Origin of the sequence: Chloracidobacterium sp., from assembly GCA_016720705.1 — a bacterium.
Lineage (GTDB): Bacteria > Acidobacteriota > Blastocatellia > Pyrinomonadales > Pyrinomonadaceae > OLB17.
In genome coordinates, this window is the sequence record JADKKB010000007.1 from 749,227 (window position 1) to 979,912 (window position 230,686).

Consider the following 230,686-nt stretch of genomic DNA (forward strand, 5'->3'; position numbering starts at 1 on the left):
AATCGGTACTGGTACTCCACCACGCGGCCCGAACGCTTGGCCCGGAGTTCGCGATCGTCGAGTGTCTTGAGGCTTGCACCGAACGACACTCCGACAAGCTGATGAGCACCGCATATGGCCAGAACCGGGATCTTGGTGTGGAGTATGAAGTCCGCAAATTCCTTTAAGTGCTTCGGGTTGTAATAGTCAAAATCTGAATACGTGCCGCTCATTACGATCGCATCGGGCCTAAACTGCTTTGCGGCGGCCGCGACCTCGGAAAGGTGCACTGTCATCGTCTTTGGACTTTGGACGAGTCGCAGCAGATTTTTGGCAATATTGTTACACGCCATTCCGGCGACTTTTCGTTCAAATTCGAGTTTATTCTTTGCAGTGCCGCTCCACTCGCGCAGGGCGAGATCCGACATATCCGATTCGTATCTGAGCAGATTGTTGACGATCAAAACCTTGGCGTGCGGTATGCGCTTTTCGATCGGCTCATAACGGCAGAACGCGTTTTGTTTATACGGGAAAGGCAATGATTCGATTTCGGGTGCTTTGGCGACAGCGTCAAACATATAGACAATTGCGGCAGAGACATCTCCGCCCTTGTTAGGTAATTATATCATCAATCAATGCGCCGTAAAGACCGACGAAGGCTGCGCACTTAAAATGCGGCTCGTTTCGCTGGCCCAGGCGGTTCAGATCACAATAGATCTCTTCGTCCGGATCATCAAATTTCTCACAGATTCGGCACATCTCCGGTGTCGGGATCGACGTTGCATCAAGTTCGTTTCCGTCATCGTCATAGTACGGCATCTTTTACACCTTTCACGACCGCTGGCGTGTCTGACGATTGAACTCCGGCATTAGCGCTCCGGCGCCGATATCGGCGATTCCCTTTCGGACGAGCCCGAGAATTGTTCTTCTCAAACGCTTTCGGGCCACCTCGGAGCGATCATCGGACTCAGCATCGACAAGCAAAAGCATCTTCTGCCACGACGTCTCCAATTCGTCGGCGGCGGCCGAGATCTTAGTGATGTCATAGGGCACGGCAAAGGACGTGCAACCGAGCCGTGCGAAAACGCGCAAGTATCTGGCCATCGCGAGATCCGGACACGAAAAGCGTCGCTTTCCCACCTTTAATTCGATCCCTAGCAGTGTGTATTGGATCTCGGCAATATTTTCGCGTTCGGAAACCTCGAGCGAATACGAGCGGGTCCGTTGCGAGCGGATCTTTTCCTCGTAGATCGTCGGGATCCATTCGGCCCCGAGGGCTCCGAGGATGGTGTTACTTCTGTCCATTGGCCAAGGGTACGGTCGTTTACTTCTCGGCTGTGATGACCGCCGCGGCCGGCAAGTGCGAAAACTTATCGATCACCGACTCGCTGAAAATGCCGAAATAGAAAACACCAAGCACCATTATGACCAAGGCCACCGCGAAGCCTATCGGCATCTTTGGTTCGACCCATTCGGTCGTTCGTTCGCGGAAAAACATCACGACGATCAGCCGTAGGTAATAGTAAGCCGAGATCGCCGTATTCACGACCGCTACGACGACCATTATCGTAAGCAGAGTGCTGCCGGCCTCAAGTGCCGGCCTAAAGACGAGGATCTTGCCCATAAAGCCCGCGGTCAGCGGCAACCCGAGCAGGCTGAGCATAAATAGCGAAAGCGAAAATGCGAGAACGGGCGACTTAAACCCGATTCCGTTGTAGTCTTCGAACTCGGCTCGCCGATCATTCTTTTGTGCTACGAGGGCGACGATGGCAAAAGCACCAAGATTGGTCACCGCGTAGGTCAACATATAAAAAGCAACTGCCGCTATCGCCTCTTCGCGTGCCGCCGGGGTTTTAGCCGCACCCGCACCGATAAAGCCGACGAGGGCATAGCCCGCGTGAGCGATCGACGAATACGCAAGCATTCGTTTGACGTTGGTCTGCATCACCGCCGCCACGTTACCGATGATCATCGTCAGCATCGCCAGCACGGCAAGAGCGGTTATCCACGTTTGATGCAGCAATCCCGAGGCCTGCACACCGGCGATCAGCGGAAAACCAAGTACGAAGATACGCATAAACGACGCAAAGGCCGCCGCTTTCGGGCCCGCCGCCATAAATCCTGTGACCGGCGTCGGAGCACCTTCGTAAACGTCCGGCGTCCAAACGTGGAACGGAGCCATACCGATCTTAAAACCAAATCCGACCAGCATCATCGCTGCTCCGACCAGCAAGAGAGCCGGGAAATTCGGGTTAGCGATCTTGGCGGCGATCTGCGTCAGATCGGTGCTGCCGGTCGCGCCATAGACAAGCGCCATACCGTATAGCAGAAATGCTGAGGCAATTGAACCGAGAATGAAGTATTTCATCGACGATTCATTAGAACGCAGATCGCCTCGTCTGAGGCCCGCCATTACGTATGTCGCGATCGACAGTGTCTCAAGCCCAAGGAAAATGACCACGAGGTTATTGCCGGCCGACATCATCATCATTCCGAAGGTGGCAAACATCAGAAGCGCGTGATATTCGCCCGCCGGAACGTCTTCGCGTTCGACCCAGACAGTCGAAACAAGGATCGTCATCGCCGACACAAAGAGAAAGACGAACCCGAAACTGAGCCTTAGATTGTCGTGGGCGATCATTCCGCCCCAGGCATTACCCTGTGGGTAACTGCCCCACATCGTCGCCAACAAAATGCCCGATGCGGCCAATCCGATCAATGAGATCGCACCCGAGACCATTCGCTGTTTCGGAAAAAAGCTATCGTATAGCATTACGATAATGCCGGCCACAGCCACGATGAGTTCGGGCATTATAACCGTCACGTTCACGCTCGGTGCTAATAGATCTGTTAGGAAAAACGTGTTCATTTTACTTTATTCGCCCTCGAGTCAATGCGGCCCCTTGTAACCGGTGTACTCGTATCTTTTCTCACCCGCCGTCACACTCACGTTCAGCGAATTCTCCTTTGGAGGGATCGGACAATTGTATTTATCACTGCCATATGCACAATTCGGATTGTACGCAAGATTAAAGTCCAATTTTACCGAGCCTTTCCCAGGCTTCTTAATATCAATATAACGGCCTCCGCCGTATGTCTCCGTCCGGTTCGTCAAGTCCTTGAACGGAACGAACAGCAGGTCGGCGTATTCCGGAAACTTCTCTAATACCGCAGGATCCATCTGATACACGCTCAGTGTTTGCGGTTCTCCGGCCAACTCGAATGTCAATAGTCCGTACTTTACGAACTTTTTAGTGATACCCGACGATGTCGGCATCTGAAAATACTTTTCGCTCGGAGTTCGCGTAAATTTGGCATTTACTCTGAACGCCGTATCATTGTCAAAATAATTTAAGCCCTTAAAGCTCGCAAGATCTTCGTCCTTCAACGGCGATTCCGCCTTGTTCCTAAATTCAGCGTCACGGCCGTCCCTAAATACCTTGGCGTCGGTCGTGCCGTAATACGCTTGGCTGCTGACTGACAGGGCAGCACTGAGCAGCAATATCAAAGTTACGGTTAACCGCATAAAGCTACTTTTCAGCCTTCGGAACTACCAGCGTCGTCGGTGGCGCTCCTGCGTGATCGATCACACCGCCCGCCTGGCCCATAACCCTTTCCTGTAGAGCCCTGATCGCCATTTCCGAACGCTTCAGAAACGGCTTGGGAAACACGCCCATATAGACCATCAGTGCCAACAGCGGGATCATCAGCCCGATCTCTCGCCAATTCAGGTCAGCGAGGCTGCGATTTTTTTCGTGCGTGATCTTGCCGAAAAATATCCGCTGAACCATCCACAAAAGGTATACAGCCGCAAAGATCACGCCCGTTCCCGCAAACATCGTCGCGACATAATTCCAATTAACGCTCGCCGTGACGCTCAGAGCGTGTGAGCCGAACATTCCGATCATTATCAGAAACTCGCCGACAAATCCGTTGAGGAACGGCAGTCCGATCGATGCCATCGTCGTAATGACAAACAGCGTCGCATAGGTCGGCATTGGGTTTGCCAGGCCGCCAAATTCGCTGATCGCTCGCGTGTGACGGCGTTCGTATATAAATCCAACGAGGATGAACAGTGCTCCGGTCGTCACACCGTGGCTCAGCATAGTAAACAGTGCTCCCTGCATTCCCGATTCCGTAAACGAGAACATACCGAGCACCACAAATCCCATATGGGCAACCGATGAATACGCGACAAGGCGCTTCATATCGGGTTGGACCATTGCGACCAGGGCTCCGTAAATGATGCCGATGATCGCGAGGATTATAAATAGCCAGGCCCATTCACGGCTTTGATCCGGAAAGAGTGCAAAGTTGAAACGCATCAACCCGTACGTTCCCATTTTCAGAAGTATTGCTGCCAGAATGACCGAACCGGCGGTCGGTGCCTCGGTATGAGCGTCGGGCAACCAAGTGTGAAACGGAAACAGCGGCACTTTGATCGCAAAGGCGAGGGCAAACGCCATAAAGAGCAGCGTGCCTGCATTTGCCAATGGTCCGCTAAAGCTCAGTTGCCCAAGCTTCATCGTATTCATCAACGTGACGAAATCAAAGGTCCCGACGCCGGTCGCATCTGCGTGTATGTAATACAGTGCGATAATCGCCACCAGCATCAGCAAACTTCCCAATGCGGTAAAAATAAAGAACTTGACTGCAGCGTAGATGCGGTTGTCGCCGCCCCAGATACCGATCAGGAAAAACATCGGTACAAGTGATGCTTCGAAAAATAGGTAAAATACCAATAGATCGAGCGACACAAATACGCCGATCATCGCACTCTCGAGCAGTAGCAAAAAGATATAAAACGCCGTCGCACGCTTGGCCACAGCATTCCAGGACGAGATGACCGCGATCGGCATTATAAACGTCGTCAGGATCACGAGCCAGAAACTCAGTCCGTCAACACCGACGTGATAATTCGTATTTATAGCCTTGATCCAAGGTACGTTCTGCTCAAAGAAAAAACCGCTAGCTCCGGCAACCGCCGACTTTGAAAAAAGTGCGAGCGACAGCAGAAAATTAAGCACGGTAAATCCAAGCGTGACCCACTTGAGCTGACTTTCCTGCTTCCAAAACGTCTGGTGAGCAAGCGTCAGCACTGCGCCGATGACCGGCAACAGGATCAATATCGTCAAGAGATTTTGATTAATGAGATCCATTTAATTTGTTAGCCGTTGGTCGTCCGTTATTCGTTAAAAGGGCCCGGAGGGCCGCAACGAACGATGATCAACGAACCACTAACTCACAAGTTTCAAACCGTAATAAATAAAATAACCGAGCACGACCATCGCTCCGAGCAAGATGATCGCGGCATAGCTTCGGATAAATCCGACCTGCAGTTGCCTGACCACGCCGCCAAACTCCATCACGAAGTGGCCGATGCCGTTAACGATACCGTCGATAAATCCGACATCAAAGCCTTTCCAGAGCCCGTTTCGCGAAAAATTGGTCAACGGATCGACGATGTAACCGTTATAAAGCTCGTCCAGACGCCACTTTTGCTCAAGGATCTTGGGCATAGCGCGAAGCGGATTGCTCTTAAATAGTGCAAAGCCAATGCCGATACCGACAAATGCCAGTACCGTGGACAGCAGTGCCAACCACCGTTCCTTTGCGACCACCTCGGGCGAGTGGGTTTCGTGATCCGCTGCCGCCGTTTCTGTTTTCGCTGACTCCGTATTCTCGTGTTCTACGGGCGGCGTTGTCGCCGACGCCGGCAGTGCGTGAACCTCGTGTCCACCCTTTGCCGCCTTAGCGATAACGGGATCGAGCACGTGCTCAAACGCATTGATGTCGCCCGCCCCAAATAGCGAACTCATCGCGTACGGAATACCGACCAGGCCGCCGACCGTTGAAAGTATCGCCAGAGCGATCAGCGGCACGGTCATCGACCAAGGCGATTCGTGCGCCTTAAAGTCCGCCGGCAGAGCGTGATGCTCGTCGTCGTCGTCCGCCCCGTTGTCCGCAACACTCAAGTCTGTCGAACTGTGATCGTCGTGACTGTGGGCGTGCTCTTCGCCGGGCAATGCGTCGTGAAAGCGCTCCTTGCCCCAGAATGTCATAACCATCATTCGGGTCATGTAGACAGCCGTCAAAACAGCCGTCAGAGTCGCCACCACCCACAAGAATTCATTGCCTGGAAATGCACCGCCGGGAAAGTAGTTGTCGGCGGCAAAGGTCTTGTAGAGAATTTCGTCTTTTGAAAAGAATCCTGCCCAGATCGGGATGCCGCAGATCGCCAGCCAACCCGCCGCCATCGTTATAAACGTGATGGGCATATGTTTTTTAAGATTGCCCATCTTTCGCATATCTTGCTCGTGGTGCATTCCGTGAATGACCGAGCCCGAACCAAGGAACAGCAGTGCCTTAAAGAATGCGTGCGTCATCACGTGAAAGATCGCGACAACAAATGCTCCGACACCCGCGGCCAGGAACATAAATCCAAGCTGTGAGACTGTCGAATAAGCCAGAACCTTTTTAATATCGTTTTGCGCTATCGCGATCGTTGCCGCGAGAAGTGCAGTTGCCGCACCGATCACTGCCACGATCCACATCGCAGTCGGGGCAAATTGATAGATCGCGTTTGCACGAACGACAAGATAAACACCGGCTGTGACCATCGTCGCCGCGTGGATCAGGGCCGAAACCGGCGTCGGGCCGGCCATCGCGTCCGGAAGCCAGGTCAGCAAAGGTATCTGAGCCGATTTACCTGTCGCTCCGATAAAGAGCAGGACAGCTGCCGAGGTCAATCCGCCGGCGAAGATCGCTCCCCACGTAAAGGGGTCGGCACCCATATGCTGGATGATGAAGGTGAACGCACTCTGCACCTGTTGGCCATCGACGACCTTGTCGTAGAACGAGATCGAGCCCGTGAGCGTAAAAATGAGAAATATACCCATCAAAACGCCCCAGTCACCGATGCGGTTCATTACAAAAGCTTTCTTTGCAGCCTTACGTGCCTCGTCCTTTTTGATGTAGAATCCGATCAAAAGATATGAGCAAAGTCCTACGCCTTCCCATCCGACGAACATCAGGAGGAAATTATCCGCCAGAACGAGCGTCAGCATTGCGAACATAAAGAGGTTCAGGTACGCAAAGAAGCGGTAAAACCCCGGATCGCCCTTCATATAGCCGGTCGCGAATATGTGGATCAGCAAGCCGACAAATGTTATAAAACAGGCATATATGGCCGACAGATGGTCCATTCCGAGCCCGAAGTCAGCCCGGAAATTCCCTACCTGTATCCACGTCCAGATCTGATCGAGTACGGGCTTGTCGATAAACAAAGCTCCGCCATCGGCGACAAACGCTATGTAGAACGCCACCGCGCACGACACCACGATCGAGCCGCACGCCACAGCACCGCTAAACAACTCGTTCTTGAGCCGGCCGCCGATCAGCCAATTGATCACGGCACCGGCCAGCGGGGCAAAAATAATTAAGCTTAAAAGGTTATTTTCAGTCATTAGCTGCGACTAATTCCTCATAATACTTGCGTCATCGACGTCGACCGACTGTTTGTTTCGGAAAAACGCAATGAATATACCGAGCCCGACGGCGGCTTCGGCGGCGGCGACCGACATCACCATAAACACGAAAAGCTGTCCGGTCACATCGCCGTAATATCGTGAAAATGCCACGAATGTCAGATTTACGGCATTGAGCATCAGCTCGATGCACATAAACATCCCGATAGCGTTGCGTTTGAAAACAACGCCGACCGCTCCGATCGTGAACAATACTCCTGAAAGTGCCAGATAACTGGCTAAACTTGGTTCCATTTTCGTTTAGATCAGAGGCTTTTCTTCGTGCCTCAATTCAAGTTCGTTATCGACGACCAATTCGAGCTTGGGCTGACTGAATCGTCTGACAAGGATCACCGAACCGATGATCGCCATCAGCAGCATCACTCCGACTATCTCCACCGGCAGCAGATACTCCGTGTACATTGCCTGGCCGATGCTCAGTGTCTTACCTACCGTTTGTGCCTGATCCGACGCAATGTTCGGAGCCCGCATCACCGCGTAGTAGATAAAGAACGTCTGAGCCAGCAGCAGAACTCCGAGCCCGCCGCCGAATGCCCAAAGATACTTGAGCCTGTCTTTCGTCGGCTCTTCGTCAAGATTGAGCAACATAATGACAAAGACGACCAACACCATTATCGCTCCGGCATAGACCAGGATCTGCACGGCCGCGATGAACGGTGCCGCCAGAGTCACATAAATGCACGCGAGCGAAATGAAAACACCAACCAACGAGATCGCGCTAAAGATCGGATTTCGGTGATATACCATCGAGATCGCAAAAGCGATCGCGAGGCCGGCAAATACAAAAAATAAGGCTGTCGACACCATAATGCTAGCTATTCAAGAAATAGACCACGATGATCGTCAAGACGACGTTTGCCAACGCGACCGGAAGCAGAAACTTCCAACCAAAGTTCATCAACTGGTCAAAACGGAATCGCGGAAGCGTGCCGCGAACCCAGATATAGAGAAATAGAAACGCACAGATCTTAACGACAAATGCCACAACGCTGATCAGTGCATACGGGATCGAACCGGGTTCGACCAGATGGCTAAGGCCCGGGACATACCAACCACCGAGAAATAGTACGGTACACATCATTGATACCGTAAACATATTCACGTACTCGGCCATAAAGAACAGTGCGAATTTGAGTGACGAATACTCGGTATGAAATCCCGCCACCAACTCCGTCTCAGCCTCCGGCAGGTCAAATGGGGTGCGGTTTGTCTCAGCAAAAGCAGAGATCAAAAACACCACGAAACCTATGAACTGCGGGATGATAAACCAACGGAACGGCGAATGTATCTGAGCGAAGACGATGCCGTTCAGATCCAGAGTGCCTGAGAGCATCACAACGCCGAGAACGGATGCTCCCATCGCGAGTTCGTACGAGATCATCTGGGCCGACGAGCGGAGGCCGCCCATCAGCGAATATTTATTGTTCGACGACCAACCCGCGAGAGCGATGCCGTAAACACCGACCGACGTGATTCCGAGCACGAACAGCACGCCGACATCGATCTGTGAGATGGTGAGCGGCATATTCCTGGCTTGTTCGGCGACCCATACGGTGACATCGCCGACATAGGCAATACCTGAAACGTACGGCACCAACCACCCGAGCGGATCAGCGATACGCGGCCCGAAAGGGTACACGACCATCGGCATCAACGCACAGGTCAGAGCCACGAAAGGGGCCAGAAAATAGACAAATTTCGTCGATTGATCGGGCGTCAGGTCTTCCTTAAAAATGAACTTCAACAGGTCGGCGAACGGCTGGAATAATCCCCAGGGGCCGACGCGGTTTGGGCCCAAGCGGCCCTGCATCCAGCCCAAAAGCTTTCGTTCGGCGAGCACCGTATAGGCGACGACCATCATCACACCGCCAAAGGCGGCTCCGATCGCAGCACCGAAGACCAAAAACGGAAATACAGTTTTGATAACAGATTCCATAACAAAAAACTATTTACCGACCAACGACCTGTCGGCGGCACCGACCTCGGCCGAATCGGCCAAATCCTCATCCAGCGGTTTGCCGTCCAGGGCAAACTGAAAGAGCGGTGATACGAGCAAATTGCCGGGCTTCGGGTTACCGTGAGCCAGCAGGTGAAATTGCTCGGTCTTGCTCGTCATCGTCGTCAAACGATGAAGTTTGTGCCCGACTCGCGGCGTTTCGGTAATTTTCTCGGCATCGCCGCTCATTGATTCGACACGCGCCTTAAGTGCGGTCACTGCACCTGAAACGTCAGGTGAAGCGGCGACGGCGTAGCTTGCACGGGCCGGATTCGATTCGTCCTTCAGGGCGGGGTATCGAAGCCCTTCATAGGCCGGTACGCTCTCCGCAAGTGACTTGAACACCAGCGACGCTGAAAAATCGTAGCCAAAATCAACCCCCATTTCCCTAGCGATGAGCGACGCGATGACCCAATCCGGTTTCGAACGGTGCAGAGGTTCGATCGCCTTTCGCACACGCTGCACGTTGCCGGCGTTGTTTGTAAATGTACCGTCGATCTCGGCAAAACTCGCGGCCGGAAACACGACATCCGCAAATTCAGCCGTTTCGGTCATAAACAGTTCCTGCACGGCAATAAAATCCTTGCCCGCAAGGCCATCGGTTGACTGGAGACTGCCGCCGATCAGCAAAGCCTTTGACCCGCTGACCACTTGATCGGCCGATCTGCTGCCCGGCATCATATCGTGGGCACCGACGGAATTGTTGTACTTTGCAAGCGGATGGAGCAGCACGCGGCGCCCTTCACCGGCAAATTTCGCGGCTGTCCCTGCAATAATTGCCTGAGCCTCGGCCGACAGTTCGTTACCGACCATAAAGATCACATCACCTTGAGCGTCATTGATGATCTGCCGTACGGCAACGATCTCACCGGCATCGATGCCAAGTTTGTCGGCGACGAGCGAGTCGGTCGATGGATCGGCCAGTGCCAGAGCAAAGGCGTCTGCCGTGCCCGGATTCACGTGCACGAACTGCGTTACCCGCCGGGTCAGATTGATCGGCGTATCATTTACGCAGATGAATTTTGCCCCGCCGTTTCGGACTGCTTGTCGGATCTGTTTGGCCGTGTAGGTCTGTTCTTCTTCGGGTTCGCCCCCGATCAGCACGATGACCTTGGCATAACGGATCTCCTTGTGCGTACAGAGATCGACGCTCAGGTTATCAAAGATCGAATCTAGCTTACTATCTTCCGCGACCGCAAAATTCTCCGATCCGGCTGCTTCCAGTGCAAATCGCTTGAGCGTAAAAACGCTCTCGTTGGTCAATCGCGGACTGGCAATTACGCCGACCGACTGGCCCGCTGCTTTGAAACGTTCGGCAGCGAACTTTACCGCTTCGTCCCAGGTCGCCGGGATCAGCTTGCCGCCCTTTGTATAGCGGATCATCGGTGTCTTGATCCGATCCGCGTGACCGACAAAGCCGTGTGCAAAACGGGCTTTGACGTCAAGGAATTCGCCGTTCAATCCGTTTACATACCGCTCGCGCGCGACAATCCGGTGGACTACGCCGCCGCGGGAACCGATGCTCAACTGCATACCGTCCGAACTGTAAACGTCGGTCGAAGTGATCTGATCCAGTTCCCAAGTACGTGTTTCGTGTCGATAGACACCGTCCAGAAGCGTGCCGGTCGGACAGACCTCGATGCAGTTGCCGCACTGCGAACAGTTGAGCCAACCGCCGTAAGTACCGATAACGGTGTTAGCTCCGCGGTTGCCGGCCTCGATCGCGTCCTCACCCATCCACTCGTCACAGACGCGCGTGCATCGTTTGCACAGGATGCATCGCTGCGGATCGTTGGCGATGATCGGCGAAAGATATTTTTCGGGCTGCGGGGACTTTCTTTCCGTAAATCGCTCTTCGACATCGCCCCAGTCGAAGATCACCTCTTGCAATTCGCACTCGCCGCCGCGATCACATACGGGGCAATCGAGTGGATGGTTTGCAAGCAGGAATTCGCCCATCGAGCGTTGAGCCTTTTCGACTTCTTCGCTGTCGGTGGTCACGACCATTCCGTCGGTGCAGATAATGGTACAAGACGTCTGGAGCTTGGGCATCTTTTCGATGCGGACCAGACACATTCGACACGACGCCTGTAGAGCGAGATCCTGGTAATAGCAGAATGACGGGATCGCAAAGCCATTTTCGCGGCAAACGTCGATCAGACGGGCTCCCTTTTCGACCTCGAGTTCCTGTTCGTTTATTGTGACTTTAATAAGTTCTGTTGACATCAAACTTTTCTCAAATATTGCGTTTCCGTGGCCTTTACTTCTATGCCATCGGGCGTGATATTAATCGCTGTACTAACAAAATATCGTTATCGATGAGTGCGATCCCTGACCGCTAACTTCATCGTCGTTGATCCAAAATGCCTTTCGTCGGCCGCCGCCCTCACTTCGCCACTGTTTGGCTTGGCGGAACTATCCCAAGGATTTCCATAAGATAATTTTGAATATCGGCATTTGCCGCAAGTTTATTATGCTCTTCGCAAATAAACTTGCTCGAAACCGGTTTCAATATCGACGCTCCCGTATATCGCGTCTGCGTATCGGTCTCAAGCGACCGTTTGGTTACGACACCGTCACCATTTGTGAGCATCAATTTCTTAAGCTCGTCGCTCGTGACCTTATCGCCGCTAGATTTCGAAAACGACGCGGGCTTGAACATAGTGATCCAATTATCAGTCCGCCGATCGCGCCTGAGCACTACAAGGTCGAGCGAATCGTTACAGTCGGCACCGACTATGTTGAACAAGGCCGGTGCAGTTGCGTTGAAACCCGCAGCTAACGCCTCGTGTAACCGCTTTGCCCTGGTTAACGCCGAGGCAAAAAACTGCGCTGCCAAACGCCGTTCGGCTAGCTTAAACTCCTTTGGAAAGCGTTTATCGTTGATCGCGTTCCAACCGTATCGGCTCCATTCCTTCGGGTTGTAAAGATCAACGTTGATCGGTTCAAAATTCTCATCCGTCACTCTAAATGTTCCGGGTGCCGGCAGCAACTGATAGGCCGACGGGATCGTGAAAAGATCAAATTTCGTAAGGTTTTGGACAAACGGCAAATTGATATTGATGCCGCCGATCGCAAACCCGTCGACCAGTGACCTGAGTGCCAGTGCCGACCCCTCGCTCGGTGTCCCTAGTAAAACTACTTTTTCAAAATTCTTAGCACCGGCCCAAGTCGGTTGCGGCTTTCGATTACCCGCCGGCAGGTCAACATCGCCGTACATTGCCGCATATCGAGTAATGATGCCGCCCATCGAGTGAGCAATTACGTTAAACTTCAGATCCGGCCGCTTCAGTTTGAGCTTAAGGGCAGTGATCTCGCGTATCAGCAGACGCGCATTTTCGACGTTATCCTTTCGCCAATCGTAGGGAAAAACGTAGATCGACGCTTTATCACCATCGGTTGTAGGGCTTGCCCACGACTCTTCGTGGTAACCGCCCTTGGCGATAAGTGCTTCGATCAGGCCGCCATAAACGTCTATTCGCGGAAAGATGCCGATCTTGATGCTCCGCAGAATATCGCCCCGCACAAGGGAGTCCTGCGATTTTAGGACATTGGCCGTGATCGGCAAGCGTAGATCATCGACTTTCGACCTCGGAGCCTTAAACCAGACGACCTCATTCGTCCGGCTATTTATCAATTCAGAACCGGTCAGCCCCGGAACTATTATCACGGGCAGCTTTTCCTGCCCCAGGATCGCCGCTGACAGCAGCAGGATCAAGGAAACGGCAAAAACAAAAGGTTTTATCGCCCGTCGTTGCAACATCAGATATTTGCGATGACCTCGTTACCATTCATTTTATCGGCAAGCCATTTCTTAAAATCATCCGGAAATTGCTTGATCGCACTTTGGATCGGCCACGCCGCAGCATCAGCGAGCGGACAAAAACTCTTGCCTTCCATATTGTCGCAGATGTCGAGCAGCAACTTCGCGTCCTCGGGACGCCCGCCGCCGGCAGCGATCCGGTCAAATATCTTAACGATCCAGGCCGTACCCTCGCGGCACGGTGTACACCAACCGCACGACTCGTGCTTATAAAATTCCGATAGATTCTTAGTCGATTCCATTACATCGACAGTTTCGTCCATCACGATAAATCCGCCCGACCCGACCATCGATCCGGCCACGACAAGTCCCTCGTAGTCCATTGTCACGCCTTTTCCCAAAACTTGTTCGGCGTTCATAATGTAAACGCTCGACCCGCCGGGAATGACCGCCTTTAGCTGTTTGCCGCCGCGAATGCCGCCGCAGTCTTCCATTATGAACTTTTCCATATCGGCATAGCCCATCGGAAGTTCATATACGCCGGGTTTGTTGACGTGTCCGCTGACAGACCAGAGCTTTGTGCCGCCCGATTTTTCCGTTCCGAGCTTCTGCCAGGCTTCGCCGCCCATTTCCAATATCTGGGGCACGGCGGTCAAGGTCTCGACGTTATTGACGACGGTCGGCGACGCATATAGTCCCTCGATAGCCGGAAACGGCGGCTTCATACGCGGATGCCCGCGAAAGCCCTCAAGCGAGCTCAAAAGTGCGGTTTCCTCACCGCAAATATATGCTCCGGCACCCGTATGGGTGTATATATTCATCGAAAAACCCGAGCCCATAATATTGTCGCCCATCAGGCCGGCTTCGCGAGCCTCATCCAGGGCGACATCCATTATGTCGATCAGATACTTGTACTCGCCGCGGGTGTAGATGAAGCCGGTCGTCGAACCGAGAGCAAACCCGGCGATCAGCATCCCTTCGATCAGGGCGTGCGGATCGCGCTCCATCAGATAGCGGTCCTTGAACGTCCCCGGCTCGGATTCGTCGGCGTTACAAACGACAAATTTGGTCTTCGGCGAGTCTTTCGGCACAAACGACCACTTCAAACCGGTCGGAAATCCGGCACCACCGCGGCCCCGAAGAGCCGATTTCTTGACTTCCTCAATGATATCGGCGGGAGCCATCTTGAGCGCCTTTTCAAGTGACTTATAACCGCCGGTTTCACGATAGACCTTTAGCGTATGCCCATCTTTGATGTGCATTCGCTTGAGTTGTAATGGCTCACAGCCAATTGCTTTGATTTCCATCTTGATCTCTTACCCGATGCTGTTTGCGATCACAAGCGTATCGGTGTACTGAACAAACTTAACGATCTTGCCGTCCCTGAGCGTCCACACGTGGGCGAACGGCACTGACATACTCTTGCCGGTCTTCAAATACTTGCCGGAATAGGTTCCTAGCCCAACGACCGAATCGCCGCCGTCGATGATCTGATGCGGGACGGCACTGAAACCTTCCCATTCGGTCCCGAGCCTCATAAATACATTCTCAAGCACCGCGTTCGGGCCGACATACGTTCCGCCATACATAAACCCTTCAGCCTCGGTCCACGCGATATTCTCGTCGAACGCTCCGAGAACGGCCGGAATATTGCCCGTTCCAAACGCTTCGTATACGCCGCTAATAACCACACCGTTGCTCATAATTATTTGCACCCGTCGAGGATCTTGTCCACCTTCTCGATCGTCAGGTCCTCGTGATAATCAAATCCGATCTGCATCATCGGTGCCGTTCCGCAACTGCCGAGACACTCGACCAGCGAGACGGTAAATTTGCCGTCTTCGGTCGTATCGCCGGGATGTATCCCGAGTTTGCTGCAGACGTGGTCGGTGATGTCCGGTTCGCCCATTATCTTGCACGACAGCGTCTTGCAGATCTGGATGTGATGACGCCCGACGGGCCGCAGGTCAAACATCGAGTAGAACGTAACCGTCTCCCAGACGTCAGTGACCAGCAGATCAAGGAACTTTGCCAGAAAGTTCACTCCCGGGTTATCCACCCATCCGCGCTCACGCTGGACGATAAAAAGGAGCGGGATCAGTGCCGAGCGCAGGCGGTCGGCCGGGTATTTGGCCAGATGGCCTTTCATCTCGTCGATCACTGCCGGCGAAAATTCGGCCATCTCGTCGGTAACGAGAATTTTGTCAGTAAAACTTGTTGGAGTTGCTGCTGCCATAATTATCTATCGATTATCGATCGATCTCCCCAAGCACGATGTCCAGGCTGCCGATCACGGCGACGACGTCGGCTATCATTTCGCCCTCAGCCATTACGGGCAAAGCCGAAAGGTTGACGAAACTCGGCCCGCGAAAATGCACTCGCTCAGGCTTTGGCCCGCCGTTGGATTTCATATAAACGCCGAGTTCGCCCTTGGACGCCTCGATCGCGTGATAGACCTCGCCCTCGGGTACGTTAAAGCCCTCGGCGACGATCAGGAAATGGTGGATCAGCGAGTCCATATGCTTACGCATATCATCTCGGTCCGGCAATACGACCTTCGGTGCGTCGGCTTTGATCGGGCCGGGCTTGAGGCGTTCGAGCGCCTGACGGACGATCTTGTACGACTCGACCAGCTCTCGCATACGTACCTTAAATCGCGACCAGACGTCACCCACAGGTTCGGTCGGCACTTCGAAATCGTACGTTTCGTAACCGGAATACGGCTCATCACGCCGCAAGTCAAGATCGACGCCGCTGCCGCGTAGGCTCGGGCCGGTCAATCCCCAAGCGATCGCGTCTTCCCTTGAGATAATGCCGATATTTTTTGTGCGGCTCTGCCAGATCGTGTTTCCGGTGACCAGTGTGTCAAACGTATTAAGAGCGTCCGGAAAATCCGCCAGAAACTGCTTTACGCGATTATCAAATCCCGCCGGCAGATCCATCATCAGTCCGCCGATACGGAAATAACTCGGCGTCATACGTCCGCCGGAGGCTGCCTCGATCAGGTTAAGTATCTTTTCGCGCTCTTTGAACGTAAACCAGAACGGCGTCATTGCCCCCATATCGAGGCACGACGTACCGAGCCAGACCATATGCGACGCGATCCGCTGGAGTTCGCACATCAAAACGCGGATCACCTGAGCACGTTCGGGTATCTCAATGCCCAAAAGCTTTTCGGCCGCCATCACATAAGCAAGGTTATTGCCCAGCGGGTTGAGGTAATCCATCCGGTCCGTGATGACAATGCCCTGTTGGTACTTTTTGTACTCAAAGAGCTTTTCCATTCCGGTATGGAGATAGCCGATATCGGGTATCGCTTTTATTACCAACTCGCCGTCGAGCCGCAGATCGAGACGCAAAACGCCGTGAGTCGACGGATGCTGCGGCCCCATCGACAAAGTCATTTGCGATTCGAGTGCGGTATCCAACACATCGAACTGGCTGGGTATATTTTCTACTGCAACGCTCATATTTTAGTGAATCGATAATCGTAAACCGTAAATAGTCGACCTGATCGCGATGGCTCTATTCACAATTCACGATTCACTATGTTCTATTTCATACTGTACGGCTCATAGCCGCGCAACGGATAATCCTTTCTCAACGCGTGTCCGTCAAAATCCGAGGGCAACAGGATACGCCGCAGATCCGGATGACCGGTAAATTTTACGCCGAATAGGTCATAGGTCTCCCTCTCGTGCCAGTCTGCCGTTCGCCAGACCGTCGTCACCGACTCGACGCTCGGGTCATCGTCACTTAATAAAACTTTCAAGCGAAGACGCTTGTGATGCTCGGTGCCGAAAAGATGGTAATTGACCTCAAATCGCGGTTCTTCTTCCGGTCCGCGATCTGCTCCGCAAAGGTCTGCGAGCATATCAAATCCGCTTTCATCACGGAGAAATTCGCAAATATCGACAACTGACTCGCGGGGCACAATGACCGTGACCTCGCCGTGAGCCTCGACCACTGCCAAAACCCATTCGCCGTTCTTACCCTTGATCTTTTCGACAAAATCCAAAAGAGATGCCATAGCAACTATTCCCTACCTTGACCTCGACCACTTGGCCGACCATTTACCCGCGATAACGTCCCGACCGCCCCAAGTGCCGCGGACTATGCTGCGACCGCGTCCGCTGAGATGTCCGGAGTATCGCCCGGCGGCGATATCGCCCTTTGCCCTCGCGACTCGATAACCGACGATCGTGATACCGCCATTGCCCGAGTAAAACGACGCATTAAAAAATTCGCGGCCCGAGTTGCGGCGGTCACTCGAACGCCAATCGATATATCCGCTATATGTCGCACGCACACCGTGGCGTGCTCGCGCGGCAAGCCGCATAGTACCGAGCCACTTTAGGCCCTCAACATCCTTGCCCGTTATCCGCCAAACGCCGCTTTTCGGTGCGGCGAACCGCATGCCTGTCTGCCCCACTGACGCACTCGGCAAACAGCAGAGTGCTGCGAGCAACGTAAGGGCAACAAGCAAGCGTTTGGTCATTACGAGCTCCTTCTCCGTTCGTGCTTCGAGGGCACGGAATACGGCCGCGAGGTGGCATTCTCCGCAACCTCGATCTCCATCTGGGTTTCCAGGGCAGTTCCCTCGGTCACCGGCAGCGTTCCGGGCACGATCGACTCGCGCGATTCGGTCTCAAATGTGTCGCGGCGATCCTTGACCGATTCCTTCATTATCTTGTCCTGAAGCATTGTGATCGCGTGGATCAGCATTTCGGGTCGCGGCGGACAGCCCGGGACGTAAATATCGACCGGAACGATCTTGTCCACTCCCTGAACGATCGCATAATTATCAAAAACGCCGCCGGAAGTAGCACAGGCACCCATTGAGATCACCCATTTCGGTTCCGGCATTTGATCTAAATACGCCGTAGAACCGGCGCCATCTTGCGCGACACGCGGCCTGAGACGATCATCACGTCCGCCTGCCGCGGGCTCACACGAAACGTCTCGGCACCAAACCTCGACAGGTCATTGCGCGCCGCGACCGTATTCATCATCTCGATCGCACAGCACGCCAGGCCAAAGGTCGCCGGCCACAGACTGCTCTTTCGCGCCCAATTGACGACTGCATCGAGTTTGACGGTCACCACGTCCGGCAATGATTCAAATAGTGTGTTTTCGAGACCCATTTCTTATTTACGCCGCCCTTTTGATCTCACGGTTCCGCCGTGCCATTTTCCTTTGCCTGAGATCTTGCCTCGGCACGTGCCTGCAATCCCCAATCAAAAATTCCCTTATTCCAAACGAAGATGAAGCCTACGATCAGGGTCGAAATAAATACAAGTATTTCGATAAATGCGATCGTGCCGAAGGCAATACCGGTCAAGTTCTGCTCCGCCAGAAGGCTTTTGAAAGCAACGGCAAACGGAACCATAAACAAGATTTCGATATCGAACAGGAGGAATATGACCGCAACCGCGTAAAACTTCACCGAGTATTTATCATGTGCGGATCCGACCGGATCTTTACCGCATTCATACGGCATCAATTTGGTCGCCGTTCTCTTACGCGGCCCGATCAATTGAGTAACGAGCAATTGGCTTACGGCAAATCCGGCCGCGACAAGGAACATCACGGCTATCGGAGCGTAATCCATTAGGCTGAATTCTGACATTTAGACCCTGAACCTATCTCTTGAAAATATATCTAACGGGCAGGAAATTTCCTGCCTAAACTAAATCAGTTTAATTCGATTGGCACAAACTTAATCGTAAGTTAAGCCTGTATAGGTGTCAAGGCAGTCCGATGACCGCTTTGCCCTATTTTAGGCCACTCGGAATTCAAACTAATTCGTTGACCGCAAACGAGCCGATATGCTAATTTCAAGAGTGGCGATCCGTGCCGGAATTCCGCTATTATCCCACTTCGTAAACGGATAAAAATACACTGTGATAGCTGGTTTTAATACAGATATAGAGTTCGACGGTGTCGTGTATCACGTCCAGACCGAGGACAAAGGTTTGCCTTCGCGCAAGATAATCTCGCTTGTCTATGACGGCGGCACGATCCTCGCCAGCAAACGAACGAATTACGAAGACCTACCCACAGGTGCGTTAGATGAGACGGCGGTCGCCGAACGCGTTCAGAAACAACACACACTGATCTGCGCCGCCATTCGGGCCGGCCGACTTGAGGATCTAAAGGCAATGACCGCAAAAGCGAGTGCCGCCAGGTCAGCCGATCCAGCCCCGATACATCACGAGGCCGCGATCAGTGCCGACGCCGATCGCCCGTGTAGAAACTCAACGTATAATCACCATTTTGCCGTCCGGATGATCCGATCTTGTCGCCCGTCGACGATCCGATCGAACTACCTGATGCCGTTGTCACCGAGGATTTTGAGGTCGATGAATTCTTTGACGCACCGATATTTGAAGATTTCGAGATAATCGAAGACGACATTCTATTGCCGGCGGACGCAGTCGCTGTCGTCAGCGAACTCTCCGGCAAGGAACGTCCGGCCAACCAGAAACTCAGTATCGAACTTCTCAGCGACGCGAAGTTTAAGGGCGGAGACCGCATTACGGTCAGCCTTATGATCTGCCGCGGCACGGAGCGAAAGGTGGTCGCTGATGCCCAAATAATGGTCAAGGTCCTCGGATCCAGTTTTCGGCCGGTGATCTTTCACGCTAAAACGGACTCGAACGGTATGGCCAGCGTCCATCTTCAGATGCCTCGTTTTCATCGGGCAGAGCGGCTTTGCTACTGCGTGCATCGCACAACGGCGAAGAGATCGAATTGCGACGCGTCGTACTGCCCGGTTGATCTCTCGGCCGAGAACTTCGCCTATACAAATTTGAAATTCTCTCCATCAAAGCGGAAGATTGTTCTGATGGCAAATATAACTGTCTATCTGAATGGCGAAACGCGTCAGGTCACCGCCGAAACGGCCTGGCCGAACTGCTCGACCAGCTTTCACTGCCGCATCAGCGGATCGCTATCGAACTTAACAAAGCGGTCATACGTCGCGCCGATTGGCCTAACACGACCGTCAACGAAGGTGACCGCATCGAGGTCGTACACTTCGTCGGCGGCGGATAGCAGAAATTTCACCACAGAGACACAGAGAAGATGCGATAAGAAGCAATGCTTAACGCCCATTGTCGTTGAACCACCTGCGATCCTGTTCAAGTATCTCCGTGCCGTCTGTGTCTCTGTGGTGGATCTTTCTTTTGCTTTCTCATTCAATTTGCGTGAAAATTATCGTAAAGCTATGTCAGACACATTTTCACTCGCCGGCACCACATTTTCTTCGCGATTGATCATCGGAACGGGCAAGTATCGTTCGTACGATGAGATGAAGGCCGCCCATATTGCGTCCGGGGCCGAGATGGTGACCGTTGCGGTGAACCGCGTACCGCTCGACCATTCGTCCGAATCATTTCTCGATCACCTCGACCCAAAAATGAAGATCCTGCCGAACACGGCGGGATGTTACGACGCCGATCACGCAATTCGAACCGCGAGACTCGCCCGCGAGGCGCTCGAGACCGACTGGATCAAACTCGAGGTCATCGGCGATCCGGTGACGCTGCTGCCTGACAACGAACAGACGCTTGAGGCGGCCAAGGTTTTGGTAAAAGAGGGCTTTATCGTCCTGCCGTACTTCACCGATGACCTGATAATGGCCAAAAAGCTGCTCGCCGCCGGCTGTCCGGCCGTGATGCCGCTTGCCGCCCCGATAGGTTCGGGAATGGGCGTGCAAAACCCTTCGAATCTGCGGATCATGCGTGAGCAATTGCCGGACGCGATCATAATCGTCGATGCCGGTGTCGGCGTCCCAAGCGATGCCGCCATCGCTATGGAACTCGGTGCGGACGCGATATTGATGAACACCGCCATCGCCGAAGCGACCGACGCCGCTGCGATGGCGACAGCTATGAATTACGCCGTACGGGCCGGACGCCTGAGCTATCTCGCCGGGCCGTATGCCCAAACGCCTATATGCTTCGGCGTCGAGTCCGATCGCGGGAGCGATAAAATAACGACCGCGTGGGTGAATCTTTAGGCGGCCGGACGTTTATGGAATGGCCCAACGTCATAATGATCTTCACTATACTCTTTTCGGAAGCCCAACAAATGCGAGGGTTGGGGTTTAATGAGGTGATTTTATTTTTGGTGCTACTGCGGCGCGCCGGACAGCGCCTGGAAACTGCCGGATGGCGGACGGCCAAAGCTGTCTTCGACGGATCAAAGCGATTTCCCAGCGCGGATACAAACTGCTTTGCTTTGAATCAAAACTACGCCACCGGCGAAGAGATCGTCCGCTGACGGGGACGAACTCGCGATCTTCACCGCAGTTTCAGGTGGATAATTCTAAAATGGACTTTTTCGAGCTTACAACCCAACCCCTCGACATCACCTCCGTAGCCCGACGCGTCGTACCGCCTGAGTGTGGAGCGACGGTGACGTTAGACGGATACGCCAGACGATTTACCAAGGATAAATCTAGCGGGGTGGTTCGCGAGACCGAGTATCTGGAATACGAGGCTTATGAGCCGATGGCTTTGAAAGAAATGCAGAAGCTCATAACGGCTGCCAAAGATCAGTTTGAGATCTCAAACGTCGGCATTGTCCATCGTCTTGGACGGCTCGCGATCGGCGAGACGAGCGTCGTCATCTCGGTCGCCTCACCGCACCGCAAGGCCGCATTTGCCGCCTGCGAATGGCTCATCGTCGAACTAAAACGCACGGTCCCGATATTTAAGAAAGAGGTTTACGCGGGCGGCGAACATTGGGTCGAGGGTGATGTCACCGCCTGATCAGTCGAGTTGGCTGAGCTTTTCATTGGCCATCGCGACAACCTCGTCGAAAAGCTCGTCAAGTTGATCGTTTGCCCCGCGAAGTCCGGCGACGACGTTGACCGCCCACTGCACGTATTCGACCCGCCTCTGCTTGTCCCAATCCTCGGCGGGACTCACAATGACATCGCGTACATTGCTGATCTTGTCCGCAATTTTGATCACCTTAGCACCGTAGGAAAGGTGAGGTGCGTGCTCGATCTGCCGTTGTTTGCGTTCGTGTTTCGGGAGCGACTTGTCATCGCTCACCTCACGGACGTAACCCGCGACTATCTCACCGAACTTCTCGTCGATCTCGTCGCTGCTCACGCCGCAATCTTCGACCGTATCGTGCAGCAATGCCGCCGCCAAAATGTCCTCGTCATCTACGAGTCCGACATTAGCGATCATATTCGCAACTTCGATAGGATGATTGATATAGGGCTCACGCTTGGAACCCTTTCGAAAATGTCCGGTATGTTTCTCAGCCGCAAAACGGGCCGCGTGTAGTACTTTATTTAGGTTATTCACACATCAGAATATCAATCTGCCGTAGAAACGTCAACGAACTTTTGCTCTCCGTCGGGCCTTTTGCCGCATTATCGTATGACCTCGATAGCGATCGTTTGTGAACCGGTGACGATGTTTTCGCCATCGGCAAGCATCTGATCGATCACGGATCGCTGAGTCGCTGCCTTTGATCCGCCGACGCTTCGATCATTGTTGATGGTGGCGAGCATCGAGGGCGGCAGATTGGGCATCTCGTTTGCACCGATGACCGCACCCGCGACAGTTCGGTAACCGTAAACATAAAGCCGGTCAGACCGCTTTGCGAGGTTGATCGTCCTGATAAGTTCGGCCGCCGATATTGGCGTAAACTGCTTGATCGCCGCGTTTTCTTGTATCGACGCGCCGTCGCCGATCATCAATGACAAAGGGCCGGACGGAGCATCTGCCGGTATCGCGACGACCGCCGTTCGGGTTTCGAGCTTGCCGCCGTCAGTCCTGATAAATAGGTTCACGGTGATCGACTCGCCCGCCCGCACCTGCGTCCGATCGACCGCCACACGTTCGAGCGAGGCCGCCTTGCTGCCCTCAGCGATCGGAGAAGTTGAGATCGACATCGGTCACGTCAATTCCCGAGGTTACTCTTTAACAATAAAGCCAGCGGGACCGCCGCCGTTGCAGCCACAAGCGCGCCGCCTGATTGCCCGTATATCGACGTTCGATCCGGACGCTTTGCTCACCCCGGATACTGATAGTGCCGTTAAGCGTGACAGTCATATCGCCCACACCGCGTTCCTGAGCCGCGATGGCATTGAGTGCACCGACATTGACGACGAGCGGAGCCAGAAAATCATCGATGCAGGACTCAAACCTTACTACCTCGTTACGGCCGCGGCTGGTCACGATCGCAAGTTTTACCGGCAGCATCTTGGGCGCCTGGCCGAGCGTGCCAAATATACCGGTCGCGCGATCCTGCGTCAGAGCTCCCACGGCATCGTCGGCAACGGCGAGTTTGAACGAATTGTTGGTATTCGGCACGACCACGACGACGTGCGACTCTGCCATCGGCAGGTCGGTCGATCCTAAACTGAAGTATGGGTGGCCAAAGGCATGGATCTTGCGGTCGTCTCGAAGTGTCACGGTGCCGGCGGCCGCGATCGAGATATCGCCGCGGGCAAGCTGTACAACGATCGAATCACCTCCGAGGAGCGTTTTTTTCGTCAAAGGGCTTGAGCGGAGTTATCTTGTTACCGCCGCCGAGCGATGCAACGGGCATAACGCCGATGCTCTTAAGTTGCGGGGGCAAAAACGTCCAGCGTCGTCTGAGATATTCCGCTAAAGGTCATCGGCGTCGCGATCGGCACAAATGTCTGTCCGGCCACCGAACTCATCCTCGAGTCGGTCGCCATTCCCGACACAATGTTCCCGGCGTTCGAAAAGGTCAACGGTGCGTCAAAGCTCAGCCTTGACGCGGTGATATCTGAGAATTTTTCCGGCGCTGGCCGCAACGGCAGGCTTTGCCGCAGGTGCCTGTTCAAATATCGATATCATCTGCTCGATCGGCGTAATGCCGCAGATCGGTTCCTCGGCAAACGGAAAGCTGTACGCGATCGCGTCGATGAGTTTGCCGTCGATGTACACCGGCGAACCGGACATTCCGGCAAAGACAAACGTCCTCTCGGCCAGTGCTCCGCTCAGGCGACCGATTATCATATCCTGATGCGGCCCGACGGCACCCGGGACGACGCCGAGTATCTCGACGTTAAAATCCTCGGGCTCAGACCCGCGAAAGACCGTTTTGGCGATCCCGCGGGCACCTTCCCGGACATCCGCGAGCGGCATTATCGCCACTCCGCTCTGTTTAGCCGGCAGACGCAGTTGTTTGTCCGAATGTGAGGGTGCCGAAGGCCGTTAGAAAAATACGATCACGGCGGCCGATCTGAGTATGTTTCGCATCAAAAATTATCTTCCTTAAAACTAGCCCATTATGGTAACATCGTAAGAGCCTTATCGAAAGCATTCTTCTGTTTTGCTTTCAGTGTCCTGCAAATGCGAGTGGGTCTCCTGTGACTTTTCGCAAATATCTTTTATGGCAATGTCCACGCGTCTGGCAAAGAGTCTTTCAAAACTGATATTTCCCGTCATTTTGCTGATAGTTGCGGCATTGGCGGCGGCATCGGTCTGGTTAACTTACCGCACGGCTCATCCGGATGCGGTCAAGTATCTCGTCACTCCCGAAAAATACGCTCAGCTGAGTTCACGCGGGTCACAAGTTACAGATGAAACGTGGACCAATAAAGATGGCTCGACTTCGCGTGGCTGGCTGCTCCGCGGTATCGAAAACGCTCCGGCGGTCGTCCTCTTTCATAAGTACGGTGCTGACCGTTCGTACGTCTTGAATCTCGGCGTTAAGCTCAACGAATCGACGAATTTCACGGTCCTTATGCCCGACCTCAGGGCTCACGGCGAAAATGCGTCGGTCAAAAACTCATCGTTTGGCGGCTGCGAAGCCGAAGACGCTATTTCGGCCGTCGAATTTATCCGTAACCTCAAGACGCCCAATCAGATCACCCTCGTCGGCAAGGACGTCGGCGTTTACGGCATCGAGCTTGGGGCATCCGCTGCACTCAACGCCGCCGCTATCGACAAGACCATCAAGGCACTTGTCCTCGACAGCGTTCCGGAAAACTCAGACGCATTGGTCACCGACGCCGTCAGCCGACGATTTCCATTTGCGAGCTCGATCACAACCCGTTTGGCCAAGGTCGGAACATTCCTCTATTTCTTTGACGGCTGTTATAAGCGCGACCCGTCGTGTGAAACCGCGAAAAAGATCGACGGGCGAAGTATCTTATTACTCGCCGGCCTCGACGCTCCTGACTTTCAGGAATCGACGACGAAACTGAGCAAGTGCTTTGCCTCCGGTAACAAGATCGAGAGCAAGACTGATCTTAGTCCTTCAGGAGTCGGTATCATCAATGCGTCAATAGATCGGTCCGAAGCCTATGATCGTCGCATAATCGACTTTTTCCGAAATAATCTCGGCAATTAAATATCCAGCTTTTCTTGCTGTGACCGTTGGTTTTCGCTGCGGCGACGATGTCAGTTCGATCTTCGATCTGTTTGACGGACTGGATCAGCGTCTTGCGGATACTTTCCAGACGCTCCACCGTCGAGGTCATCTCTAAAAGCCGATATTTCAGCTCATTTTCAAATCCAAGTGTCGCCGCGGCAAGGAATGATAGCGACTCCGGGTCCGATCTAGATATCTCGGGCAATTTAATACGGCTGCCGTTTATCTTGGACACCGCATTTGCCATCCTCATAAATAGGTCAAAGACCTCGCCCGCCAAATTTTCCGGATCTCCGCTCTCGTCCGGTTCGTCCTCAAAAAACGCGACATCGCCGTACAGATACGGCTTATCGTCGTCGATCAGATCCACCAGTCGATACCGGGCAACCCCGATAATGATGATATTCGAACGCCCGTCGTCCATCGTCTGGACATCGCGTATCTCGGCGGCACACCCGACCGACCCCACCTCCGGCCTTTCCGAAAGGCTGCTTTCGTGATCCAAAAGTGTGATACCGAAAATGCCGCCGACGCCGCCGATGTCGTCAAGCATCTGCCGATAACGGCGTTCGAAGAGATGCAGCGGCAGAATCTCGTTTGGCATTATCACCAGCGGAGCGGAAAGATCGGCAGATCGTTAATGCCTGCAACTTTATCCAGTGAACTACTCATAATTCGTCGGGCGGCCTAGCCCAATTTTACGGCTATAAAATCAGCGATCTTCTGCGGTTCGTCGTCACCGAGCGCCATTCGTTTGGCTCCGATCACGGCGTCCGTCACGTCGTCAGATCTCGTTTTATAACGGTTATCGCGGTTGATCAGATCTTCGACCACGCGGCGTTCTAATTTTTCCCGGCCGATATCGTCGGCGGTGTCATCAGTCTCAACGAACTCCGCCGGCACCGTATGATTCTTGATCCGGACGTGGAGTGCACCGGTCATTGCCCGGACCTGATCGCGGATCTTGGTCATCTCGAGTAGCGAGTTTGGAAATCCAAGCTGTCCACGAAGACTGATCTCAATGATGGGTTGCGGTTTGCCGTCCTCTGCCCGTCGAGCCTCGACATCGACGCGTTTGAGGATGTCTTCGGTCACCGCTGCGCGTCAGCATAGCCCGTCACATTAAACTGCATCTGTTGAAACGGCCGATAATGATAGTCCTCGATATGTCTCGCATCGACCGTATTGTCTTCGCCGACCTCGACGACAAATACGCCCCGCGTTTCGCGAAACTCACTGATATTCGTGATCTCGATCGACCCTGGATTGAATGCCCAGTTGTCGATCTCGTAATGCTTGTGTGTATGGCCAAGCCCGACATATTCGGTCACCGACTTTAGCTGTTTTAGTGCATCGATCGACAGTGCCGGTATCGGATGGGTCTGATGCCCTTCGACGTCGGTGTGCAGCATCAATAGATGAAATGCACCGTCGCGGCGACTATCGGCGATCGCATCGGTCAGCATAAGGGATCGCCCAGTTTCCGGACGCACCGTACCACTCCGAGCCAAATATCCTAGCTCGTCCTATATCAATGTATCCGCCGCTGCGGGCGTCGGCGTTCCATTCGTCATAGACCATTTTCCCTCGACTGTTCGCGGTTCGAGCAGGATCATCAGATCCCAGGCGGCAAGCGAACGCAGCCAGCTAAATGCACTGTCATTGTATTTCTGATCGTGATTGCCCTCGATCGCGATGACCGGGATCCCGGCATCTTTCACCATTTTGAGGCCTTCAACGGCATAATTCATCGTCTCGGGCGGTACAATTCGCTTGTGAAAAAAATCACCGCACATTATGACAAAATCGACCTTTTCGTCGATGGCATAACGCCGCAGAACATCGACCCACGCGTCGAAAAAATCCCTCGGGCTCTCGGCAAGTTGGTACCGTGTACACCCAAGATGCACGTCTGCGATATGCAGGAACTTCATACACTCGATTTTATCACAAAGAAAATTCATCACAGATGCACAGATCTCTCGGCGGACTATCCTCCAAAACGGAATTCAGGATCTCGCAGTTAATAGTTAAAGAGTTAACGACGCCTGGCTTTTGTTATCCGTGTTATCTGTGACTCTGTGGTAAATTTTCATATATGAACAAAGTTGTGCTAATAACGGGATCGTCGAGTGGCATTGGTCTGCACACGGCCAAGCTATTTCAGGCTAAGAACTGGAAGGTCGCGGCGACTATGCGTCATCCCGAGAGTGCCGACGAACTCAAACAGATCGTCGATATCGAGTGTATACGCCTTGACGTGACCGACCCGGGATCGATCCGTGCCGCGATCGCTGCGGCGATCGAAAAATTTAGCCGCATCGACGCCGTGGTCAATAACGCCGGTTACAGCCTGACCGGAGCATTTGAGGCGGCAACGCCGGAGCAGATCGAAAAGCAGTTTCAGACCAATGTCTTTGGACTTATGAACGTTTGCCGCGAGATATTGCCGTATTTTCGCTCCGAAAAACGCGGGACGATCGTCAATATTGCGTCGGTCGGCGGCCGAATGACCTTTCCGCTCTACAGCCTTTATAATTCGACCAAGTGGGCCGTCGAGGGGTTTTCGGAATCGCTGCAATACGAGCTCGAACAATTTAACATTCGCGTTAAGGTCATCGAACCGGGCCCCATCCGAACCGATTTTTACGACCGCTCGCAGGACCTCACCCACAAGGAAGGCTTGACTGCTTATGACGCGATAACCGCCCGGGCAATGCCAAATATGCTGCGTGCCGGCGAAACTGCACCCGACGGGGCGGTTGTCGCCCAAAAGATTACGAAGCCGTCAGCGACGGCACAAAGCGGCTAAGATACGGCGTAAACACTAAGGGAATCCTTACGCTCAGACGCTTTTTGCCTGACGCTGCATTCTTTTCTATTATCCGAAGAATTATTCTTAAATAGATATTTTCTGAAATTCGTGAGAATATAAGCAATAACTTTGCAGATTCAAATAGACGAAAACGCAGTATCTACCATTTGGGTTGCCGAGACATCGGCAACCGATAACCAGTTTTACCAAAGCGATAAATAAGAATGAAGATCCTTTTATATAATCCGGACAACGGCATTACGCGCAATTTTATGCCGCACCTTTGGATGTTCCTGCTCCAGTCACTGACGCCTGCTGGGCACGAAGTGATCCTTATCGACGGAAACGCCAAGGCAATGACGCCCTGAGCTTGTTCGTTTTTGCAAAGATAACGATATTGGCTTAGTCGGCATCGGGGCAATGACCCGTATGGTGGCCCGTGCCTACAAGGTCGCCGACGCACTCCGCGAAGAGGGCTTTAAGGTCGTAATGGGCGGCCCGCACGTTACAGAGTGTCCGGACGAGGCACTTGGCAAGGATGGCGGCCCGCGTCACGCTGATGCCGTCGCTCTCGGCGAAGCGGATGAGTATTGGGCTCAGATCGTCGAAGATGCGGCTAGCGGCAACCTCAAAGAGGTTTATCAACCTAAGGTGGACGAAAAGGGTAATGATTTTAAGCCGGACCTACAGCCATACCCGCATATCCCCTGGGAGACGCTGGATCTCGACCAATTCTCACTCGTACCTAAGTTTCTGCAAGGCCCACTTTCCAAAGCGGGAGCGGGCTGGGGCAAATTCTTTGTAGTTCCGATCGAGACCGGACGCGGTTGCCCTTACGGCTGCGAATTTTGTACCGTGACCGGATTTTTTGGCGACTCGATCCGCTTTCGCACCAATGAGAGCGTGATCGACGAACTGCTGCGGCTAAAGGCACGCTAGAAAGCAAAAAGGCCAGATCGCCGTATTCTTTATTGATGACAATCTGGCTATCAATAAAAAGCGGCTCAAAGGACTGCTCCGCGATATGATCGCCGCCGGTGCCACGCTGCCGTGGGTAGCCCAGATCAGCGCTAACTTGCTCGCGGACGAAGAACTCGTTGACCTGATCGCAGAGGCCGGCGGCAAATGGATCTTTATCGGAATGGAGTCGATCGATCCGGCCAATATGGCGGACGTCAACAAGACGTTTTCTAAACCGGCCAATTATCAGGCCGTGCTCGACGGCCTGGCTCGACGTAACATCTACGCCATCACTTCGTTCATTTTTGGAATGGACAATGACACGGTCGGCGTCGCCGACAGAACGGTGGACGGGATCGAAAGCTGGGCTCCGGGGCTTCCGGTTTTTGGCCAATTGACGCCGTTTCCCGCAACTCCGCTTTACACGCGTTTGCAGAAGACCGGTCGGCTTCATCGCCCGAAACACTGGCTCGAATTCGCTCCGTTCGTAATGGCTCATAATCCTCTGAAGATGACCATCGAGGATGCCAAGGACGAGACCTTTGACGCGTGGTCACGCTCATACAGCCCGGAACGCAACTACGAGGCGATCAATGCTATTCGTCACGCTCCGATCGATGTTCGCATCAGCCACCTGGTCGCTCGACTGTTCTTTCGCGGCATCTATTTTCCGCAGATGAGCAAATGGGCTTGGGTCAAACTATTGCTTGATAACCGACGATCGATCCTCAGCCTGACCGGCGAAGGCGTCCGAACCTGGCGTCAGGCCCGCAAACGCCGCCGTATCGAGGCCCGCGACGTCCAGACAGCCGAGTCTTGATAGGACCGATACCAAAACCACTTGCCGCCGAACTCTTCGGCGGCATTTTTTTGTCCACCGCGCAAAAAAGCGGTCAGCCTCGCAATCGCATAGATCGCAGTTCCTGACTCCATCTTACCTGGCGACAAACGCCTGTCAGAACCGGGAGCCATAGCGACTGGGTTCTTTTCATCCGCTCCGTTCCGGCAAACGCGAACGCCAAACCCCTGTCAGAACCGGGAGCGATAGCGCCTGGGTTCTTTCCGGGTTCTTTCCTTTTCCGCCCCGCCCTCGCCGCATCTTCACGCACCGACCACACGCTCGTTAACACGCGATGCATGATCCGCCCGATATCGTCCGTGAGGCGCTCGATCAGCAGATGAATGTGATCGGTCCTCAGGCAGTATGCGTAAAGATAGAATGGCAGCTTTGTCTTCTGTGCAGCGAACAGCGCAACGAACTTCCGATAGTCCTCCGGCGAATGAAAGATGTCGCTCCGATCCACCCCTCTCGTCGTCACATGATAAAGCACGCCCTCGACCTCGATCCTCGCTTTCCTCGCAATTTGATCGATGTTACTATCTCGCCCAAATGAGAACGTCAATCGAGAATCGACAAATTAGCAGGCGTGACCCCGATTGCTCTTGTTGCCCTTTGATGCGGATCTGCTGCTGAACGTGATCGAACAGGTATTCGAAATGGAGAGAGAGAATTTCTTCGGATCCGGAAAGAATAAGCGTATCATTACCGCAAAGGAGGTGTTCATCCTGATCGGCAAGGAATCAGGTGCGACCATCACCGAGATGTCCGGGATCGTCGGCCTCCACCAGTCAAACGCCGGCCGCCGATCCGACGCCGCGAGACAGAAATGCAAGACCGATCCGGAGTTCGAAAGCACATGGAAGAAAGTTCAGGAGAAGTACAAACAGAGAATCGCACTATCGCATGTCTGACCCCCAAATTGTGTTGGGAAAGTTGTTAAACCCGTTAGTTTTTTCATACACGAATCAACTGAAAATCGTGAATTTGCAAGACAACAAAGAGCCGGACAGCCTTTCAACTATAGTTCCGCACATACACACGCAATGCAAAGAGAAGCAAGTATCAGAAAAGCCTTAGGAATTACCGGAGGCTTTTCCGGCGGAGCTTTGATTACAACAATCAATAAGAAGAACAAATAGAGGTAATTATGAATGTTTATAGAAATATTTTTGCGTTTTTGTTTTTATGTAGCGTAAGTTTTTCGGTTAATGCCCAGCAAGCTATTGTTTTAAGAACAACTTCAGAAACTAGCGACAAACTACGCTTTTCAATATGGACTGAAACAAGTGAGATTGATTTGGGACAAAGTGTTACTGTAAATTATTCAGTTGAGAACAAATCAAAGAAGAGTTTCTACTTGGTTCGAGAAGAAAAACAGCGGATTAGGCTCTTTGGTGAGAATATGCTTGCTGAAGCACCAAGTGCCTTGCCAACTAATCACGGAGATTTCGATTTTACTTTTATTCAAATACAACCTAAGAAGAAAGCTTTTGGACAGGTTGTAATTCCGAAAGAAAAGTTTGAGAACGAAGGCGTGATACCAATCACCATTGGTTTCGGATATGTAGAAAATATCAAAGGTATAGATAGAAAACTAAATAAAGGGGAAGACCCTTTCCCTCTTAGAAGTGAACTGGAAAAACGCATTAAAAGGTTATATCTTGGTGATTTAGGAGTAAATGTTAAGTAATCGAATTATAGAATTATCAAAATCTTCGGTAGCGAGGGAACGGGGTCATCTAGAGCAATCGGGGTCATCTATGAAGTAACCCTTGAAGTCAAGCGCACGGGTATTGTGGCATCTTTGGGATGCGATTGGTGCGTTTGATTGGGTGACAAAAGAGAACAACCGGCGCCTCCATTATTAGTTAGATTCTTTCAGATACGCACCGCTGTAATTAGCGAATGCCATCATCTATTCGTGCACAGCTTCGTTCGAGCGGCTGGCTACATGAAACCTGATCGGCTCATCTCGAACTATATCGAGATGGCTGGCCGTACCATCAGACCTTCAGAGACTGAGCGGGTTTCCCCGTCACCTCTCCTGACCCCTCGTACAAACCAACTTCGCCCCGCCGTAAACTCCTCGTAGATGATATAGTCACGAAGCAGGACGTAAAAATTGATGAGAAGCTTACGGGCCGCTGCAACTTTTGCTTTCGGGCGGCCTCTACGACGGCTAACCTCGGAATAGAACTTCCGTATCTTCTTATCGCGACTTGCCTGGGCTGCCTGCCCGAGCAGGTACCTTGCGAGCCGCGAACCTCGCTTGCTGATCGAACCGATCCGCCTCGTCTCGCCCGAGCTTTTCTCGAGCGGGTCGAGTCCTACAAATGCCACGACCTCTTCCTTACGGCGAAAGCGTCGAACATCGCCGAGCGTGTGAACAAGTGCCATGGCGTTGATCAGCCCGATGCCGGGATGCGTCATCAGCAATTGAGCACGCTCTTCCTTATTCGCCTCTTCCTCGAGCCTCGCCTCCACGGCCTTGATCTGGCGTGTCAGCTCGTCGCAAAGAACAAATCGAGAGCTGACCAGAAGCCGCTCGACCTGTGTCGTCTCAACCTCCTCGATCTTCTTTCTCGCCTTTACCGCCGGCAAACGGAACCGTGGCAAGCCCTTCGATCGTGCGAACGCCTGCAGCTGATTCACCACCGATGTCCGCTTGCTCACCAAAGAGTGACGATAGTTCAGCAGATCGAGCATCTCCCGGCTCTGCTCGTTCCTCGGCGTGATCGCCGGAAATGTCCCGCATCAATAGATCCAGGATCGTCTCCGCATCCCTGTGGTCGTTCTTGTGTCTCGATAATGCTGCTCGACGGATCATCCTAGGGTCTCCGATCTTGAGCGTCATTCCATTGTCAAAGAGCAACTTCTCAAACCACCACAGCGATCCCGTGGCCTCCGTTCCAATAACCGCGTCCTTTCCGCACTTGCGGTAAAACGCCTTTATCCCCGCCTTATCGCTATGAAGAAACCGCTTATATCTGATCTCTCCATCCGCTTCATCCACAAAAGCAAGCGTCTGCTCATATGGATGAAAGTCAACCCCAATGTATACTGCCATTGTTGATCTCGCGGGTTGTTATTCTTTTGTCAGAATTCGAGTTTACACAAAAACTCGACTCCCGCGAGGTCAACACTTCATAGCATCAGACATGCGATAGTGCGATTCGTGAAGTTGTGGTAGAGTGCTTGTCAAATGGCAAGGAGACCTAGGGTTGAGATCGAGGGCGGGCTTTATCATGTGATCGTGCGTGGTAACGACAAAGAAAAACAATCGGTATCGGGCCTGCTATTTTGTCGATTCTCATATGGCGTCTTTGACCGACTTTAAGTACATTGCACTTACGCTTTCGGCTGATGTTGCGAAATTGTTGTCTACCATACTGCCCCATCGTGAGAGCGAAGCTGATTGCCGTGTCGATGCAGTGATACGGTGCAGGATTTCGATACTAGGATCTTTCATTAAACTTCTCCGGACATTGACCTTCTGCCTCGATGCGATGAAGCGAAAGCTTGATGTCTTTTGGCCCGTTCGCCGTCCGTGGGGATTTATCAGATTCCCCTCCTTACCAAGGAGGGGTGGCAGTGGCCGTCTTTTGGCCGCTGACGGGGTGGTTCTCTCACGGTAATAAAGATTCACCGTGCACTAACCCTAGGCCACAAACTGCGCTGAATTCCCGTTCGACGCTTGAGAACCACTCCGTCATCCCGATAAAAAGCATCGGGATGCCACCTCTCCTTTGTAAGGAGAGGAGTTTTTCAGACCATAGTTGATCTTTCGTGACGGGCGTTGCATCTATGCGACGTTGCTGTATCGTTGCAATTTATGATATAATATAACCAATCAACAGATCTTTGAAAACTAAAGACTGATGCAACGCCCGTTCGGGCACCAGCACCAAGTGAGTGCTCGGGAGAAATGGCGAATAACGAATGTCGAATACGGAATAGCAACAGTCGCTGTTTCTGAACGAAAGAAAAACGGCAGGTTTAGCGGAAAGCAGCCGTGCCATTTTTGAAGCGGTGTTACTTGCACAACGTAAAAATGGCACGATTTGTGACTGCAAATGCTTTGGTAACAATCGGTTACAAGCGGACTGCGTGTGCAAAAATGGCACGATTTATGGCACGAATTTTGGCACGGTCTTGGACGAGGTCACGCGACTCGATAGTTAACGCAGCCTTAACTAGATCAGGCCTTTTTGAATTAGAAGCTCCGCATTCAAAACTGCTGAGCCCGCCGCTCCGCGGACCGTATTGTGGCTAAGGCTGACAAATCGGTAGTCGAAGATGTTGTCCGGAAATACACGGCCGACGGTGATGGTCATCCCGTTGCCATTGTCCCGGTCCAGTCTCGGTTGTGGGCGAGTCGGTTCGTCAGTGACGTCGATAAACCGCTTTGGCGACGAGTGTAGATCAAGCGATGGGAACGTTTTCATCGCGTCAACTACCTCCTCGAGCGTGGTCGTCTGCTTTAGGTTTACCCTGACTGAGGCAGTGTGGCCGTCGATAACGTGCACGCGAAAGCATTGGGCTGAAACGGTAAAATCGGCTTTTTGGATTCCGCTTTCGGTAAAGGTGCCCAAGATCTTCTGGGCCTCGATCTCCACCTTTGGCTCTTCGCCGGGAATGTGCGGAAAGACGTTGTCAGTAATATCCAGCGACGGCACGCCCGGATATCCGGCACCCGAGATCGCCTGCATCGTCGTCACAATGACCGATTCGACGCCGAATCGCCGATGCAGTGCCGCCAGCGGCGGAGCAAAGCTGACGACGGCACAATTTGGATTAGTGACGATGAATCCACTGGTGAAGCCCCGATTTTCGCGCTGTTTGGCGATCAGGCCGACGTGGTCCGCATTGATCTCCGCGATGAGCAGGGGCACGTCTTCGTCCATTCGATAGCTGGACGAATTGCTGATCACCGGATAGCCGGCACGGGCAAACGCAAGCTCAGTCTCACGGGCGACCGACGACGGCAAGCTTGAAAATACGATGTCGCAATCGAGCGGCGGTTCGATCGGAGTGACGACGATGTCGCGAACGTTAGCCGGCATCTTGCCCGGCAATTTCCAAGCGCACGCCTCGGAATAGATCTTGCCCGCCGAACGGTCAGACGCCGCCATCGCTGTAATTTCGAATTGTGGATGGTTTTCGAGCAGTTGGGCAAATCTTTGCCCAACCGTCCCGGTCGCACCCAATATTCCTACTCTGTACTTTCTGCTCATAAAAGGAATTGCCTGGTCGGCTCTTTCTCACAGTATCTGGTGGATAGCCGATAGTTGCGTTGAAATCTAAGCGTATAAGTCAAAACGCTTTCGAAAGTTAGCGGCTCTTCGAAAATTAGTTTCGGATGAGACTCCGGCTCCGGTGATACTTGCTCCGCCGCCCGAGACTATTGTGCAAAGGAATTGTCAGGTCGTGATCCCACCGGTCCCTTCGTTGCCACCGTCGGCGACGGCGATGCTGTCTTCGCAGGCGTTGGTACAGTCCCTAATGTCGGCAAAGGAGTCGGCGTCGGATCGATCTTGTTCCGGATCGTGCTGCAAAAAATCGCCGATGCAAATATTAATACGAAGGGAATCAATTTCATAACGATAAAGCCTCCTTAATTCGCCGAACGCCCTCGGCCATCTTGTCTTCGGTATTGCAGAACGAGATTCGCAAGAAACCTTTTGCTTCCTGGCCGAATGCGACCCCGGGAACCGTGACGACGCGATTCTGCAGACATTTTTCGGCAACCTCGACATCATCGCCGATCGAGCGTACATCGAGCATCGTATAGAACGCACCTTCGGGCGATGTGGCGTGCAGGCCCATTTCGGTCTTGAATAGATCGACGATGAAATCGCCGCGTTTTTTATAAACTTCGCGGGCGTGCTGCTTTGCCGCCTCAGCCTCAGGTGACCACGCGATCAACGAAGCTTTCTGCGTGATAGTCGAGGTGCAAACGGTAGTAAATCCGTGCAGAACCTGTATAGCATGGATAACCTCGGGATCGGCACAAGCGGCCCATCCGAGACGCCATCCGGTCATCGACAACGATTTGGATAAACCGCTGACAATAATGGTTTTATCGTAATATTCGGATGCCGAGTGCGGACGTTTGTCAAAGTAAAGGTCGCTGTATATCTCGTCGGAGATCAGCCATATTCCAGTACCGTCGAGAGCATTGGCAATGTCCCGAAGATTCTGCTCGGTCATTATCTTACCGGTCGGGTTTGATGGTGAAATGACAACTGCCGCCTTGGTTTTATCGGTGATCTGAGCTTTGAAATTCTCGATATCGAATGCAAAATCGTCATCCGCCGGCATTCGGTAATAGACCGGAACACCCTGAGCGATGCGTGTGCAGGCATCATACGCCGGAAAGCTCGGGTCGGGCAGCAGCACTTCGTCGCCCTCGTCGATCACGCACATAAATGCGTCGGTCATCGCCTCCTGCGAACCACAGGTCACGACGACGCCGGTCCGCGGGAGGTCAAGGTGTGGATATTGTTCGGCGATCTTGTCGCGAAGCTCCGGGATGCCCGGATGCGATGTGTAGCCATTCTGCTCGTCGCGGCTAATGCGGGCGGCTTCGTCACGCAAAAATTGCGGCGTCGGCAGATCCGGCTCCCCAAGGCCAAAATTTATAGAATTGGGCAAAGCCCGTTCGAAAAATTGGCGGATCAATGTCGGCTGAAGCCCCTGCATCCTCCGCGGTAACGCAAATGATTTCATTTCGTTTTGGTGACCCATTACTCGTCAGCTTTGACACCGATCTCCTCCAGATCATCGCGAATGTCGCCGACCTCGACATTAAATTCGCCTTCGGCCTGGGTGATCGGGTCGCCGGTGAGTACGCCGCCGATGGTCTCGATCTCGCCGATTATCTTCTGACCGAGCCCTGTGATGCTGTCTTTCAGACTAGGTTTATGTTCATTTTCGGTGGTCATAATTTATTCCTCTTTGTCTATCTTAGCCAATTTGACCGCGAATCAAAATTCCACCAGATGTCACTTGCCGACCGCAAAATCGATAAATCCATTATTAGGATTGGCCGACAGCAAACGGAGCGTCACCTTGTCACCCACATCGAGCCTCTGCTCGCCGCGGACAATACGTCCGTCAACCGGCGGCCGCAGTATTCTGGCATACACTCCGGCAGAGGTGTCGCCGGTAACGATGCCCTGGAATGTCTCGCCGACGTGTCTCTGCATAACGGTCGCAGCGACGATCTTTCTCATCTTTCGTTCGACCTTGCGCGAGGCTCGCTCCTGCAAGTTGGCTTGGGACGCGATCGCGTCGAGTTCTGCGGCCGTATAAGGCGATTCGGCATTACCGATCACCGCCTTGACGAGCCGCTGAACCACGATATCAGTGAATCGCCGATTAGGAGCCGTGGAGTGGGCGTAATCATTGACCGCCAGCCCGAAATGCCCGCCCGCATCCTCACCCTGGCGTTGGACTACATACTCGCCGCTACCGATCAGCTTGATGATCGAAAGCGAAAGATCAGGGAAATGCTCCCGATCGGCGGACCGGCGTTTATCCAGAAATACAGCAAGAGATCGCTGGTCCGGCTGTTCGGGCAGAGAGTCGCCGTACTCGGCCGCGATCCGGCGGATACCATCCCAACGCTCGGGCGTCCTTACAACACGCCTCAGCGACAAAGCTCCGTTATTTTCCAAAAACTCCGCCATCTCGACATTCGCGGCGACCATAAAATTCTCGATCAACTTGCGTGCCGCATTTGTTTCGACCGATCGGATGCCCTTGATCTGGCCGTCCTCAACGACGGCAGCGGACTCGATCGATTCAAAGTCCAGTGCACCTTTCGCCGATCGATATTTCTGCAAACGAATCGCCGCTTGCTGCTGCAATTCCAGTTGTTCCCTGAGTCCCTGTGTGCGAGCGACCTTTTCCGGCATTTCGCCTTGGCCGTCAAGCCACATCCCGACATCTTCGTAAGCAAGTTGCGCGTGATTATTTACCAAAGCGCGAAAAAACGTGCTTTGTGGAACATCGCCGTTTTCCTTTATGATCATTTCGGCGACGACGGCAAGCCGATCGACGCCCTCGTCAAGTGAGGTTAGATCAGTGGATAGCTCCTCGGGCAGCATCGGGAATATCTTGCTCTCGGTATAGACCGTCACGGTGTTTTGTCTGGCGTGATCGTCGATCGGCGAGCCTTTGGCGACCATCGCATCGACGTCTGCGATCCCAACAAGCACCCGAATATCACCATTATCAAGCCTTTCGGCCCACTCGATCTGATCAAGGTCACGAGATGTCGCATTATCGATCGACGACCAAAGCGTCGAACGCATATCCCGGATCATTGCACCCGCCGACGCGGCGGGTAGAGCACGGATCCCGTCAACCTGACTCCATACTTCCGGTGAAAACTCCGGCTCAAACCCGTTTTCGATCATCGCCTGATGCGCTTTTCCGGTTAACCAATCGTTCGAGCTATGATCGTTCATCATTTATTCCTTTATGCTTTTTGCGAGTTTGTGGGAAATTCCCTATCTCAGATAGTCTTCAAGTCTTGTAGAAGAATCCGTCTTTTCGTCGCGATATTTGACGATAATGGGGCAGTAGATAGAGAGTCCATTCTCGCTTCCAAAATCGTTTGTAACAGCGCGTGAACCCTGAACCACAACGGCACCGGCCGGGATCTCAAGCGATCCGCCATTCTCGGATTTTATTATCCGCTGATTTGGCAGGTCAAACACCGGCGTCGAACGTGTAAGTATGACGCCGCTAGCCAGCACGGCTCTTTCGCGAACAATAGTGCCTTCGTAAATGCCTGTATTGCCGCCGACGAGCACGTCGTCCTCAATAACAACCGGAGTCGCATTAACAGGCTCTAAAACCCCGCCAATTTGCGCAGCTGCGGACAAGTGAACACGCTTCCCGATCTGTGCACACGATCCAACCAAAGCGTGTGAATCGACCATAGTTCCCTCGTCCACATATGCACCGACATTAATATATGCCGGCGGCATAACGACGACCGACGGTGCTACATACGAACCGTCGCGTATCGCCGACCCGCCGATCACGATCCTCACACCGTCTTCTAACGTCATCGGCCGCAGCGGAAATGTGTCTTTGTCAAAAAATTGCAGTGTCTCGGTCGGTTTCGATATCTCGACCATCTTGCCCATCCGAAAACCGAGGAGAATTCCCTGCTTTACCCAAGAATTCGCCCGCCAAACGCCATCCTCGCCTTTTTCGGCCGAACGTATCTCGCCGCGACGGAGTGCGGTCTTGAAAGATTCGTATATCTCCCGGTCGTCGGCAGTAAATTCGCTCTTTGCAAAAAGCTTTTCAATTTCACTTTGTAAATTCACAAACAAATTCTCCGTTTCCTAAGCATCGTCGCGATTCCCGATGACCGCCCGTGCGATCAAACCGATCCCGCCCGCGAACAAAACCAACATAATTATTGTGTTAAAAAGACTTGTGGGTTGGAAATATATTTGCAGGTTCATCAAAACGCCTGATGCGATGACGATTATGCTTATCGCGATCAGGATCCAGCCGGTGATCGACTTGCCGTTAAAAAAGACAAACGCGATTCCGAAGATGAGCGGGACAAGCGACAAACCAAAACTGTTGTAACCGCGCCAATTCCAAAAGCCGCTCGTCACGATCACGCGGCTAATTAGCATATACCCGCCGGCGATCGTCATGATGAATCCGATCACGAACTCGATCAAGCCTCCAGAAGTTCCGCCCGGTTTTTTTAGATCGTCAAATTCCATAATAAATTGTCAATTGTGAGAGTTGTCCTGCGTCCAAGACTCGATCACCCAATCTAAAATTGACAATCATCTTTGCCTATCCCAATTTCAGATCTTTCAGAATCCCTTTCAGAAGCCCACGAGTCTCAGCAGTCACTCGAACCAACGGGAGTCTCAAATTCTCTTCGCACAAGCCCATCTCTTTCATCACGAACTTGCACGGAGCGGGCGACGATTCGATGAAGTTTGCTTCCATCAAAGGCAGTATTTTGTAGTTGATTTTTCGTGCGAAATGGAACGAGCCGTTCAGCGCGTGTTCGACCATTTTCGCAGTTTCTTTTGGGATTTCGTTGGCACAAACTGACACCAGGCCATCTGCACCAAGAGAAATAAGCGGTAAGGTTGACGCATCATCGCCCGAAAAAACTCTGAAATACTTAGGACGATTAGCGATTATTTCCATAACTTGAGAATAATTGCCCGACGCTTCTTTGGTCGCAACGATGTTGTTAAACGTGTTCGCCAATCGTAGCGTAGTGTCGGCCGAAATATTCGAAGCGGTCCGCGATGGTACGTTGTAGAGCATAATTGGAAAACCCATTACGCTCTTTGCGATCTCGGAATAGTGGGCGAATATGCCTTCCTGTGTCGGTTTGTTATAGTACGGAGCCACGATCAACGCGGCGTCGGCCCCTGCCTCACGGGCTTTGCGTGTAAAATCAATCGTCGCTGCGGTGCTATTGCTTCCCGTTCCGGCAACAACGTGAGCGTCGATCCGTTTTGCAACCTCGACCGTCATTTTGATGACGTGCAGACGTTCGTGCTCGTCCATCGTCACGCTCTCACCAGTCGTCCCGCACGGCACAAGTATCTTGACGCCGCCCTTCACCTGCCGCTCGACAAGTTTCCGGAAGCAATCGTCATCGATCGAGCCATCCTTATGGAAAGGCGTCACCAAGGCGGTCGCACACCCACTCATCCATTCGATCCTCATTGTCATAAACACAGATTAACACAGAAATGAAGGCGGAAACACGACCGGTAGGGAGTGTGTTTTCGACAAGGTTATCTATAGCGGCCCCGAACGCAGTTGCTACTGCTCTCTGTTCTGACAGATCTCATCTATAACTTCCGTAAACTCATAAAACCCTGTCTTTCCGATTATCCATTCGGCGGCGAGGATCGATCCGGCGGCGAAACCTTCGCGGGAGCGCGCAGTATGCTCTAGTAGAATTTGGTCGGCCACGCCGTCAAAGCCTACACGGTGCGTGCCCGGAATGTTGCCCGCTCTTGTTGCCGAGACGCTGAATTCATCTGTGATGTGTTCAGCAACAATATCTTTAAGTTTAAGGGCTGTTCCGCTCGGGCTATCTTTTTTGCGTGAGTGATGCTGTTCCTCGATAAATGCTTCGTATTCGGGAAACTTCGCGAACAACTTCGCCGCGTGTGCTACGACGCGGTAAAAAAGATTGATGCCGATCGAAAAATTAGCCCCGAAAACCATCGCTCCGTCTTTACTGTTGACTAATTGCTCGACCTCTTCGCGTTCAACATTCCAGCCCGTCGTACCCTCTACTAGCGGCACCTTCGCCAACAGACAAGCCTCGACATTTCGCCGCACCGCGTCCGCCGTCGTGAAATCGATCGCGGCATCGACGCCGCGAAGTTGATCCGCGAATTCAGCCGACGACGAGCGGGCATCAGAACTGTCGATGACAACGGCGATCTCGTGTCCTTTGACTTCGGCAAGATGGTGGATGATTTTCCCCATCGCCCCGTAACCGATAAGTGCAAGTTTCATAGCCTGATGATAGCGGAAAAATTCCTATTGTGAAATCTCTTCGGAACGGCTAGAATAAGAGTATTGACTCCTTGTTTCCTCCCCTCGTTTTGTCCACCCGTATTAATTCCTTCCTATGAAAAACCTAATCCTGATCGGAGCAATTTTAATTGGCGTTTTTTCCGCTAACTCGTTTGGTCAGTCGACATTGATAACTCGAAACTCTGTCTGGAAATATCTCGACAATGGTTCTAATCAGAGCACGCAATGGCAAAGCTCGAATTATAATGATTCAAATTGGGCGTCCGGGAATTCCGAACTCGGCTACGGTGATGGAGGAGAAACTACAACGGTCAGTTATGGCAGTGATGCCAACAACAAGTACATAACCACTTACTTTCGAAAGTCGTTTGTCGTCGCCGATCCGACATTATATTCAAGTTTATCATTAAGCTTAATTCGTGATGACGGAGTTGTTGTCTACTTAAATGGTTCGGAGATATACCGATCAAACATGCCCGCCGGCACGATCAACTACCAGACGTTGGCACCAGTCGCAATCGGCGGAGCGGATGAATCGACTTTTCTACAGTCGACTATTAGTCCGAATTTGCTTGTGACTGGAAACAACCAATTGGCGGTCGAGATTCACCAGTCAGCAATCACGAGCAGCGATATAAGTTTTGATCTCGAATTACTGGGTCAGAATACCGCACCGACCGCGGCGGTTACGCGCGGTCCGTACCTTCAAATGGGCAACGAAAGTTCAATGACCGTGCGATGGCGGACAGACGTCCCAACCAATAGTCAGTTGAGGTTTGGCACCTTGCAGGGAAGTCTAACCAGCACCGTTGATGACCAGACAGTAATAACCGATCATGAGATTCGGGTCTCAGGTCTTCAGGCCAAAACCAAGTATTATTATTCGATCGGCACTACCACGCAGGTAATGGCCGGAAATGACACAAACCATTTCTTTATCACTTCGCCGATCGCTCGTCCGAGCGACTTTTACCGTTTTTGGGTATTGGGCGATTCGGGTACTGCGACCGCCAGTGCCCGCGCGGTACGCGATGCGTATCTTTCTTTCAACGGCAGCACCTATACAAATCTGGTACTTATGCTTGGTGACAATGCCTATCAGTCTGGCACGGATGCAGAATATCAAGCTGCGGTTTTCGACATGTATCCGACCGTTCTTCGTCAAACACCGCTTTGGACGACGATCGGTAACCACGATACGGCACAGTCTTCAACGCCCCCGAGTAGCCTGCCGTATTTTCAGATGTTCACACTGCCCACGGGAACCGAGGGCGGCGGCGTTGCGTCCGGAACCGAGAAATATTACTCATTCAATTATGGAAATGTTCATTTTGTATGTCTCGATTCAATGACTTCAAACCGTTCTTCGACAAGTCCAATGTTGAATTGGCTCAGAGAGGATCTGGCCCAAAACTCGCGGCCATGGCTTGTGGCGTTTTGGCATCATCCACCTTATACAAAGGGCTCGCACAATTCTGACACCGAAGCCGAGCTGATCGAAATGAGGACGAATGTGCTTCCGATCTTGGAATTATGGGGCGTTGATCTTGTGATATCCGGACACAGTCATTCGTACGAACGTTCGTATTTTATCGACGGGCACTATGGCAATTCGACGACGTTTAACAATGCGATGAAAAAGATGCCCGGCGGCGGCCGCGAAAATATCGACGGTGCCTATCGAAAATCGTATTTGAGCCCGCACTTGGCCAATCAAGGCGCGGTGTACGCTGTCGCCGGCAGCTCAGGACAGATTTCGGGGGGTTCCCTAAACCATCCTGCGATGTTCATTTCACTCAACAACCTGGGATCAATGGTCATCGACGTGCAAAACGACCGAATGAATGCGAAATTTCTTCGTGAAAATGGAACTGTCGCCGATTATTTTTCGATTATTAAGGCTAACCCGACAGCGGCTTCGACCGCGATTCGCGGCACGGTAAGGTCGTCGAATGGATCCGAGATGGCAAATGTTCGATTAACCATTACTAGCCCATCTGGGGCGACACGGTCGGCGATATCGAGTTCATTTGGCACCTTTCAGTTTGATGCGGTAGCAATTGGCGAGACTTATGTTATCTCCGCAAACGCAAAAGGCTACACATTCGCGTCCCGGATCTTAACCGTCGATGACGAATTGGCCGATCTTGAGATCATCGCCGTTCCTCAGGTTGGATATCAACCCCCAACTTCACGTGATAGCAAAAGAAGTTTTATTAAGATGGTCAAAACTCACCCCGTCCAAAGCGGTCAATTATGAGACGTATGCTTAAATTCATTTTGTGCTCAGGCATGCTCATCATCGGATGCTCACTTGTCGCGACTGCTCACGATGGTATCCATGAACAAATCGTTTCCGTGACAAAGGCAATTCGAAAGGCACCAAACAATCCGGCACTTTACCTAAAACGGGCTGAGCTTTACCGCCTTCATAAAGAGTGGCAAAACTCTGCACGGGACTTTGGCAAGGCTCGATCGATCGACCCAAAACTGACGATTGTTGACCTCGGGCGCGGCAAGCTCTTGCTTGATTCAGGGCAGTTCGCAAAGGCGAAAGTTGCACTTGAAATTTTTCTCGCCAAGGAGCCGCGAAGTTTCGAGGGTAATCTGACACTTGCCCGAATCTACCGGCAGATGAAAGACATTAGCTCGTCTGCCGACTTTTTCTCGCGCGCGATCGGAATCTCACCGCAAGATTCCATCGAGATATATCTCGAGCGGTCCGATATCTTGGCGTCCGTGGGTAATTTCCATGGAGCCCTAAGTGGCTTGGACGAAGGAATAATTATACTGGGACCGATCTCGACGCTCGTGTCCGCGGCGATTGATCTAGAGATCAAACGCGGTAATTTTAATTACGCACTGCTTAGACTAGACAGCTTTTCGGCCGGTCTGCAAAACAAGGAATCTCATCTGCTACGACGAGCACAAATACAGTTAATGGCGGGAAGACGATGTGAGGCTCGCAAAAGCCTTCAGATGTCTCAAAGCCTGTTCGACGCACTTTCACCTTCTCGAAGGAACATACGGGCGATCAAAGAGCAGACCGCTCAGTTGAACCGATCTTTGGCAGCAATACCGGCAAACGTTTGCGATCTAAAACAGTAACCGGCAGTTGTAGATCAATCTCGTCCAAACGCCACCATTCGATATAAATGACGGGAAAATTGACTGCATCGGTTCAGAACAATTCCGATTAGAATTCCTGCCAATTTGTACCAGAACCGATCATATTGCCCGATTTGATGTGGGTTATTCGTGTTGATCGTGGCTAAGAGTTTTTTCACGAAGTTGACATAGAATTCAACAGCTTTTTCGAGATCTTCTCTACGCACAAATTCGTATTTCGTGTGAGCTACGAGGATCGATCCGGAGCCGAGAAGCAGAGGCTTGCCCCAGTTTAGCAAATGGGGAATGGCGGAGGTGAAACGCACGACCTTTTGGTTGAAGCCTTCGACCTCGAGCAATCGGACCGACTCCCTGAATGAAAGTATCTCGATCTCACCGCGGCCGCGTACGGCATTGCGAAGAGCTTCCTCGATCGGCTGCTTTTTTCGTGGTCAGGCGGATGACGAGGCCTGCTTCGCCGCACCGCGTCAGCCGTCGTGAAATCGATAGCAGCATCGGCGCCAAGTAGTTTTTCCGCCAATTCGGCCGCCGACGACCCGGCGCCCGAATTAACGATGACAACGGTGATCTCGTAGCCTTTTTCTTCGGCAAGATGGTGAATGAGTTTCCCCATCGCCTCGTAACCGATAAGAGCTAACTTTATACGTTTCTATAATTGAACAACATAGAGGCAGTTGCCGACCTTTCCTATATGTCGTTTTAACTCTTACTCAGCCGGCCAAATATTGTCCTTTGGGTTGTAGTCCAAGTAAATGCCGCCGTCGAGAGTGATACTTTTTATTGTTTTGCGGGAGGCGATCTTTACAGATGCTTCCTTAGAGTTGTGCTGCCAAAGTGCAGGCGTTTGGTGAATCGTTTCGGTTGTGCCGTCTTGGTACGTCACGACGACATCCACGGGTGCGGGGAATCCGCCTAGATTCTTGATCTTGATCGTCGAACGATTACCAGCCTTTTCGACTCCGACGACCGAATAATCGATATAGCCGTATGTAAAGAACCAAGCATTCCAAAACCAATTCAGATCTTTGCCGGTGGCCGTGTTAAAGCTGTTGTACATATCCCACGGTATTGGATGCTTACCGTGCCAATTGTCGATAAAAGAGTGCAGTCCCTTTCTAAATTCCACATCACCAAGCAGGTCTTTCAATGCAAGATACCCGAGTGCAGCACGGCCGTATTTATTCGACCCGTACCCGCTACCGGTTAAAACATTTTCAGGTGTCATAATCGGAATATCGGCGTCCGAATTAACATTGGCTATCCACCCGCGAACCCGAAAATTCTTAAAAGTCGGATCTGCCATCGGTTTACCGAAAGTAGCAACGTTGAAAAGATACTCAAACGCTGTCGTCCAACCTTCTTCCATAAATGCATAGCGACGCTCATTAATGCCCATATAGAACGGGAAATAACTATGCATTATTTCGTGAGCCGCAACGAACTCCTGCATTTCCGGCCGCCCCTGTGAGCTGTCATTCGCCATCATCGGATATTCCATATCGGCGAAACCGCGAAATATCGTCATTTTCGGATACGGATACGGAACTCCCGGCCATTGGTTAGATGAGAACTCAAGCGAAGACTTTATGTACTTCACCATATTTGCGAAATTCTTCGACGGCTCATCGTAGGCCGCCTGTGTACTTGAGCGTCGACCGGTCTTTTTGTCTACGACGAGGCTGCCAGCGTCCCAGATATAATGATCGGACAAACCGAAAGCGACATCCGAAACATTTTCCGCTTTCCACTTCCAGGTATTTGTCTCGTTCTGTGCCGTGACCTTGCCGGACTTCACCTCGTCCAGTGTCGCGATGTTTATCACGTCGTCACTGGTGAACGACTGTTTCAGACGTTCTGCTATATTCGGCTTCAAAACTTCGTCGGCATTCGTGAGATCACCTGTCGCCCAAACTATATAGTTTTTCGGCACTGAGACTTCAAGCGTGTAATCATCAAAATCACCAAAAAACTCGTGTCCCAACGTATGCGAGATATTGTCCCAGCCGTTGACATCATCGAGCACTGCAACGCGCGGATAAAAATAGGCGATATAAAACGACGTTGGATCAATAACACCTTCGCGTCCCGACTCCAAAACGAGTTCGTAATGCCACTTAAATGAGAGTTTCACCGAGGCACCCGGAGCAAGCGGCTCGTCTAGCCTGATCGAGTTGTACGTCATTCCCTTCTGCCTGATGAGCGGCGTCCAGGCTTTCACCTTGCCGTTCTCAGAGAATTCGTCGACCGACACGTCCGACGTCAATTGATTCGAGCTAACCGGACGCTCACGCATCGCTTCCGGCGTATGCACATTTAGTTCGAAACGCAACGTCAGCATCGGCAAAGCCTTTGCGCTGTTATTAGTGTATATAATGTCTTCGGAACCGCTAATCGTTCGGTTCGGCGGAGCGATATTCATTCGAATATTGTGAACAGATTTATTCTGGGAATACTTCGGTCCCGGCTTTCCATCCATACTCCGCGTCCCGTTCGCATAAGCGGCCTTAACATTCCGCGGCATAAACAAATTCTGCCCCAAAACGGGGACCGCAAACAAGATCACACACACTAAATAACTGATTTGCTTTTTCATATTTCTATTTTCTAACGTCGCTTTTCACTGATTATACGGCCTAGACAACTAAATTGATTCAACCGACTTAAAAATCGGCAACACGCAGGTGGTGCGTGGTTCCAACTTAGCCTAATAGTTTCAACACTAGGTTGTGATAGAGGACTGCAGCTTGTTCGAGATCTTCTTTACGCACAAATTCGTCTTTCGTGTGTGCTACGAGGATCGAGCCGGGCCCGAGCAGGAGCGGCTTGCCCCAGTTCGGCATATGCGGAATGTCGGTCGTGAAACGTACGACCTTTTGGTTGAAGCCTTCAACCTCGAGCATTCGGACAGGCTCACTAAATGAGAGTATCTCTATCTCCCCGCGGCCACGTACGACTTTGCGAAGAGCTTCCTCTATCGGCTGTTTTTTTGTGGTCAGGCGGATGGCAAGGCCTGCCTCGGCTCGCGGCGGAATGACGTTGAGGGCTATGCCGCCTTCGATCGTGCCAATATTTACCGTGGTCTCGCCAAAAAAATCATCGTTCGGGAAACGCGTGTCGCGAATGTCGTCGAGAATGTCGAGCAGTTTCTCGATCGCGGATTCGCCTTCTTCGGGATACGCAGAATGAGCGGCCTTTCCGGTCGTCGTAAGTTTGACACGAAATGTGCCCTTCGAACCGATGGCGAGGTCGTTGTCTGTCGGTTCGCCATTGATCATATACTCGCATTTGGCGGCGAGCGGATGCAGATTCGCCGCTTTCGCACCGGTCGATGCACGCTCTTCGTCAACGGTAAACAGCAGTCCGATGTCGTTTACGCCATCTTCTCTGAGTGACTCGGCAGCTTTGATCTGGGCCGCGATTATTCCCTTCGCGTCGCACGAACCGCGACCGTAGATCTTGTCCGCATCCTCCGTAGGCGGAATAAATGGTGGCACCGTGTCCATATGGGTCGAGAGCCAAACTCGCGGAGTATCGTTTAGGGTCGCGATAACATTGTTTTGATTCTCGGATACTTTTTGAAGCTCGACGGACCAGTCAAGCGATTCCAGATGGTCACGCAGATAAAAACCGATCGGTTCCTCTTCGCCCGAGACCGAGGGGATCGACATCAGACTTTTAGTAAGTGTAAAAAGGTCGGACATATTTATGCAAAATCAATTGGCAATTGGATCTAAAAGAACGATCTGTGGAGTTCCCGTATCACATCCGACGCAAGGCCTTCTTTCACGACAAATGTCAGATTTACGCTCGACGCCCCGTGTGAGATTAAAGCGACATTCACGTCCCGAATTGTCGAAAAAACGGACGATGCTAGGCCCGTCGAGGCCCTTAGGCCCTCGCCGACGACGCAGATCACGGCATAGCCGGAATCAACCTCAACGTCGCCAAGTCGCTTTAGTTCGGTAACGATCTTTTCCAGTTCGGCTGTATTATCGAGTGTAAGTGCCACTGAAACCTCGGAAGTCGAGATTACGTCGATAACCGTACGAAAGCGTTCGAATACCTGGAATAACGCGCTCATAAAACCATAACTGCCGAGCATTCTGGCCGACGTGATCCGCAGGATCGTGATGTTATTTTTATGTGCGATCGACTTGATCTTGTTCGGCACCTCAGCAGAATCCGCGAGCACCATTGTGCCGACCGCGTCGGGTTCGAAGGTATTACAGACGCGAATCGGAATGGCGTGGTCGACCGCGGGCTTGATGGTCTTTGGATGTAGGACTTTGGCTCCAAAATATGCAAGTTCGGCAGCCTCTTCATACGAAAGCACCGGAATGGTGCGAGCCTCGCCGCATATCCGCGGATCACACGTCATTACGCCGGTCACATCGGTCCAGATCTGCAGTTGGTCGGCCCGAAGTGCTGCCGCCGTCATAGCCGCCGAATAGTCGGATCCACCGCGCCCAAGTGTTGTAGTTTCGCCGCCCCGATTGGCGGCGATAAAGCCGCCCATTACGGGTACTTCGCCGTCGGCGATAATCGGCTCGAGTTCGAGTTTGACTAGCTTTTCGGTTTCATCCCATATCGGCTGTGCGGCACCATATTCATCATCAGTGACGATCATCCGCCGCGAATCGACCTGTCGTGCACGTATGCCTTTTGCCTTCAGAACCTCCGCAAGAAGTCGCGATGACAATTGTTCGCCGTACGATACGATCGCGTCCTTGAGTATTGACAGCGGCAGACTGCGGCGTGTGACGCGGATCAATAGGTCCGAAAGCTCACCTCGTGCCAAGTCCAATTCGCCGTTGAACGGGTTAGGCCGACCCGGCGGGATAAAATACCGCGAAACTTCGGCGTGGCGTTCGAAATGCGGTTCGAGCGAGAGAAATGCCTCGGCAAAATCACCTTTCTTGGCCAGCTCAAACGCCGCAAGCAAGGCGTCCGTCACCTTGGTCATCGCAGAGACCACCACGACCGGACGGATAGATATCTGCGTGGAAACGACGTGAAATACACGTTCGAACGCCGCTACGTCACCAACTGACGTGCCGCCGAACTTCAACACGGTTGGATGTAAAGCTACTCTCACAATTATTAAGTAAATTTAAGGTAAATCAGCCGCGTTAGCAAAACGATACAGAAATTTGGGGCCGCGGGCGAATTTCGAAAATATCCGGACGGACCACTTTCGCTAACTCCGGCGACAAGCAGTAGTGCAAATTCGGAATGATCGTCGAAAATGAACTTTTTCCGGTACGTTGACCGTTTGTATTAAAAAGCGGTTATCGATGCCTGCGTCAACCCAAGGCGCCCGATCGTCTGATATCCAAAAAGTTCAATATTCGGCGACAAATAGTCGTCCTTGACCGATTCTTCGCGGACGAGGTCGGTGCTCAAATATTTCTTGTTGTCGTCGCAGAAGACCGTTGCCACGACCGCATCAGCTCCCAATTTCTCCTGAGCGATCAATGCACCAAGAAAGTTCGCTCCAGACGATATTCCAACCGCCAACCCAAGCCGTGACGCTAATTTTTGTGCCATCAGGATCGAGTCACCGTCCGAAACACCGATCACCTCGTCCAAATGGTCAAGTTCGCATATTGCCGGTACAAATTCGTCCGATATACCCTGAATGCGATGACTACCGACCTTGTGGCCGGTCGACATCGTTGGTGATTCGAGCGGTTCAAGCGGAAACAGCTTTATATCTTTGTTCTTTTCACCAAAGAATTTGGCAACGCCCATTATCGTTCCACCCGTTCCGACACCCGCGACAAATGCGTCGGGTTCGAAGCCGACGTTTTGCAATTGTTCCCAGATTTCGGGGGCTGTTGTCAGATAGTGGGCCTCCGGGTTCGCGGAGTTCGAAAATTGATGCGGCAAGAAGACGCTTTTATGATCACGTTTGTACTTTTCACATAACTCGATCGACCCTAAAAAACCGCCTTCCTCGTGGCTCACAAGCGTTACCTCCGCCCCGTAACTCTTGATCAGCGAGATCCTCTCTTTGCTCATCCATTCAGGCATAAAAATATGAACAGGATTCCCGAATGCGTGGCCGATCGCTGCAAATGCGATCCCGGTATTTCCGCTCGTGGCCTCGACAATAGTGTCGCCCTCATTTATCTGGCCGTCTCGATAGGCGGTGCTGATGATATGCAACGCCATTCGATCCTTGATGCTGCCTGAAAGATTGAGGTGCTCTGCCTTAGCAAAGATGGTTCTACGTTTACCGAAGTAGTGAAAATGGACAGCAAGCAACGGCGTGTTGCCGATAAGATTTTCCACGTAGCTGGTGTTTACCGGCACCGCGGCAAAGTGATTTTGAAATTCGTCGAGCTTATTAATGTTCATAAGTCAGTTGCCCTTCCTAAGTATATGTTCAGAAATACAAGTATAAATCCTTACCACAGGACTTGCAGGATTAATGTGAGGCAAATCACAAAACGCTCGGTTCATCCGCATAACACTGCTCCACCATTGATATTGATAACCTCACCCGTAATATGCCGCGACCAGTCCGACGCGAGAAAGACGATCGATAAGGCAATATCGTCCGCGGTTGCGACCCGCTTAAGCGGAATGCCCTCGACGACGCTCTTTACGAATTCCGGATCGTCAAATACGCCGTCGTTCAAGCCGGTATCGACCCATCCGGGCGCGACCGCATTTACGCGAATGCTTGGCGCCAGTTCGTTTGAAAGCGCCTTTGTAAATGATATCTGTCCCCCTTTTGAAGCCGCGTAGTTTGAATAGCCCGCTTCACCGCGTTGTCCGGCGGTCGAAGATACGATAACGATCGAACCGCCTTGCAAATCGTCCACGTTCCCTTGAGATTGGCGTCGATCACGCGATCCCAAACGTCCTCGGTCATTGCTTCGACTGCGTCGCCTTCCCATATACCGGCGTTTGCAATTACGATGTCAACACCGCCAAATTCTCTCAACGCCGCCTCATTCAAACGCTCGGCATCGATTGGTTTCGAGACATCTGCTTGAAACGCGACCGCTTTTACACCGAAATTGCGGCATTCTCGTACGACGGCCAATGCCTCTGCCTCGTGTTGAAAGTAATTTACCACGACATTGGCTCCGGCCTCGGCCAATCTAATTGCGGTTGCGCGTCCGATCCCCCGTGACGCTCCGGTCACGATCGCCGTTTTGCCGATTAGAAGGCAAAACGGTAATTTTTGTTCAACGATTTCTTTATTCATAATGATCAATAGCTGGCGGCATACGAAGCCGCACTTTGTTCCTTGTTAATAATTTGCTCACGAACTTCTGACCTTCCAAGTACGGTGCGGAGCACGCGCGACATCTCCGCAACATCCGAAAGGAATGCGTCGTGACCGTCATCCGAATCGATCTCATAATAGCCGGCATTGACGCCGCATTTCGACAGTCGTCGTGCCAATTCGGAGACTTCTGATGCGGGGAATAGCCAATCGCTCGAAATGCCGACGAGAGCAACATTTGCTCGGATCCGAGAAATATCGTGATCCGATAGATCAAACAGATCCATTGCCTTGGTGATCAGGTCATAGCTCTCAATTTCGAAACGCTCCCGAAACCCTTTGCCGTGATGATCGAGGTAACCGCCAATATCGAATCGATCCTGTGTTCTGGAATGTGGGTCCTCCCCGTTACGGTTCGGATTACGGCCAAACCGTTGGGTGAATTGCCGAGACGATTTGTATGAAACTACCGCAATCTTTCGCGCAAGATCGATGTCATTTCGGCTTATTGCCTGGCGTTGAATGTGATTAAGTGCGAGCCCCATTGCCGAAAGCGGTGTGGCTGCAATTGAAACGATCTCATCCGTCATCTCCGGATACTCTGCGGCAAATTGTAAGGCCAGCATACCTCCCACACTGCCGCCGATCACGGCCCGAAACTTCCTGATCCCGAGATATTCGAAAAGCGTCGCATTTGCTCGGACGATGTCTCGGGTGGTAACGATCGGCAATTCACGATAACGTCGTTTCAGCGAACGGGCACTAGTCGTGCCGTAGCACGAACCAAGATAATTGACACAAATGAATGCGTACCGTCTAGTATCTAAGGCGCAGCCTTCACCTAAGATACCGTTCCACCACTCGCCGATCCGTGAACTTCCAGTTAGTGCGTGAAAGACGAGCACGGCGTTCGACTTATCCGCATTAAGCTGGCCGTATATCGAACAGCGGAGACGCAGTTCGGTCAGAACGTCGCCCGACCCAAGCTCAAATGGCTCATTAGAACAGAAATCTATTTCAAACATTACACCTCCTTTGCGGTCATCACGGAGATGCCCGGTTATGGGCACCTCCAAGCGGCCACATTAGTTCACGCCACCGCCGCGTTAATCGTTTCGGTCGAAAGGCTCAATGCCCGGTCAATGTCCGCGATGATATCGCGGATGTCTTCGATACCGACGGACAGCCGTATCAGATCGGGCGTAACACCGGTCGATGCCTGCTCTTCGGCCGTCAACTGCTGATGCGTTGTCGAGGCCGGATGGATCACCAGCGATTTGGCATCACCGATGTTCGCGACAAGTGAGAAAAGTTCGACGGAATTTATAAATCTCTTACCGGCCGCATATCCGCCCTTAACTCCAAACGTGACGATCGAACTGCCGCCATTCGCAAGGTACTTGTCGGCGAGTTCGCAATACGGGCTTGAAGCCAGTTTCGGATAGTTGACCCACTCTACCAACGGATGTTGCTCTAAATGACGTGCCAGCGTCAGTGCGTTTTCGCTATGGCGTTCGACACGCAAGGGCAAAGTTTCTGTTCCCTGGAGTAATTGCCACGAAGATAATGGCGATAAGGCCGCCCCCGTATCGCGAAGGCCCTGGACTCGAGCCTTTAAGATAAATGCAAGTGGACCGAATGCTTCGGTGTACGAAATGCCGTGATAGCTGGGATCCGGTTCGCTAAACTCCGGGAACCGCCCGCTTGCGGCCCAGTCGAAGTTGCCTGCATCGACGATCACACCGCCCATTGTGGTGCCGTGGCCGCCGATATATTTGGTCGCAGAATGGATAACGATATCAGCTCCCCATTTGATCGGATTGCAAAGTGCGGGTGATGGAACTGTATTATCTATGATCAGCGGTAAACCGTTGCGATGAGCGATCGCAGCGAGACGCTCAATATCGATCACATCGAGTTTTGGGTTCCCGACGCTTTCGGTATATATCGCCTTGGTGCGTTCGTTGATCGCGGCTTCGATGCCGTCATAGTCGGCACCGTCGACGAAGTGAAACTTGATACCTAGTCGCGGTAATGTGTGGTGAAAGAGGTTATAAGTGCCGCCGTAAAGCGATGTTGTCGAAACGATCTCGTCTCCCGCAGCGGCTAGTGTCAGGATCGCAAGAGTTTCCGCGGCCTGGCCGCTCGCCGTCGCCAATGCCGACGCACCGCCCTCGAGTGCTGCGATTCGCTTTTCAAATACGTCGGTCGTCGGGTTCATCAAACGTGTATAAATGTTGCCGAACTCCTTGAGAGCAAATAGCCGTGCCGCGTGGTCTGCATCGTTGAAGGCATACGATGTCGTTTGATATATCGGGACTGCTCGCGAGTTTGTCGCTGGATCGATCTCCTGTCCGCTGTGAAGTGCCAATGTGTTGAAACTATAATTTTTGTCAGTCATATTTTCTCCTGTTTTGTTTTGGCAACTTCAAGTCAAACGAAAAAAGCCCTCGTGCTAAATTGCACGAGAGCTCTCAAAAAGTTCTTCGTTTGTTCTACGGCAAATAATTAAATATCACCGTTAGTCTTTAGCAGTTTTTTACGTGGAGCAAGTTGCCTTAAATCGCCACGTTTCAGATTTTCAATTTGTCGGAAGGTTTCCCATCGACCTTCCAAACCTAAGACATTTGCTCTGAACTTGTCAACACAGCAACGCAGTTTAGAACACAATGTCACTAAAAGTGATCCCCACCATCGAAAATTAGCTTACTTGAATAAGGAAACTGATTGCTCGCAACTAACTGGCAACATTGCACTTACATGGCCGGCAATGTCACGCCCACTATCCGCAGAGCACCGCACCGCCATTAATATTCAAAATCTCGCCGGTTATATGCCGCGACCAGTCTGATAGCAGAAAACATATCGACAACGCGATATCGTCCGTCGTAGCGATGCGTTGCAGCGGGATCGACTTGATAACGCTACGCTTGTACTCTTCATCGTCGAACGCTGGTCTAACCATCGCCGTTTCGATCCAACCGGGGGCGACCGCGTTGACGCGGATCTTGGGGCAAAGCTCGCTTGCGAGTGCTTTGGTAAACGAAATTTGACCGCCTTTTGACGCCGCGTAATTAGAGTAATTCGCCTCGCCCCGCTGTCCGGCGGTCGACGAGACCATCACGATCGCGGCCGATTCGCACTTCTTCATCGCCGGAACGCACGCCTTGGTCATCGCCCAAGCCGATTTGAGGTTGGTGTTGATGACCTTGTTCCAAAGCTCCTCAGACATGTCTTCGATCGCCGCACCATCCCAGACACCGGCATTGCACACCAACAGATCGATCTGTCCGAACTTATCCATGGCCTGCTTGGCGATCTCCTGAGCTCCAACAAATTCGGACACGTCTGCGCACACCGCAATTGCCTCGACGCCCTTGCCGAGGCACAGATCGACCGTCTCCTGTGCCTCGCGGTGATTGCTGATGTAATTCACCACCACGTTCGCCCCGCCCTCCGCCAAACGCAATGCGGTCGCTCGCCCGACCCCGCGTGACGCACCCGTAACGATAGCCGTTTTGCCGGCGAAAAGATTGTTCGGAAGCTGGATAGCAACTGACTGATCACTCATCAAAAATATTTTGCCACGAATTACACGAATACCACGAATAACAATTTCTTTTAATTCGTGCGATTTGTGTAATTCGTGGCAAAATTCATTTGTGTTAATCTGTGGCTAATTTTCTTATGAATGACCAAAACCTCCTCGAAGATCAGCCCATTGCCTGGACGCCTACGCCGGATGTAATCGAACGCTCACGATTAACGCAGTTTATGCGGCAGGTCGGGGTCGCGACCTGGGAAGAGCTCTACGCGTATTCGATCAATGATGTCGAGCGATTTACCGAAGAAGTGTTGAAATTCCTCGATATCAAATTCGACCCGCCATACGAAAAACTGCTCGATACGACCGACGGCATTGAATTCCCAAAGTGGTTTACTTCACGCAGGGGGGGGGGGGGGGGGGGGGGGACTGAGTTCCTGTCCGGTGGCCTGAACATCACCGAAATGTGCCTCGACCGCTGGCAAACGGACGAGATGAAGGACCAGCCTGCGGTGATCTGGGAAGGAGAGAAGGGAGAAATTGACACTGGACTTACTCAGACTTACTCGAGCAGATCAAAATCATGCCGCTCGGATTGCGGCCAGCGGAATCCAGAAAGGAGATGCAGTCGGAATACATCTTCCGATGACGCAAGACACCGTAATCGCTTTCTGGCGATCGGACGGATCGGAGCGATTGCCGTTCCTGTTTTTCCGGTTACGGAATGTTCACGCGATCGACTAGCAGGGTGAACGCGGTAAAAGCAAAAGCAATATTTACCTGTACTGCTTTGCACGTCGTGGCAAGCGAATTAGGACCCTTGCAATTGCCCGAGGCATTTCAAATTGCCCGAGTATGAGAAAGCTTTTGTCAGAGTACTTTGGGCACAATCCAGATGGTGTCCGGATGATCTGAATTGTAAATCGAGTTTTGTCGAATCAGATGAAGTCTTCTTGCCAGCATCCACAAGGAAAATGGACAAATCTGGCTTTGTAGAACCAACCTCCGCCGAAGACCCGCTCATTATCCTCTACACCTCCGGCACAACCGGCAAGCCAAAGGGCATTGCGCACACGCACGCTAGTTTTCCTATCAAGGCGGCGCAGGATATGGCGTTTGGGACGGATGTTGGGAGAGGTACGCGGATATCGTGGTACACGGACATCGGCTGGATGATGGGGCCTTGGCTGATCTACGGGGCGTTGATAAATGGTGCGACGATCTGCATCTACGACGGTGCTCCCGATTACCCGACGCCTGACCGAATGTGGGAATTTTGCGCCAAGCATAAGGTCGAGGTTTTAGGTATTTCGCCTACGCTAGTACGTTCGCTTGCGTCGCATGAAGGACGGAGTGAGGACGCTCCTGTCCTCATGAGGGCGAAGCCCGAAAAAAGTGAACGCAGAGGCTGGAGCCGACATGGCAAACTGCCGCACTTTGATGGCCAAGTCACGCAGTTCATTACATTCCGGCTTGCAGATTCCCTTCCGCAGTCTGTGCTGAATAGGCTGCGTCAACAGCTAGAACATGACAAACTCGATGACGATTCTGAAGAGCTTAGGCAACTCGTCGAGGATTATCTCGATAGCGGCGCGGGCGAATGTATTCTACGCGATACGAAGATCGCAGAAATAGTCCGCGAAACATTACTCTACGAACAAGGAAAGAGCTGCGACCTAAAGGCATGGATCATTATGCCCAATCATGTTCACCTGTTGCTTCGCCTTTATGAAGGAGACGATCTTGCAGGCCTTATGAAGGGGATCAAGGGAATTTCCGCGAGAAGAATCAACCAACTGCGAAATACCACCGGGCCGATCTGGCAAGCTGATTATTTTGACCGGTATATACGTGACGGCGAGCATTTCTCAAAAGCGTTTGCCTATATTGAGAACAACCCTGTGCTCGCAAAACTAAGCAAGACGGCTGAAGAATTCAGATTCGGCAGTGCATTCGAACGGATTGCAAGCGCTAATACCCAAATAAGTACTAAACACGAAGATGTCGCCGCAAGCGGCGATGAGGACAAGATTGTCCTCACTCCGTTCGAGCGCCACGATCTAAGCAGCCTCCGCATATTCGCCTCGACAGGCGAGCCTTGGAATCCGGCACCTTGGTGGTGGTTATTTGAAAAGGTCGGTGACAGCAAATTGCCGATCATAAATTACAGCGGCGGCACAGAGATCTCCGGCGGCATTTTGATGGGCAATCCTTTGCTACCGATAAAGCCGTGTTCGTTCCCGGCTCCGTGTCCGGGAATGGACGTAGATATTCTCGACGAAGACGGCAAACCTGTTGCCGCCGGACAAGTTGGCGAGCTTGTCATCAAACAGCCCTGGATCGGTATGGCACGCGGATTTTGGCAGGAAAAAGAGCGCTATCTCGACACCTATTGGCGGCGGTTCAAGGACATATGGGTTCATGGCGATTTTGCGATGCGAGATAAAGACGGCCACTGGTTCATCCTCGGTCGCTCAGATGACACGCTAAAAGTCGCCGGCAAACGCGTCGGCCCCGCCGAAGTCGAAAGCATACTCGTTTCGCATCCCTCGGTCATCGAAGCGGCGGTTATAGGCGTGCCCGACGACGACAAAGGCACCGCAATGGTCGCGTTCTGCGTGATCGGAGGGCAAACATCCCTGATTACCGGTGAAAATAATGACGACGAAAAGCAAGCAAGGATACTTGCCCTCCAATCCGAATTGAAAACCCTCGTTGTCCGCGATATGGGCAAACCGCTCGCCCCATCGAAAATTCACTTTGTATCGGCAATACCAAAAACCCGCAATGCGAAGGTAATGCGCCGGGTCATCCGCTCCGCCTACCTTGGCGAAGATGCGGGCGATCTCTCCGCCCTCGAGAATCCGGATTCGGTCGAAGATATCCGCCGGAAGAACGCGTGAAGTGCGTTCGATTTGATACAATTCAAGTAAATGGACGGCGAGAATGAAACCTTTAAGGTTCGACTTGGTTGCGATCCGGCATCTTGGTTCGCTTTGAAATGCCATTCGCTTTTCGAGGCGATCATCACCGAACTCCCAAACGCACTTGACCCCACTCAGTCTGACGGTATTCACGATATGCGTGTTGCGACTCGCCGACTACGGAGCTCACTTCGCGACACCGAGATGATTCTCGAAAGACACCCTTCGCGATCTGCTTCGAAAAACTTCAAGCAACTCGCTGAAATTCTTGGCTCGGTCCGCGACGAAGATGTAGCGATCGATGCTTTTGCTCGACTTTCGCGGGATTGCGAGTCCGTTAAGGTCGGTGAGAGAATCGTCCGATTCGTTGCCACCATCAAGAAAAGTCGCCTGTCCGCATTTGTCCGATTGCAAAAACAGCTCTCGGTCGACTTCCAGCAAGACCTTCGCCATCGATTCGAGGTGTCGCTGGCCGCCCTTTCCTCGAAAATCCATCTTTCAAAGTACTTGGACATCGATTCATTTAGAAGTGATATCACCGCATCGCTCTCTAGTGACCTTAAGCGTGTCGGCGCTCGCCTTTATGACCCGTTTGACCGTACGGGTCTACACAAGACTCGCATTGCGGTGAAGCGACTTCGATATTCGAATGAATTCTTCTCTGAATTTAGGAGTGCCGCCGCAAAGCCCATTTCGAAAGAACTTGCAAGATTACAGGGATCTCTTGGCGATACTCACGACCGGGACGTCTGGATCGAAGGCCTTTCTAAGCACACCGATTACACAAAAGTTAAATGTGATCCGGAATGGGTCGAAACGAAAATATGGCTGATCTCCGAGTTGATCAAAGAGCGGACAAAAAGCTATCGCGAGGCAATAACGCTATTAGCCGAATGGCAAACACGCGGATTTGCCGATGAGAACGGCAATCTGATAGATGAGGCAAAATGACCGGTAAGACTATCTACACAATCGGCCACGGTAGACACCCATTTGCTTATTTTCTTGAATTACTACAAAACTTTGAGATCGAGTTTGTCTGTGACGTCCGTACGTTTGCCCGCTCGCGTTGGCCGCAGTTCAACGGATTCGTACTCGCCGAATTGCTTAGCGACAATACTATCGGCTACGAACATCTGCCTGAGACCGGTGGAAAATTCAAACCTAACCCGGCCGATATGGAGTGGGGCGTGGGGCGAATAGTTGAGATCGCGTCAGAATTGAGAACCGTTTTAATGTGTTCGGAATCGAAACCGCTCACAGATCACCGAGTCCCTCGAGCTAATTGTCACCGGGTCGGAATGCTCGCTCCGATGCTGAGGGCAAAGGGCGTCGAGCGAGTTGTTCACATTTTGCCCAACGGCGAATCATTAGAATTTGCCGAGTCCGGAGTTCCCTCGATCTGGTAGGCCCTAGATCGCGGTATCCAACATTTCACGTTTAACCGATATTCACGGTATGCTCTACCAAACCTCCGTTCGATATCATCCTCTTCGAGCGGCCGAAAGATCAACTGCCACACGAGCGACCCAATCAACGCATAAAGAGCAACAAGAGGTGAGCCTAAGAAAAGTGCAACTGCCAATCCCTGACCTATTCCTGAAACCGCCATCGGATTACGAACAAACGCATAAGGGCCACGAATAACCAGATTTTTTGCGTGGTCAAGCGGCAACGGCGTACCTTTTCGGATCTTCGACATTACGATCGAGCCCCGGACGCCCGGCGAACTAATCGCAATGAACAGAACTGCGGCCAGAGGCTTTTGAAACGGAACTTGCAATCGCGTGATGCCGAATGAGCCCTCGACGATCGTTATCAGATACGGAAAAACGACAAGAATAGCCGACCAAATCACAACGATCTGAGTCATTGTTTTGACGAGGATCCAGTTAGTCGAAGCGTCGACTGCCTCACGAAACATCGTCCTTTTAAGTCACAACCCGACGGCAAATACCCCGCTCCAGATCATCGCCGGAAACATTATTGTCACTCCGAGCCAGCCGACATTGGTCATTAACTCAAACGCGAAGGCGTAAACTGTCGCATAACTAAACGCCCCTGTTACAAACCACGAGGCGATCCGCGAATATTCGTGGTCGCGAAAACATAGCCAACTTGCCACCAATGAACCAATTCCCATAAACGATAGGTCGGCGAGTCAAAACGCCATTAGTGAGGTTTCCGAAGACCGTTCTAGAGTGAAGTATTGCCGAGTCCACCGGACAAAATAAGGAGTCGCCCACCAAGCAATTACCGCTGATCCTTGGACGACAAAATAAATTGCGGCTGAATGTCGGACTTTCATAAATTAAACTGACAACACGCTCTACTTAACCTTTTTGATGACCTTTTCTTTCCGCTTTCCTTTTCGATCTCAGCGAGCTACGAATTCAGCAACTAAGTAAATCGGTCGCGGTTTGCGATGGTTATTATCAGCATCCGCCTGAACCGTTGACCAATCACCCCAATTCCTCCTCGTAAAATTTTCTTGCTATTGACATCCTTAGTGTGTACGCTTAGCCAGATTACTTTTTGCATTTTCAGGCAGTTACGTTGCCGAACACATACAAGTTGACGAGGTGGATCATGAGAAAACACTCGGTGCTGGTACTGTTGTTGATATTTGCATTGGCGTGCTGGCATACAGAGGCACAAGAGCTAAAAATAACGACCAACGCCGCCAATACTGTGTCGTCCAAGTCCCTTATTGACCTTCCCGGACTGACCGGCAATCCACTCGCGATCATTGTCGCGACGCCGATGGGCAACACCGAGATGCTCAATACCAACCCGATCGGCGCTTGGTATTACTCTGGAAAGTGGAATATTTTCAATTCCAATCATTCGGTGATGCCGCTGGGCGCTACCTACATGATCCGTTTTTATCTGCAGCCCGGACCCAATCAGTTCATGCACCGCGTCACGAAGGAAAATACCGGAGCGGAGGGTTCGTACATCGATAATCCAGCGCTAAATAATAATCCCGGAGCACAGGTCACGATACTTCAAAATTACGCTCCCGAGGTTAGATCGCCCTACAATTTGAACCGTTTCCCGTCGACCGTTTCGTACAGCACCGCCGCCTCAAGGTGGTACATCGCCAATGTCAGCGGCGATCCGCTAAGTCCGAATACGGTCTTTAACGTTGTAGTCGGTTCGGGCAGCGGAAACCCGTCAGCTCCGGTTCCTACTCCAGCACCGCCGGTTCCGATGGTGACACCGTCAACGCCAAACCCGACGCCCAGCGGAAACTCTACCGCTACTCCGCCACCGACACCGATCGGAGCCGCAACACCGAGATCTCCGGGCCCGGTTGTCCCGGCATCGACTCCGACTCCGGCGACAACGCCTGTTCCACTAAATGGCTTTGTGGATATGCACACGCATCCGATGAGTCATCTTGGCTTTGGAAAGCGCTTGCTTCACGGTGTACCCGATGGTTCGATGGGTGCGGACGGACGGCCGAACGGATCGATCATTCCCCGCGGAACACGAAACTGCAATCCAACCGACATCAGGGCAAGCAATATTTTTGACGCGCTCGGAAACTGCAGTTCAACCCACGGCGGATGGGGGCTAACGGATAATCCATGCGGCGATCACATTAGAGCTCTCGTTCTAAATCGGATGTTCGATAAAGATTTTAAGTTTCGGCTGCCAGGCAATCTTTTTGGCGGTGGTAATCTCATCGGCGATCACGAACATCAGGGAATGGAGAGTATTCCTGAGCAGCTTAGGTATTGGCCCAGCCAGACCTCCAAGATTCATCAGCAGATGTGGTGGGAGTGGATCAAGCGAGCCAAAGAGCAGGGAAACCTTCGCGTAATGATCGCCCTCACGGTCAACAGTGAGCTGCTCGCAAATATCCTGAATGGCGACGAGCCAAAAGACGACAAGGGGTCAGCGGATCTTCAGATCGACGAGATCAAATCATTTGTCGGGCGGCACAATGATTTTATGGAAGTCGCCTATTCGCCGGCAGACTTGCGACGTATTGTCGGCGCTGGCAAACTTGCCGTTATTCTCGGAATGGAAGTAGATAATATCGGCAATTTCAACAAGCCGGGGGCCGTAGTTACACAGGCCACCGTCAAGGCCGAGATCCAGCGCCTCCACACCAAAGGCATTCGATATGTGTTCCCGATACATCTCGTAAATAACAAATTTGGCGGCACTGCGGTTTACGAGGACCTTTTCAATTTTTCGAACAAATACTCGACCGGCAGCTTTTTCACCGTTAACGAATCGGATAAGGTCGGCTTCCGATTAGGCGAGATGTCAGATATCGGTGTCTTACTATCGACCAGTAGGGATCTGAGGCCGGTTCTCGATGGCCTTGCCGGCGTGCCTTACCCGCCGGCGTTTAACGCTGATCCGACTTCGCCTGATTTTTGCATGCATCCGCTAAATCCTTTTAGCGGCAGTCTCGGCTGCTTCAAGACCTTCAAGTTGCTGAAAGGCATCATTAATCCGCCATCGGAATATCAGATGTACTCAACCATTCCGAACGGTCATGTCAACGATGCCGGCCTTACCGGTCTCGGTAAATATGCCATCACCGAGATGATGAAGTTGGGCCTGCTCATCGATATCGATCATATGTCGGACAGGTCACAGGCGGACACGCTAGAGATCGCTGAGCGTCCGACCAACAAGTACCCTCTCAATATTGGACATAACGGAATTCGCAAACCGGGTGCGTCGGAACGGCATGCTTTAAGAGCGACAGTTGAGCGGATCGCCAAATTAGGTGGAGTTTTTGGCATCGGTACGGCAGATTCCGAAGAGCACCATTCGGATGCAAAATCTTTCATTACAAGCTTTAACGAGGTCTGGTCGGTCATGGGACACGATGGCGGCAGCCCGCGTGTTGCGATGGGCACCGATGTAAATGGAATGGAACGATTGCCGCGGGCGACGTCGGGGCTGTCGGCCAGCAGTTTCTATTCCGATCATTTCTTTGACGATATCCCTGACAATCAGGAAGAGAATTTTCAGCAGTGCCGCACGGGAACCAGGACCTGGGATTATACGCTTCTAGGGGTCGCTCACTACGGCCTCATTGCGGATTTTGTGAGGGACATTCGGAAACGAGACCTATTCGTCCAGCAGCACCTTATGGAGTCGGCCGAGTACTTTGCCCAAATGTGGGAAAAGGCTGATCTTCAAAAAACCAGCATCCAGTAGCAGAGTTTCTTATGTACATCTCAAAAATGACCGGTAAATATTCGTTTTTACTAACTTTGGCTTTCGTTTGTCTGGCGTCGGCTGCAGCATTTGGCCAAACGGAAAAGTTGGGCATTGTCCGCTATACGCCGCCGGCGGGAATGACTAAGACATTGAAGGAAAATGTCGTTGCCTTTAGCGAGTACAATGCGGCGACCAGTAAATACTGCATCATCACTATTTACGGAGGCACAGCCGGAACGGGCACAGCCTCCGGCGACTTTAAGCGTGAGTGGAATAATTTGGTCGTCAAACAAATGACCACGGAACTTGCTGATCCGAAGACGGACACATCAGCGGCGGATGGATGGACGGTTACCGCAGGCGGTTCGTCGGTCACATCCGAGGCAGGCACAGCACTTGCATTCTTGACGGTCATAAGCGGCACTGGCACGACGGTAAGCATCCTTGCTGTATTCAACGATCCGGCGTACGTCTCACGTGTTGATAGTTTTGTCAGCGGCATCGACCTCGATAAACCAGCGGCATCTGCGAATGTCACAGCACCAGCACCGCCCCAGATTCAAAATGGCAGATTAGTGGTGCCGCTACCAACGCGGCAACTAACAATTGCCGATTTTGCCGGTGAATGGGGCGAGGACGCTAGCCGGATCTCGACGACATATGTCGACCGCAGTTCAGGAGCCTACCGAGGAACAGATAATCTGTCGTTCAAGAGCAAAATGAAAATCACCGGGACAGGTGGATATGCGAATGATTTTTATGCCATCCGAAACGGCAAGATGGAAAAAGACTATACGACCGGGTCGATCCGCGTAAACGGACGGGTGTTGTCGATAGTGCAAAAAGGTACGGCAAAATACGTCATTCGAGGATGGCTGGAATTGCCCGATATGACCATAATGGTCGTTTGCGGTCCATGGTTTGATGAACAGGAAATACCCGAGAGTATCTTCACCAACCCCGACCAGGGGACCAACTTAAACAACACGTGGGTCCGAAAGAAATAATGAATGGGGCTTCGTTCGCCGCAACTCAAAGGGCTTGTGCTTTCGGAATTGCTTATAGACACGTGGTTCTGTTGTGAGCATCTACCGGAAAGCGGCCTGAAAAATAGTCCGGCTCCCGACGATATTTAATGGGGAATGAATAATACCACTGAGAGCACTGTAGTCCGTCCGACGGCGGGGATGTAGCCGGAATCGAAACCCTTGTCGCTCTACCAAATCCAATTTGCAAACTGCGACCGCGTCGAAATGCTCGCTCCGCGGCTGCGTCTCAAAGGCGTTGGGGGTACCGTACACATTTTGCCCAGTGGCGAAACTATCGAGTTCGACGAATCGCCGTTGCCATCGATATGGTACGAACCGCAATGAAGATTGAAAGTGTCAGTGAGCGAAATATCGAACGCATGTGCCGTGAACTAGCGGCGACTGATGAGCATCTGGAACGGGTCTATTCAACCTACGGCACGCCACCGATGTGGGATCGCTCACCGGAGTTTGCAACGCTATTACAGATTATTCTTGAACAGCAAGTTTCGCTGGCGTCCGCAAAGGCGTGTTTTGACAAACTCAACAAACTACTCGGAAATGTTACCCCCGAGTCTCTACTTACTCTTAATAATGCCGAACTGAAAGCCGTCGGATTCAGTCGTCAAAAGACAACATATGGACGACATTTGGCCCAAGCCGTTATCGATAACCAAATCGATCTTGACGGCCTGCAAAGCTTGTCCGACTCGGATGCAAAAGCCGAACTGACCAAGTTAAAAGGCGTCGGTGAGTGGACTTCGGACATTTACCTATTGATGGCGATGCTTCGACCGGACGTGATGCCACGCGGCGACATCGCTTTGCACGCGGCGTATCAAAAATTAACTGGCACCGAGAAACGGCCCGGTTCCGATGAATTTATCCAGATCGCCGAGAAATGGAGGCCGTATCGTTCGGTGGCTGCGAGGTTGCTATGGCATTTTTATTTGTCAGAAAGGCGGAAGCCCAAGCAGTAGTGAGGCCGTTTCTTACTTTTGTAGAAACGTTATGAACAGGCGAAGAACATACTCACAACCGGTCGTGTTTCCACCCACTTTCTGCTACTTTATTCGAGATGACCAAGATTCTAGACGTCGGCTGCGGGGCAAATAAAACTGACGGTGCTATTGGCCTAGATAATAACCCGCGGACGGCGGCGGATGTCATTCACGACCTGGGCGATATTCCATATCCTTTTCCCGATAACGAGTTCGACCTCGTCGTATCTAATCACGTCGTCGAACACGTGCCGGACGTAATGGCGTTTATTACTGAGCTTCACCGCATCACGCGGCCCGGTGGCCGTATCAAGTTGCTAACGCCACATTATACAAATCCTGACTGGGCAAATGATCCGACGCATCGCAACCATATTAACTCATTTACGTTCAATACTTTTCTGGTCGATCGCCAGGTCTTTGATTTCTACACGCAGGTGCAACTGACGCTCATCGACCGCCACACGTCGCTACTCGGACTTTGGAAGGCTCTCGGAATTGAGTTTCTAGTAAATACAGACCGACGACGCCCCGCACTTCGCTTTTTGCGCAAATTTTGGGAGCATTATTTGAGCAATGTCTGCCGCGGAAAAGAACTGCGTTTTGAGTTCGAGGTAATTAAAGACAACGCCGAGGCAAAGACCTTGAATGCACGGTCATAATAAAGGCAATTTGTTGCCGTGCTAGTTGATAGATCACTTTTTCCGGCAAACCTTATACGAACTTCCAAGCATCTGTTATCGTTAGTAGAGATGTGAATTTACACACTGAGGTATTGTCAATGAAAAGATCGACGTTTACATTTGCCGCGTTGGCGGTTTTGATAGCAGGAGTCGTTGGTTTCGGTTTGGTCGAGACGCCTTCGAGTTCGGCAAAGTCACGCCAGTCGACCGCTCTCGTCGGCCTTCTGCCGGCATCGGATGCGGTGATGGGTTTTGACTCGCGGCGCTTTTTTAATGAGGCGATGCCTCAGATCCTCTCGGCAAACAAACCGATGATCGCAAAGATCGCTAAACAACTCGATGAGATCAAGGACAAGGCCGGGATCGACCTTCGTAAATTTGATTCCGTTGCGGTCGGGATGACGATGACCAAGGTTAAGGATAACGAGTTCGATTTTGACCCTGTCGCGATCGCCCGCGGCGACGTCAATACCGGAGCATTACTCGCGATCGCCAAATTGGCGTCCAATGGCAAGTATCGCGAAGAAAAAGTCGGCGATCGAAGTATCTATATATTTACGGCCGATTCGGCAAAAGGCGCCGTCAAACAATCAACAGCAGCCGCTGGAACCGGCCTTGATGATATGATCGGCCGATCGCTCGACGGTTTTACAAAGGAAATGGCCGTGGCGGTGCTCGACAGCAATACGATCGCTATCGGGTCGCTCGCTCGAGTGCGTGCGACGCTCGAAGGCATAACGAAAGTTTCGCCTGAGGTGTCATCATTACTGCTCGGTAAGGAAAATTCGATAATGTCGTTTGCGATGGCGGCACCCGGCGGTATGGCTAAAATAATTCCGCTTGATAATGACGAACTCGGTGCCAACATTGACTCGATAAAGTTTGTCTCCGGTTCTATGGACGTAGTTCCTGCCGGAACTTCGCTGGCAGTGTCAGCCCAAACGGTAAAACCGGAACAGGCAAAATCACTTTCTGAAATGCTCGAAGGGCTTCAGATGCTTGGCAAGACATTTCTCGGCAGTTCAAAAAGGGCCGATCAAAAGGTGTATGCCCGAATGATCGAGTCAGCCAAGATCAAATACGCCGCAAACAGCGTTTCGCTCGATATATTGGTCGCACAGCCCGATATTGACGTGCTGGTGGCTTCTGTTAAATAGCGTCGGACAGGTCTCAAAATTATGGCCCCGTATCTCGACCAAGATACGGGGCCATTTCCTTTTCGATCGATCTCTACTTGCGGCGACGGAATGTCGTTTGCGGTCTGGTTCGGTCAAACTGTTCAAGGTCTCGATTAAATTTGCCGTCCTCGCCGAGTAATGGAAATAATTGCAGATCAGCCGAAAGATATGCGGCCCTGAGTTCAACGGGTCGCGGACCTGCCTTGATCACACGAACTGTGCCGCCCCTGACTTCTTCGATCCAAGCCGCAAACTCCTCTGCACGTCCGACCGTGGCTGACAATAGCAACATCCGGATCCGCTTTGGCGAAAGAATGATCGCCTCTTCCCAAACGTGTCCGCGCTCGGAGTCGGACAGGTAATGAGCCTCATCGAGTATTACAAGGTCGGCCTTAACGTCATCTCCATTTCGCAACGCGTCAAATAGCAGATTTCGGTAGATCTCCGTAGTGCCGACGATGAGCGGTGCCGACGAATTTTCTTTACGGTCACCGGTGAGAATACCGACATTTTCGGCACCGAATTCCTCGCTGAATTCGGCGTATTTTGAATTGGTGAGTGCCTTGAGAGGCGTCGTATACCAAGCTTGCTTTCCTGCCGCAAGCAGGCGGCGGATCTCTTCGCGGGCAATCCAAGTCTTACCACTGCCCGTCGGGGCCGTTACGAGCACATCCTCAGTCTCGATAGCAGCCAATGCCTCGAGCTGAAAGTCGTCGGGCTTAAATGGCTTTTCAGGCGGGACGCCGATCCCCGAGAGCAGTCGTTCGACGGATCGCAATTGCTGCGGCGTCTGGGGCTTTGGCGTGGAGCGTTCGGAACTTTCTCTTGCAAAAAAGCGTTTACCATTTCGTTCCTTATGGTGGCTGTCTTTCGACCGCCGAGAGCGGTTTTTGCCACCCGGACCGTTGTTTCGGGAACGTGTCATTACCGAAATGTTAGATGTTTGAAGTCGCATTGTCTAATCCTTCCATTTTCGGCGGCGATAATGGTAAAATCATAAGTTGGTTCGCAACGATTTATGCGAACAATGCGTCTAATTTCTCAGGTTATGCCTTTTCAGTGATATTTTCACCGGACGCAATATTTATATGTTTGAGCAGCAATTATTTGAGACCAACGAGACCGTGAAGCCTGTCGAGTCCGACGAGGCTGGACTCTTCGGTCATTATGAGATCAGATCGTGGGAGTTTTCGCCGCGGATCTACAAAATTCTCGGAGCTTCAGCACTCGTGAATGTTCTCGCATTGTTGGTTTTTGCCCAGACATCGCTTTTGACGATGAAAGGTTGCGATAGCCCGCTTGTAGGGAGCGTTTGTCAGGCACTCGATACGGTCTATGTCGGAGCGATGCTGTTCGGTACCGACCGCGAATACGTGGACGCCGCTTATGAGAAGACGGATCTTGCCGATGCTGATATCACTTTTATCGACGCGACCGGCGTTACTCCGCCGCTCTCATATCCTGAAGGTTATTTTCAGATCGCTAATCCGGTCCAATGGGAAATGATCCAGCAGTCACAGCAAAACGGTGCTTTACCTGATGGCATGCTCGCTCCGGGCATTCCGGCATATACGCCGCCGCCGCCGGTTTCATTTCCGACTCCACAGCGCGGCGGACTGTTAGCGACAACTCCCAAGCCGCCAAAGGCTCGTGCTGATGTGGTTGACGATGATGCTCTGCCGACCATTAATGACTCGACCGTTGGTGACGTCAAACCCGGGTTGAATAAAAAGCGTCCCGGCGGAAACAAGGTCAATGCTAATGTGCCGCAGACCAATCCCGACGGGTCGATCCCGGGCATTCCGGGAACGGGGCCAAAGAAAGATCCAACGGGCGACACTCAGGCCGGTACGACCAATCCAGACGGGACGCCGATTATCAACAAGCGTCCGTTTGTCGACTTGGCCAACAACGTCAATGACCTGCTCGACAAGAATCAGGTCAAGCTCGATTCGGCATTTATTGTTAATGCCAGCGGCAAACTGACCAAGGACAATAGACTTGATCCGAAATCATTTAGATATGTTCAGGCCGCCAGCAATGATGAAAAGATCCTCGAGGTGGTCAAGGAATCCATCGAGGCGATCAATGACAGCGGTTATCTGCAGTACTTGACGGGCCTCAGCGGAAAAGATTTTGGGCTGATGCTGCAGCAGGATGATGTCAACATTACCGGAATCGTCCAATCAGAGCTTGAAAGCGAAACAAGGGCTCGGTCGATCAAAAGCAGTCTCGATTTCGCGATCGGTATCGCGAAAAGTGCCAAGACCGGAGCCAATGCGGATCAGAACGACAAGGACGACTTGATTCTGCTCGAAGGCGCCAAGATCGAGGTGGACGGCAAGAAGGTTGTGATCCGATTTGTAATTCCTAAGCAGATCGCTCTGCCTATGATCCAGCGAAAACTTGCCGAACAAAAGGCGGCCCCGAAACAGCCCAACGGCAACGCCACACTTCGACCCGGAGATAATACGGCCAAAAATTAACCTTTGAATAAACCGAAGCCGCAAAATTCCATCCTCGTCCTCGCGACACTAGGCGTCTATCTTGGCCTAGTGCTCGTGGGCGCGACGCCGCAGGTGTTGGCACACGCGGCGATGACGCGGCAGTTCGACGTCAAGGATGAGATCGAATACAAAGACGATCTCGACACCAAACCTGACCCTTCGTCCGACGACCCAGACAGCGACATTGCGACCGAATCGAGCCGCAAAGTCACCGTATCGGTGCAGAGGTTTCTATCTCACTTTCAGTCGGTCAGCAGCGAAGCGGCCTTTCTAGAACCCCGGACTTCGGCTTTTGATTTCACCACGCTTCGTAAGGGTTTGATCCCCAATTATATATCCGGCGTCCTCAACCCGGATGTACCAGTGGATCAGTTTGTAACTATCACAAACCTTCCGCGTGCCGGCCTCGACGCTCCGCATATATCTGACGCAAAGTAGCGGCGAGCGGGCATTGCAATATTCCAAGTCCCCGCCATCTTCAATATTTTTTCCGTCAAGGGTTGCGTGCTCCGGCACCTTATTGCAATCTAAGGGATTGCAAATGTCCGGCAAACTTCAGTTTGCCGAGCAAATGCCCGATAAACGTCAGTTTATCGACGCGACCAACGGGATATCGACAAGTTTCGACAAACTAAAGTTTGTCGGACAATTAAGAGGAAATAATGGCAGTCAACAGTTTTGCAGATAAGTTAGTCAAGAAAATCTTCGGATCGAGCAGCGACATTTTTTTGAAAAATGTTAAGCCGGTCGTTACACAGATCCAGGATTGGGAAGCAAAGGTGGAAAAGCTTACGGACGAAGAGCTTCAGGCCCAGACACCTAAATTTAAGGAAATGATCGCCCGGGCTATCGAGGGCATCGAAGACAAAGAAGCACGGCGCAAGGCGGAACAGGAAGTCCTGAACCAGATCCTACCCGAGGCATTTGCAACCGTTCGCGAGGGATCACGCCGCGTCACCGGAATGCGGCACTTTGATGTACAGATGATCGGCGGTATCGCACTGCACCAGGGCCGCATCGCTGAGATGCGAACCGGTGAAGGTAAGACACTTGTTGCCACCCTTCCCAGCTATCTAAACGGCCTGACCGGACGCGGCGTTCACGTCGTGACGGTCAACGATTACCTCGCCTCACGCGATGCCGAGTGGATGGGCAAGATCCACACATTCCTCGGTCTCAAAGTCGGATGTATCCAAAATGATATGGACGATATCGAACGCAAGGAAGCCTACGCGTGCGATATCACCTACGGAACAAATAACGAATTCGGCTTTGATTATCTTCGCGATAATATGAAGTTTGACGTCGATTCGTTGGTTCAGCCCGACCACTATTTTGCGATCATCGACGAAGTCGATTCGATCCTGATCGATGAAGCCCGTACGCCGCTGATCATTTCCGGCGCGTCGGACGAGGCGACTGATAAGTATTTTACAGCCAATGAGATCATCCCGAAACTCGAACGCGGGCATAAGGACGAAGAGACCAAGGTCACAACGGGTGATTACCTTCTGGACGAAAAAAATCACTCGTCCGTCCTCACAGAGGCCGGTGTGCTAAAGGCCGAACGCCTGCTGGGCGTTTCGAATCTCTACGATCCCGGAAATATGGACCTGCTCCATTGCGTCGAGCAAGCTCTCAAGGCACATACGCTGTATAAAGCCGATCATCATTATGTCGTTCAAGAGGGCGAAGTGATAATCGTGGATGACTTTACAGGCCGCCTGATGCAGGGCCGGCGTTGGTCGGATGGCCTGCACCAGGCTGTCGAAGCCAAAGAGGGAGTCAAGATCGAGCGGGAAAACCAAACTCTGGCGACCATCACGCTACAGAACTATTTTCGTATGTACGAAAAGCTCGGCGGTATGACCGGAACGGCCGAGACGGAAGCGGAAGAATTCGGATCGGTTTACGGCCTCGACGTCGTGATGATCCCGACCAATCAACCGATGGTTCGTAAGGATACGCCCGACGTGATCTATCGCACGCTGTCCGAAAAATGGGATGCCGTCGTCGAGGAGATCAAGGACCTCCACGCCGAAGGACGTCCCGTCCTGGTCGGTACCGTTTCGGTCGAAAACTCTGAATTGGTGGCCGGAAAGCTGAAAGCCATCGGCGTGCCGCACAAAGTTTTGAACGCAAAATATCACGAGCAGGAAGCCGAGATCATCGCTCAAGCCGGACGCAAAGGGGCCGTGACGATTGCCACCAATATGGCGGGCCGCGGTACCGACATCCTGCTCGGCGGCAATCCTGATGAACTCGCACGCGACTATCTCAAGCACCTCGAGATCAATCCGGATGAGGCAACTGAAGAACAGTTTGAGGAGCAACTCAAAAAGGCAAAAGCCGTCGTAAAAGAGGAGCATAACGCGGTCGTCCAAGCCGGCGGATTACACATTCTTGGCACTGAGCGCCACGAATCGCGCCGGATCGATAATCAGCTTCGCGGACGCGCCGGTCGTCAGGGCGATCCCGGATCGTCGCGATTTGTTCTCTCGCTAGAGGACGATCTGATGCGTATCTTTGCCGGTGACAAGGTCCGCTCGATGATGGAATGGCTCGGTATGGAAAAGGGCGTCGCGATCGAGTCAAAGACGGTTTCAAAACAGATCGAACGTGCCCAAAAGGCCGTTGAAGCCCGTAACTTTGAGACTCGAAAACACGTTCTCAAATATGACGATGTGATGAACCGACAACGCGAGACCATCTACAGTCTACGTCGTCAGTTGATGTTCGAACCCGAACATCGCGAGTACCTGCTGGGCGAAAATGGTGTTGCCCGCGACCTGCTCAGCGACCTCACACATAGCTTTCTGGCCGCAACCGTGACGCCCGATAAATGGGACATTTCGACATACGCAGCCGAGATCGAGAGCATTTACGCGATCGACCCCGCGGTTGACGCCAATGTCGATTTCAAGACTATGAACGCCGTTCAGATCGAACAGGCTATTTGGGAAAAGGCCGCTGCAAGTTACGCCGAAAAGGAAAAACAAGCCGGCGGTGAGTCGCTTCGGGCATACGAACGTTACATTATGCTCAACATCATCGATTCACAGTGGAAAGACCACTTGCTCTCGATCGACCACGTCAAACAGGGCATCGGACTGGTGGGATACGGTCAGAAAGATCCGCTCGTCGAGTATAAAAAACAGTCGTTCGATATGTTTCAGGATATGCTCGACCGCATCGACACCAATACCACCAAGGCACTATTTAACCTCGAGATCGTCCAGCGCGACGAGCAGGAGGAGATCGAACGCCTCGAGCGTCTTGAGATGCAGCGTGCCCGCCGACAGGCGGCCGGAATGGCATTCACGGGAGCAATGTCGACCGCTGAGGCCGCTGGTGCCGAGGCCGCGAGACATACGCCCTTTGTCCGCGATAGCCCCAAAATGAAACCCAATGATCCGTGTCACTGCGGTTCGGGCAAGAAGTTCAAGAAATGCCATGGCGCAGGTGCGTAATCACTACTATGAAGCATCTATTATTTCTACTATTCGTTATATTCTGTAGCATTTCCGCCTTTTCTCAATCTTCCAGAGAATACGGAATCGATCTGTATCGAGCCGGAGATTTTGAAAAATCCGCAGAAGTCTTAAAAGCCGTTACGACTGTAGACAAAAAAGACCAGATCGCTTGGGTTTATCTCGGAGCTTCTCTTTATAAAAGTGGGAAGTCAAAAGATGCAGGATCGGCCTTTCGGAAAGGAAAAGCAAATATTGAGGACCTCGTTCCGGGTGACGACTCTCCGGTAAGCGGTTTCAAAAAGCCGCGTCCTCACTACACTGACATGGCTCGACAGAATCTTACATCTGGTGTGGTAAAACTAGCGGTTGAATTCGGCCCCGACGGAATCATAGGATTCGTTTATGTTTCGCAAGCCTTGCCTCACGGACTTACTGAGGAATCAATGGCGGCTGCAAGAAAGATCACCTTCACACCGGCTACCAAGAACGGAAAAACGGTGGGAACTGTGGCGATCGTTGAATACACTTTTGATATTCGCTAGCTAAACAGCTATTGCAGACATCAAGAAAGGCGGTTCCGGCCGCCTTTTTTCTGTTCGGTAACGCTAAAACGCTTGTCTTAGTAGTGTGTTAGGTTATTTTTAATCGGAGCACACCGAGAGCCATGCCGAATCCATTTGCAAAGATCGCATTCACCGACAGCGTCAAGATAACGCAGGATCATTACGGCACACGCCGTGCTAACGAACGCCACGAAAACCTCGACCGGCTTGATGAGTTGACTCGTAACGAAGCCCAATTCATCAGCGAACGTGACGGTTCTTATCTTGCGACTGTGAATGAGGACGGCCATCCATACCTGCAGTTTCGGGGCGGCCACGCAGGCTTCTTAAACGTCTGGACGAGAAAACGCTCGGTTACGCTGACTTTCGCGGCAATTTCCAATATATCTCCGTCGGCAACCTCTTCAAAAACAACAAAGCCGCCCTCCTCCTGATGGATTACGCTATCCAGACGCGGCTCAAGATATTTGCCGAGACGGAGGTCATCGACGCTCCCGACGACGTTGAACTGATCCAGAGCCTCACCATGCCCGACTACAAAGCCAAGAACGAACGGGCGATGATCCTCCACGTCACCGCATACGACTGGAACTGCCCCCAACACATCACCCCACGCTTCACCCTCGCCGAGATCGAAGCCGGAACCCAAGCCCTTCGGAGCCGCATCATCGACCTCGAAGCCGAAGTCGAAAGACTGAAGCACGATTGTTGAAAGACATAAGAAGAAAGTAGCTGTTCTGGTATTTTTCTCTCTCTGCTAAAGTTCGGCTATTCTTAGGATAGATGAAAGAAAGCCTAACTATATATTTTGACACTAGCTTCTTCGTCAATTTATTGAGAGCGGATGAGGTTGTCGCGCAAGAATCAATTGAAGAACTCAATAAGCTTGGCGTCCGACACAAATGACCTGTATCAGTGGAAGCCCGATAAAAATACTGTGAACCTGGAGACGCACCCGCTGAAGGCCCTCCAACGTGAGGGAACGGCGACCAGTTTTAACGAATTGATAAGAAATGTTCCGCTCGATAAGATCGGCCGGATCGAAGAGATGATATCTAATCTGGAAAATGACGGTCGATGACTTGAAGAAAGGTTGTCACTGATCGGTTCGGGGTCTGATCGCGGGCTTTGTTTCGGATGAAGTCCGGTAATCGTCGGAGTATTTTAATATCACTCCGCCAAAGCCTACCGCCCAACCCTTATCTTTGTAAAAATAAACGCGTTCGAGGCGGTGATCGGTATGGCTGTTCTCTAAGGTCCATTGCCCGCCGCCGTTTGTGGTCCGAATGATCGTTCCGCGATCGCCGACCGCCCAACCATCGCGGTTTGAGGTAAAGAAAACGTCAGTAAGATCCGCATCAACGCCCGACGCCTGTGCCCGCCAGAGCCTGCCGCCGCCGGTCGAAGCGATGATCGCCCCGCCGGAACCGACCGCCCACCCATACTTTTGCTCCGCGAAAAAGACAGCCGTAAACTTAGCGTCTTTTTTTCCGAGCAAGGTAGCATTTTGCCACGTCACGCCGTAGTCGTCCGTAAACATCACTGTCCCCGCCGCTCCCACGATCGCACCGAACGCTCCATCGACGAAGTCACCGCCTAGTAGAAGATATTTGATCGACGAGATCGAACGCTTCCACGACTTGCCGTCCTCTGACAGACGGTAAAATATTCCACCTTCACCGACCGCGATCGCACTTCCCTTTCCGTCAAATAGTAATTTTGCGACTCGCTCACGGCCACCGTTTTCAAACTCTACATTCTCCCACGTCAGGCCGCCGTCGATCGTTTTGCGTAGGTAAGAGACGGCATTGCTACCGCGGCTATAGATGTCACGTTGGCATAGTATCCATCCGACCTTGGCTTCACTAAAGTGAATCTCGACGAGATTATCGCTCGTAAATCTGGGAAATGGAGTCCAGGTCGTACCGCCGTCGGTCGTGGTCAGCATTGTTCCGCCCGACCCCACGATCCAGCCGTTATTTTCGTTGGTAAATGTTATGTCGTGAAACCAGGCGAAGCTCGCCGAACGCTGTTTGACCCAATCAGCACTGGCTGTTTGGGTCAAAAGCATCGCAAATGCGATAAGTATTGCTGATCTGAAAACTCGCATCGTGAAGCGGATCTAACCCGCCTAAAACGGACTGCCGAACAACATTCGGGCGACACTGACCTTTGAAATAATTTCAAAAACCTTGTCGATGCTAAAGCCCTTGCCCGAGACAAAAACCTGATCACCCGGATTCAGAAATATCATCTCACCGCGGCCCGCCTGGATCTCTCTAAGATTGATCAATTTCGAAGTGACCTTTCCCTGTCCGTTATAGCTATATATAAAGACCTTTTTGGAATCGCCGTCCTTGGCAACGCCGCCGGACTCAACGATCGCTTCATAAACACTGACCTTTCGATCCAGTACCCGAACGCCCGGCGATACGACCTTACCGAGCACGCTGTAACGCGCCGACATTGCCTTTTCGAGCGTTACCGTCACCTTCGGGTCAATGATAAATTCGTCAAGCTTTTTGGTGATCTCCGCAGCGACCTCATCCACCGTCTTGCCGCCGACCATCACACCGTCCCGGACCAGCGGATACGAAATACGAGCGGTTGGTGGCACATTGATACCGGTCTTGCAGTAGTCAGGACACTGGCCAAATACCTCGACCGATATCACATCGTTCGGGCCGAGCCGATATTCTTTGAGATAATTGTTGTAATACGGCAGGATAGCGTCAGCCTCAGCGGATCCATCAGAATCAGTATCAGGTATCGGCGATGCCGCCGGCGTAGGTTTGGCCGTAGCCTCGACGGTCGGCGACGTTGGGACAGTCGCTACCTGCTGAGCCCGCGATGCGACTACTCCTGACAATGTAATCAACGCTAATATCAAAAAAATCTTGATTTTCATAAACTCTTTTAAGTTTAAGGGCCGCTCGCCCGCTATCGGTATATACATACAATCACTCCGAATATCCAGTCGGCATCTTTTTCAATTAGCGTGCCCCGGCGCCAAAGAGAACCGTTTTGATGGTGTCAAAGACGATGACGATGTCCAACGTCAAGCTTTGATTTTTGATATAAAACAGATCGTACTGCAGTTTCTGGATCGCATCGTCGACCGATGCGCCGTACGGATACTTTACCTGTGCCCATCCCGTCAGTCCCGGAGCGACGAGATGACGGTGTTCATAATAGTGGATCTCCTGAGCAAGTTGACGCACAAAATGCGGCCGTTCGGGCCGCGGCCCGACAAAGCTCATCTCGCCCTTAATTATATTCCAAAACTGCGGGATCTCGTCCACGCGGATCTTTCGTATCACCTTCCCCACAAATGTTGTTCGCTCGTCATTTGAGGCCGCCCAGACCGGTTTGCCGTCCGCCTCTGCGTCTGCGTTCATTGACCGAAACTTGATCACGTGAAATGGATGGCCGTTCTTACCGACGCGTTCCTGATAATAAAAGACCGGGCCGCGCGACGTAAGTTTGATCAGAATTGCCGTCAAGATCGCGATCGGCAATGAAAAGACCAATCCGATCAGCGCCAACCCGCGATGGATCAGTTCGCGAAAAACCGACTTTAATCTTGTATCGCGTTGTCGGCCTGCAAATATCAGCCACGACGGACGAAGCATATCGATGTGTACCTTACCGGTGATCCGCTCATAGAACGACGTACACTCTTCGATCGAGACGTTCCCGGCAAGGCTCATCTTCAACAATGCCTCGGTCGGAAATGTGCCGCGGCGCTCTCGAACTGCGATAACAACGCGGTCGATATTTTCGGCACGAATTATCTCTTCGAGATCAATTGCCTTGCCTAGTATTTCGGATCGGCCCAGTTTTTGCTTTGGTTTAGCACCATTTTCCGACACAAAACCGACAATGCGGTAACCGGCATCGCGGCGTTTCCACACCGCCTCCGCGGTATCCATTGCGGCTTTTCCCGTGCCGACGACGAGTATCTTTTCGCCGATCTCGGGATGACCCGTCAGGCTATGAATGCCGATCCGCCACGCTAGCAGTAGAACCAGTACGAGCGGCACCGCGATCATCGAAACGCCGCGGCCGACCATCAGCGGTGGTGCGAGATAAAATAGAAATGCAAGGAATGCCCACGCGATCCCGAGAGCTTGGACCATCCGGAGCAATAGCTCGCGGCGGTTAGTCATTACGATGTAGTCGTAAAGATCGTAAAAATAGAGATTGATGATGCAAACGAGAGAGACGAGGCCGATCTTGAGCCATCCGTTTCGTTCATTCAACTCATACGGCGGGCCGTCCAAACCCAATCGCAGATACATCGCTAGAATGACGCCGCCATATATGATGGCCGCGTCGGCGAGTATCAACGAGAATTTACGAGGACTGAGCCGAGCGGCACTCATTTCTTACCTATGATCCGTTCGGATCCTGAATACGATTGTAATTGTAATAGCCGTAGTTATAGTGTGATTCATCCAAAACGTCTTCGCTCTGATTGAGGACGACCCCTAACATTCTCTCTTTGGGCAATTGCTCGAGAACACGCTCCAGCGAGGCATATTTGGTACGATTTGCACGCACGACCAGCATTGCCCCATCGGCGTGATTGATCAATACCGTCGCGTCCGTAAAAATAGCTAGCGGTGGTGCGTCAATGATCACGTAATCAAACATCTCGCGGGCCTCGATCAAAATTTGCTTGAATTTAGGACCGGAGATCAATTCAGCAACGTCACTCCTCGCCTCACCGCCCGGCAAAATGTGTAGGCCTGATGGCTCGAGCTTAATGATAGTTTCGGCGAGGGTTGCATCGGCAGTGAGTATATCCGAAAGTCCCTTGTCTGCCTCGATCCCCAGATAATCAACCAAACTCGGCATCCGAAGGTCACAGTCGATGACCAAACACCTAACACCGTCCGTTTGCGCCAGAAGCCACGAGAGGTTTAACGCGGTGATCGATTTGCCCTCACTGGGGTTAACGCTCGCGACCACGATCGACTGCAGTTTTTTTCGCTGGCTCTTATGCAGAACGTGAGTTCTAAGGCTGCGGTATTCCTCGCAATACGACGAGTTGGGATGAGTGATGGCAACAAGACGAGGCTCAACGCGCTCGGCGTCAATGCTCCAACTGACAAAGTCAGGAAGCTGTTTGACGATCGAGCGCGCTGAGCTTTCGACGTTCAATTTTGCCCCGGCAGTTAATCCAGTTTCCAAATCAGGGAGTGCCGTCCCGATCATAGAATTCGGCTGCCCATTGAACGACGAATCTGAACCACCGATCCTGAGGTCTGATTGCGAAAAGAGTTCCGGCGGCGTATTCGGCCGGCGGTTACTCGCGTCGAATGGTACGACGTTCGGATTCGCAAACAAGTCCGTTCCATTAGGATCTTCGGCTCGTTTCTTTTGCAGTGCTTTAAGGATACTCATATTCAAATACTCCGTATTAACGGTGTAGCTACGTCTTTAACGACTTTCGGGGCCGTGATCGTCCTAGTGATAGCCCCCTACCTCTTTGCCGTCAATTTCAAATTCTCGTTCGAGTTCGTCGATGTCGAGTTCGAAATAATCAGGTTCTCGTAGCGGCTTACGCGCTGTTTTGACCGATCTATCACCGATGATATTCGTGTCATCCGCACCCGGCTTAAACATCCGCGGCTTGATCGCGGCCGCACCTGCCTGGCCCACTTTCCACAACTCTTCTACCGGATCGCTACTGATGCCCGGCGGCGAGGGCGCCGGCTCGGCAGGCTTTGACAAAGCAGTTCCAGGCGGAAGCAGGTCGAGATTTTCTGCGACCTCTTCGACGATCTTTCGTCCGATCTTCTGCATTCCGGCACCATAGGCGGTTAACATTGCGTTGTCGCATAGATTGTTAATATTTCGCGGAATTCCCTCCGAACATTGATAGATCAGATCGATCGCATCTTTGGTAAAGACATTCGGGTGAGTCGACCCAGCAATGAGCAGGCGTTCGGTTATATACCTTTCCACCTCGTCGATATTGGGGTAAGCGTGCATATTACACCTCAGTGCGACCCGCTGTTTCAATTGCCGCAGATTCGGCTGATTCAATTTTTCCCGAAGTTCCGGTTGGCCCGTCAGAACGATCTGCAGGTGCTTGGCATTATCAGATTCAAAATTCAGCAGCAGTCTGATCTCTTCCAACACATAGTCAGAAAGTTCGTGAGCTTCGTCGATGATTATTACCGTGCGAAGTCCGCGTCGATGGCGCTCGTCGAGCACCTTTCCCATCAGACTGAGTAACTCTGCCTTGTTATTCCATCCCTTGAGCCCCAGCATCTGGGTGACGTGGTGATAAAACTCGTCGATCGACAATCGCGGATTAAATACATACGCGGCCAGGACACTCGAGTCGAGGCGACGGAGTATCCAGCGAAGGGCGGTCGTTTTACCGGTCCCGACCTCACCGGTAAGCACGATCAAGCCCTTGGCACTCTCGAGTCCGTAGTACAAACTCGCAAGCACCTCGTTATAACTCGGCGTAAAGACAATGAATCGCGGATCGGGCGTCAGTGTAAATGGCGTATCATCCAAGCCAAAAAATTCTCTGTACATACTTTCCTCTTTTGATATAAAAGCGTCTCGATCTTCGCTCTACCTTATGAGACCAATCTTTCCAATATTCGTGTTACTTGCAGGAGCAGAACAATGATCGGAACTATCGCGATTGCCGCGATTGCCCCGCCGGCCAACTTCAACCAACTTGTGCGGTTGATCCAGGTCCGTTCCGCGTGGGTCAGTAGTGGCGGAATGGACGCCAAAACCGGCAGCCCCGTGTAATGCTTGGCGTCTGCAATATTCTGGATCTTGAACAGACGCGGGATCTCAAAGAAAGCTGCCAAAAGCAGGCCGAGAAACAAGCCGACACCGGTTCCAACGAGTGTCAGCACAAATCGTTTTGGTGCGACCGGCGACTGCGGTATATTAGCCGGATCCTGCACGCGGATCGTCTCGCCCTGTGCATTGGTCTCGACGCCGACGACCGTCTCGGCCTCGTTCTTTTTCTTTAGGATCTCGTCGTAAGTTTGTTTGGCAGATTGGTATTGTGCCGTAATGCCTTCGAGAGCGACCTTTACGTTGGGTACCGAGTTGATACGTTGTTCGAGTGCGGCGACCTGACCCGCATTCTGCCTGAGGTCTCCGTCCTTGTTGGTCATCTGCTGTTCGATCTGGCTTATCTGAGCTTGTATCCGCTGATTTTCGAGCTCAAGACTTTTCTTCTGCAACTCTGCCTTTCGGCCGCTCGCCTGTGTCGCCGTCTGAACGCGGCGATCCGAACTTTTCCGCAGGCCTTCGATCTCCTCGTTGATGCGGGCTATCTCGCTTTGTTTCGCAATGACGGCCGGATGCTTTTCCTTATAGACCTTAAGCAAATTATCCAGTTGCCCGTTAAGGTCAGCTCGTTTCTGTACAAGTTGGGCGTATGCCGGCGTGTCTTCGATCTGGCTCGCCGCACGTGCTGTATCCTGAGTTTCTTTCTCGCCAAAATCCTCGATCAAACGCATTTGCCGATTGTTCGCACCGATCGCATCGCTGAGTCGTCCGCGTTCGTTCATCAGCGACTCCTTCTCTTTCATAATATTGGACTCGCGATCACGAAGTCCGCTAAGTTGGGCGACGAGGCCCTGTTCGGACTCAGGCAATGTAGCGACATTCGCGGTCATAATGTCGAGCCTTTGCTTTTCGAGTTCGTCGAGCGCCTGTTTCTTCTCATTAAGCTGACGTTCAAACAGATCCTTTGTCGATTCGGCGATCTCAGTTTGGGTCTGGACTTGGGCATTGACGTATTTGCTTGCAAGTTCGGCCGTCACATTGCGCGTCGCCTGCGGATCGCGGTCACGATACCTGATCCGAAACGCGGCGACCTTTTCATTACCCGTTTCCTCTAGATCGACCTTGATGTTCTTATACATTTTGTCGATGATGAGCTCCATCGGCATTCCGTTATTACGTTCGGCCTTGTAGAGATCGTATTTCTGGACCAGTGGTTCGAGCGACGAGCGACTGAGCACTTCCTGGTTGATCGTCTGCAAACGCTGTGAAAGGTCTTCGTTGGTCAATGATTGAACGAGATTAGACGAGATCGTCGGCGGCTTGACCGTCAGCAACGATGTTGACTCATAAATACTTGGCAGTTTATATACGACATAACCGATAGCCGCCGTCATCGTGATCATCGGCAAGATGATCAACCATTTCTGCCGCTTGACGATACCGATGAGTTCACCGGCACTTCTCTGTCTAAATTCAATGCTCATTTTCGTACTCTTCGATCTGATTTTACGAGATCGAATCTCCCGTCCCTTCTTCGCTCGCAGCCGCGTCTTTCGTCCTTAGGGCCCAACGCAAGACACCGGCCACAACGATCAATACGACGCCAAACACCATCAACCCGGCGGCCTCAGGAATACGTGTCACGAATCCCTCAATGGTCGCGCGATCAAATAACGATACTGCTAAAACTAAAAACATCTTTCTATAACGAACTTTTCAAAGTGATTCCAATACGAGCTTTGCGTCATTCGCCTCGCTCATACTAAGTGCGGCTTGATTTCGAAGCGATGCTTCCGCCTCGCGGCGCGCTCCGGCCTTGTCGCCGGCAGATGCAAGTGCCATCGCCAAACGCACGCGATAACCGGATGCGGCCTTGTTGCCGGACTTTTCATCCATTACGACCGCCTTGCGAAGTTGTTCGACCGCCGGCAAATATAGACCCTTTTTGAGGTACACATAGCCCAAGGTGTCGTAAAATCCAGCGACCTCCGGGTTTCGATTCACCGACGCGGAGGCAAGTTGCAGAGCCTCGTCCAGGTTTCCCTGATTTTCCGCGATCAGCCAAGCGAGGTTATTCGCGGCGATCGGTGAGTTAGGCGACAATTCAAGAGCACGTCGATAGGACCGTTCGGCCTCCGCCACGTTACTACGCGAATCTTCTAAGATGCCGAGCAGGGTATAAATAGGTGCCGTCGGATTCTTTTCTACTATCGTCCTGTACTGCTGAACTGCAGCATCGGTTTCATTTCTGGCAACGAGCAGCGCCGCATATGACGAATACGCCGGGAGATATTCGCTATCGAGTTCGATTGCGGCCCGGAGTTCGCTTTCGGCGGAAGCCTGATCCCTTTCGGCGGTATAGATACCGGATTTCAAATAGTGAAGCGCCGCCAGCAATCCATTGTTTCCTATATTATTAGCAATTGAGTTGTCGACTTTTGTATGAGCCTGCTTTGTTTGTCCGGCCCCTATCGAAACGCTCACGATCCCGCTTAACGCATCAAAATTCCGAGCATCAGCGGTAAGTGCCCGTTCATAAAGGGCGAGAGCCTCAGCCGGTTTCTTTTCGGCAATGGAAACCTTTGCCAGATTGATCATTCCAGATATTGAATTCGGCGAAATACGGAGGATCTCGCCGAGATCGGCCCTGGACTCGGCCAAGCGGCCCAGATCGAGATATGCCAATCCCCTGGCTGAAAGGGCACGCAGTTGCAGATCCTGCAGTTTACCGACAGTATATTCCGCATTCGGAGTTGCCGAAACGGCCTTTGCATACAAGTCAGACGCTTGTTTCAGCGCACCCGCAGAGTCACCGCCGGCCAATGATGCCTGGATCTTTAGTAAACCGACTTTGATAAACGACGGATGAAAACGCTCGAGGTCAGCTATGAACGCCCGTGCCTGATCGAGTTGACCGATCGAGATCTTGGCTTGAGCAATGAAAAATAAGGCGTCGCGTTCGGTCGGTTGTTTTTTAAGGATGTCTTCGAGATCCTTGATCGCGTCATCTGGCCGATTATCGAGCATTCGTCCGCGAGCACGAAGCATAAGTGCCTCGACATCGTTATTATTGATCTTTAGTAGTGCCTCGACCTGCTCGTTAACCTTGGCAGAATCCTTCGCTTCCAAATATATCTGGCCGAGACGATAGCGAGCCCTGGTATATTCGGGTGACTCATTGATTATTTGCAGCAACGTTGCCTCGGCAGCATCCGTCCGATTGGAGTTTATATAGAACTCAGCAAGGTCTAGTCGGCTCTCCGGACTATTCTCCTGGATATTGACAAGTTCCTGGAAGGCAATTTCGGCCTTGTCGAATTGCCGAGTGCTGACATAGAAATTCGCAAGTGCCTCGTGAGCCTCAATATTCGACGGTTCAGCGGCGATCGCTCCACGGAATTGCGTTTCAGCCTCCGGATTTCGAGCGGAGTACATCAAAAAGCGGCCATATTCGATCAAACCGATAGCGGAACCGGGGTTTGCGTTTATGCCCTTTTTTATCGATTCTTCGGCCTCGCGAGCCATATCACGGCTCATATAGTAGCGAGCCAGGCTCAAATACGTCTCGGTCCGCTTTGGGTCTATCGCTATCGCTTCGTTTATCTTTGCGACGATCTCCGACTCCGGACGATTTTGGACGGCCAGAATTGATGCTTTAAGAATGTGGCCCTCAATAAAATTAGGGTCTATCGACAAGATCTCCTGCTGGACCTTCTCTGATTCGTCAATCAATGGTGGCTGTACGAGCAAAAAGTAGTTTCCGAGTCGTGCTTTGGCGTCCAGGTGCTTAGGATCCAGTTCAACGGTTTTACGCAATTCATCTAACGTGTCGTTAAACCTTCCGAGATTCTCGTACGACCGAGCAAGTCCCCAATGAGCCTTGGCAGAATCCTTGTCGTACTCGGCGGCCGAACGGAACTGCATCATTGCATCATAAAATTTGCGCTTTTTAAGATACTCCTCACCTTTCGCAATATATTTTTCGCTCGACTGGCCGCAGCCGAACATAAAAAGACCCACGAAAAACAGCACAGTCATCTGTCCAACGCGGATCCGAAAATTGGGGCACTCAATGTAACGCATAACTTAACCACATTCACGCTTGACCGTCCTTTTGAAAACGTTCGCCGGGGCATTGGCGTTCGTCATATCAAAAAGGCACCGCGTTTCGCTGCTCTTACATATCGACGGGGCAAATCACCGAAATTGTCGAGCAAAGATCAATTAATTATCATAACCTATTCAAATTCCGATAATTGAACGGTTGATGAAAAATACTGCCAATCAACGCCGCATTTCAGTTTTTTTTGTGAACCGCTCAAAACGGACAGATCAAATTCTCTTAAAATACAGATCGCCGCTTTTTGTTTTCATTATTCGGGGATATATGCAGGCAACTGTTCAGCCAAGCGGGCCGACAGGTCATAGGCAGCATTAATTGCTTTGTCCTCATCCGTGCCGACGCTTGTCATTACTCGAACCATTGCACCATCGGTTCGTCGCCGCGTAACACTGTCGATGATGGTATTCACTTTGTCGTCATACTCACTTGCTTCGATTCGTCCACGGCCCTGGTACCAGTAGATCATCACCTCATAATAGTTGCCGTTTTTAAGAAGATATCGATTAGCATTAAATGATCGTCCGCTGGCGGTGGTGATCGTGACGATATTCGGATCGCTCATCACCCATCCGGCACCTGGAAGACAATTTTGCGGACTGTGGTAAGTTGCTCCGGTTCGCTGAGTCGAATAATAGCCAACATAAATATTAGCCACTCGCCCATCCGGGGCCGAGTATTCTCGCATTGTGTAGTCTGTGGTTTTGAGCACCGCCTCTATATCTTTGCCGAATTTGATCTCATCGCCACGCTGGCCCCAAGTGCCAAGCGTTTTCGGCAGTTCAGAGAGCATTGAGCGGTTTACCTGTATCTCACCTCGGCTGACAAACCAGTTGACCGCGATCCCGCCTACGACCAATGCCAACAATAGCGGTAACGCCCCGGCTTTGCGTGCCCAGGGTTTTGGCTCTACATTGGACGGCGACGGCCTAGCACCTCCTTTCAATACTCGCCTTAGAATAATGTTTGCGGCGATCAAGAGTGCAAGGGCGACGACATAAACCAACCATCCCGAAGCATCGTGCCAGACCCCATCAGTCGCCGACTTGCCGTAATAGAACGTCAACACGCCCGTGCCCATCACTCTGGCCGCGTTGGTAAAGACCGCAATTGGAACCGCGATCACCATTAACGACACCGCACGGATCAGGTCAAATGCGGAAAAACCGCCAAACGGACCATCATCATCGCGGCGTGTGAAATATGCGAGTACCAAGGCGAGGGTGACCAGAGTCATCAATGAGCGAATACCGCTGCACGCCTCGACAACCTCAAGCGAAAGTACCTGCGTCGCCCCCTTCGGCAAAATATCTATGACGTTTCCCTTACGCACCACCGGTATATCGACCAAACGTATTCCCCACACCGAAACCTGTGAGGCCCAAAGTTGGAGCGGAAAAGAGATCCGATTAAAAATGATCTGCGGTATTGGAATCGCGAGAATTAAGAGAGTAAACGGCACTGCCAAATTGACTAGCAATCGGCGACCGAAAAAGTAGAGCAATATCCCGGCGGTCATCAACACAAGTGAGATCCGCTGTGTAAAAAGTTCGGAGCCTAGTGTCCCTGCTAATAGAAGCACGAATGCCGTGATCACCGTCCCCGAACCCGCTATTCGTGATCCGGCGTCAGTCGAAGAGGAAAGCTTGTCCCGCTCCAGCCAAATTATCGCTCCGATCACCAAAGGTACCAGAAGGCCGTGCGAATAGTTTTCGTCAGTCCACCAATCGTATCCTAGCTTTGCTAATACAGAAAAATACAAGAATCCGACCGCTCCGACGACGGCCGCCGGCACTATCCATTTTGAACTCTTGTTTGGGTTTGAATCTGGCATAGCCCGCTCAGTTAGGAAAGGCTGAATTGCCCGAATATTCCGAGTTTGACTGCATTTCCGATCAGAAAGTGCGCTTTTCGATGTGATCGACTAGTTCCTTCAGCAACGCGGTATCAACGGCAAGTTCATCAAGAAACCGGCGTGCGTCATCTGCTGTTTCGGAGGCCAATTCACGAGATCTCTCCGTGCCAAAGTGTCCGGGATAGGTGGCCTTTTGAGCATTGACGTCCTTGCCTGCGGTCTTGCCGAGCGTTTCGGTCGTCTGTGTAATATCTATGAGATCATCGGTTATCTGAAACAGCAGTCCGAGTTTAATTGCGTAATGTTCCACACACTCTACCTGCACGTTATCCGCCCCGCCGATGATCGCTCCGGCCGCGGCAGACGCAGCAATAAGTGCCCCTGTCTTTCTCAGATGAATGCGTTGAAGTTGATCGAACTCGATGCTGTGGCCCTCGGCTTCGAGATCGAGTTGCTGTCCTGCGACCATCCCAAGCGGCGAACCCGAAGCTCCTGCGATCATCGAGATCAGCCTTGTCCGGGTTTCAAAACTCAGACGGTCATCGTCAGCGAGCGATTTGAACGCGATCGTCTGAAGTGCATCGCCGGCCAGGATCGCCGTCGCGTCACCGTACTTTTTGTGACAAGTCAAACGACCTCGCCGCAGATCGTCATCGTCCATCGCAGGAAGGTCGTCGTGGATCAATGAAAAAGTATGTATCAATTCGATCGCCGCCGCAGTCCGCACCAGATCTTCGGCAACAGCGCCAAATGCATACCCGACGGCAAACAAAAGTGCCGGGCGAAATCGCTTTCCACCGGCAAACAAGCTCCATCGGATCGCCTCGTGGAGGCGCACCGGTTCGATGTCCGCGGCCGGCACCGATCGGTCTAATTCAGAATCTACGAGAAGCCGCGATTCGTTAATGAACTTTGCCAGATCTAACACAAGTTAAAAGAATATCTTTTTAGTGCACTCTGCCGCAAAGTTACTCACTTCAGTTTTGTTGACGGTTTGGTGTTTTTTCGGTAGCTTTTAGTCTTTGAACTGAAATCTTTCATATGCCGATCACAAGCGACGAGTTTCGAGCAGCCCTTTCAAAATTTGCCAGTGGGGTAACGGTAGTTACAACCCGCGACGCTCAAGGACGCCTGCACGGGATAACAGTGACGGCGTTTGCATCTGTTTCACTCGAGCCACCGCTCGTACTGGTTTGCATCGATAACGCCACCGCTAGCCATTACGCATTCCACGAATCGGGTATGTTTGTCGTAAATATACTGAAGAGCGACCAGGCCTCGGTATCACAACAATTCGCAACGCCGTTTATGGATAAATTTGACGGCGTCGAATTTGAATTGTCTGATTCCGGAGTGCCGATTTTAGCCGGGACATTGGCGTCGCTCGTGTGCCGTATCACAAACGCGGTCAGAAATGGTGATCATACGGTCTTTTTCGGTGAGATCGAAAAGGCGATCATCAACAGCGGCGAGCCTCTCGCTTACTTTGACGGCTCATATCAACATCTGAGTGAATTCCGCAAAACGGACTAGTACCCCGCCAATATTTCCCTTAGACCTTCGGCGGATACTACGAAAGACTCGTTGCAGTAACCACAATTCATCGTCGCATCACCGTCTTGCTCGATCATCGACTCGACCTCGTCACGACCTAGTGACGCGATCGTCTTCAATGCTCGATCATACGAACAATTGCATTTGAATTGTATCGGTTTTTCGTCCAATATTTCGAAATCTATTTCCCCGAGAGCGAGTTTTACAAGGTCCTCGGGTTTCGCTCCGGCGTCGATTACCTCGGTAATGTGCGGAGCATTGATGATCGTGTCCTCGATCATAGTGATGATGTGATCATTCGCTCCCGGCATCATCTGGACAAGTACACCGCCCGAGGCAGCGACAAACGGTTCTCTGTTGTTCAATCGAACTCCGAGAAGCACGGCCGATGGTATCTGCTCCGATTTTGCAAGATAATATGCAAAATCCTCGGCGATCTCACCCGACGTGATCGGCACTGATCCGATGTACGGTTCTCGTTTCACGCCAATATTTAGCCCCGACTCGCGAATAATGTGAAACATACCGTCACCGATGATCCCGCTGACGTCGAATTTACCATTTTCCTTCAATGGCAACTCAGCCAAAGGATTTTTGACATAGCCGCGAACTTCGCCTTCCGCATTTGCCTCGGCCGTGATACCGCCTATCAATCCGTTGCACTCTACTCGCGTTGTCAGGCGGTCACAACCCTTAAGTGTCGAGCCCAACAATAGCGTCCCGGTCATTAATCTCCCGAGTGCCGCCGACGCGGTCGGCGACGTCCCGTGGCGGCGTACTGCCTCGGCGATCGTCTCCGTCGTGATCGCTGCCAAAACTCGAACCGTACCGCTGGCAGCGGTGCCGTGAATCAACTTATCCATACGTATGAGTTTCTGTAAATCAAAGTCTGGTTGTCAAATCTGCACTCAACCCGTTCAAAGCTAATAGTTTACATCAACTTATCCCTGTAGTTGTTGTGCCCGCTAAAATTACCACTATATATTGTGTCTGATTATTGTTGACATTTACGTTTTCGATGTGAGATATTGGCAACGTTCGAAATCGAAACCCAAACAACTGAACCCATCCCGCGATCACTAATTGTTCGGTTGTGACGTTCTGAATTCTGGATTCGAATGTTAAACTTGGAGTACAGATCACAACGCATATTTAGACACCTGTCAATAGAGGAGACCTTCAGCAAATGAGCACAGTTATCGAGTCAACCGGCCTCTCGATCCAGCAAAATGGAAATAGCAATGGTAATGGAACTGCCGCCGCGGCCAGCCGCGAAATTGCTCCACTCGGGCTCAACGCTCAGAAAGTCGTAAGTCTCCGATATTCCCTAAAGGATGAGCACGGCAATCCGGTCGAATCGTGGTCAGATATCGTCCGGCGTGTAGTCGGACATATTTCAAAGGCGGAAGCCGACCCCGTCAAACAGCACAAATTTTATACCGATATGACCGCCGTTATGCTCGCCCGCGAGTTCGTGCCCAACACGCCGTGTCTGGTAAACGCCGGCAAACCGAAGGGCCAGCTTGCGGCGTGCTTTGTACTTAATGTGCCGGACTCGATCGAGGGCATCATGGAGCACGCTCAGAATGTCGCGATCATCCATCAGACAGGCGGCGGCACCGGAATGACCTATGAATTTCTGCGGCCGGCGGGTTCGATGGTCAATTCTACTCGCGGTGTGGCGTCGGGCCCCGTGAGCTTTATGAACATCGTCAATCAGACGACTGAGGTCGTAAAGCAAGGTGGTGTCAGGCGCGGTGCCAATATGGGTATTTTGAGTGTGTCCCATCCGGACATCCTTAGATTCATCCACGCCAAGAATGATCAGTCGAGCCTTACTAATTTTAATATTTCGGTGACAGTAACCGACTTATTTATGGATGCCGTCGACAGCGGAGTTTGGTTTCAGACCGAGTTTAAGGGCGAACCGTGGACAAACGCAGTGTACGATGCCGTAACGGGCTTGGATTACGCGGTCTACCGCCGTCCGGACGGTTCTGCGGTCACCTTCGCGGACAAACTTGCGTTTGAGACAGCGGACCTCTCAGATTGTATTATCGAGGAACCCCCGATGCCGGGTATGGTGTTTGCACCCGATATCTGGAACCGCATAATTGCGTCGGCTCACAAATATGCCGAGCCCGGGATCATTTTCATCGACGAAGTTAACCGGCACAATCACCTAAAGGCATCAATGGGCCCGATCTATGCCTGCAACCCTTGTGGTGAGCAACAATTGCATTTTAATAACTCTTGCAATCTCGGTTCGATCGACGTAGCTAAGTTTTACACCGTCCGGGATGGCGAAGGCTCGATCGATTGGGAAAGGCTTTCGCACGCAATACATTTGAGCACGCGTTTTCTGGACAATGTGGTCGACGCCGGATATTTTCCGCTCAAGGAAATTGACGATGTCGTCAAACGAACCCGTCCGGTCGGTCTCGGCATAATGGGATTTGCCGACCTCTGCCTGAAACTCGGCGTTACCTATGGCGACGACAAATCGCTTGTGCTGATGGAACGCTTGATGGGCTTCGTTCGCCGCGAGTCCTGGCTCGCATCGCTCGAACTGGGACGCGAAAAAGGTGTGTTTCCGGAATTCGAAGCGAATCGTGAAGCATATTCGAAGTTCATTTATGACGAGATCGGAATTCCGCGTGACATACCGCTTACGCCGCGTAATTATGAAGTGACGACGATCGCCCCGACCGGTACGATCTCGCTTGTCGCGGAGACTTCATCCGGGATCGAACCCAACTTCTCTTGGGCATATGTCCGTCAGGATACACTCGGCACTCGGACTTACGTTCACTCGGCAGCAGCAAAGGCTCTCGGGATCGACGTTGACCAGACAGATGAAGCGTCGATCAAGGCGGCGGCCGAACACGTCGTCGAGCACGAATCCGATCTGCCTGCACAGTTCATATCAGCGATGAGTATCAGTTCGCTCGACCACGTGCGAGTCCTGGCGGCCGCGCAAAAGCACGTTGATAATGCCATCTCGAAGACCTGCAACGGTTCGAATGATGACACCATCGAGTCGGTCGACGAACTTTACCATTTAGCACGCAAACTTGGCTGCAAGGCAGTCAGCTATTATCGTGACGGTAGCCGTGAGGGCCAGGTGCTCAACAGTATGAAGTCATCGGCCAAGACCGACGAGAATAAGTCACCTGAGGCGACTCCAGACGTCCCAATGCAAGTGGCTAGCATCGACGCATCACTCAGAGTCGAGCGCCCACGCGAATTACAAGGCTCAACGTGGCGGATCCCGTTCGAGGGTCAGAATCTATACGTAACGGTCAATCACGACGGCCAGCGGATCCTCGAGATCTTTGTTGCGGGTCCGATCAGTGCCGGTGTCGGCCTCTTGGCATCAAAAATGCTTCGTGGTGGATTTGACGCTAGGGATGTTGCTCGGAGCCTCAATAAAGTTACGGCGACGCACGCAGTTTGGTTCAATGAACGCTTGTTGACCTCGCCCGAGCAGGCCGTGGCGGAGTGTCTGCTGCTGATCGACCGCAGACTAAAAAACCTTCCTGAATCAGATCGGGCAATTGCCAAATCGCAGGCAACCGAGACCACTATGTCGACGATGATCAGCGAGTGTCCCGAATGCGGGGGACAACTCGAGCACGCATCGGGTTGCGATTCCTGCCGCGACTGCGGCTACTCAAAATGTAAATGAGCCGATTCGTTCAGGATGTCTAAAAGCAGGCGGTGTAGTTTTCGAACTACACCGCCTGCTCTTTTCCTCTTACAACTTACGCCAACCTATCTTACGAAAGCGTTCGGAACCGGCAGATCACCCGATTGACCAAACTGTTGGATAAGAGTTCCTGCGGTGGATCGGGCAGCAAACCACGTCGAATTAGCCGGGCGGAATACCGCCGCATCGATCTTGCCGTCACCATCGTAATCACCGGCGACCGGAATGTCGCCCGTAGTTCCAAACGGAAAGGCGTAAAATGAAAGGTCTTCACTTCTCAAGATGGTCCAGAATCCTGTGGACGGCCGGAAATAAGCGATGTCCGCCTTGCTGTCGCCTGTAAAGTCACCCGGCACCGTCCTGTCTCCATTTTGCCCAAACTGCACTGCCAAGAGTCCCACAGTGCTGCGCTGTATCCACCATTGACCGAGGCTTGGTCGAAAGATCCCGATATCGGCTTTTCCGTCGCCGTCATAGTCCGCTGCCACCGGAACGTCGCCTGCCGCCCCAAATTGCAGGATCGTAGTGCCGCCGCTTGAATTTGAAATGTACCAGGTCGAGTTGGACGAGCGAAATACTCCGGCGTCTGCTTTGCCATCGGCGTCATAGTCGGCCGAAACCGGTGTATCGCCATTAGCACCGAACGGAAACGCGTAGAATGAATAATCATCACTTCGCAAAACGTACCAGAAGCCGGTAGCGGGTCTGAAGAACGCAATATCGGTCTTACCATCGCCCGTATAGTCTGCCGGTACGATCGTATCGGTCGCCGAACCGAATTGCGTCGCTCCGTTGCCGCCGGTGGTGCTCTTTAAGTACCACCATTCGCCCTGTGCGGGACGAAATATCGACATATCGGTCTTAGCATCGCCGTCAAAATCAAAAGGAGTTCGCTGACCGATCGACGATCCGAAGATCGTAAACTGGAACACCTTCGATGCAGCAAATCCATTAACCGCAGCCGCGTCCGTCACGTACCAGCGGCCATAAAATGTCTGGCCGATCAGCACCGGGTTATTTGGGATCGACAGACTGACGGACGAATTTCCATTGCCGCCGCCCGTGCCTGTCAATGTAGCTGTGACCCTCGCAAACGAACCTGATGACGGTATCGACGCCCCGATCCCGGGATCGCTTGAATCGATAACGAGCACAGCCTGAGCTGACCCAAGGCCATCTGAGACTGCAACCGTAAAGCTCGGATTTCCGACTAATGGCGGTTCGATCGCGGTAACTACCGGAACCGCTCCGCCCGTACCGGCACGTCCGGTGCCGGAGACCAGCGGTACTCGGTTCGATTCCGTGTACAATTGCGGGCGATCAAATGGCGGCAGTTCGTTCTGCACACGCAGATCGGTTAGCGGACGCTTAAGAAATGCCGCAAGGTCAGCCTTTTCTTGCTCGTTCATATTGAGCGGCCGGATAAGATCGTGGTCGATGTTGGCCGCGTCAAAATCGCCGCCCCGATTGTAAAATTCGACAACGTCTTCGACTGTCGCAAACCGTCCATTGTGCATAAATGGTCCGCGTAACGATAGATTTCGTAGATTAGGTGTCTTGAAGCTACCGTTCATTATCGGCTCACTCGAGACACCTCCGCGCCCGAGATCATCTGTTTGCGGCCGAACACCGATGTTATGAAAGGCGTGATCGCTCAACAGTGCTCCGTTATGACACGAATTGCACTGTCGATCAATGAATACAGCCCGACCATTGTTTTCCGACTCGGTCAACGGCGTTATGCCCTGCAGATCGCGGTCAAGCGGTGTCCTGTCCGAAAATAGAGTTCGTTCGTGAGTCCCGATCGCCATCGCGATGCGAGCGGGCGTCACGTCCGGTGTGCCGTAAACTTCTTCGAACAGTTCGGGGTATGACCGGCCGCCGATCCACGTATTCAGTGCGGCCGGGACATTAGACGCAAGCGCGAGAGGTTTAGATATCTGCATACGCGCAGCGACTTGAGTCCAGTTGCGGTTGCCGTGTGACATTTCGCCGGGCGAAAGCGGTGGGCCGAGTGACTGGCTTTCCAGACCGGCGTTCGTCGCGATCAGGATCGAATTCGAGATCGGATCGCGAAACTCCGGTGTTGCACGGCCATCCCAAAATAGTCCGTTCGGCGCATATCCGGCATTTAGATAGGTCGGCGATTTACGCCCGGTAACTTGATCCTTAAATCCAAAAAGTGCGTTCCACGAATAAGTGCCGTCGATTTCGTTTTGCGGCACGCCGGGGGAACCGAAAACATCGTCGAGCGTTTCAAACGTTCCGTCCGGCCCCGGATTGATCTTTTGGGTTCCGGCGATGGCACTTCGCGGATCTGATCCACCCGCCGCAGGTCGATGACACGTGCCGCAAGAGACGGTTCGGGTTGACGACATCTGCTCGTCCCAAAACAGTGTCTTTCCCAAATACGCTTTCGAAGCGGTTATTGGATTTTCAGCGGAGGTGGGTGGTGGTTCGAGCGGATCGAAAATTCCGGGATAAACCACGCCTACCGCTCGGACGCCCTGATCCGGCGTACTCAAGAGACTTGTCGAGGCACCATTCTCGGCTCTGACCCAATAATAGTAATTCTGGCCCGCTGCCGCCGCCGCGTCAAAATAGTAATTGGCTTCGCTGATCCCTATGTCCGTTGCGGTTCCGGGATCGTTGGCGGTATTGCGGTAGATACGATAGAGACGTGCTCCGCGCATCGTGTGCCAGTTTATACCGACCTTTGTCACATAGTCGCCATCGGACGCCGTGACCCCGGTCGGGGCGGCAATAGTGACGGACGAACTAGCCCCTAAGACGGGATTTGAAATAGAAAGGTCGAGATATAGAAAAAGTGCAAACAATACAAAGACTGCAATGATCGAAATTTTGATCCTGTTTGTCATACGGAACTTGCCAGATATTCTCGGGCGAACTGGTGCCTTAAATAAAAATACAGAAATGCGCCGTTGAAAGTATTTAGTTTACCACTACAAATAATAGGCTCCAAGCACATCTTGCCGAGCAAATTTTGGTTTTGCCTACGCGACATTTCGCGATAAACTCCTGCTAATGAAGAATCGCTCACTGGTAATACTCGCAACGTGTTTTCTCAGTTCATTATCGCTACTTTCGATGGCACCACTCAGCGGTATCGGACAAACCGGCGGACGTCCGCGTGCGGTCGCCCCGCAAGCGATAGTTTCGCCGACACCGACACCAACGCCGGTTTCGGCCCAAACCATCGAGACATTGCAAGCCAAGATCCGACAGAGGCTCTTTGCTCCCGAGGTCAGACGTGGTCGCATCGGCATAAAGGTCGTCTCACTCAACTCAGGAAAAGTAATTTTCGAAAGCGATTCTGAAAAGTATTTTATGCCCGCGTCGAATATGAAGAACTTTACCGTCGCCACCGCCATCGAAAAACTCACGCCGGATTTTCGCTTCATCACGACGGTCAAGGCACCGACGCCGCCTGACTCCAGCGGCACGATCAAAGGAAATCTGACGATTGTCGGCGGCGGCGACATTTCGATCTCAAACGCCTTCGACCCTGCATTTCCGCAGGTCGTAAACCCATATTGGGGCATCGACCGGATCGTCACCTCGATCGTTACTACGGGCGTCAAGCGGATCGAGGGCGACCTCGTGGCAGATGAAAGCTATTTTCGCGGATATTCGCTGCCGTCTACCTGGGAATGGGACGATCTCCAATCATATTACGGTGCCGGCATATCCGCGTTGCCGCTTAATGACAACGCGGTCGATGTGAGCGTCGTTGCCGGTTCGGCGGGCAATCAGTGCATAGTACGTATTTCGCCCTTGAACACCCTGATCAGGATTGTAAATAAATGTACAACTTCGGCTAAGGGATCTAAGCGGTCCATATCAGTTTTCAAACATCTGGACGATAATGTTTTTGAGGTATCGGGAACGATCGCCGCCGGCGACAATGAGTACAAAGAATCTGTCGCTATTACGCGACCCGCCGAGTTGCTGATCACAGTCCTCAAACAACGACTAGAGTCAAAGGGCGTGATCGTCACCGGCAACGCTCGAATGGCCGACAACACACTTCGGTCGATCTGCCCAACCTGCCCGCAACCGCCGTCCGTAATTGTTTCAAAGATCGAATCGCCGCCGTTAAGTGTGATCGCTGCTAAGACGATGAAGCCCAGTCAAAATATGTACACCGAGACGCTACTTTGGACCCTCGGTGAACAGATCGGCCGCATTTCAACGCCGACAGGTGACAGTTCGACACTCGGACTTTCAGTGGTTCGATCGTTTCTCAAGGAAGTCGGCATCCCCGCCGACTCGATCGTTCAATACGACGGTAGCGGGCTTTCGCGGCACGACCTTATAACGCCATCGGCGGTGACAGCACTTTACACGTATATGGCGAAGCAGAGTCGATATTCACAGGCTTGGCGTGACAGCCTTACTATAGGCGGAGTCGACGGAACATTGCGAAATAGATTTAAGGGCACGGCCGCGAGCGGCAATATTCGCGGCAAGACCGGTACGATCGACCAAGTTTCCGCACTTTCGGGCTATATGACTACGGCCGGGGGCGAACAAATTGTGCTGTCGATCCTGGTCAACGGTGTCCCCGAACCCCGCAATCGGCTTTCACTGATCGACGAGATCGTCGTACAACTCGCTAACTTTGACGGCAAGATAGACTAGGCGCCGTCAGAACGCAACATTGCAGAACAAGGGAGAGTTAAGGCACGCTGTTCCCTTTTTTTGAATCGTTATCTAATAGCTACCGGCGACCTCCGCCGCCGTGATCACCCCGTTTACCGCCGCGGTTTCCGCCACCCTCGCCGCCCCGATCTTCACGCTGTTGGGCTTCGTTTACGACGATCTTGCGGCCGTCATAATCTTGCCCGTTAAATTGGGCGATCGCTGCTGCTGCCGCGTCGTCCGACCCCATTTCGATAAATCCAAACCCGCGCGAACGCCCGGTTTCGCGATCATAGACCACATTGGCAGATTCAACCGGGCCGGCGGCACCAAAATACTCTTGCAAGTCTTCGTTGGATACGCGAAACGACAGATTTCCGACGTAAAGTTTAGTTCCCATTCCCTATTATTCCCCAATAACCAAGAAAAAAGCGTAGCAATGGACTAGCTCGGTTCTTAGGCAGTTTTGCAATAAAGATCTTAAAGCCATATATCCGTGCAATTCGACATATTGGCAGTCCCGCCGAAACGATAAATCTAGGCACTCGATCAGATCAAGCCCTCAATGCGGCGAGCACCTTTTCGTGGATACCGCCAAATCCGCCGTTTGACATTATCGCGACCACATCACCGCTCTTCAATTCGGGAGCGAGGTGCTCGACTATGCTATCGGCATCGGCCAGTGTCATTGCCGGTTTACCGCCGTCGGCGATGCCTTTGATCAGGCGGTCAACATCAAGTACGTCGCCGTACGTTTTGGCGTCTTCCGGATTAAACACGCCGGCAATTATTACTTTGTCAGCGTGCCTAAATGCTTCGCGATATCGATCTTCAAAGATCGAAAGCCGCGACGACCTTGAACGCGGTTCGAAAACTGCGATCAAACGATTGGCGGCGTACCGTTGCCGCAGGGCCTTGAGCGTTTCATCGACGGCAGTCGGGTGATGGGCAAAATCGTCAATGACCGTGACGCCGGCCTCGACCCCGCGGATCTCCATTCGTCGCTTTACCGATTTGAAAGTATCGAAGGCCTCCTGGATCTTTTCACGCGTTATTCCCCAGGCGTCGGCCGCAATGATTACAGCAAGGCAATTTCGGACGTTAAACTCCCCGATCATATGGGTCGAGAATTCGGCCCACTTTACATTTTCGCAATAAACGCTAAATCGCGTCCCTTCCGCATCGAATATGAGGTCGCGGGCCTGCCATTTCGCATTTTCCGACAGGCCGTAAGTTTCGACCTGCGTATGCAGTTTCCCGGACATTGATTCGAGCACTTCGCCGACTACGGGCGAATCGATCCCGCAGATGAGACGGCCGTTTCCCGGCACAAGATTCATCAGCCGCGAGAATTGCCATTTGATAGCGTCGAGATCTTTGTAGATATCGGCATGGTCAAATTCTATATTGCCCACGATCGCGATCTCGGGCAGGTATGACATAAATTTGGGTTTTTTGTCGAAAAATGCCGTGTCATACTCGTCGCCCTCGATAACAAAATAGTCGCTGTCGGTCACACGAAAGCTCTGCCCGAAGTTCTGCACAACACCGCCGACCAGAAATGTCGGGTCGAGTCCGCCGGTCTCGCAGACCCAAGCGGCGATACTTGTCGTTGTCGTCTTACCGTGCGTTCCGGCCACGACCAGCGACCGCCGGCCGCGGATAAATTCTTCGCGGACGACCTCGGCTTGCGACCGATAGAGCAGCTTTCGATTCAGGACCTCTTCCAGTTCCGGATTGCCGCGCATTATCGTGTTTCCGACGACGGTGACGTCACGCGGCATATCCGTATTTTCGGTCTTATAGCCGTTCATTATTTCGATCCCTAGCGACTCGAGTTGAGTCGACATCGGGGGATAGACGTTCTGGTCTGAGCCCGTGACGCAATGTCCGGCGGACTGAAGCATTCCGGCAAGGCTCGCCATCGCCGTTCCACAAATTCCGATCAAGTGATAGTGCATAATTGACGTTTGCCATACAGCAATGGCATATTCATTCTCGTCACGGCAGTAAGTAAAGTCAAAATCGATAGACGATAGAAATCAAAATGAAAAGCAAAACTCTGTTCCTCGTTGCCGCATTTGCGGCAATGGTAATATTCTCAGGCCTGGCTGCGGCTCAGGCAAAATGTACCGAAGCCGGCACTATAAAAAGTGTCACCAAGGCATCGTCCGGCAATTTCGAAACGGTCACCTTCGACACCCTTATCCGGGAACCGGATCTTAAGGTCTCGAATGCTCGGCCACCCTTTAGTCAATATGGCTCTGAAAAGCGTCTGAAGATACGCGGCAATTATTTCAAGAGCATTGTTCTCCGCGGTATCAACTGGGAGTGCAAGATCTCTGAAGCATTTGCCGCCAAAACCTCGAATATCAAGGCCGTCAAGAGCGTCGAACAGTTCGAAGGCCAAGTCGAATATATCATCGGCTACAATAAGCGCGGAAGCTATGTCGGTCACTCGGTCGCCAAGACCAAGAAAGGTAGCCGCGTCACTCTGAAATTCCGCAAATAGCGGCCTTTAGCGTGTTTTTTTGATTCGCGCTTTCCTGCGGCCGCTGATATGGGACATTCACTCATTTCGGCGGCCGTTTTAATTGTCGCAGATGGCGCTTGGCCGTCATTAATTCTGATCAATGGCCGCATATATGAGGCGCTTGCTATAAATAATCCAACGGGCTACTTTCTATCTTAGAAATCTAGACGGGTCTCGGATATTGATGATCAAGGCAACGATAAAAAAATTTATAGCGGCTTGCTGGATGATCGGGATGCTTATTGCCGGAGTGCCGGCATTTGAGACCGACCAATACAATCTGCCACCAACTCCTCTGGCGGACATTGGCGAAGAGGTAAATGGTTATGTGTCGGATGCGATCTCAAAAGCAGTCACGAACCTGAATGCGAAGATCGAAGCGGCCGAGGCGTGTTTGAATGCCACGAATACCCGCCGCAACGGTTGCCGTTCGATCGAAACCGAACGCAAAGCTCTGGCGCAGCTTCGCACCAACGACGCGGCCGCCGGTGCCGTCTATAAGCTGCTCGGCGACGGCATTTTCCCGCTGAGCCACATCGGATCCTGGCTGAAATCGCACAAATTTTCCGGTCAGCCTGCGCGATACACGACGTCATTTCCGGATTCGATCTGGGCGACACTGCCGACCAATTATCTGACGATAAGTCCGACGATCAGGATGTACGGCATCGAGTTTGGGATCGATAAGATCGAACACCTTTTCCAACAGGGCTACTCGTATTACAAGATCTATTCGAGGCAGATAGCCAAAGGTGCGACACCGCGCGCCGCTACTCAGAAGGCCGTAAGTTGGGGGCAACTTACGGAACGAACATATTACGGATTTCTTGTTTCTGGCGTTTTTTCAAATGCCGATCTTTACGGAAATTATGTCGGAATGAGATTTTACCAAGGGCTGACGGAAAAGCTGCAGATTGGTGAAAGCTCTCGGCCGTCAACACTTACTCTCGACAATGGCAGATGGAAATTTAATTCGGAGATCGACGAAGCCAATCTGCTTCGGCCATTCATAACCGACCATCTCAACGAAGCTCTGAATCCCAGCGGTTTCTCCGCCATCGTTTTTCCGTATGTACGAAAGGCCGTTCGCCAACGGGCTTGTGCCCAATGGAAAACGGCCTTTCCGGAATACACCCGCGATGGCTTGAATACGCGTTCCAACAACCTTCGGCAGTGGAACGGCGAGAACTATGGATTCACCGCGAAAAAACGAATGATCTCGATGGGCGACCTCTGTTACGGAGATTAGCCGCGATCCGATGTACCTACTTTCCCGTCAACTCTCTCACCAGTCCCGGAGCGTCGTAAACCTTACGTAGTGCCTCCAGTATTCCGGCCGTGTGGACCCCGACGGCGCGTGAGCCTTCGTTTTCCTCGATGTACCAATAGCGGTTCGACAGTTTTTGGTTATTGCTGTCAAAGTTGAGGCCGACGATCTCGCCGGCTCGATTTATTACCGGCGAACCACTGTTTCCGCCGATGGTGTCGGCCGAATATACAAAGTTCAGTGGTGTGGAAAGATCGATCTTATCTTTGCGTGCCTTTAGGCTCGGGGCGAGCTCGAACGGCGACTTTTCGCCAAAGCTAAATGCACGGTCATAGAGTCCGAAAAAGGTCGTTTTGTAAGGAACGAGCGTCGTATCTTCGTCATAACCGAGTACCTTGCCGTATTCGATCCGAAGCGTCGAATTGGCGTCTGGCGGCATCGTCTTACCGTACACAGCAAAGCGTGCTTGGGCGATCTTCGTGCCGTTGGCGGTTTCGACATTCTGTATCGTCTTTTCGTTCCATTCGCGGAGCTCGCGGATCACCGGCTCGACACGCCGAGCCAATGTGACCATCGGGTCGGTCGAAGCAGCAATGGCCGCGGCACCGCCGTCGAACAAGGCTAGTCTAGCCGCCGGATCATTCAGCTTGGTCTCGCGGATCGCACGTTTTACAACCTCCGACGGCTCGGCGTTGCCGATCGCGGCCTTGACGAACGAATCGTTAACTCCAAGGGTCTTTACGGCCTCTTCCATCCAAAAAAGAAGCGAAGCTTCTTCCATATCGAGGTAGATCGGTGCCGGTGACGCGAGCGATGATTTAATGGCTTCGAGGCGAGTATCGCGAAATTCCGGATATCTCAAGTCATTTGGCTTGGCAGCCTCGATCGAATAGGTCACAAGCTGTTGGGCGATCGACGCAAGTCGCGAAGCGGAAATGTTTGAGAACGCCAAACGGTTTGCCATCGCAGGCAGTTTTGCATAAGCATCGCCGATATTTTTCCACGCCGGGGCAAATTGCTTATCGAGTTCGGGTTTAGCCGCGAGTTTGTCACGCAGATCTTTTTCTTCGGCTACCTTTTGGCCATAATTTCTCGGATTCAAAAGGCCGTCCTGCTGACCCTCGAGGCGTTTTAGTGAATTGGCAAAACCACGCATTCCCGGCCACGCCTGACGATGCTGCTCATCTCCCTTCTTCGAATAATTTTCGAGGGCCTTGCGGCGGAGTTCCCAGACTTTCTTTTGAAGCGGGTTGCCAATGTCACGCTGATAGGTGAGCTGCGAAACAGTCAAAAGTCGTGCGGTCGATCCCGGATAGCCGGAAACCAGAATGAACTCGCCGTCGGCCGCTCCCTTTTCGGACCATTTGAAATAGTTTGGCGTCGCTGCGGGCTTGTCATTTTCGTAAGCACGCAGGAACGTGAAATCCAGATCGTGCCGCGGAAACACAAAATTATCGTAATCACCGCCAAAGAATGCGGCTTGCTCCTCGGGTGCCATCACCAGACGAATGTCGCGATATATCTTAGACTTATAGAGCCAGTATTCGCCGCCGCTGTAAAACGAAACGACCTGACAATTCAGTCCGCCCGCAGTCGCAGTGCAATCCTTTTCGATCGCTGATATTTCTGCCGTTCGCTTTGCCGCCATCTCCGCATCGGTCTTGCCTGCCGTCGCCGCAGAGTGGACGCGGTCTGTGACGTTGTCAAATGCGACAAGCACTGACGCACTCGCGTCCGGTATCTTCAGTTCGGCCGCTTGTGATCCGGCGTAGAATCCCGTCTTGAGCAGGTCGCGTTCCTTGCTCGAAACGCGTTCGATATATCCGGCGGCGACGTGGTGATTGGTCGCGATCAATCCATTGGGCGAGACAAATCCCGCCGACGAACCATTTACCTTTGGCGATGCGAGCCGGACGTTATCGAGCCATTCCTTGGAAGGCTCAAAGTTGTAACGTTCCTTCCATTGCTTCAAGGGCGGATTGTCGAACGTCCACATCCCTTCATCGGCAAGGACCGATGATGCGTTGAGCACAAAGCTGAGTAACAAAAATATTGCAGATATTCGTTTCATATTGATCCCACCATTTGACCGAAGCCCTAAGCTAATACTCCTCGTAATTTTTCCATGGCACCTTCAAGAATTGTATCTTCCCGTGCGATACAAATACGGACGTGAGCGTCCCAGACGTCGTTGTCGGCAAAGGCACTTCCGGGCGTCATCCCGACACCGGCATCACGCATCAACATTTCGTTGAATGCGATAGCATCGTTAAATTGCCTCGGTATTCGGGCCCAAATATAAAAACACGAGCCGGAATTGTAGATCTCAAACCCAAGATCTGTTAGCACCTCGGATGTAAAGCGGCGTTTGCCGTCAAACTTGTCGCGTAGTGCCGGATAGTAGCCTGCGTCCGCCATCAAAACCCTTGATAGTGCCGCCTGCAAAGGTGTCACCGGGCAGACATAAATGACATTTGCGACAGCATTTATTGGTGCGATGAGTTCGCCCTTGCCGTATGCGTAACCAAGGCGCCAGCCTGAGATATTCCACGACTTTGAGAACGAGTTGACCGTGATGGTACGCTCCCACATTCCTGGCAGCGAAGCGATCGGTATGTGCGGGTTTTCGCCCAGAACGTAATGCTCATAAACCTCATCCGACACGACCAGCAGATCCAATTCTTTGGCGACGTCAGCAATCGCCTCAAGTTCGGCGGGCGACATAACCTTGCCGCTTGGGTTTGCCGGCGAGCAGACGATGATGACCTTGAGCGGAAATGCGGTGCGGTCTTTCAACTGCTTACAACGGGCCATCAGAGCGTCCTTTTGAAAGGATAAATTCTCATCAAGCTCAAAGGTCTCGGTCTTAGAACCAAAGTCCTCTAAAATTCGCCGATGGTATGGATAATACGGTTCAAACACAAGAGCTGAATTGCCCCGCAGATAACTCTGAGCGATCCCGATCAATGCGCCCGTACCGCCATTCGTGATCATCACCTCGAACGGGCGGGCGTCCACATCGACCTCGATCCCGTTATATTTGGCGATCTTGGCGGCGACCGCTTTGCGAAGGCCGGCATCGCCCTCACTGCCGCCGTAATGGTTTTGACTGGCGGCAATTATAGACGCCGCTTCGGCAGCGAGTTGTGGATCTATAGGAAGTTCGGACTGGCCCTGGACAAGGTTACCGCTTGGCGGCACGAGGCGAGTGATCGCACGGATGTCCGGCTTTACTTTTATACGCTTTGGTTCGGTCATACTCTATAAATTAGCAGTTTTCGCATTAAATCTCTAAGATGACCGAACTTGTTGTCCGACAGATGCCTTAAAAAAATGCTGTCAATTGCCTGATCACCATTGTTACCGCCCTCTCGGACGGTCGGCCTCGGCCTGCCACACACCGGCCAACGACTTAGATGCAGATGCCACCCAGCAAGCTATTGGCAATCAAACGATCGACGGAACGGACAACGTTGTCTTTCAACAAAATGCCAATCCAACCGTGTTTTGTTAGAATTCATCTAATCGCAGTATCAAGCCGATCATGAAACCAATATACATCGCATTTTTACTACTCTTTGCTGCCGCCATCTCGGCCCAGCAACCGATCGACCCATTGGCGACGTCGACGGTTCGTACATTCAAGCTGGCCGAACTCTCGCCAGAGGCTCAGGCCGGGATCGTCGGACTGACCGCAAATACCGCCAAGGCCCGCACCCAACTGCTCGAGCAGTTGACGGCCGAAGCACTTCTATCTGTCGAGGCCGCCGGAAAACAAATAACTAAGGAAAAACTGCTCGGCGACATCCGAGCTAAATCCCCCGAACCGACGGAAGCCGAGATCAACACCGTTTATAAAGCCAACGTCGACGCTCTTGGCAATAAACCGCTCGCCGACGTTCGAAAGATGATAGTCAAATATTTGAAAGGCGAAGCGGAACAAAAGCAAATTCAGGCGTTGATCGCCGGGTTACGTGCAAAATACAAGGTCACAGCTGTACGGGATGTGAACGCCCGCGATCTGAAACCTGCCGACATACTCGTCAACGTCGCCGGCACAGTGATCACCGCCGGGCAGTTTGACGCTGCAACCCACGCGGAACTGTTTGACCTCAAGGCCGACGCGATCGACCGGGCGCTTTTCGAGCTGGATGATCTCATCCTTCGGACGCTCGCCGGTGAGGAAGCAAAGGCTAAGGGTATCGATACTGCAGACTATTTTGCGGCAGAGATCACCAACAAACTCAAGGATTTTTCAGATGAGGAACGTGAGAAGTTGGTTGATGATCTAAGCGGACGACTGTTTGCCAAATACAACGTCAAGATACAGTTGGTCGCCCCGGAACCGCCCGTCGAGAATATCTCGGTCGATGACGACCCTGCTCAGGGCCCTGCAAACGCTCCGGTCACGATCGTGATGTTTAGCGACTTTCAGTGCCCCGCGTGCTCGGCGACGCATCCGATATTAAAGAAGGCGATCGCCGAGTTTCCGGGTAAGATCAGATTCGTAGTTCGCGATTTTCCGCTGACCTCGATTCACGAGAATGCATTCAATGCCGCACTCGCGGCGGGTGCCGCCACCGCACAGGGCAAATTTTTTGAGTATTCCGACCTTTTATATCAACGCCAAGATGCTCTCGACCCGGTTTCGCTCAAACGCTATGCGGCCGAACTTGGTTTGAATGTGAAACAATTTGAGATAGACTTTAGCTCCGAAAAGATCGCGGCCGAGGTTCTCAAGGATAAGTCTGACGGCGAAAATTACGGTATCGGCGGAACGCCCACGGTTTTCGTGAACGGTGTGCGGGTTAGGCAACTTTCGGCCACTGGATTTAGAAAGGCGATCACTAAAGCATTGGTAAAATAGGCGTTAGCCAAATAGATCCCAGGATAGATCTTTATGCGTTTTTTATTCTTAATCATTTCGGTTTCGTTGTCGCTTGCGTGCGGTGGGGCGGCAAATACGGCTAAACCGAACGTTAACACCAACACGAACACCAAAACTGTCAGTACTGCGTTACCCGTTTACGGTTATGAGATCGTTAAGGCGTATCCGCACGATCCCAAAGCGTTTAGGGAAGGGCTGTTTTACTACAACGGCTTTTTGTACGAGAGCACCGGCGAAGAGCGGCGGTCTTCGATAAGGAAGGTCGAACTCGAGACCGGCAAGATCGTCCAGAAATTTGATCTGCCGCCCGAGGATTTTGGCGAAGGCATCGTGCTGCTCAACGGCAAGATATATATGCTTACGTGGCGGCAGGGGTTAGGGCGCGTCTTTGATGCGAATGACCTCAAGCTGCTTAAAGAATTTAGCTATTCCGGCGAGGGTTGGGGTATGACGACGGATGGCACCGACATCTTTATGACGGACAGCACACACGTGATGCGTGTGGTGGACCCGGAAACCTTCAAACCGAAACGTATGCTCTCAGTAATGCGAGAGGACGGCAAACCGCTGATGCAGATCAACGAACTTGAGTACATCAAGGGCGAAATATGGGCGAACGTGTGGCATTCCGAACAGTCCAATATACTCGGCAAACCAAACTATATCGCTCGGATCGATCCTGCGACAGGCAAGTTGCTCGGCTGGATCGACCTCGCCGGCATTTCGCCGGACGACCAACCCAGATCAAACGATCCGTATGACCCAAAGGCCGAGAATACTCTGAACGGCATCGCGTATGATGCTGAAAAGGATCGCATCTTTGTGACCGGAAAGAACTGGAAAAAGTTGTACGAGATCAAAATAACACCACCGAAACAGTAATGAACGATATTGACCGACAATTTATGATGCGTGCTGTCGAACTCGCCCGTCTCGGGATGGAGTCCAACGATGGCGGCCCTTTTGGCTGTGTCGTTGTGAAAGACGGCAAAATAGTGGGCGAGGGCAACAATCAGGTCACCTCGACCAATGATCCGACGGCTCACGCGGAGGTCGTTGCAATTCGTAACGCCTGCAATAATCTGGGCACGTTTCAGCTTGACGGCTGCACTGTCTACACATCGTGCGAACCGTGCCCGATGTGCCTCGGAGCGATCTACTGGTCGCGTCCCGCCGCCATCTTTTACGCCGGCACACAGGTTGACGCGGCGAGCGCCGGATTTGACGACGAGGAATTTTACAAAGAGATCGAAAGGCCAAATATCGAGCGTAAACTGCCGATGCAGAATCTACTTCGCGAAGAAGCACAAAAGGTGTTTCGAGCCTGGACCGAAAAGCCCGATAAGACCGCGTATTGACCCGACGATGTCGAACACATTTATTTTTATATTGTTAGCTCTCGTTGCCGGTGCGATGATGCCGACACAGGCCGCCATCAACAACAAGTTGGCTTTTGCCATTGATAGCCCGGTGCTGGCAGCGTTTGTTTCGTTTGTTATCGGAACACTTGCACTGCTCGCGTATCTGCTCATTTCCGGAACGCCGCTCGGTAATTTAGCATCGGCAAAGGACGCTCCGCCCATCGCTTGGATCGGTGGGTTGCTCGGAGCATTCTTTGTGGCCGCAACCGTCGTGTTGGTACCGAGACTCGGTGTAGCTCTGACGTTTAGCCTGATAATCGCGGGCCAGATGCTCGTAACGCTCGTGATCGACCATTTTGGGCTGCTCGACGTGCCGGAAACAAAGGTAAGTTTTGCGAGAGTCGCCGGAATCGTATTGATAACCGCAGGTGTTCTGCTAATAAGAAAGTTTTAGGCGGCATTTACCGCATCGATGTACGGAAAGTTTATTTGATGATCAACTTAATTCTCAACGATCAGGATATCGCGGTCGATATAGCTCCGGGGATCACCGTGCTCGATTTCGTTCGTTATCGGCAAAATCTCAAAGGCACTAAGATCGGTTGCCGTGAAGGCGACTGCGGAGCGTGTACGATAATGGTCGGCGAACTGGTCGGCAGTGAAGTTCGCTACCGGACGATGACCTCGTGCCTGATGCCGCTCGCCAATGCGGCCGGAAAGCATATTGTCACCATTGAGGGCATCAACCCTTCGGATGGGTCGCTCACGCCGGTTCAACAGGCAATGGTCGACGAAAGCGGCACGCAATGCGGTTTTTGCACCGTCGGCTTTGTAATGTCGCTTACAAATTTCGCTGTCGACAGTACCGCCAAAACTCCTGAAATGGCAGTCTCCGCTATCGACGGCAACATTTGCAGATGCACGGGATATAGATCGATCGAGCGAGCGGCGTGTCACGTAAGCGGACGCTTGTCCGAAGAGACCACGTCAACGGGCGACCAAAATGCGTGTGCCAGAGCTCCGTTCGTTCCACCATATTTCTCAGGTATCGCGTCGCGACTCAGCGTTCTCCAAAATATCAGTGTGCCATCTATTAGAACTCTGACGCAGGCGGTTCTGACTGGCGGTGGTACGGACCTATACGTTCAGCGGCCCGAGGCGATGGCAGAGTCCGCATCGACGCCCTTGCTTTATACCGACGAGCTTCGCAATATCCGCAAAATTGGCAACAACATCGAGATCGGTGCGTCGGTGACCGTCACCGATCTGCTCGAATCGCCGCTGATGAACGAGATATTCCCTGATCTCTACAAACATCTAAAACTCGTATCTTCGACACCGATCCGGAATATGGCGACGCTCGCGGGCAACTTGATCAACGGTTCACCGATCGGCGATATGACCGTTTTCTTTTTAGGCCTGGATTCCGAAGTTGACCTGTGGCCAAGTCTGCAAGACATCAGTGACGATCCCCGGACATTGCCTTTGCGAGACCTTTACCTCGGTTACAAGCAACTCGCAAAGCATCCTGACGAGATCATCACTGCCGTCAGGTTTAAGATTCCGACCGGCGATTTTCGCTTCAATTTCGAAAAGGTTTGCAAACGCACTTATCTCGATATTGCTACCGTCAACACGGCGATCTCTCTCGAAGTCAGAGCGTTGCCGGGCGATAGCTGGCTGCCTCCGGTTTTGACCGAACCGGGCACCAAGCCCGGCCAGTCCGTAGCGTACACCATCGTCAATGCCCACGTCGCAGCGGGTGGTGTCGCCCCGATCCCGATGTATCTGCGGCAAACGTCTGAATTCCTGCGTGGCAAACCGGTAACTCTGGAGACTATCGCCGCAGCAAACGAAATTATCCAGTCCGAGATCTCGCCGATCTCTGACGTACGCGGAACGGAGCAATATAAACGGCTGTTGCTAAGGCAGCTTTTTAGAGCTCATTTTGTAGAGCTGTTTGGCATATGATTCATCACGGAGAACTCAGAATTTTTTCAGATCGTTTTCTCAGTGCCCTCGGTGTCTCTGTGGTGAAATTCCTTTTTTAATGAAAAACATTGATTCAAGATCACACGTTCGCGGCGAGTCTGTTTATTTGGACGACATTCCCGTTGTCCAGGGGACGCTTTATGCTTGCGTTTTTGATTCGCCCGTCGCCCACGGGAAACTGAACGCGATAGATACGACCGAGGCTGAAGCGTCCGAAGGCGTTTTCCGCGTTATTACCGCGAAAGACATCATCGGCGAGAACCAGATCGGCGGCATTGTGCCGGACGAGCCTTTGCTGGCTGACGGCGAAGTTCATTTTCAAGGTATGCCGATCGCGATCGTGCTGGCAACGAGCGAGGAACTTGCCCGCAAAGCGGCAAAAAGGGTCACTATTGATATCGAAGAACTCACTGCGGTAACAGACGCCCGAAAGGCGGCCGCGAACGGTGATCTGATCGTGCCGCCAAAGAAATTCGTGATGGGCGACATTGCCGACGCATTTGCCAATTGCGAACACGTATTTGAGGGCCGAACCGAGCAGAACGGCCAAGAACATCTATACATCGAGACGCAGGGTGCATACGCAGTGCCGATGGAGGGCGGCGGCATTCGCGTGTATTCTTCGACCCAGGGACCGACCGCGGTTCAGCGTGCGGTTTGTCGTGTGACCGGACTCGCGATGCATCAGGTCGAGGTCGATGTGCAACGACTCGGCGGCGGTTTTGGCGGCAAAGAAGATCAGGCCAACGCCTGGGCCGGCATCTGTGCCGTTGCCGCACAGATCACAAAACGTCCCGTAAAATGTACGCTTCATCGAATGGAAGATATGCGTATGACCGGCAAACGCCATCCGTATTCGTCAGATTACAAAATAGGTCTCGACCGCGATCTCAAGATAGTCGCGTATGAGGCGAGCTTCTATCAGAATGCCGGTGCAAGTTGCGATCTCTCGCCGGCGGTGCTTGAACGAACGCTGTTTCACTGCACAAACTCGTATTTTGTTCCAAACGTCACGGCGACCGCCTATTGCTGCCGAACCAATCTGCCGCCGAATACTGCGTTTCGCGGGTTCGGCGGGCCGCAGGGAATGTTCGTGATCGAATCAGCGATCGTTCACGCCGCTGAAAAGCTCGGATTTTCGGCGGCTGAAATTCAGCGAACGAACCTGCTCACCGACGGAGACGAATTCCCTTACGGCCAAAAAGCTGAGAGCGACGCGGTCACGTCGTGGACGCAAGCTGATGTAAAATACGATTTCGCGGCGTTGCAAAACGACGCTGACGCGTTTAACGCGACCTCAAGATATTTCAGAAAAGGCCTGGCGATGATGCCGGTCTGTTTCGGCATCTCGTTTACCAAAACGCCGATGAATCAGGCACGATCCTTGGTCCACGTTTACACCGACGGCAGCGTCGCGGTTTCGACCGGCGCGGTTGAGATGGGTCAGGGTGTTAATACCAAAATGGCACAGGTCGCGGCGAAGATCTTTGGGCTCGATATCGGCGAGGTTAAGGTTCATACAACCAACACGTTACGTATCGCTAACACAAGTCCTACCGCCGCGTCCGCTGCTGCTGATCTTAACGGCAAGGCAACGGAGATCGCGTGTGAAACGATCCGCGACCGGCTTTTCGCCATCGCTCAAGACTTGGTCGAGGCCTCCAACATAAGTGACCTGTCGCTCGAAAACGGATATGTCTATCGCAACGGCGAAAAGACATCACTCAAATGGCAAACACTCGTGATGGAAGCCCATCTCCAACGCGTAAACCTCAGTGAACACAGTCATTACGCAACGCCGGGAATCGGATTTGATTGGACAGCGGCAAAGGGACATCCGTTCGCCTATCACGTTTACGGCACAGCGATCGTGGGCGTCACCGTCGATTGTCTGCGCGGCCGTTACGAGGTCGATTACGTGAAGTGCTGTCACGATTTCGGCACCTCGATGAACACCGCTGTCGATCTCGGTCAGATCGAAGGCGGCATCGTCCAGGGCCTCGGCTGGGTTACGATGGAAGAGGTTGTGTACGACGAAACCGGTAAACTTCGCTCAAACGCACTTTCGACTTACAAAGTGCCTGACATCTATTCTGTACCAAAACAGATCGACGTCCTTCCGCTTGAAACAACGAGAGAAAACCTCGCCATCTTCAACTCAAAAGCCGTCGGCGAACCCCCGCTAATGTACGGGATCGCCGCATACTTCGCGATCAGAAATGCTGTCAGATCATTTGCCGTCTGCTCGCCCGATTTCGACCTGCCGTTCACTCCGGAAAAAGTGCTGATGAATCTTTACTCTGATACTAAAGCAGTAGAAAATTAACGGCTGATGAACACGGATCGATTCAACAGGCTTATTATCTGTATCTATCCGTATTTATCTGTGGTTTCAAGTTCCTTTGCGGTAAAATTTCAACAGTGCAAAAAGACCTCCAGCTATGGCAATTTATCCGTGACCGTTTGGCAAAAAACCAAGAGGTGATGCTGCTTGTCGTCGGCGAGAGCACCGGCAGCAGCCCCGGGCGACAAGGCTATAAAATGGCGGTAAGCGCTGACGGTGGCCTTTGCGGCTCGATTGGCGGTGGCGTGATGGAGGTCGAATTGGTTGAACAAGCCAGAGCGATCCTTTCAGGACCGCGACCGATAGCGACCGGTTCGCTAATAGAGCAAGTTCACCGCCGAAATGCCGAGCACGCCAGCGGAATGATCTGTTCAGGACAACAAACTGTAATTCTTAAGGAGTTGACGCCTGAAGACCTCCAAACCGTCAATATTATCTACGATGCTCTTACCGGCGAGGGCGGCTATCTCCTCCTTTTTGGATCGACGTATTTCAGTGCCGGACCCGACTTTTGCGGTACGAGACGGATGGATCCGGACTACTCCGGACGGATCAGTTTTGAGCGGCATCTAGATGATTTTAAGTATTCCGAGGAGTTGAACAGCCCTCAGCGACTGTTCATAATCGGCGGTGGGCACTGTGCCCTGGCGTTGAGCGAATTGATGTCGCGAATGGATTTCCAAATCCACATTCTTGATGATCGGCCGGAATTGAATACGATCGAAAAGAACCGCTTTGCCGACCGTGTGACTATCGTGGACTCTTACCATAAAATTGCCGAGCATATTCCGCCCGGTGATGACGTCTATGTCGTGGTGATGACTCTGGGATATTTGAGTGACGCAGTGGTGATACGCAAGCTTATCGATCATCAGGTTAAATATTTTGGAGTACTCGGAAGTAAAGCCAAGATGGCGACGCTGATCAAAGAACTCAGTGACGAAGGCCTCGCCTCCGACAAACTTAGTCGTATTCGTACCCCCATCGGACTGCCGATCAACAGTCGGACCCCCGAAGAGATCGCGGTTTCGATAGCAGCTGAGATAATTTCGGTTAAGAATCTTTGAGTGATAACTGTCGATCAGCGATAGATGGCAATTATCGTCTAATATAAATGTGCGCCTTCGCCGAAATCAGTTAATGAATAATCAGAACGTCCCGAAACCTAATAAACGAAGTAATTTACGCAAGCTATTTGGGCGAGAATATTTTATAGCCAAAAGGCGGCTGAAATGGCTTGCCAATGCATCGAGCTTTGCACGTCCGATCCCAATTACGGGTATCGAGCACTCAATATTTCGGCACAAAACGATGATGCTGCGGCCGCTTCGCGATGTCGAAATGTATCTGCAGCATAACAAGATCACCAATCTCAGGCTGGCGATCGCTCCGATCAACGGAGTCGTGATCAAACCCGGCCAAACCTTCTCGCTGTGGCGACTTGTCGGGCGCCCGACGGCGGCAAAAGGCTACCTCGAAGGCCTCGTTCTTCACAATGGACGCCTCGAGAAGGGCATCGGCGGCGGACTATGCCAACTTGGCAATCTGCTCTACTGGATGGCTCTGCATTCGCCTCTGACCGTCACTGAACGGTACCGGCACGGGTTTGACGTATTTCCGGACATCAACCGCAAGATCCCGTTTGCCTGCGGCGCGACGCTGTCATACAACTACATCGACATTCAGCTTACAAATAATACGACCGAAGATTTTCGCATCGACCTCTGGATCGACGACGAATATCTCAACGGCGAACTTCTGGGCAGTAAACCATCCGAATTTGAATACGAGGTCTTCGAAACGGATCACTTGATCAAAATGCAGCCGTGGGGCGGCTATACTCGCCACAATCGAATTTGGAAACGCAGTACGAGCCTCATCGACGGGATGTTAACGGAAGAACTCGTAACCGAAAATCACGCCATAATGATGTATAACCCGCTACTCAGCGCCTAAACTCAAATATTTATTTCTCGTCAACGGGAACATTTCCCCGTCGCCGGTGTCTAAGTTCGCCAGGAAAGCAAATTGATCGCTTTCTCAAAAAGAACCTTTGGCACCAGTAGGAGGAAAATATGTTTGATAGATTGATCGAATCCGTACCCGTAAGCGCCGATATAAAAAATCGCCGAAGCTACTTTATGACCTCGTCGGTGGTAGTAGGAATGCTGTTTCTCGCCGCCGTTGTTGTGAGCATCTACGCCAAAGACTTTGACCTCGGAAACGGGTCATTGGAAACGTCCACGTTGATCGCACCGGTCGAAATGGCCGCTGAGGCGTCTAAGCCTGAGCCCACTCGTCCCCGTGCCGAACCGACGCAGACATCGACCCAATTGCCGACTCGCAAGGAAAATATGGCGTCGACGTTCGAACCTACGATCGTGCCGACAACTACATCGGTGGCTCGAAATCCGGTAATGTCCCGCCCGCCCGGCGATTTTCAACTGGGAAAACGCGATGCAGATCCGATCGGGTCCGGCCGTGTATCGAGCGGAACGGTGACCGGTATCGGCGGCCCCAATCTGAAGCCCGAAAACGTTGACCCTGAACCCGAGTACGCTCCGCCGCCCGTCAAACGCGATCCGCCGGTCACCAAGCCCGGCCCGCCAAAGTCGATTGGTGTCGTAAATAGCCGCGCGACCTCATTGCCGAAACCACAGTATTCGGCCGCGGCGATCGCTATGAACGCACAAGGAAGGGTGGATATTCAGGTAGTGATCGACGAAACCGGAAAGGTCATCTCAGCTAGTGCCGTCAGCGGACACCCAATGCTCCGGACCGCCGCCGAACAGGCCGCCCGAAACGCACGATTTACGCCGACACTATTATCGAACGTACCCATCAAGGTGACCGGCGTTATCACCTATAACTTCACCCGTCAGTAAGGCATTTGTCTGATATGCGGTTTAGAAAGGCGGGCCCGAACGGCCTGCCTTTTTTCAATGCCGGAGCAGTTTGATAAGTCCGTCGGTATCGAGATCGAATACCGGCGTTGAAAACTGTTGTTTGAGTTCGCTGTAGGCCATTCCGTCTATAAAGATCGGCTCATCCGATTTGATCGTAACGCGTGGTATGATCACAAAATCGCCGACGACCTGATCTTGGACAGCCAAAAGATCCCGCCCGCCCAGCAATCCGGTGACCGAGACATCGCCGCCAAAATAAATGTTGGGTACGGCGACGACCTTTAGCCGGGATCCGGACGAACTATTAAAGCGTTCGATCTGTTCTATGAGCGTCGGGGCAAACATCTCGCCCGTCAGGATCGTTCCGAACAATCGGCCGCTCGGATAATCCAGTGACGTCGCAACGCCCTCTTTCTCGACCGGCACCTTGGCCTCGGGGTGTGTCCGGACATTCTTAAAGAATTGTTTTGCCAGATCGACGGCTTCTGACCGCCGGTCTTTGGACACACCATTCTCAAACACGGTTTCAAATTGGGCGAGAAAAGTGCGGATCATTCCGACTCCGTCTTCGATCTGCGGATAATTGCCGTAATGACTGCGTGCCGGTATCTCCGCCCCCGCTTTGAGGTAGATCTCATCGCCGAGAAATGCAAAGGTATCGCCGAGTGTTGACCGAAACTCTTCTTGCAGGGCTTCGACCTGTACGATCGTCCGGCGGCAAAATTCCGGCGTAACGCGGGTAAGGCGTTCGTCAGTGTTGTAACGCGTTAACGCAACGGGCACGACCGCGGTCGAAACAACCTTTGGATAATGCTCGGCAAGGTCGCGAAGCGTCTTTTCGAGGATCGCTCCGTCGTTGATCTCCGGACATAAGACAACCTGAGCGTGAAGCTCAATATCCGCCGCCAGCAATCGCTCGAGCTTATCGGAGATATCCGCCCGTGATTCGTCAACACCGAGCAGATACGCCCGCGTTTTGAGATCCGTCGCATGGACCGAGACATACTGCGGCGACAAACGCTGCTCGATGATCCGCTTCATCTCGTCCTCCGTGATGGACGAGAGTGTGGTGTAGTTGCCGTAGAGAAACGACAGACGAATATCTTCGTCACGAACGAACAGCGAAGGCCGTGCGTCGTCCGGGTTGCCTTTGCAGAAGCAGAACAGGCATTCATTGGCACATTGACGCGGCACGATCTGCTCGAACATCAACCCAAAATCTTCGGATTCGTCTCGGTCAAATTCGATCTCGATCGTCTCGCCATCAGGCTTTTTCACCTGAAAGGTCAATTCCGTTTCACCCGCCGTCTGAAATCTAAAATCCAGATAGTCACGCACACGTCGGCCGTTGACCTTGACGATCCGGTCATTCGGTTCTAACTCAAGTTCTTCGGCGAGGCTCGCCGGAGTGACTTCGGTGATCATCACGCCCGGACGGCGAAGCTGAGTAATAGCTGGTGTAACGGCAAATTCGTACATATCTAACTTACTTAGTGTATGTTTCCGACAATGGCATTGGCAAATAAAAGCAAAAATAAGAACGCGGACTTAACGGAGCGGGCAAACTTCGCAAGATGAGGGAGATCAATTAGTTTGATCTCCCAGATCTGCAAAGCTCCAAACGATCCGCGTCGTCCGCGTTCAAAACATACCCGAGATTACGCTGCCTGAGCACTCAGGTCGATCAACGAATCGAGCGGCGTGTACTCGCGATCCTGCGAGGTTGCAACCGCTTCGTAGGTCAGCTTTCCGGCGTATGTGTTCACACCTTCAGCAAGCCCGGCATCGTCCTTGATAGCCTGCTCAAACCCCTTATTAGCAAGAGCAAGAGCGTAAGGCAAGGTCGCGTTTGTCAGAGCAAACGTCGAGGTTCTCGGCACGGCACCCGGCATATTGGCTACGCAGTAGTGCAGCACACCTTCCTCGTAATAGGTCGGGTTCGAGTGCGTCGTCGCGTGCGTCGTTTCAAAGCATCCGCCTTGATCGACGGCAACGTCAACGAGGACTGCACCGTGCGGGATCAGCTGCAGCATGTCGCGGGTCACGAGTTTCGGAGCTGCGGCACCGACGACCAAAACCGCACCGATGATGAGATCGGCGTGTGAAATAGCTTCTTCGATCTGATAACGCGACGATGCGAGCGTTTGAACCTTTGACAGAAAGATATCATCGAGCTGTCGCAGACGGTCGAGATCGCGGTCGATGATCGTGACCTTTGCACCCAATCCAACAGCCATTTTCGCCGCCTCGGTACCGACGATCCCGCCGCCGAGAATGACGACGTTTGCCGCCGGCACTCCCGGAACACCGCCGAGCAAAATACCGCGGCCGCCGTTCATTTTTTCAAGATAGGTTGCACCGACCTGCACCGACATACGTCCGGCAACCTCTGACATCGGTATCAGCAGCGGCAAACGGCGACCGCTCGTGATGGTCTCATACGCGACGCCCGTAACCTTTCGCTCAAGCATTTGCTTGGTCAGTTCAAACTCAGGTGCAAGATGCAGATACGTGAAAAGCAGTTGATTCTCTCGCATCCGCGGATATTCCGGTGCGACCGGTTCTTTGACCTTGACGATCATATCGCCGGCAGCCCAGACCTCGTCTGCCGTATCCAGCATCTGCCCGCCGGCCTTTGCATACTGCTCGTCCTTAAAACCCGAGCCTTCGCCCGCAGTTTTTTGCACAAAAACAGTATGGCCAGCGTGCGTCAATGCCTGAACTCCCGCGGGCGTCAAGCCGACGCGGTATTCGTTATCCTTGATTTCTTTTGGTAATCCGATATTCATATATAAAGTCTCCAAACAGGGCGATTTTTGTATCGTCAACAATGTATTTCGTGAATCATTAAAATATCATTACGTTCGGTCAAAAACAATTAATGACGCTATAAGTTTTACGATTTGAATTCTCACTAAAACGACCAAATCATAGGTATCAAGACCGTTGCCATTATCCAGAACATAATGTTCAGCGGAGTGCCGACCTTAACAAAATCAAGGAATTTATATTGGCCCGGCCCGTAGATCATTGTGTTGGTCTGATAGCCAACCGGTGTCATAAAGCTTGCCGAGGCCGCAAAGGTTATGGCCATCAAAAATGGCGTTGGCTCGACTCCCATTGTGTTTGCAGTAGCGATAGCTATCGGAGCCAGAAGCGCCGCCGTCGCGTTATTCGACATCGTTTCAGTGAGAAGCGACGTTAGAAGGTAAAACGCAGAAACCAGAGCGATCGGTCCGTAGACACCGATATATCGCAGCATATTCGACGAAAGCAGCCCTGCCGCTCCCGATTTGTCCAGCGCAACGCCGAGTGAAAGAACTCCGGCAAGCAGAAAGATTATCTTCCATTCGATCGCGATGTAAGCTTCCTCAAGGGAAATACAACGTGTAAAAACCATCGCGATCGCTCCGACCAGAGCGGTCACGACGATCGGAGCCAAGTTAAAGGTCGCTGCGAGAACAACGCCGGCAACGATAAGGATCGCAAAGATAGCTTTGTCACGGCGAAATGCTGTCGTCTCCATTTCGGAGGTGATGATAAACTCACCACTCTTCCTGATGGCCGCAATCCGGCTCTGCTCGATCTCCATCAGTAGCACGTCGCCGCCGCGGAGCACAGTGTTGGAGAGCTTTTCGTGCACGACGCGTCCACCATGGCGGATCGCCAAAACATTTGCTCCGTAACGATCCCGAAACTGACTGCCTTGTAGGGTGTCGGCAATCAAGTTCGAGTTTGGTTCGATAACTGCTTCGATCAAGCGGTAATTGTCGAGAGCGACGTTATCATCACGCCATTTGGTCTGCGGCTGAAAAAGTACACCTTCGCGTTCTTGTAGATTGCGAATGTTTTCAAGATCACAGCGGATCAAAAGGATATCGCCGGCCTGTAGTATCACGTCAGGCGTCGGAAGTTGAATGATCAGCTCATCTCGTTGGATCTTTACAATGCCGAGATCGAGGTCGTGAACGATGGGTGCATCCCTGATCATCTTCCCTACCGATGACGCATGCGGCAGAAGCACGACTTCGGTCAAATATTCACTCATTGTGAAATTGTCGACCAAATTCTCACCACCGCGTCGCTCCGGGATCAAACGGATTCCGACGATCAGCAGATAAACAACCCCGACAGCGAACATCGCGAGCCCCAGAGGCAGAAACTCAAACATCGTAAATGCTCTGAGTCCATTTTTTTCCGCGATGGAACTGACAAGTATATTTGTCGATGTGCCAATGAGAGTACAAACGCCGCCAAACATCGAGGCGAACGAAACCGGCATTAGGATCTTTGACGCACTAATGCCGGTTTCCTTTGCAACGCCCAATAAAATTGGCAGGAAGATGGCGATCACCGGCGTGTTATTGATAAAGGCTGACAGAAGGCCGACGATCAGCATTACAGCGATAATGCCGACCCAGAAACCACGTTTGAAAACGCTATTTGTAAATTCGCCAAGGTAATTGACGGCGCCCGTTTTGAACAACCCGGCGCCCAAGACAAACATTGACCCGACCGTGATCGTCGCCGAGTTGCTAAAGCCGGCGAGCCCTTGCGACGGCGTGATTATTCCCGAGATAAGCAACAACGCCATAACGAGCAGAGCCACAAGGTCTACCCGAAACTTCTCGGTAACGAAAAGGAACGCCGCCAAGATCAGAACGGCCAAAACAATAATGATCTGTAGGGACATTAATTCTGCCAATCACCGCTAAATGGAATGACCTTAGCAGGTCGACCGCGTCGACGAAATGTCTTGCGAATTACGGCTGCACATTCCTCACGACGAAGTTGAAATTTAACTCGCCAATCATTTCAATAAGGCATCAAACGAAACTCGTCCAGAATCTCGGTCCGATACAAATGAAGGAATAGTAACCAAAAAGCGATATTCTCTTTCGAGTGAAGAGACAGCGTCTCGCCTCCCCACTTTCCGAGATATCACTTGACGGCAAAAAAGGCCGCCAGACAATCCATTTCGTCTTCAGGGAAGACTCTAGTCGTCTTGATCTGCTCGCAAAGATCGGGAAAATTCCAAGTCGACCTCGGATCGCGACGTTTCATTTCTTAGTGCTTGTAACCATCAAAACGGAGGGCAGAGGTATCGAGAATTTCTCCCTCTTCCATCCGTGCCATATTTATATTTCCACCTCATCGATCTGAGCCTTCTGCAACTTGCCCGAATGATCGATATACAGTGCTTTCCACTCCGTGAAGATGTCAAGAACCTGTGTTCCGGCTTCGCGGTGGCCGTTGCCCGTACCCTTGGTTCCGCCAAACGGCAGATGGACCTCAGCACCGATGGTGGCTGAGTTAACGTAGCAAATGCCGGTATATAGTTCCTGCATCGCGTAAAAGGCCTGATTGATATCCTGTGTATAGATCGCCGACGAAAGGCCGTATGCGACGCCGTTGACGATCTCGATCGCCTCATCAAGCGTCGAGAATGGGATCACGCTCGTGACCGGGCCGAAGATCTCTTCCTGGCCGATCCGCATGCCCGGCTTCACGTCTGTAAAGACTGTCGGTTCAATAAAATAGCCATTCTTGAAGTCGCCTTTGGTCATAATGTTGCCGCCGCAGGCGAGCGTGGCTTTGTCGTGGATCTTGCCGATCTCGATGTAGCCGCGAATCTTTTCCATCGCCCGCTCGTTGATCACGGGTCCGACCTCTGTCCGCGGATCAAGGCCGCTGCCGACGCGGAGCTTTTTGACTCGTTCGACGAGCTTTTCGCAGAATTTCTTATAGACTTTTTTGTGTACGACCAGTCGCGACGAAGCTGTGCAGCGTTGTCCGCTGGTGCCGAACGCTCCCCATAGCGAACCGTCGACCGCATTATCAATGTCGGCGTCATCCATCACGATGATCGCGTTTTTGCCGCCCATTTCGAGACTGACGATCTTGTTATCTCGGGCACACGCCTCGGCGATCGTGCGTCCGGTCGATGTCGAACCGGTAAACGAGATCAGCCGAACGTCTTGATGGTCGACAAGTGCGGCTCCCGCGTCGCCGAATCCATTTACAACATTGACGACTCCTGCCGGAATGCCGGCCTCCTCGCACGACTTAACAAGATTGATCGTCGAAAGCGGCACATCTTCGCCGGATTTGATAACGACCGTATTACCGCAAACCAGAGCCGGTATTAGCTTCCAAGACGGGATTGCCATCGGGAAATTGAACGGCGTGATCAGCCCGCACAGGCCAACCGGTTGGCGGACGCACATTGCGAACTTATTGGGCATTTCGGCCGGTGTGGTAAATCCGTGTAGGCGGCGGCCTTCGCCCGCTGTATAGTACGTACAGTCTATTGCTTCCTGCACATCGCCGCCGGCTTCCTTGAGCACCTTGCCCATCTCGCGGGTCATCTGCTGCGTAAATGTGTCCTTATTCTTGCGCAGAATTTCGCCGAGTGTGAATAGTATCTCGGCTCGTTTCGGGGCCGGCGTGCGGCGCCACCTCGTCGCGGCACCCTTGGCAGCAGCGACGGCGGCATTGACATCATCTTGATTTGAGGCCGGAAATCGCCCGACAATATCGGATGTGTCGGCGGGATTAACGTTGTCAAACCACTCGCCGGACGACGACTTGACCCACTCGCCGCCGATGTAATTGTAATATTTCTTTACTGTCTTCTTAGTCGTTTCTTGTTTTGCTTTTGCCATAAAATTAAGGATATTTATCCTATCTAACTGTAAATTGAACCAACTTAAATTGAGCCGTCTTTGACCGCGGATCGTACGAGATCACCTGTAAAACTACGGGATCGCCGGCCTTTAATTTTGCCACTATTTCACCAAAACTCTTTGTATCAGTCACACTCACACGGTTGATCCGCTGGATCAGATCGCCCTCACTCAGCACCGGTTCGCCGATGTTGGTGCGAATATCCGCAATGTAGCTCGCCGGATTGACTTCCCTTACAAGTAAACCTTTTTGGCCCTCAAGTTTATAGGTCGCGGCGAGCGTCGGGGTAAGGTCCGCGAGTGTTAGGCCAAACGGCTTTTCGGGCGGCTTGACCCCGTCGACCGGCAACTTGCGGCCGCTATCGTCATCCGCAGACGCCCGTGTAACGGTCGGACGTTCAGCGAGTTTGATCGTTATAGACTTTTTCTCGACGCCGCTCGCCGACTCACGCATAAAGACCATTTCGACCGAGGTGTCCGGCGACGTCGAAGCCACTTTGGCGATCAGGTCCTGAGCACTTATGACCTTTTGCTTATTAAATTCGACCACCACATCGCCGACCTGCAAACCTGCTAGAGCCGCCGAACTCTGTTTGTCGCGGAGTTCCGTGATTATTGCCCCGCGCTCATCTCCGAGTCCGTAAACCTTTGCGTATTCGGCTTTTACGGTATCAAGCAGCACTCCGAGATAACCACGCTTGACCTTGCCGAATTTCAATATCTGACCAAATACACGCTCCGTTTCATCCGCCGGCAGGGCAAATCCTACGCCGTTGGAATCGCCGCTCGTCGTCGCGATCTGCGAATTAACGCCGATCACTTCGCCGTCGAGGTTGACGAGTGGTCCGCCGGAGTTGCCGCGATTGATGGCAGCATCGGTCTGGATAAACTTCTGAAATGCCGACGTACCGGGCGTTTCACGCTTTTTCTGCGAGATAATACCCGCAGTAACGCTTTTCTCAAGCCCAAACGGTGAACCGATCGCCAGCACCCAGTCGCCAACCTCGGACTTGTCCGCATCCCCGAAGGCGAGTGCCGGAAGTTCGCGTCCCGCGTCGATCTTCAGCACCGCGATGTCCGTCTCCTCATCCGCACCGATGACCTTGGCGATAAACTCCTCACCGGAGTCGAGTTTGACAGTAATACGCGATGCGTTATCGATCACGTGGGCGTTGGTTATGACGTACCCGGCCTTATCGACTATAAAACCGCTCCCGACCGAAAACGCAGGCCGCCGTGTCTGTTGCCGACGAAAAAAGTCGAGAATATCCTCGGAATCTCCGGGCGTCGAGTTGCCCGTGGCGACGGTCACCGGAACCTTGCCCTTTGTTTCGATACTCACGACCGCCGGCCCGACCTTTTTGGCGATCGACGAAAACGAGATCGAAAGCGATTCCCGACTCGGCATCGCCTGTGCACTCACTTTCGTCGCCGCAGATGCGACGAGCAACACGGCGATGAAAACTGCCGCACCGATTGTAAAGAAACTCCTGACTCTGTACATTGCAATTTCTCCGGAAAAACAAGAACTACGCAATATTACGCTTTGAAAGATTATATCAAATGGCCCCGCCAATTTCCCGACCGGCCTAACTAAGGTGCAAGTAAGATCTTTAAGGCACCTTTTTTTGATGCCTCGCCCATTGCACTCACGCCATCACTTAAAGGCATCTTGCCGCCGATCAATCGAGTTACATCGATCCGGCCAGACTCGAGCAGATCGACAGCGGGGGCAAATCGTCCGCACCTCGAACCGACGACCGAAATTTCATTTACCACCACGCGTGACGCATTCCACGTCGGCGTTCCGTGAAATGTCGATTTAAGTACGATGGTCCCGCGGGGCCGAACGAGGTCGAGGGCCGTGGCAAATCCACTCTCAGACCCGCTCGCCTCGACCACGACGTCAAATGAGCCATTCAAGGATCCCGTAATTTCATCGACAAGCATTGTTTCGATATCGGCCGCGGACGCGATATCGAGTTTTGATCGATGCTTGCCGATACTGATGACATTATCGCTCACAAGCCGCAGGCTCATTGCACACAGCAGGCCGAGTTTCCCGTCGCCGATCACGGCAAGACGCGTGTCCCTTTTGATGTCGGCCATTTCGCGGATCCCCCACGCTGCGGCGAGCGGTTCGGCAAATACTGCCTGCTCATTCGAGACGTTATCCGGCACGACCACAAGATTTTCTGCCGGCAGACGCAGAAATTCGGCGTGTGCGCCGTCGCGGCCGACGATGCCGAGCACTGTACGCGACGGGCAATGTCGCGGATCGCCGCCTACGCAATTCGCACAGACGCCGCATCCGGCATTGATCTCGCCAACGACCCGTTTACCGATCAGATCTGTCCGATCGGCCAATTCCTCGACGATGCCGACAAATTCGTGCCCGATCGTCCCGCTAAAACCCGCGTATCCACGAACGATCTCGATATCCGTGTTACATATTCCGGACATTACAACGCGGATCAATGCCTCGCTGCCCGCGAACGGAGGATCGATCTCATCCACCGAGAGTCGGCCGCCGGTAAACCTTAGTGCTTTCATATTCTGTTTTACTGCAGATCTGCTCCATCAATGCTGTTAGAATGATATGTGACGCACCCAAATTAGCAAAAGTTTGCTCGCTGATCTTCACAAAATTTACTTTTTGCCGCGCGAACCATATACTTTCAAGGGTAATAAATAGGTTGGGCCCGATTGAGGCCGAATATATCGAAATTATGCAACGAATTATTTTGTTAGTCGCCGCGTTAGCGGTCTTGGCGGTAACTTTTAGCTGCGGTGGCAGCGGCAGCGGCAGTCTGACGGGCGGCGGCGAATCGCCAACGGAAGCTTATAAGCGGCTCTTTAAGGCGGTCAAATCGAAGGACGTCGAGGCGATCAAGGCCGAGTTATCGGTGAAATCGATCGAATTTGCCAAAATGGCAGCCGGTCGAAACAACACGCCTATCGAAAAAGTATTCGAAAACGGCTTTACCGCTACGACTATGAACGCAACTTTGCCTGAGATCCGGGATCAGCGAATCGCCGAAAATATGGGTGCGGTCGAGGTTTACAATGCCAAGGACAGCCGTTGGGAAGACCTGCCGTTCGTACTCGAAGACGGTAAATGGAAACTCGCCGTTGGCGACCTATTTGCAGGCTCTTTCAAATCGCCGGGTAAGGGGCGTGACGCGATCGAGAAAGAAGCGGCCAACGTCGCCAATCCCAACGTGGTTCAGGCTCCGGCTCCAAATACGTCAGCTAACGCCAATATCGTGCCGATCGTGCCAAAACCTGCGGCCAATTCAGTTTCTAACAGCGTCAATCCGGTTCCGAAACCGGCAAATGCGTCAAAATGATGACCGCGGCGGAGTTCCGCTCGATAGTAGAACAATACGTAAGGCACGGCTGGGTTCTCCGCCGTGTTTTACTTTCTGAATCCACACGACAAAAGCTCGCCGATCAGGTTGCCGGGGTCCTTGGCGAGGCTCCCGTCGTTGAACGTGAGTTTGATGCGGCCTGGTTTTCGAGACCGCCGGCCGACGGCACTATCGCTTGGGAGATCCGAAACCTCGGGGACACCCCGTATGCGTTGGTCGAGCACCTTGACGAAGGTGACCCGCAGTTTGAAAATGCCCTTAGACTTGTCGAGGAACGTCTTGTTGCGGCGGTCGCGTCGCGAAGATCAGCTTGACAACGCTTGGGTGCGACTGCAAACTTAAGACATTGAAATGATGATCAAAGACCTCAGCGGCAGGGTTGCAAGTGTATGGGAAGGCCTCCGCCCCGTCACCCGAAAAATGCTTGTAGGAGCATTACAATCCGGCGTTACGACCGCTGCTCCCCCCAACTCACGACACTATTACGACGCTCACGCAGATTGGGAACTTAGCCGTTTGCTCTCTGCCCTTGACGAGGAATCTTCGGCCGGCGAGGTTCGCAAGGACGCGGCCAAATTGACCGAGATCGAACACCTTGCCGACACTTGCGCTCGAGTGCTAGAGGATCAGACGGCGTCGGCCGAGGTCTTTATCCAGTTGGCTGAACGTGCGTTAAAGGAAAACGATTACGATCATCTCGACAAACTCGCCGATCGTTTGGCGGACAGATTTGCGGTGAGCGAGATGGCCGAGATAATTCGGCAAACGAGTGTCCCGCAAATACGTGCCATCACCTATGAGACATTGGCGATGATGCAGGTTCGAGCGATATTGCCATTGCTCGATGATCCGCTATATGCCGGCATCGCCGCGAATGCCCTCGAATTGAAGGCTTTTGAATTTGAATCGGAAGAGGCCCGCGATGTACTAGACCAGTTTGATGCCGAAAATACCTCAGATAACGGTTAGAGCCTGATCTTAAGCAAGTGATTTTCAGTTTGCGATATTAAAAAAAGCACGGACAAGGCAGGTCGCCGGGTCCGTGCTTTTGTAATTCGCAGTTGAGAGCGGATCAGGCCGATTCGCCACGATCCTGCTTTAACCGTGTCGGATACATCGGGAACTTGGCGGTCAGTTCCAGGACTTCGCGACGAACACGGTTCTTCACCTCGGCTGATTCCGGTTCGTGGATGACAGAGGCGATCATAGTTCCGATCGCTCGCATTTCATCCTCTTTCATACCGCGCGTTGTCAGCGCGGGAGTTCCGAGCCTGACGCCCGAGGCGATAAATGGCTTGTTAGTATCGAATGGTATCGTATTTTTGTTGACCGTGATGTGAGCTTCACCTAGCGCCTGCTCGGCAACCTTGCCGGTCACACCCTTGCCGTCCATAAATACGTCGACCATCAAGAGGTGGTTGTCGGTGCCGCCCGAGACGAGACGCAGGCCCGAATCGGCCAGCGTCTCGGCGAGGGCGTGAGCGTTATCGATCACCTGCTGCTGATAGGCCTTAAAATCTCCGCGAAGAGCCTCGCCGAACGCCACAGCCTTGGCCGCGATAATGTGCATCAGCGGACCGCCCTGCACGCCCGGAAAGACACTGCGGTTAATATCGGCCGCAAATTCTTCGCGGCAAAGTATTAATCCACCGCGCGGTCCGCGCAGAGTCTTGTGTGTTGTCGTGGTGACAAATTCGCAATGCGGTACCGGCGAAGGGTGCAATCCAACCGCCACGAGACCCGCGATATGAGCGATGTCCGCCATCACCTTGGCTCCCACGCTCCGGGCGATCTCGCCGATGCGTGCAAAATCGATGGTCCTTGCATACGCGGACGCTCCGCAGATGATCAGTTTTGGACGATGCTCTTCGGCCTTTTGCAGGATCTCGTCGTAATCGATCTGTTCGGTATCACGACGGACGCCATAGTCCGCAACTTTGTAGTTGATGCCGGAAAAATTAAGCGGATGACCGTGCGTCAGGTGACCTCCGTGCGAGAGGTTCATACCCAATATCGTGTCGCCGTGATCGAGAGCGGTCATCAGAACCGCCATATTCGCCTGCGCACCCGAGTGCGGTTGGACGTTGGCGTGCTCTGCTCCGAACATCTCTTTCGCCCGATCGATCGCCAGAGTCTCAACAACGTCGACAAACTCGCATCCGCCGTAATATCGCTTGGCCGGATATCCTTCGGCATATTTGTTTGTCAAAACGCTGCCCATAGTCTCGAGCACTGCTTCGGAGACAAAATTCTCCGATGCGATCAACTCAAGCCCATCAACCTGTCTCCGAACCTCGTTATCAAGAGCGTTGCTAACGATCGGGTCGACTTCGTTTATATTTGCTGTAAAAAAAGCATTTGTCATATTATTCATTATCCTCAACGATCGAAATTAGTCCGTCGTCGTAAAAATATCCTAAATCAGTTCCTCCGGAACTGCCCCGTGAATACGCTTGAAAATATACAATTCGCGTTCTTTAGATGTTAGGTGCTCCGGAATAGCTATTTTTGCGAATTCCTTCGCATCATCGTACATTTCCGCGCACATCAGGAAGCGGTCTTCGAGCGTTTTTGACATCAAAATCTCGCGAACTAATGCCCGGTTTTGTCTCGAAGTATTGTCCATTGCTCAACTTCCGTCCAAATATCGAGTAGGTCCAACGCGGCGACCCATTTTACTACGTATTCTGAATCATATTCGGACTCGGTGAGATTAGCAATATCACGGATCTGCATCTCAGAATGTGTTTCACTAGCCCACATAAGCTTTGCCACGATCAGATCTTCTTTTGTCGTCGTCCAGAATTCGATTCCCAAAACCGAAACCTTAAATCTTCGGCTGAAACTCTCACGAGCAACCGGCGAATCTTTTTGAATTATGCAAATGATCTTCCCGCCGTGTGTTTGATCGATAATGTTGAACATCCTCCGCATTCGGCCTGCACGACGCACGGTATCCGGACTGATGTAATACTCGTGGTCAAATGTCTCGACAAAGCGCGTCAGATTTTCTTCATTCAACTGAATGACGATATCGATATCGCGCGTCATACGGATCTCGCCGTAAGCGGTCATCGGTTACGAACCCGTAACCATATATTCAAGACCGAGTTTATCGATCTTTGCAATAAAATCACGCAATGTCTCGATCATTGAAACGCCTTTTTTCATTCTATCTGATCATTTCCCGAAACTGCTCTTCATCGAGCATCGCGACACCGAGGCTCTCCGCCTTGATCAACTTCGACCCGGCGTCCGTGCCAGCGACGACGTAGTCGGTCTTTTTGCTGACGGATGACGACACGCGCCCGCCGCGATCTTCGATGAACTTGGCGGCTTCGTCGCGGGTATAATTTTCGAGCTTTCCGGTGAGCACGAAGGTCTTGCCAATGAATCGCTCATCGAGCATTTCGACGCTCGCCGCGTCGGTCTCGGTCTTAACGCCGGCTGCCTTGAGGCGTTCGACGAGATCGATATTTGCCATATCGCGAAACCAATCGTGCACGCTCTCGGCGACCGTCTGCCCGATCTCGAAGATGGCCTTGAGTTCGTCGACCGACGCCGCCGCGATCCGATCGATGCTTCGAAAATGGCCCGCGAGTATCTTCGCTGTCCGTTCGCCGACGTGGCGAATATCAATGCCAAACAATAATCGTTGCAACCCTCGGCCCTTGCTGGCTTCGATCTCGTCGATCAGGTTTGAGCCGGATTTTTCCGCCATCCTTTCAAGGCCGATAACTTGATCGAGCGTCAGCGAATATAGCCCGGCGACATCACGGATCATACCGTTATCGACAAGCGTCTCGACCAGCACCTCGCCGAGGCCCTCGATATCCATTGCCTTGCGGGCCGCGAAATAGAGAATGCGTGCCTTGATCTTGGCCGGACAATCCGAATTCGAGCACCGCCGAACTGCCTCGCCCTCGGGCCGAACTGCTTCGAAACCGCATACGGGGCACTCGCGGGGAAACTCAAACTCCGTCTCGGTGCCGTTACGTTTTGACACAACTGCCGAGAGAACCTGCGGGATGATCTCACCGCTTTTCTCGATGGTCACATAGTCGCCGATCCTGAGGTCAAGCCGCTTGATCTCGTCCTCGTTATGTAAGCTGGCTCGCGACACGGTCGTGCCGGCAAGTAAGGTCGGTTCGAGATGTGCGACCGGCGTTAGAGCACCGGTTCTCCCGACCTGAATAACGATCCCGAGAAGTCGTGTCGTCGCCTGGCGAGCCGGGTATTTGTAGGCGATAGCCCACCGTGGGGCCTTGGTCGTCGTGCCGAATTCGTCCTGCAACGCTGTCGAATTTACCTTGACCACAACTCCATCGATCTCGTAATCGAAACTGTCGCGTTTTGCCTCAATATCAGCGACAAATGCGGCAAGTTCTTCAAAATCACGGCAAAGTCGGCGGTTCGGATTGACGTTAAAGCCATTTCGTTCGCACCACTCGAAATTTTCCCAGTGCGTCGCGAACATCTTCTGATTTCCGGTGTACGCGTCGTAGGGGAACATATCCAGTCGCCGCGAAGCGACGACCGCAGAATCGAGCATCCGAAGCGTCCCCGAGGCACAGTTTCGCGGGTTGGCAAACGTTTTCTCGCCCTGCATCTCAAGTTCACTATTGATCCTGGCAAATTGTGACCGAGAGAGAAATACCTCGCCCCGCACTTCGGCCCGCTCTGGTGCATCCTTGCGCAATCGTAGCGGTATAGTCCGGATCGTCTTGACGTTTTGGGTCACCTCGTCGCCTGTTTGTCCGTCGCCGCGAGTCGCCCCCGTCATTAGGATACCGTTATCGTAATGGAGCGAAACGCTCAATCCGTCGATCTTCAGTTCGGCGACATATTCGAGCGTTCGTCCCTCCGCGAGCTTCTCACAGCGTTCTGTAAACGCCTTTAACTCATTGAGGTCATACGAGTTATCGAGCGACATCAGCGGCACCGTGTGTGTAAATGGGCGCAAACTGTCCGCCTTGCCGCCGACCCTCTGGGTTGGGCTGTCGGGCGTGATCAGATCCGGATGCTCAGTCTCGATCGCCTTTAACCGTTCGAGTAGTTGGTCGAAATCGATATCAGAAATCTCGGGTTCGGCTCTTTGGTAATACAGTTCGTTGTGCCGTTCTATCTCGGCACGCAGGTGGTCGATCTCGTCTTGGGCATTTTCTGAGAGGTTCATTAAAGAGATATTATTTCATAAACTCGGCGATCAGGCGATGAAAATGATGTGTTCCCTGCTCCCGAGTGTTCGAATATCGTCCACGGCTGTAAAACTGCGACCTAATGCCCTTTTGTACGCTTTCGACGACGGCCTCGTCCTCCATTTCCACCGTGTGGAGATCGGCACCGGCACCGGTTTTGCGCAGCGATTCGTCACTCACGTATGTCAGAAACTCCACCTTTGTCCTCGATCGCGTGATCGGGCGGACGATATTGACCGAGATTCCCCAGGGATAGAAGTTGAACATTAGATTGGGAAAGACAAATAAGTATCTCGCCGCGACATTGCCGGCATCGTCGTAGCCGGTCTGGATGCTGGAGTAACGAAACGTTTCAGTCGTATATGTGCCGTAATCGACTACTTCATTGAGGCCGTGGTGTACGTAAGGAATGTGAAATCCCTCGAGATAATTTTCGCAATACAATGCCCAGTGCGCCTCAAACTCATATTCCCGGGTTTCGGCGAGCCTCAACCCGTGAGGGTCAATTGCCGCAAGCCTCACCGCCGCATCATTGATAAAATCTCCGAATGGGGCGATCGGATCGATCGAGGCGAAGATGAATCCTGCACGAGCAGCAAACGGCAGTTTACGCAGATCATCCTCCGGCGACGGAAAGCCTTCGACATCCTCGAACTCGGGCATTGAGATACACCTGCCATTAAGCAAGAATCGGCGGCCGTGATAGGAACAGCGGATCAAATTAGCGTTGCAGGGTTCCTCGACCAGAATTTTACCGCGATGGGTGCAGACGTTGGATAGGCACGAAAGCCATTCGGATGATTTTACGATCAGTACAGGTTCGTCAAGAAATCCGGGGAGAATAGTCGCGGGCTTGAGCACCTCGACATCGTCGGCCTTTCCGAGAAAATGCCACGTTCGCGAAAAGACCTTTTCTTTTGAAAGCTCAAAATAACGCTCATCGGTGTAGAAGTCAGCCGACAGCGTTCTCGCCTTTCGAATGTCAGGATCAATTTCAAACGTCGACATCGCTATCCTCTGTAGAGCAGATAAGCGGGTTGATGCGGGTCGCGGCGAAATGCCCTCCCCACCAGTCCGTCCGCAAATGCCGCCTCGAATTCTCGCCTGACTCGCAACTGCAGTTCTAAGGCGGCCGCCGGGTCGCCCTCAACAAGTGTGGGCCAATCGTCAATGATCCTTACCTCAGCCTCCGGTTCGCCGGGCGTAACATATTTTTCGCCGTTGCCAAGTGCCCGTACCTTTTCACTTTCGAGATCCCATTCGGCAAAGAGCCGATCACTTTGCAGGCCGATCTGTTTCCCGCTTTCAGGAGCGACCGCGTAATCGGTCCCGTAGAAATTACGCTGATACTCGCTGACGATCGCCCCGAGTTTTTCGAGATTGAAATAACCGTTGCGAGCCTTTACCGGCTCAAAAGTCCATTTAATATACTTGACGCCCACCGACAACGCCCGTTCGCGCTGGGCCCACTTAAGCCGAGCACCGACTCCCAGACTCTGGTATTCAGACCTAACGCCGGTCATATGCGAATAAAACGCCTTTTCACCACGCAGAAAAGCCGGAACGCTGAGAACGTAGCCCGCGAGACGATCGCCGTCAAATGCCCCGAGCGTGAAACCGCCCGCATTCTTTGTCACCACAAAATGACGAACGGGAGATAACTCAACCTCGGGCAAGGCAAACACTTCTCTCTGCAGGTCGACACACTCGCCTAATTGCTCAAGCGTTGTGCATTCGCGAATATCAAGTTTAACGGTCATTTAGGGGTGAAAATCCGTGTCCAATATTGTTAAATCAAACTGTCGCAATTTGTCGTTCAGGTGTCAACCGTGAGAAATTCGGGACAAAACTTTTTGCTTAACTTTTGGCTCGCTGATTTGCTATAATGACGGTTGTTCCTCACGGAACTCTGACCCTCGCAGTATTCTCGATCAACCCGATGACCGCCCCTATTCAAGAAGATATTCACGGTAGTTTTCTGACTAATCCGTTTGCCGAACTCGTCGCTGAGATCCACCAGGCCGAGCTTACCGGCAGTTTGCGGGTTTCCGGTGCGGACAAGAAATTTATCGTCTATTTTGTGCGTGGCGTCGTTCGGTTTGCGGTATCGAATGCGAGGTCTTCGCGCCTTTTTGACATTCTGCTTACCCAAAAGCGTCTGACGGTGGACGATCTGCGAAAGATCCAAAACTTCGCTATCGACCACGAACTTATCGGTTTTCTTGAATCGACCGGATTTCTGGATTCGAATTCCCGAAGTGACCTATATGTCGAACAAATAAACGGCATACTCATCGACCTTTTGTCGATGCCAAACGGCGAATGGTCATTCACGCACCTTGCACGTTTGCGTGAGGGACTCACCTTTGATGTCAACGCCGGCAAGATACTGGCCGATTACGCTCGCTGTCTGCCCACTGAAATGATCTTGACAAGATTCCGGAGTCTTGAGGAAACATTTACGTTGGTCCAAAAGCACGTGAACAAATTGGAACCAACGTCCGATGAGGTCAACATTGCTTCACACCTGAATGATGTGCCGACTGCTTTGTCGGCCGTGATCCAGCGTTCGGGGATGACCGAGGGAGATGCGATCAAGGCTCTCTATTCGCTTTGGCTTTCGGGCAAGGCAAAACGTTCAAATTGGCATCCGGCGTTTTCGCATACTAAGGTCACTTCGATGCTCGGAGCGGTTTTGGAATTAAAGCAAGAGGCCAAGGCATATCGATCGCCGGGACAGGCTGATAAGCCCGTCGAAGCGACGGACGCGGCCGCACCGATCGCTGAGACTACGCCCGCCACCCCACTTACGCTTGACGAGTTTCTCGCACGCGTTGCGAAGGCCGAGACGCATTACGACATTCTCGGCGTCGACCCGAAAGCTGAGACCGCAACTTTGAAACAGGCGTATTTTACACTGGCAAAAAACTTTCACCCGGATCACTATCACAAGACCGGCGGCGACATGCTAAAGCGGGTACAGGACGCTTTTACACGATTGACCCAGGCTCACGAGGCTCTGAAGAGTCCCGAGGCTCGCGAAGTGTACGATTTTAAGGTACGAAAGGAACTTACCGACCGCAAGAATGTCGAAGAATCAGGCGTCACTCAACAAAGCAGCCAACAATTTCAGCAAGCTGCCGAGTGTTTCGAACGCGGCTACAGTCTGCTTTTGGATCAGGAACCCGAGGCCAGTCTTCAATTTTTCGCTCGTGCTGTGCACTTCGACCCGGGCAACGCCAGGTACCACGCTTATTATGGAAAGGCACTATCGACAGATACCCAAAAGCGGCACAAGGCAGAAGGTGAAATGCAGGCTGCGGTAAAGATCGACCCGAACAATCCCAAGTACCGGCTTATGCTCGCAGAGTTTTTTATTGCAATGAAGTTATTGAAACGAGCCGAGGGTGAACTAACCCGGTTATTGGCTCTCTCGCCAACCAACCGTGAGGCTCGCGAGCTCTTGGCGAGTCTTCAAATATAGATAATGTTTGCCGACGGCAAATTCGCACTTGAATATTCGAATCGAAAGCACGAAACTAATTGAATGCAGAGTGCTCCGGCGGAAAACCCGAAGATCGAAGAGAAATTACTAAAAGTTTCGTCCGAAATGGATACCTTTGAGGGCTACGCCGAGACGCACGCCCAGCGTATGGCGTCGCTTGCCGACTCGATCGCTGTCACGCTAAATGTCGAACCTCACGACCGGACGCTTTTGCGGCAGGCGGTGCTGATACACGACATCGGCGAGGTCCAGATGGGCAGAGAATATATCTCCGCATCGAGGCCTCTGACCGACGATGAGCGGGTCGACCTCCAACGGCATCCGGTCATCGGCGAGCAAGCAGCATCCAAATTGGAGCTATCAAGGGCGGCTCAGTTGGTCGTCAGGTGGCACCACGAATGGTGGTGCGGGGCGGGCTACCCGGACGCTCTGACCGGCGAAGAAATTCCGCTCGCGGCCCGCATACTGAGAGTTGCGGACACCTACGCAGCACTGGTCACTTCGCGGCCGTTCAGGCCGGCGATGTCGCAGGAAGAAGCACGACAATATATGGTCGAATGGGCCGGGATCGAATTTGATCCGGCGGTCATCAAAGCGTTTCTCACCCCAAGATCGTAATTGCAGCAGATACCTATTATGCAGGCTCAACACAAAGTCTCGCCCAGATCGTGGCTCGCGTTTGAATTGAACGTACTTCGCCGCGCCAAATTCACTTCGGCGGTACTGCCGTTCACATCGAATCCGGCGTTGGGTGCGTATCTAAAGCGTTGGAACGTCCGGGTTGCTGCCAACGATCCGACAATATCCTCCTCAACTAAGGCCGAAGCAAGCATTGCCAACAACGAAGTCCAACTGACTCCGGATGATGTCGACGCCGTGTTAGAGGACGCGTACGTTCCGGGCTACAAATTAAAAAATCCGAGCCTGTCGGCTTGGTTTTCTGAAACCGACGCGTGGTGGTTTGACAATGTTCATGGCCGCATCGCGTCGCTATCGTCGCCTACAGCACGGGCGATCGCCGGCAGCATTGCGATCGCGGCGGGGCAATACGTGATGTCATTTACCGAAAATGATCGCGAATTTCGCCAACCGCTCTCGCAGGCGTTCCGCCGATTATGGTCGATCCAGCCCAAGCCGTTCGACAACCATTCGCGGAACACCGCTTCGAATAAGTCGCCGGATGATTTTGTTGCTGAGTGCTTCGCCGACCTGCTTTTTCTGCGGCTGCCATCCGCCCACGGTCAGACGACCAGGGCATTTATGGGACGAAATGCGTGGGCCGAAGAGTGGCTCCGCGGAGGAAATGAGTTTTGGAATGACTTTGAGTCCTCAATGACCGGGCGACTCGGTGCCCCGACCGAAACAAAGTCGCAATACCTGCGACTCGTCGATGAGTTGCTGCGCAAGGCTTCGCATATCGAACACTGGGCCATTGCCCATGTCGAGACCGGCTTTATAACGACTCAGGACATTGTCGATACGATCTCCAAGATACGGCGCGTCGACACCGTCTATACTAAGGATTTCTCTGAACTTTCCGGCACCAAAGCGGTCATTATCACCGCCTAATTGACGGTGGTCGGTTCCGGATGTTCGCCCGACTGGCGAATGAACCAAACAACGCCCGCAAGCGCCGAAAGTACGCCGGAAATGACTGTCAGCGTCTGCGGCGTAATGTAGTACATCAGTTCGCCCGCCGCAAAACTGGAGAGCCCGAATACGGTCATTTCAGCGCCGCGATCGAGTGTCGAGATCCGGCCACGCATCTGATCCGGCAAACTACGTTGGAACATCGTCTCTTGGACGGCGTACTCGACCCCAACGATCGCCCTTGAAATAAAGGCAACGAACGCAAAATACCAGAGCGTTGGCATCAGTGCCCCAAACGAAAAGACCACTCCGTGAACGATCAGTGTCCATCCGATAAAGGCTCGGTTGCGCTTTCTGCGGTCGAGGTACGCCGACGTACGGTGTGCTATCAGCATCCCGAAAGCTAGTCCCAGGCCGGTCGCAAACCAAAGTGCTCCGACCGCGGCATCCGGATTCCATCCCTCACGCGAGGCAAAGTACACGCCGCCAAGTCGCTCATAAATGATGTTGATCGAACCGCCGCCCGCCGCCCAAATTACGTTCATTATCAGGATCGTAGCCGCGAATCGGTTGGTCAGAGCGTATTTGACACCTTCGCGCAGTTCGGCCATAAAAGGCTCACGATTGGCTTTTGACGCCATTCGCCCTGCAGTTTCTTCGTCCCGGGTCGCCTCCTCAGGTATCAGCCACACGGAGTATGCGGATGCAATAAACGAAACTGCGTTGATGACGAACGCCGCCTTGTAACCCAGATACGCGGCGGCCCATCCGCCTAATGCTGAACCGACCGCCATCAGCAAAAACCGCGTCGAAAAAAGTAGAGCGGTACCGGCCAGTAGACCCTCTTTGCCCGTCAAATTTGGAGCGGCGGCATTTTTGGCTCCGTCGAAAAATGCTCCAAATGTGTGTAATAAGATCGTGGCAAGATACGCTATCCAGAGATCCTCGGGGCTCGTGACCAGCAGAAACGCCAGGGCGATCAGGCCGCGGGCCAGATCCGTCGCGATCATCACCTGCCGCCGTGAAAAGCGGTCAACGAACGTCCCCGCGATCGGCGACATAATCGCAAAAGGGATGAGCCTCGCGACAAAAAACAATCCGGCCGCCGTCGGTGACGCATCCGAAACGTAGCGCACCAACCCTAGCCCGGCAATAAAATTAAACCAGTTACCGAGTTCGGAAATGAATTGTCCGGCAAGTAGATTGCGGAAATTGCGATTCCCTCTGATCAATTCGCCATAGGTGAGCGATCGCATTTATTTAGGATAGACGTAGAAATCGAATTTGTCAGAGTTTTTAGCTCAGAATCGGCTTAATTCTATTTACCCTGGAAATCGGCCGGGCGCTTTTCGAAAAATGCGGTGACGCCTTCGCGAAAGTCGTCGGCACGACCTGATTCGAGCTGACATTCGTGTTCGAGAGCGAGTTGAGCGTCAAGATCATTCGAATACGATGCGTTCAGCATTCGTTTGATCCGGCCGATCGACCCGGTCGGGCCGGCCGCGAGTTTGGCGGCGAGGGCATGGGCCTCGTCCAATAAACTTTCGTCCGCCACAACTCGATTTATCATACCGATCTGCAGAGCACGGGCGGCATCGACAGTGCCGCCGAGCATAAATAGCTCCGCCGCAAGCTTTTCGCCTACAGCCCGTGGCAAAAAGAATGTGCCCCCGCAGTCGGGCGAAAGCCCTATGCGAACAAATGCCTCGTTAAACGTTGCATTATCGGCCGCGACGATCAGGTCACAAGCAAGCGCAAAGTTGGTTCCTGCTCCCGCACAAACGCCGTTTACGGCCGCAATAAATGGGACCGGAGTCTCGCGTATAAATTTGATAACGCCGTGAAGTGCAGCCAGCGGATCCTCGAGAAACGCCTCAATGCGGCCTTCCCTTTGCCACATAGACTGCATTTCCCGCAGATCGCCGCCTGAGCAAAATGCCCGCCCGTTCCCCGTCAAAACTACCGCTCTTGCACGGTCGTCCGCGGCTTTGCGGCACGCGGCCAGCAGGTCGACGGTCAATTGCAACGAGAGCGCGTTGAGTGCCTCGGGCCGATTCAACGTAACGGTCGCGACGCGGCCGTCAAAAGCGTAATCTACGGTCTCAAATCCCATACTAGTTGAATGTTATTGATCAATATCGCTGTCGGAAAGGCCGCCAATGCCGATCAATGGCGGTTGCGCGAGCGGCTTGCTTCGTGACATTCCCGGCATAGTACAGAACGTCCTACCTTTGGCTGAAACGGCACCTGATCGTGCTTGCCGCAATGATCGCATACGATGTCGAACTTACTTGGAGCGTCAACCCGTTGCGCCGACTTCTTAGATCTGCACGCCGTGCAGCGTTGCGGCGGCATCATATTGCGTTGGTAAAAAATATCCTGATCTTTCTCAGAAAAAACAAATATCTCTCGGCATTGGATACAAGGAATTTGGATGTCCGGCACGGCATTGCCCCCTTCTCAATTGGTCAAAATGTTGATGTGAGGCAAGTTTAGCATATTCCATATTCATTATGAACGGCTGAGTTCAGCGACGTGATTCCGCACGGTCTCACCAATAGTCGAGAGATTGTAACCACCCTCGAGACACGATACGACGCGGCCGCCGCAAACGTCGTCCGCCCATTGCATTACAGAGGCGGTCATCGAAACAAAGTCACTATCTTCCAGCCGAAGTTGACCGAGCGGATCGGTCAAATGGCCGTCAAACCCGGCTGAGATAAATATCAGATCAGGCGTGAATCGCCTCGATATATCCTCGAGTGCACCGTCAAACATTCTTCGCTGTTCCTCTGCTTGAGTATTAGCTTTGACCGGTACATTTAGTGTTGATCCCAGGCCCCGCCCGTGACCGGTCTCACCGCGTGCCCCGGTCCCGGGATACCACGGATATTGGTGCATCGAAAAGAAATGGACGGTCGGTTCGACGTAGAATATTCCCTGCGTCCCATTGCCATGATGCACGTCCCAATCGATGATCGCGACACGTTCGACGTCTTTGTAATTATTTTGAGCGTACCTTGCGGCGACAGCGACATTGTTGAATATGCAAAACCCCATTGAGTGTTCTCCGGTTGCGTGATGCCCGGGCGGCCTGGCGGCCACAAACGCGTTGCGTGCTACGCCTTGCATCACAGCATCGACAGCGGCACACGCTCCGCCGGCGGCAAACAGCGAGGCATCGAACGACTTCATCGAGATGGTCGTATCGGCATCGAGGCGGTCGAGGCCGTTTTCGACCGCGCCCTCGACACGCTTGAAATGTTGTGCGGTATGCACGGCCTGGATCAAGCCTTTCGATGCCTTTTCCGGTGTGATCTCGGCCAGGCTTTTCCACAGCTCGGTGTCGCCGCGCAGTGCTTCCATAATCGCGGTGTATCGCTGCGGCGTTTCCGGATGCCCGGGGCCGGTATCGTGTTTTTGGTAGATCGGATGATGGATCAATGCGGTTTTCATATCAGAATTGAACCTCAGATTAACATAATTTCACTCGGATCAGCCCGATCAGAAGGTCCATTTTTGACCTTGTCCGCCTTACGTTTTATCTGTCCGCGTTTCAATGGTATATTTCGATTGATGTTATGTCAGACACACCAAGTAATAGGTTGACTGCGATCGACTCTCACACGGGCGGCGAACCGACCCGCGTGGTGATCGGCGGCTTTCCTTCGTTGGGCAGTGGGTCGATGGCTGATCGACTCGAGATATTTCGCCGCGATCACGATCATCTTAGATCGGCAGTCGTCTGCGAACCCCGCGGACACGATGCGGTAGTCGGTGCGCTGCTCTGCGATCCGGTCGATCCACGTGCGGCGGCGGGCGTTATCTATTTTAACAACGTCGGATATCTCGGGATGTGCGGTCACGGCACGATCGGGCTCATCAAGACACTCGAACATTTGGGCAAGATCTCATTCGGTACACATCTGATCGAAACCCCCGCCGGTGCGGTCGAGGCAACTCTGAACCGCGACGAATCGGTCACTATCACCAATGTTGCAAGCTATCGTCACGCCAAAGACGTTGCAGTAGATGTTCCCGACTTTGGACCCGTTACGGGCGATATCGCATATGGCGGCAACTGGTTCTTTCTGATCGGCGACCATCACCTATCGGTCGAACCATCACATCTTGCACCCCTTACTGATTTCGCCGTCGCGGTGCGAAACGCCCTCACCGCCGCCGGCATCACCGGTGCTGACGGTGCCGACATCGATCATATTGAGCTTTTTGCCCCAAGCCCGAACGCCGACAGCCGGAATTTCGTACTCTGTCCCGGCCTCGAATATGATCGCTCCCCGTGCGGAACCGGAACGAGTGCCAAACTCGCCTGTCTGTACGCCGACGGCAAACTCCGGGAGGGCGACGTGTGGCGACAGGAAAGCCTGGTCGGCAGCATTTTCGAAGGCAGTGTCAAACTCGTTGGGGATGTGATCATTCCGATCATCAGCGGGACGGCACACGTCACAGCCGAGCTCGAACTCATTCTGGATGCGGCCGATCCGTATCGCTACGGTATCGGCCGATGACCACATTTGACGTTGCTATCGTCGGTGCGGGTATCGTCGGTGCCGCTTGTGCCGCGAGTCTCGCGGCCGAGGGATTAAAGGTCGCCGTGATCGAATCACGCGGCGTCGCCTCGGGCACGACATCTGCCGGAATGGGTCATATCGTCGTGATGGACGATAGCGAAGCTCAATTTGCTCTGACGCGATATTCACAAGCTCTCTGGAACGCTCTCGAACCTAAACTCCCCGGATCTGCCGAATTTGAACACTGCGGAACGATCTGGGTGGCGGCCGATGATGATGAAATGCAAGAGGTGCGTCGAAAGCACGAGTTTTACGCCGAACGAGGCATCGCATCGGAAATACTTGACGAGCATTCACTGCGGGCGGCCGAACCGAACCTTCGCCAAGGCCTCGCCGGGGGGTTGCTTGTCAAAAGTGATAGTGTTGTCTACCAACCTCGGGCAACCCGTTATTTGATCGAAAGTGCGACGGCGAGCGGAGCCGAATTAAAAATCGGCGCGCGCGCAATGGGTATTTCGAGTCGCGGCGTTAAGCTCGAAAACGGCGATCTTATCGCGGCCCGCAACGTCGTGAACGCGGCAGGAATTGCAGCAGGAGAATTTTCACCGGGCCTTGCCATCGCAAAGCGAAAGGGCCATCTCGCGATCACCGAACGCTATCCGGGCTTTGCTCGGCACCAACTCGTCGAACTCGGCTATCTCAAATCCGCTCACGGCACTGGAGCGGACTCGGTCGCATTCAATGCGCAGCCACGAGGCACCGGCCAAATCCTGCTTGGTTCGTCACGTCAATTCGGGGCCGACGACGGAGCGATCGACCACAATATTCTGCGGCGAATGACCGAGCGGGCATTTGAATATATGCCGAACCTTCACTCTCTATCGGTGACGCGGGTTTGGACCGGATTTAGGCCGGCCACACCTGATAACTTACCGTACATCGGTAAGTTGGCCGCGAACAATAATGTATTTATTGCCGCCGGTCACGAAGGCTTGGGCATCACGACCTCGCTCGGGACGGCCGCATTGATCACCGATGCGATACTCGGCCGCGAATCATTGATACCGATCGAACCGTACTCGCCGGCGAGGACATTCGAAGAACATTGATCACATTAACGATAAATAATGAACCGATTTCCGTCGCCGATGGCACGACAGTAGCCGCGGCGATCTTCATCATCGGTACCGACACATTTCGGCGTTCTGTTCGCGGCAAATTTCGCGGACCGATGTGCGGAATGGGCGTTTGCTTTGAATGTCGTGTGACGATCGATGGCGTGTCGCTCCAACGCAGTTGTAATATTCTAGCCGCCGATGGGATGGAGGTTTTGACCGATGGCTAGGCTTTCGACCGAGATACTCATTGTCGGCGGCGGCCCGGCAGGCCTTTCTGCCGCGTTGTCGGCGGCGGCCGGTGCGGCCGTCACGATCATCGATGATAATGCCACGCTCGGCGGTCAGATCTGGCGAGCGGAACTTGGAAAGACGGGGTCCCCGGCAGCAAAGCAGATCATCGACGCGGTCGACTCCGGCGAAATCGCCGTAGTTAATTCTGCCCAGGTCTTTGCCTCGAGTGGCGATCGAACTCTGATCGCACAGACTCCCAAAGGCTGCACTGAGATCGAATTTCAAAAACTAATTATCGCCACCGGGGCACGCGAACGATTTCTCCCGTTTCCGGGCTGGACCTTGCCGAATGTGTTTGGCGCGGGAGGTTTGCAGGCATTGGCCAAGGGCGGTTTACCGGTAAAGGGCAAGCGGATCGTTGTCTCCGGAACCGGCCCTCTGCTGATCGCGGTCGCCGAATACTTAAAGGCCAAGGGTGCAAAGGTCGCCGCGGTCGTTGAACAGACGTCAGCGGCCAAACTACGCCGCTTCGGTATCGGACTCTGGAGTGCACCATCAAAGTTAGTTCAAGCCGCGGTATTAAAAGCGAGGCTACTGGATGTGCCGTATCTGACCGATTGTTGGGTAACTGCCGCAAATGGCGTGGATCGACTAGCGAGCGTAACGCTGTCTCGCCGCGGGCGCACTTGGGATGTCGAATGCGATATGCTGGCGTGTGGATTTCATCTTGTGCCAAATACCGAGTTGGCGGCATTGCTCGGATGTGGCATCAGCAACGGACTGGTTTCGGTCGATGAATTTCAGCGATCTTCGCTCGAGGATATTTATTGCGTTGGCGAACCGACCGGCATCGCCGGACTCGAGTCGTCACTCGTCGAGGGCAGCATCGCGGGATGTGCCGCTTCCGGAGATATTGATAAAGCGCGGCGGCAATTCGCTAAACGTGACAGGGCACGGCGGTTTGGCGATGGACTCAATAACGCCTTTGCACTTCGCGATGAGCTCAAAACACTTGCCGATCTTAACACCATCGTCTGTCGCTGTGAGGATGTGTCTTATGGAACTTTAACTGAATTTAGAAATACCGCCGACGCAAAATTACAGACCAGATGCGGAATGGGTGCGTGTCAGGGCCGTATTTGCGGTGCGGCAAATGAGTTTTTATTCGGATGGCGTCCCGGCACCGTGCGCCCACCGATATTTCCGGTTAAAATGGAGAATCTATGAATATAAATTGGACGGGCGTAATGCCTGCGATCACCACCTGCTTCGACGATAATCTAAACATTGACCACGAATTTACTGCGCGTCACGTCAGTTGGTTGGTCGATCACGGCTGTACGGGCATCGTTACCAACGGTTCGATCGGCGAGGGCGGCACATTCACACTCGACGAAAAGGTCGCTCTGTGGAAGACGTGCGTTTCGTCAGTTGGCGACCGCGTCCCGATAGTGGCCGCCATCGCGTCGATGACGACCGCAGATGCGATCGCCCAGGCCAAATCTGCCGAGGCCGCAGGATGCCGCGGATTGATGGTGCTGCCGCCCTATATCTATCGCGGAGACTGGCGGGAGATGAAACAGCATATATCGCAGATCGTAAACTCGACACCGCTCTCGTGTATGCTTTACAACAATCCGGTGGCGTACGGAACAGACTTTCTACCCGAACAAATGGCGGAACTTGCCGGTGAACTGCCAAATCTACACTCGGTCAAGGAATCGTCGACGGACGTCCGCCGAGTGACCGCGATCCGAGCGTTATGCGGCGATCGGCTCAAGATATTCGTAGGTGTTGACGATGTAATTGTTGAAGGGATCAATGCCGGAGCCTCAGGCTGGATCGCCGGTGTTGTCGGTGCATTCCCCAAAGAGTCGGTCGATCTTTATAATTATGCGATGAATGGCGAAACGGAAAAGGCAAGAGAACTTTATGAGTGGCTTCTGCCATTGCTCCGGCTCGACACTGTCCCAAAATTTGTCCAATTGATCAAGCTGATTCAGGAAAGGGTCGGTTGGGGCAGCACCCGCGTCCGCCCGCCTCGCCTCGCTCTTATGGGCGCGGAGCTCGACGAGACATTGGCGATCATTGACCACGCATTAGCGACACGCCCGTAAGCGTTTGTGGAATCGCGCACGGAATAAGGGGCATCTCTTCAAACTGAATATGACTATTCAACTCACAGGCCGTTCGATCATCGGTTTTAACCGCGGCAACGCGACGGCAGACACATTTCGGGCATTCGACCCGACTACCGGTGACGCCATCGAGCCACCGTTTTCTTCGGCCACGCCGGACGAACTGGATCGGGCCGCGCATCTTGCGGAAATGGCTCGCATTCCATACGCCAAGGTCTCCGGCACGGACAAGGCTCGATTTCTGCGTGCGATCGCGGACAACATAGAGGCTCTCGGCGATGCTCTCATTGAGCGGGCGTCGCTTGAGACATCCTTACCAAATGCCCGATTTATTGGCGAACGCGGTCGCACTTGCTCGCAACTGCGGATGTTCGCAGACGTTTTGGACGAAGGTTCGTGGGTAGATGCGAGGATCGACAACGCGATGCCCGACCGCGAACCTCTGCCCAAGCCTGATATTCGCTCAATGTTGCGGCCCATCGGCACCGTCGCTGTGTTTTGTGCCAGCAACTTTCCGCTCGCTTACTCTGTCGCCGGCGGCGATACCGCATCCGCACTCGCTGCCGGATGCCCGGTGATCGTGAACGCCCATATCGCCCACCCCGGCACTGCCGAGTTGGTGGGATCGGCTATCTCAAAGGCGGTGCGTGAGTGCGAAATGCCGGAAGGCGTTTTCAGTCTGCTATTTTCGAGCGGTTACGATATTGGTCAGGCGTTGGTCAAGCATCCGTCGGTCAAGGCTGTCGGATTTACAGGTTCACGCCGCGGCGGACGTGCCCTTATGGACATCGCTGCCGCCCGGCCCGAGCCCATCCCGATCTATACTGAGATGAGCTCGGTGAATCCCACATTTATCCTGCCGAGTGCCATACGGGAACGCGGTGACGCCATCGCTGCTGGCCTTCACGCGGCGGTCGTAGGCGGCGTCGGACAGTTTTGTACCAAACCGGGCCTCGTATTTTTACCGACCGGCGATACGGCGGATCGTTTCATCGACAATTTTAACCAAATGATCGAGTCGACCGAGCCGGCACCGCTCTTGACCTCCGGCATCTGTTCCGCCTACGCGTCTGCTAGCCGAAAGCGAAAGGATGACGTCACTGGTTTTGCATTTAACAACAAATCGGACATCGAGGGCTTTGCCGTCAATCCGTCGGCATTTGAGGTTTCGGGTGACGATTTCCTCAATGATCCGAGCCTGAACGACGAGATCTTCGGCCCGACGACCTTGCTTATCCGTTCGAGCGAGCACGACGAATTGCTCCGTATCGCCCACTCGCTCGAGGGACAATTGACCGCATCGATACACGGCGATGACCAGGACCTGCTTGATCACGCCGATCTCGTCGCGGTCCTCGAGACCAAGGTTGGCCGACTGATCTTCAACGGATTTTCGACCGGTGTCGAGGTTTGTCCGTCGATGGTCCACGGTGGGCCATATCCGGCAACGTCGGATGGCCGTTCGACTGCGGTCGGATCACGCGCGATCACGCGATTTGCACGTTTGGTGTGCTACCAGAATTTCCCTGCAGCCGCATTGCCTGCGGAGTTGAGAGACGGCAATCCACTCGGGATCTCGCGGATGGTCGACGGCAAAGCGGCGAGCTAGTTATTTTGCGAATATCTGCGAGAGATCGGCAAAGGATTTGAATTCCAAGGCGTTTCCGCTCGGGTCCAGAAAGAACATTGTTGCCTGTTCACCCACCTCGCCCGCAAATCTGATCTTGGGTTCGATCACGAACTCAACGTCCTTTGACGACAGATCGGCGGCTAACGCGACCCATTGATCCATCGGTAATATCACTCCAAAGTGCGGGACCGGCACATTGTCACGGTCAACATCATTCGTCGATCGAACGCCCGTCTGTCCGGGCGCGAGATGGGCGACGATCTGATGGCCAAAGAGGTCAAAATCAACCCACTGATCAGTACTGCGGCCTTCGGTACAGCCCAAAACGCCCAGATAGAACTCTCGTGTCGACGCCAGATCCGATACCGGAAACGCCAAATGAAATGGATTTAGCATAATTTGTCTGAAGTGGAATCCGGCATCAGCGAGATTCAGTTGAAACCGCTCGTTGTGCTAGTCTTTCCCTGTAATGATCGAACATTTGGAAACTTTTATCAGCGAGATCGCAAATAGTATTAAGAAAGGTAGTTTCGTTAAGCTCTCGCTTGCAAATTATAAAGGCTCAGAACCGCATCTGCAAAAGATACTTATTCGTCTGGTCGAGACGAAAAAGGGCGTACGCCTGTACTTTCTGTATCGAAGTGAAACGCGCGACGTCGCCAAAAATTACGATTTCGACCTCGGACTTGGCTTGATCGCCGAGGCTCTTGATGACGGTTTTCGCAGCGGCCACCTTTTCACTTCCGAAGGCGATCTCCAACTCGATATCAGTCACAAAGGCAAGACGCGGCTGAATCGTGCAAAGCCCGTGTTCAAGCAAGCACCTTCGCTTGGCCACGATCGCGAAAAGATCGCTCTTGTTGATTCGAACAGTTTTTACCTCAAGGCACTCGGAATTACCGATGACACGGGCCGGGTCAAGGACAAGCAACAGGATAAATGGCGACAGATAAATAAGTTTGTAGAGGTAGTGGCCAACCTTGTCGCAAAATCCGAACTCAAAGACAAAAAGTCTCTGAGTATCGTCGATATGGGTTCGGGAAAGGGCTACCTGACATTTGCGGCTTACGATCATTTTAGGAACAGCCTGGGCCTCGACGTAACGATCACAGGCATCGACGTCAAGAACGATCTTGTCGATCTCTGCAACGGAGTAGCAAAAGCGTGCGATTTTGACGGCCTGAGTTTTGTTGTTGGTAAGATCGGCGATCTTAACGTAGCCGCACCTGACATTCTGATCGCTCTGCACGCCTGCAATACGGCAACGGATGAGGCTCTTTTCAAGGGCATTTCCGCTAATGCCAGCCTGATCATAGCCGCCCCGTGCTGTCATCAAGAGATCAGGCCGCAGATCACGCCGCCGGCGATGTTTAAGGACGTCTTAAAACACGGTGTGATGTTGGAACGCTGTGCGGAAATGATCACGGATGGGCTCAGATCGCTTCTACTCGAACGAAGCGGATATTCGACTAAGCTATTTGAGTTTGTAAATACCGAGCACACGCCAAAAAACAATATGCTCGCTGCGACACGTCTCGTCGAACCAAAATCGCCGGAGCGTTTCCAACGCCAGATCGACGACATCAAGGAACTATACGGAATTGATCACCAACACCTTGAATCGCTGCTCGACACGAAAATCGCCGTTTAGCCAACGGAAGTTGGAAATATGCCGCCGGACTGTCCCGCCTAAATGTCACGTTGCTTTGCCCGTGTATTGGTAAAGCGTTTTATCGGCCATTATCAGATGCCTCTTTGCAGCATCGATTATTGCGACCCGCTTGAGCTGTCCGGACCTTGACTTGTTGACTGATCTGGCTTACCATTATCGATTGCGTTTAGTCGCACATCGCTTATATACGGCGAAGGAAGTGAGATTATGAAAAAGGAAATTCATCCTAATTACAACGAGATTTCGGTTATCTGTGCTTGCGGTAGCACGTTTCAGACACGCTCCACGATGAGCGAAGATCTCCATATTGAAATTTGTTCAGCCTGTCACCCGTTTTTTACCGGTAAACAGAAGCTAGTTGACACCGCCGGACGCGTCGACCGCTTTAACAAGCGGTACGCTCGCGGAACCGCCGAGGCTGCTAAATAAGACGAGAATTCGATTGAACATCGTAATCTTTAATTATTAGCTCTCTAAAATTTGACGCCGACCTCTAGCGCCGATCGATATGGGTGTGTATTTCACACCACCGATAGGTGAAAAAGGGTCGGCGTTAGTCGTTTATTATGTGTATTAGGCTGCACTCTCTGAGATCGTGGGATAGGGGACAGCACGCCGAACTCTTTCTAATTCAGTAAGCATCTGTTTTGGGACTTGTGCAATCAAATTCGACGTATGAAAAAGAGACTTTCCGCCCGTAAACTTAAATTTCTCCACACGGTATTTGCAATGGAGCGCGACCTCATCGTCGGCGGCCAGGCTGTAATGGAGGGCGTAATGATGCGTACGCCGTCAGCGTACGCGATCGCGTGTCGTCGTCAGGACGGCACGATCGTCACAACGGCCGAAACGCTGCCGAAGTGGAGCGATAAGTACAAATGGCTGAACACGCCCGTACTACGCGGTGGAGCGACGTTGATTCAATCGATGGCACTCGGCGTCAAGGCACTAAATTTCTCGGCAAGGATCTACGAAGAAGACCTGGCCGCAAAGGAAGAAGCCGAAAAAGTTAAGGTCGGTGATCCGGCAGTGGCACTGGTCGATGGCGCAATGGATGAGCAGTTTCTGAAAGCTCCGGTCAAGGTCATTATGCCGGAGCGAAAGGCCGAAAAGGCCAAGAAAGCCGGTCAATCGGCAAGTGCTGTTGGCTCGATCATATTTGCTCTGCTTTTCAACGTATTGCTATTCATAGTTGCACCGCTTGTGTTGACGAACGTGCTCTTTATCGCACTTGGATGGGCCGAGGCACCGGTTATCGCCGCGGACGCTACTTGGTTCGCACTTATAAAGGCGTATGTTTGGAAGATCAAGCTTGATTCATTCGGCTCGTGGGTATCGTTTAATCTGATCGACGGATTGATCAGAATGGCGTTTTTCATCTTTATGATCTTTTCGATGTCTTTTCTAAAGGACATCAGGCGAGTCTTCGAGTATCACGGAGCGGAGCATAAGACGGTCTTTACCTGGGAAAAGGGCCTCGACCTTTCGGTTGAGAATGCCACTCAGCAGAAACGTCAGCATCCGCGTTGCGGCACATCGTTTCTGATGGTCGTGATGTTGGTCGCGATCGTACTGTTTTCGGTGATCAACTTTGAGGCCACCTGGCTGAATCTGGTTGTGCGAATTGCTTTAATGCCGCTCGTGGCCGGTTTGTCCTACGAGGTTATCCGTTACGCGGCAAAGAAAGAGTCCGGGCCGATATTTAAGTTTATGACGTTGCCGGGCCTCTGGCTCCAAAATATCACAACTCAGGAACCGGACGCTGAACAATTGGAAGTTGCCATCAAGGCACTCGACGAATCGTTAAAGCTAGAACCCGAGATCGCGTGACGCGGTACCGATAAGACACCGAGATTGAAATATGTTTGAAAAACTTGCACAGATCGAAAAAAGCTATGACGAACTGACGGACCAGATCTCCCAACCGGAGTTTATGTCCGATATGTCCGTCTATGCCAAGCTGATGAAGCAGCACCGGAGCTTGGGTGAGATCGTCGGCAAATATCGCGAAGTCAGAAAGATGACCGAAGATCTGCAAGGTGCAAAAGACCTTGCCGAACTCGCGGACGACGACGAGATGCGTGAGATGGCCGCCGTCGAGATCGCGGAGATCGAAGATAAATTGCCTGCCGCCGAAGAAGAGCTCAAAATGCTCCTGTTGCCCAAGGATCCGAACGACGAAAAGAACGTAATTCTCGAGATCAGGGCCGGAACCGGCGGTGACGAGGCGACCTTGTTCGCGGCCGAAGTATTGCGAATGTATGCGCGCTATTGTGAGCGTCAAGGCTGGAAAATGGATATTCTCGAGACATCGGATACCGGTGTCGGAGGCATAAAGGATGCGGTCGCGGTCATCGAGGGCGACAACGTATATTCCAAACTTCGCTTCGAGTCCGGCGTGCATCGCGTACAGCGTGTGCCGCAGACCGAGACGCAAGGCCGTATCCATACGTCGGCGATCACGGTTGCCATCCTCCCCGAGGCAGAAGAGGTCGATGTCCAGATCAATCAGAACGATCTCCGGATCGACACTTTCTGCTCATCCGGGCCAGGTGGCCAATCGGTAAACACGACCTATTCGGCGGTCCGAATTACCCATATGCCGAGCGGAGTGGTAGTTTCGATGCAGGACGAAAAATCGCAGATAAAGAATCGTGAAAAAGCGATGCGGGTCTTGCGTGCCCGACTGCAGGAACTCGAGGAGCAAAAGCAGCACGACGCACTCTCAGCAGAGCGTAAATCGATGGTCGGTAGCGGCGACCGTTCGGAAAAGATCCGAACGTATAATTTCAAAGAAAACCGTGTCACCGATCACCGGATCGGCCTTACCGTCCACCAACTTGACCTCGTTATGGAGGGTCAACTCGACGAGTTTATCGAGACACTTCGGACCCATTACCAGACTGAGAAGTTAAAATCAGAAGCTGTCGGCGCGTAAACATCTATTAGATCTCGGACTACCGAACCACGATGCAGCCAACCCGTTTATACTTGATAAGGCACGGACAATCGGCCGGTAACGCCGAAGGGCGTTTCGGCGGTCACGGACCGACGCCGTTGTCAGACCTTGGGCGCCGCCAAGCCGAAATGACTGCAAACATATTGGCAAAGGAGGGCATTGCGGCGATCTATTCGAGCGATCTGCAGCGGGCTGTCGAAACCGCCGAACCGCTTGCGAAATTGCTTGACCTCCCGATACATCAGTCGCCCGCGTTTCGTGAGAGACACGTCGGCGTGCTTGAGGGCCTGACCTTTGACGAGTCCAAGGCCGCGTATCCTAAGGATTATTACGCACTCGTCAATCGAAACATACATCACGTGATCACCAAGGGCGAGAGTTATCGTCATCTGCTCCGGCGGATCACGCTCAAGGTCAATGAGGTAATTCGTGCCCACCAGGGCGAGCGAGTTGCCATCTATTCACACACTGGTGCGATCTGCTTTTTAACGCTCCAACTTTTGGGTGCGATCCATCGCGGCACTCGGCAGACGCCTTGGCTAATAACTTCAAACTGCGGTATCAATCGCTTTGAGATCCGAAATCGCAGCAATATTCGCGTCCTTGCCATCAACGACACCCGCCATTTGGCCGCAATTACCGGCAACGACTCTTTTGCCGCTCGCTGACTTCCCCGCCAAAATCTTGACTTTCACGCCCGATTGAAATCTACTTGCAATTGAACCAAGAGTTCGACGAGGCAAGTATGAATAAGATTACCGTTTCAATTTCGATTTTACTGTTGGTGCTCACCACGGCGTTTACCGCATTCGCCCAGGACGATGAGACCCGTGAGGGCACCGGACTTCCGACTTTGATCGGCGAGAATGCTGAGCGTGGCAATCGGATGAACATTTCCGGCCGCGTCACTCTCCAGGGCACCGACCAGCCCAAGCGAAGGCCTTTGATCGCGGTCTCTGTACTGCTTTCGGGAGCGGTCCTCGAACGTGCAACGACTAATGACAAGGGCTTTTTTAATATCCGCAACGTCCCTAGGGAAACTCTTACGGTCATCGTCGAGGTTGACGGGAATGAGGCGGCGAGACAAGTGGTGGCGCCGTCACCTATGGGAAACGCGAGTCTCCAGATATCCATCCCGTGGCCATCGCTTGCGGCTCCGGCAAAACCGGGCGTAATTTCTGTAGATCAATTATACGAACGCACATCCAATAACCAGACACTATTCAATAAGGCTCTGGAGGCGGCAAAGGGTAGTGAAAGGCTCCAGGCTGTCACACTTTTTAACGAGTTACTGACTGCCGACCCAAAGGATTATCTCGCCTGGACGGAACTCGGCTCCGTATATTTCAAGCACGATGAACTCGATAACGCAGAAGCTTGCTACTTCAAGGCGATCGAGTTGAAACGCGATTATTTTATCGCTTTATTAAATCTCGGAAAGCTATATTTCGGTCGCAAGCAATATGACGATTCGGTTTTAGTGCTTACCAATGCCGTAAAGGCACGCCCCGACTCGGCTGATGCCCACATACTTTTGGCCGAGGCATATCTTCAAACCAAGAAAGGAAACTCGGCGGTCTACCACTACAACGAAGCTCTCAAATTGGCTCCGATCGAAAAAGCTGAAGTGCACTTACGACTTGCCTCGCTGTACGATGCAGCGGGCCTCAAGACAAAAGCATCGGCCGAATACAAATTATTCCTTCAGAAACAGCCTGATTACGTTGAAAAGAACCGCTTGGAAACCTATATCAAAGAAAATCCGCCTAAGTAGTAAGATCAATTGATAAAAAAGAGCCGGGCAAATTGCCCGGCTCTTTTGTTTCGATCAGGTTGAAGTTTAGAAATCATACCTGAAAGCAAATTGCATAATACGTGGCGAATTTGCCATATTGGTGTACCGACCAAACGATTCGTCCGCTGTTGACCCCGTGTAACCTAGTGTTCCGACCGACTGGCCGGCAAAGTACGGAGTGTTTGCGACGTTGAATACATCCCATCGGATCGTCATCTTATGACCTTCTTTCCACGGCATATCAAACGATTTTGATAAGCTCGCATCTAGATTGATCTTCGGCGAAAACCGAAGCGGATTTCGGCTGCCCGTCTCACCCGGATGCGGTGTACGGAAAGCCGCATTAGCATCATCCGGGTTGGCAAACATATTCGGGATGTCACAACCGGTGGTACAACCCGCCGCGGCCGAGTTATAGAATGTGCCGGATTTGACCTTGCGGGTGTTTGTCATATAGCTTCGGATGTTCCAATTAGTCTGCCAACCGGTCGCGTCATAATAGCCGTCAAAAGGATAGCCCGAATCCCATCGAAACACACCGGCCAATGACCATCCGCCGACAAGTGCGTCGACGAACTTATTCATTCCGCCCCACAGCTTTCGGCCCTTACCGACCGGGACATCCCAGACGCCGTTGAAGTTTATCTGATGTCGCAGATCGAAATCCGAGAACGACTTCTGATCATCCAAATTAAATGCATTCAGGACAAACGCCGAACCGAACAATCCACCGGTCTGCAAACCAGATGATTGATCTAACGATTTCGAGTATGTGTAGTTAAAGTCCCAAGTCAAGCCTGCAAGTCGCTGCCGCAAAGATAGCGTCGCACCGTGATAGTCTGACTTACCGACCGTACTGAATGCGGACAATGAGTCATATTGGCCCTGGAAGAAATATCTCGAGCCGGTATAAGAATCAAGTTGCTGCATAAAGTACGTCCAATCTCCGGCACCTGGCTGCGCAAGAAATACAGCTTGTGTGTTGGTCGTTCCGGCAGGTAAACTGAAGGCCGCCGCCAAGCTGCCCGGAGCCCACATATTGTTGTAAAAGGCCAAATTCGGCACCGAACTCAGCGGGGCACCGGCCTGCAGCAATTTGTCGAGTATCGTACCGGCCTCGTTATAGCTCATTCCCGATATAGGATCGCGAATGTCACGAAGCATCATTGCATCACGGCCGATCAGAAGATTTCGTGCAAGTCGCCCGATGTATGCCACATCCATCCATATCTTTCCGGGCAACTTACGTCCATAGCTGATGTTCCAGGTATAGTTGATCGGCGAGACCAGGTTTTGGTCCAAAGAGGTTTCGATCTTTCCCTGTCCCGGGTTGTTGAATGGGGCCGTCTGCGGAAATGACAATCCGGTCGGGACAGTCAAATTCGGCAGATTGCGAATAGTCATATTCGGCCCGGTATATAGCGGAGCCGGATTGTTGGTGATGTTATAGGTATTTACGTTGATCGATGCTTCGGACGCAAAACCAAGAGAATTCGAACCGTCCCAGTTGGTTGCGAGCTGCTGTCCGAAATAGTCATTGGTGATCGCAAAACCGGCTCTGAAAACCGACTCGGAGTCCTTGCCAAACATTTTTGACAAAAATCCTTTGTTAAATTCCGGTGACCATGCGATCGACACTCGAGGTTGGATATTGTTCGTGTCGAGCGGGTACATACTATCGAGCCCGTTCGCCTTACCCGCGAGTCTCACCGACAGCGGCTCTCGGTAATTCTGGCCATTGTTCATCGCGCTGACCGTGTTCTGAAGGTATGTCGACAGCGGGATGCTAGGTACTGTCTCGTAACCCTGCGTTTCAGTTACCGGCATACTTAGGCCGTATCTCACACCCGCCGTTAGAGTAAGATTCGATTTGAGTTTCCAGGTGTCCTGGAAGTAGAAATCGTACTCCTGCGTCTTAAATTCTCGACGAATGCCGGTATTGGCCGGAATCAGTTGTCCCTTTGTATCAAAATTAAAGTTTGCTCCGTACTCGCTCAATCGACCAAGAAGAGCAACCAGTGCTCCCTGTGCCGGAGTGCTCCACGCGGTGCCTGAAATCGTGCGTGGCGAACCGGTAGCAGCAGTGATGAAATTATTGATCGCCGTTCTGGCCGCATTGGCCGGATACGCACTCGGGTTTGTAACGCCGTAATCAAAAGCACGAGCAAAATTCTCACGCGTATTCTTGATCAAACGGATGTTGGTACCGAACTGAAACGAGTGGTTTCCCTTGATCCATGTGAAATCGTCGGTAATATTTTGAGTCGGATTCGTTCGGCTAAACGTACGATTAAATCCCGACGGCTGATAGATGTATCGAAACGTCAACTGCGGCGCATCAGAATCGCCCTGATCGCTGAAGGCGATCCGCGTCAATCCATAACTGAGCCGATTGGTCATATTGCTGTTCAGCAACCAGGTATGGGTCAGAGCCATTCCAAGCGGATGACTCCAGGAATTGGTCGAAGGCGTGTCCGGGAAAAACGACGGGTAACCGGTTATGTCCTGCTGATAATTTCCACGGAATGAAATGACGTGTTTCTGATCCTGTGTAACATTCCAGTCGAGTCGGGCGGTATGAGCATTCTGCTTGACCGGTGTCGACGCGTTGAATCTAAAACCGCCCGAGTTACGGCCGTCGCCCTGTGTGTCATCGTTGACCGGATATCTGGCTGCAGCTTGTGCAAACAGGGTGGTTACCAGCGGATTGACGTCTACCACCGGCAGGCCACTGACGGTCATTGTGTTGATCTGGGCGGCTGTGACATTCCACGATTGACCTGTATTGTCGACAAATTGGATGTTCCCCTGACCCAAACTCGCGGTAGGCACCACCTGGACGACCGATTCGCCCTTGGCTTCTCTCATACCTTCGTAGTTGTAAAAGAAGAATAATCTATCCTTAACGATCGGCCCGCCAAGTCGTCCGCCAAATAGGTTGCGGAGCAATTTAGGGCGTTCGACACCGGCACGGTTATTGAACCAGTCATTGGCCGTGGTTGCGGTATTGCGGTGATATTCGTAAAGAGCACCGCGAAAGTCATTAGAACCGCTCTTGGTTATCAGCGAGATCTGTGCACCCGACGAGCGTCCCTTGCTGGCGTCCGGGTTAAGCGTCGTCACACGAAATTCGTCGACCGAATCGGGATTGACGCGAATGACCGACTCAAATGCACCGGCATTCTGTTGATTATTGACATCGACGCCGTCAAGCGTGATGTTAGCCTGATCAGCACGGCCACCGGCGACCGAACCGTCCGGCGTCACTGCTGCCTGCAAGCTCAGGAGGTTTGCCACGTTACGGCCCTGCAACGGAAGCTGCAGGATCTGGCGGGAAACAAAGTTGTTGCCCAAGCTGGCATCTTGAGTATTAACAATGCTCTCAAGCCCGTCAGCGGACACATTTACGACTTCCGAAACCGCACCGGGCTCAAGCACGGCGTCAAACGATGAGGTTTTATCCACCAGTGCCGACACCTTTGACTGAACGAGTTTCTTAAAGCCATTGGCCTCGATCGATAGCTGATATGTATCAGGTGGAACGCTTGAGAATGAGTAAGCTCCCGAGCTGCTCGTAACTGCCGTTCGGCTATAGCCACGCGACTCGTTGCTCAATTTAACTGTCGCACCGGCGACAACGGCACCTTGCTGATCAGTTACGGTACCCTGGATAATTGCCGAACCCGTCTGCGCGGTCGCAGAGCCGGCCAATACGATCGAGATCACGATCGCACAAATGGCAAGTATTTCCTTGCTCTTGCAAATAGCAAATGTCATAGCTCCTCCTGAGTGTTACTACGTTTTTGTCAAAAATTGTTAATGCAAACTCCTCCGACGCACGTTTCGTGCCGCAAATCGGGGCGTTCTTTCAAGCCTTTATATTCAGCTATTTGGAGGTTCTGGCACGCCGCCGAGTTCACCTTTTCCAATGAGAAAATGAATATGCTTCAAATTCTCGTTGGTCGATACCAGAGTCTCCAATTTCAGTGTTTCAAAAGAGTTGAGGGTAAGTTAACACAAAATATGAAAAATAGAAGTGCTGAGGGAGTGATTTTTCAATTTTTTTTCGACAAAAAGTTGGGCTACGCTCCATTTGTAATCTTCCGTTAGCTCGCGGTGAATCGGACCTTTCACCAGACCTTAAAACTCGGGGTTGATGTTGCTAGATCGTGTTCGTGGACAGCCGTCAGTGTAGGGCATCAGATAAATGTCCGGATCATTGTCCGGCTAACTCCTTATAGAGTGTTTTTATCGCCGTGGCCGCCTGTCCGACCGCGCCCGCGATGGTCGGGGCACTTGGATTGGCTACATCACCGATCGCGAAAATTCGAGAGACCGACGACCGACCTGATCCGTCGGCTATGATATAGCCATTGGACGTCGTTGCTAGATCAACAAATGGTTTCGAGTTTGGTTGAACGCCGATTCGTATCAGTAGATTGTCGATCGCCAAACTTCGTTTCTCGCCGGATGCTTTCAACTCGATATCAACACCCCGGACGGCCTCGTCGCCCGTGACTCCGCGAACTATTGCGCCGAAAATAAATTCAACGTTACCGATCGCTCCCGCGGCGTCAATAAATTGGCCGCGGGCAGAAAATTGGTCACCACGATGTATTACATATATCTGTTTCGCGTGACGACCGAGTATTAACGCATTTTCCAAGGCAGCATCGCCGCCGCCAATGATCGCGACCACGAGTCCCGCCGCCAACACTCCCGTCCCTGCACCCGAATCAAGGATCCCGCGGCCCGCAAACTCCATCTCGCCGGGCACACCGAGTGTTCGCCGTCTGACACCCGTAGCGATCACCACGGACTTTGACTCTATGCTTTCTCCATCTGACAAATTTAGTAGAAATCCATCGTCACTCTTACAGATATTCGCGACGGCACCCTGATGGTGTGCGAACTGCTCGGACCTTACGGTTTGGGCGACAAAGAGATCTGCGAGCTCCGTTCCATTTGCAGTTTCCACCCCCGGATAGTTGGTCACCGGATTGTGGATCTTGTGGAGTTGGCCGCCAAGTTCCGTTTCCTGTTCAATGAGGATCGACCGCAGGCCGAGATCACCGCACCACAATGCCGCGGCAAGCCCACCGGGTCCACCGCCGACAATAGCTACGTCATATGCGTTATTTAGCTTAGTCATAACAATAGGAGTTTGATCGGTCTATTACCTCATTTTGTCAACGAAATGTGACAGATTGTGTCACATCTATTCTAACATCGCCCGCCCCGATCAATCAGAATTTGGATCAGATCGCGGTCGAAAGCCCTATTTTAGGCGTATTTGAGGTAATTAACAAAAGTTTCTTAAGGCCGCCGATGTGGCACTGATTTTGCATTGTTCTTAGCTCGGGATACTAGAGCCTTAATTTGGGGCTGCCAAATCCCACTCTCTAGTTGTCTAAGTTCACTAAGTCACCCAGTGTAAAATATGAGATTAGAAATCGAGCAATCCGTTGATTCTACAACCGTAAATTATTTCCGTCAGCCTGTCGAAGAATCATCTTCGAACGGCATCGACGTCGCCCGTTTGCTAAAGCAAGGTGTCTCCGCTGCCCAAAGCGGTGAGCGAGCGCTCGCCCGAACGCTTCTCTTGAGAGTTACAGAGGCAGACCCTAAGAATACCGATGCGTGGCTCTGGCTAGCCTCGATCAGCGAATACCCCGAAGAGCTTCTGGGATTCCTTGAAAACGTTTTAAGCGTCGATCCGGATAATTTTCGGGCACGTCAATGGAAATCTGCAACACAGTCCCTACTCGCTAAAACATTTGTACAGCGCGGAATTTCCGCAAATGAGGAAGGGCAGGTTCAGTTCGCGGTCGATTGTTTTGACAAGGCTCTCGAACAAGATGACAGATGTGAATCAGCATTGGTGTGGAAAGCATCTTTGATGGAGTCGGAAATAGATCGCGAAGACCTCCTTGTCCGTGCTTTGCTTATCAATCCGGATAATAGTGACGCCAGATCGGCTCTCGATGCAATAACCGGCCGACGCGAACAACAAAAGCTCGATTCAGCCCGTGCCGCAGCAGTCAGCGGTGACCTCAGCGGAGCCGAATCGATCCTGCACGAAGTATTGGCAAACGATCCGGACTCGACCGATGCTTGGTTGCTGATGTCACAGGTGGCAGCACCATTCAGCGAGAAAATGCTCGCCTATCGCCGAATACTGGAACTCGATCCGACAAATGCTCTGGCTACCGCCGGCCACGATTACTTGTCCGATATGGTCGATTCTTTCAAAACGGAAGAACCGGCAGTCGCTCCCGAGTCTTTTGACGAAACGGTCAGCGAAAATGTCTCGGACGAGCACGCCGCAGACGAAAGCGTTGAAATGGTCGCCCCAGACCAATCTCAACAAAACGGTTACTACCAAAACTCGATCGTGCCGGTTGTGAGTGAAACAACTGATTCGCACGAGTTGCACGCAGGCTCCAATGCCAGTGAGCAGATCTCGGACGTAATGAATGAGGTTCTTGAAAGCTACTATGAGCCCGTAGCGGAAAATGAAGTTGGCGAATTGCAATTTGACGATGACGAAACTGTAGTCGATAGCGTCGATCTCGAGACCGAAACACTCTCGTTCCACAACAGTTTTGAAGAAACCGATACCACTGACGAGGAAGAGGAATTGGTGTTCGCCGATCAAAGAAATGATCAAAGCGAAGTTAGTCACGAACAGGAATGCAGTGATGAATTAGCGGAACCACACGTATTTGAGGCACGCGAGGAACAGCCCGAATGGCCGTCCGAGCAACCGGTTGCAGAGGACATTTATGCCGCTGCCCCCGAAGTGCCTTACTCCGACAGCGATGTTGAAGAACATATTCCTCAAGCCCATTGCCCTTACTGCAATGCGGGCAACGAACCGCACGCGTTCGAGTGCTCATCGTGTCAGGCGGTCCTTTCTCTGTCGGATCTTGAACGGCTATTGGCACATTCAAACGCGGATCAGGAGTCCCTCCAGGAGTCCGTCACCAAAATGGAATCCGAGTGGAATCTCCGCGAGTTCAGCGAACAAGAACTGACTGTTTTGGGGATCGGACAACTGAATCTCAAGAATAACGACGCCGGATTTGCCTATCTCCAAGAGGCTGCTCGGACCAATCCGAATAACGTGATCCTTGCCAGTCAGGTCAATGCCCTCGCGATCCGTCTCGATGAGATCCGTCGGCAAACCGAGGTCCACGACGCAATGCCAAAGGGCAAGACGATCCTGGTCGTTGACGATAGTCCGACGGTACGAAAGCTCATTTCCAGCAAGCTTGAAAAGTCCGGTCACAACGTGGTCTGTGCTGAGGACGGTGTCGACGCAATGACGGTACTCGAATCGACGGTCCCCGACCTTGTCCTGCTTGATATAGCGATGCCGCGAATGGACGGTTATGCGGTCTGCAAACTCATCCGGTCCAACGATGCAACCAAGGAAGTGCCGGTTGTAATGATCTCAGGAAAGGACGGATTCTTTGACAAGGTCCGCGGCAGAATGGCCGGAACGACCGGTTATATAACCAAGCCGTTCGGTCCCGAGACTCTAATGCGTGCCTTAGAGACGTACCTCCTGCCTGATATGGCCGAAAACGACTGATCGCTCCGCATCTCATAAAATGCCCCCCACTCAACCCGCTCTTACCAACAAAGATAAGTCGGCCCTATATGCTTTTGTCGAACGAGCATCGGGCCGGCTTGTCGGCATTCGCAACGGACTGCTCATATTCGATCAGAACCGCAGTTCTGATGGTGATATCGATGTCTCACTTCGTGGCCTCGAACTATTGCGCCGTGACGCCTCAGACAACCAGATCGAGCAGATCGTCGGCCTGATCGATGAGTGCGAAACTTCGATCAGAGCAGCTATCGGCCCATCGCCACCGGCGTCACTGATCGGGCGATCGCTGGATATTATCGCCAAGATCGAAGAATTCTTGCTGACGATCCCTTTAAGTTCAGACGACTTTCTACCGGATGTTTCTGATTTTATCGACGACTCATTTCGTTCGCTATGGGGCGAAAGCCCGAAGCAGGAAGTGGAACCAGGCGTCGAAGAATTTGAGGTGGACGAAGAGACATTAGAGATCTTTCGTTCGGAAGCCACCGAATTGCTCAGCAGCATCTCACATAGCGTCGAATCACTCAGGTCAAACCCCGATAACCGCGAGGCACTCTGGGAAGTGCGCCGCTGTGCCCACACCTTTAAGGGAGCCGCCGGGATCGTCGGGGTCAAAGACGCCTCGGAACTTGCTCACCGGGTCGAAGATCTATTGGACCTGATGGTAGAAAACACCACACGGCCCGACACTGAGATACTCGAGCTATTATCTCGTGCCTATCATCTACTTGATAGATCGACCTTCGGAACAGCCGTGAGTTCACCAGGCGGCTCGCATTCGATCTATTCCGACTTTGATAGCGTGATCGCACGGGTTTCGGCGATGCCCACAGGATCGGATTCGGCAAAGGCAGATCTGCCGGCCGATAAACCAAAATCAACGGTGCCGATCATCGACCGGCCGGCTTCATCGCCGATCGTGCGAGTTTCACTGGATAGATTGGATAATTTGATCGATCTGTCAGGCGAAATGGCGACCAATCGCCGATCCGTGGCGGTTGAATTTTCTAAGCTTATCGAAAGGAGCGATTCGGCCGACCTCGCGACGGTGATTGACGCGATCGGCGCGCTACTCGACGCTCAGCGCCATCTGACCGCCGAACTTCAGGACAAGTTGTTCGGGATCAGGCTTGTAAGATTTGGGACGCTCGAGACTCGCTTGTCGCGTGCCGTCCCGGTCTTTGGGGGGCGGCTCCGGGGGCGCAAACCGGGGAAGAGAACCCCCCTATCTCCTTCTCGGGCCGCGGGCGGGCGGCCCGGGGGGGGGGGTCCGGGGGGGGGCGGCCCCCCGGGGGGCGCGGGGCCCGCCCGGCGGCGGGCCGCCCGTGTCTCTCCCGGGGGGGCGGGCCCCAAAAACGCGACGGCCTCCCCCGGACGGGGGGGGCGTCGGGGGCGGGGGGGGGGGGCCAGGGCCCCCGGGGGCCGCCCGGCGGGGGGGGGGCGCGGCGCGGGGAACGGCGCCCCGCTCATCTCCCCCCCGTCCCCTCGCCCCCCCGGCACGGGGCCGGGGGGGCGGGCGGGCGCGTCGGACGACGGGGGGGGGGGGGGGGGGGGGGCCCGGGGGGGCCCCTCCCCCCCCCCGGTCCCCTTCCCCCCTTTTCCGCGGCAGGAGGGGGGGCGGGCGGGCCCGGGGCAGCGCGCGCGGGCGGGGAGGCGCCGCCGCCGCGCGCCGGCCCCCCCCCGGGGGGGCCGGGGTCCGGAGGGGGAGGGGCCCCCGCCCGGGCCGGCCCGGGGCCGGGCGGGGGCGCGGGGCGGGGGCCGGAGGTCCGCGCGGGGGCCGGGCCCGGGGCCGGGTCCGGGGGGGGTCCCCCCCCGGCGGCTCGCCCCCGGGCCCCGGGCCCCGGCCGGGGCCCCTTGCCAGGGGGAAACCAACCGCCCCACCCGACCCGCGGCCCCGGGCCCCGGCCCCCGTCCCCGCCGCCCTTCCGCCCCTTCGCCCCGGGCCCCCGGGGCGCCCGGGAGAGCCCGCCGAAAGCCGGGCCCCCCCCCGGCCTCTCCCCCCCAAGCACCCCCCAGCCCCAGGGGGGGGGCTGGTCCAGGGGGCAAAGGCTACCGCCCTTCGCGGGCCCCGGGGTGGTCGCCGGATTGGCTCTTTCCACAGAAGCCCCCGGGCACACCCCTCGTCCACCCCTAAGGTTTGGGGGGGGGGGCCCCACGTCACGAGTGAAGAAGAGCAAAAGAATGTCGGCATTGTTCTTGAAAATGGCGATACCGAGATCGACACTCAGATCATCGATGCCCTGATCGAGCCGCTTCTGCACCTATTGAAGAATGCCGTCGTCCACGGCATCGAACGCGAAGACACTCGCCGCTTGATCGGTAAGCCGGAAAAGGGCTTGATACGCATTCGTATCGATTCCGATAGCGACGGACTCACCCTGACAGTGGCCGACGACGGCCGAGGGATTTCAATAGCCAAACTGAAAGAAAAGGCGATCCGGAATCAGTTGATTTGTGCTGAGACTGCCGAATTAATGAACGATAATGACGCCTACCAACTAATATTTGAACGCGGTCTGACCACGGCCGACACCTTAAACCTCAATGCCGGCCGCGGTATCGGTATGAGCATCGTCAAGGAAAGTGTCGCAAAGTGCGGCGGGCAGTTAAATATTGCTTCTGAAACACAGGCCGGGACGACGTTCACAATTCGAATGCCGCTGACGATCCCAAGGGTCAAGGCACCTGCCGTAAAGACGCCGGAACCCGCCAACATTCCGAAAATTGACGAACCTGCAAGAAAGGTTGTGTTAATCGTGGACGACAGCCCAAGTGTCCGGAGCCAGACCTGCAAGGTCGTCGAAGAATGCGGCCACCGGGTCATCACCGCCCAAAATGGAGCCGAGGCACTCGAACTGCTGCTTTCAGGAGTTTGGCATCCCGACCTGATCCTTTCTGACGTAGAAATGCCGATAATGGACGGATGGGAACTGCTGGAGTATGTCAAAACCGACGAGCACTTCGGCAAGATCCCCGTGGTTATGATCACATCACTTGCCGAACAACATCATCGCGATCGGGCAATGGCTCTCGGCGCATCTGACTATCAAATAAAACCGGTTAATCGGCTACGGCTCGCAAGCTCGATCGCATCGCAGATCGGCGAGCACGTTTCTTAACGAACGGGCGGCTTACTCGGCCGGATCTCGACCTTACTCGGCAGTGCCCTCGGGTTCATTTCGAGCAGATCCAAAACAACTTGGGCAATGTCCTCGGGCTGCAATTGCCACGCCTTTTCGTCGGACGGCACATCGCCGCCAAAATACGTATTGACGCTACCCGGGCAGATATAGCTGACCTTGATATTGTCCTGCCGCACTTCCTGCATCAAAGCCTCGGAGAATCCGTTCAATCCAAATTTTGAAGCGTTATACGCCGCCATTTTCGGATGAGCGTTTTGTCCCGCGAGACTTGAGATATTGAAAATATATCCGCCGCTCCGCCGTTTGATCATCGGTATCGCGTGATGGCACGCGTAAAACACACCGAGCAGATTCGTCTCGATCATCTGGCGAAACTCATCTCCCGAGATCTCTTCGACCGTCTTGCCGAATACCCCCATCCCGGCATTATTAACCAGAATATCGACCCCGCCGAAAACACGCTCAGCTTCCTCAAGCATCTGCCTGACCTGCTCCTCGCTGCGAACGTCACACATTTCGCCGTGGACGTCACCCAGCGGACGAAGTCGGTCGAGTGCCGCCGCCAGATCTTTCTTGCTCCGGCCGCAAATAAACACACGCATTCCGGCACCGAGCAATGACTCGGCGATCGCCAGTCCGATTCCTTTTGTACCGCCGGTCACGACAGCGACCGAGTCCTTTTTGATCATAATTTCTGCTTCAATATTTCGTTGACCACTTTTGGATTTGCCTTTCCCTGCGAAGCTTTCATTACTTGGCCGACAAAGAAACCAAAGAGTTTATCGTTACCCGCACGATATGCATCGACATTTGCCTGACTGACGGCTATCACTTCGTCAACGATCTTTTCGATCGCACCGGTATCAGAGACCTGTTCAAATCCCTTTTCAGCGATCACCTCGGGGGCAGTTTTTCCGGTCGCAAACATCTCGGCCAAAACTTCCTTGGCCTGATTGTTGTTGATCTTGCCGGCTTCGACTGCTTTGAGCAATTCGGCAAGATCCTCGGCGGTCAAAAGACTTTCTGCGGCCGATTTGCCCGAAATGTTCAATTCACGCGTCAGTTCGCCGAGTATCCAATTAGCTGAGAGCTTCGGATTGGCAGTAAACCGGGCGGTCGTCTCAAAATACTCAGCCAGATATTTGTCAGCAACGATCTGTGACGCTTCGGCAAAACTGAGTCCGTAAACTTCGATGAATCGATCTCGCATCGCGTCCGGCAACTCAGGCATTTCACGTTTGACCTGCTCAATAAATTCCGCCGAAACGACCAACGGCTGCAGATCGGGTTCGGGAAAATAACGATAGTCGTGGGCATCCTCTTTGCTGCGCATAAACCGCGTTTGATTATTCTTCTCGTCCCACAGACGCGATTCCTGATTTACTGGCTCGCCTTTTTCGTGGGCTTCGATCTGGCGCTCGATCTCAAATTCGATCGCCCGCTGCATAAATCTGACCGAATTCAGATTTTTGAGCTCGGCCTTATTCCGAAATTCGGTCTCGCCTATCTTTCGGACCGATACGTTGGCCTCACATCGCAGATTTCCCTTTTCCATATCGGCATCGCTTGCCCCGACCCATTGCAGTACGCGGCGAACGTGATTGACATAGTCATACGCCTGCCAGGACGTACGGAAATCAGGTGATGTGACGATCTCGCCCAATGGAGTTCCGGCCCGATTGAGATCTATGTACGAAAACTTATCTACTTCCGGCAGACCTTCGTGCACATTCTTTCCGGCATCTTCCTCAAGGTGCATTCGCTGGACGTGTATCGTCATCGGCCGCCACTCTTCGGCACGGCCGTGCTCATCACGCTCGGCGGTCATTATCGTTAAGTGGCCGTTTGCGGAAAATGGCTTGTCGTATTGCGATATCTGGTACCCTTTCGGCAGATCGGGGTAAAAGTAGTTTTTGCGTGCAAAAATAGACGTTTCCTGTATTTCCAGCCCCAGCGAAAGTGCCGCACGAGCGCCTAGTTCGATGACTCGGCGATTAAGCACCGGTAATGCACCCGGCAATCCGAGACATACCGGACAGGTGTTCGAATTAGGTTCGCCGCCCGTCTCGACCGAGCATCCGCAAAAGATCTTTGTATTTGTTGCCAACTGGGCGTGGATCTCCATCCCAATTATCGCTTCCCAACCTTGCTTCATATTGATCGCTCTAACTTTATCGTTTTGTCGTCCACATCGGCCGCGGCCTCGTCGCCGATCCGGTCGGCCAAAATTGTCCGCCCGCAAAGTATCCGGGGCGGACGGCTTGTCGAAACCGGAGTTGCGGATATTGATAACCGCGTCCGCCTAGCCAATACATAACTGCCGAATTGTCCGAAGGGTAATAAACGGCAGAGGGGTTGCTGTAACTTACCGCGTAACGCCGCTCGGCCTCGGCTCGCTCTGCCGCAAGGCGAGCATTACGCAATTCTGCAGCGAGTTTCTCCGACTCGACCCGATCACGCTCACGTCGCTCGGCGAGTTCTGCCGGTGACGGCAGGCCTAATTTAGCGTAATTTTCCGCATAGTCCCGTTCGGCCCTTACACGCTCCTGCCGGTATTTTTCAAGATCGGCATTAGTAACAGCTTTGGACTGTGCAACCGCATAGCCGCACAGTCCAAATATGAGACAAAAAATTAACAACGATCTTTGTTTCATAAGTCGATCCACTCCGATTTATCCGATTATAGCACGAAAAATCGACTTGAACCGTCCGCCCGTTCAGGCTAGAAACTCAAACTCGTTCCGATCCGTGCGGTTCGCGAGGCTGTTCGAAATCCATTTTCGTAATACTCCCGGCCGAATATGTTTTCGATGGTCCCGAAAATTCTAACGGACACTTTTTCGCCGCTTGCTCGGATCGTATAACCGCTCGTCAGATCGCCTTTTCGATTTCCGCTGAAGCGATAGACGTACGTTGAGTAGGTTGAGTTGCTGAATATCGGAGCCAGATAGCTGCTGCCTGCGACCAGATCAAAATTGACCCAGAACCTTTTATACCGTTGCGTTGCCACGAGTGTGAACTGATGCTCCGGAATCCCCAACGAAGATATAACACCACTTCCGGCGACTTGAGGGCTTCGCTGATCGCTATTTGTAAACGTGTACGACGTGAATATATCGGCTCCTTTCCAGGGCTTAAGAGTGCCGCTAAGTTCGGCGCCGCGTGCGATCCCGCCTTTCTGATTCAGGTATCCGCCGTATGGCCGCGTCGTCGTCCCGATATTCGGCACCACATTGCCGTAGCCGATGGTCTCGTCGAGCGTGGTGTAGAAATATACCGCGGAAAGCACAACTCTTCGCCGTGCAAAGTCCTGCTCGATGCCGCCATCGACCGCCAATGTCTTTTCCGGTTTCAGATACGGATCGCCGATCGCGATAAAGCTCGGCGTCCCGAACGTCGAGTAAAAGGTTCCAAATCGCTCGTACAGCGATGGGACTCGATAGCCGTTGCCGATATGGGCTCGGATCTTGGTTCCGGTGCGTCTGACATAATACGAGGCCGATCCGTCAAGCGTAAACGCATTTGGCGGATCAACAAGGTTCGGGTCGCTGTACGGGGCATTTGCCAAACTGAACGACGGGCGTGACAGCCCGAATTTTTGCAGCCTCGCACCGCCGGCAAACTGTAGAGTTCCATCCAGCAATCTCAACATATCCTGAACGTACGCCGTGTGACTTACCTGCCCCGCGCTTGTATAAAAATCTTCGGTTCCTGACGGCGTTCGGCCCTCATTGCCAAAGCTCTCTCGTTCAAATTCATAACCGGCGGTCAGCGAATTCAGCTTAGTCGGCGTCCAATTCAGATGGACGTTCCCGGTGTGGATCTGTCCGTCAAAAATGCTCGTCGATGCACCCTGAAATCCCGGTCCGAGTGCCCCGTTGTCGTTCGTGCGGCGGGTCGCCAGCCCTTGGTAATGGCCGCTTAAATACAATTTGTCGTTGATTACCTGATTGACGACAAACTGGCCGGTAAAGGCCCTTGACCCCTGAAAGCTGTCCGGATCATTTGCATCGCCGACAAAATTTACGTTTGGCGACGCACGAATTACCAAGCTATTAGTCGCCGGCATTATGCCAAAAGTGTCCGGGCTCGCGTTGAGCCGCACTTTTGCATCGGACAAAAATATCCGGCCCGAAATGCTCGTTTTAGCGGATGGGCTGAGATCAGCCCGCGTTTGAAAATTTGTGTTGCCGGCATTGTCCTGACCGTCAATGCCCTTTGTATATGCCGTCCGGGACAGTGCGGCACCGATGCCAAATTTACCGTTTGCGAGGCCGTGCGAAATATTCCCGCGAAATCGCCCGAGACCCATACCGCCGAATGCTCCGGAAACCTGGCCGTGCGTGCCGCTTGTTGCTTGCGGAGTTCTAAAGTCGACCGTGCCACCGATCGCGTTAGTACCGTAGAGCGATGACCCCGGACCTCTGAGCACCTCGACCCGACTGACGCTGGTCAGAGTAATATCGCCCAAAAACGGCGAAGCGTCGCCCGTTATCGCCGAAGGATCGCGAAACCGTATGCCGTCGACCAAAAGTGCGGTGTCCTGACTCCGAAGACCGCGTGATTTGATCGACGCCGTTCTGCCAAAACCGCCGAGTTGCTGGACGCTAAATCCGGGAATCGTCCGAAGGCTGTCGATCAGCGTAAAATCCGCCCGATCGCGCATCTCCTGTCCGCTGATCACGCTTACCGTCTTTGAGACTTCCTCAATAGGCTGATTAGAGTTAACGGATATTGTTACGGATTCTCGAATCATTACTCCCACAAGTTTGACGGTTAGCGTCAGATCAAGTGTGTCACCTTCTTTGACAGCGAAAGCTTGTTCGACATACATATCCACCGAACTGATGCCCGGGCCAGCAGTAATTACATATTCACCTGCCTGAACTGAACGGAACGTAAAATTCCCTTCTCCATCTGCATCGGTTTTATAAACCAACGACGAATCACTCTTTGATTTTAGTGTTACATCTGAACGGTGTACTCCCCCGCCGTTGTTTGGCATCACGACCCTTCCGGTGACTGTCGCACCATTTTGACCGAATACTACAAGTGTTAACAAAAGACTAAAACCCAAACCTGCAAAAACTCTCATATAATTTCCTCTTCTGCCCATCGCAGAATGGTTCTGATCCCGGACACTCGAGCAGCGTTCCAGACTCGCCCATATGCAAAGTTTTGAACTTAGAATGATGAATTAAGATCCGCTCTCTATTCATCATTCGATATTCATCCTTCGACATTTGACTCACTGTTGCGTGGGCAGTGTTGGCTTTCCACCAAACTTCCGCTGCGTCGCTTGCCAATTTGTAGCCGGTTTACACGAGTAGATCTTTTTCATCTTATTCGTGTAATTCGTGGCTAACCCTTCTTAAAATACGTTCGTCACACGAACGTTTCCGCTTGCCGGATTCCTATCCAGCAGCACATCGACACCGAAAACATTTCGCACGTTTTCGACCGTCAAAACGGCGGCGGGCGCGCCCTTTGCGGCGATCTGCCCCGCCTTTAACATAATTATCTCGTCCGCAAACTCGGCGGCCAGATTGAGGTCGTGCGTGATGACGATCGCCGAGCAACCGCACTCGACACAACGCTCTTTTACAAGCCTGAACATCATCGCCTGATGCGAGAGATCGAGATTCGCCGTTGGCTCGTCGAGCAAAAGCGTCATCGAACCTGCCGCCAGTGCCCGCGCCAAAACGACACGCTGGCGTTCGCCGCCCGAGAGGTGATCCATCAGGCGGGAACGGTATTGGTCGAGATCACAGCTTTGCAGAGCTCTGTCGGCAAACGCAAAGTCATTCTCGGTCTCCCAGCCAAACGCCCGGCCTGACGCATACCGCCCCGAAAGCACAAACTCAAGTACCGTCACCGGAAATCGCGTCTCGGTCTCTTGAGCGACCACCGCGATCTTTTGAGCGACCTCACGCCGCGATAGCTCTGCGAGTGATCGGCCATCTAGGCGGATCTCGCCCGAGGCGATCGGCAGCGTACCGTTCATCGCCCGGATCAGCGTCGTCTTGCCGGCACCATTGGCTCCCGCAAGAGCTATGATCTGACCGGCCGCAAGCGTCAGTGACACGTCACGCAAGATCTCGCGTGTTCCGTATCTGACCGTTATTTCTCGAACCTCAAGCATTTTTCTTGCCGCGAATTACACGAATTCAGAAACATATTTTATTCGTGTCATTAGTCGCTAATTCTTCCTAAGTAAATAGATAAACAGCGGCGCACCGATCAGTGCGGTGATAGCGCCGACCGGCAACTCTCGCGGAGCGATCGCCGTCCTGGCGATCGTGTCGGCAAATACCACAAAGATCGCGCCGACGACCGCCGAAAACGGCACGACCAGGCGGTTATCGCTGCCGATGGTCAATCTGACCAGATGCGGCACTATCAATCCGACGTAACCGACCGAGCCGCTCGCCGCGACCGCCGCCCCGACAACGAGGCTGGACGCACCGAAAACCAGCATCCGGACTCGCCCCACCTCGACCCCGAAATCAAAAGCGTCACGCTCACCGACCATCATCAGATTCAGAGCCTTCGCCTGTGTCATCAGCACCACCGTGCCGATAATGGCTGCACCGAGGCTGATGTAAACGCCATTCGGCGTCGCCTGCGAAAGGTCGCCGAGCAGCCAGAATGTAAAGCTCCGCAGCTTGGCCGCATCAAGCAAGGTGGTCAGCATCACGATAACCGATGACAAAAATGTGGTTATGATCACACCCGACAGCACCAGTCGCTCGACATTCATCCCGGTTCGGCTTTTCGCCATTCGATAGACCGCGATCGTCGCGATTCCGGCACCGGCAAATGCCAGTATGGGCCGCGTCAGTTCGAGGCTCTGAAAGAAAACGAACGCGACCATCGTCCCGAGCGCCGCACCATTCGACACCCCGAGTAAATAAGGCTCTGCGAGCGGATTTCTGAGCAACGACTGCAGCCCCGCTCCGGCTACCGCCAAACTCGCCCCGACACACGCACCTAACAAGATCCGCGGCAAACGGATGTCATACAGTATCGACATCTGCTGCTCATTTAGGCTAAATAGCGGAAGACGTTCGGCCCCTAACATCGCAGCCAGTATCAGCACCGCGACAAGTGCGATGGCGAGCAAGACTGCGATCTTTAAGTGGCGTTTCAAATGTCTTGTTTTCCTCTTGGCTAACAGCTATCAGCTAATTGATCATCCCGGAAATTGCTCCGGATGCAGGTTCCGTGCGATCTGCTCCAAAGCGTCGATCAGCCTCGGCCCAGGCCGCGAGATAATGTCGGCGTTGATCCTAAAAACACGCCCGTTCTTTACCGCCGGCGAATTTTTAAAAACGTCATTCGGCTCCTGATTATCAGGGCTTTCCGACAGAATGATGGCCTCAGGGTTCATCACCAAGGCGCTCTCTTTGCTTACCTTCGGATAGGCCTCAGCAATGTCTGCCGTGGTTACGGTCGCTCCCGCCAACTGGACGACCTGTGTCAACAAGGAGTCTTTTCCAATGGAAAAAAGGGGTTCCTTCGAGATCTGTACGAACACCAAAACGCGGCCTCCCGGGGGAAGTCCTCCGCCCGGCCAGGAATTCATTTTTGTCCGAATCTCACTTTCGCGGCCCTGGAGGTCGACTATGATATTTGCGGCAGATTCGGAGTTTCCAAAAATAGTGCCCAATTTCTCCAGGCTTCCATACAGCCCGTTCAAGGTGGTCGGGTTCGTCACATAAACCGCGATCCCGTTCGCCTCAAGCGTCTTCGTAAACGCCTCGATCTGCGACGCGGTCGAGACAAATACAATGTCAGGTTTGAGAGCGACGATCGATTCCATATTAGGATTCATCGTGTCGCCGATCTTCGCTATTGTCTTTGCTGCTTCGGGATAGTTGCAGAATGTCGTCACGCCGACCAAACGGTCGCCGGCACCGACTGCAAATATATTCTCGGTCAGATTCGGTGCGAGTGAAACTACGCGGCTAACCTTAACCGGAACAGACACACGGCGACCGAGATCATCGGTAACGACCCTCATCGGCCGAACGGACGACGACGATCCGCCGTCGGTGTTGCCCGATGACCCTGCGCGGCACGCACCCAACGTGAGCATCAGGCCCAACAACGATATAAATAAAACTTTCTTCATTCCTTAGATCTACACAACAAAAAACGCCTCGCTTTCCTCACGTCGATGTGTATCGACCAGAAAAACAAGGCGTTCCAAAAAAATTAAATTGAAAAACTATGCCTGCCGGCGATGTTTTGACGCGAAACATCTACTTGGCAATAACTTCTGAGGCAGGCGTTCTGACTTATTGATTTACAGTGACGCGATCGTGCGGGAGTCTCACCCGGCTTTCCCTTTTAGGCCGCTTCTTGAAAAAGCGGCACCTCAAAGCTATAGAATGTAAAAGATCAAGTGGCAAATTATTGCCGTTCTTACCCGCAAAGTCAATATATGGTGATCCCGCTGATATTACTGCTCGACGGTCTCGACCATCTCAGCGGCTTTTGCGGCTTTGGCTGCCAGGTCTGCTTCGCTGCCTTCGCCGCGTTTGGGCAGCGGTTTGGCGTAGCCTTTTCGGGCTGTGAGCATCACAGCGACCAGACGCATCCGTCGGCGTCCCGCCGCGGGAACTTCCGTCTCGACATTTTCAAACTCGAACGAGTATGTAAAATGTCCCGCGGACAGCTTTTTACACATATCCTCAGATAGGTGGAAAAGGTATGCGTCCGCATATTTGCCCATACTCTCGTCGACGTGCCCGAGCACCTCGCCGGCCGTGTCGTTCAGGTATACCGGAACGCTCTCGATAGCATCACAGCGTAAATAATGTTCGCCAAGCACGTGCTTGCGAGATAGAGCCAGTGGTCCGTAAGCCATATGTGTATTCTATTCTAACACGCGCCTGTGTGTTTAGGTTGAAATAAAAAGCTGCCCGTGAGAACGGGTCTCCGGGCAGCTTTTCATAATTGGAATTAACGAGCTGACTACCAGCGGTCGCCGCCGCCATATCCGCCACCGCCGCCGCGGTTTCCACCGCCGCCGCCGCCGTATCCGCCACGTCCGCCACCGCCGCCGCCGCTACGGTTCTCTTGCGGTTTAGCTTCGTTGACCTTCAGGGCACGGCCGTCAACTTCTTTTCCGTTGAGCTGTGCAATAGCATTTTCGCCTTCGGCCTGCGAAGCCATTTCGACGAAGCCAAAACCACGCGAACGGCCGGTTTCACGGTCCTCGATGATGTTGGTCGATTCGACGGTACCGATAGCACCGAAAAGATCGTTAAGATCCTGATTTGATGTGTTGAAGGAAATGTTTCCTACATATAGTTTCATTGACATTGTTATATTTACCTTGCCTCTTTTCGAGGCTTCTAAAGAAGTGTCGAACCGAACTTGCGTCAAATAGAAACTATTGTCGTGCGAAGGTAACGGATCTCGGATACTCAAAAAACTGAGAGCAACTTCTGATTAACTAATAGGGCCCGCTCTCAAACTTATCCAGAAATCGTTAAAGACGAAGCGCACCGCAATCGGTGCGAGAGTAGGATGACAATAGTAAGTATGACCACCTTTCCCGCAAAAAGCAACACCTATTTTCTGCAACAACACGAAAACGATCCGATCACGCCCTGGCGTAACCGGAACAAAACCTTGCCCGAATAGATAACAGCATTCGCCTAAACAAGTCGTCGCCTATATTTGAAAGTAGATCAAACAAAACCGGAGGCGATCGGATCGCTCTTTAACTGAAGAATTGGGGGTCATCTATGGACTTAGAACTCAGACGAAGGAGCGGTCGGGCTCAGGCACTCGATATTGCGATTCTCTATGCAGATCCATACTCCTCCTGGCAAAGAGGCATTAATGAAATCACAAATGGCCTTGTCAGGCAGTACATCTCTAAAAAAACTGATTTCTCTTTACTCTCAGACGACCACATCACTCTCGTCAACCAACGTCTTAATAACCGTCCTCGTAAGTGCCTCGGCTTCCGAACACCCAACGAGGTCCTTAACAACCATTTTGTTGAAAGAGCAATCGGGGTCAGGCATGCGATATTGCGATTCTCTTTCAAACCCATACTGCTCGACCGTTTGACCGATCCGGGTCGGCGTGTCGATGCAGCGATGCGGGGCACGACTTCGCTATTATGATTCTTCATTAAACTTCTCCGGACATTGACCTTCTACTTCAATGCGATCGAGCGAAAGCGTGATGTCTTTTGGCCCGTTCGCCGTCCGTGGGGTTTGGCTCAAAATTATCAGATTCCCCTCCTTACCAAGGAGGGGTGGCAGTGGCCGTCTTTTGGCCGCTGACGGGGTGGTTCTCTCACGATAATAAAGATTCACCGTGCACCAGACTCAGGGCGTCAACCAAGCTGAATTCCTGATCGACGCTTGAGAACCACTCCGTCATCCCGATAGAAAGCATCGGGATGCCACCTCTCCTTGGTAAGGAGAGGAGTTTTTCAGACCATAGTTGATCTTTCGTGACGGGCGTTGCATCTATGCGACATAGCTGCATCTCTGCAAATTGTGATATAATATAACCAATCAACAGATCTTTGAAAACTAAAGACGGAGGCAACCCCCGTTCGGGCACAAACACCAAGTGAGTGCTCGGGAGATATGACGAATAACGAATGTCGAATACGGAATAGCAACAGTCGCTGTTTCTGACCGAAAGAAAAAGGGCCGGTTTCGCGGAAAACAGCCATGCGATTTTTGAAGCGGTGTTACTTGCACAACGTAAAAATGGCACGATTTGTGGCTGCAAATGCCCTGGCGGCAACGGGTTACAATCGTCCCGCGTGTGCAAAAATGGCACGATTTATGGCACGAATTTTGGCACGGTCGAGGCTTTTGCATTTCGCAATCTTCATTTGAGAAATACCGAATGCAGACGGCACAATGACCCAATTCGGATGGATCGCAATACTCGGATACCGGGAATTGTATTGTGAAACAGCACGATCTCGCTAAACGCCACAAACACAGGCGTTACGGCATTTCCGAGCACATTTAGCGATGAACCTGAGGGGAAGGAAATTAATTTGAAACAAAATCGGGGGTTAAAGTCGCTAAACAAAGTACTTAAGTTGTTTCAAATTCGCCAAAACGTGTAATTAATTTGAAACACTTTCCGACCGTAACGCACAGCAAACGCACGGCTTAGCGTTACACAATATGTAAGCCGACTGTTTCAAATTAAATTGACCTAAATTGAAAAGTGGCGTCAGACTTGTAATGGCGCAATTCTTACGGTGTATAGCGTGATCTGTATTCCCTATTGGTATTTTCCACTTCCTCCGCCATTGTGCGATCGTCGGCCATCGGGCTCTTGGCGGCATCGTGGCGGCGGATTTCGCTTGAATGGGTTATAACCAAGTACGTCGGATTTCTCCGCCAGCGACGAAATCTTCAAAACGAGAATTGCATCACTTGGAAACCAGGTTCCTCCTTGTAGTCGTTCGGATAAGTGGCTCTCGCATCTGTACCATCGGCAAATTTTAGAGTGAGCTTATTTCCTTCGAATTTATAGATGCCGACCGTGGGAACGCTTTTAGCATCGTTGCTAACATTTGGAGTCGAATCGCCCGCACCCAAGATCATATCGATACGTTTGGGTGATTTGCTATCGTCAGTTTTATAAGTTCCCTTCATAAAACTTTTACCTTCAGATGAGAGACTGAAATGTCCATCACTAGTGAATTCAATATCGCTTTTTGTTGAATCGATATTTTTATATTTGCCCACGAGACCGGTTCGGCCACAATTGACAAGCAAAAAGGAAAGAGCAATTAAACCAATTAGAAATACCTGCTTCATTTTCTGACTCCTACTAGAATTTGTTATGTGTTACTTCAGCCGATCTGCATTCTCAAAAAGCGGAATGGTGCCGGGCTCTTGCTGCATTTACCCAAATTCCCGAAATCATTCCTAGAAAAGATTTATTTCTACAGATAACATATACGACCTTTCAGTCCGTAGCAAAGATTTTATAACCACATACGGAAGATCAGGGTCACCACACTGCAGAGAAATATCGAATGCGAAAGACAGAATCGCCCGATCAGAATGAATCACGGTACTCGGATACGCAGAATACTAGTGTTAAACAGCAGACTACTGCTAACTGCTGCGAACACGCGAGTTACGACATTTTCGGGCACATTTTGCAAAAAGCCCGAGGGGAAGGAAATTAATTAGGGACACTTTGGGAGGTTAACTTATTTATTCAGAGTATTTAGCCTGTCCCAAATTCGCCAAAAACTCGAAATTAATTAGGGACACTTTTCGGCCGTAACTTGCTGCAGAAACACGTCTTAGCGTTACACAATATGTAAGCTGACTGTTTCAAATTAAATTAACCTAATTTGGGACACTCGCGGAAAGTGAGATTCGAATTGAAAAAGAGCCGCGAGTTTGAGGCTCGCGGCCGAGTAAGGTATTTGATAGTTAGCTGCCCGGTCTATGCCATTGTGAGCATCGCGGCGGTGATGCGGTTGGCGGCGGCCTCGACCTTGGCGAGTTGGTCACGGACTTGTGAAATGTTCTCGGATTTTAGCATTTCGTCGGCTTCGGACAGCACACCGTTGATCGATTGCTGTTCGGCTAGCTCAAATGACTTGCCGATCTCCATCATTGCCCGGCGGGCGTTCCTGATCAGCGAATCGAGGCGGTTGCGTTCGTTGATAAGCTCACGCTCGTCGCGATCACGGTCGATCGACGTTTCGGCCTCGATAATGAGGCGTTCGATCTCGTCCGGCGAGAGGCCCGACGAAGGGGTGATCTGCAGAGCTTGTTCGAGCCCGGTCATCTTATCCTTGGCCGAAACGCTGACGATGCCGTTGGCGTCGATCTCAAACGATACGTCGACCTGCGGCACGCCGCGTGGAGCCGGCGGGATGCCGACCAGTTCGAATTTGGCAAGGCTGCGGTTAGCCGAGGCGATCTCGCGTTCACCCTGGAGGATGTGGATCTCGACCGACTGCTGATTATCAACGACGGTGGTAAACGTCATCGTATTTTTAAGCGGAATGGTCGAGTTTCGCGGGATAAGTTTGACGTACAATCCGCCGCGAGTCTCGAGGCCGAGACTGAGCGGCAGTACGTCGAGCAGGACAATATCCTTGACCTCACCGGTCAGCACGCCGCCCTGAATGGCTGCACCCATTGCGACGACCTCGTCCGGATTGATCTCCGACGAAGGCTCTTTGCCGAATACTTCGGTGACCGTACGGGCGATGATCGGCGAACGCGTCTGGCCACCGACGAGGATCACCTTGTCGATATCAGACGGTTGCAGTTTGGCATCCCAGAGAGCCTTTTGGCACGGTTCAACCGATGCCTCGACCAGATCTGCAACCAGACTTTCAAAGACCGCACGCGTGAGCGTCGCGTTGATATGTTTGGGTCCGGTCGAGTCGGCCGCGATAAAGGGCAGGCTGATGTTGGTCTCGGACACGCTCGAGAGTTCGCATTTGGCTCGTTCGGCCGCTTCCTTGAGCCTTTGCAGGGCAAGACGGTCGTTTTTGAGGTCGATGCCGTGCTCTTTTGCAAAGCCATCGACGAGCCAAGTGATGATACGTTCGTCGAAGTCCTCGCCACCGAGAAACGTATTGCCGGAGGTCGATAGTACTTCGAAAACGCCATCGTTGATCTCCATTATCGAGATATCGAAGGTACCGCCGCCGAGATCGTAAACGGCGACCTTTTCATTCTTGTTCTTGCCAAAACCGTAGGCAAGGGCAGCGGCGGTCGGCTCATTAATGATGCGCTCGACCTCTAGACCGGCGATCTTGCCCGAGTCGCGGGTCGCCTGACGCTGCATATCGTCAAAATATGCCGGAACCGTGATAATGGCTTCGGTGATCTTATCGCCCAGAAACTCCTCGGCCGCGAGTTTGAGCCGCTGGAGCACGATCGCCGAGATCTCTGGCGGACTGTAGATACGGTCTAACACGCGAATATGTGCGTCGCCATTCGGAGCCTTGACGATCTCAAACGGCACGGTCGAACGCATTTTTTCGACCTCCGGAGCGTCAAACTTGCGGCCGATCAGGCGTTTGACCGCATAGAGCGTGTTTGCCGAGTTGGTGACCGCCTGACGCTTGGCGATCTGACCGACCAGACGCTCGTCCTTGTCTGTAAATCCGACGACCGACGGCGTAGTGCGGCCGCCTTCTTTGTTTGAGATGATCTGGACGGTGCCGCCTTCCAGAACAGAAACGCAGCAGTTCGTAGTGCCGAGATCGATGCCAATAACTTTGCTCATAACTATTTTTCCTTGAAATGTAGATCAGTGGGGGACAAATTCAGGCCTCGTAGGCCTATTCGGATGTAGCATCCGTTTCGGGAATGTCGGCCGGAGCCGTTGCGGGAATTTCAGATGGTGCTGCGGCCTGGCCGGGCAGTACTATCACCTTAACCATCGAGTGACGGATCACTCTATTGCCGATGCGGTAGCCTCGGAGTAACTCGTCAGAAATTGTGTTGGCCGGCATTTCAGGCCTAACTTCAGTAGCGACAGCCTCGTGAAAATGGGGATCAAACTGCTCACCGACCGTTGCGATCGGCGTTACGCCCATTCCGGCAAAAATGTCGTTCAGCTGTTGATTGACCAGCACGATGCCGTCAAAAAACTGCTGAAAATCACGGCCGCGTTCGCCGCCGATCTCATCGGCTGCATCGATCGCCCGATGTAGGTTATCGAGCACGGGCAGCATTTGGCCCGCAAGATTTCCGATCTGATCGATAAAGGATCCGCGGCGTTCGCGATCCATACGATATTTGAAATTTTCAAAGTCCTTGAGCCGCCTATCGCTCTTTTCCTGCATATCGCTACGCTCGGTCTTGAGCTCCAAGACGCGGACCTTAAGGGCTGCGATCTCGCTTTCGAGCTCGTGATTGCGGGCCTTGGTCACCGGCGATAGCACGGGCGGCAGCTTTACGGCAGGTTTAACTGACAATTCTTGCTGGACGAAGCCGGGCACAGCCGAGATCTCAAAATCGGCATCTTCGATCTCGATCCTCAGATCGGATGTGATATGCAGATCTTTTTCCTTGGCCTCGAGCTCTCGGATAAAATCATCGACCGACGATGTCTCGTCGGCCTCGATCATTTCGAGCGGATCCTGTGGCTGGTCCATGTTTTCGTCAAGGTTCATTTTGTTATTGCCGTACGCCGGCCTAATTTAGCTTGATGTCGGCAGACATCATCTTTTCGAGCGTACGAGCGACATAGGACACGATCGAGATCATTCGGGCGTACTCGATGCGGGTGGGCCCGAGGACGCTCAAGGTGCCGATCGCCGAACTGTTGCCGATCCGGTACGGAGCCGAGATCAGCGTACAGTTTTGAAATGATGGCGTACGGTTTTCGCTGCCGATAAAGACCTGAACGTCTCCCTTGGCGGCCTTATCGCGTTCGATACATTCGGTCAAGATCTGCATCAAACGAGATTTTTCACCGATGGTCCTGAGCAATTCCCGCAGCCTTTCGAGATCGGCAAAGTCGCTCTTTGACAAGATATTCGACGTACCGTCTACAAAAACTTCGCCCAGCCTGTTATCGTCGCGCTCGATGCTTTCCGAACAGAGGATAACGGCAGTTTGAAGCAGTTTGTCGAACAATGCCTTTTCTTCGTGCATAAGAGTTAGTATCTCGGCACGGATCTCGGCAAGGCTCTTTCCGGCAAACTCGGCATTTAGGTAATTAGCCGTGCGTTCGAGTTCATCGCGGGTAAAGGTAACGTTAAGCCTAATTATCTTGTTATGGACAATATTGGGCGCCGATACCAGTACCACGAGAATGCGATTGTCAGAAAGATTGACAAACTCAATGTGCTGCAGGCGATCACTCGCCAGAGACGGCGAGACCACGATGCCAACATTATTAGAAAGAGCAGAGAGCAACTGGGAAGTACGCTCCATCAACCGGTCAGGCGTATCCGAAAGATCGCCCAGATCCTGGGGTTTCAAACCGTAACCTTCGCCAATTCGGAAAAGGTCATCGTTTGAGATACTCAGGACGCCCAGTAGATTGTCAACGTAAAACCGATAGCCTTTATCAGTGGGAACGCGTCCTGCGGAAGTGTGCGGCTGCTCAAGCATACCCATTTCCTCAAGTTCGCCCATCACATTGCGGATCGTCGCCGAGCTCAAACCCGAAGCGTTAGCAAACTTTTCGGCGAGTGTTTTTGACCCGACCGGTTCGCCTGTGACGAAATGTTCGTTGATAATGGCTGATAGGATGACTTGCCCGCGGGAATCGGGAAATACTTGAATTCTCTCGTTTCCTTGGGGATTTTGCCGGACAGACATCCTTTTTCAGGGAGGGTTTGTATCATACCGTTTGTTGACGGTATGCTTTCCCCATAAAAAGAAATAACATTTTCTACCTCAAAATGTCAAGAATTTTCGTTAAACTACGACAAACATCTTTGTGACTCAAACAACCGACGAGCTCCGTGAGATATATGAGGAAGCATTTAGCTGGTACGACCCCAAACGGTCAGTCCCGGCGATCGCGGTCACATTCTATCCCTACGTAGGTATCAATCATACGATCCGCATCCGCGACGGCAATATTTTGGTCAAGATCGGCGAGATATGCCGAGATATGCCGCGGCCTTGCCATAAGGGCCTTGCCTTCATACTTGTCGGAAAGCTTTTGCGAAAAAAAATACCGGCCGGGGCACGCGAGGTATATTCTGCGTATTCCAAATCAGATGCGATCCGCCTGCGAGCGGCCGACAGTAAACGCACCCGCGGCCGCAAGGTCGTGACGACGCCCCAGGGCTCGGTGTACGATCTGGAAGAAATATTTGCATCACTCAATCGTAAATACTTTGGCGAACTAATCCCGAAACCGGTTCTGACGTGGTCGGTTCGGAAAACATATCGGATACTTGGCCATCACGATGCCACGCACGATCACATTACGATCAGCAAGTCTCTGGACGCTTATGATGTGCCGCGATATGTCGTCGAATATGTCGTATTTCACGAAATGCTACACATACACCATCCGACCAAACATATAAATGGCCGCCGTTACAACCACACTGCTGAATTTCGCCGCGATGAACGCAAATTTGCGTTCTATACGCAGGCTGAAAACTGGATCGAACGGAATGTGAGGAAACTTAGACGGGCAGCCAAGAAATAAGGTCAGTCCTGAGCAAGTTGGGCGATGATCGAGCCGATGAAGCCGAAGTCCGATGTCGTCGTACGCTGCATACCGGACTTTGTAAATCGAGTTTCGGTCGTGTAGTTGGAGAGAGCTTTCATTTCCGAACTCTTTTTTGCGGAGAGAATGTCTGCGATCGCACCGGCGGTGACGTTGTCTGTTCCGAACGTCGTTATTGCAGATGTCGCCCCATCCTTGACTATCTCATTCAGTTCTTTGCTCTTTGAAAGATCGCGTTGTCCGCCTAAGTAGGCCATCGCCGTTTCGGTGTCGCCCAAAACAAGCCTTCCACGAGAAATGTCGGCGGTAAATTCCCCGTCAGTGGATCGAAGCACAACCAACTTGCCATCAGCGTTTTCGACGGTGAATGGTTTGAAGTCGGATCCAAGCGAACGCTTGAGATCAAGTTCATTGCGGATCTTTGCAATGATTAGATGCTTATCTGAATCATCATTGTATTTGGCAACAATGATCTCCGGACCGACGGACCTTAGAAATGTTTCACTGTCCTTGACCCCGTAAGGCTCGAACATAACCGAGGACAGAGTTTGTATCATCTTGCCTGCCAGAGGGTGCACTTGCCTCATCGTCGTCAAGACGATCGAACGCCACGCGACCTGTGCATCATGAAAGTTGTATGTTGTGAATTCATCGGCATCGGTCGGAATTCCTAAGGAAACGAAGTCAGAGTTTCGAGACTCCTTCATTGTTTCGCTGAAAACGTTCGACAGGTCGGGCGGCATCGAGATCAAGAATTTATCTTCGATTCCGCTTTTGGACTTTGTTGCAGTCCAACTGATCTCTGTGATCGAATTTCGAACGAGTGTAGGCAAGAGACCGGCGATTGCACTTTGAACCTCGGAGTCCTCGCCGGCTTCGGATGCAAATTTTAGACCGATGATGTTGGCGATCTGGGCGACGCCGTCGGTTGATACATAGCCGGAAGCGATAGTCTTCGGATCGGAAGCGGGCACTTTCCCGCTTTTTGCAACGCTGTCAGCACCGCCGGTTCTGACTACGAGGCATTTATCGATCGCGGATTCGTCATTGCCGAAAAATATTAGGCTGTCGACGGCCAGAGCGAATGCTTTGCGGCCGTCCTTTGCGGTCCAGGTGAAGTATTTGCCGCCGCTCTTATCAGTCATTTCCAGTGTCGGTTGGCTATCATAGATCTCAGCGACAAATGAACCGAGTTTCTGTTCTGCAAAGGCGACGGTTTGGTAATTCCAGGCGTGAGTGTCGGCGATGACGACAAAATGCGGCTGAACGCGGCCGACCGAGTGCTCATCCGTCAGCTTTTCTTCAAGGGTTTCCAAACCGGTGACCGCAACAGCGACCTGAACACCGCTGAGAGCGGAGAGATCCGGCCTGTTTTTAGCGATCTCGACGAACGGCCTGCTTTCAATTATAGGTTGCAGTGCCGCCGCTAAATCATTCGTTTCGAGGTATACAAGTGCATCGGCCGGAGCAAGCGTCCGAAGATCCGTTATTTTATGGGAGCAGGAAGAAAGGAGTATAAGGCACAGATAAGCAAAGATCGCCCCTAATACGATCAAGATGCGTCGGGCCGAGCCCATATAGATGCTCGCTTTTACCGGTCTGTGATTATCTGCGTTCATCTGCCGTCAATTTCTTATGCTAAAATCCAAACAAATATTATGACCCAAGTATTCAATACTGACATCTTAAAGGACAAGGTAGCGTTTGTAACGGGCGGTGGTACGGGAATCACGGGCGGCGTTGCTCGTGCATTTGCTGAGCACGGGGCAAAGCTCGCTATCACGAGCCGCAAAGATGAGAATCTAGCGGCGATGAAAGCTGAAGTCGAGGCGTTCGGCGGCGAGTGTTTTGCAATAGCTGCCGACGTCCGTGATTACGAGGCGGTCGAGCGAGCGATCGCTGCGACGGTCGAGCATTACGGGCGGATCGACATCGTTGTAAACGGAGCGGCAGGCAACTTTCTCTGTGCCGCCAGCGAACTTTCGTCTAATGGTTTCGGCACCGTTGTAGATATCGACACCAAGGGCACGTTCAACGTCTGCCGAGCGGCATTTGGCGAATTGAAAAAGTCTAAGGGCCAAATTCTCAATATCTCGGCTACACTCCACTACCTTGCTACGCCAATGCAGATCCACGTTTCGGCCGCTAAGGCCGGCGTTGACGCCATTACTCGGAACCTATCGGCGGAGTGGGGACGTTACGGCATCCGCGTTAATGGCATCGCTCCCGGCCCGATCGAAGATACCGAAGGAATGAAACGACTTTTGCCCGAAGGCCTCAAGGAAAAGATCACCCGTAAAATACCGCTCGGCCGTTTTGGCCGTATCGCCGATATTGAAAATTCAGCTCTGTTCCTAGCGTCGGACGCCGCAAGTTATATAAATGGCGTGACACTCGTCGTCGATGGAGGGCAATGGCTAATGGGTACGAGTTTGGGCTAGTTTTGCGGCATAGGAACCGCCGTTACCGGGACTGATACTGCCTCCGCCTTGACTTCTGAATCGTCGGGCCTACGATCGTCGAGGATCGCTCGTAAGACCATCATTTTTGCCAAAACTCGGATCTCTATCCGGTCGAATCGATTGGTCAATGCCCGCGTCTTGGCAAAATCCGTTTTGACAAGCGAATTGATCGTGCCGTTGGCGACACCGAGTTCCTTGGTCAAACCGGTTATCATCGATCCGCCAAATGCCCCGACCTGAACCTCGCCATTGTCGACCAGTTCGTCCGCAGTGTCGATAAACTCAGCAACTTTGACGAAGGCCGCCAGTGTGTCATTAGTTCGCGATATAACGTCGTCAAGCAACGTAAACGCCTTGTCCGGATCAGCCTCGGCGAATCCGCTGACGAGCATCAAACTGAACATAAAATCACGATAATTCTTTGGCTGAGGATTTACCAACCGTTCCGCATCGCGCATTATCTCCGCGGCCAGTTCTTTGTCGCCAAGTCGGGCGACCTGGGCCGCGAGCAGGCTGAGGCCCAACAATTTGCGCTCCTTGCCGGGAGTTTGAGATATGATCTTGCGGGCCTCGGCGACGATCTTGGCCCGTTCCTCATCCGGCAATGGCTTCGTCAAAAGGCCATTGACCTTGTCCATCGCCTCTTTCTCAGCCTTTGCGCGCAGATCACGAGCCTCGCGATCCGGATCGGCGGTGTTCGAATTTACATCCGAATCGATCGCTCCCGCGGAGCCAAGACCTGCAGCATTTACGGCCGTGTTGGCTCCCATTTTCAAAACCGCTTTAGTCCCGGGAAATTTTGAGCGTATCTGTGCAGCCCGCGACGGCGAAAATTTACCGATCTGATCCGCCCAAGATGTCGGTAGAGCATCTTCGTTATTACCGTCGAGCACCATTTGTCCGAACTGGTCAGCAATATCACGGAGGTCGTTTTGAGAATAGACGGCCTTTTTCCCGCCGGTCTTTTTTGACGCCTCGAGATTCTCAGCACCGAAGGTAAGCAAACTCGAATATAGGTAACCACTCTTGATTTTTGATCGGTCCGTTTTGATTTTACTTAATATCGCCGCCCCAAATTCGATTCCGTTATCCGCGTCTTTAGCGTAGATCTTTCGGAGCAGGTCGATGTGTTGGTACTCGAAACCTTCTTTAAGCGAGGCGGTCGCGAATTTCAACGCCTTGGTAGCGTTGGACGCGGCGATCTGCGTAATTAGCTGAAATTCAAAATATTTATCACTACTTTCCTGTTGTTTGCGCCGTGACGGATCGGTGATCAGATCGAGGCTGTCGGCGTAAAAACTGTACGCAAGTTCGGGTTCGTGTTCAGCTAGGCTCATCGATATTTGCTGACGCACGGCCATCGCAACACGAAATTTGCGTTCGACCGGGAGAAGTCCGCCTCTGCCCGTCAAAAATCCACCGGGAGCGTCCTCGTCCACCATCGACATATCCGGCGAGTTCAGCATTTGGTCGTAATCGATCAGTAGCTGACGAAAATCGCCGATCACAGCAGCGTACATCGCCTTTGCTTCCTTTTCGTCGCGAAACCACATCAGCGACGCGAGTTCGGCATTAAAAGTGATCCGGTTTTCGACCGATCGCATATTACCAACGTCGGCGGATGTCTCACGCAAAAATTCGAGAGTTTCGGCAGCGAATTTTTCGGCCGCGTCTTTCTTTATGGTCCCTGCGTTCGTTTGGGCTCCCACACATATGGCGGTCGCGACAATTAGAACTGTGGCAATGAGTGTCTTTCGCATTGTTTGGGCATCTCCGGCTAGACTCGATTATGATAGAGTGAATATTCGCAATAGTAAACAAAAAGAACGTTGGACGCTCGGTATTGTTGCAATCGAAGCATTATGTTGCTCGTCATCGATAATTACGATTCATTCACCTACAACCTCGTGCAGTATTTGGGCGAGATGGGTACGGAGATGCGCATTTTTCGCAATGACGAAGTAACCATTGATGCTGTCGAAAGCGAACTTCGGCCCGAACGGATATTGATCTCGCCCGGCCCCGGAACTCCGGATGATGCCGGCATCACGCTCGGAGTCATCGAGAGATTTGCGGGCAAAGTGCCCATATTAGGCGTCTGTCTCGGCCATCAGGCGATCGGACAGCATTTTGGCGGTACCGTTATGCGGGCCCCCGAACCGGTTCATGGCAAACCGGTCGAGATACTACACGACGGCAAAACCATCTTCAATGAAATTCCGAACCGTTTCGCTGCCGGGCGCTATCACTCGCTGATAGTCGATCGGAAGGAGTTGCCCGATTGTATGGAAATATCTGCCGAGTCGCCCGATGGATTGATAATGGGTTTGCGCCATCGAGAATGGAGGGTCGAGGGCGTGCAGTTTCACCCTGAGTCGATCCTCACTGAACACGGCCGGACGCTTTTGCGTAATTTCCTTGAACTTTGAGATATTATTCTGAGTGTACGGCGGTTGATCAAAATGGAAGTAAAAAAGACCGATTGGGTGAGATCCGCATCCGCGACGGCGACAAACACAAAGGCTGACACGCCGCTGTTTCCTTTCCTAACTCGCTTGATTCGCGGTGAAGATCTCTCGACCGCTGAATCCGCTGCTTTTTTTAACGCTCTCACCGATTCCGAAGCCAATCAGGCACAGATCGCCGGGGCATTGACCGCGTTGACGATCAAGGGAGAAACGCAAGAAGAACTGGCTGGAATGGCGAGCATAATGCGTAAGCATTCGATCAAGGTCAAATCTTCAAAAAAGAACGTTGTTGATATTACCGGCACGGGTTCTTCTACCGCAAAAACATTTAACATCTCGACTGCGGCCGCATTGGTTGCCGCCGGTGCGGGCCTTTCGATCGCCAAACAGAGCAATAAGGGCGGGATGAGCAGTTCTGGCAGTGCGGATGTACTTGCGGAGTTTGGCGTTAAGATCGCGAACGAACCCGCTGAGGCCGAAATGATGCTGAGCGGCGTCGGTCTGTGCTTTCTCTACGCGGCCAAATTTCATCCCGCGTTGGGACGTATTGGTACGGTCCGCGGTAGCCTCGGCATCAGGACGTGTCTCAACTTGCTCGGCATGATCGCCAATCCGGTTAACGTTGATCGCCATTTGATCGGCGTTTGGCATTCGTCGTTGGTCGAACCGATTGCCGGAGCACTATCGCTATTAAATGCTGAAAAAGCGTGGGTCGTCCACGGATGTGACGGTCTCGACGAGATAACCGCGACGGGCGAGACCTTGATCTGTGAGGCTGTCAGAGGCTCGATCCGGACGTTTTCGGTCTCGCCAAAGGACTTTGGCCTTAAGCGCGGAAAGATCGATCATTTGCGGACAAAAACGGCGGAAGGGAGTGCTGAGATAATTCGTGCAGTACTGGCCAGCAAACGACGCGATGAGGCCCGGACGTTGATAGTGATGAATGCCGCGGCCGCTCTCGTGGTCGGCGGCCTTGCCGACGAACCGATGCACGCAGCTCGAATGGCCGAGCAGAGCATCGACAGCGGCCAAGCTCAGAATAAACTAGATCGAATGATCCAAACCTCTAACAAAAAATAAACTAACTTTACTCGATTACAAGACACCGCTCTATTACGACGACAATTGACCTTTATGCCTCTCGGTTGGATATACGGAAAGATAGCAGATATTAGAAATGCTAAGTTCGATCGGGGCAAGCTTCCGACCCGCGAATTGGGTGTTCGCACCATCAGCATTGGCAATATCACTGCCGGCGGCACCGGCAAGACACCGCTCGTCATTTTAACGTGCCAGTTGCTAGCCGCGAGAGGAAAACGAGTGTGCGTTCTGACTCGCGGTTATGGGCGTAAAGATGTCAAAACCCGTGTCGTCGTCTCCAACGGGAAAAAGCTACTTTCTGACACATTAAACGCCGGCGACGAACCGGTTGAGATAGCCAAACGTCTGCTCGGAAAAGCGGTCGTTGTCGCCGACGCTGATCGTGTCGCTGCGGCGGAGTGGGCACGGGGCGAGTATGGAGTTACGTCGTTTGTATTGGACGACGGCTTTCAGCACCGCTACGCCAAACGCGATGTGGACATCGTCTGCATCGACGCACTCGATCCATTTGGACGCGGCAAGATGCTGCCATTTGGCCGACTCCGCGAACCCCTCCACAATCTTAAGCGAGCTGATGCTATAGTGATCACCCGCTCGGACCTTGGCGGTGATATTGCCGTAATCAAGGCCAAGATCCGGGAGCACAATCCGGACTGCCCCATTTTTACGGCCAGGACAAAGGCCGCTGACCTACAACTGATCGACAGGTTTCTCGTGGATGGAGCTCAAGGAACGGCGGCAACGGATATCGATTTTCGGAGCCTGGCTCACGCTAAGGCATTTGCGTTTTGCGGCATTGGCAAGCCGGCAGCATTTTTCGAGCAACTGCGGCACGATAATTATCAAATGGCGGGAACCTATTCTTTCGCCGACCATTACGTTTATAGCCAAGACGACGCGAACGCTATCGACGCGAAGGCATTGGCGGCGGGGGCGGGATTTTTGTTAACAACACCGAAGGACGGCGTAAAACTCGCGGCTCTTAAGTTTTCAATCCCGTGCTTTGTGGTAATAAGTGAGCTAGTACTAGAAGACCGCGATTCATTCGCGGCCCTTCTCTAATGTTTTTTATCGACAGCCCTTAGCGATCGTCCAATATGCGATGTCTTAGATATTCTCCTCTGGCATTCGGCCATCTTCGTCGATGAGTCCGGAAATAAGGCCGCGTCGTCCGTGATGCTCGAGAACGTGGCGATAGAACACCGTCAGTATAGCGACTATCGGAATAGCCAAGAAAACTCCGGGAATACCCGCGACCTGCTCGCCTGCGAGTACTGAGAGAATAATGACCAGTGGGTGAAGATGGATACCTCCGCGGACAATACGCGGGTAGGTCACATAATCGTGGATTATCCGCAATACAACCAGAAAGATCGCCGAGTAAAGTGCCTTCCACGGGTCATCGGACGCCGCCGCAGTCAAGATCACGATCAAACCGATCGACGCGGGCCCGAGCAGCGGGACAAATTCAAATATACCCGCGAGAATTCCGAGTAGAAGAGCATATTTCAGCCCCAATAGATAAAAGCCGGATGTGCAGATCAGTCCAATGAGAAAGCACGAAATAAGCTGAGCCCGCGTATATGCGGCTAGCGTCGTATTTACGTCTTGCATCACCATTTCCGCTCTAAACCGCCAACGTCCGGCCGGGAACGCCCGCAATACGCCGAGTCGAAGTAGGTTAACATCCTTCAGAAAAAAGAACGCAAGTATCGGTATCAGCAACAACCACGGCACAAATGTCACCGACGACAAAACGAAACTTCCAAGCGTTAGAGTGCTCGCCTCTCCAAAAGACGTGACCTTTTCGTTAATCTTTGCCTGAACCTCGTCAGGGATTTTCAATCGGTCAAATCGTTGATTTAATTGGTTAGCCTGTTGCTGTATCGCTTTTGTGTATGCAGGGAGATTGGTGCCAAATTCTTTCCCCTGTTCGATCACCCGTGGTGCGATATTTGAAATAGCAACGCCGACCCCGGCGAAAACAACAACGTAGGCGATCCCGATCGCCAACGAACGCGGCATGAACCGTTCGATCGACGCGAACTTAAAGGGCTTGCGGATCAGTTTAACAATGGGGTCGATCAGATACGCGAAAAATACAGAAAGCACAACGAGAAAGAAAAGGTAAGTAAGCGATGAAATGACATTTTGGAGGTAGCTCGCTATACCGACCAGGATCAGCGTTACAATGACGACCCGAGCAATCGACATTATCGATGGCGATGACGGATCAAGCACCACGCTTTGGGAAGAGTTAGCCTTATCACCCAACCGCAGAAAACTTGGCTTCAATTCTTCTTCAAGTAATTCCTTTTCAGACATAGTGTCTCTCATTGCTCGATCTGGTTTACATCACTTAATAGGTGTTGCACTGATAACGGCGTCAGGCTTGGAAAAGCTCTCGATATCAAATCTATCACGAAGTGCCGCATACTTTTCCGGCAAAAGCGGAAAATTAGAGCCAATGACGACTGCCCGTCCGCCGTCTGAACTCACTCGGCGGTTCACCTGGTCAGTCTGTTGTCGGATAACTGACCGATCATCGGCGTCGATAGGCGAAGCGTCCCGCCGCCTCAAAACCAATACGATCGCAAAGTCCGCCGTCTGCATATCAGCTACATCCTTTTCGATCGACGAGACGACCGGAGCTGAATTTATCGGCGGCCTCACGTCCTTTCCCGAACGCAGGATCGTTTCATTCGCTCCGCAGGATGCAGTAAAAGCTAGTGTCGCGGTAGCAAGAAGCGACAATACTGATTTATTAAAGTCATTTATGTTCAACACACTAATCCCATTACTCGCTGGACATAAAAGTTTTAACACAAATACTTGTCTTCTCGCGATTCTCAGAACTCCAAAAATGTTTTAACCCGGAGAAGATACCGACATTGCCGGCGACGGCGGTTTCGCATCGTGTGTGGTCACGGCGATCCTTATCTTGTATTCAATTGCTCTCGATGGTACATTTTCCGGCCTGACCTGCTGAAAACTTATGAGAATATTATATTTCGATCACTTCTGACCAACCTGCTTTGTGTAACCGCAGAGGCTCAAACTTATAACAATTACGAAAAACAGTATAATTTCAAATCGCAGACCAGTAGTTTGTTCGAGTCTGAGCACACACACAGAAGGTTGCTTTCTAATTCCCAACCGACGGGACGTGGGGTTCAATCGGCTAGATCAGCGTAAATTTGTTTTCATTGTATGTACGAGAAAAATTTGGACTTCCGACAAAATTGGGGTCAAGGAAGGTAATAGCACCTACACGACCTTTGAAAAAGCTCGCAAATATCTGGCTCAGCCCAACAAGGATCATCTTTTACTAAACAAAGCTGATTACAACGAACTCTTTGCGAAACTCGTGAAGTTTCATTAGTTAAAGCGAGTTTACGGTTGGAATTCCATCAAAAAACTCAAGCAATACTTCCGCAAAAAACCGTTAGCGTCAAACGAACGAACTACAGAAGCTGAGAAGCCAAATAAGTTCATTTTAGCAATGTGCGTCATTACAATGAAGAATGAGATGCCGTTTTTTGCGAAATAAGAACTGTCAACGAATGCCGATACTGCCATACGTATCAACGGTTTAAGATTGCCGTACCCAGCCAACGACCCGTCACTGATCTTCGAGTAGTCGGTCAGCCACGCACCCAATGGCGGCGTTGTCGGCATATATTGTCAAGGCCGCATTAGTTACTATCTAAACCGTCGTCGTCGTTCGAATTTTTGCTTTTCGCGTCATTCTTTTCCATATCGTCCAGGATCTTCTGCTCATCCGGTGTCGCAGGTGGTTCATCGGCGGATGAGTCATACGGATCGCCCTTGACGTCGCGGATCTTGAGCAGACGAGCTTCGTCATCCTCATAAATGATCTCGGCCCAACCGCTGTCTAGCGCTTTGGCGATCATTTCAGTGTTTTCTTTCGCATCGGCAAAGATGTACTTCGCCCCGAACTTATCGCGAATGACCGGGGCCGGATCATCGATCTTGCCTTCGGTCAGATCCTTGAGCGTTTTGTACAACTCCGGATTTTCCGAATAGAGGTAGTTCGGATCGAGTCCGTAAACGTAGCGATGCTTAGTGTTATAGAAGAACAGTTTTGGAAAATCATCCCATGTACAGTTAAAGATGAGCTCGTTTTTGGGAATATTATCGGCTCCCGTCTCATCGAGTGCGGTCGCCCACTCCATCGACCGGCGATATTTATCATTCGGCTCGTTACTGGTTATATTGTCGATCATCCCGGACTCATCAAAACCAAACTTGTGCAGGCCGATCAGATTGTAGACCCAAAAGATACATAGAGCGATCCCGATGATCCAAACGGCCGATGACCGGGCGGCCTGAAGCCACGCTTGCTTTTCGGTTGGCTTTTCGACGTCGAGATAAGGGTCGATCTCCCGCTGGAACTCGTCCGGCAGTTCGACCGCCTTCGGTGCTGTGAATGCATTCCAGGCAAAGGCCGCAAAAAGGATTGCGAACGGCGGAAAGTACTCGGCAAAACGCTTAGAGCGGAACTGTGCTGCAAGCAATATCGATGTAAACGCGAGAAAAAATGCCGCCTTTTCAGGCAACTTGCTATTCTTTGGCACGAACAAGACGTAGCCGATCAGCATCGCGATCAATGCGATCGGAAAGTTCATCAGCAGTTCCTTCCCGTCGTACGGATACCACTCGCCGCCAACCGCAACGGCAAAGTCGCTGCCAACCTTGAATTTCGTTATGAAATGCTCAAAGAAGAGCCCGAGATTGTCCGGAAAATAAGGATTGATGACATTGCCCAGGATCATCCCTGCCGTCGTATATGCCAAAGGCCGCCATTCAAAACGGCGTTCGTTGATGGCAATGATCACAGTCCATATAAAAGCCGCAAACCATAGGAGCGGAAACAAGCTGTAAGTCCAGACAAACGCAAACATTAGCGGCAGCAGCCACAGGTATTTGCGTTGAAATAAAAGATGGATCCCGAGTACGGTGATGATAATGGTCAACGGCGGTGCCTTGCCCATATTCATCCGATAGTAAAATGCATTAGCACACGTCAGAAGAGCAGCGAGCCAAATTAGCTGATGCTTAATGCCGTACCGATAGACCAGCCAATAAACCGAAAATACGGCAAATGTCGCGTAGAAAACAGTCGATACCTTTGCCGCCATCACCGGTTCAAAGAACCAGAGGAAAGGTATCTGTAGAAGATGGAAAAGGAAATGGTGATCAGCGTAATCCTGTGGGTTGAGCACCGTCAACGGCAGCCATTCAAATGAAGGAAGCCATTTTCCGTGTTTGAAATTTTCCCACAGAAGCGACGACCATTTTATGTGGTAATAACCGTCCCAATCACCGCAGCAGATGGCATCTGTACGTGACTGCAAAAACGTCAGCACCATCAGGATCGCGCAAAACCCAAAAATTAAATAGATGACCCGGACCGCATTCTCGGACTCGAGAAATTCGCTCCAGCTTTGCTTTTTCGCAACCGCGGCCGAGGGTGTCGTCTCGGGCTTTTCGTTTATGATCTCGTCCATTGAATTTAGTGCCAGATAAATTGAAAAAGTATCACGAATGCAGGGTGCAAATCTAATCACAGCGACACCGTAGTGCGTTCGGCTGCTATCCTGCCTGACATAAGAGGTAGAAGTGGCGATCCACGGTGGACGAGGAAAGGAAAGTATTTGCTAAGCTTGCCGGGAAATCTTAGAATCAAAGATTCGATTATGTATCCAAAAGGCAACCTTGATATACCAGCGTCCCACGGTCACCTTGAAGCGATCGTTAAAGAACCGCACAGCCCACGTCAAGGTGTCGGCGTAGTGTGCCATCCGCACCCGCTCGGCGGCGGCACGATGCACAATAAAGTCGTTTTTCGGGCGGCGGCGGGAATGCTCGACGCGGGACTTCTAACCGTAAAATTTAACTTTCGCGGCGTGGGCGGATCAACGGGCGTCCACAATGAGATCGAAGGCGGCCGCGAAGATGTCGGCGACGTGCTCGAGTACGTTGAACAGCAATATCCGGGCGAAGACCTGACGCTTGCGGGCTTTTCGTTCGGTTCGCGGACCGGACTGGAGGTCGGGTTTGACGACCCGAAGGTCAAACGCCTCATTTCGATCGGGACGCCTATCGACAAATACGGTGATTACGATTTTCTGATCGGATTGCGAAAGCCGATCTTGTTCATTCACGGCGACCAAGACGAATTTGGCTCCCTTAAGAATCTCCGGCCGCTGATCGACGAGGTCGCAAAGACCGCGGACACAGAACTCGTCGTCTTTGAGAATTGCGGACATTTTTTTGATGAGCATTTGAATGAATTGCGCGAGGCGATACGGTCGTGGGTAATAACTAAACTAACCGAAGCTCAGGCGAGCAGAGAAGCTTAAAACTATCGCCCTCATACGGGGCTATAAACTTCGCGAAAGATCCAACATTATGGAACAAAAACCAATACGAGATGCGGCCATTCGGCTAACGATGATGCCGCGAGATACCAATGCTCACGGAACCGTCTTTGGCGGCGTGATATTGAGTTATATCGACGTCGCCGGTGGTGTCGAGGCAGTTCGCCACACAAAACACAACCGATTTGTTACCGTCGCGATGAAAGAGGTGATCTTTCACGAACCCGTTTTCATCGGTGATCTTGTCAGTTTTTATGCGGAGACAATGAAGGTTGGAAATACATCGATCAGTATCCACGTCGTCGTCGAAGCCGAACGCTTCGGATCGCCGGGTGTGATCGCTAAGGTCACTGAGGCCGAAATGACCTTTGTTGCCATTGACGAAGCCCGTAAAAAGGTGAGGATCGGAGGTTAAGAATGCCAACCTGGAAACTCGAGGTCGAATACGAAGGAACGCGCTACCGCGGGTGGCAGATGCAGCACAATGCCAAGTCGATTCAGGGCGAACTGATGGAAGTAACACGACAACTATTCGTGTCAAAGGTCGACCTCTTTGGAGCCGGATGGACTGATGCTGGCGTCCACGCCCTGCGCCAGATCGTACACGTCAAGGTACCCGAATTGTCCGTCAATCTAACGCCGCGGCAGATCCAATTCGGATTTAACGACCTGCTGCCACACGACATCAACGTCATCAAGGTGATGAACGCCCCGGACGATTTTCACGCCCGTCACGATGCTGTCCAACAATACTATCTTTATCAAATTTCAACGCGGCGGACGGCGTTCGGCAAAAATCTCGTCTGGTGGATCAAGGACAACCTTGATGCCAAAGCGATGTGTGAAGCTGCAAAAATGCTTGTCGGAAAGCACGATTTTCGTTCGTTTTGCGAAACGGAAGAGGGCAAGAATAAATCGACGTTCGTTGACGTCAGTCATGCAGATGTATTTACCGATGGCGATTTGATCTGTTTTCGCATCGGCGCAAGCCAATTTTTATGGAAAATGGTCCGGCGGATAGTCGGAATGCTCGCAGAGGTCGGCCGCGGTAATACTACGTATGATGCGTTCGAGCGATTGTTGAGGTTTGAGTCGAACGTCCCGGCTCAGTTTACCGCTCCACCTTCAGGGCTATTCCTTGAAAAGGTATTATATAAGGGCGATTCGCCGCCAAGGGATCGCCGGGCGGCGTTTACGCTGGGTTAACTCACTGGTGCTTGCTTTCACGTACACGTTGTGACAAATTAAATCTATACGGTTTTGTAAGGTTTAGAAAAAAGGGAGACATATTTGATGCCACATATTATTGCCGAGACGGCAACAGGCACTATTTCGTTTGAGGCCATCGTCGGCCAAAAGCTCGTTTTGGCACTTGAGGACAACGGTGTCGATATTTTGCACCGCTGCGGCGGGAACGCACGTTGTACGACCTGCCGCGTGGAATTGATCGTCGGTGACGCGGGCGAAATGGGCCCTAATGAGCAAGCGATCCTCTCGACAAAAGAGGGGCTCAATGAGAATACTCGGCTTTCGTGCCAGATCAGAGTCAATGGCGATATGGAAGTCAAGGTTATCAATCAGGCGAGCGTCGCCGGGATCGAACCCGGAACACGGCCGGAAGACTAAACAGTTGCAATTTACAAGGAGAAAAAAATGTTTGAAAAACTGAAAGAGCGAATTGTTCCGATTTTAGAAACAGCCGAAGCACATTGCGACGGACCGTGCGGCGTATATGACCCGGCTTCCGCCCGGATCGCCGCCGAGGCGGCCGTGTCGATGACTAAAAAACTCGTCGACCTCAAAGCGCCGGACGGCTCCGATGCGAAAGCGTCAATCGCATATCACAATACATTTTCACGCTACGTCACGATCAAAGAGGAACAGGCGGACATTGCAAAGAAAGAGTTGCTGATCCTCTGGACCGATTATTTCAAGCCGGTTCACCTCGAAAAATTTCCAAACCTGCACGACACGTTCTGGAAAGCCGCCAAGCTCTGTTCGTCGGTCAAGGTCGAGGTCAGCCTCGAACACGCCACCGAATTGATGGACGCTATCAAAGATATCCACGACATTTTCTGGTCGTCGAAAGACCTTAACGTCGAGTGGTACACGGCGTCATAGTCTAATTGATCGATTAGTTCTGCGGCGGAAGATCGAACAGGTTTTCCGCCGTTCGGCTTTTCCTATGAATGGCACTTTGCGAAAGTCGACCTGGCAGGAACGCTTACGATTTTACTCCGGTTTCTATTTTGGATTTCCGAGGTTGCGGCAGCTCAAGATTCAGGGAAACTCGATGTCGCCAACAATCGAGGATGGCGAGATCGTACTGTACGTTCCGCGAGTAGAGGTGAAGGTCGGGGACATTGTCCTGATGCCGCACCCCTTTAAGAAAAGCGTTAAGATCGTAAAGCGGCTCAGCGAGATCCATCCCGGTGGCAGGTTGACGCTCGTTGGCGACAACCCGGCCGAGAGCACCGACAGTCGCACTTTCGGGACGATTTCGATAAACTCAGTTCAAGGACGCATCGAGTGCAAGTGGTGACCCAATGATCGAAGAAAAGGTACTGATTCAGAAATTTGTTAATCGTAAAGGTCGTGAGCGGCTCAAGAAGCCCGATTGGCTCAAGATCAAGCTCGGCGATCCGTCAAATCAGAACGCCGTTTTGAATCTCATCGACGGGCTAAATCTTCACACGGTCTGCCAGGAGGCCAAATGTCCAAATATTTTTGAGTGCTGGACCGACAAGACCGCAACATTTATGCTCGGTGGCGACACCTGCACGCGGCATTGCGGCTTTTGTGCGGTCAATAAAGGCAAGCCGATGGACCTAGACCCGATGGAGCCGACCCACGTCGCTGAGGCTGTCAAACATCTAGATCTCAAACACGCCGTCATTACTTCGGTAAATCGTGACGACCTCGCCGACGGCGGTTCGATGCACTGGGCAGAGACGATCACTAAGGTTCGAGAATTTAGTCCCGACTGTAAGGTCGAGGTTCTCATCCCTGATTTCAACGGCGACGAGATCGCCCTAAATAATGTGCTCAACGCTCGACCCGACGTTCTCAACCACAACACCGAGACCATCGCCCGGCTTTACCGTCGCGTCCGCCCCGACGCAAAGTACGCCCAAACGCTCGAATTGCTCGAACGGTCGGCAAACTGGCGTGACACCGTTCAGCCGTCGATGAAGACGAAAAGCGGCATTATGGCCGGTCTCGGTGAGGGCTTTGAAGAGGTCGTCGAACTGATGAAAGACCTCCGTTCGGTCTCGTGCGATATTATGACCATCGGCCAGTACCTCCAGCCTTACGAAAAACGTCTGCCCGTCGAGCGATACGTCACACCGGACGAGTTCGCCGAGTGGAAGCGAATTGGGCTCGATTTAGGTTTTAAGCACGTCGAATCATCGCCGCTGACTAGGTCTTCATATCACGCCCGAGAACAGACCGAGAGCAAATAAGCTTGTTCTCCGGCTTTCGCTAATTAATGAGGCGGCGTTTGAATTGACAGAAACTCGTGAGTGTTGTGAGGCTGACAACCCACACACATCAAATTTACAGGCAGTTGAAGGCTATTTCATTGGATATTTTGGAACGGCCCGATGCTCTCATCACGAATATTATGAACCAAGCTGAAAAACAAAATGCGATCGAGGTTCTAAACAAGATCCTCGAATTGGAATTAGCCGGGGTTGTGCGTTATACGCATTATGCGTTGATGGTTTTCGGGTATAACCGGATACCGATCGTCTCGTGGCTGCAGAGCAATGGCGACGAGTCGCTAATGCACGCTCGCAAGGCAGGCGAGTTTGTCACGATGCTGGGCGGACATCCGAGTCTGAGGATCGGCCCTCTACTTGAAACCGAGAAGCACGATATCGGCGACATCCTGCGCGAAAGTCTGGAGCAGGAAAGTACGACTCTCGCGGCATACTACGAGCTACTCAAGCTGTCCGAGGGCAACTCGGTTGCGCTCGAGGAATACGCCCGAGAAATGATCCTGCTCGAGGAAATGCATCTGGACGAGGTCAACAAGATGCTTCGCAAACCGGGTGAGATCGAGCCATTTTCTGAATGAAGTTGATCGCCGAAACTCAGCGTTTAGTTATTCGCGAAATGGACTCTGCTGTCGATGCAGAGTTCATTTTTGCGATTTTAAATACACCGAAGTTTATACGCTTTATCGGCGATCGAGGCGTTCGAAGCGTTGAACAAGCTGAAGATTTCATCGAAGATCGTTATCGGCAGAGCTATCGCGAGCACGGTTTTGGGTTATGGACAGTAACCCTTAAACACGGCGTGCAGATCGGAATGTGCGGTTTCGTAAAACGACCGCATCTCGACCACGCTGATCTCGGATTTGCATTCCTGCCTGATTACGAACGGCAAGGTTTCGGTTTCGAATCAGCATCGGCAATACTTAAGGTCGGAAAAGAAGAGTTGAATTTTTCTACTGTTTTAGCCATCACTTCACTCGAAAATAAAGCATCAGGCAATTTGCTCAAAAAGCTGAATTTCAATTTTAACGGCATCGAAACGATGCCCGACGGCGAACAACTCAAGATTTTCTCGACGACATTATGAATAACGGCATAAATTTTGGGCTGATAGCCGGAAACGGCCAGTTCCCCTTTCTCGTTCTGGAGGGTGCTAGGCGGCAAGGCGTCGAGCTTTCGGTCATCGCCATCAAAGAAGAAACGGAAAGAAGTATCGAAGAAAGCTCGAATGACGTCCGGTGGGTCGGTATTGGCCAACTAGGCAAGATGATCTCGTTTTTCAAGGACCGCGGCGTCTCAAAGGTGATAATGGCCGGCCAAGTCAAGCACGTACAGATTTTTTCAAGTTCGATGCCGGATATGCGGATGGTCAAGATGCTTTGGAAACTACCCAGACGCAACACCAACGCTCTAATTGGCGGCGTGGCCGCTGAACTTGCGAAAGACGGGATCGAATTGGTCGATTCCACGCTTTTCATCCGGGATCACTTAGCGGGTGAAGGTGTGCTAACAAAGCGGCAACCAAGCGATCTTGAGCTAGAGAATATCGAGTATGGGCTGCAGATCGCCCGCGAAATAGCGAGACTTGATCTCGGACAGACGATCGTCGTCCGCGGCAAAGCGTGTGTCGCGGTCGAAGCTATGGAAGGCACGGACGAGACGATCAAACGGGCGGGCGAATTGGTACGTGGCAAACTCACCGTTATCAAGGTGGCCAAGCCCGAGCAGGATATGCGTTTTGATGTTCCCGTAGTCGGTGTACCTACGATCGAAGTAATGATCGCGGCGGGGGCGACCTGTCTTTCGATCACAACCGGCAAAACATTGATATTTGATGGCCCGTCGATGCTCGCCTTAGCTGACCGAAACAAGATATGCGTTGTAGGGTCTCCATTTGAAACCTTTACTACCAATAGGGCGTAAATAACAGCATTGTCCGTACCAAATCCAGGAGAAAGAATGAGAAGAAATCTATTTGTAATTTTAATACTGTCGGCGTTTGTTTTTCAGACCGCGGCATTTGCTCAGACCGCCGCAGTTAAGATCACACCGGCGGAGAAAAAGATCGCTGAGGCCATCACTGCGGCGCAGCTTAAAGACTATCTTTATTTCGTCGCCGCAGACGAAATGGAAGGCCGCGACACGCCGTCTAGAGGCCTAGATATAACTGCCAAATTCATCGGGATGAATCTTTCACGCTGGGGATTTAAGCCGGCGGGTGACGACGGTACGTTTTATCAGAGGATCGCTTTGAAGAAAGATGCGATCGATCCGGCCGCAACATCAGTCGAGGTCGGCGGACAGAAATATTCGTACGGCGATGATCTGGTACGTGTTTCCGGCAATTCGACAGCCGCGATCTCGGCTCCGATCGTCTTTGCCGGTGACGGATGGATGATCAAATCGAAGGGATTGGATCCCTATCAGAATATCGACGTTAAGGGTAAGCTGATTGCTGTCTACAGCGAAGGGCAATCTTCGGGTCGCAACATCGTCGCCCTTCCACAAGGAATCACGCAGGCAGACCTTACCGGCGAACGCGGCAAGGACTGGGCGGATGTTACAGCCTATGCTCGTGCACACGGTGCCGCGGGCATACTCGTATTGCCGTCAAAGTTTTTAGCAGATAATTGGGGAATGGTCAGTCAGATGTTTGGACGCACCCGAATGGTCGTCGAAAAACTTGCCCCGGCCACGCCGGCACAGATCGCAAGTGCTCCGTCCGTCTTTATCGCTTCGCAGAAACTCGCTGCTGCTATATTTGCGGGCGAGGCAAATGACCCGATGAGCGGATCGAAAACGTCATTTGACCTTAGCTCGGGTAAAAAATTCAATTTCACCATCGCCACCAAAACCGAAACGGCATGGACGCAGAACGTCGTTGCACTTTGGGAAGGCAGCGATCCGACGTTAAAGAGTGAAATGGTCGCAATTGGTGCCCACTACGACCACGTAGGTGTCAACCCGAATGCTCCGGGACCAGATAAGATATTTAACGGTGCCGATGACGATGGCTCCGGAACGGTTGCCGTACTCTCGATCGCCGAAGCATTGGCTAAGGCACCCAAGCGGCCCAAACGCTCAATCCTCTTCGTATGGCATTGCGGCGAAGAAAAGGGTTTATGGGGCAGCGAATATTTTAACAAGTTTCCGACCGTTGACATCAAAAAGGTCGTTGCTCAGCTTAACATTGATATGATCGGCCGCAGCAGAAAGCCCGATGATACTAACCCTAAGAACAAGGAATTATCGGGCGAAAACACGATCTACGTGATCGGAGCGGATATGATGAGCTCGACTCTTGGAACTGTCGTGAAGGGTACGAACTCGGGATATCTCAAGATGGACTACGATTTCCGTTACGACGACCCGAAAGATCCAAATCGTTTCTTTTTCCGTTCGGATCACTTCAATTATGCAGTAAATGGCATCCCGGTCGCCTTTTGGTTTGATGGCGTCCACGAAGATTACCATCAGGCGGGCGACCACGCCGATAAGATCGACTATGTCCGAATGGAGAAGATCACCCGCACGATCTTTCTCACCCTTCTTAAACTCGGTGAACTTAAAGAAAGGCCCCACATCGACAAGCAATTACCGGCCGAATTGACCAGACAATAATTGCTTGATAACCAGAATGCCCTGCGGTCACTGCCACTTAGGCTGAACCGCAGGGCATTTTTCTTTGATCTCGATCAACGCTCACATTTCCAGAATAGATCTTGGGCCATTATTCCCTTTGTTTCGTATGCAGTTGTGCTCCGAGACGCGGCTTTCGTGATGGCGTCCACACGATCCATCTGCATAACCGCTCGGGCATTTTGCCGATTTGCAGAAAGTGTGGAATGTACTCGCGATCATTTTTTGGTTAATACGAGTAGTCGGTAGGCTTCGGATTTGCTGAGGCCTAGCTCTTTGGCAGCCTTTTTGAGAGCTGAACGGTTGTCGACACCCTCTGCCTCGAGTTCAGCGACCCGGTCGGCAAGCGAGTCGGGCGGTGGTACGGCAACTGGGCCTCTTGCTCGATCGATTACCAAAACGATCTCGCCCCGCACGCCCGCATCTGCATACTCCGCGGCTAGCGTCGACAAGCTTCCAAACGCAAAGGCCTCGTGAAGTTTTGTGATCTCGCGGGCTACGGCCGAGCGTCTATCGCCCAGAACAGCCAGACAATCTGACAGCGATCGGGCGAGGCGGTGAGGAGTTTCATAGAGAACCAGCGTCGCAGGAATGTCCCGGATCTCCTCAAGGCGCTTCCGGCGTTCACCACTCTTGGACGGTAAAAATCCACCAAAAAAGATTGAATCGGTCGGGAGTCCGGATGCTACGACTGCCGCGACGAATGCCGCGGGTCCCGGAACTGGCACGACAAGAATGCCGTTTTCGATCGCTAATTCGACCACGCGGAAACTCGGGTCAGCGATGCCCGGAGTACCCGCATCTGAAACCACCGCGATCGATGTGCCGACTTTGAGCTTTTCGATAAAGCTCGGGGCCCGTTCGTTTTCATTATGTTCGTGATAGCTGACCAGCTTTGCCGTGATCTCAAAATGGTTCAGCAGTTTACGGGTGTGCCGCGTGTCCTCGCAGGCGATAATGTCCACCGACCTCAAAACGTCCAAGGCGCGGAGCGTGATGTCCTTCAAGTTGCCGATCGGCGTAGTAACAAGGTAAAGCGTTCCCGACATATCGAGAATATAGCGAACTTGCGCGAAAAATGGAAAAAGCCCGGGCCGTTTGAGGCCCGGGACTTCAGTTTGATACGCGAAGATTCGCTTAGAAGGGCAGCCGGATCGGTAGTCGGTCACGCCAATTGCCGTTGCTGTTACCGCGGTTATTTCGATTGTTTCGATTGTTTCGATCGCCGTAGTAGTTAATCCCGTAGGCGTTCGCAATTATCCGCAGATCATTGCTGATCTCGTTCCACTGGTTTTGAAGTACATCATTGCCCCGCGAGTTATATATTTGGCTATCGATCCTGGAACCGATCTCGATCACTCGACGTGCTTCATCAGCACTGTTGTCCATATTACGTCCACGGCCATACTTATCCTCAAATTTATTAGCCGCTTTCTGGAATTGATCCGCGAGGTCTTCGATATTGCCATTGCTATAGTTACCATAACGACCGTTCTGATCGGTCATCCGTTCAAAGTTCTTCGCACGCATCTTTAGATTCTGCACGGTAGAACGGATATTGCCGTAATTTGTGTTGTTACCATAACCGCCATTGCCGTAACCGCCGTTTTGCCCATAGGGACCGTTCTGCCCGCCCCACTGAGCCGAAGCGATGGCCGGTAAACCCAGAACCAATAACGAAAATGCTGCTACTGCCATATATGTTTTTATTCGAGTCATTGTTTTATCCCCTTATCGTTTTCGGTGGCAATGTTTTGGCCATTGCTCGATATCACTAATTGCAAAAGGCGTGCCAAACTCTAGCTAAGCTGTTCAGAAAGCCTGCAATCTGTTGACAACACTCGTCTTAGCAGTTTTGATAATTTGCTGGAAATGGTCGTGTGAGCAGCGGTACGGTCGTTGATGTCGCAAATCGTTTGTTCGTACAACGCATAACGTAGGGCCGGAATTCCGTGGTCGACGACGCCACTCTCGTTGTCAGCCAGAATGCCAGAAAGCCGGCATCCCGAGTGGGCGGGGCCGGCTTTCGTTAGCGTGGACGATTCACTTCCGATCAGGGTTCCGGGCCGATCTCGAGACCGGTGACATCCTCCGTGACCGTGATCAACCGCGACCTGAACATTAGGCCCTTTGCCCGCACATCAATGGTATAGGTCTCGCCGACGGTCACGTCATCAAATCTGAAACGCCCAAAGCCGTTCGTCAATACGGACCGCCTCGAACCCTGAACCCCACCGAGTACCACCGTTGCTCCCGAAAGCCCGGAGCCATTGGCTCTAGTTACCGTGCCTTCGATGCTGGCATTCGCTGCGGTCGGCGCCAAAAGCGATATATCTGCCGCGGAAAAGACTGTCGATAGAGGTGTTGCGGTGCCGTCGACGACCTCCGTTATCACCGGATCGCTGACAAAACTGATATTTGTCGTGTCCGGGTGGACCGGAGCAACCTCAAATGCAACATAAAGTACTCGCCGAGTGCCGGCGGCAAAGGGCGAACCCGGTGCCTTGTCGATAGCAATCCCGAGCTTTCCGCTCGCCGCCTGTGAATCGTTCACGGTAAGTACCGCTCCGGAGGCGTCGGGCCCCAGTTCGATCAATGAAGGCGAACTTAACACTGCCGTGTCGAAGTTCAGTGCGAATCCGATCGCGGCCTCGTCGCCCTGTGCCTCAATATCTACTCCAATGATCACCTTGGTGCCATCCCTATAAAGGCTGACCGGCTTGACCTCTCGCGGCAGAAGCGACGATCGTTTGCCCGGGACCGGCTTTGGTGAGTATGGCAGAGCGTCATTCGGGCCCGCGGCTTCTGCACGCTGGTCAAGCGATGCAGCATATCTTCGGGCCTGGATCACGTCCGCTACTGATAAGGCTCCATTACCGCCATCCAAGCGCGGGGCCGTATCGCTACGCTGAAATTCGTTATAGGCCATTACGGTGTCGAGCTTGGTGATAAATCGCCGTATCTGGGCGACGTCATCGCTTGCCACCTGGCCATCATTGCCATTCGGTCGAGGCGACACATCACCCTCTGTATCGCCGCCGAGGACGGTAGTCTCGGCGTCCGGTTGCGTTGGTGCCATTTCTACGTTTCCGGCAAAATCGCTGCAAATGGACTGAAATGCGTAATGCTTGCCCCAGCGTCCGGTGAAATTACTGCTCCCAACCAAATTTGTCTCTGAGAAAATTGGAATGAACGCCCCTCCGTTCGTCGACACACGTATCTCACACCTATCAAAACCTGAACCATCGGCGTCATCCGTTCCGCTCCAACTGAACGAGATACCCGGTGAATCCAATGTAGCCGGTAAAGGAGCGACAGTGCTCATAGGAACAACACTGTCGAGAAGGTTTGCGGTCGTGTTCGTTACGATCGGTTCGTTTTCGTCAAAAATAATGGTCGCCGAATTATTGATCGCCGTGCGATTCGGATACGTCGCCTTTGGTTGGATAGTAAAGGTCACAAAACCCTCGCCATCGTGATCTTCGTTATTCGGCGGCAAGATGCCGAAAGTTGGATCTAGCGGAGTTTCACCCGTCTGAGGATCGATCGCGTTAAGTGTCCAGGTGACTTTTCCATTTACAATATCCAACCCGGCCGAGATGTCCGCATACAGATCATTCAGATCCGAGCCAAGTTGTATCCGGGACTGATAATAGGCCTGATTATTTGGCACGACTACGACGTTCTGCTTAAATCCGATCTCCTTGAGCCGTACGGTCCTAGGATCAAGCGTCGGCGGCAACTGGTCCGTAATAATTACCTTCTGAGCCGGCCCAGTGGCCGACGATACATTTTCGAAGTTTATCCGATAAAGCATCTCCCTGCCTATAGGCACGAATCCTTCGGTTCCAAACCCTTTCGGTCCGAGCTTCTCGTTCGGATCGACCGCTCTTATGCGACTTACATCATATTCATATTCTGCTAGTATGCAGCTAATATAGGTCTTGATTAAATTACCGATCGTCCAAACCGCGTTTGCAAATTTAATGTACGGAAGTTCATTGCCAACACATTGACCGATATCATCGATTACACCCAAAAAAAGCCCAATGCCGGTTGTTACTACGTCGCCAAAGCTAAGCTTATCATTGGCAATGTATGACATCGCCAGACCGGAAATATTGTCGACGACCGGGATTACAGTAATGAGCAGAGGACCGCAGCCGGCGCCCGGGAATAAACTAAGCATCGCGAAGAACATCGCCCTCGAAAAGTCTACGAGACATAACTCACCGGGTGTGAGTGCGTTTGGACTGGTAAGCCTTGTGAGATTTGCTAACTCTTCCGCCGACGGCTGTCCCGCCTGAAGTACTTCCAAAAGTGGGGGCAGGATACCGAACCCGATCTTCAGCGGGTCAAGGAATGTCATAGTAAAGTCAATATTGACATTGATCTCGCGTTTGCTTCGGACAATTGGAGCGATCAAAAAAAGATATCTCTTTCCGTCGCTATCGAAAGTGAGCTCCATCGGCGGCATTCCTTGTGGAAGGAGTTCCGCCGGCATATCAAAATAATTTCCGCGGTCGAGTTCATAAGCCACATTCGTCGGAAAAGCGATCATTAGCGGCACGGCAAACGCATCATTGAGCCCATCGTTATGGACTGTAAAAGTAAAGCGTGCCCGTGCATTTCCGATTCGAGCAGCGCTCGGCCCAATGGCGGAGTGCCTAAGGCTGTGCCCGCCGCCGTTGACGATCTTAAAGCCGTCGGTACGGGTCGTGGTCTGATTGTTAGGATTGGTAACGACCACGTCATAATCGCCGGCCGCTTTTTCTTTCAGATCGAAAAGTGCAACGATTCTTGAACTACTGTTCTTGGTTATTCTAGGCGTAATGACCGACGTATCCGCGCCGACGAGCATAACCGTCGCGCCGGAAGCGAACTTTGCTCCGTCGACAGAAATCGTTATCTCGCCCTGATTACCCGCGACAGCCGGTGAAACCTGTCGAATCGAGAACGGCAACAAATTCGCTGTAATCGATATATTTTGCGGGGGAACCGGGATCGTTCCGATCTGGCCATTGACGACCTTTTCGGGCTGTTTATCAAACAGAACATTTTGAGGCTGTATAAAGTCGTGGCTGACCATTGAATAGTATCGGCCTTCGTAAGTATTTCCGATAACGTTTTCTTGATCCGCCGTCCTCTCGCCCGAGCCTTGAAAATCGTAATCGGCACGGCTCGCTGCAGAGTAAAAGTTTGTGAAAAGTTCGTTCGAATTGCCGGTTTCACCATCGAGTGAAACAACGATCGTCTCATCAGCAGGAGCATCGAACCTAAATGACTTCTGTCCGCCGTTCAATAACGTCGTCATGAATGGCGTGTTAAGCGTTAGAGCTTGGACCGTGATCGGCATCTGAGACACCGATGTCAATACATTGTTTGCTTCGTTGCTTTCGCGGACGCGGTTCTGCGAATCGAGCCGCACGATCACATAATAGTCTCCTTCCTCAATGAACGGGATCGTGAAACCGGTAGATTCGACCTCTGTCGCCGAAGGACCGAGCGGCAATCCCGTGCGGTCTTTCTGGCCGATCAGATAATCAGAAGCATCCCAAAATTGATCTCGCGATAAATAAACGCTGTCGCGCCAAGGGCCGATCGCCGGGTAAGTGCCCGAATTTTGTACGGTCCATTGGAAGAACGCTCCGTCGCCGGGTGTGGCACCGGCAGGAACCGAGATATTTGTAACATTCAAGTCAGCCGGCGGCGGCAGCTCTAAATTTACGTTGTACGCCGGGCTGATATTATTTGAATCACTGCTTTCCGAGACACTATTGTTGTAGTCAGTCACAACAAATATCCGATACAGATCAGTAAGTCCGGCAGGGATGCCGATCGATCGCGATTCGGAATAATTCGCTCCTCCGGCAAGCGCCCCGTTGTGGACAACGTAACCGAGTCGCTTGTCGGTCGAATCGATAACCGAGTCGCGCGAAAGAATAATATAGTCGGTCCAAGAACTTCCTAAGGTCGATGTACCGCCCGTATTTGTAACGGTCCAGTTTATGATAACGTTAGTGCCGGAGTAGGTCGGCGTTGTTACCGAATTCACAACGGCTTGAAGGTCAACGTCGGGCGACGTAACTATGATCGGGGTCGACTCTCGAAGATTATTTCCTTCGTAAATGCTGTTGTACGGGCCCTCGTAAACGTTGTTGTCAATGTCCGCAACGACCAAAATATAGTATTGTCCAGCGGCAACGTTTCCGGTGCTTACGTTTACGGTTTGAGAATAGGTCTGCCCCGGAGCGAGATTATCCTGTTGACTGACGTTACCGATTCGGATATCACTTGCGCTAAGTGATGCGTCGCTCGATAGATAAACGACATCGTGCCAACCTCCGAAGGTCGTCAACTGTCCGCCGGCGTTTCGGCCTGTGTATCCGACCGGGAATGAGGTTCCGACCTGTATCGGTCCCGCGGGCACCGAGACACTATCGACAACGACGTCGGGCAGATTGTTTGCCACCGAGAAAGGCCCGGAACTAGCCGTATTATTATCCTCACCGGTTCCGCATTCAATTACATTTCGATTGTAATCTGTCTCGATCGTTATCACATATTCACCCTGCATATATGACGGGAGATTTACGTTTGCGTTTCGAGAGGCAGACTGGCCGGCAGCGATCGCTCCCTGGTGAGTGGCTCGTCCAATTTCAGATGAACCAAGCCCTTCAAGTGAGGTAATAAGCACGCGGTCGGTCCACTGATATGGCCCCGGACCGGTCCCGATATTTGATTCCGTCCACGACACCGAAACCGATTGTCCAGGCGTAGTTATTGGTGAAAACTGGACATTGGACGCGATCAGATCGGCCGGCAGTGTCGTAATTGAGATAGGTCTGACCGGACTATAATTATTAGCCTCGGCGTCGTAACCCGGATCAAATTCGCCTACCATATTTCCGGTATCGGTCCTTGCGATCAGATAATAGTCTCCGGTCAATACACACGTCGGCAACTGCACTCGCATTTCGACGAGTCGACTCTCGCCCGCAGCTAGCGAACTCGTGGGTTTCGTTCCTAGGATCGTATCGTCAGCTCCGTACGTCTGATCGGTCGAAAGATATATCGCATCTGTCCAATTTCCAGCGGTAGGAAATGCGCCTTGATTGGAAACCGTGAAGCTAATGTCAATAAATTGGCCACCTGAGGCCGTTGAAGGTGCGGCGGGTTGTGCGTTGATAACGAGGTCGGGCGGCGTCTGGATGATATTTATCGGAGATCCGGGGGCTACCTCGTCGTATGCGAAATTATTATTTTCCGCACTGAACTCGTAGATTGTGTTGTTAGTATCGGCTACGACGAAAACGTAATATTGCCCCTGAACGTCATTCGGCAATTTCACATAATCACCGCCGGTTGTAGTGGCAACAAACGTGTTAGTCGTATAGTTCGCTCCTGCCGGGAGTGGAGTTGTACGGGTTGATTTCGTGAAGATCAAACGATCCTGCGAAGTATTTAAGACGGTGTCTCTCGACAGATAAACTTTGTCTGCCCAACTCCAAGGTTTGTTGAGAGCCTCATTGTCACCTGCCGCCGCCGCGTTGCCGATATTGTTGACCTGCCAGCCTACGTTGATCGGACCGCCGGCAAATGCCTGAACCGGTGCTTGCACATTAGAAACAGTGAGATCCGGCAATGGCGGAATGTTTAGTGTGATCGCTCGCGTCAGCTTATTATTGGTCGTATTTTCTTCGTTCAGAGCGCCGTTGATATCGGTAGTAACGACGAAAAGATAAGAACCATTGAAGCCCCGCGGTATCTTAACTGTCGCCGAGGCTATATAGCTCTCGCCCGGAGCAAGTGCGCCGGCGCTATCAACGTCGATCAGGGCGTTCGTCGTCGAAGATCCGGTGGTATTGACACTTACTCGATCCTTCCAAGCGAGCGCATTCGTTGGTCCGAGCCCATTATTCGTGACCGTCCACTGAACTTGTATCGTTTGATCGAAAAACGCCGTCGGCGGAGCTGTGATATTTGTAATGACGAGGTCAGGCCTCAGCAAGCGGCGAACAAACACCGGCTGAAAGCGAGAATTGTTATTCTCATTCTCGCCTTCGTTGATAACCGACGGACTATCCGTAAGAACGTAAACATAATGGTCGCCTGACGTAGGTATAGCTCCCGTTGGGATCGTAACGTTCTGGATACGTTCAACCGACGCGCCAGCTGCGAGGCCGCCCGGCAATGGAAACGTTCCGAGCAGCAAATCGCTGCCGACCTGATTATCGGGCGAAAAATAAACGCTCTCCGAAAATGTTCCGGCCGCCTTATTGCCAGTGTTTGTCGTTGTCCATGTCATTGGGAATGCAGCGTCCGTGTCGACCTCGACCGCGGTGCTCGTCGATGTTACCTGCAGATCCGGCACGCGATACTCGAACTGCGTCGTTTGTGAAGATGTATTGTTGATCTCTTCGGGAGTAATCTGAGAGCCTTCGATGATCGTATTATCCGTATCAGCTTTAACAAAAATATAGATCGTTCCGTTTGGACGAGAAGGAACGGTCGGAATAGTCACGCTACGAGATTGGGCACTCGTGGCTCCTGCGGCGAGACTGTTAAGGTTGATGTTCGCGAGCGTTGAATCGTCGCTATTCCCAAAAAACGCATCCGTGGAGACGGATATTCGAGTGTTGAATGGATTGGCTGCATTAGCCCCACCGATATTTCGAATATTGAACGTGACCGTGAATGGCACGTTCGGCTCTGTATTTGCAGGAACTGCCAGATTCTCTATAACGAGGTCGGGGTAGTTCACCTGGATCGGTATTGTGACCGTATTATTCGAGGTACGTCCGGCTTCATCGATCGCGCCGAAGGGGTTCGTATAAAGAATCAAATAGTAGAGTCCTGGTTGAGTAGCTAAATAGTCCGCAATGGACAATTGAAAGCCGGAAACAGTACGACTCGCTCCTACAGCAAGGGAGGCTGGGTTCGGCTGAGAGTAAAGTAGGGTGTCCGAACCGGTGAGAATGTCATCAGTCGAAAGATAGATCGCATCAACACCTCCGTTGGTTCCTGTTGAAGCCTCGCCGATATTATCGACCACCCATGAGATATCAAATCCTTGATTGACACCCACCGCCGGAGGAACCGTAAGCGAAACGGCTCGCAGATCCGGCTTTGCTGGAGCCAAAGAAACCGTTGCTTGGGCCTGCGCAAAATTGGGACTCGGGCGCGTCGCAAGAACTTCCGCACTGCGATAGAGATTGCTGATCTCGGTATCGATAGTAAATACTGCTTGTGTTTCACCTTCAGCAATAACCACTGACGATGGAACGGTCATCGCCCCTATCGCTCCGAGAGCTTGAAGCGAAACGGTTACTCCGCCGGTCGGGGCCGGTTCGTTCAGATAGACTGTCGCTGTGGTAGAAGTGCCCGATGTGACAGGATTTGGCTGATTTATTCGCAACGACAAGGCGGGACCAGCCGCAGGTGGTGTGCCCCAGCTCAAGCCTCGGACGCCGTCGGCTCCCATTGAGTCGAAGACCGTCTCGCTCGTCCACGACGTGAGATCATAGGTGCCAATTCGTTGCCCCACGACATCCTGTTGCAATTTTGTGTCGTAGTAGCCTGTCGGGTACGCGACCTTTGTTCCGCCCGGTGACCATACTGCATTTCCAAAAAATTCAACTGGAGTGTGGTCTTCGATGATGGCTCCGGTGGTAGCATTGATGATCCGAAGCTTTCGAACCGCCGTTTCTCCGAAACCCTCGACGTGATAAAGAGAAACTTTGGTGCCGTCCGGCGAGTATCTCGCGGCGGTTGGGGGTGATGAGGACGCACTCTGCGGCTCATAAAGAACGCTGCAACCGCCGCTGCCGTTTGCCGGAACTTTGTAGACGTAGTTCCCGTAGGGCAACAGGCCGATGATTCCGCGTTCAATTTTGCCAAAAATGATCCAGTCCCCGTTTGGCGAAAAATTTGGTGTGTCATAACCGAGGAATCCCGGCTGTGAGCTATCCGATTGGGTTATATTACGCGTTCCGCCCGACTTCCAACCATGGAGTCCATTTGGCATACACGCGGTTGTATCTACCCGCGTAGCGGTGCCGTTACCATGTATGTCCACCGTGTATATCCCGGGATCGTAACCGCTGTATTGCGCGACAAAAACGATTTTCTCACCATCGGGCGAAAACGATGGCTCGGATTCAGGGCCGAGGAGACCGCCGGCGGCGAGAGTCTGGTCGCTTCCATCAGCGTTCATTGTATAGATCCGGCGATAATTATCTATTGTGTAGGTGTTATCGAAAGGCGGATGATTACGAAGACTCACGAACGCGATCTTCGAGCCATCGGCCGACCACGAAGGCTCAAAATCCTTGAGTGTCGCTAGATCCTGCGGAGTACCCATCGGCGCGAGCATCTGAACTTTGTCAACACGGTTCACATCCCACCGACCTCTATCCCCAACCCCGAAAATGATCCTGTCATCCGCTCCGAGGGCTTTCCAAACGGTCGGACGATGCTTTTCAGCAGTATTCGTCGACGCCTTTTCGGTTTCCACCCTGCTGTCCTGTCCTGCGGCCGAGGCGTAAAAAATCTCGGTCAGCACCGTGGGGAAAATGCGTTCGCCAAAGGCAAATGTCGCTATTCCCAGCAGACTCAGCACGAAAGTAACTAAAGTTAAACCTCGAAACGACAAAACCGGTTTGATCGACATTCTATATCTCCAGAATTGAATTGAAATCTGCCTATGTCGGTGTATGCGAAAAATTGCAACAAAATACGACAAAAAAGCTCAATTTATTAAAATTGAGCTTTTCGTAACTATTAAAGTTGGATTTTGTGTGTGATCAGTTCGTGGCGTTTGCGGCACAAATACGTCCGCCGCTTGCGATCTTACCGGAAAGTTGGTCGAGCTGATCAGCGGAGCTAAGCAGTTTAGCTCTAAGCTTTTCCATCGTGATCGCCGGTTCAGCGGCGATGACTAGGGCCGCAATGCCGGAAACGTACGGCGTAGCCATTGATGTTCCTGACGCTTCGCGATAGCCGTTGTTGAGCCACGTCGAGAGAATATCTTTGCCTGGAGCGGCGATTTGAACTGATCTATTACCAAAATTTGAAAATGATGCGAGCTTGTCGTTGCGATCAAGAGCGGCGACGCTGATCAGGTTTGGCAGATCATAATTTGACGGAAAGTGAGGGCGCTTATCATTGTCGCTGCCGTCGTTGCCGGCCGCCGCCACAAAGAGTATTCCAGCTTCTCCCGCGGCTCTGATCGTATCTTCGAGGGCCTTGGACCGCTGGGTAGAGCCCCAACTCGCACTGATGACCCGAATATTTACGCCCTTTTTCTTACGGTCTATAGCGTAATTGATCGCTTCGATAGCATCATCCGTATTGCCGGACCCACCTCGGCCCAGAAACTTGAGCGGCATTATCTTCACCGTCCAGTTAATACCCGTGATGCCCTCACCATTATTCCCTTCGGCTCCGATTATTCCGGCACAATGCGTACCGTGGCCGTTATCGTCCATCGGATCCGCCGAACGGTCAGTCCCGTTAAATCCGTTTAAGTCATTGTAGGTACCGAGTTCGTCATCAGTATATGCCGGAATATTTGCCGGCCGGATCCACATATTTTCACGCAGATCGACGTGCGTATAATCGACACCGGTGTCCAGGACGGCGATCACGACATCCGAGTCCCCTTTGGTCTTTTCCCAAGCCTGCAAAGCGTCAAGATCGGCACGGGCTGTCCCGCCGTCCCGACCGGAATTATTGAGTGCCCATTGATCAGCGAATAATGGATCGTCCGGAGTGCTCGCTGTCCCGATGCGTTCGCCACGAATCTTTTGTCTCGGAACCGTCGCCGGGTCGTCGAGGTTGATCCGGTAATTGGGTTCGGCGTATTCGACCAGGTCGAGAGCGGCGTATTCGGCGGCGACAGTTTCGGGGCTGGCATCGTCAAGGTCGTTGATCTCCACGAGTCGGCTTACAGCTTCGATCTCGTCGGTCACCACATCATTACGCTCAGCGGCGATAGCACGGATCACGTCAAGGTTGGCGCCCAATTTGAATCTCACAAGGACTTCGGGCGTGCCTGCGAGAGCGCGTGTTTTGGAGGCGGATGCTGTGTCTACACTCTCAGTCCGGGACGGAGTCGACCTTAGCGATGATTTCCAGCGTTCGATCTGCCCCACGACCGCCGCGAGCATTACCAATACAACTGCTAAACCAATATGGATCCAAATATTGCTGCGATTCATAGTACTACTCCAAACCGTTTATGCTTCTATGACGTAATTTCGTCCGTGATAGTTGTGCAGTCGTAATTGATAATTATCCGCTCTGTATTCGTAATTATGATCGTGGGTCTCAAATTCGATCAGCCAACCGCTAGTGATCATTTGGGCTGACATCTCGCCATCGACAGGCGCACCGAGCGACATATCCGGAAATTCCTTGTCCGAAACGCTTTTTTCGGATATTTCTGTCACCGAAAGGTTGAGGCGTTTGGCTAAATCTTGCTTTGCTCTTGTTAATGCTGAACTCTTTGTAAAACTCATATTTTACTAATAATAACAATCTTGAACCCTCTACGTTCCCAAGTCAATGAATGTTCAACCTCAGTTCAACTGACGCAGCTTTCTGATGGTCAAATTACGGCTGATCTCGACGATGGCCGGCACGATGTATGTAGCACAGGCAACGCCGAGTATTAGGCCGGATACGAATCGGGTCAAATGCGTATTCTCCCAAATACCGAATATAGTAAGCGACCAATCGATGCCCGCCGGCACAAGTGACATAAAAAGCCATATTCTGCCCAACGGTTCGATTTCATCGATCGGTCGCCAGAGCGGGTAAACCGCAAATCCGACCACTAAGCCAAAATAAACGCCAAAACACCTCGAACAAACGCCAAACTGCTCGCCTGCCACGTGAAACGAGCGATCAGGTATCTGATGGCACATTAAGCTATAGAAATGATACAGCGGGCCGGAGACCGCCAGAAAACCGTAGGCCTTGAGCAATGGCGCAGCGACGATCGCTGCCGCCCAAATTAAAACGACGACAAGCCCTACCACCCAAACGCGGACAGCCTGTTGCCTAAATCGTTGGTAGATCTCGACCGGAATATAATTTGTCGCGGGTTCGCCCATCCAGATTATCTGTCTATTTGCCTGACAAATCTAAAAATGAGAAACGACCGCCGGCTAGAAAGCGACCGATCGTTTCCCATCTGATCAATTTCACCACGCACCCTTAGAATCTGATGACTGCGTCAGGACCACCCTCAACGTGAACGGTATCGACGAAACGAATACTCTTCGAATCACTTGTCATCACAACAGAGTGGGTGCGTTTTCCGGCGCCGAAGAAGCGAACGCCGCGGAGCAACGCACCGTCGGTCACGCCCGTCGCTGCGAAGATTATCTTTTTTCCGGGAGCAAGGTCGTTCGTGTCGTAAATCTTATTCGGATCGGAAATTCCCATCTCGCTCAGCCTACGCATCACCTCTTCCTCGGGCGGAACCTTTGACTTGTCGACGCCCAATCGGTCCGGGTCCCACACGAGCTTTGCCTGGATCTCGCCATTCAGACACTTCATAGCAGCGGCCGTAATGACTCCTTCGGGCGCACCACCGATGCCCATTAGCGCGTGTATGTTCGTACCCGCGACGGCAGCTGAAATCCCGGCCGACAAATCGCCGTCAGAGATCAGACGAATGCGTGCTCCGGCGTTACGAACTGAATCAACAAGTGCCTTGTGACGGCCTCGGTCAAGGCACATGATCGTAAGGTCTTCGACATCACGGCCTAGTCGTCGCGCGATATTCTTTAGGTTATCTTCGACCGGAGCATCGATATCGACCGCGCCGCGACACGATGGACCGACGACGATCTTGTCCATATAGATGTCAGGTGCATTGAGCAATCCACCGCGTTCGGCCGCCGCCAACACTGCGATGGCATTATTTGCTCCGAGGGCACACAGATTGGTTCCCTCAAGTGGATCGACGGCTATGTCGACTTCCGGAAACTCGGACCGAGCCTCGTCTGAAAAGCTCCCTCCGCCAACTTCTTCGCCAATGTAGAGCATCGGTGCTTCGTCACGTTCGCCCTCGCCGATCACGATGCGGCCCCGCATCGGAACGGTATCCATCACTTCGCGCATCGCTTCGACAGCGACGTGATCAGAGTGTTTACGGTCGCCTTGCCCCATTGTCTTGGCAGATTCGATCGCGGCGGCTTCGGTAACACGCAGGAAATCCAAGGCTAATTCACGTTCAGCTTTATGGTTTTTCATCAGTATTTTCTAGTAAGTGTCGTCTAAATTATCTTCTGCTAATGATGGCATTCTATCATTTGTGCGGCGTGATTTGACAAGTTATCGTCAGGGTATTAGCGTTTTAGTTTGGTTTTCATTGTTTCTCAGGAGTTTTCGTAAAAAATGACCTATATCGTTGCTGAGCCTTGTGTCCAATGTAAATACAGTGATTGCGCCGCAGTTTGCCCTGTCGAAGCGTTTCACGAACTGCCGGATCGTCTCTTGATCAACCCGGACGCTTGCATCGATTGCGATGCGTGTCTCCCCGAGTGTCCGGTAGAAGCGATCTACTCAGATATGTCTATCCCCGAAGAATATATGGAGTGGCTCGAGATCAATAAGGACGCGGAAAATTATCCGATAATCAGCGTTAAGCAGCCCGCACTATTTGGCCCGGGTTGTAAAGGCCAACCTGAATAAGGTGATCTTTTGTAGTACTTTTCTAGGCGGGCTTTGCCCGCCTTTTCTATTTACATCGAGACGAGAACTGGACGAAATTGCACGTACGCTCAGAGTCACGACAGCAACGAGTAAAGCCCGCCATTTGACCAACCCTATAGCTACGGCCTGAACGCGCGAAACCTATCTAACTACGGATATCAGAACCGCACAGCCCACCAACGATCGCCACTCTTGGGAAACCTTTCTTTCGTAAATGTGTTGCAAAACGGAATACAAGAATGTTTAATTGTATATTAATGCGGTGACCAATCGTGACATTCGGGCGCAAATGTCTATGTTCGACAACGTGAATAACCATTCCCAAAAACGCAATCTCCGAGAGGTCGATTGGCGAATGAAGGTACTTGTACTCTTCGGCACACGTCCGGAGGTGATCAAGCTTGCTCCTGTGATCCACGAACTTCGTAAACGATTTTTTCAGACCATCGTGGTTTCTTCTAGCCAGCATAAACAGCTTTTGAGGCCATTCCTTGAAACCCTCGAGGTTGACATCGATTTTGACCTTGGCGTGATGAGGAGAAACCAATCGCCTACCGAGGTTTGTTCAAGAATCTTGGCAAAGCTCGATAAGGTACTGGAATCTGAACGCCCTGATCTGATACTCGTTCAGGGCGATACGACCACGACGCTCGCCGGTGCTCTTGCGGGATTCTATCGCCGAATCCCTGTCGGCCACGTTGAGGCCGGACTGCGGTCGGGCAATTTGATGAGTCCATACCCGGAGGAGATGAACCGGCGTGTCATTTCACAGATCGCAACATTTCATTTCGCAGCCACTGAAAAAAATCGGAGCAACCTGCTCGCTGAGGATGTCCCGAGCGATCGGATTTTCGTCACGGGAAACCCGGTCGTAGACTCGCTGCGGGGAATGCTCAAAAAGATATCTCCCAGCCCAAAGATCGCTGAGCTTATAGAATCGACTGCGGGTAAAAAGCGGATTTTGCTAACTACGCACCGACGTGAGAGTTTTGGGACAGTGATGACCGCAAATATGAAAGTATTGCGGGACTTTGTCGATAAACACCAAGACGTCTGTCTCTTCTTTCCGGTACACCCAAACCCCAATGTGAAGGTCATTGCCAAAGAAGTACTGGGCAAGCGAAAACGCATTCATTTGCTAAACCCACTTGATTATGGTGATTTTCTGGCTATTATGCAGTCGACTTGGCTGATCGTATCTGATTCTGGCGGCGTACAGGAAGAAGCACCGAGTCTCGGCAAGCCTCTGCTCGTTATGCGGGAAAACACTGAACGTCCCGAAGCGATTAGGGCAGGCGTTTCGAAGTTGATCGGTACCGATCCGGGCGCACTCAAACACCTGCTTGAAGAAAACTATTCCGTCGACACGTGGATCAAATCCGTAAAGGAAGTTGCCAACCCGTTTGGCGACGGCCGCTCATCGGCGCGGATCGTCCGAATTATCGAAGAAAAGCTCGCGGCAAAAAATATTGCCGTAAAAGCGAACCAATTAGTACTTTTCTAAGTAGAGATGTCGACGTCTGATACCAACAATAAGCACTTGCTCACCGTAATGGTAGAGGACTATTTCCACGTCGGGGCCTTTGGGAACCTGATTCAGCAGCGGAACTGGTCTAACTTTGTGCCCAGATACGCGCATAATACTCAGAAAGCTCTCGACCTTCTGGATCAATACGACACAAAAGCGACATTTTTCGTTCTTGGTTGGATCGCCGAGCAGAGCCCGGAATTGGTGCGCGAGATCGTCAATCGCGGTCACGAGGTCGCAAGCCGTGGGTATTATCACCGAAGCCTAGAAAATCTTTCGATCGAAGAGTTTAGGGAAGATCTCCGCCGGACCAACGCCGCGATCGAGACCGCGTCCGGACAAAAGGTGTCGGGTTACCGTGCCGCCGACAAACTTCCATTTCAACAACACGATTGGGTTCTGGACGTACTAGCCGAAGAGGGTTTTGCATACGATTCATCATTTTTGCCGAAGCGGGGTGATGACCCGAAAAAGCAAGTTGCTCACCGCTACGAGCACAATGATTCGGCCATCTGGGAGTTTCCATATTCGACACGTGACCTCGGCATCGGGCTTCTGCCGATCTCGGGTGGTAATTATTTCCGGCAGATCCCTTACACGTTAATGCGGCGGGCCGTAAGCAATTGGCATAAGCGGTCTGATGCCCCGTTCATATCATATTTTCACGTTTGGGAACTTGATCCGGAACAGCCGCGAATTTCGGCGGCTTCTCGTTACAGCCGTATCCGGCATTATCGAAATTTGGACAAAATGGAGTGGATCCTCCACGAGAACCTTGCACTCTACAAATGTACCGGGATCGCCGATCATTTGGGTATCGATCGCGAAACCCATATTTCCGTCGAACCGGATATGGCCGCGGCCACAGAGATAACAGTACCGGCAAATGCTCCGCTAGACCTCACACCGGTTTCGATCGTTATACCTTGCTACAATGAGCAGGAATCACTGCCGTATTTGGCGAAGACCCTAGCCTCGGTCGAAGAGCGTCTAAAAAAGATCGGTTACACTTCACAACTGATATTTGTAGACGACAATAGCCAAGACGACACACTTGCCGTGATCCATAGCCTTTTCGGCGACTCGAAAGGACTGCAGGTTGTTAAACACGATGTGAATCAGGGCGTCGCCGGCGGTATCGTCACCGGAATTCGTGCCGCTCGTACCGAAATCGTCTGCTCGATCGATTGCGACTGCACATTTGACCCTCACGAACTCGAAAATATGATCCCGATGTTGGGAGAGTGCGTTGACTTGGTCCAGGCGTCGCCCTATCACAAGGATGGCGGCGTACAGAATGTTCCCGGCTGGCGGTTGCTGCTTTCCAAAGGCGCGTCCGTGTTGTTTCGACGCGTTCTGCATACCAAAATTGCGTCCTATACCGCATGTTTTAGGGTGATGCGGCGTAGTTCGATGATCGATATCGAACCCGAAGAACTCGGCTTTCACGGTGTACCGGAGCTGCTCGGACTGCTCGATCTCAAAGGTGGCAAGATCGTGGAATTCCCCACAGTTCTTGCCGTTCGACTTTTTGGAGCTTCCAAAATGAAGACATTAAAAACGATCGCTGGCACCGTCAAACTGCTTTCCAGACTGACGTTGATGCGAGCGTTCGGGAAAACAAACCCTATTCGACCTTCTACATCAAGTGAGAGGCTTTTGCCGGCCTCGAAGGACTGAACGGATCGTGAAGTTAGAGTGCTCAAGCCTGTTTAAGCTATTATAAAGCTAGATCTCAACACCGCTAACTTTCGATAGCGGACACATTCCCGGCCATTTCACCTCGCGGCGGTTCGCATTTTTTATGACACAAAATATTGCCATTGTCGGAACCGGATTTTTAGGGATGACGCTCGCGATGAGGTTGGCTGACTCCGGAGCAAATGTGACGCTGTACGAATCTGCCGGAGAGATCGGCGGCTTGGCCTCGGTCTGGGAAATAAATAATATCCTTTGGGACAAGCACTATCACGTTGTGCTTGCGTCAGATCGACATACACGCAATATTATTGAAGAACTCGGCCTCGGCGATGACTTTCGATGGGTCGAGACCAAAACCGGATTTTATACTGACGGCGAACTAGTCTCAATGTCCGATACGCTTGAGTTTCTCAAGTTTCCGCCGCTCGATCTCATCAGCAAACTTCGCCTCGGAGCCACCATCTTCTACGCTTCGCGCGTTAAGGAATGGAAACGTCTCGAAAAGATCACCGTCGAACAATGGTTAACCAAGCTGTCAGGCCGAAAAACGTTTGACAAGATATGGAAGCCTCTGCTCAAGGCAAAACTCGGTGAGGCGTACAAGGAAACGGCGGCGTCATTTATCTGGGCAACGATCCAACGAATGTATTCGGCACGCCGTTCGGGAATGAAGCGTGAGATGTTTGGCTATGTCGCCGGCGGATATGCCCGCGTGCTCGAACGTTTTGGCGAGGTTTTACTCGAAAAGGGCGTCGAGATTCGCCTAAATTCGCGGGTTCAACAAATCGAACGGCTAGAAAACGGCAAGATCAAGGTCTCGACCGCTGCCGCAAGACGTGGCAAAGACGCCAAACCGCATATCGCTCGGCAAAACACCAAATACGCAAACTTCCAGGCAAGTGCTACCATAGCACCAGGATTTTCGGGAGCGTTTCTCTCCGAACCGAAGGCCGATGCCGGTTCGGTCGTCCAGTTTCCCAACACGGCCAATGAATCGATCTTCGATAAAGTGATTCTCACCTGCCCCTCGAATACCGCGGCCAAAATGTTGCCGCAGGTGGACCCTGCGGAACGCAGAATGCTGGAGAGCATTCGATATCAAGGCATCGTCTGTGCGTCGGTAATGATGAAATGCTCGCTGTCTGATTTTTATGTTACCAATATCACGGATGACACGCCTTTTACGGGTATCATCGAAATGACGGCGATCGTCGATAAACGAGAGTTTGATCGAAATGCATTGGTCTATCTGCCGCGATACATAGCTCCGGACGATGATCTCTTTGACCGTTCGGACGATGAGATTCAGACTCTGTTTCTTGAAGGTCTCGAGCGGATGTATCCCAAATTCAAACGAAAGGACGTAGTTGCCTTTAAGATCTCTCGCGTCCGGCAGGTCTTTCCCGTGCCGGTTCTGCGATATTCCGAAGGCCTCGCGGATAAACGGTCATCTGTGGCGGGCGTATACGTTGTAAATTCGTCGCATATTGTAAATGGCACGCTAAATATCAATGAAACAGTGCAGTTGGCCGAGACGTTTTTTGCTGAAGAATTTGGCAGTAAAACTGTGATCTAGCTTTAATATAAGCGATTTTGCATATGAAACCGATCGCGAGCCTTTCGCTCGACCTCGACAATCAATGGTCGTATATGAAGACCCACGGCGATGGAGGATGGGACACCTTTCCGTCATATCTGGATCTCGTCACACCGCGTATACTCGGATTTCTTAATGAACGCGGGCTTAATATCACATTCTTCATCATCGGGCAGGATGCCGCACTTGACAAAAATCGCGATGCGATCACGTCGATCGTTGACGGCGGACACGAGATCGCAAATCATAGCTTCAACCACGAACCGTGGCTGCACCTTTACAGCCGCGGCGAACTGGTCACTGAATTTGAAAAAACTGAAAGCGCAATTGAGAGCCTGACCGGCATTCGGCCCATCGGGTTTCGGGGGCCGGGCTTCAGCCTGTCGGCCGCGGTGCTCGACGTGCTCGGCGAGCGTGGGTATGAGTACGATTGCTCGACGCTACCGACCTATATAGCCCCGTTGGCACGGGCATTTTATATGATGCGGGCCCCCGATGTGAGCGACGAGGAAAAAGCAAAATTAAAAAAGCTATTCGGGAAATTTTCGGATGGTTTCCGTAGCTTACGGCCTCATTATGTTGATGCAGGGGGTAAACAGATCGTGGAAATTCCGGTAACGACGTTTCCCATCATTAAAACACCGATCCACGCCAGTTATCTAATGTATTTGATGACGTTTTCACCGGCACTTGCCCGATTGTATTGGCGGACCACGGTTGCGGCCTGCAGACTTAACGGTGTACAACCATCGCTTCTGCTGCATCCGCTCGATTTTTTATCGGGCGATGATGTCAGCGAATTAAAATTCTTTCCGGCGATGAACGTCCCGGCTGCCAGGAAGATCGAATTTCTTGACTTTGCGATCGGCCTATTGGCCAAAACCTTTAAGATCACCACAATGCGTGAGCACGCCGATAACTTTCGGGGACACCCCGTCCCCGGATCACGGGCCGTCCCGCTCGCAAGTGCCTGACCTCACAATCGCTTATGAAGCCGGAACTCACGCAAAGGTCACAATTGATCATTTTGGGGTTGCTGATGTTGCTCCACCTCGCGATCGCGGTGCCGTTTGCGTATCACCTTAATATCTGGGTAGATGAGGCTTCGACCCTTTACGCCACCCAGAATGGTCTGGCCGTGGCGATCCAAACCGCTGCGGCACAGCAAAAGCAAGCTCCACTCTATTTTTGGGTGATGAGCGTGTGGAGACTAGCCAGCGACTCGATATTTTTCGCACGGCTTTTTTCGATTATTTGTAGCCTTGGCGCGATCTCAGTCTTTGCGAGTCTGGCTAAACGCTATTTTCAGCCTAAACCTGCATTGCTACTGACGGCATTTTTTGCGCTGCATCCCTATCTTATCTGGGCAAGTGTCGAGATCCGTGTCTATTCGGCGGTAATTCTGTTGTCAGTCGTACTTCTCCGTTTATTCTTAGATGCATTTCCAGCTCCGGAAAATAATGATGCCGCCGGCCCGTTCGCACGAACGAAACTGCTGTTCTTGGCCATCGTCATTGTCGCTCTTTACACGAATTTTTACCTTGGCTTTGTGATCGCCGGACTTTTCGTAGCGTTGATAGTTTCTAGACGATGGCGTGACGCTCGCTCATTCGCTCTCCTAATGATCATTGCGGGAATTGTGTTTATTCCGATGGTACTGATGGTGAAATCCGTCTTCCTAGCAAAGACTAGCGGTTATCAAGAAGAACACTCACTCATCGTCCCGTTCAAAGAGATCTGGTATCACTCCCTTACATTCGTTCTTCCGGCGGAGGTTTTTCCGGCCGAACCGCCGTCAATATTTGCGTATTGGCGGACCTGGGTCGTACGAGTAGCATTTATCGTTCTTGGGATCTTCGCCGTGGTTAGGCGACGGCAAATTACAGCGGACACGTTACAGGTGGGCACGATCACGTCGGTGATCCTCGTCTGCCTTGTGATTGCCTATTTCCTTATTGGTCACGAATATTTGGCGATTCGACATCTCGCTCCGCTATTTGCGCCCATCATCCTGTTGTTAGCCCTATTGTGCCGCGACATCTTAAAAGACTCGATTCGCATACGCCCGGCGATCCCGACACTCGTGTTTTGTGTGGTCGTGATGACCTCATTTACATACGCAACGATCAATCTCTATCCGGGCTACACCAAGCGGGGAGATTGGGCCCGAGTCGGCGAGTTTATTCGTCAGAATGAGAAACCCGGACAGCCGATAATCGTGTTCATCACATTTGAATCGCTGGCACTCAGATATCATTACGCGGGCATAAATCGAATTTTGCCTTCAGAGCGATTCTTCGTGTATGGACCGGAGGGTAAGTACGGCAGTCCCGAGAGTTTGAAGAGTGAGATCGATTACGTGATTTTCGCAATTCCGGCGGACGCAGAGCAGATATGGCTTGCAGTGGGCGAAAAATGCATAGTTACTGAGGCCTGCACCCCATTGCAAAAGTACATCGATGCACACTACACTATTGAGATAGAACAACAATTTTATCTTGAGAAAGTTTACTTACTCAAAAAGAAACCGCAATGATAGATACGATCGACCCGAAAACAATTGACAAACCGGTGGCTCGCTGCTCGGAATGCGACCGTGAAGTCACACACTACAATACATTTATCTCGTCGACCAATGCCAGATCTGTCATCTGTTGGCAGTGTCTCGCCCGTGAGGAAAAAGGCTTTAACGCAAAACGTGACTATAGCCGACACGGCCGCCGTGGCGTTATTCCAAGATAGAGATGGCCGTCAGAAAGATCACTGAATATCCTGAAGAAGTATTGGGCAAGTTGGGTCAGCCGGTAACAAATTTTGATACTGAGCTAGCAGAGTTGTGCTCGGATATGTTCGAGACGATGTACGACGCCGATGGTGTCGGGCTCGCGGCACCGCAGATCGGGCTCAATCTACGGCTTTTTGTAATGGACTGCGACGACATCAAGCTTGTCGCGGCCAACCCCGAGATCATATACACCGAAGGCGAGCAATCGAGTCCCGAAGGCTGTCTTTCCGTCGGCAAAGTACCTGCTGTCGTCGTTAGGCCGATGAAAGCCCGCCTGCGGGCTCAAAACGAAAAAGGCGAATGGTTCGAGAGCGATGCCGAAGGGTACGCGGCACGGGCATTTATGCACGAAACCGACCATTGCAACGGAAAGCTTTTCATCGACCACCTGCCGAAGATGCGTCGGGAGATGATCGTCAAGCGATTTAAGAAAGAGAAAACCTGGAAATAAGCTAATCTCGGGTAAATATGACCCGATAGACCGGCAATTGCTTTTCCTCCACCGCCAATTCTCGCTCGGTTCTCACAGGAAAAGGGTTAACGGTAGTAATTACCTCGTTCAAACGTTTGTCTGCCCGAAACAATTCGAACATTTCCCCTGCTAAAACCTCGATGTCGGTCTGGATAAAGATGCGGCCGCCAACCGCAAGTCTGTTCACAACCGCCTCGACGAGTTCTGCATTCACCATACGGCGTTTAGCGTGCCTCTTCTTAAACCACGGATCAGGAAATTGGATCGCCACTGCCTGTAGCGACCCTTCAGGTATCCCACCGATCAATCGATCGAGCCATAACATTGCGTTACAAAATGTGTAGTGCAAATTGCCGCGACCGTCCTCGGCGGCCAGACGGTTAGCTTCGTCAACTAATGGTTCGCGGATCTCAACGCCCAAATAATTCCACGCGGGCTCGACCTCGGCCATCTTTAGCAAGAATCGGCCGCGTGCACAGCCAATATCGAGCAATAAGGGTTGCTTAGGATCTGCAAAGACGGAATCGAGATCGACCGGATCTGGTTCCTGCCGGTAATAGGGACTTAATGGATTAACGTGTTGGTGAATTCTGACCCGAGCCATATCTAGACGATGTGAAGGATCAGCAAAATGCTGAAGAGACAAGTTGCCAGATATATCCCCAGAGCAGCAACACCTGCCGTCTGAACCACGGGCCCGGCCGATCGCGGATCGACGTACTCATTCGAAGGTATTTGAAGCAGGCCGTAAACGGCACCGGTCAGCAATCCGCCTATATGACCGAAATTATCGATCGACTGGTACAGCACCAATCCGAAGATAAGTATGAACCCGATATTCATCAATAGGTTACGGCGAAACTCCGCGGTGATGAACGAGCGGCGGCGGAACGCATAGATGACCAAATAGCCGATCAACCCAACAATGCCGCCGGAGGCACCGACCGATATGCCCGCCGGAACAAACAGAAGGCTTAAAAAGCCGCCGCCGATCGCCGACAAAAGGAATACGATCGCAAGATGTGCCCGATTAGCCAATATCTCAAATATCTTGCCAAAACTGTAAAACGCATAGCAGTTCATCAAGACGTGCGGTATGCTACCGTGCGTCGCCGCACCGGTCAGGATGCGCCAATATTCGTGGCCCTGTAAAAATGCCGGCTTTACAAAACCGGCACTCAAGATAGACGCCTCGAGACCGGTCGTAAACTGTGTCAAAGCGACAGCGGCGATTCCGCCAAGGAGAATATATGTGTAAATCGGTGGAGCGGAGAACGGCACCTGAGGTTGATCGGGTGCTCGTTCCTGCGGCGCGTCGTCCGACTGATAAGTAAATGACATTTATTGACTACATCGCGAGCCCGCCATCAGCCTGAATAACTTGACCTGTGATATATGCTGCGGCCGGGGATAGCATAAAGCAAGCGATCTCAGCTACTTCGCGGACGTTGCCTAAACGCCCGAGCGGAATCATCGCAAGGATCTTTTCACGGTATTCAGCGTTCATCTCAGCTGCCATTTCAGTTTCGACCAGTCCGAGTGCCAGAGCGTTAACCGTTATCTTGCGACTGGCAACCTCCTTGGCTATCGACTTGGTCAATCCGATCATCCCGGCCTTGGATGCTGAATAATTTGATTGACCGAGCATACCCACCACGCCGGAGATCGATGAAATATTTAGGATCGACGCCCCATTCGTATTCCTCATCATCGGACGCATCACCGCCTTTGAGAAATTCCAAGCGCCTTTCAGATTGGTATCGATCACCGAGTCCCAATCATCTTCTTTCATTCGCAAAATGAGTTGGTCGCGTGTGATGCCGGCGTTATTTACCAGATAGTCGATCGTACCAAATTCGGTAGCGATCTGCTTTACAAATTCGGCCGCCGCATCCGTACTGGACACATCGCACTGGGCCGCAAATGCTTTTACACCCATAGCCTCGACCTCGCCCCGGAGCCGTTCGGCTTCGTCGGCGCTCTTCGAATAGTTAAAAGCAACGTTTGCCCCACGACGCGCAAGCTCAAGCACGATCTCCTTGCCAATACCGCGTGTTCCGCCCGTGACGATCGCCGACCGCCCATCAAATTGTTTTTCGCTCACTTAATATTTTCTCCGTTTGTGATGTTTAGATTTTAGTTTTCGCGTGACGATACGTCAAAAGCCGAATTTTCAGTATTCGACTGGAATTCGGCTTTTGTGTATCATCCGTCTAAATATGTACAAGTTCTCAATGTCGTCCCGCTATATTCTTCTCTCGACCATTTTGCTTGTGCTCTGCCCATTATTTGCAGCCGCACAGGTCAGATCTTTAGTGCTGATCAATGCAACCATCATTGACGGTAGCGGCAAGCCCGCGTTCCGCGATGATATTAGGATCAAGGGCGACAAGATCGTCAAGATCGGGAAGATCCGGCCGGCCGCAAACGATGAGGTCGTCGACGCGGCCGGATACGTCATCGCTCCTGGCTTCATCGACATTCATAACCACTCCGAATCCGGCCTTGTGACGGAAGGCACGGCATCAAATCAAGTATCTCAGGGTATAACGACTTTATTTGTTGGCCCGGACGGCGGATCGCCGTTTCCCATCGACGATTACTTAAACAAACTTTCCGGAAAGATCGCAGTGAATGTCGGTGCGTTTATTGGCCACGCTTCGGTTCGGGAGGAGGTAATGAAAGACGACTACACGCGGACTGCGACTGATGATGAGATCAAGCGAATGTCCAAGCTGGTCGAAATGAGTATGAAACAGGGTGCTTTCGGACTTTCGTCGGGGCTCGAATATGACGTTGGATTCTCGGCCTCTACGGGCGAATTGATCGCGTTGGCCAAAGTCGCGGCGAAGTACCACGGCATTTATATGACGCATATGCGTGATGAGGAAGAGGGTATGCTCGACGCCGTGCGCGAATCTATCCTGATCGGCCGTGAGGCAAAGTTGCCCGTTCAGATCTCGCATATCAAGATGGGAAACCGCAATGTTTGGGGTAAATCGGCTGAGGCGATAGCGATCATCGAAGAAGCTCGACGAACGGGATTTGACGTGACCGCTGATGCGTATCCATATACAGCGTGGGCATCGACTATTACTGTATTGGTACCGAGTCGAAAGCACGAAGATCGACGCGAGGTCGAAACCGGCCTGAGAAACGTCGGCGGTGCCGATAAGGTTCTTGTCACAAGTTGCTCAGCCCACCGCGATTACGAGGGTAAGACACTTGAGGAGATCGCCAAGCTCAAAAACACCTCACCCGTCGACATTTACATCCAGATCGTCAAGGACGGCGGCGCCGGCGTTGTTTGCAATTCGATGAACGAGGCGGATGTAAAAGCTTTCTATCTGCAACCGTGGGTGATGGTCGCTAGCGACGGAGGTATCGGTAGCCGTCATCCACGTGGAACCGGCACATTCACCCGCGTCCTCGGCAGATTTGTCCGCGAAAACAAGTGGTTTAGCCTTGAGGAAGCCGTCCGCAAGATGTCCGCAATGCCCGCCGCACGCCTACGACTTAAGGATCGTGGAATGATCAAACACGGAATGAAAGCTGACCTTGTGATATTTGACCGTGACACGGTGATCGATCGTGCGACATTTACTCAGCCGCAGAACTTTTCAGACGGGATCAAGATGGTTTTCGTTAATGGCGTCCGTGTCTGGAACAACGGTAAGATCACCAACAGCCTGCCGGGTGCGATCTTGCGGCGAAGGTAGCTAAGTTTCTGACTAATCTGCTCCCATATCTTGAATGAAGAGCGAATCGTCGTTAAAATCTTCCCTTTTTATACCCAATTCATCTTCGATTGATAACCAGATCGTAACCTCGACGTATCCGCGTGACCATTGTTTTGAGACGTTTGGCTGCGAGGCAACGTAGTCGATTACTTTTCGCGGCGTTGTCATCTTCTCCGCCGCTTCATTGGGAATCGCTATGTCAAACTCTTCCTCGATCCGCATCACTAATTCGACCAGTTCCAGTCCCATATTCCGAAGTTAACCGGCGAGAGCGTTTCGCTGGATCTCAAACAACTTATTGACGCCGATCTCGGCGAGGATCAGCATCTCGTCCATCTGTTCCCGTGAGAATGGTTCGCGTTCGGCCGTGCCCTGCAGTTCGATAAATTTGCCCGATCCGGTGCATACGACATTCATATCGACATCGGCATTCGAGTCTTCGATGTATGCCAGATCGAGTATCGGGGTCGCCTCGATCAAGCCGACGCTGACCGCGGCGACCTCGCTCAAGATCGGATTAGTTCGAATAATTCCCTGCTTCACCAGCTTTCTGCAAGCGAGAGCAAGTGCAACATATGCACCCGTGATCGATGCACAGCGCGTGCCGCCGTCAGCCTGGATGACATCGCAATCGAGATATATTTGGCGTTCACCAAGTATTTTCGTATCGACAACAGCCCGCAGACTGCGGCCGATCAACCGCTGTATCTCCTGCGTGCGTCCGGATGGGCCATTCTTTGTCTCACGCTGTGTGCGAGTATTGGTCGCCCGCGGTAGCATTGAGTATTCGGCAGTCACCCAGCCGAGGCCTTTATTCCGCATAAACATCGGAACGCGGTCCTCGACCGATGCCGTGCAGATCACTTTCGTACCGCCGACTTCGATCAACGCCGAGCCTTCGGCGTATGGCGAGATATTCGGCGTGATCTTGGTGTTGCGTATCTGGTCTTGGGTTCTTTTATCTGATCTTTCGTAACTCATAATCTTGGCGTAAGCCTGCACGCAGGTGAGAGTTTTTCTATTTCGTAAGGCTGCTCATCTCGTCTGAGGCACACTGTTTACGGATCGTGTTTCTGCCTTAACTCATCTACCCCGTAAACCTCGATGGCTTCGAGCTTTGACGGTTTTGTACCTAAAAATCTCTCAGCGACGCGGGCAAACCTATCGGCGGCGTCAGTGACATAAAAGTGATCTAGGTCATCACAAAGTGCCCGTATGCCGATGTGGGTCTCTCGATTCTCGAGATCTTTATCTTTCAAAAGCTGTGCGACCTCGTCGGCAGTAGCCTCGCCGGAATCAACAAGCTTAACATTTTCGCCTACTGTCTGTTGAATTACATCTCGAAGTATCGGGTAATGTGTGCATCCAAGAACGAGTGCGTCGGGGGCGAACTCCTTCATCCTTGCAAGGTACTTTGCCGCGATCGAAAATGTCTCGGACTCCCTGACCCAATTTTCCTCTGCCAATGACACGAACAAAGGGCAACCTGTCTGCAACACCTCGGCTGTGTCGGATGTCCGGCGGATGGCTTCGAAATATGCATTGCTCGCAACGGTGGCTTCGGTGGCAATAACGCCTATCTTTGCGTGCGGATTATCTTTGGTCAGCTCAACCGCTTTTCGACCGCCCGGCCCGATCACTCCAACGACATCAAGACCAATGCTTTCACGTATCTTCGGCAGGGCTAGAGCTGACGCAGTATTGCACGCAACCACGAGTATTTTGATTCCGCGAGATGCCAGGAATCGCGAGTTTTCGATAGCATATCGCTCGACCGTTGCCATCGATTTTGTGCCGTAAGGTACACGTGCAGTATCGCCAAGATAGATGAAATGCTCATTCGGCAGGCGTTCGTGTAACGCTCGGTAAACAGTCAGGCCTCCGACACCGGAATCAAAAACACCGATCGGGCACGATCTCAATTCGCTGCGGTCTGTATTTTTAGTAGCGTCACTCATTGATCTTCCAACTTCAAATATTAAAGATATCTTTCAGGCGCCGTGCCTCCAAGATCCCATCGAAAGAATCTTCGGATCATTGCCGGCCACGACGCCTGAGCAAAAAGAATACTATCACGGCGATCGCTATAGAAACCGCCACGATCACAATGGGATTGCGATAGAACGGAACCGCGTCATTGTGAGAATCAGTTATGTCAGGATCCGGACCTGCCGATCTATTCGGTCCGGATATCAAACGAAGTTCGGCGCTACTCAATACGCCTTTCACTCTCTCTATGGCTTCATTTTCGACAACACTGCGTGCCACTCCGCCGAGGATCCCGCCAAGAGCATCCGACATTGAGCGATCAGTAAAGATCAAGTAACCACCCGACTCGCTGGAGCCAAAACTTATCAGCATTGAGAATGAAAGCGAAGCATCTAGATATCGACTCGCGTATATCTGCTTATTTGCGACGAAATATTGTCGCAAACCGGCACGTGAGCCATCGTAAGCAATGGTATGCGTAAGTGCGATCGCGGGTTTTAGACCGAAATTGATGGTTGACCAGTAAAGCTCACTTTCCGCTCCTTTAAGCGAAGCAGTCGGGTATCCGCCAAGATACTTGTTTAACTCAGGTGAGAGGTCAGCAACAAATAAGGAATTTGCGAGTAGCGACCTGTGCACTTCGGGAAGATCTACATTCTTTTTTCGATTTTCGTATTCACCGAGCGTCCGGTCGCCTCCCGACGAATAGTCCAGGGCGTATCGCAACAGCACTGAGCGAAACAGTTGATTTACAACCGGCTTTCGATCCGAAGAATCCCAATCGACCATTCCGAACTGCCGGATCGATTCGGCCGACATATTCATATCACAATCGCCGACAACGCACTTCTTGAGAGCCTCGAGATCTTTTTCTTCTAGGTCGAGGTCCTTTAGATCTTGATCGGTCGGCGGATCGCTGAATTTGCCGCCCGCCCGCACAGTCTTGTTATCACGTTGTGTAATGCTTGAACGAAAATCGGACATCGATGTCGAGGGTAGATCCTTGATCCGGATAATGCCAACGATAGCAACGACTTCCTTGTCATTAGTCGTAAGTGTCTTGACAATGAGTTTGCCATCGTCAAGAGCGGAAATATCGGTTGGGCCAAATCCGGCCTTATCGGACAAGGCCTTGCGAAAACTGTAATCAGTGGTCTGCGAGCGCACAACGAGTGAAAAGCAGTTCAAAATAACTGCCAACACGAGCCAACCGCTAACATTGCCGATCAATTTCATTTCGATCCTTTCCGTCAATTATACGAGCAATGTTGTCACAGTAAAAACCCGGTCTAATCGACCGGGTTTTAAGAAAATTAAAGTGGTGGAGGCGGCGGGAATCGAACCCGCATCCAAAGGTTGCGACCAGTAAAATCTACACGTTTAGTCAATTCACTTGAGTTTCGCCGCGGGCAAGCAGATGAACTGACAAGACCTCATCCGCGGCTAACCTGACTAACTTTAACGTCGCGCCGCAGGTGGTGGCGCGATGCGAGCCTGAACTGAGTTATGCCTTAGTCGGTCGCATCAGACTGACTTCCGGTAAGACACTTCTGGTTTAGAGTTAACTAAGCAGCAAGAGCTAATTCTTGATTAGCATTTGTTTTTTGTAAAGTTTTTTTAACGAGCTAACCATACAAGCCCGACGTGCATTCAAAGATCTATACAAGCCCCTGTCGAAGCCTGTCGCCCCCCACGAGGAACGATAGTGTACCTTTTTTGGATGAAAAAGGGAATGCTTCGGTTGCCGACATTAGTCGGACACCTTAGCCTTACGGGCCGGTCGACCAAATTTAGGTAGATAACGGTCGCTACTGCGATCGTTACAAAGTTTGGCAAAGGCTGATAGAATCCTAAAATAGATTTGGATGGGAACTCTGTGGCCGGCGTGGTCGTAGATTTTTACTGAAGCAAGAAGATCGGAGTGTGTTATGTTTTGCCCTCAATGCGGATCGACCCAGTCAGAAGAGCTTAAATTCTGCAAAGCGTGCGGTGTCAATCTTGTTGCGGTCCGAACCGCGGTTAAGGATCCAAAATCCGTTGAGAAATTCAACTGGAACAAGTCGTGGGTCTCCGAGATGATGATGGGGAGCGAGGAATCTGTAAAACGAGCTGCGAAACTCGAACGTCTGCAGGGCATAACACCTGCGACAAAACGCCTGAAGAATCGATTGAACGAGATAAAGGGTGGCATTATTACAGCAAGTGTCGGAATTGGATTGATGATCACGCTTTACGTCTTGATGCGGGCGATCATACAAAACCCCGCGATCCCGCCCGAAACAGCCATTCTCCTCAGCAGTATCTGGGTAGCCGGAGTAATACCGCTGCTTGTTGGTATTTCCCTGATCATAAACGGTGTATTCATCAGCAAGAAACTCGTTGACGCAAAACTGAATACTATCGACGAACGTACAAAGGAACTCGATGACAAGGAAATGGCGTCGTTTCTACCGCCCCATGTCGATACAAATCAATTGGAACGCGAAGTGTTTAGCGTGACAGATGAAACCACCCGGCATCTGGACGAACCTGTCAAGGTCAAAAGATCGACCCATTAAAGATCAGGAACACGGCCTACGATCAATTGATCTCCCAACCCAACGGTCAACATTAGACTCGGCTCAATCGTCACTCGCACGGACGTCAGCTTTTACCCGGCGTTGAAATATTTCCTTGCAAAATCCACCGCCTTGACACATTATATGAGCATAATGAGATACACGATTTTGTTGATAATACTGCTGCTATTTTCGTTCTCAGTTCGCAGTCAAAATGTCGGCCGCTTGGATCCGACATTTGGTACGGGCGGCGTTGTGGAAACTCAACTAAGTGGTTTCGCCGCTTCGCTAAATACCATGGTTATTCAACCGGACAAAAAGATCATTGTCGTCGGATACGCAATGATTGCTCGTTTCAACGAGGATGGAACGCTTGATACGACCTTTAACGGCGTCGGTTACAACACTTCCAACATTATGACTATGATTAACGATGTTGCCGTTTTGCCCAACGGCAAGATCATGGTCGGAGGATATATTCAATTTCAGGCTTCTAATCGCTTCTGTATTGCGAGATTGAATTCTAACGGTTCGTTGGATACAACATTTGACACTGACGGTATCGTAGAAACCACGGTCGGGTATGCTTCGAATGTTGAATCGATCAAGATTTTGCCGGACGGTAAGATTTTGGCTGTCGGCGGGACAGCACTTACAAATGGTGGTGATCGAGACGTCGCGATAGCGAGATACAGTACGGATGGTTCGCTAGATACAACTTTCGGCACAGGAGGACGCGTCGCCGCCGACTTTGGCTTTGATGAATTTGCGCTCACTTCTGCAATTCAGTCTGACGGCAAGATTGTCGCAGCCGGATATTATGTTGACCCTCTTCCAAATGAATGGGTGGCGGTGATCTTTCGCTTCAATTCCGATGGCTCGGTCGACTCGACGTTTGGCACAAACGGTAAGGTGTCCCGGCCCGGAGGTCCGAATGCGCAGGCCGATGATGTTGCCATTCAGTCCGATGGAAAGATCATAGTTGTTGGCGGTGGCATTCCCCCGATTAGATACAATTCTGACGGAACGCTTGATGCGGTGTTCACTGCCCCGTCGCTGACATCCACTTGGGCTTTGAGGATTCAGCCGGATGGGAAGATCATTATTAGGGGTACAAATGCCGCTAATAATGATGTTGTCGTCCGCTATAATATCGACGGCACGCCGGAATCTAGTTTTGCGATCGTTACGACTAACCTTAATTATTATTTTCCACCTGCGATTTCGATCGCTCCGGACGGGAAGATTGTCGTCGGAGGAACTCGAAATAGTAATAATTTCGAGATCCTACTCGCCCGTTATCGCGATTTCTCGAATAATTTGATGGATTTCGACGGCGATGGCAAATCGGATGTTTCAATTTACCGTCCGGGCAC

General features: G+C 52.2%; 211 protein-coding genes, 1 other RNA gene, 5 pseudogenes and 1 riboswitch (2 of these 218 running past the window's edge). Of the genes and pseudogenes, 93 read left to right on the plus strand and 124 right to left on the minus strand.

Annotated features, from left to right (window positions below):
• From IPQ00_10560 to IPQ00_10655, 20 genes and pseudogenes are all read right to left on the minus strand, one after another.
• Window positions 1-557: the 5' portion of a gamma-glutamyl-gamma-aminobutyrate hydrolase family protein gene (locus tag IPQ00_10560; protein MBL0240998.1), read on the minus strand. 364 nt of this gene lie to the left of the window's left edge; the window shows 557 of its 921 coding nt (coding positions 1-557); the start codon lies at window positions 555-557; the stop codon falls past the left edge of the window.
• A gap of 34 nt (window positions 558-591) precedes the next feature.
• A complete protein-coding gene (locus IPQ00_10565; GenBank protein ID MBL0240999.1) occupies window positions 592-798 on the minus strand; it encodes a hypothetical protein in 207 nt (68 codons plus the stop codon).
• A gap of 12 nt (window positions 799-810) precedes the next feature.
• Entirely contained in the window at window positions 811-1,284 is a 474-nt protein-coding gene (locus IPQ00_10570) for a hypothetical protein (GenBank protein MBL0241000.1), read from the minus strand.
• A gap of 19 nt (window positions 1,285-1,303) precedes the next feature.
• On the minus strand, window positions 1,304-2,848 hold the full coding sequence (locus IPQ00_10575; GenBank protein MBL0241001.1) for an NADH-quinone oxidoreductase subunit N: 1,545 nt from the start codon (window positions 2,846-2,848) through the stop codon (window positions 1,304-1,306).
• Window positions 2,849-2,869: 21 nt separating this feature from the next.
• Window positions 2,870-3,505 (minus strand): DUF1684 domain-containing protein, encoded by a 636-nt coding sequence (locus IPQ00_10580; protein MBL0241002.1) that lies wholly within the window; start codon window positions 3,503-3,505, stop codon window positions 2,870-2,872.
• 4 nt (window positions 3,506-3,509) lie between these two features.
• Window positions 3,510-5,138 (minus strand): NADH-quinone oxidoreductase subunit M, encoded by a 1,629-nt coding sequence (locus IPQ00_10585; GenBank protein ID MBL0241003.1) that lies wholly within the window; start codon window positions 5,136-5,138, stop codon window positions 3,510-3,512.
• Between the two features lie 78 nt (window positions 5,139-5,216).
• Window positions 5,217-7,445 carry an NADH-quinone oxidoreductase subunit L gene (gene nuoL / locus IPQ00_10590; GenBank protein ID MBL0241004.1) on the minus strand — a complete coding sequence of 743 codons (2,229 nt, stop codon included), beginning with the start codon at window positions 7,443-7,445 and terminating at the stop codon, window positions 5,217-5,219.
• 9 nt (window positions 7,446-7,454) lie between these two features.
• Window positions 7,455-7,760, minus strand: a complete 306-nt coding sequence (nuoK, locus tag IPQ00_10595; GenBank protein MBL0241005.1) for an NADH-quinone oxidoreductase subunit NuoK — start codon at window positions 7,758-7,760, stop codon at window positions 7,455-7,457.
• Window positions 7,761-7,766: 6 nt separating this feature from the next.
• Entirely contained in the window at window positions 7,767-8,333 is a 567-nt protein-coding gene (locus tag IPQ00_10600; GenBank protein MBL0241006.1) for an NADH-quinone oxidoreductase subunit J, read from the minus strand.
• 4 nt (window positions 8,334-8,337) lie between these two features.
• Window positions 8,338-9,462 (minus strand): NADH-quinone oxidoreductase subunit NuoH, encoded by a 1,125-nt coding sequence (nuoH, locus tag IPQ00_10605; protein MBL0241007.1) that lies wholly within the window; start codon window positions 9,460-9,462, stop codon window positions 8,338-8,340.
• 9 nt (window positions 9,463-9,471) lie between these two features.
• Complete coding sequence (locus IPQ00_10610; protein MBL0241008.1) at window positions 9,472-11,748, minus strand: molybdopterin-dependent oxidoreductase; 2,277 nt, start codon at window positions 11,746-11,748, stop codon at window positions 9,472-9,474.
• A gap of 160 nt (window positions 11,749-11,908) precedes the next feature.
• Entirely contained in the window at window positions 11,909-13,285 is a 1,377-nt protein-coding gene (locus IPQ00_10615) for a hypothetical protein (GenBank protein ID MBL0241009.1), read from the minus strand.
• Window positions 13,285-14,547: an NADH-quinone oxidoreductase subunit NuoF gene (nuoF, locus tag IPQ00_10620; protein ID MBL0241010.1), complete on the minus strand. Its 1,263-nt coding sequence runs from the start codon at window positions 14,545-14,547 to the stop codon at window positions 13,285-13,287. The genes IPQ00_10615 and nuoF overlap by 1 nt, the downstream gene beginning before the upstream one ends.
• 54 nt (window positions 14,548-14,601) lie before the next feature.
• Window positions 14,602-14,988, minus strand: a complete 387-nt coding sequence (locus IPQ00_10625) for a nuclear transport factor 2 family protein (protein MBL0241011.1) — start codon at window positions 14,986-14,988, stop codon at window positions 14,602-14,604.
• 2 nt (window positions 14,989-14,990) lie between these two features.
• Complete coding sequence (locus IPQ00_10630) at window positions 14,991-15,467, minus strand: NAD(P)H-dependent oxidoreductase subunit E (protein ID MBL0241012.1); 477 nt, start codon at window positions 15,465-15,467, stop codon at window positions 14,991-14,993.
• A 67-nt stretch (window positions 15,468-15,534) separates the two neighbouring features.
• Window positions 15,535-16,755, minus strand: coding sequence for an NADH dehydrogenase (quinone) subunit D (gene nuoD, locus IPQ00_10635; protein MBL0241013.1), 1,221 nt, complete (start codon window positions 16,753-16,755; stop codon window positions 15,535-15,537).
• 83 nt (window positions 16,756-16,838) lie between these two features.
• Complete coding sequence (locus IPQ00_10640) at window positions 16,839-17,315, minus strand: NADH-quinone oxidoreductase subunit C (GenBank protein MBL0241014.1); 477 nt, start codon at window positions 17,313-17,315, stop codon at window positions 16,839-16,841.
• Window positions 17,316-17,327: 12 nt separating this feature from the next.
• On the minus strand, window positions 17,328-17,783 hold the full coding sequence (locus IPQ00_10645; GenBank protein ID MBL0241015.1) for a hypothetical protein: 456 nt from the start codon (window positions 17,781-17,783) through the stop codon (window positions 17,328-17,330).
• Window positions 17,783-18,429: pseudogene (locus IPQ00_10650) on the minus strand (NADH-quinone oxidoreductase subunit B). The gene IPQ00_10645 and the pseudogene IPQ00_10650 overlap by 1 nt, the downstream one beginning before the upstream one ends.
• Window positions 18,430-18,455: 26 nt before the next feature.
• Window positions 18,456-18,914 (minus strand): NADH-quinone oxidoreductase subunit A, encoded by a 459-nt coding sequence (locus IPQ00_10655; GenBank protein MBL0241016.1) that lies wholly within the window; start codon window positions 18,912-18,914, stop codon window positions 18,456-18,458.
• Window positions 18,915-19,188: 274 nt separating this feature from the next.
• Here IPQ00_10655 and IPQ00_10660 point away from each other — a divergent pair, with 274 nt between their 5' ends.
• From IPQ00_10660 to IPQ00_10680, 5 genes and pseudogenes are all read left to right on the plus strand, one after another.
• The gene (locus tag IPQ00_10660; protein ID MBL0241017.1) at window positions 19,189-19,689 is read left to right on the plus strand and encodes a hypothetical protein; all 501 of its coding nucleotides are present in this window, start codon (window positions 19,189-19,191) and stop codon (window positions 19,687-19,689) included.
• Window positions 19,690-20,191: 502 nt separating this feature from the next.
• Window positions 20,192-20,341 (plus strand): sulfur carrier protein ThiS, encoded by a 150-nt coding sequence (thiS, locus tag IPQ00_10665; protein ID MBL0241018.1) that lies wholly within the window; start codon window positions 20,192-20,194, stop codon window positions 20,339-20,341.
• Between the two features lie 172 nt (window positions 20,342-20,513).
• Window positions 20,514-21,285 (plus strand): annotated as a pseudogene (locus tag IPQ00_10670) (thiazole synthase).
• A 7-nt stretch (window positions 21,286-21,292) separates the two neighbouring features.
• Entirely contained in the window at window positions 21,293-21,571 is a 279-nt protein-coding gene (locus IPQ00_10675) for a hypothetical protein (GenBank protein MBL0241019.1), read from the plus strand.
• 50 nt (window positions 21,572-21,621) lie between these two features.
• Window positions 21,622-22,062, plus strand: a complete 441-nt coding sequence (locus IPQ00_10680) for a molybdenum cofactor biosynthesis protein MoaE (GenBank protein ID MBL0241020.1) — start codon at window positions 21,622-21,624, stop codon at window positions 22,060-22,062.
• Here the strand turns inward: IPQ00_10680 and IPQ00_10685 are convergent, their stop codons facing one another.
• The 5 genes from IPQ00_10685 to IPQ00_10705 form a co-directional block, all read right to left on the minus strand.
• Window positions 22,063-22,611 carry a bifunctional (p)ppGpp synthetase/guanosine-3',5'-bis(diphosphate) 3'-pyrophosphohydrolase gene (locus IPQ00_10685; protein MBL0241021.1) on the minus strand — a complete coding sequence of 183 codons (549 nt, stop codon included), beginning with the start codon at window positions 22,609-22,611 and terminating at the stop codon, window positions 22,063-22,065. It lies immediately after the preceding gene.
• 68 nt (window positions 22,612-22,679) lie between these two features.
• Window positions 22,680-23,204 carry a hypothetical protein gene (locus IPQ00_10690; protein MBL0241022.1) on the minus strand — a complete coding sequence of 175 codons (525 nt, stop codon included), beginning with the start codon at window positions 23,202-23,204 and terminating at the stop codon, window positions 22,680-22,682.
• A gap of 28 nt (window positions 23,205-23,232) precedes the next feature.
• Complete coding sequence (locus IPQ00_10695) at window positions 23,233-23,811, minus strand: hypothetical protein (protein MBL0241023.1); 579 nt, start codon at window positions 23,809-23,811, stop codon at window positions 23,233-23,235.
• Window positions 23,812-23,876: 65 nt separating this feature from the next.
• The gene (locus IPQ00_10700; GenBank protein MBL0241024.1) at window positions 23,877-24,032 is read right to left on the minus strand and encodes a hypothetical protein; all 156 of its coding nucleotides are present in this window, start codon (window positions 24,030-24,032) and stop codon (window positions 23,877-23,879) included.
• A gap of 7 nt (window positions 24,033-24,039) precedes the next feature.
• Entirely contained in the window at window positions 24,040-24,429 is a 390-nt protein-coding gene (locus tag IPQ00_10705; protein ID MBL0241025.1) for a hypothetical protein, read from the minus strand.
• A gap of 247 nt (window positions 24,430-24,676) precedes the next feature.
• Between IPQ00_10705 and IPQ00_10710 the strand changes: the two genes are divergently transcribed.
• Entirely contained in the window at window positions 24,677-25,639 is a 963-nt protein-coding gene (locus IPQ00_10710) for a hypothetical protein (GenBank protein MBL0241026.1), read from the plus strand.
• On the opposite strand, the gene IPQ00_10715 is transcribed toward IPQ00_10710, so the two are convergent.
• The 4 genes from IPQ00_10715 to IPQ00_10730 form a co-directional block, all read right to left on the minus strand.
• Window positions 25,563-26,264 (minus strand): LON peptidase substrate-binding domain-containing protein, encoded by a 702-nt coding sequence (locus IPQ00_10715; GenBank protein ID MBL0241027.1) that lies wholly within the window; start codon window positions 26,262-26,264, stop codon window positions 25,563-25,565. The genes IPQ00_10710 and IPQ00_10715 overlap by 77 nt on opposite strands.
• Before the next feature lie 83 nt (window positions 26,265-26,347).
• Window positions 26,348-26,755: a hypothetical protein gene (locus tag IPQ00_10720; GenBank protein ID MBL0241028.1), complete on the minus strand. Its 408-nt coding sequence runs from the start codon at window positions 26,753-26,755 to the stop codon at window positions 26,348-26,350.
• Complete coding sequence (locus IPQ00_10725; GenBank protein MBL0241029.1) at window positions 26,752-27,126, minus strand: hypothetical protein; 375 nt, start codon at window positions 27,124-27,126, stop codon at window positions 26,752-26,754. The genes IPQ00_10720 and IPQ00_10725 overlap by 4 nt, the downstream gene beginning before the upstream one ends.
• Window positions 27,127-27,186: 60 nt before the next feature.
• Complete coding sequence (locus IPQ00_10730; protein ID MBL0241030.1) at window positions 27,187-27,594, minus strand: DNA repair exonuclease; 408 nt, start codon at window positions 27,592-27,594, stop codon at window positions 27,187-27,189.
• Window positions 27,595-27,758: 164 nt separating this feature from the next.
• Here IPQ00_10730 and IPQ00_10735 point away from each other — a divergent pair.
• From IPQ00_10735 to IPQ00_10750, 4 genes and pseudogenes are all read left to right on the plus strand, one after another.
• Window positions 27,759-28,567, plus strand: a pseudogene (locus IPQ00_10735) (SDR family oxidoreductase).
• A 132-nt stretch (window positions 28,568-28,699) separates the two neighbouring features.
• Entirely contained in the window at window positions 28,700-28,843 is a 144-nt protein-coding gene (locus tag IPQ00_10740; protein ID MBL0241031.1) for a hypothetical protein, read from the plus strand.
• 28 nt (window positions 28,844-28,871) lie between these two features.
• Complete coding sequence (locus IPQ00_10745) at window positions 28,872-29,414, plus strand: hypothetical protein (GenBank protein MBL0241032.1); 543 nt, start codon at window positions 28,872-28,874, stop codon at window positions 29,412-29,414.
• Between the two features lie 85 nt (window positions 29,415-29,499).
• On the plus strand, window positions 29,500-30,255 hold the full coding sequence (locus IPQ00_10750; protein MBL0241033.1) for a hypothetical protein: 756 nt from the start codon (window positions 29,500-29,502) through the stop codon (window positions 30,253-30,255).
• 73 nt (window positions 30,256-30,328) lie between these two features.
• Here IPQ00_10750 and IPQ00_10755 read toward each other — a convergent pair whose 3' ends face one another.
• Entirely contained in the window at window positions 30,329-30,838 is a 510-nt protein-coding gene (locus tag IPQ00_10755; protein MBL0241034.1) for a transposase, read from the minus strand.
• Between the two features lie 34 nt (window positions 30,839-30,872).
• Here IPQ00_10755 and IPQ00_10760 point away from each other — a divergent pair, with 34 nt between their 5' ends.
• Both IPQ00_10760 and IPQ00_10765 read left to right on the plus strand, forming a co-directional pair.
• Window positions 30,873-31,187, plus strand: coding sequence for a hypothetical protein (locus IPQ00_10760; GenBank protein MBL0241035.1), 315 nt, complete (start codon window positions 30,873-30,875; stop codon window positions 31,185-31,187).
• 236 nt (window positions 31,188-31,423) lie between these two features.
• Window positions 31,424-31,966: a hypothetical protein gene (locus IPQ00_10765; GenBank protein MBL0241036.1), complete on the plus strand. Its 543-nt coding sequence runs from the start codon at window positions 31,424-31,426 to the stop codon at window positions 31,964-31,966.
• 287 nt (window positions 31,967-32,253) lie between these two features.
• Here IPQ00_10765 and IPQ00_10770 read toward each other — a convergent pair whose 3' ends face one another.
• The 11 genes from IPQ00_10770 to IPQ00_10820 all read right to left on the minus strand — a co-directional run bounded on the left by IPQ00_10770 (window position 32,254) and on the right by IPQ00_10820 (window position 41,817).
• Entirely contained in the window at window positions 32,254-32,877 is a 624-nt protein-coding gene (locus IPQ00_10770; GenBank protein ID MBL0241037.1) for an IS110 family transposase, read from the minus strand.
• Window positions 32,837-33,343 (minus strand): transposase, encoded by a 507-nt coding sequence (locus tag IPQ00_10775; protein MBL0241038.1) that lies wholly within the window; start codon window positions 33,341-33,343, stop codon window positions 32,837-32,839. The genes IPQ00_10770 and IPQ00_10775 overlap by 41 nt, the downstream gene beginning before the upstream one ends.
• A gap of 243 nt (window positions 33,344-33,586) precedes the next feature.
• Window positions 33,587-33,745, minus strand: a complete 159-nt coding sequence (locus tag IPQ00_10780) for a hypothetical protein (GenBank protein MBL0241039.1) — start codon at window positions 33,743-33,745, stop codon at window positions 33,587-33,589.
• Between the two features lie 724 nt (window positions 33,746-34,469).
• Window positions 34,470-35,510, minus strand: coding sequence for an aspartate-semialdehyde dehydrogenase (asd, locus tag IPQ00_10785; GenBank protein ID MBL0241040.1), 1,041 nt, complete (start codon window positions 35,508-35,510; stop codon window positions 34,470-34,472).
• Between the two features lie 361 nt (window positions 35,511-35,871).
• Window positions 35,872-37,023, minus strand: a complete 1,152-nt coding sequence (locus tag IPQ00_10790) for an aminotransferase class I/II-fold pyridoxal phosphate-dependent enzyme (GenBank protein ID MBL0241041.1) — start codon at window positions 37,021-37,023, stop codon at window positions 35,872-35,874.
• A complete protein-coding gene (locus tag IPQ00_10795; protein MBL0241042.1) occupies window positions 37,023-37,220 on the minus strand; it encodes a hypothetical protein in 198 nt (65 codons plus the stop codon). The genes IPQ00_10790 and IPQ00_10795 overlap by 1 nt, the downstream gene beginning before the upstream one ends.
• A 60-nt stretch (window positions 37,221-37,280) precedes the next feature.
• Window positions 37,281-38,750, minus strand: a complete 1,470-nt coding sequence (locus tag IPQ00_10800) for an RNB domain-containing ribonuclease (protein MBL0241043.1) — start codon at window positions 38,748-38,750, stop codon at window positions 37,281-37,283.
• A gap of 42 nt (window positions 38,751-38,792) precedes the next feature.
• Window positions 38,793-39,629: a 2,3,4,5-tetrahydropyridine-2,6-dicarboxylate N-succinyltransferase gene (locus tag IPQ00_10805; protein MBL0241044.1), complete on the minus strand. Its 837-nt coding sequence runs from the start codon at window positions 39,627-39,629 to the stop codon at window positions 38,793-38,795.
• A gap of 12 nt (window positions 39,630-39,641) precedes the next feature.
• Window positions 39,642-40,037, minus strand: a complete 396-nt coding sequence (locus tag IPQ00_10810; protein MBL0241045.1) for a hypothetical protein — start codon at window positions 40,035-40,037, stop codon at window positions 39,642-39,644.
• Window positions 40,038-40,113: 76 nt separating this feature from the next.
• Complete coding sequence (locus IPQ00_10815) at window positions 40,114-41,016, minus strand: 4-hydroxy-tetrahydrodipicolinate synthase (protein ID MBL0241046.1); 903 nt, start codon at window positions 41,014-41,016, stop codon at window positions 40,114-40,116.
• A gap of 93 nt (window positions 41,017-41,109) precedes the next feature.
• Window positions 41,110-41,817 carry a dihydrodipicolinate reductase gene (locus IPQ00_10820; GenBank protein ID MBL0241047.1) on the minus strand — a complete coding sequence of 236 codons (708 nt, stop codon included), beginning with the start codon at window positions 41,815-41,817 and terminating at the stop codon, window positions 41,110-41,112.
• A 115-nt stretch (window positions 41,818-41,932) separates the two neighbouring features.
• On the opposite strand from IPQ00_10820, the gene IPQ00_10825 reads away from it, so the two are divergent.
• Both IPQ00_10825 and IPQ00_10830 read left to right on the plus strand, forming a co-directional pair.
• On the plus strand, window positions 41,933-44,098 hold the full coding sequence (locus IPQ00_10825; GenBank protein MBL0241048.1) for a metallophosphoesterase: 2,166 nt from the start codon (window positions 41,933-41,935) through the stop codon (window positions 44,096-44,098).
• Between the two features lie 5 nt (window positions 44,099-44,103).
• Window positions 44,104-44,946 (plus strand): tetratricopeptide repeat protein, encoded by an 843-nt coding sequence (locus IPQ00_10830; protein ID MBL0241049.1) that lies wholly within the window; start codon window positions 44,104-44,106, stop codon window positions 44,944-44,946.
• 292 nt (window positions 44,947-45,238) lie between these two features.
• On the opposite strand, the gene IPQ00_10835 is transcribed toward IPQ00_10830, so the two are convergent.
• The 10 genes from IPQ00_10835 to IPQ00_10880 form a co-directional block, all read right to left on the minus strand.
• The gene (locus tag IPQ00_10835) at window positions 45,239-45,580 is read right to left on the minus strand and encodes a hypothetical protein (protein MBL0241050.1); all 342 of its coding nucleotides are present in this window, start codon (window positions 45,578-45,580) and stop codon (window positions 45,239-45,241) included.
• A gap of 93 nt (window positions 45,581-45,673) precedes the next feature.
• Window positions 45,674-47,560 carry a M1 family metallopeptidase gene (locus IPQ00_10840; protein MBL0241051.1) on the minus strand — a complete coding sequence of 629 codons (1,887 nt, stop codon included), beginning with the start codon at window positions 47,558-47,560 and terminating at the stop codon, window positions 45,674-45,676.
• Window positions 47,561-47,666: 106 nt separating this feature from the next.
• Entirely contained in the window at window positions 47,667-48,668 is a 1,002-nt protein-coding gene (locus IPQ00_10845; GenBank protein MBL0241052.1) for a M20/M25/M40 family metallo-hydrolase, read from the minus strand.
• 29 nt (window positions 48,669-48,697) lie between these two features.
• A complete protein-coding gene (lysC, locus tag IPQ00_10850; protein MBL0241053.1) occupies window positions 48,698-50,062 on the minus strand; it encodes a lysine-sensitive aspartokinase 3 in 1,365 nt (454 codons plus the stop codon).
• A gap of 182 nt (window positions 50,063-50,244) precedes the next feature.
• Window positions 50,245-51,327 (minus strand): PLP-dependent cysteine synthase family protein, encoded by a 1,083-nt coding sequence (locus tag IPQ00_10855; protein MBL0241054.1) that lies wholly within the window; start codon window positions 51,325-51,327, stop codon window positions 50,245-50,247.
• A 101-nt stretch (window positions 51,328-51,428) separates the two neighbouring features.
• On the minus strand, window positions 51,429-51,611 hold the full coding sequence (locus IPQ00_10860) for an SDR family oxidoreductase (protein ID MBL0241055.1): 183 nt from the start codon (window positions 51,609-51,611) through the stop codon (window positions 51,429-51,431).
• A 32-nt stretch (window positions 51,612-51,643) separates the two neighbouring features.
• Entirely contained in the window at window positions 51,644-52,186 is a 543-nt protein-coding gene (locus tag IPQ00_10865; GenBank protein MBL0241056.1) for an SDR family NAD(P)-dependent oxidoreductase, read from the minus strand.
• 5 nt (window positions 52,187-52,191) lie between these two features.
• Window positions 52,192-53,232: a homoserine O-acetyltransferase gene (gene metX / locus IPQ00_10870; protein ID MBL0241057.1), complete on the minus strand. Its 1,041-nt coding sequence runs from the start codon at window positions 53,230-53,232 to the stop codon at window positions 52,192-52,194.
• Between the two features lie 65 nt (window positions 53,233-53,297).
• Entirely contained in the window at window positions 53,298-54,608 is a 1,311-nt protein-coding gene (locus IPQ00_10875; GenBank protein MBL0241058.1) for an O-acetylhomoserine aminocarboxypropyltransferase/cysteine synthase, read from the minus strand.
• Between the two features lie 381 nt (window positions 54,609-54,989).
• Window positions 54,990-55,778: a 3-oxoacyl-ACP reductase FabG gene (locus IPQ00_10880; protein ID MBL0241059.1), complete on the minus strand. Its 789-nt coding sequence runs from the start codon at window positions 55,776-55,778 to the stop codon at window positions 54,990-54,992.
• 116 nt (window positions 55,779-55,894) lie between these two features.
• Here IPQ00_10880 and IPQ00_10885 point away from each other — a divergent pair, with 116 nt between their 5' ends.
• The 4 genes from IPQ00_10885 (at window position 55,895) to IPQ00_10900 (ending at window position 60,084) form a co-directional block, all read left to right on the plus strand.
• Window positions 55,895-56,503 carry a hypothetical protein gene (locus tag IPQ00_10885; protein MBL0241060.1) on the plus strand — a complete coding sequence of 203 codons (609 nt, stop codon included), beginning with the start codon at window positions 55,895-55,897 and terminating at the stop codon, window positions 56,501-56,503.
• A 222-nt stretch (window positions 56,504-56,725) separates the two neighbouring features.
• Entirely contained in the window at window positions 56,726-58,654 is a 1,929-nt protein-coding gene (locus tag IPQ00_10890) for an AMP-binding protein (GenBank protein ID MBL0241061.1), read from the plus strand.
• Between the two features lie 30 nt (window positions 58,655-58,684).
• Window positions 58,685-59,626, plus strand: a complete 942-nt coding sequence (locus IPQ00_10895) for a CHAD domain-containing protein (GenBank protein ID MBL0241062.1) — start codon at window positions 58,685-58,687, stop codon at window positions 59,624-59,626.
• Window positions 59,623-60,084 carry a DUF488 domain-containing protein gene (locus IPQ00_10900; GenBank protein ID MBL0241063.1) on the plus strand — a complete coding sequence of 154 codons (462 nt, stop codon included), beginning with the start codon at window positions 59,623-59,625 and terminating at the stop codon, window positions 60,082-60,084. Before IPQ00_10895 ends, IPQ00_10900 begins: the two co-directional genes overlap by 4 nt.
• Here IPQ00_10900 and IPQ00_10905 read toward each other — a convergent pair.
• On the minus strand, window positions 60,021-60,599 hold the full coding sequence (locus IPQ00_10905; protein MBL0241064.1) for an isoprenylcysteine carboxylmethyltransferase family protein: 579 nt from the start codon (window positions 60,597-60,599) through the stop codon (window positions 60,021-60,023). The two genes, IPQ00_10900 and IPQ00_10905, sit on opposite strands and share 64 nt — an antisense overlap.
• A gap of 12 nt (window positions 60,600-60,611) precedes the next feature.
• The gene (locus IPQ00_10910; protein MBL0241065.1) at window positions 60,612-60,818 is read right to left on the minus strand and encodes a hypothetical protein; all 207 of its coding nucleotides are present in this window, start codon (window positions 60,816-60,818) and stop codon (window positions 60,612-60,614) included.
• Window positions 60,819-61,264: 446 nt separating this feature from the next.
• Here IPQ00_10910 and IPQ00_10915 point away from each other — a divergent pair, with 446 nt between their 5' ends.
• The 5 genes from IPQ00_10915 (at window position 61,265) to IPQ00_10935 (ending at window position 67,737) form a co-directional block, all read left to right on the plus strand.
• A complete protein-coding gene (locus tag IPQ00_10915) occupies window positions 61,265-63,865 on the plus strand; it encodes a membrane dipeptidase (GenBank protein ID MBL0241066.1) in 2,601 nt (866 codons plus the stop codon).
• An 11-nt stretch (window positions 63,866-63,876) separates the two neighbouring features.
• Window positions 63,877-64,875, plus strand: coding sequence for a hypothetical protein (locus IPQ00_10920; protein MBL0241067.1), 999 nt, complete (start codon window positions 63,877-63,879; stop codon window positions 64,873-64,875).
• A 362-nt stretch (window positions 64,876-65,237) separates the two neighbouring features.
• The gene (locus IPQ00_10925) at window positions 65,238-65,876 is read left to right on the plus strand and encodes a DNA-3-methyladenine glycosylase 2 family protein (protein MBL0241068.1); all 639 of its coding nucleotides are present in this window, start codon (window positions 65,238-65,240) and stop codon (window positions 65,874-65,876) included.
• A 98-nt stretch (window positions 65,877-65,974) separates the two neighbouring features.
• The gene (locus IPQ00_10930; GenBank protein ID MBL0241069.1) at window positions 65,975-66,559 is read left to right on the plus strand and encodes a class I SAM-dependent methyltransferase; all 585 of its coding nucleotides are present in this window, start codon (window positions 65,975-65,977) and stop codon (window positions 66,557-66,559) included.
• A 119-nt stretch (window positions 66,560-66,678) separates the two neighbouring features.
• The gene (locus tag IPQ00_10935) at window positions 66,679-67,737 is read left to right on the plus strand and encodes a hypothetical protein (protein MBL0241070.1); all 1,059 of its coding nucleotides are present in this window, start codon (window positions 66,679-66,681) and stop codon (window positions 67,735-67,737) included.
• Between the two features lie 73 nt (window positions 67,738-67,810).
• Here IPQ00_10935 and IPQ00_10940 read toward each other — a convergent pair whose 3' ends face one another.
• Window positions 67,811-68,683, minus strand: coding sequence for a DEAD/DEAH box helicase (locus IPQ00_10940; GenBank protein ID MBL0241071.1), 873 nt, complete (start codon window positions 68,681-68,683; stop codon window positions 67,811-67,813).
• Between the two features lie 163 nt (window positions 68,684-68,846).
• On the opposite strand from IPQ00_10940, the gene IPQ00_10945 reads away from it, so the two are divergent.
• From IPQ00_10945 to IPQ00_10975, 7 genes and pseudogenes are all read left to right on the plus strand, one after another.
• Complete coding sequence (locus IPQ00_10945; GenBank protein MBL0241072.1) at window positions 68,847-70,244, plus strand: hypothetical protein; 1,398 nt, start codon at window positions 68,847-68,849, stop codon at window positions 70,242-70,244.
• A gap of 3 nt (window positions 70,245-70,247) precedes the next feature.
• Window positions 70,248-70,703: a hypothetical protein gene (locus IPQ00_10950; GenBank protein ID MBL0241073.1), complete on the plus strand. Its 456-nt coding sequence runs from the start codon at window positions 70,248-70,250 to the stop codon at window positions 70,701-70,703.
• Between the two features lie 103 nt (window positions 70,704-70,806).
• Window positions 70,807-70,953: a hypothetical protein gene (locus IPQ00_10955; protein ID MBL0241074.1), complete on the plus strand. Its 147-nt coding sequence runs from the start codon at window positions 70,807-70,809 to the stop codon at window positions 70,951-70,953.
• Window positions 70,928-73,735 (plus strand): preprotein translocase subunit SecA, encoded by a 2,808-nt coding sequence (secA, locus tag IPQ00_10960; protein ID MBL0241075.1) that lies wholly within the window; start codon window positions 70,928-70,930, stop codon window positions 73,733-73,735. The genes IPQ00_10955 and secA overlap by 26 nt, the downstream gene beginning before the upstream one ends.
• A gap of 8 nt (window positions 73,736-73,743) precedes the next feature.
• Window positions 73,744-74,280, plus strand: coding sequence for an energy transducer TonB (locus IPQ00_10965; protein ID MBL0241076.1), 537 nt, complete (start codon window positions 73,744-73,746; stop codon window positions 74,278-74,280).
• A 122-nt stretch (window positions 74,281-74,402) separates the two neighbouring features.
• A pseudogene (locus IPQ00_10970) lies at window positions 74,403-75,013 on the plus strand (pyridoxamine 5'-phosphate oxidase family protein).
• A 225-nt stretch (window positions 75,014-75,238) separates the two neighbouring features.
• Window positions 75,239-75,382 (plus strand): hypothetical protein, encoded by a 144-nt coding sequence (locus IPQ00_10975; protein ID MBL0241077.1) that lies wholly within the window; start codon window positions 75,239-75,241, stop codon window positions 75,380-75,382.
• A 15-nt stretch (window positions 75,383-75,397) separates the two neighbouring features.
• Here IPQ00_10975 and IPQ00_10980 read toward each other — a convergent pair whose 3' ends face one another.
• From IPQ00_10980 to IPQ00_11025, 10 genes are all read right to left on the minus strand, one after another.
• Window positions 75,398-76,411 (minus strand): hypothetical protein, encoded by a 1,014-nt coding sequence (locus tag IPQ00_10980; GenBank protein ID MBL0241078.1) that lies wholly within the window; start codon window positions 76,409-76,411, stop codon window positions 75,398-75,400.
• 21 nt (window positions 76,412-76,432) lie between these two features.
• Window positions 76,433-77,209: a polysaccharide biosynthesis/export family protein gene (locus tag IPQ00_10985; GenBank protein MBL0241079.1), complete on the minus strand. Its 777-nt coding sequence runs from the start codon at window positions 77,207-77,209 to the stop codon at window positions 76,433-76,435.
• An 85-nt stretch (window positions 77,210-77,294) separates the two neighbouring features.
• Window positions 77,295-78,686, minus strand: coding sequence for a TIGR03013 family PEP-CTERM/XrtA system glycosyltransferase (locus IPQ00_10990; protein MBL0241080.1), 1,392 nt, complete (start codon window positions 78,684-78,686; stop codon window positions 77,295-77,297).
• Window positions 78,687-78,693: 7 nt separating this feature from the next.
• Window positions 78,694-79,710, minus strand: coding sequence for a CpsD/CapB family tyrosine-protein kinase (locus IPQ00_10995; protein ID MBL0241081.1), 1,017 nt, complete (start codon window positions 79,708-79,710; stop codon window positions 78,694-78,696).
• 63 nt (window positions 79,711-79,773) lie between these two features.
• Entirely contained in the window at window positions 79,774-80,859 is a 1,086-nt protein-coding gene (locus IPQ00_11000) for an AAA family ATPase (GenBank protein ID MBL0241082.1), read from the minus strand.
• A gap of 44 nt (window positions 80,860-80,903) precedes the next feature.
• Complete coding sequence (locus IPQ00_11005; GenBank protein MBL0241083.1) at window positions 80,904-82,562, minus strand: hypothetical protein; 1,659 nt, start codon at window positions 82,560-82,562, stop codon at window positions 80,904-80,906.
• Window positions 82,563-82,584: 22 nt separating this feature from the next.
• Complete coding sequence (locus IPQ00_11010) at window positions 82,585-82,776, minus strand: hypothetical protein (GenBank protein MBL0241084.1); 192 nt, start codon at window positions 82,774-82,776, stop codon at window positions 82,585-82,587.
• 18 nt (window positions 82,777-82,794) lie between these two features.
• Entirely contained in the window at window positions 82,795-85,161 is a 2,367-nt protein-coding gene (locus tag IPQ00_11015; protein MBL0241085.1) for a tetratricopeptide repeat protein, read from the minus strand.
• 290 nt (window positions 85,162-85,451) lie between these two features.
• The gene (epsI, locus tag IPQ00_11020) at window positions 85,452-87,032 is read right to left on the minus strand and encodes an EpsI family protein (GenBank protein MBL0241086.1); all 1,581 of its coding nucleotides are present in this window, start codon (window positions 87,030-87,032) and stop codon (window positions 85,452-85,454) included.
• Window positions 87,033-87,093: 61 nt separating this feature from the next.
• The gene (locus IPQ00_11025; GenBank protein MBL0241087.1) at window positions 87,094-87,981 is read right to left on the minus strand and encodes a polyprenyl synthetase family protein; all 888 of its coding nucleotides are present in this window, start codon (window positions 87,979-87,981) and stop codon (window positions 87,094-87,096) included.
• A 113-nt stretch (window positions 87,982-88,094) separates the two neighbouring features.
• Between IPQ00_11025 and IPQ00_11030 the strand changes: the two genes are divergently transcribed.
• Complete coding sequence (locus IPQ00_11030; GenBank protein MBL0241088.1) at window positions 88,095-88,586, plus strand: flavin reductase family protein; 492 nt, start codon at window positions 88,095-88,097, stop codon at window positions 88,584-88,586.
• Here IPQ00_11030 and hslO read toward each other — a convergent pair.
• Entirely contained in the window at window positions 88,583-89,470 is an 888-nt protein-coding gene (hslO, locus tag IPQ00_11035; protein MBL0241089.1) for an Hsp33 family molecular chaperone HslO, read from the minus strand. The two genes, IPQ00_11030 and hslO, sit on opposite strands and share 4 nt — an antisense overlap.
• Window positions 89,471-89,793: 323 nt before the next feature.
• On the opposite strand from hslO, the gene IPQ00_11040 reads away from it, so the two are divergent.
• Entirely contained in the window at window positions 89,794-92,295 is a 2,502-nt protein-coding gene (locus tag IPQ00_11040; protein ID MBL0241090.1) for an adenosylcobalamin-dependent ribonucleoside-diphosphate reductase, read from the plus strand.
• A gap of 86 nt (window positions 92,296-92,381) precedes the next feature.
• Here the strand turns inward: IPQ00_11040 and IPQ00_11045 are convergent, their stop codons facing one another.
• On the minus strand, window positions 92,382-95,195 hold the full coding sequence (locus IPQ00_11045; GenBank protein MBL0241091.1) for a hypothetical protein: 2,814 nt from the start codon (window positions 95,193-95,195) through the stop codon (window positions 92,382-92,384).
• 166 nt (window positions 95,196-95,361) lie between these two features.
• Here IPQ00_11045 and dacB point away from each other — a divergent pair, with 166 nt between their 5' ends.
• Complete coding sequence (gene dacB, locus IPQ00_11050) at window positions 95,362-96,978, plus strand: D-alanyl-D-alanine carboxypeptidase/D-alanyl-D-alanine-endopeptidase (protein MBL0241092.1); 1,617 nt, start codon at window positions 95,362-95,364, stop codon at window positions 96,976-96,978.
• A 79-nt stretch (window positions 96,979-97,057) separates the two neighbouring features.
• Here dacB and IPQ00_11055 read toward each other — a convergent pair whose 3' ends face one another.
• A complete protein-coding gene (locus IPQ00_11055; GenBank protein MBL0241093.1) occupies window positions 97,058-97,378 on the minus strand; it encodes an RNA-binding protein in 321 nt (106 codons plus the stop codon).
• Window positions 97,379-97,532: 154 nt separating this feature from the next.
• Window positions 97,533-98,939, minus strand: coding sequence for a UDP-N-acetylmuramate:L-alanyl-gamma-D-glutamyl-meso-diaminopimelate ligase (gene mpl, locus IPQ00_11060; GenBank protein ID MBL0241094.1), 1,407 nt, complete (start codon window positions 98,937-98,939; stop codon window positions 97,533-97,535).
• Window positions 98,940-99,025: 86 nt separating this feature from the next.
• Here mpl and IPQ00_11065 point away from each other — a divergent pair, with 86 nt between their 5' ends.
• Window positions 99,026-99,490: a hypothetical protein gene (locus tag IPQ00_11065; GenBank protein ID MBL0241095.1), complete on the plus strand. Its 465-nt coding sequence runs from the start codon at window positions 99,026-99,028 to the stop codon at window positions 99,488-99,490.
• A 205-nt stretch (window positions 99,491-99,695) separates the two neighbouring features.
• Window positions 99,696-100,760 (plus strand): hypothetical protein, encoded by a 1,065-nt coding sequence (locus tag IPQ00_11070; GenBank protein MBL0241096.1) that lies wholly within the window; start codon window positions 99,696-99,698, stop codon window positions 100,758-100,760.
• Between the two features lie 16 nt (window positions 100,761-100,776).
• On the opposite strand, the gene IPQ00_11075 is transcribed toward IPQ00_11070, so the two are convergent.
• Complete coding sequence (locus tag IPQ00_11075; protein ID MBL0241097.1) at window positions 100,777-102,849, minus strand: S46 family peptidase; 2,073 nt, start codon at window positions 102,847-102,849, stop codon at window positions 100,777-100,779.
• Window positions 102,850-102,875: 26 nt separating this feature from the next.
• Complete coding sequence (locus tag IPQ00_11080; GenBank protein ID MBL0241098.1) at window positions 102,876-104,036, minus strand: pyridoxal phosphate-dependent aminotransferase; 1,161 nt, start codon at window positions 104,034-104,036, stop codon at window positions 102,876-102,878.
• Between the two features lie 286 nt (window positions 104,037-104,322).
• On the opposite strand from IPQ00_11080, the gene IPQ00_11085 reads away from it, so the two are divergent.
• From IPQ00_11085 to IPQ00_11125, 9 genes are all read left to right on the plus strand, one after another.
• Window positions 104,323-105,645: a thioredoxin domain-containing protein gene (locus IPQ00_11085; GenBank protein MBL0241099.1), complete on the plus strand. Its 1,323-nt coding sequence runs from the start codon at window positions 104,323-104,325 to the stop codon at window positions 105,643-105,645.
• A gap of 33 nt (window positions 105,646-105,678) precedes the next feature.
• Entirely contained in the window at window positions 105,679-106,548 is an 870-nt protein-coding gene (locus IPQ00_11090) for a glutaminyl-peptide cyclotransferase (GenBank protein ID MBL0241100.1), read from the plus strand.
• On the plus strand, window positions 106,548-107,024 hold the full coding sequence (locus IPQ00_11095; GenBank protein MBL0241101.1) for a nucleoside deaminase: 477 nt from the start codon (window positions 106,548-106,550) through the stop codon (window positions 107,022-107,024). Before IPQ00_11090 ends, IPQ00_11095 begins: the two co-directional genes overlap by 1 nt.
• Before the next feature lie 7 nt (window positions 107,025-107,031).
• The gene (locus tag IPQ00_11100; GenBank protein ID MBL0241102.1) at window positions 107,032-107,481 is read left to right on the plus strand and encodes a DMT family transporter; all 450 of its coding nucleotides are present in this window, start codon (window positions 107,032-107,034) and stop codon (window positions 107,479-107,481) included.
• 38 nt (window positions 107,482-107,519) lie between these two features.
• Window positions 107,520-108,998: an FAD binding domain-containing protein gene (locus IPQ00_11105; protein ID MBL0241103.1), complete on the plus strand. Its 1,479-nt coding sequence runs from the start codon at window positions 107,520-107,522 to the stop codon at window positions 108,996-108,998.
• 79 nt (window positions 108,999-109,077) lie between these two features.
• Window positions 109,078-111,345: a molybdopterin-dependent oxidoreductase gene (locus IPQ00_11110; GenBank protein ID MBL0241104.1), complete on the plus strand. Its 2,268-nt coding sequence runs from the start codon at window positions 109,078-109,080 to the stop codon at window positions 111,343-111,345.
• 95 nt (window positions 111,346-111,440) lie between these two features.
• Window positions 111,441-112,430: an XdhC family protein gene (locus IPQ00_11115; GenBank protein MBL0241105.1), complete on the plus strand. Its 990-nt coding sequence runs from the start codon at window positions 111,441-111,443 to the stop codon at window positions 112,428-112,430.
• A 73-nt stretch (window positions 112,431-112,503) separates the two neighbouring features.
• Window positions 112,504-113,319: a VanW family protein gene (locus IPQ00_11120; protein MBL0241106.1), complete on the plus strand. Its 816-nt coding sequence runs from the start codon at window positions 112,504-112,506 to the stop codon at window positions 113,317-113,319.
• Between the two features lie 119 nt (window positions 113,320-113,438).
• On the plus strand, window positions 113,439-114,248 hold the full coding sequence (locus IPQ00_11125; GenBank protein MBL0241107.1) for an energy transducer TonB: 810 nt from the start codon (window positions 113,439-113,441) through the stop codon (window positions 114,246-114,248).
• Between the two features lie 54 nt (window positions 114,249-114,302).
• Here the strand turns inward: IPQ00_11125 and IPQ00_11130 are convergent, their stop codons facing one another.
• The 6 genes from IPQ00_11130 to IPQ00_11155 form a co-directional block, all read right to left on the minus strand.
• Window positions 114,303-115,748 carry a DUF512 domain-containing protein gene (locus IPQ00_11130; protein ID MBL0241108.1) on the minus strand — a complete coding sequence of 482 codons (1,446 nt, stop codon included), beginning with the start codon at window positions 115,746-115,748 and terminating at the stop codon, window positions 114,303-114,305.
• Window positions 115,749-115,927: 179 nt separating this feature from the next.
• Entirely contained in the window at window positions 115,928-117,058 is a 1,131-nt protein-coding gene (gene ald, locus IPQ00_11135) for an alanine dehydrogenase (GenBank protein MBL0241109.1), read from the minus strand.
• 125 nt (window positions 117,059-117,183) lie between these two features.
• Window positions 117,184-118,962 (minus strand): SLC13 family permease, encoded by a 1,779-nt coding sequence (locus IPQ00_11140; GenBank protein ID MBL0241110.1) that lies wholly within the window; start codon window positions 118,960-118,962, stop codon window positions 117,184-117,186.
• 445 nt (window positions 118,963-119,407) lie between these two features.
• Complete coding sequence (locus tag IPQ00_11145) at window positions 119,408-120,934, minus strand: aldehyde dehydrogenase family protein (GenBank protein MBL0241111.1); 1,527 nt, start codon at window positions 120,932-120,934, stop codon at window positions 119,408-119,410.
• Between the two features lie 19 nt (window positions 120,935-120,953).
• Window positions 120,954-122,459, minus strand: a complete 1,506-nt coding sequence (locus tag IPQ00_11150; protein ID MBL0241112.1) for a trypsin-like peptidase domain-containing protein — start codon at window positions 122,457-122,459, stop codon at window positions 120,954-120,956.
• Window positions 122,460-122,548: 89 nt separating this feature from the next.
• Window positions 122,549-123,508, minus strand: a complete 960-nt coding sequence (locus tag IPQ00_11155) for an alcohol dehydrogenase catalytic domain-containing protein (protein ID MBL0241113.1) — start codon at window positions 123,506-123,508, stop codon at window positions 122,549-122,551.
• A gap of 176 nt (window positions 123,509-123,684) precedes the next feature.
• Here IPQ00_11155 and IPQ00_11160 point away from each other — a divergent pair, with 176 nt between their 5' ends.
• From IPQ00_11160 to IPQ00_11170, 3 genes are read left to right on the plus strand one after another with little or no spacing between them, the layout of a single operon-like run.
• Window positions 123,685-124,305, plus strand: a complete 621-nt coding sequence (locus IPQ00_11160; GenBank protein MBL0241114.1) for a hypothetical protein — start codon at window positions 123,685-123,687, stop codon at window positions 124,303-124,305.
• The gene (locus tag IPQ00_11165) at window positions 124,302-124,640 is read left to right on the plus strand and encodes a hypothetical protein (GenBank protein MBL0241115.1); all 339 of its coding nucleotides are present in this window, start codon (window positions 124,302-124,304) and stop codon (window positions 124,638-124,640) included. The genes IPQ00_11160 and IPQ00_11165 overlap by 4 nt, the downstream gene beginning before the upstream one ends.
• Before the next feature lie 37 nt (window positions 124,641-124,677).
• On the plus strand, window positions 124,678-125,295 hold the full coding sequence (locus IPQ00_11170) for a hypothetical protein (GenBank protein ID MBL0241116.1): 618 nt from the start codon (window positions 124,678-124,680) through the stop codon (window positions 125,293-125,295).
• Window positions 125,296-125,398: 103 nt separating this feature from the next.
• On the opposite strand, the gene IPQ00_11175 is transcribed toward IPQ00_11170, so the two are convergent.
• The 6 genes from IPQ00_11175 to IPQ00_11200 form a co-directional block, all read right to left on the minus strand.
• Entirely contained in the window at window positions 125,399-126,691 is a 1,293-nt protein-coding gene (locus IPQ00_11175; protein ID MBL0241117.1) for a serine hydroxymethyltransferase, read from the minus strand.
• Window positions 126,692-126,742: 51 nt separating this feature from the next.
• Window positions 126,743-126,904, minus strand: coding sequence for a hypothetical protein (locus IPQ00_11180; protein ID MBL0241118.1), 162 nt, complete (start codon window positions 126,902-126,904; stop codon window positions 126,743-126,745).
• A 14-nt stretch (window positions 126,905-126,918) separates the two neighbouring features.
• Window positions 126,919-127,401 carry a hypothetical protein gene (locus IPQ00_11185; GenBank protein ID MBL0241119.1) on the minus strand — a complete coding sequence of 161 codons (483 nt, stop codon included), beginning with the start codon at window positions 127,399-127,401 and terminating at the stop codon, window positions 126,919-126,921.
• A 97-nt stretch (window positions 127,402-127,498) separates the two neighbouring features.
• Window positions 127,499-129,502 (minus strand): NAD-dependent DNA ligase LigA, encoded by a 2,004-nt coding sequence (ligA, locus tag IPQ00_11190; protein ID MBL0241120.1) that lies wholly within the window; start codon window positions 129,500-129,502, stop codon window positions 127,499-127,501.
• 10 nt (window positions 129,503-129,512) lie between these two features.
• Window positions 129,513-130,532: a Rieske 2Fe-2S domain-containing protein gene (locus IPQ00_11195; protein ID MBL0241121.1), complete on the minus strand. Its 1,020-nt coding sequence runs from the start codon at window positions 130,530-130,532 to the stop codon at window positions 129,513-129,515.
• A 2-nt stretch (window positions 130,533-130,534) separates the two neighbouring features.
• Window positions 130,535-131,284 carry a GNAT family N-acetyltransferase gene (locus IPQ00_11200; GenBank protein MBL0241122.1) on the minus strand — a complete coding sequence of 250 codons (750 nt, stop codon included), beginning with the start codon at window positions 131,282-131,284 and terminating at the stop codon, window positions 130,535-130,537.
• A 125-nt stretch (window positions 131,285-131,409) separates the two neighbouring features.
• Between IPQ00_11200 and IPQ00_11205 the strand changes: the two genes are divergently transcribed.
• From IPQ00_11205 to IPQ00_11215, 3 genes are all read left to right on the plus strand, one after another.
• Complete coding sequence (locus IPQ00_11205; GenBank protein ID MBL0241123.1) at window positions 131,410-133,008, plus strand: DnaJ domain-containing protein; 1,599 nt, start codon at window positions 131,410-131,412, stop codon at window positions 133,006-133,008.
• Between the two features lie 63 nt (window positions 133,009-133,071).
• Window positions 133,072-133,647, plus strand: coding sequence for an HD domain-containing protein (locus tag IPQ00_11210; protein ID MBL0241124.1), 576 nt, complete (start codon window positions 133,072-133,074; stop codon window positions 133,645-133,647).
• Between the two features lie 18 nt (window positions 133,648-133,665).
• Window positions 133,666-134,598 carry a hypothetical protein gene (locus IPQ00_11215; GenBank protein ID MBL0241125.1) on the plus strand — a complete coding sequence of 311 codons (933 nt, stop codon included), beginning with the start codon at window positions 133,666-133,668 and terminating at the stop codon, window positions 134,596-134,598.
• On the opposite strand, the gene IPQ00_11220 is transcribed toward IPQ00_11215, so the two are convergent.
• From IPQ00_11220 to IPQ00_11235, 4 genes are all read right to left on the minus strand, one after another.
• On the minus strand, window positions 134,595-135,875 hold the full coding sequence (locus tag IPQ00_11220) for an MFS transporter (GenBank protein ID MBL0241126.1): 1,281 nt from the start codon (window positions 135,873-135,875) through the stop codon (window positions 134,595-134,597). The two genes, IPQ00_11215 and IPQ00_11220, sit on opposite strands and share 4 nt — an antisense overlap.
• 62 nt (window positions 135,876-135,937) lie before the next feature.
• Window positions 135,938-136,732: an enoyl-CoA hydratase/isomerase family protein gene (locus IPQ00_11225; GenBank protein ID MBL0241127.1), complete on the minus strand. Its 795-nt coding sequence runs from the start codon at window positions 136,730-136,732 to the stop codon at window positions 135,938-135,940.
• A gap of 53 nt (window positions 136,733-136,785) precedes the next feature.
• Window positions 136,786-137,064 carry a zinc-ribbon domain containing protein gene (locus IPQ00_11230; GenBank protein ID MBL0241128.1) on the minus strand — a complete coding sequence of 93 codons (279 nt, stop codon included), beginning with the start codon at window positions 137,062-137,064 and terminating at the stop codon, window positions 136,786-136,788.
• A gap of 66 nt (window positions 137,065-137,130) precedes the next feature.
• Complete coding sequence (locus IPQ00_11235; GenBank protein ID MBL0241129.1) at window positions 137,131-138,075, minus strand: histone deacetylase; 945 nt, start codon at window positions 138,073-138,075, stop codon at window positions 137,131-137,133.
• 125 nt (window positions 138,076-138,200) lie between these two features.
• Between IPQ00_11235 and IPQ00_11240 the strand changes: the two genes are divergently transcribed.
• Genes IPQ00_11240 through IPQ00_11265 form a run of 6 tightly spaced genes read left to right on the plus strand, consistent with a single transcriptional unit; the run spans window position 138,201 to window position 144,247 of the window.
• Window positions 138,201-139,148: a 4-hydroxyproline epimerase gene (locus IPQ00_11240; protein ID MBL0241130.1), complete on the plus strand. Its 948-nt coding sequence runs from the start codon at window positions 138,201-138,203 to the stop codon at window positions 139,146-139,148.
• Window positions 139,145-140,260, plus strand: a complete 1,116-nt coding sequence (locus IPQ00_11245; protein MBL0241131.1) for an FAD-binding oxidoreductase — start codon at window positions 139,145-139,147, stop codon at window positions 140,258-140,260. The genes IPQ00_11240 and IPQ00_11245 overlap by 4 nt, the downstream gene beginning before the upstream one ends.
• A complete protein-coding gene (locus tag IPQ00_11250; GenBank protein MBL0241132.1) occupies window positions 140,257-140,496 on the plus strand; it encodes a (2Fe-2S)-binding protein in 240 nt (79 codons plus the stop codon). The genes IPQ00_11245 and IPQ00_11250 overlap by 4 nt, the downstream gene beginning before the upstream one ends.
• Window positions 140,489-141,727 (plus strand): FAD-dependent oxidoreductase, encoded by a 1,239-nt coding sequence (locus IPQ00_11255; protein MBL0241133.1) that lies wholly within the window; start codon window positions 140,489-140,491, stop codon window positions 141,725-141,727. The genes IPQ00_11250 and IPQ00_11255 overlap by 8 nt, the downstream gene beginning before the upstream one ends.
• Window positions 141,724-142,617, plus strand: a complete 894-nt coding sequence (locus tag IPQ00_11260; protein MBL0241134.1) for a dihydrodipicolinate synthase family protein — start codon at window positions 141,724-141,726, stop codon at window positions 142,615-142,617. Before IPQ00_11255 ends, IPQ00_11260 begins: the two co-directional genes overlap by 4 nt.
• Before the next feature lie 49 nt (window positions 142,618-142,666).
• Window positions 142,667-144,247, plus strand: coding sequence for an aldehyde dehydrogenase (NADP(+)) (locus IPQ00_11265; protein ID MBL0241135.1), 1,581 nt, complete (start codon window positions 142,667-142,669; stop codon window positions 144,245-144,247).
• Here the strand turns inward: IPQ00_11265 and IPQ00_11270 are convergent, their stop codons facing one another.
• On the minus strand, window positions 144,248-144,664 hold the full coding sequence (locus IPQ00_11270) for a VOC family protein (GenBank protein MBL0241136.1): 417 nt from the start codon (window positions 144,662-144,664) through the stop codon (window positions 144,248-144,250).
• Between the two features lie 73 nt (window positions 144,665-144,737).
• Between IPQ00_11270 and IPQ00_11275 the strand changes: the two genes are divergently transcribed.
• The 6 genes from IPQ00_11275 (at window position 144,738) to IPQ00_11300 (ending at window position 150,673) form a co-directional block, all read left to right on the plus strand.
• Entirely contained in the window at window positions 144,738-145,919 is a 1,182-nt protein-coding gene (locus IPQ00_11275; protein ID MBL0241137.1) for an SAM-dependent methyltransferase, read from the plus strand.
• 228 nt (window positions 145,920-146,147) lie between these two features.
• Window positions 146,148-146,369 (plus strand): 50S ribosomal protein L31, encoded by a 222-nt coding sequence (gene rpmE, locus IPQ00_11280; GenBank protein MBL0241138.1) that lies wholly within the window; start codon window positions 146,148-146,150, stop codon window positions 146,367-146,369.
• A 246-nt stretch (window positions 146,370-146,615) separates the two neighbouring features.
• Entirely contained in the window at window positions 146,616-147,770 is a 1,155-nt protein-coding gene (locus tag IPQ00_11285) for a DUF1385 domain-containing protein (protein ID MBL0241139.1), read from the plus strand.
• Between the two features lie 31 nt (window positions 147,771-147,801).
• Window positions 147,802-148,878, plus strand: coding sequence for a peptide chain release factor 1 (gene prfA / locus IPQ00_11290; GenBank protein ID MBL0241140.1), 1,077 nt, complete (start codon window positions 147,802-147,804; stop codon window positions 148,876-148,878).
• A 32-nt stretch (window positions 148,879-148,910) separates the two neighbouring features.
• Window positions 148,911-149,567 carry a histidine phosphatase family protein gene (locus tag IPQ00_11295; GenBank protein ID MBL0241141.1) on the plus strand — a complete coding sequence of 219 codons (657 nt, stop codon included), beginning with the start codon at window positions 148,911-148,913 and terminating at the stop codon, window positions 149,565-149,567.
• Window positions 149,568-149,644: 77 nt separating this feature from the next.
• Window positions 149,645-150,673: a tetratricopeptide repeat protein gene (locus IPQ00_11300; protein MBL0241142.1), complete on the plus strand. Its 1,029-nt coding sequence runs from the start codon at window positions 149,645-149,647 to the stop codon at window positions 150,671-150,673.
• 66 nt (window positions 150,674-150,739) lie between these two features.
• Here IPQ00_11300 and IPQ00_11305 read toward each other — a convergent pair whose 3' ends face one another.
• Window positions 150,740-154,471: a TonB-dependent receptor gene (locus tag IPQ00_11305; protein MBL0241143.1), complete on the minus strand. Its 3,732-nt coding sequence runs from the start codon at window positions 154,469-154,471 to the stop codon at window positions 150,740-150,742.
• Between the two features lie 439 nt (window positions 154,472-154,910).
• On the minus strand, window positions 154,911-155,846 hold the full coding sequence (locus IPQ00_11310; GenBank protein ID MBL0241144.1) for an FAD-dependent oxidoreductase: 936 nt from the start codon (window positions 155,844-155,846) through the stop codon (window positions 154,911-154,913).
• A gap of 2,052 nt (window positions 155,847-157,898) precedes the next feature.
• Between IPQ00_11310 and IPQ00_11315 the strand changes: the two genes are divergently transcribed.
• Entirely contained in the window at window positions 157,899-158,291 is a 393-nt protein-coding gene (locus IPQ00_11315) for a response regulator (GenBank protein ID MBL0241145.1), read from the plus strand.
• A gap of 132 nt (window positions 158,292-158,423) precedes the next feature.
• Here IPQ00_11315 and IPQ00_11320 read toward each other — a convergent pair whose 3' ends face one another.
• Complete coding sequence (locus IPQ00_11320; protein ID MBL0241146.1) at window positions 158,424-158,927, minus strand: hypothetical protein; 504 nt, start codon at window positions 158,925-158,927, stop codon at window positions 158,424-158,426.
• Window positions 158,928-158,973: 46 nt separating this feature from the next.
• Here IPQ00_11320 and IPQ00_11325 point away from each other — a divergent pair.
• Together IPQ00_11325 and IPQ00_11330 are read left to right on the plus strand one after the other, a co-directional pair.
• Window positions 158,974-159,426: pseudogene (locus IPQ00_11325) on the plus strand (hypothetical protein).
• Between the two features lie 1,150 nt (window positions 159,427-160,576).
• Window positions 160,577-161,431: a response regulator gene (locus IPQ00_11330; GenBank protein ID MBL0241147.1), complete on the plus strand. Its 855-nt coding sequence runs from the start codon at window positions 160,577-160,579 to the stop codon at window positions 161,429-161,431.
• Here the strand turns inward: IPQ00_11330 and IPQ00_11335 are convergent.
• The 9 genes from IPQ00_11335 to IPQ00_11375 all read right to left on the minus strand — a co-directional run bounded on the left by IPQ00_11335 (window position 161,428) and on the right by IPQ00_11375 (window position 170,785).
• On the minus strand, window positions 161,428-162,144 hold the full coding sequence (locus tag IPQ00_11335) for an SDR family oxidoreductase (protein ID MBL0241148.1): 717 nt from the start codon (window positions 162,142-162,144) through the stop codon (window positions 161,428-161,430). The two genes, IPQ00_11330 and IPQ00_11335, sit on opposite strands and share 4 nt — an antisense overlap.
• Window positions 162,141-163,610, minus strand: coding sequence for an Asp-tRNA(Asn)/Glu-tRNA(Gln) amidotransferase subunit GatB (gene gatB, locus IPQ00_11340; protein ID MBL0241149.1), 1,470 nt, complete (start codon window positions 163,608-163,610; stop codon window positions 162,141-162,143). The genes IPQ00_11335 and gatB overlap by 4 nt, the downstream gene beginning before the upstream one ends.
• 16 nt (window positions 163,611-163,626) lie before the next feature.
• Window positions 163,627-164,109 (minus strand): hypothetical protein, encoded by a 483-nt coding sequence (locus IPQ00_11345; protein MBL0241150.1) that lies wholly within the window; start codon window positions 164,107-164,109, stop codon window positions 163,627-163,629.
• A gap of 68 nt (window positions 164,110-164,177) precedes the next feature.
• A complete protein-coding gene (locus tag IPQ00_11350) occupies window positions 164,178-166,550 on the minus strand; it encodes a TonB-dependent receptor (protein MBL0241151.1) in 2,373 nt (790 codons plus the stop codon).
• Window positions 166,551-166,826: 276 nt separating this feature from the next.
• Complete coding sequence (locus tag IPQ00_11355; protein ID MBL0241152.1) at window positions 166,827-167,597, minus strand: ABC transporter ATP-binding protein; 771 nt, start codon at window positions 167,595-167,597, stop codon at window positions 166,827-166,829.
• A 57-nt stretch (window positions 167,598-167,654) separates the two neighbouring features.
• On the minus strand, window positions 167,655-168,605 hold the full coding sequence (locus tag IPQ00_11360; GenBank protein ID MBL0241153.1) for an iron ABC transporter permease: 951 nt from the start codon (window positions 168,603-168,605) through the stop codon (window positions 167,655-167,657).
• 42 nt (window positions 168,606-168,647) lie between these two features.
• Window positions 168,648-169,589: a cobalamin-binding protein gene (locus tag IPQ00_11365; protein ID MBL0241154.1), complete on the minus strand. Its 942-nt coding sequence runs from the start codon at window positions 169,587-169,589 to the stop codon at window positions 168,648-168,650.
• A 133-nt stretch (window positions 169,590-169,722) separates the two neighbouring features.
• Window positions 169,723-169,853: riboswitch (cobalamin riboswitch) on the minus strand.
• A 66-nt stretch (window positions 169,854-169,919) separates the two neighbouring features.
• A complete protein-coding gene (locus IPQ00_11370; GenBank protein ID MBL0241155.1) occupies window positions 169,920-170,327 on the minus strand; it encodes a hypothetical protein in 408 nt (135 codons plus the stop codon).
• Window positions 170,328-170,434: 107 nt separating this feature from the next.
• Window positions 170,435-170,785: an RNA-binding protein gene (locus IPQ00_11375; GenBank protein MBL0241156.1), complete on the minus strand. Its 351-nt coding sequence runs from the start codon at window positions 170,783-170,785 to the stop codon at window positions 170,435-170,437.
• Window positions 170,786-171,213: 428 nt separating this feature from the next.
• Here IPQ00_11375 and IPQ00_11380 point away from each other — a divergent pair, with 428 nt between their 5' ends.
• A complete protein-coding gene (locus IPQ00_11380) occupies window positions 171,214-171,600 on the plus strand; it encodes an IS30 family transposase (GenBank protein MBL0241157.1) in 387 nt (128 codons plus the stop codon).
• A gap of 1,266 nt (window positions 171,601-172,866) precedes the next feature.
• On the opposite strand, the gene IPQ00_11385 is transcribed toward IPQ00_11380, so the two are convergent.
• From IPQ00_11385 to hrcA, 4 genes are all read right to left on the minus strand, one after another.
• Window positions 172,867-173,274 (minus strand): hypothetical protein, encoded by a 408-nt coding sequence (locus IPQ00_11385; GenBank protein MBL0241158.1) that lies wholly within the window; start codon window positions 173,272-173,274, stop codon window positions 172,867-172,869.
• Between the two features lie 643 nt (window positions 173,275-173,917).
• Window positions 173,918-175,723, minus strand: a complete 1,806-nt coding sequence (gene dnaK / locus IPQ00_11390) for a molecular chaperone DnaK (GenBank protein MBL0241159.1) — start codon at window positions 175,721-175,723, stop codon at window positions 173,918-173,920.
• A gap of 55 nt (window positions 175,724-175,778) precedes the next feature.
• Window positions 175,779-176,615 (minus strand): nucleotide exchange factor GrpE, encoded by an 837-nt coding sequence (locus tag IPQ00_11395; protein MBL0241160.1) that lies wholly within the window; start codon window positions 176,613-176,615, stop codon window positions 175,779-175,781.
• A 22-nt stretch (window positions 176,616-176,637) separates the two neighbouring features.
• Window positions 176,638-177,771 (minus strand): heat-inducible transcription repressor HrcA, encoded by a 1,134-nt coding sequence (gene hrcA / locus IPQ00_11400; protein ID MBL0241161.1) that lies wholly within the window; start codon window positions 177,769-177,771, stop codon window positions 176,638-176,640.
• A gap of 121 nt (window positions 177,772-177,892) precedes the next feature.
• Here hrcA and IPQ00_11405 point away from each other — a divergent pair, with 121 nt between their 5' ends.
• Window positions 177,893-178,618, plus strand: coding sequence for a M48 family peptidase (locus IPQ00_11405; protein ID MBL0241162.1), 726 nt, complete (start codon window positions 177,893-177,895; stop codon window positions 178,616-178,618).
• A gap of 2 nt (window positions 178,619-178,620) precedes the next feature.
• Here IPQ00_11405 and IPQ00_11410 read toward each other — a convergent pair whose 3' ends face one another.
• Window positions 178,621-180,258, minus strand: coding sequence for a hypothetical protein (locus tag IPQ00_11410; GenBank protein ID MBL0241163.1), 1,638 nt, complete (start codon window positions 180,256-180,258; stop codon window positions 178,621-178,623).
• 39 nt (window positions 180,259-180,297) lie between these two features.
• Here IPQ00_11410 and IPQ00_11415 point away from each other — a divergent pair, with 39 nt between their 5' ends.
• Window positions 180,298-181,080 carry an SDR family oxidoreductase gene (locus IPQ00_11415; GenBank protein ID MBL0241164.1) on the plus strand — a complete coding sequence of 261 codons (783 nt, stop codon included), beginning with the start codon at window positions 180,298-180,300 and terminating at the stop codon, window positions 181,078-181,080.
• On the opposite strand, the gene IPQ00_11420 is transcribed toward IPQ00_11415, so the two are convergent.
• Window positions 181,077-182,861 (minus strand): hypothetical protein, encoded by a 1,785-nt coding sequence (locus IPQ00_11420; protein MBL0241165.1) that lies wholly within the window; start codon window positions 182,859-182,861, stop codon window positions 181,077-181,079. The genes IPQ00_11415 and IPQ00_11420 overlap by 4 nt on opposite strands.
• Window positions 182,862-182,963: 102 nt before the next feature.
• On the opposite strand from IPQ00_11420, the gene IPQ00_11425 reads away from it, so the two are divergent.
• The 3 genes from IPQ00_11425 to lpxK are packed head-to-tail and all read left to right on the plus strand — an operon-like array spanning window position 182,964 to window position 185,732.
• Window positions 182,964-183,530, plus strand: coding sequence for an aminodeoxychorismate/anthranilate synthase component II (locus tag IPQ00_11425; protein MBL0241166.1), 567 nt, complete (start codon window positions 182,964-182,966; stop codon window positions 183,528-183,530).
• A 33-nt stretch (window positions 183,531-183,563) separates the two neighbouring features.
• On the plus strand, window positions 183,564-184,649 hold the full coding sequence (gene trpD / locus IPQ00_11430) for an anthranilate phosphoribosyltransferase (GenBank protein ID MBL0241167.1): 1,086 nt from the start codon (window positions 183,564-183,566) through the stop codon (window positions 184,647-184,649).
• 54 nt (window positions 184,650-184,703) lie between these two features.
• Window positions 184,704-185,732 carry a tetraacyldisaccharide 4'-kinase gene (lpxK, locus tag IPQ00_11435; GenBank protein MBL0241168.1) on the plus strand — a complete coding sequence of 343 codons (1,029 nt, stop codon included), beginning with the start codon at window positions 184,704-184,706 and terminating at the stop codon, window positions 185,730-185,732.
• 45 nt (window positions 185,733-185,777) lie between these two features.
• Here lpxK and IPQ00_11440 read toward each other — a convergent pair whose 3' ends face one another.
• From IPQ00_11440 to IPQ00_11455, 4 genes are all read right to left on the minus strand, one after another.
• The gene (locus IPQ00_11440) at window positions 185,778-186,995 is read right to left on the minus strand and encodes an AI-2E family transporter (protein ID MBL0241169.1); all 1,218 of its coding nucleotides are present in this window, start codon (window positions 186,993-186,995) and stop codon (window positions 185,778-185,780) included.
• 30 nt (window positions 186,996-187,025) lie between these two features.
• Window positions 187,026-187,457 carry a hypothetical protein gene (locus IPQ00_11445; GenBank protein ID MBL0241170.1) on the minus strand — a complete coding sequence of 144 codons (432 nt, stop codon included), beginning with the start codon at window positions 187,455-187,457 and terminating at the stop codon, window positions 187,026-187,028.
• Window positions 187,458-188,063: 606 nt separating this feature from the next.
• On the minus strand, window positions 188,064-188,348 hold the full coding sequence (locus tag IPQ00_11450) for a hypothetical protein (GenBank protein MBL0241171.1): 285 nt from the start codon (window positions 188,346-188,348) through the stop codon (window positions 188,064-188,066).
• Between the two features lie 17 nt (window positions 188,349-188,365).
• On the minus strand, window positions 188,366-190,201 hold the full coding sequence (locus IPQ00_11455) for a hypothetical protein (protein MBL0241172.1): 1,836 nt from the start codon (window positions 190,199-190,201) through the stop codon (window positions 188,366-188,368).
• Window positions 190,202-190,390: 189 nt separating this feature from the next.
• On the opposite strand from IPQ00_11455, the gene IPQ00_11460 reads away from it, so the two are divergent.
• The 11 genes from IPQ00_11460 (at window position 190,391) to IPQ00_11510 (ending at window position 198,195) form a co-directional block, all read left to right on the plus strand.
• The gene (locus IPQ00_11460; GenBank protein ID MBL0241173.1) at window positions 190,391-191,056 is read left to right on the plus strand and encodes an alpha/beta fold hydrolase; all 666 of its coding nucleotides are present in this window, start codon (window positions 190,391-190,393) and stop codon (window positions 191,054-191,056) included.
• A gap of 94 nt (window positions 191,057-191,150) precedes the next feature.
• Window positions 191,151-191,489 (plus strand): acyl-CoA thioesterase, encoded by a 339-nt coding sequence (locus tag IPQ00_11465; protein MBL0241174.1) that lies wholly within the window; start codon window positions 191,151-191,153, stop codon window positions 191,487-191,489.
• A 2-nt stretch (window positions 191,490-191,491) separates the two neighbouring features.
• Window positions 191,492-192,280, plus strand: a complete 789-nt coding sequence (gene truA, locus IPQ00_11470) for a tRNA pseudouridine(38-40) synthase TruA (protein ID MBL0241175.1) — start codon at window positions 191,492-191,494, stop codon at window positions 192,278-192,280.
• Window positions 192,281-192,367: 87 nt separating this feature from the next.
• Complete coding sequence (locus tag IPQ00_11475) at window positions 192,368-192,700, plus strand: (2Fe-2S)-binding protein (GenBank protein ID MBL0241176.1); 333 nt, start codon at window positions 192,368-192,370, stop codon at window positions 192,698-192,700.
• Window positions 192,701-192,727: 27 nt separating this feature from the next.
• Window positions 192,728-193,195: a superoxide dismutase, Ni gene (gene sodN, locus IPQ00_11480; protein ID MBL0241177.1), complete on the plus strand. Its 468-nt coding sequence runs from the start codon at window positions 192,728-192,730 to the stop codon at window positions 193,193-193,195.
• Window positions 193,196-193,259: 64 nt separating this feature from the next.
• Entirely contained in the window at window positions 193,260-193,616 is a 357-nt protein-coding gene (gene sodX / locus IPQ00_11485; GenBank protein MBL0241178.1) for a nickel-type superoxide dismutase maturation protease, read from the plus strand.
• Between the two features lie 4 nt (window positions 193,617-193,620).
• The gene (gene lipA / locus IPQ00_11490) at window positions 193,621-194,538 is read left to right on the plus strand and encodes a lipoyl synthase (protein MBL0241179.1); all 918 of its coding nucleotides are present in this window, start codon (window positions 193,621-193,623) and stop codon (window positions 194,536-194,538) included.
• 161 nt (window positions 194,539-194,699) lie between these two features.
• Entirely contained in the window at window positions 194,700-195,155 is a 456-nt protein-coding gene (locus IPQ00_11495) for a bacterioferritin (GenBank protein MBL0241180.1), read from the plus strand.
• On the plus strand, window positions 195,152-195,661 hold the full coding sequence (locus IPQ00_11500; protein MBL0241181.1) for a GNAT family N-acetyltransferase: 510 nt from the start codon (window positions 195,152-195,154) through the stop codon (window positions 195,659-195,661). Before IPQ00_11495 ends, IPQ00_11500 begins: the two co-directional genes overlap by 4 nt.
• Window positions 195,658-196,497, plus strand: a complete 840-nt coding sequence (gene lpxI, locus IPQ00_11505; protein MBL0241182.1) for a UDP-2,3-diacylglucosamine diphosphatase LpxI — start codon at window positions 195,658-195,660, stop codon at window positions 196,495-196,497. Before IPQ00_11500 ends, lpxI begins: the two co-directional genes overlap by 4 nt.
• A 36-nt stretch (window positions 196,498-196,533) precedes the next feature.
• A complete protein-coding gene (locus tag IPQ00_11510; GenBank protein MBL0241183.1) occupies window positions 196,534-198,195 on the plus strand; it encodes a M28 family peptidase in 1,662 nt (553 codons plus the stop codon).
• 236 nt (window positions 198,196-198,431) lie between these two features.
• On the opposite strand, the gene rsmI is transcribed toward IPQ00_11510, so the two are convergent.
• The 7 genes from rsmI to glpX all read right to left on the minus strand — a co-directional run bounded on the left by rsmI (window position 198,432) and on the right by glpX (window position 212,478).
• A complete protein-coding gene (gene rsmI / locus IPQ00_11515) occupies window positions 198,432-199,262 on the minus strand; it encodes a 16S rRNA (cytidine(1402)-2'-O)-methyltransferase (GenBank protein ID MBL0241184.1) in 831 nt (276 codons plus the stop codon).
• Window positions 199,263-199,350: 88 nt separating this feature from the next.
• Window positions 199,351-199,932 (minus strand): hypothetical protein, encoded by a 582-nt coding sequence (locus IPQ00_11520; protein ID MBL0241185.1) that lies wholly within the window; start codon window positions 199,930-199,932, stop codon window positions 199,351-199,353.
• Between the two features lie 334 nt (window positions 199,933-200,266).
• Entirely contained in the window at window positions 200,267-208,885 is an 8,619-nt protein-coding gene (locus IPQ00_11525) for a PD40 domain-containing protein (GenBank protein ID MBL0241186.1), read from the minus strand.
• 133 nt (window positions 208,886-209,018) lie between these two features.
• Window positions 209,019-210,434 carry a S8 family serine peptidase gene (locus IPQ00_11530; protein ID MBL0241187.1) on the minus strand — a complete coding sequence of 472 codons (1,416 nt, stop codon included), beginning with the start codon at window positions 210,432-210,434 and terminating at the stop codon, window positions 209,019-209,021.
• Window positions 210,435-210,452: 18 nt separating this feature from the next.
• Window positions 210,453-210,734 carry a hypothetical protein gene (locus IPQ00_11535; protein ID MBL0241188.1) on the minus strand — a complete coding sequence of 94 codons (282 nt, stop codon included), beginning with the start codon at window positions 210,732-210,734 and terminating at the stop codon, window positions 210,453-210,455.
• 60 nt (window positions 210,735-210,794) lie between these two features.
• On the minus strand, window positions 210,795-211,331 hold the full coding sequence (locus IPQ00_11540) for a DUF2085 domain-containing protein (GenBank protein ID MBL0241189.1): 537 nt from the start codon (window positions 211,329-211,331) through the stop codon (window positions 210,795-210,797).
• 103 nt (window positions 211,332-211,434) lie between these two features.
• Window positions 211,435-212,478 (minus strand): class II fructose-bisphosphatase, encoded by a 1,044-nt coding sequence (gene glpX / locus IPQ00_11545; protein MBL0241190.1) that lies wholly within the window; start codon window positions 212,476-212,478, stop codon window positions 211,435-211,437.
• Between the two features lie 144 nt (window positions 212,479-212,622).
• Between glpX and IPQ00_11550 the strand changes: the two genes are divergently transcribed.
• From IPQ00_11550 to def, 8 genes are all read left to right on the plus strand, one after another.
• Window positions 212,623-212,919, plus strand: coding sequence for a 4Fe-4S binding protein (locus IPQ00_11550; GenBank protein ID MBL0241191.1), 297 nt, complete (start codon window positions 212,623-212,625; stop codon window positions 212,917-212,919).
• 376 nt (window positions 212,920-213,295) lie between these two features.
• Window positions 213,296-214,444: a UDP-N-acetylglucosamine 2-epimerase (non-hydrolyzing) gene (gene wecB / locus IPQ00_11555; GenBank protein MBL0241192.1), complete on the plus strand. Its 1,149-nt coding sequence runs from the start codon at window positions 213,296-213,298 to the stop codon at window positions 214,442-214,444.
• A 6-nt stretch (window positions 214,445-214,450) separates the two neighbouring features.
• A complete protein-coding gene (locus IPQ00_11560; GenBank protein ID MBL0241193.1) occupies window positions 214,451-216,148 on the plus strand; it encodes a glycosyltransferase in 1,698 nt (565 codons plus the stop codon).
• A 124-nt stretch (window positions 216,149-216,272) separates the two neighbouring features.
• On the plus strand, window positions 216,273-217,745 hold the full coding sequence (locus IPQ00_11565) for an FAD-dependent oxidoreductase (GenBank protein MBL0241194.1): 1,473 nt from the start codon (window positions 216,273-216,275) through the stop codon (window positions 217,743-217,745).
• A gap of 23 nt (window positions 217,746-217,768) precedes the next feature.
• The gene (locus tag IPQ00_11570; GenBank protein MBL0241195.1) at window positions 217,769-218,740 is read left to right on the plus strand and encodes a polysaccharide deacetylase family protein; all 972 of its coding nucleotides are present in this window, start codon (window positions 217,769-217,771) and stop codon (window positions 218,738-218,740) included.
• A 14-nt stretch (window positions 218,741-218,754) separates the two neighbouring features.
• A complete protein-coding gene (locus tag IPQ00_11575) occupies window positions 218,755-220,302 on the plus strand; it encodes a glycosyltransferase family 39 protein (protein MBL0241196.1) in 1,548 nt (515 codons plus the stop codon).
• Window positions 220,299-220,508: a hypothetical protein gene (locus IPQ00_11580; protein ID MBL0241197.1), complete on the plus strand. Its 210-nt coding sequence runs from the start codon at window positions 220,299-220,301 to the stop codon at window positions 220,506-220,508. The genes IPQ00_11575 and IPQ00_11580 overlap by 4 nt, the downstream gene beginning before the upstream one ends.
• 2 nt (window positions 220,509-220,510) lie before the next feature.
• Complete coding sequence (gene def / locus IPQ00_11585; GenBank protein MBL0241198.1) at window positions 220,511-221,002, plus strand: peptide deformylase; 492 nt, start codon at window positions 220,511-220,513, stop codon at window positions 221,000-221,002.
• A 1-nt stretch (window position 221,003) separates the two neighbouring features.
• Here the strand turns inward: def and trmB are convergent, their stop codons facing one another.
• From trmB to fabG, 3 genes are read right to left on the minus strand one after another with little or no spacing between them, the layout of a single operon-like run.
• Complete coding sequence (trmB, locus tag IPQ00_11590) at window positions 221,004-221,627, minus strand: tRNA (guanosine(46)-N7)-methyltransferase TrmB (GenBank protein MBL0241199.1); 624 nt, start codon at window positions 221,625-221,627, stop codon at window positions 221,004-221,006.
• A 2-nt stretch (window positions 221,628-221,629) separates the two neighbouring features.
• Window positions 221,630-222,364 carry a rhomboid family intramembrane serine protease gene (locus IPQ00_11595; GenBank protein ID MBL0241200.1) on the minus strand — a complete coding sequence of 245 codons (735 nt, stop codon included), beginning with the start codon at window positions 222,362-222,364 and terminating at the stop codon, window positions 221,630-221,632.
• Window positions 222,365-222,371: 7 nt separating this feature from the next.
• The gene (fabG, locus tag IPQ00_11600) at window positions 222,372-223,127 is read right to left on the minus strand and encodes a 3-oxoacyl-[acyl-carrier-protein] reductase (GenBank protein ID MBL0241201.1); all 756 of its coding nucleotides are present in this window, start codon (window positions 223,125-223,127) and stop codon (window positions 222,372-222,374) included.
• Window positions 223,128-223,242: 115 nt separating this feature from the next.
• Here fabG and IPQ00_11605 point away from each other — a divergent pair, with 115 nt between their 5' ends.
• A complete protein-coding gene (locus IPQ00_11605; GenBank protein MBL0241202.1) occupies window positions 223,243-224,742 on the plus strand; it encodes a D-aminoacylase in 1,500 nt (499 codons plus the stop codon).
• Window positions 224,743-224,754: 12 nt separating this feature from the next.
• On the opposite strand, the gene IPQ00_11610 is transcribed toward IPQ00_11605, so the two are convergent.
• From IPQ00_11610 to ssrA, 5 genes are all read right to left on the minus strand, one after another.
• Window positions 224,755-225,012 carry a hypothetical protein gene (locus IPQ00_11610; protein MBL0241203.1) on the minus strand — a complete coding sequence of 86 codons (258 nt, stop codon included), beginning with the start codon at window positions 225,010-225,012 and terminating at the stop codon, window positions 224,755-224,757.
• Window positions 225,013-225,021: 9 nt separating this feature from the next.
• Window positions 225,022-225,744, minus strand: a complete 723-nt coding sequence (rph, locus tag IPQ00_11615) for a ribonuclease PH (GenBank protein MBL0241204.1) — start codon at window positions 225,742-225,744, stop codon at window positions 225,022-225,024.
• A gap of 77 nt (window positions 225,745-225,821) precedes the next feature.
• Window positions 225,822-226,721, minus strand: a complete 900-nt coding sequence (locus IPQ00_11620) for a glutamate racemase (protein MBL0241205.1) — start codon at window positions 226,719-226,721, stop codon at window positions 225,822-225,824.
• A gap of 76 nt (window positions 226,722-226,797) precedes the next feature.
• Window positions 226,798-227,988, minus strand: a complete 1,191-nt coding sequence (locus IPQ00_11625; protein MBL0241206.1) for a hypothetical protein — start codon at window positions 227,986-227,988, stop codon at window positions 226,798-226,800.
• A gap of 83 nt (window positions 227,989-228,071) precedes the next feature.
• Window positions 228,072-228,443, minus strand: a transfer-messenger RNA (tmRNA) gene (ssrA, locus tag IPQ00_11630).
• A 237-nt stretch (window positions 228,444-228,680) separates the two neighbouring features.
• Here ssrA and IPQ00_11635 point away from each other — a divergent pair.
• Both IPQ00_11635 and IPQ00_11640 read left to right on the plus strand, forming a co-directional pair.
• On the plus strand, window positions 228,681-229,310 hold the full coding sequence (locus IPQ00_11635) for a zinc ribbon domain-containing protein (protein MBL0241207.1): 630 nt from the start codon (window positions 228,681-228,683) through the stop codon (window positions 229,308-229,310).
• 153 nt (window positions 229,311-229,463) lie between these two features.
• On the plus strand, window positions 229,464-230,686 hold the 5' portion of the coding sequence (locus IPQ00_11640) for a VCBS repeat-containing protein (protein ID MBL0241208.1). The gene runs 766 nt beyond the window's last position; 1,223 of the gene's 1,989 nt are visible here — the first part of the coding sequence; the start codon lies at window positions 229,464-229,466; the stop codon falls past the right edge of the window.

What these genes read in the sequence shown, in the direction of transcription:
- IPQ00_10565 (MBL0240999.1), bottom strand. Translation starts at nt 798, where the DNA reads ATGCCGTACTATGACGATGACGGAAACGAACTTGATGCAACGTCGATC.
- IPQ00_10570 (MBL0241000.1), bottom strand. Translation starts at nt 1,284, where the DNA reads ATGGACAGAAGTAACACCATCCTCGGAGCCCTCGGGGCCGAATGGATC.
- IPQ00_10575 (MBL0241001.1), bottom strand. Translation starts at nt 2,848, where the DNA reads ATGAACACGTTTTTCCTAACAGATCTATTAGCACCGAGCGTGAACGTG.
- IPQ00_10580 (MBL0241002.1), bottom strand. Translation starts at nt 3,505, where the DNA reads ATGCGGTTAACCGTAACTTTGATATTGCTGCTCAGTGCTGCCCTGTCA.
- IPQ00_10585 (MBL0241003.1), bottom strand. Translation starts at nt 5,138, where the DNA reads ATGGATCTCATTAATCAAAATCTCTTGACGATATTGATCCTGTTGCCG.
- nuoL (MBL0241004.1), bottom strand. Translation starts at nt 7,445, where the DNA reads ATGACTGAAAATAACCTTTTAAGCTTAATTATTTTTGCCCCGCTGGCC.
- nuoK (MBL0241005.1), bottom strand. Translation starts at nt 7,760, where the DNA reads ATGGAACCAAGTTTAGCCAGTTATCTGGCACTTTCAGGAGTATTGTTC.
- IPQ00_10600 (MBL0241006.1), bottom strand. Translation starts at nt 8,333, where the DNA reads ATGGTGTCGACAGCCTTATTTTTTGTATTTGCCGGCCTCGCGATCGCT.
- nuoH (MBL0241007.1), bottom strand. Translation starts at nt 9,462, where the DNA reads ATGGAATCTGTTATCAAAACTGTATTTCCGTTTTTGGTCTTCGGTGCT.
- IPQ00_10610 (MBL0241008.1), bottom strand. Translation starts at nt 11,748, where the DNA reads ATGTCAACAGAACTTATTAAAGTCACAATAAACGAACAGGAACTCGAG.
- IPQ00_10615 (MBL0241009.1), bottom strand. Translation starts at nt 13,285, where the DNA reads ATGTTGCAACGACGGGCGATAAAACCTTTTGTTTTTGCCGTTTCCTTG.
- nuoF (MBL0241010.1), bottom strand. Translation starts at nt 14,547, where the DNA reads ATGCACATCAAAGATGGGCATACGCTAAAGGTCTATCGTGAAACCGGC.
- IPQ00_10625 (MBL0241011.1), bottom strand. Translation starts at nt 14,988, where the DNA reads ATGAGCAACGGTGTGGTTATTAGCGGCGTATACGAAGCGTTTGGAACG.
- IPQ00_10630 (MBL0241012.1), bottom strand. Translation starts at nt 15,467, where the DNA reads ATGGCCGAATTTTCGCCGGCAGTGATCGACGAGATGAAAGGCCATCTG.
- nuoD (MBL0241013.1), bottom strand. Translation starts at nt 16,755, where the DNA reads ATGAGCGTTGCAGTAGAAAATATACCCAGCCAGTTCGATGTGTTGGAT.
- IPQ00_10640 (MBL0241014.1), bottom strand. Translation starts at nt 17,315, where the DNA reads ATGGCATCTCTTTTGGATTTTGTCGAAAAGATCAAGGGTAAGAACGGC.
- IPQ00_10645 (MBL0241015.1), bottom strand. Translation starts at nt 17,783, where the DNA reads ATGACCAAACGCTTGCTTGTTGCCCTTACGTTGCTCGCAGCACTCTGC.
- IPQ00_10655 (MBL0241016.1), bottom strand. Translation starts at nt 18,914, where the DNA reads ATGTCAGAATTCAGCCTAATGGATTACGCTCCGATAGCCGTGATGTTC.
- IPQ00_10680 (MBL0241020.1), top strand. Translation starts at nt 21,622, where the DNA reads ATGGACTTTTTCGAGCTTACAACCCAACCCCTCGACATCACCTCCGTA.
- IPQ00_10690 (MBL0241022.1), bottom strand. Translation starts at nt 23,204, where the DNA reads ATGTCGATCTCAACTTCTCCGATCGCTGAGGGCAGCAAGGCGGCCTCG.
- IPQ00_10705 (MBL0241025.1), bottom strand. Translation starts at nt 24,429, where the DNA reads ATGCCGCTCGCGGATGTCCGGGAAGGTGCCCGCGGGATCGCCAAAACG.
- IPQ00_10710 (MBL0241026.1), top strand. Translation starts at nt 24,677, where the DNA reads ATGGCAATGTCCACGCGTCTGGCAAAGAGTCTTTCAAAACTGATATTT.
- IPQ00_10715 (MBL0241027.1), bottom strand. Translation starts at nt 26,264, where the DNA reads ATGCCAAACGAGATTCTGCCGCTGCATCTCTTCGAACGCCGTTATCGG.
- IPQ00_10725 (MBL0241029.1), bottom strand. Translation starts at nt 27,126, where the DNA reads ATGCTGACCGATGCGATCGCCGATAGTCGCCGCGACGGTGCATTTCAT.
- IPQ00_10730 (MBL0241030.1), bottom strand. Translation starts at nt 27,594, where the DNA reads ATGAAGTTCCTGCATATCGCAGACGTGCATCTTGGGTGTACACGGTAC.
- IPQ00_10740 (MBL0241031.1), top strand. Translation starts at nt 28,700, where the DNA reads ATGAAGATCCTTTTATATAATCCGGACAACGGCATTACGCGCAATTTT.
- IPQ00_10750 (MBL0241033.1), top strand. Translation starts at nt 29,500, where the DNA reads ATGATCGCCGCCGGTGCCACGCTGCCGTGGGTAGCCCAGATCAGCGCT.
- IPQ00_10765 (MBL0241036.1), top strand. Translation starts at nt 31,424, where the DNA reads ATGAATGTTTATAGAAATATTTTTGCGTTTTTGTTTTTATGTAGCGTA.
- IPQ00_10775 (MBL0241038.1), bottom strand. Translation starts at nt 33,343, where the DNA reads ATGGCAGTATACATTGGGGTTGACTTTCATCCATATGAGCAGACGCTT.
- IPQ00_10780 (MBL0241039.1), bottom strand. Translation starts at nt 33,745, where the DNA reads ATGAAAGATCCTAGTATCGAAATCCTGCACCGTATCACTGCATCGACA.
- asd (MBL0241040.1), bottom strand. Translation starts at nt 35,510, where the DNA reads ATGAGCAGAAAGTACAGAGTAGGAATATTGGGTGCGACCGGGACGGTT.
- IPQ00_10790 (MBL0241041.1), bottom strand. Translation starts at nt 37,023, where the DNA reads ATGGGTCACCAAAACGAAATGAAATCATTTGCGTTACCGCGGAGGATG.
- IPQ00_10795 (MBL0241042.1), bottom strand. Translation starts at nt 37,220, where the DNA reads ATGACCACCGAAAATGAACATAAACCTAGTCTGAAAGACAGCATCACA.
- IPQ00_10800 (MBL0241043.1), bottom strand. Translation starts at nt 38,750, where the DNA reads ATGAACGATCATAGCTCGAACGATTGGTTAACCGGAAAAGCGCATCAG.
- IPQ00_10810 (MBL0241045.1), bottom strand. Translation starts at nt 40,037, where the DNA reads ATGGAATTTGACGATCTAAAAAAACCGGGCGGAACTTCTGGAGGCTTG.
- IPQ00_10815 (MBL0241046.1), bottom strand. Translation starts at nt 41,016, where the DNA reads ATGACAATGAGGATCGAATGGATGAGTGGGTGTGCGACCGCCTTGGTG.
- IPQ00_10820 (MBL0241047.1), bottom strand. Translation starts at nt 41,817, where the DNA reads ATGAAACTTGCACTTATCGGTTACGGGGCGATGGGGAAAATCATCCAC.
- IPQ00_10825 (MBL0241048.1), top strand. Translation starts at nt 41,933, where the DNA reads ATGAAAAACCTAATCCTGATCGGAGCAATTTTAATTGGCGTTTTTTCC.
- IPQ00_10830 (MBL0241049.1), top strand. Translation starts at nt 44,104, where the DNA reads ATGCTTAAATTCATTTTGTGCTCAGGCATGCTCATCATCGGATGCTCA.
- IPQ00_10835 (MBL0241050.1), bottom strand. Translation starts at nt 45,580, where the DNA reads ATGGGGAAACTCATTCACCATCTTGCCGAAGAAAAAGGCTACGAGATC.
- IPQ00_10840 (MBL0241051.1), bottom strand. Translation starts at nt 47,560, where the DNA reads ATGAAAAAGCAAATCAGTTATTTAGTGTGTGTGATCTTGTTTGCGGTC.
- IPQ00_10845 (MBL0241052.1), bottom strand. Translation starts at nt 48,668, where the DNA reads ATGTCCGACCTTTTTACACTTACTAAAAGTCTGATGTCGATCCCCTCG.
- IPQ00_10855 (MBL0241054.1), bottom strand. Translation starts at nt 51,327, where the DNA reads ATGAACATTAATAAGCTCGACGAATTTCAAAATCACTTTGCCGCGGTG.
- IPQ00_10865 (MBL0241056.1), bottom strand. Translation starts at nt 52,186, where the DNA reads ATGAATAAAGAAATCGTTGAACAAAAATTACCGTTTTGCCTTCTAATC.
- metX (MBL0241057.1), bottom strand. Translation starts at nt 53,232, where the DNA reads ATGTTTGAAATAGATTTCTGTTCTAATGAGCCATTTGAGCTTGGGTCG.
- IPQ00_10875 (MBL0241058.1), bottom strand. Translation starts at nt 54,608, where the DNA reads ATGACTGACAAAAATTATAGTTTCAACACATTGGCACTTCACAGCGGA.
- IPQ00_10880 (MBL0241059.1), bottom strand. Translation starts at nt 55,778, where the DNA reads ATGAGTGATCAGTCAGTTGCTATCCAGCTTCCGAACAATCTTTTCGCC.
- IPQ00_10885 (MBL0241060.1), top strand. Translation starts at nt 55,895, where the DNA reads ATGAATGACCAAAACCTCCTCGAAGATCAGCCCATTGCCTGGACGCCT.
- IPQ00_10890 (MBL0241061.1), top strand. Translation starts at nt 56,726, where the DNA reads ATGGACAAATCTGGCTTTGTAGAACCAACCTCCGCCGAAGACCCGCTC.
- IPQ00_10895 (MBL0241062.1), top strand. Translation starts at nt 58,685, where the DNA reads ATGGACGGCGAGAATGAAACCTTTAAGGTTCGACTTGGTTGCGATCCG.
- IPQ00_10900 (MBL0241063.1), top strand. Translation starts at nt 59,623, where the DNA reads ATGACCGGTAAGACTATCTACACAATCGGCCACGGTAGACACCCATTT.
- IPQ00_10905 (MBL0241064.1), bottom strand. Translation starts at nt 60,599, where the DNA reads ATGTTTCGTGAGGCAGTCGACGCTTCGACTAACTGGATCCTCGTCAAA.
- IPQ00_10910 (MBL0241065.1), bottom strand. Translation starts at nt 60,818, where the DNA reads ATGGGAATTGGTTCATTGGTGGCAAGTTGGCTATGTTTTCGCGACCAC.
- IPQ00_10915 (MBL0241066.1), top strand. Translation starts at nt 61,265, where the DNA reads ATGAGAAAACACTCGGTGCTGGTACTGTTGTTGATATTTGCATTGGCG.
- IPQ00_10920 (MBL0241067.1), top strand. Translation starts at nt 63,877, where the DNA reads ATGTACATCTCAAAAATGACCGGTAAATATTCGTTTTTACTAACTTTG.
- IPQ00_10925 (MBL0241068.1), top strand. Translation starts at nt 65,238, where the DNA reads ATGAAGATTGAAAGTGTCAGTGAGCGAAATATCGAACGCATGTGCCGT.
- IPQ00_10930 (MBL0241069.1), top strand. Translation starts at nt 65,975, where the DNA reads ATGACCAAGATTCTAGACGTCGGCTGCGGGGCAAATAAAACTGACGGT.
- IPQ00_10935 (MBL0241070.1), top strand. Translation starts at nt 66,679, where the DNA reads ATGAAAAGATCGACGTTTACATTTGCCGCGTTGGCGGTTTTGATAGCA.
- IPQ00_10940 (MBL0241071.1), bottom strand. Translation starts at nt 68,683, where the DNA reads ATGACACGTTCCCGAAACAACGGTCCGGGTGGCAAAAACCGCTCTCGG.
- IPQ00_10945 (MBL0241072.1), top strand. Translation starts at nt 68,847, where the DNA reads ATGTTTGAGCAGCAATTATTTGAGACCAACGAGACCGTGAAGCCTGTC.
- IPQ00_10955 (MBL0241074.1), top strand. Translation starts at nt 70,807, where the DNA reads ATGTCCGGCAAACTTCAGTTTGCCGAGCAAATGCCCGATAAACGTCAG.
- secA (MBL0241075.1), top strand. Translation starts at nt 70,928, where the DNA reads ATGGCAGTCAACAGTTTTGCAGATAAGTTAGTCAAGAAAATCTTCGGA.
- IPQ00_10965 (MBL0241076.1), top strand. Translation starts at nt 73,744, where the DNA reads ATGAAGCATCTATTATTTCTACTATTCGTTATATTCTGTAGCATTTCC.
- IPQ00_10980 (MBL0241078.1), bottom strand. Translation starts at nt 76,411, where the DNA reads ATGCGAGTTTTCAGATCAGCAATACTTATCGCATTTGCGATGCTTTTG.
- IPQ00_10985 (MBL0241079.1), bottom strand. Translation starts at nt 77,209, where the DNA reads ATGAAAATCAAGATTTTTTTGATATTAGCGTTGATTACATTGTCAGGA.
- IPQ00_10990 (MBL0241080.1), bottom strand. Translation starts at nt 78,686, where the DNA reads ATGAGTGCCGCTCGGCTCAGTCCTCGTAAATTCTCGTTGATACTCGCC.
- IPQ00_10995 (MBL0241081.1), bottom strand. Translation starts at nt 79,710, where the DNA reads ATGAGTATCCTTAAAGCACTGCAAAAGAAACGAGCCGAAGATCCTAAT.
- IPQ00_11000 (MBL0241082.1), bottom strand. Translation starts at nt 80,859, where the DNA reads ATGTACAGAGAATTTTTTGGCTTGGATGATACGCCATTTACACTGACG.
- IPQ00_11005 (MBL0241083.1), bottom strand. Translation starts at nt 82,562, where the DNA reads ATGAGCATTGAATTTAGACAGAGAAGTGCCGGTGAACTCATCGGTATC.
- IPQ00_11010 (MBL0241084.1), bottom strand. Translation starts at nt 82,776, where the DNA reads ATGTTTTTAGTTTTAGCAGTATCGTTATTTGATCGCGCGACCATTGAG.
- IPQ00_11015 (MBL0241085.1), bottom strand. Translation starts at nt 85,161, where the DNA reads ATGCGTTACATTGAGTGCCCCAATTTTCGGATCCGCGTTGGACAGATG.
- epsI (MBL0241086.1), bottom strand. Translation starts at nt 87,032, where the DNA reads ATGCCAGATTCAAACCCAAACAAGAGTTCAAAATGGATAGTGCCGGCG.
- IPQ00_11030 (MBL0241088.1), top strand. Translation starts at nt 88,095, where the DNA reads ATGCCGATCACAAGCGACGAGTTTCGAGCAGCCCTTTCAAAATTTGCC.
- hslO (MBL0241089.1), bottom strand. Translation starts at nt 89,470, where the DNA reads ATGGATAAGTTGATTCACGGCACCGCTGCCAGCGGTACGGTTCGAGTT.
- IPQ00_11040 (MBL0241090.1), top strand. Translation starts at nt 89,794, where the DNA reads ATGAGCACAGTTATCGAGTCAACCGGCCTCTCGATCCAGCAAAATGGA.
- IPQ00_11045 (MBL0241091.1), bottom strand. Translation starts at nt 95,195, where the DNA reads ATGACAAACAGGATCAAAATTTCGATCATTGCAGTCTTTGTATTGTTT.
- dacB (MBL0241092.1), top strand. Translation starts at nt 95,362, where the DNA reads ATGAAGAATCGCTCACTGGTAATACTCGCAACGTGTTTTCTCAGTTCA.
- IPQ00_11055 (MBL0241093.1), bottom strand. Translation starts at nt 97,378, where the DNA reads ATGGGAACTAAACTTTACGTCGGAAATCTGTCGTTTCGCGTATCCAAC.
- mpl (MBL0241094.1), bottom strand. Translation starts at nt 98,939, where the DNA reads ATGCACTATCACTTGATCGGAATTTGTGGAACGGCGATGGCGAGCCTT.
- IPQ00_11065 (MBL0241095.1), top strand. Translation starts at nt 99,026, where the DNA reads ATGAAAAGCAAAACTCTGTTCCTCGTTGCCGCATTTGCGGCAATGGTA.
- IPQ00_11070 (MBL0241096.1), top strand. Translation starts at nt 99,696, where the DNA reads ATGATCAAGGCAACGATAAAAAAATTTATAGCGGCTTGCTGGATGATC.
- IPQ00_11075 (MBL0241097.1), bottom strand. Translation starts at nt 102,849, where the DNA reads ATGAAACGAATATCTGCAATATTTTTGTTACTCAGCTTTGTGCTCAAC.
- IPQ00_11080 (MBL0241098.1), bottom strand. Translation starts at nt 104,036, where the DNA reads ATGACCGAACCAAAGCGTATAAAAGTAAAGCCGGACATCCGTGCGATC.
- IPQ00_11085 (MBL0241099.1), top strand. Translation starts at nt 104,323, where the DNA reads ATGAAACCAATATACATCGCATTTTTACTACTCTTTGCTGCCGCCATC.
- IPQ00_11090 (MBL0241100.1), top strand. Translation starts at nt 105,679, where the DNA reads ATGCGTTTTTTATTCTTAATCATTTCGGTTTCGTTGTCGCTTGCGTGC.
- IPQ00_11095 (MBL0241101.1), top strand. Translation starts at nt 106,548, where the DNA reads ATGAACGATATTGACCGACAATTTATGATGCGTGCTGTCGAACTCGCC.
- IPQ00_11100 (MBL0241102.1), top strand. Translation starts at nt 107,032, where the DNA reads ATGTCGAACACATTTATTTTTATATTGTTAGCTCTCGTTGCCGGTGCG.
- IPQ00_11105 (MBL0241103.1), top strand. Translation starts at nt 107,520, where the DNA reads ATGATCAACTTAATTCTCAACGATCAGGATATCGCGGTCGATATAGCT.
- IPQ00_11110 (MBL0241104.1), top strand. Translation starts at nt 109,078, where the DNA reads ATGAAAAACATTGATTCAAGATCACACGTTCGCGGCGAGTCTGTTTAT.
- IPQ00_11120 (MBL0241106.1), top strand. Translation starts at nt 112,504, where the DNA reads ATGAATAATCAGAACGTCCCGAAACCTAATAAACGAAGTAATTTACGC.
- IPQ00_11125 (MBL0241107.1), top strand. Translation starts at nt 113,439, where the DNA reads ATGTTTGATAGATTGATCGAATCCGTACCCGTAAGCGCCGATATAAAA.
- IPQ00_11130 (MBL0241108.1), bottom strand. Translation starts at nt 115,748, where the DNA reads ATGTACGAATTTGCCGTTACACCAGCTATTACTCAGCTTCGCCGTCCG.
- ald (MBL0241109.1), bottom strand. Translation starts at nt 117,058, where the DNA reads ATGAATATCGGATTACCAAAAGAAATCAAGGATAACGAATACCGCGTC.
- IPQ00_11140 (MBL0241110.1), bottom strand. Translation starts at nt 118,962, where the DNA reads ATGTCCCTACAGATCATTATTGTTTTGGCCGTTCTGATCTTGGCGGCG.
- IPQ00_11145 (MBL0241111.1), bottom strand. Translation starts at nt 120,934, where the DNA reads ATGGCAAAAGCAAAACAAGAAACGACTAAGAAGACAGTAAAGAAATAT.
- IPQ00_11150 (MBL0241112.1), bottom strand. Translation starts at nt 122,459, where the DNA reads ATGTACAGAGTCAGGAGTTTCTTTACAATCGGTGCGGCAGTTTTCATC.
- IPQ00_11155 (MBL0241113.1), bottom strand. Translation starts at nt 123,508, where the DNA reads ATGAAAGCACTAAGGTTTACCGGCGGCCGACTCTCGGTGGATGAGATC.
- IPQ00_11160 (MBL0241114.1), top strand. Translation starts at nt 123,685, where the DNA reads ATGCAACGAATTATTTTGTTAGTCGCCGCGTTAGCGGTCTTGGCGGTA.
- IPQ00_11165 (MBL0241115.1), top strand. Translation starts at nt 124,302, where the DNA reads ATGATGACCGCGGCGGAGTTCCGCTCGATAGTAGAACAATACGTAAGG.
- IPQ00_11170 (MBL0241116.1), top strand. Translation starts at nt 124,678, where the DNA reads ATGATGATCAAAGACCTCAGCGGCAGGGTTGCAAGTGTATGGGAAGGC.
- IPQ00_11175 (MBL0241117.1), bottom strand. Translation starts at nt 126,691, where the DNA reads ATGACAAATGCTTTTTTTACAGCAAATATAAACGAAGTCGACCCGATC.
- IPQ00_11180 (MBL0241118.1), bottom strand. Translation starts at nt 126,904, where the DNA reads ATGTCAAAAACGCTCGAAGACCGCTTCCTGATGTGCGCGGAAATGTAC.
- IPQ00_11185 (MBL0241119.1), bottom strand. Translation starts at nt 127,401, where the DNA reads ATGACCGCTTACGGCGAGATCCGTATGACGCGCGATATCGATATCGTC.
- ligA (MBL0241120.1), bottom strand. Translation starts at nt 129,502, where the DNA reads ATGAACCTCTCAGAAAATGCCCAAGACGAGATCGACCACCTGCGTGCC.
- IPQ00_11195 (MBL0241121.1), bottom strand. Translation starts at nt 130,532, where the DNA reads ATGTCGACGTTTGAAATTGATCCTGACATTCGAAAGGCGAGAACGCTG.
- IPQ00_11200 (MBL0241122.1), bottom strand. Translation starts at nt 131,284, where the DNA reads ATGACCGTTAAACTTGATATTCGCGAATGCACAACGCTTGAGCAATTA.
- IPQ00_11205 (MBL0241123.1), top strand. Translation starts at nt 131,410, where the DNA reads ATGACGGTTGTTCCTCACGGAACTCTGACCCTCGCAGTATTCTCGATC.
- IPQ00_11210 (MBL0241124.1), top strand. Translation starts at nt 133,072, where the DNA reads ATGCAGAGTGCTCCGGCGGAAAACCCGAAGATCGAAGAGAAATTACTA.
- IPQ00_11215 (MBL0241125.1), top strand. Translation starts at nt 133,666, where the DNA reads ATGCAGGCTCAACACAAAGTCTCGCCCAGATCGTGGCTCGCGTTTGAA.
- IPQ00_11220 (MBL0241126.1), bottom strand. Translation starts at nt 135,875, where the DNA reads ATGCGATCGCTCACCTATGGCGAATTGATCAGAGGGAATCGCAATTTC.
- IPQ00_11225 (MBL0241127.1), bottom strand. Translation starts at nt 136,732, where the DNA reads ATGGGATTTGAGACCGTAGATTACGCTTTTGACGGCCGCGTCGCGACC.
- IPQ00_11235 (MBL0241129.1), bottom strand. Translation starts at nt 138,075, where the DNA reads ATGAAAACCGCATTGATCCATCATCCGATCTACCAAAAACACGATACC.
- IPQ00_11240 (MBL0241130.1), top strand. Translation starts at nt 138,201, where the DNA reads ATGTCAGACACACCAAGTAATAGGTTGACTGCGATCGACTCTCACACG.
- IPQ00_11245 (MBL0241131.1), top strand. Translation starts at nt 139,145, where the DNA reads ATGACCACATTTGACGTTGCTATCGTCGGTGCGGGTATCGTCGGTGCC.
- IPQ00_11255 (MBL0241133.1), top strand. Translation starts at nt 140,489, where the DNA reads ATGGCTAGGCTTTCGACCGAGATACTCATTGTCGGCGGCGGCCCGGCA.
- IPQ00_11260 (MBL0241134.1), top strand. Translation starts at nt 141,724, where the DNA reads ATGAATATAAATTGGACGGGCGTAATGCCTGCGATCACCACCTGCTTC.
- IPQ00_11265 (MBL0241135.1), top strand. Translation starts at nt 142,667, where the DNA reads ATGACTATTCAACTCACAGGCCGTTCGATCATCGGTTTTAACCGCGGC.
- IPQ00_11270 (MBL0241136.1), bottom strand. Translation starts at nt 144,664, where the DNA reads ATGCTAAATCCATTTCATTTGGCGTTTCCGGTATCGGATCTGGCGTCG.
- IPQ00_11275 (MBL0241137.1), top strand. Translation starts at nt 144,738, where the DNA reads ATGATCGAACATTTGGAAACTTTTATCAGCGAGATCGCAAATAGTATT.
- rpmE (MBL0241138.1), top strand. Translation starts at nt 146,148, where the DNA reads ATGAAAAAGGAAATTCATCCTAATTACAACGAGATTTCGGTTATCTGT.
- IPQ00_11285 (MBL0241139.1), top strand. Translation starts at nt 146,616, where the DNA reads ATGAAAAAGAGACTTTCCGCCCGTAAACTTAAATTTCTCCACACGGTA.
- prfA (MBL0241140.1), top strand. Translation starts at nt 147,802, where the DNA reads ATGTTTGAAAAACTTGCACAGATCGAAAAAAGCTATGACGAACTGACG.
- IPQ00_11295 (MBL0241141.1), top strand. Translation starts at nt 148,911, where the DNA reads ATGCAGCCAACCCGTTTATACTTGATAAGGCACGGACAATCGGCCGGT.
- IPQ00_11300 (MBL0241142.1), top strand. Translation starts at nt 149,645, where the DNA reads ATGAATAAGATTACCGTTTCAATTTCGATTTTACTGTTGGTGCTCACC.
- IPQ00_11305 (MBL0241143.1), bottom strand. Translation starts at nt 154,471, where the DNA reads ATGACATTTGCTATTTGCAAGAGCAAGGAAATACTTGCCATTTGTGCG.
- IPQ00_11310 (MBL0241144.1), bottom strand. Translation starts at nt 155,846, where the DNA reads ATGACTAAGCTAAATAACGCATATGACGTAGCTATTGTCGGCGGTGGA.
- IPQ00_11315 (MBL0241145.1), top strand. Translation starts at nt 157,899, where the DNA reads ATGCCAAAGGGCAAGACGATCCTGGTCGTTGACGATAGTCCGACGGTA.
- IPQ00_11335 (MBL0241148.1), bottom strand. Translation starts at nt 162,144, where the DNA reads ATGATCAAAAAGGACTCGGTCGCTGTCGTGACCGGCGGTACAAAAGGA.
- gatB (MBL0241149.1), bottom strand. Translation starts at nt 163,610, where the DNA reads ATGAAGCAAGGTTGGGAAGCGATAATTGGGATGGAGATCCACGCCCAG.
- IPQ00_11345 (MBL0241150.1), bottom strand. Translation starts at nt 164,109, where the DNA reads ATGAAACAAAGATCGTTGTTAATTTTTTGTCTCATATTTGGACTGTGC.
- IPQ00_11350 (MBL0241151.1), bottom strand. Translation starts at nt 166,550, where the DNA reads ATGAGAGTTTTTGCAGGTTTGGGTTTTAGTCTTTTGTTAACACTTGTA.
- IPQ00_11355 (MBL0241152.1), bottom strand. Translation starts at nt 167,597, where the DNA reads ATGCTTGAGGTTCGAGAAATAACGGTCAGATACGGAACACGCGAGATC.
- IPQ00_11365 (MBL0241154.1), bottom strand. Translation starts at nt 169,589, where the DNA reads ATGAAGAAAGTTTTATTTATATCGTTGTTGGGCCTGATGCTCACGTTG.
- IPQ00_11370 (MBL0241155.1), bottom strand. Translation starts at nt 170,327, where the DNA reads ATGGCTTACGGACCACTGGCTCTATCTCGCAAGCACGTGCTTGGCGAA.
- IPQ00_11375 (MBL0241156.1), bottom strand. Translation starts at nt 170,785, where the DNA reads ATGTCAATGAAACTATATGTAGGAAACATTTCCTTCAACACATCAAAT.
- IPQ00_11380 (MBL0241157.1), top strand. Translation starts at nt 171,214, where the DNA reads ATGGACTTAGAACTCAGACGAAGGAGCGGTCGGGCTCAGGCACTCGAT.
- IPQ00_11385 (MBL0241158.1), bottom strand. Translation starts at nt 173,274, where the DNA reads ATGAAGCAGGTATTTCTAATTGGTTTAATTGCTCTTTCCTTTTTGCTT.
- dnaK (MBL0241159.1), bottom strand. Translation starts at nt 175,723, where the DNA reads ATGAGCAAAGTTATTGGCATCGATCTCGGCACTACGAACTGCTGCGTT.
- IPQ00_11395 (MBL0241160.1), bottom strand. Translation starts at nt 176,615, where the DNA reads ATGAACCTTGACGAAAACATGGACCAGCCACAGGATCCGCTCGAAATG.
- hrcA (MBL0241161.1), bottom strand. Translation starts at nt 177,771, where the DNA reads ATGTCTGTCCGGCAAAATCCCCAAGGAAACGAGAGAATTCAAGTATTT.
- IPQ00_11410 (MBL0241163.1), bottom strand. Translation starts at nt 180,258, where the DNA reads ATGAACGCAGATAATCACAGACCGGTAAAAGCGAGCATCTATATGGGC.
- IPQ00_11415 (MBL0241164.1), top strand. Translation starts at nt 180,298, where the DNA reads ATGACCCAAGTATTCAATACTGACATCTTAAAGGACAAGGTAGCGTTT.
- IPQ00_11420 (MBL0241165.1), bottom strand. Translation starts at nt 182,861, where the DNA reads ATGCGAAAGACACTCATTGCCACAGTTCTAATTGTCGCGACCGCCATA.
- IPQ00_11425 (MBL0241166.1), top strand. Translation starts at nt 182,964, where the DNA reads ATGTTGCTCGTCATCGATAATTACGATTCATTCACCTACAACCTCGTG.
- trpD (MBL0241167.1), top strand. Translation starts at nt 183,564, where the DNA reads ATGGAAGTAAAAAAGACCGATTGGGTGAGATCCGCATCCGCGACGGCG.
- lpxK (MBL0241168.1), top strand. Translation starts at nt 184,704, where the DNA reads ATGCCTCTCGGTTGGATATACGGAAAGATAGCAGATATTAGAAATGCT.
- IPQ00_11440 (MBL0241169.1), bottom strand. Translation starts at nt 186,995, where the DNA reads ATGTCTGAAAAGGAATTACTTGAAGAAGAATTGAAGCCAAGTTTTCTG.
- IPQ00_11450 (MBL0241171.1), bottom strand. Translation starts at nt 188,348, where the DNA reads ATGCCGACAACGCCGCCATTGGGTGCGTGGCTGACCGACTACTCGAAG.
- IPQ00_11455 (MBL0241172.1), bottom strand. Translation starts at nt 190,201, where the DNA reads ATGGACGAGATCATAAACGAAAAGCCCGAGACGACACCCTCGGCCGCG.
- IPQ00_11460 (MBL0241173.1), top strand. Translation starts at nt 190,391, where the DNA reads ATGTATCCAAAAGGCAACCTTGATATACCAGCGTCCCACGGTCACCTT.
- IPQ00_11465 (MBL0241174.1), top strand. Translation starts at nt 191,151, where the DNA reads ATGCCGCGAGATACCAATGCTCACGGAACCGTCTTTGGCGGCGTGATA.
- truA (MBL0241175.1), top strand. Translation starts at nt 191,492, where the DNA reads ATGCCAACCTGGAAACTCGAGGTCGAATACGAAGGAACGCGCTACCGC.
- IPQ00_11475 (MBL0241176.1), top strand. Translation starts at nt 192,368, where the DNA reads ATGCCACATATTATTGCCGAGACGGCAACAGGCACTATTTCGTTTGAG.
- sodN (MBL0241177.1), top strand. Translation starts at nt 192,728, where the DNA reads ATGTTTGAAAAACTGAAAGAGCGAATTGTTCCGATTTTAGAAACAGCC.
- sodX (MBL0241178.1), top strand. Translation starts at nt 193,260, where the DNA reads ATGAATGGCACTTTGCGAAAGTCGACCTGGCAGGAACGCTTACGATTT.
- lipA (MBL0241179.1), top strand. Translation starts at nt 193,621, where the DNA reads ATGATCGAAGAAAAGGTACTGATTCAGAAATTTGTTAATCGTAAAGGT.
- IPQ00_11495 (MBL0241180.1), top strand. Translation starts at nt 194,700, where the DNA reads ATGAACCAAGCTGAAAAACAAAATGCGATCGAGGTTCTAAACAAGATC.
- IPQ00_11500 (MBL0241181.1), top strand. Translation starts at nt 195,152, where the DNA reads ATGAAGTTGATCGCCGAAACTCAGCGTTTAGTTATTCGCGAAATGGAC.
- lpxI (MBL0241182.1), top strand. Translation starts at nt 195,658, where the DNA reads ATGAATAACGGCATAAATTTTGGGCTGATAGCCGGAAACGGCCAGTTC.
- IPQ00_11510 (MBL0241183.1), top strand. Translation starts at nt 196,534, where the DNA reads ATGAGAAGAAATCTATTTGTAATTTTAATACTGTCGGCGTTTGTTTTT.
- rsmI (MBL0241184.1), bottom strand. Translation starts at nt 199,262, where the DNA reads ATGTCGGGAACGCTTTACCTTGTTACTACGCCGATCGGCAACTTGAAG.
- IPQ00_11520 (MBL0241185.1), bottom strand. Translation starts at nt 199,932, where the DNA reads ATGACTCGAATAAAAACATATATGGCAGTAGCAGCATTTTCGTTATTG.
- IPQ00_11525 (MBL0241186.1), bottom strand. Translation starts at nt 208,885, where the DNA reads ATGTCGATCAAACCGGTTTTGTCGTTTCGAGGTTTAACTTTAGTTACT.
- IPQ00_11530 (MBL0241187.1), bottom strand. Translation starts at nt 210,434, where the DNA reads ATGAATCGCAGCAATATTTGGATCCATATTGGTTTAGCAGTTGTATTG.
- IPQ00_11535 (MBL0241188.1), bottom strand. Translation starts at nt 210,734, where the DNA reads ATGAGTTTTACAAAGAGTTCAGCATTAACAAGAGCAAAGCAAGATTTA.
- IPQ00_11540 (MBL0241189.1), bottom strand. Translation starts at nt 211,331, where the DNA reads ATGGGCGAACCCGCGACAAATTATATTCCGGTCGAGATCTACCAACGA.
- glpX (MBL0241190.1), bottom strand. Translation starts at nt 212,478, where the DNA reads ATGAAAAACCATAAAGCTGAACGTGAATTAGCCTTGGATTTCCTGCGT.
- IPQ00_11550 (MBL0241191.1), top strand. Translation starts at nt 212,623, where the DNA reads ATGACCTATATCGTTGCTGAGCCTTGTGTCCAATGTAAATACAGTGAT.
- wecB (MBL0241192.1), top strand. Translation starts at nt 213,296, where the DNA reads ATGAAGGTACTTGTACTCTTCGGCACACGTCCGGAGGTGATCAAGCTT.
- IPQ00_11560 (MBL0241193.1), top strand. Translation starts at nt 214,451, where the DNA reads ATGTCGACGTCTGATACCAACAATAAGCACTTGCTCACCGTAATGGTA.
- IPQ00_11565 (MBL0241194.1), top strand. Translation starts at nt 216,273, where the DNA reads ATGACACAAAATATTGCCATTGTCGGAACCGGATTTTTAGGGATGACG.
- IPQ00_11570 (MBL0241195.1), top strand. Translation starts at nt 217,769, where the DNA reads ATGAAACCGATCGCGAGCCTTTCGCTCGACCTCGACAATCAATGGTCG.
- IPQ00_11575 (MBL0241196.1), top strand. Translation starts at nt 218,755, where the DNA reads ATGAAGCCGGAACTCACGCAAAGGTCACAATTGATCATTTTGGGGTTG.
- IPQ00_11580 (MBL0241197.1), top strand. Translation starts at nt 220,299, where the DNA reads ATGATAGATACGATCGACCCGAAAACAATTGACAAACCGGTGGCTCGC.
- def (MBL0241198.1), top strand. Translation starts at nt 220,511, where the DNA reads ATGGCCGTCAGAAAGATCACTGAATATCCTGAAGAAGTATTGGGCAAG.
- trmB (MBL0241199.1), bottom strand. Translation starts at nt 221,627, where the DNA reads ATGGCTCGGGTCAGAATTCACCAACACGTTAATCCATTAAGTCCCTAT.
- IPQ00_11595 (MBL0241200.1), bottom strand. Translation starts at nt 222,364, where the DNA reads ATGTCATTTACTTATCAGTCGGACGACGCGCCGCAGGAACGAGCACCC.
- IPQ00_11605 (MBL0241202.1), top strand. Translation starts at nt 223,243, where the DNA reads ATGTACAAGTTCTCAATGTCGTCCCGCTATATTCTTCTCTCGACCATT.
- IPQ00_11610 (MBL0241203.1), bottom strand. Translation starts at nt 225,012, where the DNA reads ATGGGACTGGAACTGGTCGAATTAGTGATGCGGATCGAGGAAGAGTTT.
- rph (MBL0241204.1), bottom strand. Translation starts at nt 225,744, where the DNA reads ATGAGTTACGAAAGATCAGATAAAAGAACCCAAGACCAGATACGCAAC.
- IPQ00_11620 (MBL0241205.1), bottom strand. Translation starts at nt 226,721, where the DNA reads ATGAGTGACGCTACTAAAAATACAGACCGCAGCGAATTGAGATCGTGC.
- IPQ00_11625 (MBL0241206.1), bottom strand. Translation starts at nt 227,988, where the DNA reads ATGAAATTGATCGGCAATGTTAGCGGTTGGCTCGTGTTGGCAGTTATT.
- IPQ00_11635 (MBL0241207.1), top strand. Translation starts at nt 228,681, where the DNA reads ATGTTTTGCCCTCAATGCGGATCGACCCAGTCAGAAGAGCTTAAATTC.